Origin of the sequence: Sphingomonas sp. RIT328 (assembly GCF_000632225.1) — a bacterium.
Classification (GTDB): Bacteria; Pseudomonadota; Alphaproteobacteria; order Sphingomonadales; family Sphingomonadaceae; genus Sphingomonas; species Sphingomonas kyungheensis.
Genome location: NZ_JFYV01000053.1, coordinates 1 through 184691, shown reverse-complemented (window position 1 = coordinate 184691; position 184691 = coordinate 1). Strand labels below are relative to the sequence as shown.

General features: G+C 69.4%; 200 protein-coding genes, 3 tRNA genes and 1 riboswitch. Of the genes, 102 read left to right on the top strand and 101 right to left on the bottom strand.

Going from position 1 to position 184691, the window contains the following annotated elements; all coding sequences use genetic code 11:
- Both BW41_RS21910 and BW41_RS17720 read left to right on the top strand, forming a co-directional pair.
- Positions 1 to 348: hypothetical protein (locus BW41_RS21910; protein ID WP_235199819.1), on the top strand; the 348-nt coding region annotated here is incomplete at its 5' end.
- Positions 349 to 532: 184 nt separating this feature from the next.
- Positions 533 to 2005, top strand: coding sequence for a lipopolysaccharide biosynthesis protein (locus tag BW41_RS17720; protein WP_037536139.1), 1473 nt, complete (start codon positions 533 to 535; stop codon positions 2003 to 2005).
- On the opposite strand, the gene BW41_RS17715 is transcribed toward BW41_RS17720, so the two are convergent.
- The 5 genes from BW41_RS17715 to hisS all read right to left on the bottom strand — a co-directional run bounded on the left by BW41_RS17715 (position 2006) and on the right by hisS (position 7277).
- Positions 2006 to 2434 (bottom strand): CBS domain-containing protein, encoded by a 429-nt coding sequence (locus BW41_RS17715; protein ID WP_037536136.1) that lies wholly within the window; start codon positions 2432 to 2434, stop codon positions 2006 to 2008.
- A gap of 158 nt (positions 2435 to 2592) precedes the next feature.
- Entirely contained in the window at positions 2593 to 3498 is a 906-nt protein-coding gene (locus tag BW41_RS17710) for a DUF4167 domain-containing protein (protein ID WP_037536133.1), read from the bottom strand.
- Positions 3499 to 3812: 314 nt separating this feature from the next.
- Positions 3813 to 4643 (bottom strand): peptide chain release factor N(5)-glutamine methyltransferase, encoded by an 831-nt coding sequence (gene prmC / locus BW41_RS17705; RefSeq protein WP_037536132.1) that lies wholly within the window; start codon positions 4641 to 4643, stop codon positions 3813 to 3815.
- Positions 4644 to 4855: 212 nt separating this feature from the next.
- Positions 4856 to 5935 (bottom strand): peptide chain release factor 1, encoded by a 1080-nt coding sequence (gene prfA, locus BW41_RS17700; RefSeq protein ID WP_037536130.1) that lies wholly within the window; start codon positions 5933 to 5935, stop codon positions 4856 to 4858.
- Between the two features lie 97 nt (positions 5936 to 6032).
- Entirely contained in the window at positions 6033 to 7277 is a 1245-nt protein-coding gene (hisS, locus tag BW41_RS17695; protein ID WP_037536128.1) for a histidine--tRNA ligase, read from the bottom strand.
- Between the two features lie 49 nt (positions 7278 to 7326).
- Between hisS and BW41_RS17690 the strand changes: the two genes are divergently transcribed.
- From BW41_RS17690 to ppa, 3 genes are all read left to right on the top strand, one after another.
- Positions 7327 to 7989 (top strand): DUF1345 domain-containing protein, encoded by a 663-nt coding sequence (locus BW41_RS17690; protein WP_037536126.1) that lies wholly within the window; start codon positions 7327 to 7329, stop codon positions 7987 to 7989.
- Between the two features lie 141 nt (positions 7990 to 8130).
- Positions 8131 to 10044: a M61 family metallopeptidase gene (locus BW41_RS17685; protein WP_037536124.1), complete on the top strand. Its 1914-nt coding sequence runs from the start codon at positions 8131 to 8133 to the stop codon at positions 10042 to 10044.
- A 32-nt stretch (positions 10045 to 10076) separates the two neighbouring features.
- On the top strand, positions 10077 to 10655 hold the full coding sequence (gene ppa, locus BW41_RS17680) for an inorganic diphosphatase (RefSeq protein ID WP_037536123.1): 579 nt from the start codon (positions 10077 to 10079) through the stop codon (positions 10653 to 10655).
- A gap of 18 nt (positions 10656 to 10673) precedes the next feature.
- Here ppa and BW41_RS17675 read toward each other — a convergent pair whose 3' ends face one another.
- The 5 genes from BW41_RS17675 to ispG form a co-directional block, all read right to left on the bottom strand.
- Positions 10674 to 11150 carry a GNAT family N-acetyltransferase gene (locus tag BW41_RS17675; RefSeq protein WP_037536122.1) on the bottom strand — a complete coding sequence of 159 codons (477 nt, stop codon included), beginning with the start codon at positions 11148 to 11150 and terminating at the stop codon, positions 10674 to 10676.
- Positions 11147 to 12040, bottom strand: a complete 894-nt coding sequence (locus BW41_RS17670; protein ID WP_037536121.1) for a DMT family transporter — start codon at positions 12038 to 12040, stop codon at positions 11147 to 11149. The genes BW41_RS17675 and BW41_RS17670 overlap by 4 nt, the downstream gene beginning before the upstream one ends.
- Positions 12037 to 12417 carry a type II toxin-antitoxin system VapC family toxin gene (locus tag BW41_RS17665; protein ID WP_037536120.1) on the bottom strand — a complete coding sequence of 127 codons (381 nt, stop codon included), beginning with the start codon at positions 12415 to 12417 and terminating at the stop codon, positions 12037 to 12039. Before BW41_RS17665 ends, BW41_RS17670 begins: the two co-directional genes overlap by 4 nt.
- Entirely contained in the window at positions 12414 to 12686 is a 273-nt protein-coding gene (locus tag BW41_RS17660; RefSeq protein ID WP_037536119.1) for an AbrB/MazE/SpoVT family DNA-binding domain-containing protein, read from the bottom strand. Before BW41_RS17660 ends, BW41_RS17665 begins: the two co-directional genes overlap by 4 nt.
- A gap of 108 nt (positions 12687 to 12794) precedes the next feature.
- Positions 12795 to 13931 carry a flavodoxin-dependent (E)-4-hydroxy-3-methylbut-2-enyl-diphosphate synthase gene (gene ispG / locus BW41_RS17655; protein WP_037536117.1) on the bottom strand — a complete coding sequence of 379 codons (1137 nt, stop codon included), beginning with the start codon at positions 13929 to 13931 and terminating at the stop codon, positions 12795 to 12797.
- Positions 13932 to 13989: 58 nt separating this feature from the next.
- Between ispG and BW41_RS17650 the strand changes: the two genes are divergently transcribed.
- The 4 genes from BW41_RS17650 to BW41_RS17635 are packed head-to-tail and all read left to right on the top strand — an operon-like array spanning position 13990 to position 18038.
- Positions 13990 to 15153: an acyltransferase family protein gene (locus BW41_RS17650; RefSeq protein ID WP_235199818.1), complete on the top strand. Its 1164-nt coding sequence runs from the start codon at positions 13990 to 13992 to the stop codon at positions 15151 to 15153.
- Positions 15150 to 16079 (top strand): isoaspartyl peptidase/L-asparaginase family protein, encoded by a 930-nt coding sequence (locus BW41_RS17645; RefSeq protein ID WP_037536116.1) that lies wholly within the window; start codon positions 15150 to 15152, stop codon positions 16077 to 16079. Before BW41_RS17650 ends, BW41_RS17645 begins: the two co-directional genes overlap by 4 nt.
- A gap of 40 nt (positions 16080 to 16119) precedes the next feature.
- Complete coding sequence (locus tag BW41_RS17640) at positions 16120 to 17130, top strand: DUF6624 domain-containing protein (protein WP_037536115.1); 1011 nt, start codon at positions 16120 to 16122, stop codon at positions 17128 to 17130.
- Between the two features lie 47 nt (positions 17131 to 17177).
- Complete coding sequence (locus BW41_RS17635) at positions 17178 to 18038, top strand: S1/P1 nuclease (protein ID WP_037536114.1); 861 nt, start codon at positions 17178 to 17180, stop codon at positions 18036 to 18038.
- A gap of 117 nt (positions 18039 to 18155) precedes the next feature.
- Here the strand turns inward: BW41_RS17635 and BW41_RS17630 are convergent, their stop codons facing one another.
- The 7 genes from BW41_RS17630 to BW41_RS17600 all read right to left on the bottom strand — a co-directional run bounded on the left by BW41_RS17630 (position 18156) and on the right by BW41_RS17600 (position 23874).
- The gene (locus BW41_RS17630) at positions 18156 to 19037 is read right to left on the bottom strand and encodes an SPFH domain-containing protein (protein WP_037536200.1); all 882 of its coding nucleotides are present in this window, start codon (positions 19035 to 19037) and stop codon (positions 18156 to 18158) included.
- A 109-nt stretch (positions 19038 to 19146) separates the two neighbouring features.
- Positions 19147 to 19668, bottom strand: a complete 522-nt coding sequence (gene pal, locus BW41_RS17625) for a peptidoglycan-associated lipoprotein Pal (protein ID WP_037536112.1) — start codon at positions 19666 to 19668, stop codon at positions 19147 to 19149.
- 36 nt (positions 19669 to 19704) lie between these two features.
- Entirely contained in the window at positions 19705 to 21096 is a 1392-nt protein-coding gene (gene tolB / locus BW41_RS17620; protein ID WP_037536106.1) for a Tol-Pal system beta propeller repeat protein TolB, read from the bottom strand.
- 172 nt (positions 21097 to 21268) lie between these two features.
- The gene (locus BW41_RS17615; protein WP_037536105.1) at positions 21269 to 22279 is read right to left on the bottom strand and encodes a hypothetical protein; all 1011 of its coding nucleotides are present in this window, start codon (positions 22277 to 22279) and stop codon (positions 21269 to 21271) included.
- Positions 22279 to 22719, bottom strand: a complete 441-nt coding sequence (gene tolR, locus BW41_RS17610; protein ID WP_037536103.1) for a protein TolR — start codon at positions 22717 to 22719, stop codon at positions 22279 to 22281. Before tolR ends, BW41_RS17615 begins: the two co-directional genes overlap by 1 nt.
- Positions 22720 to 22726: 7 nt before the next feature.
- Positions 22727 to 23419 carry a protein TolQ gene (tolQ, locus tag BW41_RS17605; protein ID WP_037536101.1) on the bottom strand — a complete coding sequence of 231 codons (693 nt, stop codon included), beginning with the start codon at positions 23417 to 23419 and terminating at the stop codon, positions 22727 to 22729.
- Positions 23416 to 23874, bottom strand: coding sequence for a YbgC/FadM family acyl-CoA thioesterase (locus BW41_RS17600; RefSeq protein ID WP_037536099.1), 459 nt, complete (start codon positions 23872 to 23874; stop codon positions 23416 to 23418). The genes tolQ and BW41_RS17600 overlap by 4 nt, the downstream gene beginning before the upstream one ends.
- A 96-nt stretch (positions 23875 to 23970) precedes the next feature.
- Here BW41_RS17600 and BW41_RS17595 point away from each other — a divergent pair, with 96 nt between their 5' ends.
- Both BW41_RS17595 and BW41_RS17590 read left to right on the top strand, forming a co-directional pair.
- Entirely contained in the window at positions 23971 to 24390 is a 420-nt protein-coding gene (locus BW41_RS17595) for a hypothetical protein (RefSeq protein ID WP_037536097.1), read from the top strand.
- The gene (locus BW41_RS17590) at positions 24387 to 24590 is read left to right on the top strand and encodes a helix-turn-helix transcriptional regulator (RefSeq protein WP_037536096.1); all 204 of its coding nucleotides are present in this window, start codon (positions 24387 to 24389) and stop codon (positions 24588 to 24590) included. Before BW41_RS17595 ends, BW41_RS17590 begins: the two co-directional genes overlap by 4 nt.
- On the opposite strand, the gene BW41_RS17585 is transcribed toward BW41_RS17590, so the two are convergent.
- From BW41_RS17585 to BW41_RS17575, 3 genes are all read right to left on the bottom strand, one after another.
- Complete coding sequence (locus BW41_RS17585; RefSeq protein WP_037536095.1) at positions 24580 to 25338, bottom strand: hypothetical protein; 759 nt, start codon at positions 25336 to 25338, stop codon at positions 24580 to 24582. The genes BW41_RS17590 and BW41_RS17585 overlap by 11 nt on opposite strands.
- Before the next feature lie 91 nt (positions 25339 to 25429).
- Positions 25430 to 26416 carry an NAD(P)H-dependent flavin oxidoreductase gene (locus BW41_RS17580; RefSeq protein WP_037536093.1) on the bottom strand — a complete coding sequence of 329 codons (987 nt, stop codon included), beginning with the start codon at positions 26414 to 26416 and terminating at the stop codon, positions 25430 to 25432.
- Positions 26417 to 26445: 29 nt separating this feature from the next.
- Complete coding sequence (locus BW41_RS17575; protein WP_037536091.1) at positions 26446 to 27723, bottom strand: aspartate kinase; 1278 nt, start codon at positions 27721 to 27723, stop codon at positions 26446 to 26448.
- 53 nt (positions 27724 to 27776) lie between these two features.
- Here BW41_RS17575 and ubiG point away from each other — a divergent pair, with 53 nt between their 5' ends.
- From ubiG to BW41_RS17560, 3 genes are all read left to right on the top strand, one after another.
- Positions 27777 to 28502, top strand: coding sequence for a bifunctional 2-polyprenyl-6-hydroxyphenol methylase/3-demethylubiquinol 3-O-methyltransferase UbiG (gene ubiG, locus BW41_RS17570; protein ID WP_081793176.1), 726 nt, complete (start codon positions 27777 to 27779; stop codon positions 28500 to 28502).
- A gap of 79 nt (positions 28503 to 28581) precedes the next feature.
- Positions 28582 to 29994 (top strand): hypothetical protein, encoded by a 1413-nt coding sequence (locus tag BW41_RS17565; RefSeq protein ID WP_037536089.1) that lies wholly within the window; start codon positions 28582 to 28584, stop codon positions 29992 to 29994.
- Positions 29991 to 30710, top strand: a complete 720-nt coding sequence (locus tag BW41_RS17560; protein ID WP_037536088.1) for a polysaccharide deacetylase family protein — start codon at positions 29991 to 29993, stop codon at positions 30708 to 30710. Before BW41_RS17565 ends, BW41_RS17560 begins: the two co-directional genes overlap by 4 nt.
- Before the next feature lie 381 nt (positions 30711 to 31091).
- Here BW41_RS17560 and BW41_RS17555 read toward each other — a convergent pair whose 3' ends face one another.
- The 5 genes from BW41_RS17555 to BW41_RS17535 all read right to left on the bottom strand — a co-directional run bounded on the left by BW41_RS17555 (position 31092) and on the right by BW41_RS17535 (position 35551).
- Positions 31092 to 32276 (bottom strand): glycosyltransferase, encoded by a 1185-nt coding sequence (locus tag BW41_RS17555; RefSeq protein WP_037536086.1) that lies wholly within the window; start codon positions 32274 to 32276, stop codon positions 31092 to 31094.
- Positions 32276 to 32803: a DUF2141 domain-containing protein gene (locus tag BW41_RS17550; RefSeq protein ID WP_037536085.1), complete on the bottom strand. Its 528-nt coding sequence runs from the start codon at positions 32801 to 32803 to the stop codon at positions 32276 to 32278. Before BW41_RS17550 ends, BW41_RS17555 begins: the two co-directional genes overlap by 1 nt.
- Positions 32800 to 33741 (bottom strand): hypothetical protein, encoded by a 942-nt coding sequence (locus BW41_RS17545; protein ID WP_037536084.1) that lies wholly within the window; start codon positions 33739 to 33741, stop codon positions 32800 to 32802. The genes BW41_RS17550 and BW41_RS17545 overlap by 4 nt, the downstream gene beginning before the upstream one ends.
- 215 nt (positions 33742 to 33956) lie before the next feature.
- Entirely contained in the window at positions 33957 to 34610 is a 654-nt protein-coding gene (locus BW41_RS17540; RefSeq protein WP_037536083.1) for a COQ9 family protein, read from the bottom strand.
- Positions 34607 to 35551 (bottom strand): DMT family transporter, encoded by a 945-nt coding sequence (locus BW41_RS17535; protein ID WP_051583653.1) that lies wholly within the window; start codon positions 35549 to 35551, stop codon positions 34607 to 34609. The genes BW41_RS17540 and BW41_RS17535 overlap by 4 nt, the downstream gene beginning before the upstream one ends.
- A gap of 50 nt (positions 35552 to 35601) precedes the next feature.
- Between BW41_RS17535 and BW41_RS17530 the strand changes: the two genes are divergently transcribed.
- Positions 35602 to 36675 (top strand): alkene reductase, encoded by a 1074-nt coding sequence (locus tag BW41_RS17530; RefSeq protein WP_037536079.1) that lies wholly within the window; start codon positions 35602 to 35604, stop codon positions 36673 to 36675.
- 67 nt (positions 36676 to 36742) lie between these two features.
- Here BW41_RS17530 and ctaD read toward each other — a convergent pair whose 3' ends face one another.
- Together ctaD and coxB are read right to left on the bottom strand one after the other, a co-directional pair.
- Positions 36743 to 38404 carry a cytochrome c oxidase subunit I gene (gene ctaD, locus BW41_RS17525; protein WP_037536077.1) on the bottom strand — a complete coding sequence of 554 codons (1662 nt, stop codon included), beginning with the start codon at positions 38402 to 38404 and terminating at the stop codon, positions 36743 to 36745.
- Position 38405: 1 nt separating this feature from the next.
- Positions 38406 to 39548 (bottom strand): cytochrome c oxidase subunit II, encoded by a 1143-nt coding sequence (coxB, locus tag BW41_RS17520; protein ID WP_037536076.1) that lies wholly within the window; start codon positions 39546 to 39548, stop codon positions 38406 to 38408.
- Between the two features lie 200 nt (positions 39549 to 39748).
- Between coxB and pyrE the strand changes: the two genes are divergently transcribed.
- Both pyrE and BW41_RS17510 read left to right on the top strand, forming a co-directional pair.
- Complete coding sequence (gene pyrE, locus BW41_RS17515) at positions 39749 to 40330, top strand: orotate phosphoribosyltransferase (RefSeq protein WP_037536074.1); 582 nt, start codon at positions 39749 to 39751, stop codon at positions 40328 to 40330.
- A complete protein-coding gene (locus tag BW41_RS17510) occupies positions 40327 to 41058 on the top strand; it encodes a pyridoxine 5'-phosphate synthase (protein ID WP_037536072.1) in 732 nt (243 codons plus the stop codon). The genes pyrE and BW41_RS17510 overlap by 4 nt, the downstream gene beginning before the upstream one ends.
- 211 nt (positions 41059 to 41269) lie before the next feature.
- Here the strand turns inward: BW41_RS17510 and BW41_RS17505 are convergent, their stop codons facing one another.
- Positions 41270 to 41644, bottom strand: coding sequence for a c-type cytochrome (locus tag BW41_RS17505; RefSeq protein WP_037536068.1), 375 nt, complete (start codon positions 41642 to 41644; stop codon positions 41270 to 41272).
- Between the two features lie 164 nt (positions 41645 to 41808).
- Here BW41_RS17505 and acpS point away from each other — a divergent pair, with 164 nt between their 5' ends.
- From acpS to BW41_RS17490, 3 genes are read left to right on the top strand one after another with little or no spacing between them, the layout of a single operon-like run.
- Entirely contained in the window at positions 41809 to 42219 is a 411-nt protein-coding gene (gene acpS, locus BW41_RS17500; RefSeq protein ID WP_037536066.1) for a holo-ACP synthase, read from the top strand.
- Positions 42216 to 43172: a signal peptidase I gene (gene lepB / locus BW41_RS17495; RefSeq protein ID WP_051583652.1), complete on the top strand. Its 957-nt coding sequence runs from the start codon at positions 42216 to 42218 to the stop codon at positions 43170 to 43172. Before acpS ends, lepB begins: the two co-directional genes overlap by 4 nt.
- 1 nt (position 43173) lies before the next feature.
- Positions 43174 to 44244 carry an AI-2E family transporter gene (locus BW41_RS17490; RefSeq protein WP_037536064.1) on the top strand — a complete coding sequence of 357 codons (1071 nt, stop codon included), beginning with the start codon at positions 43174 to 43176 and terminating at the stop codon, positions 44242 to 44244.
- On the opposite strand, the gene BW41_RS17485 is transcribed toward BW41_RS17490, so the two are convergent.
- Entirely contained in the window at positions 44218 to 45267 is a 1050-nt protein-coding gene (locus BW41_RS17485) for a glycosyltransferase (RefSeq protein WP_037536062.1), read from the bottom strand. The genes BW41_RS17490 and BW41_RS17485 overlap by 27 nt on opposite strands.
- A 224-nt stretch (positions 45268 to 45491) precedes the next feature.
- On the opposite strand from BW41_RS17485, the gene BW41_RS17480 reads away from it, so the two are divergent.
- Genes BW41_RS17480 through BW41_RS17465 form a run of 4 tightly spaced genes read left to right on the top strand, consistent with a single transcriptional unit; the run spans position 45492 to position 49743 of the window.
- Positions 45492 to 45767 (top strand): FeoA family protein, encoded by a 276-nt coding sequence (locus tag BW41_RS17480; protein ID WP_037536060.1) that lies wholly within the window; start codon positions 45492 to 45494, stop codon positions 45765 to 45767.
- A 2-nt stretch (positions 45768 to 45769) separates the two neighbouring features.
- On the top strand, positions 45770 to 47623 hold the full coding sequence (feoB, locus tag BW41_RS17475; RefSeq protein WP_037536058.1) for a ferrous iron transporter B: 1854 nt from the start codon (positions 45770 to 45772) through the stop codon (positions 47621 to 47623).
- A gap of 18 nt (positions 47624 to 47641) precedes the next feature.
- Complete coding sequence (ssb, locus tag BW41_RS17470; RefSeq protein WP_037536055.1) at positions 47642 to 48196, top strand: single-stranded DNA-binding protein; 555 nt, start codon at positions 47642 to 47644, stop codon at positions 48194 to 48196.
- A gap of 14 nt (positions 48197 to 48210) precedes the next feature.
- Entirely contained in the window at positions 48211 to 49743 is a 1533-nt protein-coding gene (locus BW41_RS17465) for a PAS domain-containing protein (RefSeq protein ID WP_037536053.1), read from the top strand.
- Between the two features lies 1 nt (position 49744).
- Here the strand turns inward: BW41_RS17465 and BW41_RS17460 are convergent, their stop codons facing one another.
- The 3 genes from BW41_RS17460 to metX form a co-directional block, all read right to left on the bottom strand.
- Positions 49745 to 50143 (bottom strand): response regulator, encoded by a 399-nt coding sequence (locus BW41_RS17460; RefSeq protein ID WP_037536052.1) that lies wholly within the window; start codon positions 50141 to 50143, stop codon positions 49745 to 49747.
- An 87-nt stretch (positions 50144 to 50230) separates the two neighbouring features.
- Positions 50231 to 50821 carry a methionine biosynthesis protein MetW gene (gene metW / locus BW41_RS17455; RefSeq protein WP_037536051.1) on the bottom strand — a complete coding sequence of 197 codons (591 nt, stop codon included), beginning with the start codon at positions 50819 to 50821 and terminating at the stop codon, positions 50231 to 50233.
- Positions 50818 to 51933, bottom strand: coding sequence for a homoserine O-acetyltransferase MetX (gene metX / locus BW41_RS17450; RefSeq protein ID WP_037536050.1), 1116 nt, complete (start codon positions 51931 to 51933; stop codon positions 50818 to 50820). The genes metW and metX overlap by 4 nt, the downstream gene beginning before the upstream one ends.
- Before the next feature lie 141 nt (positions 51934 to 52074).
- On the opposite strand from metX, the gene hisC reads away from it, so the two are divergent.
- Together hisC and BW41_RS17440 are read left to right on the top strand one after the other, a co-directional pair.
- The gene (hisC, locus tag BW41_RS17445) at positions 52075 to 53169 is read left to right on the top strand and encodes a histidinol-phosphate transaminase (RefSeq protein ID WP_037536048.1); all 1095 of its coding nucleotides are present in this window, start codon (positions 52075 to 52077) and stop codon (positions 53167 to 53169) included.
- A complete protein-coding gene (locus BW41_RS17440) occupies positions 53169 to 54074 on the top strand; it encodes a prephenate/arogenate dehydrogenase family protein (protein WP_037536046.1) in 906 nt (301 codons plus the stop codon). The genes hisC and BW41_RS17440 overlap by 1 nt, the downstream gene beginning before the upstream one ends.
- 593 nt (positions 54075 to 54667) lie before the next feature.
- Here the strand turns inward: BW41_RS17440 and BW41_RS17435 are convergent.
- Positions 54668 to 56098, bottom strand: a complete 1431-nt coding sequence (locus BW41_RS17435; protein WP_235199817.1) for a DNA polymerase Y family protein — start codon at positions 56096 to 56098, stop codon at positions 54668 to 54670.
- A gap of 153 nt (positions 56099 to 56251) precedes the next feature.
- Between BW41_RS17435 and BW41_RS17430 the strand changes: the two genes are divergently transcribed.
- Positions 56252 to 56326 (top strand) — tRNA-Gly (locus tag BW41_RS17430).
- A gap of 46 nt (positions 56327 to 56372) precedes the next feature.
- On the opposite strand, the gene BW41_RS17425 is transcribed toward BW41_RS17430, so the two are convergent.
- From BW41_RS17425 to BW41_RS17415, 3 genes are all read right to left on the bottom strand, one after another.
- Entirely contained in the window at positions 56373 to 57176 is an 804-nt protein-coding gene (locus BW41_RS17425; RefSeq protein ID WP_037536044.1) for a transglutaminase-like domain-containing protein, read from the bottom strand.
- Between the two features lie 47 nt (positions 57177 to 57223).
- Positions 57224 to 57607: a hypothetical protein gene (locus BW41_RS17420; protein ID WP_152542400.1), complete on the bottom strand. Its 384-nt coding sequence runs from the start codon at positions 57605 to 57607 to the stop codon at positions 57224 to 57226.
- Positions 57608 to 57713: 106 nt separating this feature from the next.
- Entirely contained in the window at positions 57714 to 58622 is a 909-nt protein-coding gene (locus BW41_RS17415; protein ID WP_037536191.1) for a LysR family transcriptional regulator, read from the bottom strand.
- 89 nt (positions 58623 to 58711) lie between these two features.
- On the opposite strand from BW41_RS17415, the gene BW41_RS17410 reads away from it, so the two are divergent.
- Positions 58712 to 59746 (top strand): aldo/keto reductase, encoded by a 1035-nt coding sequence (locus BW41_RS17410; RefSeq protein ID WP_037536040.1) that lies wholly within the window; start codon positions 58712 to 58714, stop codon positions 59744 to 59746.
- Positions 59747 to 59759: 13 nt separating this feature from the next.
- Entirely contained in the window at positions 59760 to 60953 is a 1194-nt protein-coding gene (locus BW41_RS17405; RefSeq protein WP_037536039.1) for an MFS transporter, read from the top strand.
- Here the strand turns inward: BW41_RS17405 and BW41_RS17400 are convergent.
- Together BW41_RS17400 and BW41_RS17395 are read right to left on the bottom strand one after the other, a co-directional pair.
- Positions 60922 to 61782, bottom strand: a complete 861-nt coding sequence (locus tag BW41_RS17400; RefSeq protein WP_037536037.1) for a tyrosine-protein phosphatase — start codon at positions 61780 to 61782, stop codon at positions 60922 to 60924. The two genes, BW41_RS17405 and BW41_RS17400, sit on opposite strands and share 32 nt — an antisense overlap.
- Positions 61782 to 64229 carry a TonB-dependent receptor gene (locus tag BW41_RS17395; RefSeq protein WP_037536035.1) on the bottom strand — a complete coding sequence of 816 codons (2448 nt, stop codon included), beginning with the start codon at positions 64227 to 64229 and terminating at the stop codon, positions 61782 to 61784. The genes BW41_RS17400 and BW41_RS17395 overlap by 1 nt, the downstream gene beginning before the upstream one ends.
- A 304-nt stretch (positions 64230 to 64533) precedes the next feature.
- Here BW41_RS17395 and BW41_RS17390 point away from each other — a divergent pair, with 304 nt between their 5' ends.
- The 7 genes from BW41_RS17390 (at position 64534) to BW41_RS17365 (ending at position 70034) form a co-directional block, all read left to right on the top strand.
- Positions 64534 to 64902, top strand: a complete 369-nt coding sequence (locus BW41_RS17390) for a CsbD family protein (protein WP_037536034.1) — start codon at positions 64534 to 64536, stop codon at positions 64900 to 64902.
- Positions 64899 to 66428, top strand: coding sequence for a PAS domain S-box protein (locus BW41_RS17385; RefSeq protein ID WP_443027654.1), 1530 nt, complete (start codon positions 64899 to 64901; stop codon positions 66426 to 66428). The genes BW41_RS17390 and BW41_RS17385 overlap by 4 nt, the downstream gene beginning before the upstream one ends.
- Positions 66425 to 66580 (top strand): hypothetical protein, encoded by a 156-nt coding sequence (locus BW41_RS21305; protein ID WP_153810810.1) that lies wholly within the window; start codon positions 66425 to 66427, stop codon positions 66578 to 66580. The genes BW41_RS17385 and BW41_RS21305 overlap by 4 nt, the downstream gene beginning before the upstream one ends.
- Before the next feature lie 14 nt (positions 66581 to 66594).
- Positions 66595 to 67467, top strand: coding sequence for a hypothetical protein (locus tag BW41_RS17380; protein WP_037536032.1), 873 nt, complete (start codon positions 66595 to 66597; stop codon positions 67465 to 67467).
- A 238-nt stretch (positions 67468 to 67705) separates the two neighbouring features.
- Positions 67706 to 67936 (top strand): hypothetical protein, encoded by a 231-nt coding sequence (locus BW41_RS17375; RefSeq protein WP_037536030.1) that lies wholly within the window; start codon positions 67706 to 67708, stop codon positions 67934 to 67936.
- Positions 67933 to 68625, top strand: a complete 693-nt coding sequence (locus tag BW41_RS17370) for a hypothetical protein (RefSeq protein WP_037536026.1) — start codon at positions 67933 to 67935, stop codon at positions 68623 to 68625. Before BW41_RS17375 ends, BW41_RS17370 begins: the two co-directional genes overlap by 4 nt.
- 137 nt (positions 68626 to 68762) lie before the next feature.
- Positions 68763 to 70034: a dicarboxylate/amino acid:cation symporter gene (locus tag BW41_RS17365; RefSeq protein ID WP_037536024.1), complete on the top strand. Its 1272-nt coding sequence runs from the start codon at positions 68763 to 68765 to the stop codon at positions 70032 to 70034.
- A gap of 270 nt (positions 70035 to 70304) precedes the next feature.
- Here BW41_RS17365 and BW41_RS17360 read toward each other — a convergent pair whose 3' ends face one another.
- A complete protein-coding gene (locus BW41_RS17360) occupies positions 70305 to 70898 on the bottom strand; it encodes an NADPH-dependent FMN reductase (RefSeq protein WP_037536023.1) in 594 nt (197 codons plus the stop codon).
- 106 nt (positions 70899 to 71004) lie between these two features.
- Here BW41_RS17360 and BW41_RS17355 point away from each other — a divergent pair, with 106 nt between their 5' ends.
- The 5 genes from BW41_RS17355 to BW41_RS17335 are packed head-to-tail and all read left to right on the top strand — an operon-like array spanning position 71005 to position 76152.
- A complete protein-coding gene (locus tag BW41_RS17355) occupies positions 71005 to 73140 on the top strand; it encodes a transglycosylase domain-containing protein (protein ID WP_037536022.1) in 2136 nt (711 codons plus the stop codon).
- A 43-nt stretch (positions 73141 to 73183) separates the two neighbouring features.
- The gene (locus BW41_RS17350; protein WP_051583649.1) at positions 73184 to 73840 is read left to right on the top strand and encodes a cell wall hydrolase; all 657 of its coding nucleotides are present in this window, start codon (positions 73184 to 73186) and stop codon (positions 73838 to 73840) included.
- 58 nt (positions 73841 to 73898) lie between these two features.
- Positions 73899 to 74189 (top strand): hypothetical protein, encoded by a 291-nt coding sequence (locus BW41_RS17345; protein WP_037536021.1) that lies wholly within the window; start codon positions 73899 to 73901, stop codon positions 74187 to 74189.
- A gap of 50 nt (positions 74190 to 74239) precedes the next feature.
- On the top strand, positions 74240 to 75241 hold the full coding sequence (locus BW41_RS17340; RefSeq protein ID WP_037536017.1) for a threonine aldolase family protein: 1002 nt from the start codon (positions 74240 to 74242) through the stop codon (positions 75239 to 75241).
- Positions 75238 to 76152: a DMT family transporter gene (locus tag BW41_RS17335; protein WP_037536016.1), complete on the top strand. Its 915-nt coding sequence runs from the start codon at positions 75238 to 75240 to the stop codon at positions 76150 to 76152. The genes BW41_RS17340 and BW41_RS17335 overlap by 4 nt, the downstream gene beginning before the upstream one ends.
- On the opposite strand, the gene BW41_RS17330 is transcribed toward BW41_RS17335, so the two are convergent.
- Positions 76062 to 76880, bottom strand: coding sequence for an epimerase (locus tag BW41_RS17330; RefSeq protein ID WP_037536185.1), 819 nt, complete (start codon positions 76878 to 76880; stop codon positions 76062 to 76064). The two genes, BW41_RS17335 and BW41_RS17330, sit on opposite strands and share 91 nt — an antisense overlap.
- Before the next feature lie 102 nt (positions 76881 to 76982).
- On the opposite strand from BW41_RS17330, the gene pepN reads away from it, so the two are divergent.
- The 7 genes from pepN to BW41_RS17295 all read left to right on the top strand — a co-directional run bounded on the left by pepN (position 76983) and on the right by BW41_RS17295 (position 83184).
- Complete coding sequence (pepN, locus tag BW41_RS17325) at positions 76983 to 79586, top strand: aminopeptidase N (RefSeq protein ID WP_037536015.1); 2604 nt, start codon at positions 76983 to 76985, stop codon at positions 79584 to 79586.
- Positions 79587 to 79812: 226 nt separating this feature from the next.
- The gene (locus tag BW41_RS17320; RefSeq protein ID WP_081793182.1) at positions 79813 to 81243 is read left to right on the top strand and encodes a S41 family peptidase; all 1431 of its coding nucleotides are present in this window, start codon (positions 79813 to 79815) and stop codon (positions 81241 to 81243) included.
- A gap of 49 nt (positions 81244 to 81292) precedes the next feature.
- On the top strand, positions 81293 to 81610 hold the full coding sequence (locus BW41_RS17315) for an alkylphosphonate utilization protein (RefSeq protein WP_037536014.1): 318 nt from the start codon (positions 81293 to 81295) through the stop codon (positions 81608 to 81610).
- A 1-nt stretch (position 81611) separates the two neighbouring features.
- A complete protein-coding gene (gene ung, locus BW41_RS17310; protein WP_037536013.1) occupies positions 81612 to 82304 on the top strand; it encodes a uracil-DNA glycosylase in 693 nt (230 codons plus the stop codon).
- A gap of 31 nt (positions 82305 to 82335) precedes the next feature.
- Entirely contained in the window at positions 82336 to 82581 is a 246-nt protein-coding gene (locus BW41_RS17305) for a type II toxin-antitoxin system Phd/YefM family antitoxin (protein WP_037536012.1), read from the top strand.
- Positions 82578 to 82844 carry a Txe/YoeB family addiction module toxin gene (locus BW41_RS17300; RefSeq protein ID WP_037536011.1) on the top strand — a complete coding sequence of 89 codons (267 nt, stop codon included), beginning with the start codon at positions 82578 to 82580 and terminating at the stop codon, positions 82842 to 82844. The genes BW41_RS17305 and BW41_RS17300 overlap by 4 nt, the downstream gene beginning before the upstream one ends.
- A gap of 58 nt (positions 82845 to 82902) precedes the next feature.
- The gene (locus BW41_RS17295; RefSeq protein ID WP_037536009.1) at positions 82903 to 83184 is read left to right on the top strand and encodes a DUF427 domain-containing protein; all 282 of its coding nucleotides are present in this window, start codon (positions 82903 to 82905) and stop codon (positions 83182 to 83184) included.
- 4 nt (positions 83185 to 83188) lie between these two features.
- Here BW41_RS17295 and BW41_RS17290 read toward each other — a convergent pair whose 3' ends face one another.
- The 7 genes from BW41_RS17290 to BW41_RS17260 all read right to left on the bottom strand — a co-directional run bounded on the left by BW41_RS17290 (position 83189) and on the right by BW41_RS17260 (position 91090).
- Positions 83189 to 83542 (bottom strand): hypothetical protein, encoded by a 354-nt coding sequence (locus tag BW41_RS17290; protein WP_152542398.1) that lies wholly within the window; start codon positions 83540 to 83542, stop codon positions 83189 to 83191.
- A 90-nt stretch (positions 83543 to 83632) separates the two neighbouring features.
- Complete coding sequence (locus tag BW41_RS17285; RefSeq protein ID WP_152542396.1) at positions 83633 to 84385, bottom strand: hypothetical protein; 753 nt, start codon at positions 84383 to 84385, stop codon at positions 83633 to 83635.
- Positions 84386 to 84619: 234 nt separating this feature from the next.
- A complete protein-coding gene (thiC, locus tag BW41_RS17280; RefSeq protein WP_037536005.1) occupies positions 84620 to 86476 on the bottom strand; it encodes a phosphomethylpyrimidine synthase ThiC in 1857 nt (618 codons plus the stop codon).
- Positions 86477 to 86514: 38 nt separating this feature from the next.
- Positions 86515 to 86624: riboswitch (TPP riboswitch) on the bottom strand.
- A 29-nt stretch (positions 86625 to 86653) separates the two neighbouring features.
- Positions 86654 to 87658, bottom strand: coding sequence for a ferritin-like domain-containing protein (locus tag BW41_RS17275; RefSeq protein ID WP_037536002.1), 1005 nt, complete (start codon positions 87656 to 87658; stop codon positions 86654 to 86656).
- A 37-nt stretch (positions 87659 to 87695) separates the two neighbouring features.
- A complete protein-coding gene (locus tag BW41_RS17270; RefSeq protein ID WP_037536000.1) occupies positions 87696 to 88772 on the bottom strand; it encodes a ferritin-like domain-containing protein in 1077 nt (358 codons plus the stop codon).
- Positions 88773 to 88997: 225 nt separating this feature from the next.
- Positions 88998 to 90047 (bottom strand): ferritin-like domain-containing protein, encoded by a 1050-nt coding sequence (locus tag BW41_RS17265; protein ID WP_037535998.1) that lies wholly within the window; start codon positions 90045 to 90047, stop codon positions 88998 to 89000.
- Between the two features lie 14 nt (positions 90048 to 90061).
- A complete protein-coding gene (locus BW41_RS17260) occupies positions 90062 to 91090 on the bottom strand; it encodes a ferritin-like domain-containing protein (protein ID WP_037535997.1) in 1029 nt (342 codons plus the stop codon).
- A gap of 205 nt (positions 91091 to 91295) precedes the next feature.
- Between BW41_RS17260 and BW41_RS17255 the strand changes: the two genes are divergently transcribed.
- Together BW41_RS17255 and BW41_RS17250 are read left to right on the top strand one after the other, a co-directional pair.
- Positions 91296 to 91874 carry a sigma-70 family RNA polymerase sigma factor gene (locus tag BW41_RS17255; RefSeq protein WP_037535995.1) on the top strand — a complete coding sequence of 193 codons (579 nt, stop codon included), beginning with the start codon at positions 91296 to 91298 and terminating at the stop codon, positions 91872 to 91874.
- On the top strand, positions 91861 to 92568 hold the full coding sequence (locus tag BW41_RS17250; protein ID WP_037535993.1) for an anti-sigma factor: 708 nt from the start codon (positions 91861 to 91863) through the stop codon (positions 92566 to 92568). The genes BW41_RS17255 and BW41_RS17250 overlap by 14 nt, the downstream gene beginning before the upstream one ends.
- On the opposite strand, the gene BW41_RS17245 is transcribed toward BW41_RS17250, so the two are convergent.
- The 4 genes from BW41_RS17245 to BW41_RS17230 form a co-directional block, all read right to left on the bottom strand.
- Positions 92569 to 93414, bottom strand: a complete 846-nt coding sequence (locus tag BW41_RS17245) for a MipA/OmpV family protein (protein WP_200870463.1) — start codon at positions 93412 to 93414, stop codon at positions 92569 to 92571.
- An 87-nt stretch (positions 93415 to 93501) separates the two neighbouring features.
- Positions 93502 to 93885, bottom strand: coding sequence for a DUF2141 domain-containing protein (locus BW41_RS17240; RefSeq protein WP_443027653.1), 384 nt, complete (start codon positions 93883 to 93885; stop codon positions 93502 to 93504).
- The gene (locus BW41_RS17235) at positions 93857 to 94675 is read right to left on the bottom strand and encodes a sterol desaturase family protein (RefSeq protein ID WP_037535987.1); all 819 of its coding nucleotides are present in this window, start codon (positions 94673 to 94675) and stop codon (positions 93857 to 93859) included. Before BW41_RS17235 ends, BW41_RS17240 begins: the two co-directional genes overlap by 29 nt.
- 39 nt (positions 94676 to 94714) lie before the next feature.
- Positions 94715 to 95233, bottom strand: coding sequence for a GNAT family N-acetyltransferase (locus BW41_RS17230; protein ID WP_037535985.1), 519 nt, complete (start codon positions 95231 to 95233; stop codon positions 94715 to 94717).
- Between the two features lie 77 nt (positions 95234 to 95310).
- Here BW41_RS17230 and crtY point away from each other — a divergent pair, with 77 nt between their 5' ends.
- Complete coding sequence (crtY, locus tag BW41_RS17225) at positions 95311 to 96477, top strand: lycopene beta-cyclase CrtY (RefSeq protein WP_037535983.1); 1167 nt, start codon at positions 95311 to 95313, stop codon at positions 96475 to 96477.
- Positions 96478 to 96500: 23 nt separating this feature from the next.
- A complete protein-coding gene (locus BW41_RS17220; RefSeq protein WP_037536182.1) occupies positions 96501 to 97976 on the top strand; it encodes a phytoene desaturase in 1476 nt (491 codons plus the stop codon).
- A 253-nt stretch (positions 97977 to 98229) separates the two neighbouring features.
- Here the strand turns inward: BW41_RS17220 and BW41_RS17215 are convergent, their stop codons facing one another.
- Genes BW41_RS17215 through ftsE form a run of 5 tightly spaced genes read right to left on the bottom strand, consistent with a single transcriptional unit; the run spans position 98230 to position 102292 of the window.
- Positions 98230 to 99438 carry an LL-diaminopimelate aminotransferase gene (locus BW41_RS17215; RefSeq protein WP_037535982.1) on the bottom strand — a complete coding sequence of 403 codons (1209 nt, stop codon included), beginning with the start codon at positions 99436 to 99438 and terminating at the stop codon, positions 98230 to 98232.
- Between the two features lie 28 nt (positions 99439 to 99466).
- A complete protein-coding gene (locus BW41_RS17210) occupies positions 99467 to 100189 on the bottom strand; it encodes a lysophospholipid acyltransferase family protein (RefSeq protein ID WP_051583645.1) in 723 nt (240 codons plus the stop codon).
- Positions 100186 to 100722, bottom strand: a complete 537-nt coding sequence (locus BW41_RS17205; protein ID WP_037535980.1) for a YdcF family protein — start codon at positions 100720 to 100722, stop codon at positions 100186 to 100188. The genes BW41_RS17210 and BW41_RS17205 overlap by 4 nt, the downstream gene beginning before the upstream one ends.
- The gene (locus BW41_RS17200; protein ID WP_037535978.1) at positions 100719 to 101585 is read right to left on the bottom strand and encodes a cell division protein FtsX; all 867 of its coding nucleotides are present in this window, start codon (positions 101583 to 101585) and stop codon (positions 100719 to 100721) included. The genes BW41_RS17205 and BW41_RS17200 overlap by 4 nt, the downstream gene beginning before the upstream one ends.
- Complete coding sequence (gene ftsE, locus BW41_RS17195) at positions 101582 to 102292, bottom strand: cell division ATP-binding protein FtsE (protein ID WP_037535976.1); 711 nt, start codon at positions 102290 to 102292, stop codon at positions 101582 to 101584. The genes BW41_RS17200 and ftsE overlap by 4 nt, the downstream gene beginning before the upstream one ends.
- A 171-nt stretch (positions 102293 to 102463) precedes the next feature.
- Between ftsE and BW41_RS17190 the strand changes: the two genes are divergently transcribed.
- Positions 102464 to 103246 (top strand): MJ0042-type zinc finger domain-containing protein, encoded by a 783-nt coding sequence (locus BW41_RS17190; RefSeq protein WP_037535974.1) that lies wholly within the window; start codon positions 102464 to 102466, stop codon positions 103244 to 103246.
- Here BW41_RS17190 and BW41_RS17185 read toward each other — a convergent pair.
- Positions 103218 to 104582, bottom strand: coding sequence for an MATE family efflux transporter (locus BW41_RS17185; protein WP_037535972.1), 1365 nt, complete (start codon positions 104580 to 104582; stop codon positions 103218 to 103220). The two genes, BW41_RS17190 and BW41_RS17185, sit on opposite strands and share 29 nt — an antisense overlap.
- A 132-nt stretch (positions 104583 to 104714) precedes the next feature.
- On the opposite strand from BW41_RS17185, the gene BW41_RS17180 reads away from it, so the two are divergent.
- The 3 genes from BW41_RS17180 (at position 104715) to BW41_RS17175 (ending at position 106175) form a co-directional block, all read left to right on the top strand.
- A tRNA-Leu gene (locus tag BW41_RS17180) sits at positions 104715 to 104801 on the top strand.
- Between the two features lie 109 nt (positions 104802 to 104910).
- On the top strand, positions 104911 to 105909 hold the full coding sequence (locus tag BW41_RS21125) for a hypothetical protein (RefSeq protein ID WP_152542395.1): 999 nt from the start codon (positions 104911 to 104913) through the stop codon (positions 105907 to 105909).
- Positions 105906 to 106175 carry a hypothetical protein gene (locus tag BW41_RS17175; RefSeq protein WP_051583644.1) on the top strand — a complete coding sequence of 90 codons (270 nt, stop codon included), beginning with the start codon at positions 105906 to 105908 and terminating at the stop codon, positions 106173 to 106175. The genes BW41_RS21125 and BW41_RS17175 overlap by 4 nt, the downstream gene beginning before the upstream one ends.
- A 35-nt stretch (positions 106176 to 106210) precedes the next feature.
- Here BW41_RS17175 and BW41_RS17170 read toward each other — a convergent pair whose 3' ends face one another.
- Complete coding sequence (locus tag BW41_RS17170; protein WP_037535971.1) at positions 106211 to 106681, bottom strand: hypothetical protein; 471 nt, start codon at positions 106679 to 106681, stop codon at positions 106211 to 106213.
- A gap of 126 nt (positions 106682 to 106807) precedes the next feature.
- Here BW41_RS17170 and BW41_RS17165 point away from each other — a divergent pair, with 126 nt between their 5' ends.
- From BW41_RS17165 to BW41_RS17145, 5 genes are all read left to right on the top strand, one after another.
- Positions 106808 to 107944, top strand: a complete 1137-nt coding sequence (locus BW41_RS17165; protein WP_443027655.1) for a type III polyketide synthase — start codon at positions 106808 to 106810, stop codon at positions 107942 to 107944.
- On the top strand, positions 107941 to 108630 hold the full coding sequence (locus tag BW41_RS17160; RefSeq protein ID WP_037535967.1) for a methyltransferase domain-containing protein: 690 nt from the start codon (positions 107941 to 107943) through the stop codon (positions 108628 to 108630). Before BW41_RS17165 ends, BW41_RS17160 begins: the two co-directional genes overlap by 4 nt.
- Positions 108609 to 109685 carry an NAD(P)/FAD-dependent oxidoreductase gene (locus BW41_RS17155; protein ID WP_037535965.1) on the top strand — a complete coding sequence of 359 codons (1077 nt, stop codon included), beginning with the start codon at positions 108609 to 108611 and terminating at the stop codon, positions 109683 to 109685. The genes BW41_RS17160 and BW41_RS17155 overlap by 22 nt, the downstream gene beginning before the upstream one ends.
- 39 nt (positions 109686 to 109724) lie before the next feature.
- Positions 109725 to 110126, top strand: a complete 402-nt coding sequence (gene msrB, locus BW41_RS17150) for a peptide-methionine (R)-S-oxide reductase MsrB (protein ID WP_037535963.1) — start codon at positions 109725 to 109727, stop codon at positions 110124 to 110126.
- A 96-nt stretch (positions 110127 to 110222) separates the two neighbouring features.
- Positions 110223 to 112388: a transglycosylase domain-containing protein gene (locus BW41_RS17145; protein ID WP_037535961.1), complete on the top strand. Its 2166-nt coding sequence runs from the start codon at positions 110223 to 110225 to the stop codon at positions 112386 to 112388.
- Here BW41_RS17145 and BW41_RS17140 read toward each other — a convergent pair.
- The 3 genes from BW41_RS17140 to BW41_RS17130 are packed head-to-tail and all read right to left on the bottom strand — an operon-like array spanning position 112364 to position 114047.
- Positions 112364 to 113044, bottom strand: a complete 681-nt coding sequence (locus BW41_RS17140; protein ID WP_037535960.1) for a M48 family metallopeptidase — start codon at positions 113042 to 113044, stop codon at positions 112364 to 112366. The two genes, BW41_RS17145 and BW41_RS17140, sit on opposite strands and share 25 nt — an antisense overlap.
- Positions 113041 to 113469 carry a YcgN family cysteine cluster protein gene (locus BW41_RS17135; RefSeq protein WP_037535958.1) on the bottom strand — a complete coding sequence of 143 codons (429 nt, stop codon included), beginning with the start codon at positions 113467 to 113469 and terminating at the stop codon, positions 113041 to 113043. The genes BW41_RS17140 and BW41_RS17135 overlap by 4 nt, the downstream gene beginning before the upstream one ends.
- A complete protein-coding gene (locus BW41_RS17130) occupies positions 113466 to 114047 on the bottom strand; it encodes an SCO family protein (RefSeq protein WP_037535956.1) in 582 nt (193 codons plus the stop codon). Before BW41_RS17130 ends, BW41_RS17135 begins: the two co-directional genes overlap by 4 nt.
- A gap of 63 nt (positions 114048 to 114110) precedes the next feature.
- On the opposite strand from BW41_RS17130, the gene BW41_RS17125 reads away from it, so the two are divergent.
- Positions 114111 to 114707 carry an ankyrin repeat domain-containing protein gene (locus tag BW41_RS17125; RefSeq protein ID WP_037535954.1) on the top strand — a complete coding sequence of 199 codons (597 nt, stop codon included), beginning with the start codon at positions 114111 to 114113 and terminating at the stop codon, positions 114705 to 114707.
- Between the two features lie 121 nt (positions 114708 to 114828).
- On the opposite strand, the gene BW41_RS17120 is transcribed toward BW41_RS17125, so the two are convergent.
- Both BW41_RS17120 and BW41_RS17115 read right to left on the bottom strand, forming a co-directional pair.
- Positions 114829 to 115494, bottom strand: a complete 666-nt coding sequence (locus BW41_RS17120) for an HAD family hydrolase (protein WP_037536174.1) — start codon at positions 115492 to 115494, stop codon at positions 114829 to 114831.
- Complete coding sequence (locus BW41_RS17115) at positions 115494 to 116162, bottom strand: YggS family pyridoxal phosphate-dependent enzyme (RefSeq protein ID WP_037535952.1); 669 nt, start codon at positions 116160 to 116162, stop codon at positions 115494 to 115496. The genes BW41_RS17120 and BW41_RS17115 overlap by 1 nt, the downstream gene beginning before the upstream one ends.
- 68 nt (positions 116163 to 116230) lie before the next feature.
- Here BW41_RS17115 and BW41_RS17110 point away from each other — a divergent pair, with 68 nt between their 5' ends.
- Positions 116231 to 116725 carry a thiamine phosphate synthase gene (locus BW41_RS17110; protein ID WP_051583659.1) on the top strand — a complete coding sequence of 165 codons (495 nt, stop codon included), beginning with the start codon at positions 116231 to 116233 and terminating at the stop codon, positions 116723 to 116725.
- On the opposite strand, the gene BW41_RS17105 is transcribed toward BW41_RS17110, so the two are convergent.
- Positions 116698 to 117390 carry a hypothetical protein gene (locus BW41_RS17105; RefSeq protein WP_037536168.1) on the bottom strand — a complete coding sequence of 231 codons (693 nt, stop codon included), beginning with the start codon at positions 117388 to 117390 and terminating at the stop codon, positions 116698 to 116700. The two genes, BW41_RS17110 and BW41_RS17105, sit on opposite strands and share 28 nt — an antisense overlap.
- A 244-nt stretch (positions 117391 to 117634) precedes the next feature.
- Between BW41_RS17105 and BW41_RS17100 the strand changes: the two genes are divergently transcribed.
- The 4 genes from BW41_RS17100 to holA are packed head-to-tail and all read left to right on the top strand — an operon-like array spanning position 117635 to position 122206.
- Entirely contained in the window at positions 117635 to 118078 is a 444-nt protein-coding gene (locus tag BW41_RS17100) for a DUF3576 domain-containing protein (protein ID WP_037535950.1), read from the top strand.
- Between the two features lie 8 nt (positions 118079 to 118086).
- Complete coding sequence (gene leuS / locus BW41_RS17095) at positions 118087 to 120705, top strand: leucine--tRNA ligase (protein WP_037535948.1); 2619 nt, start codon at positions 118087 to 118089, stop codon at positions 120703 to 120705.
- Positions 120702 to 121190: an LPS assembly lipoprotein LptE gene (gene lptE, locus BW41_RS17090; RefSeq protein WP_037535946.1), complete on the top strand. Its 489-nt coding sequence runs from the start codon at positions 120702 to 120704 to the stop codon at positions 121188 to 121190. Before leuS ends, lptE begins: the two co-directional genes overlap by 4 nt.
- Positions 121187 to 122206, top strand: coding sequence for a DNA polymerase III subunit delta (gene holA / locus BW41_RS17085; RefSeq protein ID WP_037535944.1), 1020 nt, complete (start codon positions 121187 to 121189; stop codon positions 122204 to 122206). The genes lptE and holA overlap by 4 nt, the downstream gene beginning before the upstream one ends.
- On the opposite strand, the gene BW41_RS17080 is transcribed toward holA, so the two are convergent.
- The 7 genes from BW41_RS17080 to BW41_RS17050 form a co-directional block, all read right to left on the bottom strand.
- Positions 122203 to 122946 carry a dienelactone hydrolase family protein gene (locus BW41_RS17080; RefSeq protein WP_037535941.1) on the bottom strand — a complete coding sequence of 248 codons (744 nt, stop codon included), beginning with the start codon at positions 122944 to 122946 and terminating at the stop codon, positions 122203 to 122205. The genes holA and BW41_RS17080 overlap by 4 nt on opposite strands.
- Positions 122946 to 123851 carry a ParB/RepB/Spo0J family partition protein gene (locus BW41_RS17075; protein ID WP_037535939.1) on the bottom strand — a complete coding sequence of 302 codons (906 nt, stop codon included), beginning with the start codon at positions 123849 to 123851 and terminating at the stop codon, positions 122946 to 122948. The genes BW41_RS17080 and BW41_RS17075 overlap by 1 nt, the downstream gene beginning before the upstream one ends.
- Positions 123848 to 124636 (bottom strand): ParA family protein, encoded by a 789-nt coding sequence (locus BW41_RS17070; protein WP_037535937.1) that lies wholly within the window; start codon positions 124634 to 124636, stop codon positions 123848 to 123850. Before BW41_RS17070 ends, BW41_RS17075 begins: the two co-directional genes overlap by 4 nt.
- Positions 124633 to 125247: a 16S rRNA (guanine(527)-N(7))-methyltransferase RsmG gene (gene rsmG / locus BW41_RS17065; RefSeq protein ID WP_037535935.1), complete on the bottom strand. Its 615-nt coding sequence runs from the start codon at positions 125245 to 125247 to the stop codon at positions 124633 to 124635. The genes BW41_RS17070 and rsmG overlap by 4 nt, the downstream gene beginning before the upstream one ends.
- Positions 125244 to 127079, bottom strand: coding sequence for a tRNA uridine-5-carboxymethylaminomethyl(34) synthesis enzyme MnmG (mnmG, locus tag BW41_RS17060; protein WP_037535933.1), 1836 nt, complete (start codon positions 127077 to 127079; stop codon positions 125244 to 125246). The genes rsmG and mnmG overlap by 4 nt, the downstream gene beginning before the upstream one ends.
- 133 nt (positions 127080 to 127212) lie before the next feature.
- The gene (mnmE, locus tag BW41_RS17055; protein WP_081793173.1) at positions 127213 to 128484 is read right to left on the bottom strand and encodes a tRNA uridine-5-carboxymethylaminomethyl(34) synthesis GTPase MnmE; all 1272 of its coding nucleotides are present in this window, start codon (positions 128482 to 128484) and stop codon (positions 127213 to 127215) included.
- A complete protein-coding gene (locus BW41_RS17050) occupies positions 128484 to 128729 on the bottom strand; it encodes a DUF6489 family protein (protein ID WP_037535931.1) in 246 nt (81 codons plus the stop codon). Before BW41_RS17050 ends, mnmE begins: the two co-directional genes overlap by 1 nt.
- 71 nt (positions 128730 to 128800) lie before the next feature.
- Between BW41_RS17050 and BW41_RS17045 the strand changes: the two genes are divergently transcribed.
- Positions 128801 to 129523, top strand: a complete 723-nt coding sequence (locus BW41_RS17045; RefSeq protein ID WP_037535929.1) for a dienelactone hydrolase family protein — start codon at positions 128801 to 128803, stop codon at positions 129521 to 129523.
- A 34-nt stretch (positions 129524 to 129557) separates the two neighbouring features.
- Here BW41_RS17045 and BW41_RS17040 read toward each other — a convergent pair whose 3' ends face one another.
- From BW41_RS17040 to hemE, 6 genes are all read right to left on the bottom strand, one after another.
- Entirely contained in the window at positions 129558 to 130253 is a 696-nt protein-coding gene (locus BW41_RS17040) for a YjbE family putative metal transport protein (RefSeq protein WP_037536165.1), read from the bottom strand.
- 174 nt (positions 130254 to 130427) lie between these two features.
- The gene (gene rho / locus BW41_RS17035) at positions 130428 to 131684 is read right to left on the bottom strand and encodes a transcription termination factor Rho (RefSeq protein WP_037535927.1); all 1257 of its coding nucleotides are present in this window, start codon (positions 131682 to 131684) and stop codon (positions 130428 to 130430) included.
- A gap of 148 nt (positions 131685 to 131832) precedes the next feature.
- Positions 131833 to 132108, bottom strand: a complete 276-nt coding sequence (locus BW41_RS17030; RefSeq protein WP_200870459.1) for a type II toxin-antitoxin system RelE/ParE family toxin — start codon at positions 132106 to 132108, stop codon at positions 131833 to 131835.
- A gap of 8 nt (positions 132109 to 132116) precedes the next feature.
- Complete coding sequence (locus BW41_RS17025; RefSeq protein WP_037536163.1) at positions 132117 to 132374, bottom strand: type II toxin-antitoxin system ParD family antitoxin; 258 nt, start codon at positions 132372 to 132374, stop codon at positions 132117 to 132119.
- Positions 132375 to 132407: 33 nt separating this feature from the next.
- Positions 132408 to 132854, bottom strand: coding sequence for a CopD family protein (locus BW41_RS17020; RefSeq protein WP_037535924.1), 447 nt, complete (start codon positions 132852 to 132854; stop codon positions 132408 to 132410).
- A complete protein-coding gene (gene hemE, locus BW41_RS17015) occupies positions 132854 to 133879 on the bottom strand; it encodes a uroporphyrinogen decarboxylase (protein WP_051583643.1) in 1026 nt (341 codons plus the stop codon). The genes BW41_RS17020 and hemE overlap by 1 nt, the downstream gene beginning before the upstream one ends.
- A gap of 394 nt (positions 133880 to 134273) precedes the next feature.
- Between hemE and BW41_RS17010 the strand changes: the two genes are divergently transcribed.
- From BW41_RS17010 to BW41_RS16960, 11 genes are all read left to right on the top strand, one after another.
- The gene (locus BW41_RS17010; RefSeq protein WP_443026756.1) at positions 134274 to 135086 is read left to right on the top strand and encodes a pyruvate, water dikinase regulatory protein; all 813 of its coding nucleotides are present in this window, start codon (positions 134274 to 134276) and stop codon (positions 135084 to 135086) included.
- A gap of 107 nt (positions 135087 to 135193) precedes the next feature.
- Positions 135194 to 135781 carry a Maf family protein gene (locus BW41_RS17005; RefSeq protein ID WP_081793172.1) on the top strand — a complete coding sequence of 196 codons (588 nt, stop codon included), beginning with the start codon at positions 135194 to 135196 and terminating at the stop codon, positions 135779 to 135781.
- Positions 135778 to 136620: a shikimate dehydrogenase gene (gene aroE, locus BW41_RS17000; protein WP_051583641.1), complete on the top strand. Its 843-nt coding sequence runs from the start codon at positions 135778 to 135780 to the stop codon at positions 136618 to 136620. Before BW41_RS17005 ends, aroE begins: the two co-directional genes overlap by 4 nt.
- The gene (coaE, locus tag BW41_RS16995) at positions 136617 to 137210 is read left to right on the top strand and encodes a dephospho-CoA kinase (protein WP_037535922.1); all 594 of its coding nucleotides are present in this window, start codon (positions 136617 to 136619) and stop codon (positions 137208 to 137210) included. Before aroE ends, coaE begins: the two co-directional genes overlap by 4 nt.
- Positions 137211 to 137217: 7 nt before the next feature.
- Positions 137218 to 137910 carry a DNA polymerase III subunit epsilon gene (gene dnaQ, locus BW41_RS16990; RefSeq protein WP_037535921.1) on the top strand — a complete coding sequence of 231 codons (693 nt, stop codon included), beginning with the start codon at positions 137218 to 137220 and terminating at the stop codon, positions 137908 to 137910.
- A gap of 51 nt (positions 137911 to 137961) precedes the next feature.
- Positions 137962 to 138570, top strand: a complete 609-nt coding sequence (hpf, locus tag BW41_RS16985) for a ribosome hibernation-promoting factor, HPF/YfiA family (RefSeq protein ID WP_037535919.1) — start codon at positions 137962 to 137964, stop codon at positions 138568 to 138570.
- A 60-nt stretch (positions 138571 to 138630) separates the two neighbouring features.
- Positions 138631 to 139095: a PTS sugar transporter subunit IIA gene (locus BW41_RS16980; protein ID WP_037535918.1), complete on the top strand. Its 465-nt coding sequence runs from the start codon at positions 138631 to 138633 to the stop codon at positions 139093 to 139095.
- Positions 139085 to 139540: a PaaI family thioesterase gene (locus BW41_RS16975; protein ID WP_037535917.1), complete on the top strand. Its 456-nt coding sequence runs from the start codon at positions 139085 to 139087 to the stop codon at positions 139538 to 139540. The genes BW41_RS16980 and BW41_RS16975 overlap by 11 nt, the downstream gene beginning before the upstream one ends.
- Positions 139537 to 139863: a DUF1491 family protein gene (locus tag BW41_RS16970; RefSeq protein WP_037535915.1), complete on the top strand. Its 327-nt coding sequence runs from the start codon at positions 139537 to 139539 to the stop codon at positions 139861 to 139863. Before BW41_RS16975 ends, BW41_RS16970 begins: the two co-directional genes overlap by 4 nt.
- A gap of 153 nt (positions 139864 to 140016) precedes the next feature.
- On the top strand, positions 140017 to 140694 hold the full coding sequence (locus BW41_RS16965; protein WP_037535913.1) for a cell wall hydrolase: 678 nt from the start codon (positions 140017 to 140019) through the stop codon (positions 140692 to 140694).
- A gap of 51 nt (positions 140695 to 140745) precedes the next feature.
- Positions 140746 to 141237, top strand: coding sequence for an MmcB family DNA repair protein (locus tag BW41_RS16960; protein WP_037535911.1), 492 nt, complete (start codon positions 140746 to 140748; stop codon positions 141235 to 141237).
- A 146-nt stretch (positions 141238 to 141383) separates the two neighbouring features.
- Here BW41_RS16960 and ribA read toward each other — a convergent pair whose 3' ends face one another.
- From ribA to BW41_RS16940, 4 genes are all read right to left on the bottom strand, one after another.
- A complete protein-coding gene (ribA, locus tag BW41_RS16955) occupies positions 141384 to 142406 on the bottom strand; it encodes a GTP cyclohydrolase II (RefSeq protein ID WP_051583658.1) in 1023 nt (340 codons plus the stop codon).
- A 35-nt stretch (positions 142407 to 142441) separates the two neighbouring features.
- Positions 142442 to 143224, bottom strand: coding sequence for an exodeoxyribonuclease III (xth, locus tag BW41_RS16950; RefSeq protein ID WP_037535907.1), 783 nt, complete (start codon positions 143222 to 143224; stop codon positions 142442 to 142444).
- 246 nt (positions 143225 to 143470) lie between these two features.
- Positions 143471 to 144076, bottom strand: coding sequence for a LolA family protein (locus tag BW41_RS16945; protein ID WP_037535906.1), 606 nt, complete (start codon positions 144074 to 144076; stop codon positions 143471 to 143473).
- Positions 144077 to 144332: 256 nt separating this feature from the next.
- Positions 144333 to 146660, bottom strand: a complete 2328-nt coding sequence (locus BW41_RS16940; protein WP_037535904.1) for a DNA translocase FtsK — start codon at positions 146658 to 146660, stop codon at positions 144333 to 144335.
- Between the two features lie 117 nt (positions 146661 to 146777).
- Between BW41_RS16940 and BW41_RS16935 the strand changes: the two genes are divergently transcribed.
- Positions 146778 to 147992, top strand: a complete 1215-nt coding sequence (locus tag BW41_RS16935; protein WP_037535902.1) for a UbiH/UbiF/VisC/COQ6 family ubiquinone biosynthesis hydroxylase — start codon at positions 146778 to 146780, stop codon at positions 147990 to 147992.
- A gap of 8 nt (positions 147993 to 148000) precedes the next feature.
- The gene (locus tag BW41_RS16930; protein WP_235199816.1) at positions 148001 to 148510 is read left to right on the top strand and encodes an MAPEG family protein; all 510 of its coding nucleotides are present in this window, start codon (positions 148001 to 148003) and stop codon (positions 148508 to 148510) included.
- A 2-nt stretch (positions 148511 to 148512) separates the two neighbouring features.
- Here BW41_RS16930 and BW41_RS16925 read toward each other — a convergent pair whose 3' ends face one another.
- From BW41_RS16925 to BW41_RS16915, 3 genes are all read right to left on the bottom strand, one after another.
- Complete coding sequence (locus BW41_RS16925; RefSeq protein WP_037535898.1) at positions 148513 to 148977, bottom strand: membrane protein; 465 nt, start codon at positions 148975 to 148977, stop codon at positions 148513 to 148515.
- A gap of 67 nt (positions 148978 to 149044) precedes the next feature.
- A complete protein-coding gene (locus BW41_RS16920; RefSeq protein ID WP_037535897.1) occupies positions 149045 to 149470 on the bottom strand; it encodes an organic hydroperoxide resistance protein in 426 nt (141 codons plus the stop codon).
- A 94-nt stretch (positions 149471 to 149564) separates the two neighbouring features.
- Positions 149565 to 149792, bottom strand: a complete 228-nt coding sequence (locus BW41_RS16915) for a hypothetical protein (protein WP_037535895.1) — start codon at positions 149790 to 149792, stop codon at positions 149565 to 149567.
- A gap of 117 nt (positions 149793 to 149909) precedes the next feature.
- Between BW41_RS16915 and BW41_RS16910 the strand changes: the two genes are divergently transcribed.
- Positions 149910 to 150278, top strand: coding sequence for a hypothetical protein (locus BW41_RS16910; protein ID WP_037535893.1), 369 nt, complete (start codon positions 149910 to 149912; stop codon positions 150276 to 150278).
- A gap of 59 nt (positions 150279 to 150337) precedes the next feature.
- On the opposite strand, the gene rpsU is transcribed toward BW41_RS16910, so the two are convergent.
- On the bottom strand, positions 150338 to 150538 hold the full coding sequence (rpsU, locus tag BW41_RS16905) for a 30S ribosomal protein S21 (protein ID WP_037535892.1): 201 nt from the start codon (positions 150536 to 150538) through the stop codon (positions 150338 to 150340).
- A gap of 34 nt (positions 150539 to 150572) precedes the next feature.
- Positions 150573 to 151469, bottom strand: coding sequence for a hypothetical protein (locus BW41_RS16900; protein ID WP_037535890.1), 897 nt, complete (start codon positions 151467 to 151469; stop codon positions 150573 to 150575).
- Positions 151470 to 151795: 326 nt separating this feature from the next.
- On the opposite strand from BW41_RS16900, the gene BW41_RS16895 reads away from it, so the two are divergent.
- The 3 genes from BW41_RS16895 to BW41_RS16885 are packed head-to-tail and all read left to right on the top strand — an operon-like array spanning position 151796 to position 156099.
- Positions 151796 to 153019 carry an HlyD family secretion protein gene (locus tag BW41_RS16895; protein WP_037535888.1) on the top strand — a complete coding sequence of 408 codons (1224 nt, stop codon included), beginning with the start codon at positions 151796 to 151798 and terminating at the stop codon, positions 153017 to 153019.
- Positions 153020 to 153022: 3 nt separating this feature from the next.
- Positions 153023 to 154615 carry a DHA2 family efflux MFS transporter permease subunit gene (locus BW41_RS16890; protein ID WP_037535887.1) on the top strand — a complete coding sequence of 531 codons (1593 nt, stop codon included), beginning with the start codon at positions 153023 to 153025 and terminating at the stop codon, positions 154613 to 154615.
- A complete protein-coding gene (locus tag BW41_RS16885) occupies positions 154615 to 156099 on the top strand; it encodes an efflux transporter outer membrane subunit (protein WP_037535885.1) in 1485 nt (494 codons plus the stop codon). The genes BW41_RS16890 and BW41_RS16885 overlap by 1 nt, the downstream gene beginning before the upstream one ends.
- 223 nt (positions 156100 to 156322) lie before the next feature.
- Here the strand turns inward: BW41_RS16885 and BW41_RS16880 are convergent, their stop codons facing one another.
- Together BW41_RS16880 and BW41_RS16875 are read right to left on the bottom strand one after the other, a co-directional pair.
- Entirely contained in the window at positions 156323 to 157423 is a 1101-nt protein-coding gene (locus BW41_RS16880) for a glycoside hydrolase family 43 protein (protein ID WP_081793171.1), read from the bottom strand.
- A 109-nt stretch (positions 157424 to 157532) separates the two neighbouring features.
- Positions 157533 to 157607: transfer RNA gene (locus BW41_RS16875), tRNA-Thr, on the bottom strand.
- A gap of 83 nt (positions 157608 to 157690) precedes the next feature.
- Between BW41_RS16875 and BW41_RS21660 the strand changes: the two genes are divergently transcribed.
- Complete coding sequence (locus BW41_RS21660) at positions 157691 to 157831, top strand: hypothetical protein (protein ID WP_200870457.1); 141 nt, start codon at positions 157691 to 157693, stop codon at positions 157829 to 157831.
- Here the strand turns inward: BW41_RS21660 and BW41_RS16870 are convergent.
- From BW41_RS16870 to lgt, 7 genes are all read right to left on the bottom strand, one after another.
- Positions 157828 to 159636, bottom strand: coding sequence for an aminopeptidase P family protein (locus BW41_RS16870; protein ID WP_037535883.1), 1809 nt, complete (start codon positions 159634 to 159636; stop codon positions 157828 to 157830). The two genes, BW41_RS21660 and BW41_RS16870, sit on opposite strands and share 4 nt — an antisense overlap.
- Positions 159637 to 159668: 32 nt before the next feature.
- On the bottom strand, positions 159669 to 160184 hold the full coding sequence (locus tag BW41_RS16865; protein WP_037535881.1) for a phosphoribosyltransferase: 516 nt from the start codon (positions 160182 to 160184) through the stop codon (positions 159669 to 159671).
- Between the two features lie 102 nt (positions 160185 to 160286).
- On the bottom strand, positions 160287 to 161612 hold the full coding sequence (locus tag BW41_RS16860; RefSeq protein ID WP_051583656.1) for a cystathionine gamma-synthase family protein: 1326 nt from the start codon (positions 161610 to 161612) through the stop codon (positions 160287 to 160289).
- Positions 161613 to 161721: 109 nt separating this feature from the next.
- Entirely contained in the window at positions 161722 to 162504 is a 783-nt protein-coding gene (gene pgeF / locus BW41_RS16855; protein WP_037536153.1) for a peptidoglycan editing factor PgeF, read from the bottom strand.
- Between the two features lie 5 nt (positions 162505 to 162509).
- Positions 162510 to 163019: a GNAT family N-acetyltransferase gene (locus BW41_RS16850; RefSeq protein WP_081793170.1), complete on the bottom strand. Its 510-nt coding sequence runs from the start codon at positions 163017 to 163019 to the stop codon at positions 162510 to 162512.
- Complete coding sequence (locus tag BW41_RS16845; RefSeq protein WP_443027652.1) at positions 163016 to 164095, bottom strand: class I SAM-dependent methyltransferase; 1080 nt, start codon at positions 164093 to 164095, stop codon at positions 163016 to 163018. The genes BW41_RS16850 and BW41_RS16845 overlap by 4 nt, the downstream gene beginning before the upstream one ends.
- A 110-nt stretch (positions 164096 to 164205) precedes the next feature.
- Positions 164206 to 165114 carry a prolipoprotein diacylglyceryl transferase gene (gene lgt, locus BW41_RS16840; protein WP_037535878.1) on the bottom strand — a complete coding sequence of 303 codons (909 nt, stop codon included), beginning with the start codon at positions 165112 to 165114 and terminating at the stop codon, positions 164206 to 164208.
- 65 nt (positions 165115 to 165179) lie between these two features.
- On the opposite strand from lgt, the gene BW41_RS16835 reads away from it, so the two are divergent.
- The gene (locus tag BW41_RS16835) at positions 165180 to 166871 is read left to right on the top strand and encodes a class I adenylate-forming enzyme family protein (protein WP_037535876.1); all 1692 of its coding nucleotides are present in this window, start codon (positions 165180 to 165182) and stop codon (positions 166869 to 166871) included.
- Positions 166872 to 166884: 13 nt separating this feature from the next.
- Here BW41_RS16835 and BW41_RS16830 read toward each other — a convergent pair whose 3' ends face one another.
- Positions 166885 to 167955: a DUF3667 domain-containing protein gene (locus tag BW41_RS16830; protein ID WP_037535873.1), complete on the bottom strand. Its 1071-nt coding sequence runs from the start codon at positions 167953 to 167955 to the stop codon at positions 166885 to 166887.
- Positions 167956 to 168016: 61 nt separating this feature from the next.
- On the opposite strand from BW41_RS16830, the gene BW41_RS16825 reads away from it, so the two are divergent.
- The 12 genes from BW41_RS16825 to BW41_RS16770 all read left to right on the top strand — a co-directional run bounded on the left by BW41_RS16825 (position 168017) and on the right by BW41_RS16770 (position 177079).
- Entirely contained in the window at positions 168017 to 169279 is a 1263-nt protein-coding gene (locus BW41_RS16825) for a glutamate-5-semialdehyde dehydrogenase (protein WP_037535872.1), read from the top strand.
- 51 nt (positions 169280 to 169330) lie between these two features.
- Complete coding sequence (locus BW41_RS16820) at positions 169331 to 169585, top strand: hypothetical protein (RefSeq protein WP_037535870.1); 255 nt, start codon at positions 169331 to 169333, stop codon at positions 169583 to 169585.
- Positions 169582 to 169863, top strand: coding sequence for a type II toxin-antitoxin system RelE/ParE family toxin (locus BW41_RS16815; protein ID WP_037535868.1), 282 nt, complete (start codon positions 169582 to 169584; stop codon positions 169861 to 169863). Before BW41_RS16820 ends, BW41_RS16815 begins: the two co-directional genes overlap by 4 nt.
- On the top strand, positions 169860 to 170480 hold the full coding sequence (locus BW41_RS16810; RefSeq protein WP_051583640.1) for a nicotinate-nucleotide adenylyltransferase: 621 nt from the start codon (positions 169860 to 169862) through the stop codon (positions 170478 to 170480). Before BW41_RS16815 ends, BW41_RS16810 begins: the two co-directional genes overlap by 4 nt.
- Before the next feature lie 58 nt (positions 170481 to 170538).
- Positions 170539 to 170883: a ribosome silencing factor gene (gene rsfS / locus BW41_RS16805; protein WP_051583654.1), complete on the top strand. Its 345-nt coding sequence runs from the start codon at positions 170539 to 170541 to the stop codon at positions 170881 to 170883.
- Position 170884: 1 nt separating this feature from the next.
- Positions 170885 to 171307: a 23S rRNA (pseudouridine(1915)-N(3))-methyltransferase RlmH gene (locus BW41_RS16800; RefSeq protein WP_037535866.1), complete on the top strand. Its 423-nt coding sequence runs from the start codon at positions 170885 to 170887 to the stop codon at positions 171305 to 171307.
- Between the two features lie 39 nt (positions 171308 to 171346).
- Entirely contained in the window at positions 171347 to 172489 is a 1143-nt protein-coding gene (locus BW41_RS16795) for a murein hydrolase activator EnvC family protein (protein WP_037536145.1), read from the top strand.
- A 98-nt stretch (positions 172490 to 172587) separates the two neighbouring features.
- Positions 172588 to 173961, top strand: a complete 1374-nt coding sequence (locus tag BW41_RS16790; RefSeq protein ID WP_037535865.1) for a S41 family peptidase — start codon at positions 172588 to 172590, stop codon at positions 173959 to 173961.
- A gap of 7 nt (positions 173962 to 173968) precedes the next feature.
- Positions 173969 to 174451, top strand: coding sequence for a disulfide bond formation protein B (locus BW41_RS16785; protein WP_037535863.1), 483 nt, complete (start codon positions 173969 to 173971; stop codon positions 174449 to 174451).
- The gene (locus tag BW41_RS16780; RefSeq protein ID WP_051583639.1) at positions 174448 to 175011 is read left to right on the top strand and encodes a demethoxyubiquinone hydroxylase family protein; all 564 of its coding nucleotides are present in this window, start codon (positions 174448 to 174450) and stop codon (positions 175009 to 175011) included. The genes BW41_RS16785 and BW41_RS16780 overlap by 4 nt, the downstream gene beginning before the upstream one ends.
- Positions 175012 to 175022: 11 nt before the next feature.
- Positions 175023 to 175505, top strand: a complete 483-nt coding sequence (locus BW41_RS16775) for a hypothetical protein (protein ID WP_037535862.1) — start codon at positions 175023 to 175025, stop codon at positions 175503 to 175505.
- Positions 175506 to 175645: 140 nt separating this feature from the next.
- A complete protein-coding gene (locus BW41_RS16770) occupies positions 175646 to 177079 on the top strand; it encodes a hypothetical protein (protein WP_235199815.1) in 1434 nt (477 codons plus the stop codon).
- Here the strand turns inward: BW41_RS16770 and BW41_RS16765 are convergent.
- The gene (locus tag BW41_RS16765) at positions 177063 to 177695 is read right to left on the bottom strand and encodes a DedA family protein (protein WP_037535859.1); all 633 of its coding nucleotides are present in this window, start codon (positions 177693 to 177695) and stop codon (positions 177063 to 177065) included. The two genes, BW41_RS16770 and BW41_RS16765, sit on opposite strands and share 17 nt — an antisense overlap.
- A gap of 75 nt (positions 177696 to 177770) precedes the next feature.
- Between BW41_RS16765 and BW41_RS16760 the strand changes: the two genes are divergently transcribed.
- On the top strand, positions 177771 to 178565 hold the full coding sequence (locus BW41_RS16760; protein ID WP_037535857.1) for an aldo/keto reductase: 795 nt from the start codon (positions 177771 to 177773) through the stop codon (positions 178563 to 178565).
- A gap of 79 nt (positions 178566 to 178644) precedes the next feature.
- Here the strand turns inward: BW41_RS16760 and BW41_RS16755 are convergent, their stop codons facing one another.
- The 3 genes from BW41_RS16755 to BW41_RS16745 form a co-directional block, all read right to left on the bottom strand.
- The gene (locus tag BW41_RS16755; protein WP_037535855.1) at positions 178645 to 180045 is read right to left on the bottom strand and encodes a UdgX family uracil-DNA binding protein; all 1401 of its coding nucleotides are present in this window, start codon (positions 180043 to 180045) and stop codon (positions 178645 to 178647) included.
- Positions 180046 to 180053: 8 nt separating this feature from the next.
- A complete protein-coding gene (locus tag BW41_RS16750) occupies positions 180054 to 180539 on the bottom strand; it encodes a hemerythrin domain-containing protein (RefSeq protein WP_037535853.1) in 486 nt (161 codons plus the stop codon).
- Positions 180540 to 180602: 63 nt separating this feature from the next.
- Positions 180603 to 181850 carry a putative DNA modification/repair radical SAM protein gene (locus BW41_RS16745; RefSeq protein ID WP_037535851.1) on the bottom strand — a complete coding sequence of 416 codons (1248 nt, stop codon included), beginning with the start codon at positions 181848 to 181850 and terminating at the stop codon, positions 180603 to 180605.
- Between the two features lie 131 nt (positions 181851 to 181981).
- Between BW41_RS16745 and BW41_RS21300 the strand changes: the two genes are divergently transcribed.
- Positions 181982 to 182155 (top strand): hypothetical protein, encoded by a 174-nt coding sequence (locus BW41_RS21300; protein WP_153810809.1) that lies wholly within the window; start codon positions 181982 to 181984, stop codon positions 182153 to 182155.
- A gap of 20 nt (positions 182156 to 182175) precedes the next feature.
- Here the strand turns inward: BW41_RS21300 and BW41_RS16740 are convergent, their stop codons facing one another.
- Positions 182176 to 184503 (bottom strand): chromosome segregation protein SMC, encoded by a 2328-nt coding sequence (locus BW41_RS16740; RefSeq protein WP_152542391.1) that lies wholly within the window; start codon positions 184501 to 184503, stop codon positions 182176 to 182178.
- Here BW41_RS16740 and BW41_RS21905 point away from each other — a divergent pair.
- Positions 184502 to 184691, top strand: a 190-nt coding sequence (locus BW41_RS21905) for a hypothetical protein (protein WP_235199814.1), incomplete at its 3' end; no start/stop codon positions are given. The two genes, BW41_RS16740 and BW41_RS21905, sit on opposite strands and share 2 nt — an antisense overlap.

The following is a 184691-nucleotide window of genomic DNA, read 5'->3' as shown; positions in this document are numbered from 1 at the left end:
GTGTTAGGCATGCCGCCAGCGTTCGTTCTGAGCCATGATCAAACTCTCAAGTTTATGACACCATCCACCGCCAGCGGAATAACCAGCGGCAAACAGCACATCATCGAGGTGACCTGCTCTGCACATTATCTTCAGGACGCCCGATGCAGCTCGCGCCACACCAAACATCCCATTACGAATGGATACGTGAAGGACATACAGAACAGGCTAAGCTTTGAAACGATACCCGACGCCTCAATAACGCCAGACACCGACAAGCCGCCGCCCGCATGTCCCTTCATCAAATTACAATGTCAAAGAGCCGACAAAAACACCGGCGCTTCGTCAACCCTCTTTGTGGGAGGGTGACACCAGCACCAGATTTTCGGTGACCGAAGCAGCGAACCGTGTGGCCCGTCGCTGCGGTGACGCCCCTCTAGGCGGGGTGATCGGAGCCGTCAAACGCTTTTTGCATTTTTTCCGTCACAAATCGCGCGGCGACGGATTTCCGCGGGTTTACGCGATGTGAAGAAGCGCGCCACTAAGGGGAGCAATGTCCGTCAGCCGCCCCGATTCCACCGAATCCTTCGCCCAGTCCGTACGGCGTGCGGTGATCTGGCGCTCGGGCAGCCAGATCGGCGCGCAGCTGGTGCAATGGGCGGCGACCTTTCTCGTCATCCGCATCCTCGATCCGCGCGACTACGGCCTCTACGCGATGACCGGGGTGGTGCTGGTCTTCCTCAACATGCTCAACGGCTATGGCCTGGCGAGCGGGCTGATCCAGCGCGACGACGTCACGCCGCGGCAGGTGCGGCAGCTGTTCGGCATGCTCATCACGCTCAACCTGTCGCTCGCCGTCGCGCAGATCGCGCTCGCGCCGCTCGCGGCCGCCTATTACCGCCAGCCGGAAGTGGCGGCGCTGCTGCGCGTGCAGACGCTGATCTATCTGTGCACGCCCTTTTCCGCGCTGTCCTACGCCTTGCTCAGCCGCGGGATGGCGTTTCGCGAGCTGGCGACGGCGAATCTCGCCGCCTCGCTCGCCGGGGCGGTCACCGCGCTCGCCGGCGCGCGGGCGGGACTCGGCGTATGGACCTTGGTGTGGGCGCCGATCGCGCTCTATGCGGTGCGCGCGACGATGCTGACGATCGGCGCGCGGTCGCTGATCTGGCCGAGCTTCGACTTTCGCGGCGCCGGGCATCTCGCGCGCTACGGCGGGATGATGGCGGCGGGGCAGTTTTTCTGGTTCCTGCAGAGCCAGGCCGACGTGTTCATCGGCGGCCGGCATTTCGACGCACACCGGCTCGGCATCTATACCACCGCGCTCTTCCTCGCGCAGATCTTCGTGTCGAAATTCGTGCCGCCGCTCAACGAGGTGGCGTTCAGCGCCTATGCGCGCATCCAGCATGACGACGAGGCCGTCGCGCGCGGCTTCATCCGCGCGGTGCGGCTGATCATGGCGCTGGCGCTGCCCTTCTACCTCGGGCTCGCCGCGACCGCCGAGCCGCTGGTGCTGACGATGCTCGATTCGAAATGGGCGGAGGTGGTGCCGGTGGTGCGGCTGATCGCGCTGGCGATGCCGTTCATGACGGTGCAGGTGCTGTTCTCGCCGGCGTGCGATGCGCGCGGGCGACCCGGGATCGGCGCGCGCAACGGCGCGACCGGCGCGGTGCTGCTCGGTCTCGCTTTCCTGGTCGGCGTGCGCTGGGGGCCGATCGGCCTCGCCGCGAGCTGGCTCGTCGCCTATCCGCTCTATCTGATCGCGAGCAGCCGCCGTTCGCTGCCGGTGATCGGCATCCGTGGGCGCGACCTGTTCGGCGCGGTCGCTGCGCCGGCGCTCGCCGCGCTGGTGATGGCGGCGGGCGTGCTGCTGGTCGACTCGCTGCTGCCGCCGCTCGCGCCGCCGCTGCGGCTCGCCGCGCTGGTCGCCACCGGGGTCGCGCTCTACGGCGGCGGGCTGCTGCTGCTCGCCCGCCCGCTGATCCGCGAGCTGATCGCGCTGCTGCGCAAACAGCCGCTGCCCGGCTGATCAGCCGCGCTGGATATAGTCGCGCATCGCCGCGGCCTCCGCCTCGATCCGGTCGATGCGATGTTTGACGAGGTCGCCGATCGAGACGAAGCCGGCCAGCCGCGCGCCGTCGATCACCGGCAGATGGCGGATGCGCCGCCGCGTCATCAGCGACAGCGCGCCGATCACCGGCTCGGATGGCGCGACCTGCTGCACCGGCTTGGTCATCACCTGTGCGAGCGGCGCGTCGAGCGCGGCGACGCCCTGCCTGGCGAGCGAATAGACGACGTCGCGTTCGGAGACGATGCCGACCACCGTGCCGTCGTCGATCACCGGCACCGCGCCGATCCGCCGTTCGGCGAGCAGGCGGACCGCCTGCCCCAGTGTCGCATCGCTGGGCAGCGACACGACCTCGCTGCCCTTGTCACGCAGGATCGCCGCGATCGTCATCCATCCTCTCCTCGCTTCCCGACTCCGTCCGATGCGGAGTCGGTGACACGGCAGGAGATCATGTTTGCAGCAACTTGGCAAAGCCGCCGGCACGCCGTCACGAAAAAGGCCGGCTCCTGGCGGAACCGGCCCTTCGGCATGACGCGATCAACGGCGGATCACTCCGCGGCGGGTGCATCCACGGCGGGAGCGCGAACGCGGCGGCGACGCGGCTTGGGCGCCTCCTCCCCGTCGTTGGCCGCAGCGATGTTGAGCGACGGCGGCAGCCGGTCGGCATCGACGCCGTTGCTCTCCGCGACGGGCGCCGCCTCGGCGGGAGCGGCGGTCGCCTCCGCCTCGGGCTGCGCGTCGCGGCGCGGGCGGCCGCGGCGCGGGCGCGGCGCGAGCACCGGCGAATCGGCTTCCAGCACCGCTTCGGTGCGCTGCTGGAGATCCTCGCCCTCGGCGAGCGGATCGGCGCGGCGCTGGCCGGCGACCTCGACCGGCGTCTCGCTCTCGAAGCGTGGGCGGCGGGTGCGATCCTCGCGCTGCGGACGATCGTCGCGCGCGGCGCGTTCCTCGCGCTGCGGCTGGGCGCGCTCGTCGCGATTGCCACGGTCTTCCCACTGGCGCGGCTGGCGCTCGCCGCGGGCCTCGCGCTGGCCCTGGTCGTTCCGTCCCTGATCGCGCTGGTTCTGTTCGCGCTGGCCCTGCTCGCCGTCCTGATCGCCGGCGCGGATCGGTTCGCCCTCGTCGCCGTAATCGTCGTCGTCGTTGAGGTCGAAGGGCTGCTGCCGCTTGGGCTGATTGTCCTCGAACCGGCCGCGCTGATCGGCGATCACGCGGAAATAATGATCGGCGAACTGGAGGTAATATTCGGTGTTGACCCGATCGCCCTGCCGCTGCGCCTCGCCGGCGAGATTCTTATATTTCTCGAACAACTGGTTCGCGTTGCCGCGCGCGCGGCTGTCGATACGGTTGCCGTTGTCGGGCCGGCCCTGGCCGCCCTGGCGGGGGCCGTTATTGCCACCATTGTTACCGCCACGACCGCGACGGCGGCCGTTCTGCTGCCGATTGTTGATCAAGCTACTGTCCCATGATCAGAGTTAAATGGTCCCTGGACAACCAATCCGGTCGATCGCGGCCTGTCCGCATCGACCAGCCCGACCCGGCACATGCCGGTCGAACCAAGCGCCCTTCCGGGTCGCCGCGCGCCAAAGCAACGCTCGAGCCTGCCACGGCCACCGCGACGGTGGCGTCATGACGAAGGATGCGGGGTCAGCGCCTGACGGTGCGGCCAAAGCGAATGGCGAAAGCTGCTGCAACGTGCCCCGGCCCGACCAATAGCTGGCGCAAGGCCGCTCCGACAAGCGAAATATGCGGACGATGCGTGCCGATTTCAAGCTGCGGCGTCCTGCTCGACCAGCAGGCAGCGGTCGCGCCCGCCGAGATCGCGGTGCAATGTCGCCGTCAGCCCCGCCGCGGCGAACAGCGCGGCCACCGCCGCCGCCTGGCGATGACCGATCTCGACCGCGGCGCAGCCTCTCGCCGCGATCAGTCGCGGCAGCTGGCGGGCGAGGATCCGATAGTCGTCGAGCCCGTCGGCGCCGGCGAACAGCGCCGCCGCCGGTTCGTGTGCGCGCACCTCGTCGGGGAGCGGCTCGTCGCTGCCGATATAGGGCGGGTTGGCGAGGACGAGGTCGAACGCCGCATCGACCGCCGCCGCCCAGTCGCCGCGCACGAAGCCGGCGCGCGACGCGAGGCCGAGCCGCGCCGCATTGGCGCGCGCATAATCGAGCGCGACCGGCGAACGGTCGATCCCCAGCCCGCGCGCCTGCGGCCATTCGTCGAGCGCGGCGAGCAGCAGCGTTCCCGGCCCGGTCCCGAGATCGAGGATGGTGCGCGGCGTCGCGCCCCGCGCCAAAGCGGCAGTGAGCAGCGTCTCGCTGTCGGGGCGCGGCACCAGCACGCCGGGGCCGACCGCCAGCTCGATCGTCCAGAAGCCGCGCCGCCCGGTGATATAGGCGACCGGCTCGTGCGCCGCACGCCGTTCGACCAGCGCCGCGAAGCCGGGCGGCACGACGCGCGCCGGATCGAGCAGCAGCTGCGTCCGCTCGGTCCCCAAGGCATGCGCCATCAGCAGCTCGGCATCGAGCCGTGCGGTCGGCGAGGCGAAGCGCGCCGCGGCGGCGGCGAGCGTCGCGTGCATCGTGCGGGCGAGGTCGGTCATGCGGGTGTCACCTGCGGCCCCTTCCCTGACCTTGTCTGTGACTTGGCCACCTTAGTTCGTCATCCCGGCGCAGGCCGGGATCCATGGACACGGTAACGACGTGAGACGCGCACCATCGGCCGCCCGTAACCATGTATCCCGGCCTTCGCCGGGATGACGAATCGAGGGTCGTGTCGAACGTGGAATACCACACCGCGCGCGCCGAACGCCCCTCACCCGTCGAGCGACGCGAGCCGTTCCGCCTCGTCCTGCGCGATCAGCGCGCCGATCAGTTCGTCCATCTCGCCTTCGAGGATCTCGGGCAGGCGATGCAGCGTCAGGTTGATGCGGTGGTCGGTCACCCGCCCCTGCGGGAAATTATAGGTGCGGATCCGCTCCGACCGGTCGCCCGATCCCACCATCGCCCGCCGCGTGCCCGAGCGTTCGGTGGCGAGCCGCTCGCGCTCCGCCTCATAGAGCCGGGTCCGCAGCACCTTGAGCGCCTTGGCCTTGTTCTTGTGCTGCGACTTCTCGTCCTGCTGGATGACGACGAGCCCGGTCGGCAGGTGGGTGATGCGCACCGCGCTGTCGGTGGTGTTGACCGACTGGCCGCCCGGCCCCGACGAACGATAGACGTCGATGCGCAGATCCTTCGCCTCGTCGATCCGCACGTCGACATCCTCCGCCTCGGGCAGCACCGCGACCGTCGCGGCGGAGGTGTGGATGCGCCCGCCCGCCTCGGTCGCGGGCACGCGCTGGACGCGGTGGACGCCCGCCTCGAACTTCAGCTTGGCGAACACGCCGGTACCGGTGACCGAGGCGACCACCTCCTTGAACCCGCCCGCATCCGATGACGAGCCGCTGATCAGCTCGACGCGCCAGCCCTGCCGCTCGGCATAACGCTGGTACATGCGGAACAGGTCGCCGGCGAACAGCGCCGCCTCGTCACCGCCGGTGCCGGCGCGGATTTCGAGCATCGCCGCGCGCGCATCGGCGGCGTCGCGGGGCAGCAGCGCGAGCGCGAGCCGGCGGTCGGCAGCGTCGAGCGCGGTGCGATTGTCGCGCAGCTCCTCGGCGGCCATCAGCCGCAATTCCTCGTCGCCGGTATCCTCCGCCATATAGGCGAGGCTGTCGGCCTCCTGCCGCAGGCGCCGCACCTCGCCCGCCGCGATCGCGACGGGTTCGAGCTCGGCATATTCCTTCGACACCGCGACGAAGCGGTCGGAGGGCAGATCGCCCGTCGCCATCAGCGCCTGCAATTCGTCGCGCCGCGCCTCGATCTGCGCGATCCGCTCGGGGGAGATGGTGGTCATCGACCCATCCTCCGGGCGGTGGAGCGAGTGCGGAAGCCCCCCACCGTCAGCGCGCCGCGCTGCCACCTCCCCGTGCCGGGGAGGAAGTGCCCCGCGGTCATCGCAGCGCCTCGGCGAGATCGGCGAAGGCCACCTGTCGCTGCTCGCCGCTCGCCAGCGTCTTGAGCTGCGCGACGCCCGCCGCCAGCTCGTCGTCGCCGAGGATGATCGCGGTGCGGGCGCCGAGCGCGTCCGCCTTGGCGAGCCGCTGCTTCATCTTGCCCTTATAGGCCATGTCGACCGCGACGCCGGCCCGGCGCAGCTCGGCGACGAGGCCCGTCGCCCGCGCTTCCGCCGCCGCGCCCATCGGCACGACCACCGCGTCGATCGAGGCTGCCGCCGGCTCCGCGAGCAGCATCGCCAGCCGCTCGACGCCCGCCGCCCAGCCGACGCCCGCGGTCGGCGCGCCGCCGAGGCTCTCGACCAGCCCGTCATAGCGGCCGCCGGCCAGCACCGTCCCCTGCGCGCCGAGCCGGTCGGTGACGAACTCGAAGGCGGTGTGGCGGTAATAATCGAGCCCGCGCACCAGCCGCGGATTGCGCGTCCACGCCACCCCGGCCGCATCGAGCCCGGCGGTGACCGCGTCGAAGAAGGCACGCGCCTCGGCCGTCAGAAAGGCATCGATGTCGGGCGCGGCATCGGCGATCGGCCGGTCACGCGGGTCCTTGGAATCGAGGATGCGCATCGGGTTCTTGTCGAGCCGGACGAGGCTGTCCTCGGACAGCGCGCCGCGATGCGCCTCGAAATGCGCGACGAGGCCCGCCCGCCACGCCTCGCGCGTCTCGGCATCGCCCAAGGTGTTGAGCTGCAGCGTCACACCCTCGGCGATCCCGAGTTCGCGCAGCAGCTGGTCCGCCATCACCAGCAATTCGACGTCCGCCGCCGGCTCGGCCGCGCCGAGCACCTCGGCATCGATCTGGTGGAACTGGCGATAGCGCCCCTTCTGCGGGCGTTCGTAGCGGAACACCGCGCCGCTCGTCGTGATCTTGAGCGGCGCATATTGCTGCCAGCCCTCGGTCAGGAAGGCGCGCGCGATCCCCGCGGTGAATTCGGGCCGCAGCGTCAGCGAATCGCCGCCACGATCGGGGAAGGTGTACATCTCCTTCGACACGACATCGGTGGTCTCGCCGATCGAGCGCGCGAACACCTCGGTCGCCTCGAACACCGGCAGGTCGACGCGGCCGAAGCAATACAGGCGCCGCACGCGTTCGAAGGTGTCGAGCACCTGCGCGAAGCGGCGTTGTTCGTCGCCAAAGATGTCCTGGGTCCCGCGCACCCGGCGCGGCGTTTCGATACGGGCCATATGCGGGCGCTATCTAGGCGAGCCCGCTGCCAAGCGCTAGCACCCGCGCATGAGCCATCCGCAACGTTTTGGGGGAATCGGCAGCCGCATCGCGCCGCCGCGATTCGCGCTGTTCGCCGTGGTCTTCGCGATCGGCCTGGCGGTGCTGATCCCGCGGCTGGGCGCGGGGCGCGGCGCGATGGCGTCGTTCGATACCGCCGCGATCGTCTTCCTGCTGTCCGTCTCGACGCTGTTCGGCCATGGCGAGGCGGCCCGGATGCGGCAGACGGCGCGCGACAATGACGCCAACCGCGCGCTGCTGCTGGCGATCACCGCGGCGACGATGGTGGTGATCCTGGTCGCGGTGGCAGGCGAGCTGAAGGGCCGCAACGATGCCTTTGCGATCGCGCTCGTCATCACCACGCTCGTGCTCGCCTGGCTGTTCTCCAACATGGTCTATGCGCTGCATTACGCGCATCTCTTCTACCTCGCCGATGGCGAGGATGCGGCGGCGGACGCCGGCGGACTCGAATTCCCGTCGTGCAAGGAACCCAATTACTGGGACTTCCTCTATTTCAGCGCGACGCTGGGCATGACCTTCCAGACCTCCGACGTGTCGATCACCTCGCGCCGCATCCGCCGCGTCGTGCTCGGCCATTGCCTCGCCGCCTTCGTCTTCAATCTCGGCGTGCTGGCGTTCACGATCAACGTGCTGGGCGGCGGCGGCAATTAGGCCGCCGACCGGGGCGTGACGGGGGATCCCGCCGGCGCTTCGCCACCCGCCGGTCCTCGCCGCACCGTCATCGGCAAAGGACTGGACGGGTGACCTTTTGGGCGCTTACACTTTCGCCATTCCTTCAGCTGAAAGCGCTCCATGATCCGCACGTCCGCCGTCGTCTTCCTGCTCTCCGCCGCCGCGCCCGCCTTTGCCCAGGTGCCCGCCGGCAACAGCGCGCCGCAGCCGGCGCCGTTCGTCGATACGATCCCCGCCCCGCGCGACGTCCCCTATCCCGGCACGCTCAAGGTCGCGGTCGATGCCACGGATACCGATCGCGGCATCTTCCGGGTCAAGGAGACGATCCCCGTCGCGCAGGCCGGCGCGATGGCCCTGCTCTTCCCCAAGTGGCTGCCGGGCGCGCATTCGCCGCGCGGCGAGATCGAGAAGCTCGCCGGACTGGTGATCCGCGGCAACGGCCGCATCCTGCCGTGGACGCGCGATCCGGTCGACGTCTTCGCCTTCCACATCGACGTGCCTGCCGCGGTGAAGACGCTGGACGTCGAATTCCAGTTCCTGTCGGCGACCAAGCCCGATCAGGGCCGCATCGCGGTGACCCCCAACCTCATCAGCATGCAGCCCAATTCGGTCAGCCTCTATCCGGCGGGCTATTTCACCCGGCAGATCCCGGTGCAGATGACGGTGACCTATCCGACCGGCTGGACCGCGGCGAGCGCGCTGCCGTCCAAGGCGGCGGGATCGACTTACACCTACGACAAGACCAATTACGAGATCCTGGTCGATTCGCCGATGCTCGCCGGCCGCTACGGCAAGACCTGGCCGCTCAGCCCGCGCGTCAACCTCAACGTCTTCGCCGACTCGCCCGACCTGCTCGCCGCCAAGCCCGAGCAGATCGACGCGCACAAGCGGCTGGTCGATCAGGCGGTGAAGACCTTCGGCGCCCAGCATTACGACCATTATGACTTCCTGCTGTCGCTGTCCGACCAATTGGGCGGCATCGGCCTCGAACATCATCGCAGCTCGGAAAACGGCTCGCGGCCGACCTATTTCACCGAATGGGACAGCAACGTCGCCGCGCGCAACCTGCTGCCGCATGAATTCACCCACAGCTGGGACGGCAAGTTCCGCCGCGGCGCCGACCTGTGGACGCCCGATTACCGCACGCCGATGCGCGGATCCTTGCTGTGGGTCTATGAGGGGCAGACGCAATTCTGGGGCTATGTGCTGCAGGCACGCTCGGGCCTGGTCAGCAAGCAGGATACGCTCGATGCCTATGCGGGCATCGCCGGCAATTACGACCTCGCCCCGGCGCGGCGCTGGCGCGACCTCGTCGACACCACCAACGATCCGGTGATCTCCGCGCGCAAGCCGAAGGGCTGGACGAGCTGGCAACGGTCGGAGGATTATTACAACGAAGGCCTGCTGGTCTGGATGGAGGTCGACGCGATGCTCCGCCAGCAGTCGGGCGGCACCAAGTCGATCGACGATTTCGCCCGCGCCTTCTTCGGCGTGCGCGACGGCGACTGGGGCGAGCTGACCTATCGCTTCGAGGATGTCGCCGCGACGCTCAACGCGATCCAGCCCTATGACTGGGCCGGCTTCCTCACCAAGCGGCTGACCGAGACCGGCCAGCGGGCACCGGTCGACGGTTTCGCGATGAACGGCTATACGCTCGTCTATGGTCCCGAGCCGACCAAATACTTCACCAATGCGGAAAAAAGCGGGACGATCAACGTCACCTATTCGGTCGGCCTGTCGATCGCCAAGGACGGCGAGGTCGCGCAGGTGATCTGGGATTCGCCCGCATTCAAGGCGGGGCTCGACGTCGGTACGGTAATCGCCGCGGTCAATGGCAATGCGTATAGCGGCGACGCGATGAAGGCGGCGATCGTCACTGCGCAAACGTCCAAGGATCCGATCCGTTTATTGCTCAAGAATGGGCCACGTTATCGTGAAGTTGCCATCGACTATCATGGTGGCCCGCGGTATCCGCACCTGCAGAAGACCGGCACCGGCGAAACCGGTCTCGACAAGCTTCTGATGCCGCGGTGAACCGCGGCCGACACGACTGACAAGGGAACTCCATGCGTATCGATCTGATTCCGGTCGGCAAGAACCCGCCCGACGACCTCAACGTCATCATCGAGGTGCCGACCGGCGGTGAGCCGGTGAAGTATGAATTCGACAAGGCGAGCGGCGCGCTGTTCGTCGACCGTATTCTGCACACGCCGATGCGCTACCCGGCCAATTACGGTTTCGTGCCGCATACGCTGTCGCCGGACGGCGATCCGCTCGACGCGCTGGTGATCGCACGCTCGCCCTTCATCCCCGGCTGCGTCGTCCGCGCCCGGCCGATCGCGGTGCTCAACCTCGAGGACGAGGCCGGCGGCGACGAGAAGCTGGTCTGCGTCCCCGTCGATCAGGTCTTCCCATATTATTCGAACGTCGGCGGCCGCGCCGACGTGCCGGAGATCGTGTTCGAGCAGATCGAACACTTCTTCACGCACTATAAGGACCTCGAGAAGAAGAAGTGGGTGCGTGTCGGCACCTGGGGCGATCGCGACGAGGCCCGCCGCATCACGCTCGAGGCGATCGAACGCTATGACGCCGCCAAGGCGCAGGGCGAAGAGCCGCACAATCACGAAGTGCCGGGCCGCGAATAAGCCCGGGCAGGCGCCGGTTCAGCCGGCGCCTGCGGCAAGACGGGTCAGCGCCGCGCCGCTGACCCGCTGCACCGTCCATTCGTCCATGCCGATCGCGCCCATGCGGCGATAGAAAGCGATCGCGTCGCTGTTCCAGTCGAGCACCGACCATTCGAAGCGCGTACAGCCGCGCGCCACCGCCAGCCCCGCGACATGGCGGAGCAGCGCGCCGCCGACCCCGCGCCCGCGCGCCTCCGGCGTGACGTAGAGATCCTCCAGATAAACGCCACACCGACCGGTCCAGGTCGAGAAATTGTGGAAGAACAGCGCAAAGCCCTGCGCCACGCCGTCCGCCTCGGCGATCACCGCCTCCGCCGCCGGGCGCTCGCCGAACAGCGCCTCCGCCAGCAACTCCTCGGTCGCCACCACGGCATCGGGTTCGCGCTCGAACGCGGCCAGTTCGCGGACGAAGCGCAGGAGGGTGGCGACATCGTCGCGGGTGGCGGCGCGGATCATAAGGCAGCTTCCGTTTGCGGGGCGGGCGCCGGGCGGCGCACCGCGTAGAGACAGCCGGCGATGATGAACAGCGCACCGCCGACGGTATAGGGCGACACGCGCTCGCCGAAGACGAGCCAGCCGAACAGCGCCGACCAGATGAAGGCGGTATATTCGGTCGTCGCCAGGCTCTGCGCCTCGGCCCGCGCATAGGCCCAGGCGAGCGCCACCGCGGACACCGAGCCGAGTGCGGCGGCGAGCAGCACCGCCGGCAGCTGCCCCGGCTGCGGCAGGGTGCCGAACCACGGCGCGGCGAGCAGCATCCAGCCGCTCAGCACCAGGCTGGTGAACAACGCCACCTCGATCGGATCGGCCGCCTGCGCCTGCTGGCGGAGCAGCACGAGGCTGACCGCATAGATCAGCGAGGCGGCGAGGATCGCGATGCTGCCCGCCACCACCGCGTCGGAGGCATGCGCCTGCACCTGTCCCGCCGCGATGATCAGCACGCCGAGACTGGCGACGAGCGACCCGGCGATCGCCGTGCGCCGGATCCGCTCGCCCAGCGCCAGCCCGGCGAGGAACAGCGCGATCAGCGGCGCCAGAAAGGTCAGCGCGACGCCCTGCGCCATCGGCACGCGGGCGAGCCCCCAGAAGAACAGCAGCACCGATGCGCCCCCGGTGCTCCCCCGCAGGACGTGCAGCCGCAGCGCGCGCCGCCCCGGCCAGCGCGTCCGCCGCGCGACGAACACCGGCGCGAGCAATGCCACCCCGACCAAAGACCGCCACAGCACAGCGGCATAGGCCCCGCTCGCGATCGACAGCCCCTTCATCACCGTGTCCATCGCCGAATAGACGGCGATCCCCGTCGCGGCGACGGCGAAGGCGGCATGGGTGGCAGCGGCGGGCTTCATCGGATCAGGCGGATGTCGAGGTCGAGACCGAGCGTGAGCCATTTGTCGTCGGCGGTCAGGATCGACCAACCGGTTGCCATGCCGAGTGAGAGGCAGGCCCGATCGGCAAACGACGTATCGGTACCGGCGACGCGGGGGTGCAAGGCGGCGCAGAGGCGCGCCTGCGCGGTATCGAACGCGGTGATCTCGACGGCCAACTTCGTCAATTGCGTTTCGACGTCGCGACGATCGATGCCTTTGCGAGCCACTTTGTGGAACACCTCGTCCGCATTCACCGCGCTCAGCAATGCACCGCGACTTTTGCTGAGCACATGCCCGCCGCCCGGCTCCCCGAAGACCATCGCCAGCACCGCCGACGAGTCGAGAATGACGGTCACCCGCGCTCCTTCGCTTCGCGTTGCGCCTCCGCCCGCCGCTCGGCGATGAGCTCATCGACGACGCTACCGCCCGGCAATGCCTTGTCCCGCATCGCCCGAAACACCTGCTCGACCTCTCGCTGGACCTGGTCGTGCGTTTTCAGCACGATCGCTCCGTCGTCGTTACGATCGACCGTCAGCCAGTCACCCTGCCGGATGCCAAGCTCACGCCGGATGTCGGCCGGGATAACCACCGTGCCGCCATCGCTTACGCGTGCCTGCTGAGTCATGCCCATCCCTTTCGCCGATTTCGGCCTGGTTCAGAAGCGCACTCGCTCCACCACATGGTGACAAACATCGCCGGCGGCGCCACGCTGGTCACAGCCGATCATCGCCCCTTAGGCCGCAGCCACCGCCGGTACCGGCTGCGCCGCCGCTTCCGCCGCATCGATCTCGGCTGCCTTGGCCTCGACCAGCCGGACGATGTGGTCGATCATCCCCTCGTCCTGGACGTGATGATCGGTGACGCCGGACAGATAGACCATATGCTTGCCGTTGCCGCCGCCGGTGATGCCGATGTCGGTCTCGCGCGCCTCGCCGGGGCCGTTGACGACGCAGCCGAGCACCGACAGGCTCATCGGCGTGCGGATATGCTGCAGCCGTTCCTCCAGCGCCTGGACGGTGCGGATCACGTCGAAGCCCTGGCGCGCGCACGACGGGCAGGAGACGACGCGCACGCCGCGGTTGCGGATGCCGAGCGCCTTGAGGATCTCGAAACCGACGCGCACCTCGTCCTCGGGCTCGGCGGAGAGCGAGACGCGGATCGTGTCGCCGATCCCGTACCAGAGCAGGCTGCCGATGCCGATCGACGACTTGACCGTGCCGCCGACGAAGCCCCCCGCCTCGGTGATGCCGAGGTGCAGCGGGCAATCCACCGCCTCGGCGAGCTGCTGATAGGCGGCGACCGCGAGGAACAGGTCGGACGCCTTCACCGCGACCTTATATTCGTGGAAGTCGTGGTCCTGGAGCAGCTTGATATGATCGAGCGCCGATTCGACCAAAGCATCCGGGCACGGCTCGCCATATTTTTCGAGCAGGTCCTTCTCGAGGCTGCCGCCGTTGACGCCGATGCGGATCGAACAGCCGTTCGCCTTGGCGGCGCGCACCACCTCGGCGACGCGCTCCGACGAGCCGATGTTGCCCGGATTGATCCGCAGGCAGGCCGCGCCGGCATCCGCCGCTTCCAGCGCGCGCTTGTAGTGGAAATGGATGTCGGCGACGATCGGCACGCGTGATCCGCGGACGATCTGCTTGAGCGCCGCGGTCGATTCGACGTCGGGGCAGGAGACGCGGATGATGTCGACGCCCGCCTCCTCGCAGCGGCGGATCTGATCGATCGTCGCGCGGATGTCGGGGGTGGGCGTGTTGGTCATCGTCTGCACGGTGACCGGCGCGTCGCCGCCGACGGGAACGGTGCCGACCATGATCTGGCGGCTCGGACGGCGGATGATATCGCGCCACGGACGTAAGGACATGGGGGATATATACAGCGTTCGGGTTGCGGTTCAAAGACGCTGGTGTAGGCGTCCCCCGGTGACGACGCCGCGCGCCCCGATCCCTCGCCACTATGGCCTCGACTGGCTGCGCGTCGCCGCCTTCGCGATCCTGATCGTCTATCATGTCGGCATGGTCTTCGTGCCCTGGGGGTTCCACGCCAAGAGCGCGCATGGCGCCGCCTGGGCGGTGCTGCCGATGCTCGCGGTCAATGCGTGGCGGCTCAGCCTGTTGTTCGTCGTCTCCGGCTATGCCTCGCGCGCGCTGCTCGGCCGTGCCGCCGGTCCCGGCCGCTTCCTGCGCCAGCGCAGCCTGCGCCTGCTCGTCCCCCTCGCCTTCGGCATCGCCGTCATCGTCCCGCCGCAACCCTGGGTCGAGCTGGTGACGCAGCATGGCTATGCCGGCAGCTTCCTCACTTTCTGGACGCACGATTACTTCCGGTTCGCGCCGCTCGGCGGGATCGTGCTGCCCGCGGTCAACCATCTGTGGTTCGTCCTCTACCTGTGGCTCTACACCGTCGTCCTCGTACTGCTCGTCATGCTGGTGCGCTGGCGCGGCGCGCAGCGGGCGTTCGATACGGTCTTCGGCGGGCCGGGACTGCTGGTGCTGCCGATCGCTTGGCTGGTGTGCATCCACGGCTGGTGGTTCCCGATGGGCTATGAGACGCAGAACCCGTTCGACGATGCGATGGCGCATTGCCTCTATCTCCCCGCCTTCCTGTTCGGCTTCGCGCTGGCGGGGTCGGCGCCGGTGATCGCCGCCTGCGTGCGGTGGCGGTGGCCGGCGGCGGCGCTGGCGCTCGCCGGCTATGGCGTCATCCTCGCCATCGAGCTCGGCCAGAGCACGATCGCGCCGCGCTGGCTCTATCCCGTCTACGGCGCCGCGCATGCGGTGCAGCAATGGGGGGCGATCGTCGCGCTGCTCGGCTTTGCGGAGCGGCACTGGAACCGCGATTCGGGGCTGCGCCCGACGCTGACCGAAGCCGTCTTCCCCTTCTATCTCGTCCATCAGACGATCCTCGTCGTCGTCGCCTATTGGCTGATCCCGGCGGGCCTGCCGGGCGGCGTCGAATTCCTGTTGCTCGTCGCGGCGACGATCCTCGGCTGCTTCGCCTTCTACCGGATCGGCCGGCGGATCGCGTGGCTGCGCCCGCTGATCGGCCTGCGCCCGTTGCCCCACCCCAAGCCCGAGGTTGCCCCATGACCGCCACGCCAGACTGGTCGCTCGTCCTCCACGGCGGCGCCGGATCGATCGAGCGCCACCGGCTCACCGCCGCGCAGGACGAGGGCGTCCGCGCCGCGCTCGGCCTCGCGCTCGATGCCGGCGGCGCGATCCTCGCCGACGGCGGCAGCGCGCTCGACGCGGTCGAGGCGGCGGTGCGCGTGCTGGAGGAGGACCCGCATTTCAACGCCGGCCGCGGCGCCGCCTTCAGCCGCGACGGGACGATCGAGCTCGACGCGGCGATCATGGACGGGCGCAGCCGGGCCGCCGGCGCGGTCGCCGGCCTGACCGTGACGCGCTCGCCGGTCGGCCTCGCCCGCCGGGTGATGGAGGCGAGCCCGCATGTGCTGCTGAGCGGCGCGGGAGCCGAAGCCTTCGCCCGCGAACAGGGGATCGCCGCGGTCGACCCCGGCTGGTTCGCCACCGACGAACGCCGCCGCCAGCTCGACGAACTGCTCGCCCGCAACGCCGACGCCTTCGATGTCGACATGAAATACGGCACGGTCGGCGCGGTGGCACGCGATCGCGCCGGCAGTCTCGCCGCGGCGACCTCGACCGGCGGCGTCACCGGCAAGCGCTGGGGCCGGATCGGCGATTCGCCGCTGATCGGCGCGGGCACCTTTGCCGACGACCGTTCGGTCGCGGTGTCGTGCACCGGATCGGGCGAATATTTCATCCGCATCGGCGTCGGCCATGAGATCGGCGCGCGCGTCCGCCTGTCGGGCGAGTCGCCGCAGGCCGCCGCCGATGCGGTGATGGCGGAGGTGCGCGCGCTCGGCGGCACCGGCGGCGTCATCGTCACCGCCCCCGGCGGCGAGGTGGTGTGGAGCTTCACCACCCCCGGCATGTACCGCGCCCGCGCCACCGCCGCGGGGCTGCGCGAGGTGGCGGTCTACGGCGACGAGTGACGCCACGATCTGGACACGATCGATTGCCAGCCTGACGGCCATGATCCGCCGACTCGCGCTGCTCGCCGCCGCCTTCCTCGCCACCGCAGAGACGCTGCCGCCGGCGCCCGCGGTGCTGACACCGTATCTGAAAGACGGCACCTTCGATCCGGGCGACTATGGCTATCTGCGCGGTCGATTCGACGGCGCGACGGCGGCGCAGGTGGCGGACTGGGCTGCGGTACAGGCGTGGCTCAAGCACTGCCGCGCCGTCAGCCTGGCGGAGGTCCGGGCGCAATTGGTCGCCGCGGGGGTTACCGACCCTGCCGTGACGGCGGGTCGGTTCGGCGAGGCGCCGTGTGGCGCGATCGACATGGCCTATCCGCAGGCCGACCCGGGGAAAGACTGGGCGCTCTTTCAGACCAGACTTGCGAGCGCGCGACGGATCGCGTCGACGCTGATCTGGTCGGCTGCCCTGGCGCAGGGCGTCGGTGATAACGGCGATACGTTGCCGGCCCGATTGATCGCCCGGCCGATCACCGATCAGGTGCTGCGGCTGTCGCTCTCATGGAATGCGGGCGAGCAGAAGGGCGCGCCGCCGCTCGATCCGATGGAGGCAGGCATCGTCCGCGCGTTGACGTGGTCGGCGATCCGCGCACGCGACCATGCCAATACCGCCTGGATGAAGACGGTGGTAGCGGAGCACGGCTGGCCGACGATCGCCCAGGTCGGGGCGCAGGCCTCGAACAGCGCGTGGCTGCTGGTCCAGCATGCCGACGACGATCCGGTATTTCAGCTCCGCATGCTGCGGCTGATGGAGCCGCTCGCCCGGTCGGGGCAGGTTGCGGCCGGCGATTACGCGCTTCTGTACGATCGTGTGATGCTGCAGACGACCGGGAAGCAGCGTTACGGCACGCAATGGACCTGCGCAGATGGCATGTCGCAGCCGCAGGCGTTGGAGGATCGCGGCAAGGTCGAGGCCTATCGCACCGCGGCGGGGCTTGAGCCGCTCGCAACCTATGGCGCCCGCCTGGCGCGACTTTACGGCCCCTGCCCGCCGGCATCGCATTGAGATAAGGCGCTTCTAGCCGTCGCGATCCGCCGCTATGGGCTACGCCCATGAAAATGCTCCGCTTTGTCGCCGCCATACTGCCGGCGCTGGGTTTCGCCGCGCCGGCGTCCGCCTATTGGGAATTCGGGCACCAGACGGTGGCGCGGATCGCTTATGCCAATGTCACGCCGCGCACGCAGGCGGCGATCCGCACGCTGCTGGCCGAGACGCCGCTGCTCGACACGCCCGAATGTCCGGCGACGACGATCGAGGGGGCGAGCACCTGGGCCGATTGCGTCAAGCCGCTCAAGGGGCCGGACGGCAAGTCGCGCTTCGGCTATGCCTATAACTGGCACTTTCAGGACGTGAACATCTGCCAGCCGTTCACGCTCGAAGAGGCGTGCAAGGACGGCAATTGCGTCTCCGCGCAGATTACCCGCGACGTCGCGATCCTCAAGGATCGCCGCGCCCCCGCCAAGGCGCGCGCGCAGGCGCTCGTCTTCCTGATCCACTTCGTCGGCGATCTCCACCAGCCGCTCCACGCCGGCGAGAAGGGCGACAAGGGCGGCAACGACGTCGCCGCCGTCTATGGCGGCTATGGCCCGCGGCGCTTCAACCTGCATTCGATCTGGGACGGCACGCTCGCCGAGCGCGCGATCACCAGCGGTCCGTCGCTGGTGCGCCGCTACCCGGCGGCGGAGCGGCGCCGCATCGCCGCCGGGACCGTCACCGACTGGAGCCGCGAATCGTGGCAGGTCGCGCATGACGTCGTCTATGCGAGCGCGCTGCACGGCGACCCCTGCGCGCCCTCGCCTGCCAAGGTGTCGCTCGACGAGGCGACGATCGAGAAGATCGTCCCCGTCGCGCGGCTGGAGGTGGAGCGCGGCGGCCTGCGGCTGGCCAAGCTGCTCGATCAGGCGCTCGGCTGAGGCTGTCGCGCGGCGGCGCGGAGGGGGATGCGCGTGCGGCAGGCGCGGTCCGCCGCACGATTCGTCGCGGCTGACAAACCACAGCGCCTTGCGCGACGCTACTGGGCGAACCCGAATCTAGGCCATCGCCCCCGCGCTGATCACCGGCTGCGTATCCTGCTCGCTGCACAGCACCACCAGCAGGTTGGAGACCAGCGCCGCGCGCCGGTCGTCGTCGAAGGTGATGATGTTCTTGTCGGCGAGCTGCTTCACCGCCAGCTCGACCATCCCGACCGCGCCGTCGACCAGCGCGGTGCGCGCCGCGATCACCGCCTGCGCCTGCTGCCGGCGCAGCATCGCACCGGCGATCTCCTGGGCATAGGCAAGGTGGGTGAAGCCGCATTCGTCGACGGTGATCCCCGCCACTGCCAGCCGTGCGATCAGCTCGTCGCGCAGCGCGGCGCTGACCTGCGCATGGCCGGCGCGCAGCGTCACCTCGCTCGGATCGTGATCGTCATAGGGATAGCGCGAGCCGATCGTCCGCACCGCCGCCTCGATCTGCACCTGCGTGAAGTCGCGGAGATAATCGACGTCGAACAGCGCCTGCGCCGTATCCGTGACGCGCCACACCACCTGCGCGGCGATCTCGATCGGGTTGCCGCGCAGGTCGTTGACCTTGATTTTCTCGGACAGGACGCTGTTGGCGCGGAGCGAGATCTTGCGGGCGGTCGCCCAGGGCAGCGTCCAGCGCAGGCCGGTGACGCGATCGGTGCCGTGATAGCGGCCGAACACGATGATCGCCGCGGCATGATTGGGCTGCAACATGTAGAAGCCCTTGGCGACGAAGATCACCCCGGCGACCGCCGCGATGAGAACGACATCGCCGATCACCGACCCTGCCGCCACCTGTGGCATAGCGACGATGCCGATCACCGCCAGCGCCGCGACGAGCGCGAGCATCGTGTAACCACCGGTCGCACCGGCCCGGCGCTCCTTCGAGCGCGTCAATTCCTGTTCCATCGCCGCCCCCGCGCTGCCCATCCTTCCTTATAGCGGCGGCGCAGGGGGCGAGGGCATCACGCCGGCAGATCGGGCGGGTCCGTCGAACCCGCCCCCACCGGCATGCGCGTCAGTTGAGCACCACCGTCACCGAGCGGCGGTTCTGCGCCCAGCTCGCCTCGTCCGACCCCAGCGCCACCGGGCGCTCCTTGCCGTAGCTGATCGTCGTCAGCCGCGACGGGTCGATACCCCTGGCGACCAGATAGTTCTTCGCGGCATTGGCGCGGCGGTCACCCAGCGCGAGATTGTATTCGCGCGTGCCACGTTCGTCGGCATGGCCCTCGATCGTCGCCCGCACCTGCGGATAGCGCTGCAGCCACGTCGCCTGACTGTCGAGGATCGCGCGCGCCTCGCTGTCGATGTCGCTCTGGTCGAGGCCGAACAGAATCGTGTTCGAGCTGACCGAACGGCGGAAGTCGGCATCCGAACCCGGGACGATCGCGCCGTCGGCATTACCGCTGGTGGCGGGCGGCGGCGTCATGCCGGCATTCTGGTCGACCGGCGGCGGCGGCAGCTGCTTGGGCTTGTGCGCGCAGGCGCCGAGCGAGGCGAGCGCCGCAGCGGTCAGCAGGGTGTGGGTCAGTCTGGCCATCGTCGTATCTCCCGTGGATGATGAACGTATCGCGGATCAGGGGCGCAGCGGCCCCCAGGCAGGGTCCGACCCGTCGAGCGGCGTCGGGATCTTGCGTTCGACCTGTCCGGTCAGATCGACCATCCACAGATCGGCGCGCCCGCCGCTGCCCTGGCCGGTGCGATAGAAGGTGATGACGCGGCCGTTGGGCGACCAGCTCGGCCCCTCGTCCTGCCCGCCGGTGAGGATCTTCTCGCCCCCGCCGGACGGCGACATCGTGCCGATACGGAAGGCGCCGCCCAATTTGGTGAAGGCGATCAGGTCGCCGCGCGGGCTCCATACCGGCGTCGCATAGCGGCCGCCGCCGAAGCTGATCCGCTGCTGGCCCGATCCGTCGGCGTTCATCACATAGATCTGCTGCCCGCCCGACCGGTCGCTTTCGAAGACGATGCGCGATCCGTCGGGCGAATAGCTGCCGCCGGTGTCGATCCCCGGCGAGGTGGTGAGCCGCTGCGGCGTGCCGCCCTGCGCCGAGACGCGGTAGATGTCGGTATTGCCGCCCTGCGCCATCGAGAAGAGGATCCAGCGCCCGTCCGGCGAGAAGCGCGGCGCGAAGGTCAGCGCGGCATTCTGCACCACCCGCCGCGGCCGCCCCGAGCCGAGATCGTAGACGTAGATCGACGGCCGGTCGTTCTCGTAGCTCATATAGACGATCGACTGCTGGTTCGGCGCGAAGCGCGGCGTCAGCACGATCGACTGACCGTTGGTGAGGAAACGGTGGTTGGCGCCGTCCTGATCCATGATCGCCAGCCGCTTGATGCGCTTGCCCTTCGGCCCCGTCTCGCTGACGTAGACGACGCGGCTGTCGAAATAGGGGCCCTCGCCGGTCAGCCGCGCATAGACCATGTCGGCGCATTTGTGCCCGGCGCGCCGCCAGTCGGAGGGCGAGACGACGAAGCCCGAGCGGGTCAGCTCGATCTTCGACGACACGTCATACAGGTAGCAGCCGATCGTCAGATTGCCGTCGCCGGTGGCACGGACGAAGCCCTGCACCAGCGCCTGCGCCCCGGTGCCGCCCCAGTAATCGAACGCCGGGGCATTGACCTCCTGGAAGCCGACGGGCCGCAACTGCCCCGCGCCGAGCGGCGAGAACAGGCCGGAGTTCTTGAGATCGTTGGCGATGATCTCCGCCATCTGCCGGCCGAGCGCGTCGGTCGATCCGGCGGGGGTCGAGACGATCTGCGCGGTCGGCATCGCCGGGATCGCGATCGGCAGCGGCGCCGAGACGCCGCCGGTGACCGAGACCTCGAGCGGCGCCGCCTCCTGCCCCGCCGCGGTCGCCGGCTGCTGCGGCGCGGGGGCTGGCGCAGGCGCGGGTGCCGATGCGGTCTGGGCGAGCGCCGGCACGGCGGCGGTGACGGAAAGCGCGATGAGCAACGACCGGATCATGACCTCAAACCCTTTTCGCACCTGATTGTCCCGTGGAGACGCATGCCGTCCCCCTTAGCCCGTTCGCCCTGACCCTGTCGAAGGGCAGTGGGTCGCATGCGCCCGCCTCGGATCGCGCCGGCGGCTTCGACAGGCTCAGCCCGCCCGGTGGACGCGGACGCCTGCGCCCCCGTCATTGCAGCTTCCACTGGAAGTTGATGTTGTTCCAGCCGCCCGACGGCGTCGAATAATATTCCGCCGGCAGCTTGAGCGGCGCACAGCCCTTGAACGCGGCGATGCCGAGATCGACGACGCGCTGCTTGTAGCGCTCATTCTCATCGGTGACGCCCGACTGGCGGACCATGCGCGGCGTCGCGGCGAGCGTGCCGTCCTCGTTGAGCCGCAGGTTGAGCGTCGTCACGATCTCGTTCGCGCCCGGCCCCGGATTGACCTGGCGATCGGCGCACGGCTGGATCTGGCGCGCGATCGCCTGGACGATCGAGGCCATGGCGCGGCCGTCGATCTTGGCGGCGCGCGGCGCGGTCGATTTGCTCGGCGACGGATCGCTGCTCAGCCCGGCGAGGAAATCGTCGCCGAGTCGCGAACCGCGCGGCCTGGCGGCCTTGGACGATTCACTGCTGCCCGATCCCTTGGCGGCGGCGGGCTTGGCCGGCTTGGCGGCGCTGCTCGACGGCTTGGCGGCGGACTTGGCCGGCGCGGCGGGTGCCGCCTTGGCGGGCTTGGCCGGCGCAGGCTTGGCGGGCGCCTCGGCCGGCCGCGGCTTGGGCTTGGCCGGCACCGGTTTGGGGGCGGGCGCGGGCTTGGGCGCAGGCTTTGGCGGCGCCGGTTTGGCCGGAGCGGGTTTGGCGGGCGCCGGCTTGGGCGGCGTCGGCTTGGGCGGGGCCGGCTCGGGCTGCGGCGCGGGCGGTGCGGGTTCCGGCTCGGGCGCCGGTTCCTCGGCGGGAGCGGGCGGCGCGGCATCCTCGGGCGCGCCGGCGTCGGGCGCGACCGATTGCGCCGGCGGCGTCACCGCCTGCGGCGCGCTCGCCTCGAGCGCGACGTCGGGGACGAGGCTCACCTCCATCGGCGTCTGCTGGAGCTTTTCCGGATTGGGCGTGGCGAGGAAGCCGACCGACAGCAGGCCGAAGAGCACGACGTGCCCGACGACCGCTATCCCCAGCCCGATCCGCTCCGCCCGATCCATCAGCGCGCGCTTCCGCCTTCGACGGTGAGCAGCGAGACGCGGTTGAGCCCGGCGCGGTTGAGCTCGCCCATCACCCGCATCACCCGCCCGTAATCGAGCGCACGGTCGGCGCGCAGGAACACCTGCGGCGGCTGTCCGCCCGCCTGCACCGCGGCGATCTGTTCGAGCCGCTGCGGCAGCGCCGTCTCGACGATCTCCTCGTCGTCGAGGTACAGCTTGCCCGCCGCGTCGAGCGACAATTGTACCGGCTTCTGGTCCTGGTCGAGCGCCTTGGCGCGGCTGTCGGGCAGATTGACCGGCACGCCCGCGGTGAGCAGCGGCGCGGTGACCATGAAGATGATCAGCAGCACCAGCATCACGTCGACCAGCGGCGTGACGTTGATGTCCGCCACCGGCGCGCGTCGGCCGCGACCGCGGTTGGAGGGCAGGTTCATGCTCATCGCCGGCTTACCGCCCCGAATCGAGCTGACGCGACAGCGTCGTGTGGAAACCGTCGGCGAAGCGATTAAGCGCCGCCTCGATCCGGTTCACGCCATGGCTGAAGCGATTGTAGGCGATCACCGCGGGGATCGCCGCGAACAGGCCGATCGCGGTCGCGAACAGCGCCTCGGCAATCCCCGGCGCGACCACCGCAAGCGAGGAATTCTGCGCCTGGGCGATGCCGGTGAAGCTGCGCATGATCCCCCAGACGGTGCCGAACAGCCCGACGAACGGCGCGACCGAACCGATCGTCGCGAGGATGTTGAGCCGGTCGGAAATCGTGTCGATCTCCAGCGCCGCCGCCGCGCCCATCGCGGTGGCGAGCCGCTCGCGCGTGCCGCTCTTGTCGATCGCGCCGCCCGCGGTCGAACGGCGCCATTCCTTCACCCCGGCGACGAAGACCCGCGCCGAGGGCAGATCCTTGTCCGCCTCCGCCTTGTAGAAGGCGTCGATATCCTCGGCCTTCCAGAAGTCGCGCTCGAACCCCGTCATGCCCTTGCGGATGCGGCCGAGCCGCCGCCAGAAGGCGATGATCAGCGCCCAGGTCCAGATGCTGGCGAACAGCAGCCCCGCCATCACGACCTTCACCACCAGATCGGCCTGGAGGAAGAGCGCGACGGGCGACAGCGTCGCCGCATCCATGTTGAACACCGGATTCATGAGTTGGTCCCCTGCCAGATCAGGCGTTGGTAGATATCCGTCCAGGCGGCCGGCTGACGCGTCGGCCGCCCCGACGGCGCGACCAGCGCCACCGTGACCTCGGCCTCCGCCAGCACATGCGAACCGCGCCTGACTGTGTGATGAATGACGGTGCTGGCCGCGCGCACCCGCATCACCCGGCTGACGACGATCAGGGCATCGTCGAGTCGCGCCGGCGCGCGATAGCGGATGGCGAGATCGGCGACCGCATAGGCGCCGCCGCCCGATTCGTGCGTCGCGCGCTGGTCGATCCCGGCGAGCCGCAGCATGTCGGAGCGGGCACGCTCCATGTAGCGCAGATAATTGGCATGATAGACGACGCCCGACAGATCGGTGTCCTCGAAATAGACGCGCACGGCGAACCGGTGCTCGCGCCCCGCGAACCGTCCTGCCTGCGGCTGGTCCTCGTCCGTCATCGCGGCCGGCGTTAACCGAACCTTGCCGCCGGGGAAACCCTATTGACGGATGTAACGCATGGGTTACATATCACCTGTAGGTTACAGGAGGGCGTGATGGACACGATCGAATTGGCGGAACGCACCAGTCGCGCCTGGGCGCTGATGCTGTACCTGATGGGAGCGATGCTGTTGCTCTCCGAACTCTGCGGCATGATCCTGCTGCGCCGCGACTTCGTCGACGGGTTCTGGCTGGGCGTCGCGCTGGTCTGCGCGCTCACGCTGCTGCCGTGGCGGCGATGGCTGAAGCCGAACAGCGCGCTGAACAAGGTGCTGGAAGACGAAGTGGTGCGCGAACACCGGCGGATGAGCTGCACCGCTGGCTTCTGGGCCAGCCTTGTCGCCGCGCTCGTCACTGCCCCGTTTGCGCATGACGCGATGATCGGCGGCTATGACGTCGCTCGCATCGTCGCCACCGCGGGCCTGTTTGCCGCGATGATCAGCTTCGCCACACTCGAGCTGCGCGCCGCCCGGTGAGCGAGCTGCGCAACAGCCTGAAGGAGGAACGCGAGCGGCTGGGCCTGACCCAGGCGGCGCTCGCCGAGCGCGTCGGGGTCAGCCGCAAGACGATCAACACCGTCGAGAATGGCGTCTTCATCCCCTCGACGTTGCTCGCGCTCAAGCTCGCCGCGGCGTTACAGCGGCCGGTCGAATCGCTGTTCCGAATCAGTTCGTGACGGTCGCCGCGCTTTCGGCGAACACGCTCGGATCGAGCGTCAGCCGGGGGCGCGGCGGCGGCGCGGCGGCGGGCACCGCCTGGACCGCGAGCACGCGCGGCGCCGGCGCGACCGGGGCGAGCGCCATCCGCGTCTCGGCGGCGCGTTGCGCCCGCCAGGCGTCGTAGGCGGCGTAGAAATCGGTGAACGGCTTTTCGAGCACCGCCAGCCGGCCCGCGGCGAAGGCCGGCAGATCCGCCGGCGCGATCGTCGCACCATCGGCGAGCGTCGCCGCCGCGGCGTTGCAGAAGGCCTCGCGCGCCTGGCTCTGCGAGAAGAAATTGTAGAGCCGCGTCATCTCGTCGTCATAGCGATCCTGCCAGTCGCCGCCGCCCGCTTTGTATTCGGCCGTCAGCCGCGCCTGCGCCGTGCCGAGCCCGTCCTTCTGCCTCGCGAGCAAGGCGTTATAGCCGGCGATGATCGCCGCCTCGTCCGGCCCGCGGCAGGCGAGCGCCGCGACGTTGAGCGCGGCGCGCAGATGCCACACGGTTCCGTCGGCGGAGAGGTTGCGATTGGGCGTCGCATAACGGCCATCCGCCATCAGCGCCGGGATCTGCATGCCGACATAGGCGCCCCTGGGCATCGCCAGCGGCGCCGGCGTCGGTGTCGCCACGGGCTGCGGCGGCGCCACCGCGACCCGCTTGGGCCGCACCGCACAGCCCGCGAGCAAGGCCAGTCCGATCCCGGTAAGCGCTATGATCTGCCGCATCGCCTCGATTCCTTCCAGCCCCCCGGCCGGTCGGAATGTGCGCCCGCAATGGTTAACGGCTGGTAAGCATCCTTGCCGCGACGGGACGGAATTATGCCGCGCGCTTGTCCAGTGCGTGCGCCGCCTCCTCGATCAGCGCGGCGATGATCTCGGCAATCGGCTCTTCCTTGGTGACCATGCCGACCGACTGGCCGGCCATCACGCTGCCATGTTCGACGTCGCCGTCGATCACCGCGCGGCGCAAGGCACCCGCCCAATAATGTTCGATCTGCAACTGCGCCTCGGTCATCGCGACGCGACCCTCGTCGAGCGACAGCGCCACCTCGCGCTGCTTGGCGGTGAACAGCTCGCCGCCCGCGTTCTTGAGCGCACGCACCGGGATCACCGGCAGCCGCGGATCGAGCTGGACGCTCGCCACCGCGTCGCGCGCGCTGGCGCGGATGAACGCCTGCTTGAACTTCGGATGCGCGATCGATTCGGTCGCGCAGACGAAGCGCGTGCCGAGCTGCCCCCCCGCCGCGCCCATGTCGAGATAGCCCGCGATCGCCTCGCCGCGCCCGATCCCGCCGGCGACGAACACCGGCACCTGGTCGGCGATCTCGGGCAGCATCTCCTGCGCGAGCACGCTGGTCGAGACCGGGCCGATATGGCCGCCCGCCTCCATCCCCTCGATCACCAGCGCGTCGACGCCCGAGCGGATCAGCTTCTTGGCCAGCGCCAGCGTCGGCGCGAAGCAGATCACCTTGGCACCGCCCGCCTTGATCGCCTCGAGCGAGCCCTTGGGCGGCAAACCGCCGGCGAGCACGACATGGCCGACGCCGTGGCGCGCGCACACCGCGATCAGCTCGGTCAGCGCCGGGTGCATGGTGATGAGATTGACGCCGAACGGCTTGTCGGTCAGCGCCTTGGTCCCGGCGATCTCGGCGTCGAGCAGCTCGGGCGTCATCGCGCCGCAGGCGATCACGCCGAAGCCGCCGGCGTTGGACATCGCCGCGACGAGATGGCGCTCGCTCACCCACGACATCGCGCCGGCCATGATCGCCACCTCGCTGCCGAGGAAGGCGGCACCGCGCGCCATGCGGCGGGTCAGCCGCTCCTGTCCGACGCTCACGCCGCGGCGTCCGCGGCGTCGAGGCCGTAGGCGGTGTGCAGCATGCGGACGGCGAGTTCGGTCTCGTCCTCGTGGATCAGCACGCTGACCTTGATCTCGCTGGTCGAGATCGCCTGGATGTTGATGCCGCGCTTGCCGAGCGTGGTGAACATCGTGCTGGCGACGCCCGCATGGCTGCGCATGCCGACGCCGACCACCGAGACTTTGGCGACGCGCGTGTCGTGGACCAGCTCGGCGAAGCCGATCGACTCGCGCGCCTGGTTGAGCGCCTCAAGGCTGCGCGCGAGGTCGGCGGACGGCACGGTGAAGGTGACGTCGGTCGAGCCATGGTTGTGCGCGATATTCTGGATGATCATGTCGACGTTGATGTTCGCCGCGGCGAGCGGTTCGAAGATCGCCGACACCGCACCTGGCTGATCGGGAACGCTGGTCAGCGTGATCTTCGCCTCGTTCTTGTCATGCGCGATACCGGTGATGAGCTGTCGTTCCACGTCGCCATTCTCCTGCTGGCCTGCCTCCTCCTCGCCCACGATCATCGTGCCGGGCAGCGTATCCGCCATCGGTGCATCCGGCCCGGTAAAGGACGAGAGCACCTGGACGCGGACCTGTTCCTTCATCGCCAGGCCGACCGACCGGGTCTGCAGCACCTTGGCGCCGACGCTGGCGAGTTCCAGCATCTCTTCATAGGTCACCTTGTTGAGCTTGCGCGCGCGCGGCACGATGCGCGGATCGGTGGTGTAGACGCCGTCGACGTCGGTGTAGATGTCGCAGCGATCCGCCTTGATCGCCGCCGCTACCGCCACCGCCGACGTGTCCGATCCGCCGCGGCCGAGCGTGGTGACGCGGCCGTCCTCCGCCAGCCCCTGGAAGCCGGGGATCACCGCGACCTCGCCCGCCGCCATGCTCGCGGCGAGCGCGTCGACCGCGATCTCGCCGATCCGCGCCTTGGCATGCGCCGCGTCGGTCTGGATCGGCAATTGCCAGCCGAGCCACGAGCGCGCCGGCACGCCCGCCGCCTGCAGGGCGATCGCGAGCAGGCCGCTGGTGATCTGCTCGCCCGCGGCGACGACGACGTCATATTCGCGCGGATCGTAGAGCGACGAGGCCTCGCGGCAGAAGCCGACCAGCCGGTCGGTCTCGCCCGCCATCGCCGAGACGACCACCGCGACCTGATTGCCGGCATCGACCTCGCGTTTGACGCGCGCCGCCACGCTCCGGATGCGCTCGATCCCGGCCATCGACGTGCCGCCGAACTTCATCACGATCCGTGCCATGCCGCGTCGCCAAACTCCTTGGGGTAAAGGGGCCGCACTGATAGGTAGCGGTCATGATGATGGCAAGCAGCACGATCGATCCGCGCGAGGCGAAGCATTTCGGCGCGATGGCGAAGGACTGGTGGGACCCGAAGGGCTCGTCGGCGATGCTGCACAAGCTCAACCCCGTCCGGCTCGGCTATATTCGCGCGGCGATCGACCGGCATTGGGACGGCGACGACACCAGCTTCACCCCCCTCGCCGGCCGCCGCGCGCTCGATGTCGGCTGCGGCGCCGGGCTGCTCTGCGAACCGCTCGCCCGGCTCGGCGCGGCGGTGACGGGGATCGATGCGGCGGCGGAGAATATCGCCGTCGCCACAGCGCATGCCGCCGAGGCGGGGCTGACGATCGACTATCGCGCGGTCGGGGTCGAGACAATGACCGGGACGTTCGACCTCGTCACCAGCCTCGAGGTGATCGAACATGTCGCCGATCCGGCCGGCTTCGTCCGCGGCCTTGCCGAGACGCTCGCCGACGGCGGCCTGCTGGTGCTGTCGACCCCCAATCGCACGCCGCTGTCGCGCCTCGCGCTGATCACGCTGGCCGAGGGCACCGGCCGCATCCCGCGCGGCACGCACGATTGGGACAAGTTCCTCACCCCCGACGAGCTCACCGACCTGCTCCGCCGCGCCGGCCTGACCGTCACCGACGTGCGCGGCCTCGGCTTCTCGCCCGCGACCGGCTTCACGCTGAGCGATTCGACGCAGCTCGATTATTTCGTGACCGCGAAGCGGGGATAGGGCGGGGACCGGCGCGATCCGCGCCTGCCGCCATTTCCCGAATTGGCACGCCGCGCACCCGTCGCTACCGCGGGTCGCCATGTCCCCCCTCGCCAATCCGCGGCTGCGCCTGCCGATCCTCGTCCTCGTCGCGATCGCGGCGCGGGCGCTGACCTTCGGCAACCCGGTCGTCCATGTCGACGAGGAATTCTATTTCGTCACCGCGCAGCGGATGTGGCAGGGCGCGCTGCCCTTCGTCGATATCTGGGACCGCAAGCCGGTCGGGCTGTTCCTGCTCTACGCGCTTCCCGCGAGACTCGGCGTGCCGGCGGGGATCTGGGCCTATCAGCTGCTCGCGCTGGTCAGTGCGATCGTCACCGCCTGGGGCATCGCCAAATTGGCCGAGCGGCTCGGCTTCGCGGCCGGCGCGACCGCGGGCGGCATCGCCTATCTGCTGTGGCTCGACCTGCTCGGCGGTCAGGGCGGTCAGGCGCCGGTCTTCTACAATCTGCTGATGCTCGCGGCGGCGGCGCTGGTGCTGCGGCCGCGGCGCGCGACGCACGGCATCGTCGCGATGACTTTGGTCGGCATCGCATTGCAGATCAAATATTCGGTGGTGTTCGAAGGCATCACCTTCGGCCTCTGGCTGCTCGCCGATACGTGGCGTCGCCAGCGCCGGCCGCTGCGCCTGATCGCCTATGCCGCCGCGCTGGTCGTCGCGGCGCTGCTCCCCACCGTGCTCGCGGCCACATATTATGCCGCGGTCGGGCAATGGGATGCCTTCGCCTACGCCAATTTCCTGTCGATCCTGCACCGCAACCCCGATCCGCTCACCGATCTCGCGAGCAATCTCGGCCAGCTCGTGCTGATCGTCTCGCCGCCGGTCGCGCTCGCCATCGTCGCGCTGCTGCGCGGCGGCGCGTCGCGGCCGCGGACCTTCGTCGCGCTCTGGCTGGCGGGCGCGATCCTCGGCGTCGCGATCTTCCGGCCGTGGTTCGATCATTATGCGCTGCCGATCCTGCTCCCCGCCTGCGCCGCGGCGGCGGGGATGCTGGGGCGGCCCGAGTGGCAGCGCTGGCGTACCCCGGCGCTGCTGCTCACCGCCGCGTTCGCCGGGCAGATCGTGTTGATCGTCCAGCGTATCGGCCGCGGCGACGGGAAGCAGCTCGCCGCGGTCGCGCACGCCATCGGTCGCGGGCCGGGCTGCCTCTACGTCTATTCGGGCAGCGACATGCTCTACAGCGCGACCGGCCGCTGTCTGATGTCGCGCTACCTCGTCCCCTCGCACCTGATCCGCGCGCGCGAGGCGGGCGCGACCGGCGTCGATCAGGACACCGAGATCCGCCGCATCCTCGCCGCGCGGCCGGCGGTGGTGGTGATCCGTCCCTTCTACAGCGGCGAGCGCCCAGCCGCGCATGCGCTGGTCGCCGCCGCGGTGGCGCGCAATTATCGGCTGACCGCGTCGCTGCCGATGGGCAACGAGATCATCCGCGTCTATCATCGCGCGCGATGAAACGCCTGTTCGCCTCGATCCACGACGTCTCGCCCCGGTTCGAGGGGCAGGTCGACCAGCTGCTCGATCATCTCGCCCCGCATGTCGGGCGGCGGCTGGCGATGCTCGTCGTGCCCGATCACTGGTCGAGCGCGCCGATCACCCCCGCCTATGCGACGCGGCTGCGCGGCTGGGCGGACGAGGGCGTCGAGATGTTCGTCCATGGCTGGACGCATCGCGACGACAGCGCCCACAGCGGCACGGCCGCCGCGCTCAAGGCCAAGCATATGACCGCGGGCGAAGGCGAGTTCCTCGGCCTCAGCCATGCCGAGGCGCTGGCGCGGATGCGGCGCGGCAAGGCGCTGGTCGAGGATATCACCGGCCGCGCCGCGACCGGCTTCATCGCGCCGGCGTGGCTCTATTCGGAGGGCGCGCGCGCGGCGCTCGCCGATGCCGGCTTCGCGCTCGCCGAGGATCATGCGCGCGTCTGGCGACCCGGTGGCGCGGTGGTCGCGCGCGGGCCGGTGATCACCTGGGCGAGCCGCACGCGGATGCGCCAGTTGAGTTCGCTCGTTGCCGCCGGCGCGCTGCGCCACGCGCTCCAGCCGACGCGCAACGTGCGGATCGCGGTCCATCCCGGCGACACGACGGTGCCCGCGTTGCTCACCAGCATCACCGCCACCTTCGCCGCCTTCCGCCGCCATCGCCCCGCGGCTTATGCGGAGCTGCTCGGCTGATCTTTGCGGCGGTTGGCGCAGAGGCACAAAGGACGCGCAGAGAACCCGCCGCGCCAGCGGCTCCCATCATCGCGCGGCAAGAGCTAGTCTGCGAACGCGGTCGCTCGCGAACCCCCTCCGCGCCTCCGCGCCTCCGCGTGAACCAGAGTTGATTGCCGCTCGCCCTCGCGTTGCGACCGCATCCGTACAGCGCCACCGGCGGGTAAGCCGAGGTTTCACGCGGAGGCGCGGAGGCGCGGAGGCGCGGAGAAGATGCGATCGCTGGAACGGCGGCGTGCCTCTCGAACCTGTGATTGGCGGGCCGCGCTTGTCGCGAGCGAAGCCCTCTGCGTCCTCTGCGCCTCTGTGCGCGCCATTCACCGCCCGGCCAGAGGCCGGAATCTAGGCCCGCAACCGCCGCGCATCGCGCGCCGCGATCGCCGCGGCGTAATGCGCGACCAGATCGGCGGCATGTTCCTCGTCGTTGCGCACCCGCGTCGACGCCACCCGCGCGGCGCGGCGGACGAGCGCGCGGTCGCGCGCCAGCATCCGGCCGATCGCGTCGGCGCAGCTCTGCACGTCGCGCTGGGCATAGACTTCGGCGAACATCGGCTCGGCGATCTCGGCGGCGCCGCCGCCGTCCGGCACGATCAGCGGCGTGCCGCTCGCCAGCGCCTCGGCGGGGACGAGGCCGAACGTCTCGGTGCCGCAGCCGTGGATGTAGACATCGGCGCTCGCCATGATCGTCGCCAGCCGCCGCCGGTCATAGACGGGGCGGAACAGGCGGATATGCGGGCTCGCGCCGATATGCCGTTCGAGCGTCTTGGTATCCATGCCCTGGCCGAGGATCACCAGCCCGACCGGCGCCTGCGTCGCGACGCGATGCACCGCGTCGATCACCGTCGGCCAGCGCTTCTCGGGATGATGGCGGCCGACGCCGAGCAGCAGCGTCGCCTCGGGCGGCAGCCCGCATTGCCGCAGCAGTGCGGCGCGCAGCGTCTCGTCGCGCAGGTCGGGCGAGAAATGCGCCTGTTCGATGCCGAGCGGCATCGTCGCGTCGACGCGGATGCCGCGTGCGGCGAGCTGCCGGGTCAGCGCCGGCCCGTTGGTCACCACCGTGTCGTAGCGGGCGAGGCAATGGTTGAGATAGCGATCGTACCAGGCGAAGGCACGCTCGATCCGCGGCTCGGAGGCGAGCGGCTTGAACCAGCGTTTCGGATAGGCCTCGAGATTGTCGTTGTGCATGAAATAGGAGCGCAGCGCCCGCCCCTGCCATTGCGCGACGATCCACGAGGATTTCCACGGCGAGCAATTCTCGACCACGTCGGGATCGAGCGCGTCGAGCCGCTGGTGGATCGGCGCGGCGTCCCAGAACAGCCCGTAATTGGCGTCGAACGGCATGCCCGGCGCCTTGATGTAATGGATCGCGCCGCCGCCGGGCCGTTCCTCGATCCGATCCTCGCGCCCCGGCGCGAGCACGATCAGCTCATGCCCCATGCCCGCCAGCACCTCGATCTTGCGATCGATATAGGTGCGCACCCCGCCGCCGGTCGGCGAGTAGATCTCGTTGACGTCGACGATCCGCATCAATCGTCCTTGGTCGGGGAGAAGCCGCCGAGGCCGTGCAGATATTGCATCCGGATCGTCCGGGTGACCGTACCCTCGCCGACGTCGACCAGCGCGCGGTCGACCTTGGGGCGGGACATGCCGATCTTGCCGGTACCGGGGAAGCCGGCGCCGTCGGCGAAGAAGTTGAACTTGTTCTTGTTATCCCGATCGTGCGTGACCAGCAGCGCATAGCGGCCGGGGCGCGGCACGCGGATGCACACCTGGATGCTGCCGGACTGCGGAATCGTCGTCCACACCCGGCGGAAGGTCTTGCCCGCCGCGATCAGCACCGAATCGTCAGCGAGGAAGTCGGTCTCGTTCGCCGGATAGAGTTCGAGCTTGATCCGCCCCTTTCGATCCTTGAGCCCGGCGATCTGCGCGAGGATCGCCGGCCCGCCGCCGAGCGAACAGGCCGCGGCATCGCTGCCCAGGATCTGTGCCTGCGCCGGCATCGCCGCCGCCATCGCCGCCACGGCGAGCGCCGCCCGGATCATTCGCGTGATCATGCCGGCTTCCGCGTCGCAAGATGGTGGATGCCGAAGCCGACGATAAGCAGCGCATGCACCAGCAGCACCGCCGCCGCGGTGAAGGCGATCAGCTCGGACAGCGCCTTGTCCTGGCCGATCATCAGGATCGCGAAATTGGCGAACAGCAGGTCCTTGTTGGGCAACAGCGGCAGGCGCGAGAACAGCATCCGCCCCGCCGACAGGAACAGCCAGGTGCCGATCGCCACGCTCGGCATCGCCAGCGCCCAGGCGAGCGCAAGGAAGAACCCGCCGAGTATCAGCCGCAGGCAGTGGATGCCGAAGATCGCCCACAGCTCGCCGCGCGACAGCGAGAACACCTTGCGCGAGAAGATCAGGAACGGCAGCGACGTGCCGAAGATCACCACCAGCGAACCGTAGACGTAGCGCATCATCTCGGGCGGGATGAGGTTGCGCCCGACCGGCAGCGCCACCGCGATCATCGCCAGCGTCACCGCATTGCCGGCGATCGCCGACAGGATCGACACGTCCTTGACCGCGCCGAACGGCGCCGCGACGGCCTGCGCCCGGCTGCGCGCCCAGGCGTAGAAATAGGCCTCGCCCGAATAGCCCATGACGACGTCGTTCGCGATCCGCTTCTTGATCAAGGCGACCAGCCCGCCGAGCGGGATGCGCCACAGGCGGCGGAAGATCCAGTAATCGGCCAGCGGCGGCACGAAATACAGCGCAGCAAAAGCCACGTAGAACAACGGGTTGCGCGGCGTCACACGGTTCAGCCCGGCGAGCCCCGAGCCGAGCAGCTCGTGCGCCAGTCCGGCGAGCATCGCCAGAGTCACCAACCCGCCGATGATCGCAGGCCACCGGCTTTTGATGGTTTTCAAGGGTTGAAGTCCCGCGATGTCGGGGGAGGGCGGCACGATCTCGACGAGACTGCGGCCGGCGGTGTGATCGATCTGCACCCGTTGATCCGAACGATGACGATGGGATCATTTAGCGTTAGTGCGCCAATGTTGCACATGAATTTCGCTTCACTGTCCCGTCACTCTGGCCGGCGGCGGCCATGACCGGGCCGGAGCAGGTGACGGACCGGAGCGGATCCGCTTCGATGAGGCGCCGATGGCGATCGAACAGGGTCGTGCCGACCGCCGATGCACCGGTCGCCGGAGCGCCCGCGCTAGAGCGCCGGGTAGCGCAACCGCCCGACGAAGCGCGACAGGCTCGGCCGATGCTCATAGCGCTTGCCGAACGCCGCCTTGGCCTTTTCAAAGCGCATGATCCCGTCGATCCGGCGGGCGAGGAAGGCGCGCGTCTCGGCATAGCCCTCGCTCTCGTCGTCGAGGAAGACGGTGATCGTCGCGGCATAGACGCCGAGCAGGATCGTGCGCTTGGTGTAATGATTATAGTCGGTCGCGGTATCGCCGGCCAACCGCCACATCAGGTCGACGCTGCGCCAGCCGAGCCGCGCCGCCTGCGCCACGTTCTGCGGCAGCGCGAGGATCGCGCGCGCCCGGCGCAGCGATTCGCGATCGGGCGCGACGATCGCGAGCCGCGCCTCGACCAGAGCGGAGATGCGCGCGCGAATCTTCATCGCCGCGAGCGTTTCGGGCGGCAGCCGTTCCGCCATCCGCCGGTCGATCGCCGCGAACCAGGCATCGATCATCGCCACCGCGCCGTCGGCGAAGGCGAGCCGCGCGACGTCGCGATCGATCCCCGCCGCCTCCGCCGCCATGTCGCGCGCGGCGTCGCCCCAGCCGTCGAACGCGGCATTGGCGGCGATGCCCTCGGCGAGCGCGTCGCGGATCTCATCGAGCGTCAGGTCCTGCGTCATGCCTCTACCTCCTGCTGCGCCTCCTGCGCCGCCGCGCGCGCCGGTGCAACCTCCGCGCGCCGCACCAGCACCAGCGCGAGCGCCACCAACGCGACGCCCAGCCAATCCGGTCCCTGCAACCGCTCGCCATAGACGATCCAGCCGACCGCGCCGGCGACCACCGGCTGGATCAGCAAGGCGATGCCGATCACCAGCGGCGACAGCCGGCCGAGCGCATAGATCATGCACCCCTGACCGATCACCTGGCTGACCAGGGCCAGACCGAGCAGCGGCGTCCATTGCTGCGGCAGGATCGCCTCTCCCAACAGCCCGGCGAACAGCAGCAGCGGCAGCGCCGTCGCGGCGCTGGCCAGCGCCAGCGTCGGCAGCGGGCGCAACGCGCGGCGGACGCGCGCCATCATCACGATATAGACAGTGTAGAGGATGCCGGCGAGGATGCAGAGCAGGTCGCCCGCGAGATTGCGCGAATCGAGCTGGTACGATCGTCCCATCAGCAGCGCCGCGCCGAGGGCTGCGAGCAGCAGCGCGATCCCCTGCGTCCGCGTCGGCCAGATCCGCGCGACGAGGAATCCGTAGAGCGGATAGATCAGGATCGCCGAATTGCCGAACAGCGTCGCATTGGCCATCGTCGTGCGGACGATGCCGAGGTGCCAGCTGGCGAGATCGGCGGCGAAGGCGATGCCGCCGGCGACGATCAACACCCAGAGCAGCGGCCCGATCCGCCCCGGCCGCGCGCCGCCGCCTAGCGCGAGCGCGGCGAGGATCGGCACCGCGAGCGTGATCCGCCAGAAACCGGCCGCGACCGGGCCGACGTCGGCGAGCCGCACGAACCACGGGCCGAAGGCGAGCGCGACATTGGCGACGACCAGCGCGACGAAGGCGGTTCCCTGATCCTGCGTTGGCGGCACGACAGATTTTCTTGGCGACGGCGGCCGATGCATGCCGCGCTGTAGCGCCCTATCTTGAGCGCGTCAGGTCCTTTGGAGCATCTATGCCAAGTCTCTTCGATCCCATCCAACTCGGCGATATCCCCGCCGCCAATCGCATCCTGATGGCGCCGCTGACCCGCGGCCGCGCCACCGACGATCACGTGCCGACCGATCTGATGATCGACTATTACCGCCAGCGTGCCGGCGCCGGACTGATCATCAGCGAGGGCACCGGCGTCAGCCGCCAGGGGCTCGGCTGGCCCAATGCGCCGGGGCTGTGGACCGAACCGCAGGTCGAGGCGTGGAAGCCGGTGACCGACGCGGTCCATGCCGCGGGCGGGCGGATCGTCGCGCAGATCTGGCATATGGGCCGGCTGTCGCGGCCGGAGGTGATCGGCATGACGCCGCTGTCCTCGTCGGCGACGCGCGCGCCCTATCACAAGGAGGACAATCCCTATGTCGAGGCGCAGGCGGCAACGCTCGACGATATCGCCCGCGCGCAGGACGATTATGCCACCGCGGCGCGCAACGCGATCCGCGCCGGCTTCGACGGCGTGCAGATCCACGGCGCCAATGGCTATCTGATCGACCAGTTCCTGCGCGACAACACCAACCTGCGCGACGACGACTATGGCGGCAGCCCGGAAAACCGCATCCGCTTCATGCGCGAGACGGTGGCGCGCGTCGCCGATGCGATCGGCGCGGGGCGGACGGCGATCCGCCTGTCGCCCAATGGCGAGACGCAGGGCGCCGACGACAGCGATCCGGCGAGCGTCTTCGTGCCCGCCGCGGCGGCGCTCGACGCGCTCGGCATCGCCTTCCTTGAGCTGCGCGAACAGGCGCCCGACGGCACCTTCGGCCGGACCGACGTGCCCAAGCTCAGCCCGCAGATCCGCGAGGTGTTCAAGCGGCCGCTGATCCTCAACCAGGATTATTCCGCCGAGGCGGCGGCGGCGGATGTCGAATCGGGCCGCGCCGACGGCATCGCCTTCGGCCGCAAGTTCATCGCCAATCCCGATCTGGTCGAACGGCTGCGCCAGGGCGCGCCGCTCGCCGAGGACAATCCGGCGACCTGGTACACGAAGGGGCCGCAGGGCTATACCGACTATCCGGCGCTGGAGACGGCGGCGGCCTGAGCCCGACGATCCCGTCGGACGGCAGGGTCCAGCAAAAAGCCCCGGGGGAGACCCCGGGGCTTTTTCGTTAGTCGATCTTCGGCAGCGTTTCGAACTGGTGATAGGGCGGCGGCGAGGACAGCGTCCATTCCAGCGTCGTCGCGCCCTCGCCCCACGGATTGTCGGGCGCCTTGGGGCCCGCAATCAGCGAGTAGATGACGTTGACGAAGAAGATCACCATGCCCGCGGCCATGATCTCATATCCGTGGCTCGCCAGCGCGTTCCAATGTGCATAGGCGTCCGGATAGTCCGGATAGCGCCGCGGCATGCCCTGCAGGCCGAGGAAGTGCATCGGGAAGAACAGCAGGTTCACGCCGACGAAGAACACCCAGAAGTGCAGCTGGCCGAGCAGCTCGTTGTACATCTTCCCGAACATCTTCGGGAACCAGTAATAGAAGCCGGCGAACAGGCCGAACACCGCGCCGAGGCTGAGCACGTAGTGGAAGTGCGCGACGACGTAATAGGTGTCCTGCATGTAATCGTCGATGCCGCCGTTGGCGAGCACCACGCCGGTGACGCCGCCGACCGTGAACATGAAGATGAAGCCGATCGCCCAGACCATCGGCGTCTTGAACGACAGCGATCCGCCCCACATTGTCGCGATCCACGAAAAGATCTTGATGCCGGTCGGCACGGCGATGACCATCGTCGCGGCGGTGAAGTACATCTTCACGTTCACCGACAGGCCGGTGACGAACATATGGTGCGCCCAGACGACGAAGCCGACCACGCCGATCGCGACCATGGCATAGGCCATGCCGAGATAGCCGAAGACGGGCTTGCGGCTGAACGTCGCGATGATCTGGCTGACGATGCCGAAGCCCGGCAGGATCATGATGTACACTTCGGGGTGACCGAAGAACCAGAACAGATGCTGGTAGAGGATCGGATCGCCGCCGCCGGCCGGATCGAAGAAGGTCGTGCCGAAGTTGCGGTCGGTGAGCAGCATGGTGATCGCCGCGGCGAGCACCGGCAGCGCGAGCAGCAGCAGGAAGGCGGTGACCAGCACCGACCAGACGAACAGCGGCATCTTGTGCAGCGTCATGCCCGGCGCGCGCATGTTGAAGATGGTGGTGATGAAGTTGATCGCGCCGAGGATCGACGAGGCACCCGCGAGGTGGAGCGCGAGGATCGCCATGTCGACGCTCGGCCCCGGCTCGCCATAGGTCGACAGCGGCGCATAGACCGTCCAGCCGGTGCCGGCGCCGCCGAAGAAGGGCGAGGCGAGCAGCAGCGTGAATGCCGGGATGAGCAGCCAGAAGCTGACGTTGTTCATCCGCGGGAAGGCCATGTCGGGCGCGCCGATCATGATCGGCACGAACCAGTTGCCGAAGCCGCCGATCATCGCCGGCATGACCATGAAGAAGACCATGATCAGGCCGTGCGCGGTGATCAGCACGTTCCACAGGTGGAGCGCATGGTCGAGCCCGCCGTCGCCGCCGGGCAGCCAGTTCGCCCAGCCGACCAGATACTGGATGCCCGGCTGCGCGAGCTCGGCGCGCATCAGGCCCGAGATCGCGCCGCCGATGATCCCCGCGATGATCGCGAAGATCAGGTACAGCGTCCCGATGTCCTTGTGGTTGGTCGACATGAACCAGCGCGCGAAGAAGCCCGGTTTATGGTCCGCATCGCTATGGGCATGATCGTCGTGCGCGACGAAGGCATGGGGGTGGAGGGCGGTATCGGTCATCTTACTGTCCCGCGTTGCCGGTGGCCGGATTGCCGGTTGCACCCTGCGAAGAGGAAGGAGCGGCGGTCGTCACATTCTCGACCGGGCCGGTGGCGGCGTCGGCGGCATTGCCCTCCGCCTGCTTGGCGGCGGAGCCTTCGGCGCCCGGCTGCGGGATCACCTTGTCGGACGGCTTGCCCGGGGTCGGCATCGTGCCGCCCTTGGCGCGCACCCAGGCGGCGAATTGCGCCGGCGGCACCGCTTCCACCGCGATCGGCATGAAGGCGTGGCGCGCGCCGCACAATTCGGAACACTGGCCGAAGTAGAGGCCCGGCTTCTCGATCGTGAAGCTCGTCTCGTTGAGCCGGCCCGGCACCGCGTCGAGCTTGATCCAGAAAGCGGGCATCGCCCAGCTGTGGATCACGTCCTGCGAGGTGGTGATCAACCGGATCGGCACGCCGACCGGCAGCACGACGCGATTGTCGGCGGCGAGCAGGCGCGGGCCGTCGGCATCGGTGCGGAACCGCTCGCCCTTGGCGACCTGATCCTTTTCCTTGAGCATGTTGGCGGTGATCTCGAACCCGCCGTTATCGGGATATTGATAGGACCAATACCATTGGTTGCCGATCGCCTTCAGCGTCACCGCGCCCGCCGGGGCGGGCTTGAACTGCGCCTGGAGCAGTCCGATCGACGGCACCGCGATCAGCACCAGGATGAGCACCGGCGCCAGCGTCCAGATGATCTCGATCGCGGTATTGTGGCTGGTCTTCGACGGCACCGGATTGGCCGCCCGGCGGAAGCGGAAGACGACCCAGAGCAGCAGCAGCAGCACCAGCACGCAGATCGCGACGATCAGCGGCACCAGGATCGAATCGTGGAACCAGTGGGCGAACCGGCCATTGTTGGTCACCTGCGGCTGCAGGCCGTAGCGGCCGGCGACGGGATGGCCGATGCCGGCCTCCGCGGTCATCGCCGGCGCACCGTCCATCGCCAGCAACGGCGAGGTCGGCGCGGCCGGCGCGGTGGCACTGGCGGTGGTCGGCGCGATGTTGGATACGCCGGCCGGCGCGGCGGCGCCCTGCGGCGTGGGAGCGGCGGCGATCGGCGCGGCTGCGGCGAGCGCCAGCCCGGCAGCCAGTGCGATCCCATGTAAGCGTCTGCGCATGTGTGTCGTCACCCCGTCCAGATCCCCTCGCCGCCCGGCCAAAGGGCCGATGTCAGGCGTAAGGTACGCCCCTTTTGCCACGACCTATACGCGGGGGGTGGCCCGGCCTCAAGCGCCCATCTTTATCGTCCCCGCCCGCTTGGCGGCGGCGCGGCGACTTTCTATGAGCGGCGGCATCCGATCACATCCCGGGACCGCCGATGACCGACGACGACGTGCTGGCCGAATTCCGCGCCGCCGATGCGCTGCTCGAGGGGCATTTCATTCTCTCGTCGGGACGGCACAGCTCGCGCTACCTGCAATGCGCGCGCGTGCTGATGGACCCGCGCCGCGGCGCGCGGCTTGCCGAGGCGCTCGCGGCGCGCATTCCCGACTCGATCCGCACACGGATTGCGGCGGTGGTGTCGCCGGCGATGGGCGGGGTGATCGCCGGCCATGAGATGGCGCGCGCGCTCGGCGTCGAGGCGATGTTCGTCGAACGCCCGACCGGCACGTTCGAGCTGCGCCGCGGCTTTCGCCTCGCCGCAGGACAGGAGGTGCTGATGATGGAGGACGTCGTCACCACCGGCCTCTCCTCGCGCGAGGCGATCGGCGCGATCGAGGCGGCGGGCGGCACGGTGATCGCCGGCGCGGCGCTGGTCGACCGGTCGAACGGCAGCGTCGATCTCGGCGTGCCGTTCTTTCCGCTGATCCGGCTCGACGTCCCGACCTATGCCGCCGACGCGCTGCCGCCAGAGCTCGCCGCCGTCCCGGCGAGCAAGCCGGGGAGCCGCGCGGCGTGAGCGCGCCGCTGCGCCTCGGCGTCAACATCGATCACGTCGCGACGGTGCGCAACGCGCGCGGCGCGGGCTATCCCGATCCGGTGCGTGCCGGGCTGCTCGCCGCCGAGGCGGGGGCGGACGGCATCACCGCGCATCTGCGCGAGGATCGCCGCCACATCACCGACGACGATATCGCGCGGCTGTCGGCGGCGCTGACCATCCCGCTCAACTTCGAAATGGCGGCGACCGACGAGATGCTGCAGATCGCGCTGCGCCATCGCCCGCATGCCGCCTGCATCGTCCCGGAAAAGCGCGAGGAGCTGACCACCGAGGGCGGGCTCGACGCGGCAGGCCAGCACAACCGGCTCGCGCCGCTGGTCGGCGAACTCGGCGCGGCGCGGATCCGCGTCTCGCTGTTCATCGAACCCGATCCGCGCCAGATCGAGGCGGCGATCCGGCTCGGCGCGCCGGTGGTCGAACTCCACACCGGCCGCTACGCCGAACTCGATGGCGAGGCGCGCACCGCCGAGCTGCGCCGGCTGTCCGACGCCGCGGCACTGGCGGCGAAGAATGGCATCGAGGTCCATGCCGGCCACGGCCTCACCTTCGACAATGTCGGGCCGATCGCCGCCATCCCGCAGGTGCGCGAGCTCAACATCGGCCACTTCCTCGTCGGCGAGGCCCTGTTCGTCGGCCTCGACGCGGCGGTCCGGCGGATGCGCGAGGAGATGGACGCGGCGCGAGGGTGACGACGGACTGACGTTTAGCGCTGCTCGGTATTCCCCCCGTAACCGCACCGGGCAAAGTCCTCGCCCTTCCTCCGCGTGTTCGATCGTCTTGCGGAGATGCACCAGCAGAGGCGAGGCGTAGCGTGCGGGCACGAAGAGGGTTCACGCGGAGGCGCGGAGGCGCGGAGGCGCGGAGGAAGAAGCTGGGCCGGTTTGCCGGAAAGGCTGCGCGTCACCGGTGCTGGCGGAGGTAGCCCCTGATATAGGCGTCGACGGCGCGCAGGTCGTCGGCGGTCCAGCGATGCGGCGGGATGTGGACGTTGTTCTCACGCAGCACCCGCGGGATCAGGTCGCCATTCGGGCGCAGCACGACCGAGGCGACGATGACGCCGGGATAGGTGGCCAGCCGCCGCCGGAAGGGCGGCGCGGTCAGGTCGATGGTCGGCGGGTTGCTCTTGTGCGCGAGCGGGCCGGTGCCGCGCAGGTCGGCACCGTGGCAGATGGCGCACCGCTGTTCGTACAGCTGCCGCCCGACATCGCCCGTCCCGGCCAGCACCGGCGTCGGCATCAGCAGCGCGATAGAGGCCGACAGCCACCCCGCCCGCATCCTTGAGCCCCCCCCTGCCGCGATCCTTCACCCTTATAGCGGCAAGCGGCGGCGAATAACGCGGATGCGCTGCTTTCCCTGCCGACCCCCGCCGCGTAAGAGAGCAACATGATGCGCGCACCGTTCCGCCCGGCCCCATCGTCCCGCCGCTCGGGCGGCGCGGCATGATCGTCGGCCTCGGCTCCGACCTGTGCAACATCGAGCGGATCGCGGCATCGCTCGAGCGGTTCGGCGAGCGGTTCGAGGCGCGGGTGTTCACCGACGCCGAACGCGCGCGCGCAGCGCGGCGGCCGTTCACCAAGGCGGGCACGCTCGCCAAGCGTTTCGCCGCCAAGGAGGCGTTTTCCAAGGCGGTCGGCACCGGGTTCAAGGCGGGCGTGTTCATGAAGGACATCGGCGTCGTCAATGCCGCTTCGGGCGCGCCGACGCTGGCGCTGACCGGCGGCGCGAAGGAACGGCTTGACGCGATGATCCCCGAAGGCCACGTCGCACGCTTACATGTGACCCTGACCGACGATCATCCATGGGCGCAAGCCTTTGTGATCATCGAGGCAATTGCGAACCCCAAGCCATGAAGGAAGCGGTGTTGGACGGCAGCAAGTCCACCGAGGCGGCCCCGATCGCGCCGGCTACGCCCGCGCCGGCAGCGCCGACGACGAAGAAGACGGACTGGTGGGGGGAGATCAAGGGCATCTTCTGGCTGATCCTGATCGTCCTCGGCTTCCACAGCTTCATCGCCAAGCCCTTCTACATTCCCTCCGAATCGATGCTGCCCGGCCTGCGCATCGGCGACCGGCTGGTGGTGTCGAAATTCGCCTACGGCTGGTCGTTCGTCTCGCCGACGATCCCCAATCCGGTGGCGATCTTCAAGGGCGTGGTGCTGCGCCAGCCCGAGGAGAGCTGGAGCGTCGGCCTGCCCTTCATCCACGGCCGCCTGTTCGGCAGCCTGCCGACGCGCGGCGACGTGGTGATCGTGACGCCGCCGGGAACGCGCAACGACTATATCAAGCGCGTCATCGGCCTGCCGGGTGATACGCTCGCGGTGCGCGGCGGCGTCGTCATCCTCAACGGCAAGCCGATCGCACGCGGGCCGATGCATTACGTCGACCTGCCGGTGGACACCAACAGCCCGTGCAGCGACCGCGACTATTACGGCGCGCGCCGGCCGGCGCCGGGCGGCGGCTATGTCTGCCATCTGCCGATCGTCACCGAGACGCTGCCCAACGGTCGCCATTACGACACCGTCGACCTCGAACCCGACAGCCCGGGCGACAATTATCCGCAGGTGACGATCCCCGCCAACCACGTCTTCCTGATGGGCGACAATCGCGATCGCTCGGCGGACAGTCGCTTCCCGCTCGCGCAGCTCGGGCTCGGCGGGCCGGTGCCCTATGAGAATCTCGGCGGGCGCGCCGAATTCCTGACCTTCAGCCTCGATGGCGATGCGACGCTCAACCCGCTGACCTGGTGGGGATCGCTCCGCGCCGATCGCGCCGGCCTGTCGCTCCACCCGGCAAGCGGACAGTAAGATGAGCGGGACGCCGCGTGCGCCGAGCCCGGCCGAACTGCGTGACCCGTTCGTCCGCCGCGAACTGACCCGGGCCGCGGTGTGGCTCGGCCTCGCCGGCGCGATCGCGCTGGTGGTGCTGCTCGTCCAGCCGCTGCTGATCATCTTCGCCGGGCTGGTCTTCGCCGCGCTGCTCGACGGCGGGGTGCGGCTGCTCGGGCGGGTGCTGCCGATCGGACGCGGCTGGCGGCTGCTGATCGTCGTGCTGCTGACGGTCGTCTTCCTGCTCGGCACCTTCTATCTGACCGGCGTCCAGGTCGCCGAGCAGTTCGCGCAATTGCGATCGACGCTCGAATCGCAGGCGGGCAAGCTCGCCGGCTGGCTCGGCCGGCAGGGCCTGATGCCCGGTGCGTCCGACGTCAGCGGCATCGCGCGCCAGGCGCTGGGATCGGTCGGGCGGATCACCGCCTGGGTCGGGACGGCGTTCGGCGCGCTGACGACGATGTTCATGATCCTCGTCATCGGCCTGTTCGTCGCGATCGATCCCGGCACCTACCGGCGCGGGACGGAATGGCTGGTGCCGCGCCGCCACCGTGCGGAATTCGCGACGGTGACGGGGCGGATGGGGCAGACGTTGCGCCGGCTGCTCGCCGGGCGGCTGCTCGGCATGGTCGCGGAGGGCGTGCTGACCGGCATCGCGCTCCGCATCGGCGGCGTGCCGATGGCGATGATCCTCGGCATCCTCACCGGGCTGCTTGCCTTCATCCCCAATATCGGCGCGTTCATCAGCGGCGCATTGATGATCGCGGTCGGGTTCTCGGCGGGGACCGAGGTCGGCTATTGGGCGATCGGCACCTATGTCATCGTGCAGGGATTCGACGGCTATGTGCTGCTGCCGATCGTCGCCAAGAAGACGGTCGACCTGCCGCCGGCGCTGACGCTCGGCGCGCAGATCCTGGCGAGCGCATTGTTCGGCATCCTCGGGCTGGCACTCGCCGATCCGATGACCGCGATGATCAAGAGCGCGCTCGAACGCAGCAGCGAGCGCGAGGGCGAGCGCGACGGATCAGGCGAGCCGGTCGAACAGCGCTAGATAGCGTGCGGCCGAGTCGGCGCCCGGCTGCGGCACCGGCGCCGGGCGTGGCGCATCGAGCCAATGGTTGAGCGCGGCGGCAAAGCCCGCCGCATCGTCGCAGGCGACGACGCTGCCGAGCCGCGCGTCGCCGACGATCTCGCGCACCGACGGGCTCGACGCGGTCGCGACGACCGGCGTGCCGACCGACAGCGCCTCGCGCAGCACGCCGGGCACGCCCTCGTAATCGGACGGCAGCGCGAGCAGCGCCGCCTGCGCCATCGCCACCAGCGGATCGGCGACATGGCCGGGCAGGCGTACGCGATCGCCGAGCCCGGCGGCGGCGATCTGCCGTTCGAGCGCATCGCGCATATCGCCCTCGCCGAGGATCACCACCGTGACGTCGGCCGGCAGCGCCGGCACCGCGGCGATCAGCCGGTCCCAGCGCTTCTGTGCGACCAGCCGCCCGACGCCGAGCACGATCCGCCCCGCCGGCAGCGCGATCCCCGGCGCGCCGGGCGCGGGCGGGGCGGGCGGATTGGGGATGACGCTGGTGCGTCGCTCCATCCGCATCGCCCGCGCCGCGACCGCCGCGGTGGCCGGCGTCATCGCGACGAGATGATCGAGGAAGCGGCCATGCTGCGCGAGCCACAGCCGATGCCCGGCATCCATCACCCGGCCGTGATCGGCGCGATCGATCGCATTCGACAATTTGGCGACGATCGGCGGGCAATCCGCACCGAGCCGCCAGCGCAGCCACGCGGCGACCAGCGTATAATGGTTGCCGGCACAGAAGATCACGTCGGGCCGCAGCCGCCGGGTGATCGCGGCGAGGCGATATTGGGCGAGATAGTTGCGCTGGCCGAGCGACTCGACGTCGATCCCCGCCGGCACCTCCGCGGCGAGCGGTCCGCGCGCGTCGCCGACCACGAGCGTCACCCGCCGCCCCGCCGCCAGCCATGCGCCTGCGAGGCGGAGCTGCGCCCGCTCGACGCCACCGCCAGCCAGGTCCTGAGCAAAGGTAAGGATATGATCGGCCGGCATTTGCGGCAACCGCCCTGCCATAGACCCGCTGCGGGTGGAAGGCCGGCGATAGGGCGGCGGCGAATCGCGCCGCGATCGGAGCCGGCAGAAAAAGCCGCTGCCTTCGACTGCCCTTCCCGCTCACGCCTCTATAAAAGATTAATCGTCCACCGGACGCTTTCCACCGGTCGAATCCGGCCACCGCCACTTTACTCCCCCCTGGGTAAATGATAATCACTTGCATCATGGATATGTCGCGCACCGTCGTTCCTGCCCTCGACCTCGTCTCCCTGCCGCGCCGTCAGCGCGCGACGGTCGCGGCGATCGACTGGACCCGTCTCGCGCTGCCCGAAGCGCGACGGTTGCGCGAACTCGGCTTCGATGAGGGCGTGCCGGTCGAGGTGCTGCATCGCGCCTCGCTGGGCAGCGGGCCGATCGCCTGCCGGATCGGCCGGATGACCGTGGCGCTGCGTCGCGCGGTCGCCGGCGCGGTGCATGTGGCGCCAGCCACCGCCGACTAATCGTGCATGCAGCCCCGCTGGTCGCGCTGGTCGGCAATCCCAATGCCGGCAAGAGCGCGCTGTTCAACGCGCTGACCGGCGCGCGGCAGAAGGTCGGCAATTATCCCGGCGTCACCGTCGAACGCCATTCGGGCCGCTGGGTGCTCGATGACGGACGACCGGTCGAGCTGCTCGACCTGCCCGGCGCCTACAGCCTTGAACCGTCCAGCCCCGACGAGCGCGTCACCCGCGACGTCGTCACCGGCGCGAGCACGCTCGAACGGCGTCCGGACGCGCTGGTCGTGGTGGTCGATGCCGCCAATCTCGACAATCATCTGCGCTTCACGCTTCAGCTGATCGCACTCGGCCTGCCGGTGGTGGTGGCGCTCAACATGGTCGACCTCGCCGAGCGCGACGGGCTGACGCTGGATGCCGCCGTGCTCTCCCGTGAACTCGGCGTGCCGGTGGTGCCGACCGTCGCGGTCCGGCGGCGCGGGCTCGACGATCTGCGCGCGATGGTGGCGGATGCGATCGGCAGCGCCGCGCGTCCCGCGGCGGCGGGCGCGGGAACGCAGGACGATATCGTCGCGCTGCAACGCCGCGCGCGCCAGATCGCCGCCGCCGCCACCGTATCGGAAACCGCGGCGCGGCGCTGGGCGAACTGGCTCGACGCGGTCGCGCTGCACCCGATCGCCGGGCCGCTGCTGCTCGTCTCGATCCTGTTCGTCATGTTCCAGGCGGTGTTCACCTGGGCGGCGGTGCCGGCCGATGCGATCGACGCCGGCTTCGCCGCCTTGCAGGGCGCGATCAAGGCGGCGATGCCCGACAGCTTCCTGCGCTCGCTGCTCACCGACGGGTTGATCGCCGGGGTCGGCGCGGTGATCGTCTTCCTGCCGCAGATCCTGATCCTGTTCCTGTTCATCCTGATCCTCGAATCCTCCGGCTATATGGTGCGCGCGGCGTTCCTGATGGACCGGCTGATGGCGACGGTCGGCCTGTCGGGCCGCGCCTTCATCCCGCTGCTGTCGAGCTTCGCCTGCGCGGTGCCGGGGATCATGGCGACGCGAGTGATCGAGGACGAGAAGGACCGGCTGACGACGATCCTGATCGCGCCGCTGATGACGTGCAGCGCGCGCTGGCCGGTCTACACCCTCATCATCGGCGCGATGATCCCCAACACGCCGCTGCTGCCCTTCGTGCGGTTGCAGGGCGTGGTGATGTTCGGGCTGCTCGTCATCGGCATCGCCGGTGCCTATGTCGCGGCGCTGGTGCTGCGACGCACCGTCACCAAGGGCGCCTCGTCGGGCTTCATGATGGAGATGCCGAAATATCAGGTGCCGCTGCTGCGCGACGTGCTGCTCGGCCTGTGGCAGCGCGCGGTGATCTTCCTCAAGCGCGCCGGCACGATCATCGCCGCGACGACGGTGGTGCTGTGGCTGCTGCTCAGCTTCCCCAAGCCGCCCGAGGGCAGCGGGATCAGCCCGGTCGACTATTCGGTCGGCGGGCGGATCGGCCACGGCATCGAATATGTCGTCAAGCCGATCGGCTTCAACCGCGACATCGCGCTGGCGCTGCTGCCGGCGATGGCGGCGCGCGAGGTCGCGGTGTCGGCGATCGGCACCGTCTATGCGATCGACGACAAGGACGGCGGCACCGACCGTATCACCGACCAGATCCGCGGCCGCTGGACGCTGCCGACCGCGCTCGCCTTTCTGATGTGGTTCGTCTTCGCGCCGCAGTGCATCTCGACGATCGCGGTGACCCGGCGCGAGACCAACGGCTGGAAATGGCCGCTGTTCATGGTTGGCTATTTGTTCGCCGCCGCCTACATCATGGCCGGGATCACATATTGGCTGGCGGTGTTCGCCGGCCTGTAGGCATTTTCGGGGCAGTTCATGGCGGGTAGCGTCAACAAGGTCATTCTCGTCGGCAACCTGGGGCGCGACCCCGAATCGCGGTCGTTCCAGAACGGCGGCAAGGTGGTCAACCTGCGCATCGCGACGTCCGAATCCTGGAAGGACAAGAACAGCGGCGAGCGCAAGGAGAAGACCGAATGGCATTCGGTCGCGATCTTCAACGAAGGGCTGGCCAATGTCGCCGAGCGCTTCCTGCGCAAGGGCTCCAAGGTCTATATCGAAGGCGCGTTGCAGACGCGCAAATGGCAGGACCAGCAGGGCAACGACAAATATTCGACCGAGATCGTGCTGCAGGGCTTCAACAGCGTGCTGACGATGCTCGATGGTCCCGGCGGCGGCCAGGGCGGCGGCGCCGGCGGCGGCGGTAGCCGCGGCGGCGACGATTATGGTGGCGGTGACTTCGGCGGTGCGTCGGGCGGCGGCTATGGCGGCGGCAACCGGACCGGCGGCGCGTCGGGCGGCAGCCGCGGCGGCGGCAGCTTCGGCCAGACGGGAGGCTTCGCCGACGATCTCGACGACGACGTGCCGTTCTGAGCGATCCTGCATCCCTGCCCTGCGCCACGCCGGCAGCCGGCTGGTGCGTCGACGAGGCGACACGCCGCGCCGCGATCGAGGCCTATGATCTCGACTCGCTGCGCGACGGCGCGGCGCTGCGCCAGATCACCGACTTTGCTGCGGCATTGTGCGGCACGCCGGTCGCGCTGGTCAGCCTGGTCGAGGAGCACGAACAGGTCTTCCTCGCGCGCACCGGGCTGACGCTGACCGAGACGCCGCGCGAGATGTCCTTCTGTCAGCATGCGATGCTGCAACCGGATATCATGGTCGTGCCCGACGCGACGCAGGATCCGCGCTTCATCGACAATGCGCTCGTCACCGGCGATCTGCACCTGCGCTTCTATGCCGGGGCACCGCTCGTCTCGGACGACGGTGTGCCGCTCGGCTCGCTATGCGTGATCGACACGATTCCGCGTCGGGGACTCACGGCATTGCAGCGCCAGGGGCTGCGCGTGCTCGCCGACAATGTCATGGCGCGGCTGCGCGACAGCCGCGACGCGGCGGCCTGGCGGGCGACCGAGCGCGCGACACGCCGCCAGCTCACCGACAGCGAGGATCGCTTCCGCACGCTCGCCGATACGATGCCGCAGATGGTGTGGTCGACGCTGCCCGACGGCTATCACGATTATTACAATGCGCGCTGGTATGAATTCACCGGCACGCCGCCCGGCTCGACCGACGGCGAGGGCTGGAACGACGTCTTCCACCCCGACGATCAGGCGCGCGCCTGGGCGGTCTGGCGGCAGTCGCTCGCCAGCGGCGATCCCTATCAGATCGAATATCGGCTGCGCCATTTCGACGGCACCTATCGCTGGGTGCTCGGCCGTGCCCTCCCGATCCGCGACGCCGCCGGGCAGGTCACCCGCTGGTTCGGCACCTGCACCGACATCCACGAACAGAAACTGGCACTGCACGAACGCGAGCTGATCAGCCAGGAGCTGTCGCACCGGATCAAGAACATCTTCGCGGTGATCTCGGGACTCATCTCGTTCGCCGCGCGCAGCAAGCCGGGCTTCGCGCCGATCGCGGCCGACCTGCGCGAGCGGATCACCGCGCTCGGCCGCGCGCATGACTTCGTCCGCCCGCACAGCCCCCAGTCGCGGCCGAACGCGCAGCAGGACAGTCTGCACGGCCTACTCGGCGAATTGTTCGAACCCTATCGCCGCGACGACGCGCCGCCGATCCGCATCACCGGCGACGAGATCGCCATCGACGACCGCTCGGCGACACCGCTCGCGCTGCTGTTCCATGAGCTCGCCACCAATGCGACCAAATATGGCGCGCTCGCCACCGACGCCGGCACGGTCGAGGTCAGCATCCGGCGCGGCGCCGACACGGCCGAGCTGTGCTGGACCGAACGCGGTGGCCCGGAAGTGACCCCGCCCACCGGCGCCGACGGCTTCGGCAGTCAGCTCATCGAACTGTCCGCGGTGCGGCAGCTCGGCGGCAGCATCCGTCGCGACTGGCAGCCCGAAGGCCTGGTGATGACGGTGACGGTGCCGCTCGCCGCCTTCCGGCGGGACTGAGCTAGGCGCGATCCCGTTCGGTCACGACGATATCGTCGTTGGCGGGCTTCTGCCCATCGGCCGCATAGGCCGCCGCGGCAAGAATAGCTGCCTCGCTGAACGGCTTGCGGATGTAGCCGAGCGCGCAGTCGAGCCCCTTGTCGATCTGTGCCGGGTTGGCGGTGACGAACACCACCTTGACGCCATGTTCGCGGGCGATCTGCTCGGCGATCCCCGGTCCGGTCGCCCCGTCGCGCAGGTTGACGTCGACGAAGGCGAAGCCGCATTGCGGCGCCGCGGCGAGCGCGCTCGTGGTGTCGGCAGCGATACCCGCGACCGTATAGCCCGCGTCGAGCAGGATACGCTCGAGGTCGAGTGCCACGAAAATCTCGTCTTCGACAATCAGCACGGTCTTGGTCATCGTACGTCCCGGTATTGGCAAGGCCAAACCTCTGTTCCACCGGATTGTTCCCGCCTTAACCCTGTTACGGCCGAAATGAACCGACCTTTAGCGTCGCAGCAGGAATATCGCATGCTGGGCGAGCAGATTGGCCGCCGCCGAACTGCGCTGGCGATCGCCCGACAGAAACCATGCCCCCTCGACCGTGATCCGCCGGTCGCGCAGGAAGGCGCGGAAATCGTCGATCGTGACATGGTGGATGTTGGGGGTGTCATACCATTGTTCGGGCAATTGCCGCGTCACCGGCATCCGCCCGCCCCACAGCAACGACACGCGCACCCGCCATTGCGCGAAATTGGGAAAGCTGACGAAGGCGCGCCGGCCGATGCGCAGCAGATGGTCGAGCACCACGTCGGGCGCGCGCGCGGTCTGCAACGTCTGGCTGAGGATCGCATAGTCGAAGCTCTGGTCGGGATAGCCGGCGAGATCGACGTCGGCATCGCCCTGGATCACCGACAGGCCGCGCGCCACCGCCGCGGCGACGTTGCCGGGATCGATCTCCAGCCCGCGCGCGTCGCAGCCATGCGCGTCGCGTAACGCCGCCATCAGCGCGCCGTCGCCGCAGCCGATGTCGAGCACGCGACTGCCCGGCGCGACATGATCGGCGATCACCGCAAGGTCGGGGCGCAGCATGCTCATCGCCCGCCGCGCAGGAAGCCGTCGACCACGCGGTTCATCTCGGGCGCGTCGAGCAGGAAGGCGTCATGGCCATAGGGACTCGTCAGCTCGACGAAGCTGACCGGCGCGCCGGCGGCGTTGAGCGCCTGCACGATGTTGCGCGATTCGAGGGTCGGATACAGCCAGTCGGTATCGAAGCTGACCAGGCAGAAGCGCGTCGTGCCGCCGCGGAAGGCGTTGGCGAGCAGCCCGCCATGTTCCTCGGCAAGGTCGAAATAATCGAGCGCGCGGGTGATGTAGAGATAGGAATTGGCGTCGAACCGGTCGACGAAGCTCAGCCCCTGGTGGCGCAGATAGCTTTCGACCTGGAAGTCCGCGTCGAAGCCGAAGCTCTTCGCCTCCCGCGCCTGTAGCCGGCGGCCGAACTTCTCGGTGAGCCCGGCCTCCGACAGATAGGTGATATGCGCCGCCATCCGCGCCACCGCGAGGCCGGCGGCCGGCGGCTCGCCGCCATAATAGTCGCCGCCGTTCCACTTGGGGTCGGCCATGATCGCCTGTCGCCCGACCTCGTGGAAGGCGATGTTCTGCGCCGAATGGCGCGCGGTCGAGGCGATCACCACCGCCGCCGCGACGCGATCGGGAAAGGTCGCCGCCCAGCTCAGCGCCTGCATACCGCCCATCGATCCGCCGACCACCGCCTTCAGCCGCGCGACGCCGAGATGATCGAGCAGCATCGCCTGAGCGCGCACCATGTCGCGGATGGTGATGACCGGAAAGCGCATCCCCCACGGCCGCCCGGTCGCCGGATTGACGCTCGCCGGCCCGGACGATCCCATGCAGCTGCCGATCACGTTGGTGCAGATGACGAAGTCGCGCGCCGGATCGATCGGCTTGCCCGGCCCGATCAGCCGCGTCCACCAGCCCGGCTTGCCGGTGCGGGGATGCGCGGAGGCGACATGCTGGTCACCGGTCAGCGCATGGCAGACGAGGATCGCATTGCCACCGTCCGCCGCGAGCGTGCCATAGGTCTGATAGGCGATCTCGACCGGCGACAGCAGCACGCCGCCGTCGAGTCGCAGCGGCCCCGGCAGCGTCGCCAGCCGATTGCATCCGAAACGGTCATCCGCGGTCATCCCCCGGTCGCTACGGCGCTGCGCCCGACAATACAACCGCCGTCTCTGGGCACGGGTGCAGGCGGTTTGTGCGCGCAAGGCGCAGAGCCGGTGCAGGCCACAGGATTGGCTTGCCCGCCATTCCCGCTTACAGCCACGCGCATGACCGCACCTGCTCCCAAGCCGTGGATTCTCGGCATCGCGCCCTATGTTCCCGGCCGCGCCACCAGCGAGGACGGCCGCAAGGTCGTCAAACTCTCGTCCAACGAAAATCCGTTCGGCACGCCCGAGCCGGCGCGCGCCGCCTATCGCGCCGCCGCCGATCACCTCGAACGCTATCCGGACGCCGCCGCGGTCGACCTGCGCGCCGCGCTCGCCGCGCATTACGGCGTCGAGGCGGAGCGGCTGATCTACGGCACCGGATCGGACGAGGTGCTCCACCTCGCCGCCGGCACCTTCGCCGGGCCGGGCGACGAGATCATCCACGTCCGCTACGGCTTCGCGGTCTATGAGATCGCGACGCGCCGCGTCGGCGCGACGCCGGTGATCGTCGCCGACCGCGATTATGCCACCGATGTCGACGCGATCCTCGCCGCGGTCACCGAGCGGACCAAGGTCGTCTTCGTCGCCAATCCCAACAACCCGACCGGCACCTATGCGACGGCTGCGGAGATCGCGCGGCTGCACGCCGGCCTGCCTGCCTCGGTGCTGCTGGTGCTCGATCAGGCCTATACCGAATATCTCGATCCCGAGGATGACGACGGCGGCCTCGAACTCGCGCGCACCGCGTCCAACGTGCTGGTGACGCGCACCTTCTCCAAGATCTTCGGGCTCGCTTCCGAACGCGTCGGCTGGGGCTATGCCGCGCCCGAGATCATCGCGGCGATGCATCGCATCCGCGCGCCCTTCGCGTTCAGCATCGGCGCGCAGGCGGCGGCGATCGCCGCGCTCGGCGACCATGGATTCGTCGCGCGCAGCCGCGAGCACAACCGCACGTGGCGGCAGTGGTTCAGCGATCAGGTCGATGCCATCCCCGGCCTGCGCGCGGTGCCGAGCAAGGCCAATTTCGTGCTGGTGCTGTTCGAGGGCCTGCTCACCGCGGAGGATGGCTATAAGGCGCTGATGGCGGCGGGCTATGCGACGCGCTGGTTGCCCGGCCAGGGCCTGCCGCAGGCGCTGCGCATTACCATCGGCAGCGAGAGCGAGATGCGCGACGTGGTCGCGGTGCTGCGCGCCGAGGTCGAGCGCGCCGGCTGATGCTGCCCTTCGCGCGCGTCACGATCATCGGCCTCGGGCTGATCGGCTCGTCGGTCGCCCGCGCGGTGCGGCAGGCGATGCCGACGGTGCGGATCACCGGCTATGACGCCGATCCCGCGGTACGCGCCACCGCGGTGCGCATCGACCTGACCGACGATGTCGCCGACAGCGCCGGCGCGGCGGTGATCGATGCCGATCTGGTGATGCTCTGCGTCCCCGTCGGCGCGATGGGCGCGGTCGCCGCGGAGTTCGCCGACGACCTGCCCGCCGAGGCGATCGTCAGCGACGTCGGCGGATCCAAGGCGAGCGTGATCGCGGCGCTGCGCGCGGTGCTGCCACAGGCGACGATCGTCCCCGGTCATCCGGTCGCCGGCACCGAGCATAGCGGGCCGGAAGCGGGCTTCGCGACGCTGTTCCGCGGCCGCTGGTGCATCCTGACGCCCGAGGAGGGCACCGCCGAGGCACCGGTCGCGCGGCTGCGGGCGTTCTGGGAGGCGCTCGGCGCGCAAGTGGAGATCATGACGCCGCGCCACCACGACCTCGTCCTCGCGGTGACCAGCCACGTGCCGCACCTCATCGCCTATTCGATCGTCGGCACCGCCAGCGACCTCGAAGGCGTGACGCAGAGCGAGGTGATCAAATTCTCCGCCGGCGGCTTTCGCGACTTCACCCGCATCGCCGCCTCCGACCCGGTGATGTGGCGCGACGTCTTCCTCAACAACCGCGAGGCGGTGCTGGAGATCCTCCAGCGCCTGACCGAAGACGTGACGATGCTGCAACGCGCGATCCGCTGGGGCGACGGCGACCAGTTGTTCGACCTGTTCACCCGCACCCGCGCGATCCGCCGCTCGATCATCGAACAGGGACAGGACGACGCCAAACCGGATTTCGGCCGGACGCACTGACGGCGCCTGCGGGCGGATCGTTGGTGCGCACGGAGAGTGCAGAGGGTGCAGAGGGTGCAGCCCGTATTGCAGCGCGTGCTGTCTCAGGCGACGGCGCCGGATGGGTTCACGCGGAGGCGCGGAGGCGCGGAGAGGCACCGTCCGGGGCCGGCGTCGGACTGGCTCGCGATGGCCTTGGGCCCGGCGAGCCAAACCGCCTTCGCTCCGCGCGACCAACGACCAAGTGGCTCACGCGCGCCACGTCCACTTCGACGAGACCTCTGCGACACACTCTCTGGCATACCGGACATGTTCCGGCATCCACGGTTCCGCATGTGCGGAAGACGGTATTGTCGCGGCACGATGGACCCCGGAACAGGTCCGGGGTGACGACGCACTTTTGGGTGAGGCCGAGCGTGCCGCCGGCGTATCGCTGCTGATCAAGCCGACCGCTCGCTGCGGCGCAGTCGTTAGCAGACGCCCCACCATGAACGTGGCCACCCAAGACCCACCTGATTCGCCGAAGACGATCCGAACGTCTCGCCGCTCCCCTCCGCGCCCTCCGCGCCTCCGCGCGACATCTACCTGGGGAACGCGACGATCGCGCACGCCCCTCAGGCGAACACGCCATGCACGTACCACGCCCGCGCACCCTCGTCGGCGGCGTGGAAGATCCACAGGCGGCGGCCGCGGCGATCTTCGATGCGGTAATAATCGCGCAGTCCGGCGGCGTCGTGCCGCCACCATTCGCCCGCGATCCGCTCCGGCCCGGCGGCGCGTGCGACGTCATGCACGCGCCGTCGCCAGCGGAAGCGCAGCGGCGCGCCCTCAGGCGAATCGAGCACGCCCTCGATCCGCTGCGGCGGGTCGAACAGATGGATCGGCCGCGCGTCGCTCTCGGCGATCGCCCCCACCGGCGCGGCGGCGGGCAGCAGCAGCAGCTCGGCCTGCCCGTCGACCGACCGCCCGCCGCCACGCGCCTTGCGGCGGACCGGCGGTACCGGCGCCCCCGCGTCGCCGCCATCGAGCCGCAGCAGCGCCGCATCGAGCCGGTCGGCAAGCGTCACCTCCAGCCGCACGTGATCATAGCCCGGCTCGATTCCCGCCCCGCCAGTCCCGACCTGCTCGGCGAGACGACGCGCCACCGACGCGACATCGCGCGACGCCTCGCTCTCCGCGTGCAGCCGCCGCACCGGCCCGTCGGACCGGAACAGCCAGGCCTGCCAGCGTCGCCCGCCCTGCCCGCGCGCCGCCAGCATCGCCGCCGCCTCGTCCGCCAGAGCCGCGAGCGCCGCCGCCACCGCCTCCCCGGCGAGCGGCGCGTCGAAGCGCCGGTCGAGCGACGACACCGCCCGCCGCATGCAGGGCCGCGCCGGCGCATCGAGCGCGTGCAGCGCCGTGATGACCTCCGCACCGAAATGCGCCGCCAGCTCACGCGCCGGCCGCGCCATCACCTCGCCGATCGTGCGCAGCCCCGCCGCGGTGAGCGCCGCCGCCGTCTCCGCCTCGAGCCCCAGCGCCGCGACCGGCAGGCGGCGCACTGCGCGCGTCTCGTCGGGGGCCGGCGCACCGGCATGGCGGGCGAGGGCGCAGGCGATCGCAGGCGTATCGCCGAGCGCCACCCGCGCCGCGACGCCGCGCCGCGCCAGCCGCGCCTCGACCTCGGCGAGCAGCGCCCGCTCGTCCGCGCTGCGAATCACCACCACCACCGCGTCCGGCGGCATCGCCAGCGCATCGCCATAGCGGCTCGCCTCCTCGGCAAGCCGGTCGAGCCAGTCCATGTCGGCATGCGGATCAGCGGGAAACGTCTCGAGATCGGGCGCGAGCCGCAGCGCCTCGACCAAAGTCGCACCCACCGTCAGCCCGAGCCGCGCCGCCGCCGCATCGATCGCGCTGAGCTGCTGCGCCGCGCCCTTGCCCTCGACGCAGGCGACCGGCGCCGCCGCGCGCCCGGCAAACAGATGCGGCCGCGTCAGCCGCAGCCGATCGACCGCGAGCCACGGGAAAACGAGCGCGAGACAGCGCGAGGCGGATGAGTCGCTCACCCCCGTTCTTCTAATGTTCGCCCGTCGCATCCGCCAGATGCGAAATCATTCGCGCTTTTTTCGTCTTTGCTGTTGCAGCCCTCGCAGAGCGCTGCTAGTGGCGCGCCTCACCCAAACGGTGGCTCGCCAGAGCAGCCGTTTCAAGGCGCCAGAGCGGGCGTAGCTCAGGGGTAGAGCACAACCTTGCCAAGGTTGGGGTCGAGGGTTCGAATCCCTTCGCCCGCTCCAGTCTTCCCAGACATCACGAAACCGACAGGACGTCCCTCCGGACGCCCTAGACCGCCGCGAGCGAGGCGAGCAGCGTCGCTATCCGCGCGCGCAGCGCGGTGTCGCGGGTGATCTCCAGCATCGCGGCGAGGCTGCTGCGCGCGGTGGTGACGTCGCCGTCGGCGAGTTCGAGCCGGGCGCGCTCCCACCAGCCGTGGCCGTAATCGGGCGCGACCACCGTCATCCGCCGGTAGAGGATCAGCGCCCGCCGCGCCGCCCCCGCCGCCTCGGCACGCGTCGCCTGGTTGAGCAGCAGCCGCACCAGCACCGCGCGATTCGGCATCGCCGCGACATGGCTCACCGCCGGCGCGCGACCGCCCGCCACGCCCTGCACCATCGCGGCGAGTTCGGCGGCATCGACGAAGCGGCCGTCGCGGAACGGATCGATCATCACCGGCGCGGCCTCGCCGCCGATCAGCACCAGCACATGGCCGGGCACGTCGAGCACATGCGCGCTCCAGCCGAGCCGCCGCGCCGCGGCGACGTAGAGGATCGAAAGGCTGACCGGCAGCCCGCGCCGCCGTGCGATCACCTGGATCAGATCAGCGTTGGCGGGATCGTCATAGCTGTCCGAATCACCGCTGAAACCGAATTCGTCGGCGAACACCTGCGCTAGGACCTCGGCCTGGGTCTGCGCGTCGCGCGCGACGGGGGCGAGTTCGTCGAGCCGGTCGGCGACGGCATCGATCACCGCCCGCGCCGGATCGTCGTCACCTTCGGCGTGGTCGAGCAGCGCAAGCGCCAGCGCGGCGTGGTCGAGAACGATATCCTCGTCATCGAGCAGGCCCAGGCGCAACAGATCATCACTCATGTCGCCAACATGGGGGCGGCAACGGCGGTGGCAAGCCGCCCGGCGCCTCACTCGGTGAGCAATTGCACCGTGCGGATCGTCGTCGCGAGATAGATTTCGATCGCGGTCACTGCGGCGGGGGCGAGCACGATCGTATCGTCGAGCGTCGCATCGGCGGGCAGCACCAACCCGCTGTGCGTCAGATGCTGCAACCACCGCGCCACCGTCGGCCCCGAGCAGGCGAGATTCGCGGCGACCATGCCGCCGGTCAGCGGCTTGCCGGCGGCATCGGCGATGAACAGGGTGAGCAGCATCTCCCACGGCCATTCGCCGAACAATTCGGTCGGCAGCAGGCCGTAACGCGAGCGGCGGTTGACCAGGATCGCGAGCGCCGCCTCGGTCAGCCGGTCGCCGCGGCTCTCCGCGCGCTCGCCGTCGACGAAACGCGTCATGCCCGCGTTCCGCATCGGTCGCGGCCCGCGCGCAACCCCTCATCTGCCATCGTCACCTCCCTCGGCGATCGCGGCACATGCCGCCCCCTTTAGCCTTATAGCGGCATCAGCCGGCCAACCGCTCGGCGAGGAAGTCGACGAACACGCGCACCCGCGCCGGCAGGTGCGCGCCGCCGACGAACACCGCGTGGATCAGCTCGATGTCACCGGGATTATAGTCCTCGAGCAGCGCCACCAGCCGCCCGTCGGCGATCTCGCGCTCGACGCTGAACCGCCCGACCCGCGCCACGCCGACGCCCGCCGCGGCGAGCTGACCCAGCGTCTCGCCGTTGTTGGCGACGATCCCGCCCTCGACGCACAGGGTGAAGTCGCCACCGTCGCGGCGGAACGGCCAGGTCGGCTCGGCGCGGCGGAAGCTGAAGTTGAGGCAGTTGTGCGCGTGCAGGTCCTCCGGCACCGCCGGCATGCCGTGGCGCGCGAGATAGTCGGGCGCGGCGACGATGACGCGCCCGCTCTGGCCGATCTTGCGCGCGGTCAGCGCGCTGTCGGCGAGCGGGCCGAAGCGCACCGCGACGTCCGCCTGCCCCGCCGCGACGTCGACCAACGTGTCGGTCAACGCGATGTCGATCAGGATGTGTGGATAGGCGCGCGCGAAGTCGCCGAGCAGCGGCACGACGCACAGCCGCCCATGCGACAACGCCGCAGAGACGCGCAGCCGCCCGCGCGGGCTGCCCTGGTCGGCGATCTGCTGCTCGGCATCGTCGAGGTCGGCGAGGATGCGCCGCGCCGCGAGCAGATAGGCCTGCCCCTCCGCGGTCAGCGTCAGCGCGCGCGTCGAGCGGAGCAGCAGCCGCACGCCGAGCCGCGCCTCGATCCGGTCGACCGCACGCGCCACCGCCGAGGGCGTCAGCGCCAAGGTGCGAGCGGCGGCGGAGAAACTCCCCGCCTCGACCACGGTGACGAACAGCGCCAGCGCGCGCGCTCGGTCACTGCCACCCGCCAGCTTTGCATCTATCGCACAGATCCTTCGCCTGCCGCGGCGGTTCTCCACCGCCTTCTCCTGCGCCACCTAGCCGCTTCGGAACGGACAGCAAAAGGTGAATGATGGACTATCGGCAACTCGGATCGTCGGGGCTGCGCGTGCCGGCGCTGTCGTTCGGCACCGCGACCTTCGGCGGCAAGGGCGCCTTCTTCGGCGCCTGGGGGCAGAGTGACGCCGCCGAGGCGCGCCGCCTGCTCGACATCTGCCTCGACGCGGGCGTCACATTGTTCGACACCGCCGACGTCTACTCGGACGGCGCGTCGGAGGAGGTGCTCGGCGCGGCCATCAAGGGCCGGCGCGACGCGGTGCTGGTCTCGACCAAGACCGGCCTGCCGATGGGCGACGGTCCGCAGGACTGGGGCGCCTCGCGCGCGCGGCTGATCCGCGCGGTGGAGGACTCGTTGCGGCGGCTCGGCACCGATCACATCGATCTGCTCCAGCTCCACGCCTATGACGCGCACACCCCGGCCGAGGAGCTGATGGCGACGCTCGACCGGCTGATCGCCGCGGGCAAGGTCCGCTACGCCGGCGTCTCCAACTATCCCAGCTGGCAGCTGATGAAGGCCCAAGCGGTCGCGGATCGCCACGGCTGGCCGCGGCTGGTCGCGCATCAGGTCTATTACTCGCTGATCGGCCGCGCCTATGAGTGGGAGCTGATGCCGCTCGCCGCCGACCAGGGCGTCGGCGCTCTGGTGTGGAGCCCGCTCGGCTGGGGCCGGCTGACGGGCAGGATCGGTCGCGATCGCCCGATCCCCGCGGACAGCCGCCTGCATGACACCGCCGCCTTCGCGCCGCCGGTCGCGGACGAGCATCTCTACCGCGTCGTCGATGCGCTCGAGGCGGTCGCCGCCGAGACCGGGCGGACGGTGCCGCAGGTCGCGCTCAACTGGCTGTTACGACGGCCGACGGTCGCCTCGGTGATCATCGGCGCGCGCGACGAGGCGCAGCTGCGCGACAATCTCGGCGCGGTCGGCTGGACGCTCAGCCCCGGGCAGATCGCCGCACTCGACGCGGCGAGCGAGGAGCTCCCGCCCTATCCCCACACGCCCTATCGCCAGCAGGAGGGCTTCGCCCGCCTCGCGCCGCGGCTGGTCTGAGCGGAGGCCGGTCATGAAGCTCAATCCGGGCCTCCTCGCGTTGGCGATCGGCGCCTTCGGCATCGGCGTCACCGAGTTCGCGCCGATGGGCATGTTGCCCGTGATCGCCGCAGACCTGCACGTCTCGATCCCCTCGGCGGGCCTGCTGGTCAGCGCCTATGCGCTCGGCGTCCTGATCGGCGCGCCGCTGATGACGCTGACCACCGCGCGACTCGATCGCCGCACGCTGCTGATCGCGCTGATGGCGATCTTCACGCTCGGCAACGCGCTGTCCGCGCTCGCCGGCGGCTATGCGCTGCTGATGGCGGCGCGCGTCGTCACCGCGTTCAACCACGGCGCCTTCTTCGGCGTCGGCGCGGTGGTCGCGGCGGGGCTGGTGCCGCCCGAGCGACGCGCCGGCGCGGTCGCGGCGATGTTCACCGGGCTGACGGTGGCGACGATCGGCGGCGTGCCACTCGCCACCTGGGCGGGCGAGACGATCGGCTGGCGTCCCGCCTTCGCCGGCATCGCCGCGATCGGCGCGGTGGCGATGGCGGCGCTGCGCCTCGCGCTGCCGCCGCTGCCCGCGCCGGCGGGGGTGGACCTCGCCGCCGAGCTGCGCGTGCTCGGTCGCCCGCGCGTGCTGCTCGCGCTGGCGCTGACCACGCTCGGCTTCGGCGGGGTGTTCACCGTCTTCACCTATATCGTGCCGATCCTGCGCGATGTCGCCCACGCCTCGACGGCGATGGTCACCGTGTCGCTGATGCTGTTCGGCGTCGGCGCGACGATCGGCAACACGCTCGGCGGCCGGCTCGCCGACCGATCGGTGACGCGCGCGCTCGCCGCGATGCTCGGGCTGCTGACGCTGGTGCTGCTCGCCTTCGCCTGGCTGATGCACGCCCCGCTCACCGCCGCCGCCGCGATCCTGATCTGGGGCATCGCCAGCTTCGCGACCGTGCCGCCCTTGCAGATGCAGGTGATGGCGGCGGCGGGCGAGGCGCCCAACCTCGCCTCGGCGATGAACATCGGCGCGTTCAACCTCGGCAATGCGATCGGCGCGGCCTTGGGCGGCGGGGTGATCGCCGCCGGGCTCGGCCTGCCGGCGGTGGCACTGGCGGGCGCGGCGACGGCGGCGGCGGCGCTGGCGCTGCTGCTGGTGGCGGCGCGTCAGCCGCTCGGTCGGGCCGGCGCGCGCCTTACTCGAGGTACAACAGACGCAGCCGTGTGAGATCCGCGTCGCTCAGCCCCATCGCCTCATGCAACCACCCGGTTGCGCCACCCGGGTGGCGGTCGAGCACCGCCAGCGCCGCTTCGATATAGCGCCGGTCCGCCGCGGTCATCGCCGTCAGCACTCCCGGCGGCAGCTGCGACCAGCCGGCGCTCGCCGGAGCGGCGGCGAGCGTCGCGGCGTCGAGATAGCGGTTGGTGAGCAGATAATCCGCGATCACCGTTTCGCGCGGCACGTCCAGCGCGGTGAGCAGCAGCGCCGCGGCGACGCCGGTGCGATCCTTGCCCGCCGAACAATTGAAGGCGAGCGGCACATGGCCGGCGAGCAATTCGGCGAACATCCGCCGATACTGGCCGCGGAACTGGTCGAGCAGCCGCGGATAGCTGGCGGTCATCGCCGCGCGTGCCGCCTCCGCCGTCCAGCCCCGCATCGGCCCGGCGGGAAGCCAGTCAGACATGTCGAGCGCATAATCGTCGCTCAGCACCCGCGGCGCCGGCGCGGGCCATGCCACCGGCTCGGCGCCGCGTTCGCGGCTGTCGCGCAGATCGCAGACGGTGCGGATGCCGCGCCGGCGCAGCTCGGCGAAATCCGCCGCGGTCAGCCCGTGCATCGATCCCGACCGGTAGAGCAGCCCCCAGCGGACCTGCCGCCCGTCGGCGGTGCGATAGCCGCCGAGATCGCGAAAATTGCGCCCGCCCTGCAAGGGGATCAGGCGTTGCGACACCGGCCCGGCGGGCGGTGCCGGACGCACCTGCGCCGGCGCCGGCGCCACCGGCGCGGCGTGCACCATGGCGACGAGCGCCAGCGCGATCACGCCGCGCCGACTCATCAGAAGGTCACCTGCGCCTGCACGCCCAATGTGCGCGGCTCGTTATAGAAGCCGGACAGGCCGGTGGTCACCGCCAGCGATTTGTAGAAGACATGCTGTTCGTTCAGCAGGTTGCGCGCCCATAGCGACACCGCGAGCCGGGCGTCGCCCTGCCCCATCGCGATGTCCGCCAGCCCGAGCGTGCCGTTGACCAGGACGGCACTGTCGCCCTTGGGCTGATAGACGTTCGCCGCGGCACCCGGCCCGACATAGACCGGGTCCTTCGAGTCGCTGAAGAAGCCCGAATCGTAATTGCCGTCGAGATGCGCGCGCAGCGTCGCGCCGGGCACGGGCGTTTCGTAATCGACCGCCACGCTCGCCGAATCGCTCGGCGTATAAGGCTGGTAGATCGGCACCGCGAGCGCGCTGACGTCGCCCTTGGCGTTGGGATAGGGGTTCACCGCGGCGGGGATATGTACATAGGTATGCGCATAGCTGCCGTGCAGCGTCAGCCCGCGCGCCGGCAGCACGGTCAGCTCCGCCTCCAGCCCATGAATGCCGCCGGTGCCCGGCGCGTTGAGCGTCGCGATCGTCGTCCGCGTCGTCGCGCCGTTCTTGCCGTCGATATAGGGCCGCTGGAAGTCGACCTGGATGTCCTTGTACGTCCCAGCATAAGCGGCGAGGTTGAAGCGCGCGCGATGATCGAGGAATTCGGTTTTGGCGCCGATCTCGAACACCGACACCGTTTCCGGATTGAAGGCATCATATTCCTGGCTGCGCGAATTGGCGCCGCCCGACTTATAGCCGGTGCTCCACTTGCCGTAGATATGGACGTCGCGCGTCGCATCGACCGCGACATTGACCATCGGATCGATCCGCGACCAGTGCGCATCGAGCGGCAATTGCCGCGACACGCCGGCGCGGTCGACCGGCAGCTTGCCGTTGACGGTCAGCAAGGTTCCCAATTTGCTGTCCCGCGTCCAGCGCAGCCCGCCGGTGACATGGACGCGATCGTCGAGCGCCGTCGGCGACCACGTCGCCTGACCGAAGGCGCCGATGCTGCGCGTCGTCACATAGCTCGCCCGGTCGATCCGTTGCGCGGTATAGTCGAGCGGCAGCGCGGCATAATTGATCACGTCGGTGCGGAAATTGGGTGGCAGGATGACATAGCCCGTGCACCGCGCATTGCTGCACTGATCGGTGTAGAAGGCGCGGGCGTTATCCTCGACATGCTCCTGGTAATAAAGCGCGCCGGCGACGAACTTGATGTCCGGCAGGTCGCCGATCAGCTGCACTTCCTGGCTGAACTGGTTCTGGCGGAAATCGGCGAGGCTGTAGCGGGCGAAGACCCAGGGGATGGTATTGCCCCGCGCGTCCTTGGTCGTGAAGACCCCGTCCTTGGCGGACAGCGTCGTCGATGCCGAGCCATTGTCATATTGGGTCTGCGTCATCGTGCGATAGGCGCTGATCGACTTGACGGTCAGCGACGCCGCCGGCTCATAGGCGAGCGTCAGCTGGTTGCCGCGGACCTTGCCGACGCTCGGCTGCTGCGGCACGCCGACCGCGGCGTTGCGGGCGCGCCGGCCCTGCACCACGCCGAGCGGCGCCTGCGTGTAGCTGCCCGGCGCGAGCAATTGCAGGTAGAGCGGCGTCGACGCGTCGTAGGAGGTGTCGAAGGCGTAATCGGCGCTGAACCCCGTCGCCGGTTTCCACAGCAATTCGTAGCGCAGGCCGCGCTTGTCATAGGCGTTGAACCCCTCCGCGCCGTCGAGCGGATTGCGCACCAGCGGGCCGCGGTGCGCGACCACCGCGTCGATCTTGACGCTGAGGTCGTTAACGGCCGGCAGATCGAGATGCACCTCTCCCTTCGCTCCGCCATAATTGCTGACGCCGGCGATCGTGTTGAGATGGAAATGGCCGCTCGGCCGCTTGGTGACGATGTTGAGCGCACCGCCTTCGGTGTTGCGACCGAACAGCGTTCCCTGCGGTCCTTTCAGCACTTCGACATTGTCGATATCGAACAGGGCGGTGCCGAGGCCCTGCGCCCGGCCGAGATAGACGCCGTCGACATAGACGCCGACGCCCTGGTCGCGCGCCGGCTGGTTGCTGTCGCCGAGCACGCCGACGCCGCGGATGTTGACGATCAGTGCCGAATTGCGGGAGTAGAAGGGCGCGACCTTGAGCGACGGGATCGCCCCGTCCCCCAGGTCGACCAGCGACACGACATGGCGGTTGGCAAGGTCGTCGCCGCTCATCACGCTGATCGAGATCGGCGTCTTCTGCGCATTCTGCGGGCGCTTCTCGGCCGTGACGACGATGTCCCCGAGCTGGTCGGCGGTCTGCGCCGGTTCGGCACTGGCCGCGGCGGCGACCGCCTGCGGATCGGCGAGCGCCGGCGAGACGAGCAGCGTCGATGACAAAGCGCTCGCGGCGAGCAGCCGCAGCGCGGCCTTGGACGTGACGAACATCAGATTTTCCCCCGTTGATGGCGAACCATTGCCGGGCCCGATGCGGTCGGTTCGTTTCGGACGTATGACGTTTGCATCGCGGTTTTGCGACATGGCTCATCCGAGCCGCACAAACCGCGTCTGTACCCCCTCATGGTACAAGCCGCTCCATCCGACGGCCGAAAGCTACCAGGAACTTATCAGCTTAACCCAGGTTGTAGGACCATAACGGCCCTTTGGCCGCATCCCTGCAACCACGGCAATCCGCCCGGCTGCCTCCGTCGCCCGTCGCGCCGGACCGGTGGTCGTGCGACCGGAGTAACGTATGAACACCCATGAATGGCACGGTGGCGCCCGCTATGTCGGCGGCAAGGTTGAGAAAGCGGTCGGCGACGTGGCCGACAGGCGCGAGTGGCAGGCGGACGGCATCGTCGATCAGGTCGCCGGTGCCGCCGAGAACCTCTACGGCCGCGCCCAGGAGAAGGTCGGCGATGTGGCCGATGCGATCCCGCCGCTCGCCGACAAGGCACGCGGGGCGCTGACCGATGCCGGCCACCGCGCGGGCGAGGCGGCACAGCACGGCCGCGCCGTCGCGGCACGCAGCCTCGACGATCACCCGGCGGTCTGGGCGGCGCTTGCCGCCGCCGCGGCCGGCTATGCGCTCGGCTGGCTGGTCCACGGCCGCCACGGGTGAGCGACGCGCGCCCGGCGATGTCGACGCTGCCCAAAAGCCTGCGCGCGACCAGCGACCTACGTCACCTGCGCCAGATCATCGCCGGGCTCGACGAGGGCGTGATCCTGATCGACCCCGACCAGAGCCTGCTCTGGGCGAATGATGCGGCCTTGGCGATGCACGGCGTCGAACGGCTCGACCAACTGGGCGAGACGGTCGACGATTATCGTGCGCGGTTCCGCCTGCGCTATCGCAACAACCACCGCCTTGCCGCCGACGATTATCCGATCGAGCGCGTCGTCGCCGGCGAGGCCTTCTCCGAGGTCGTCGTCGAGGTGACGGTGGCGGGCGAGGAGGAGGCGCGCTGGGTCCATCAGGTGCGCAGCCTGGTGCTCAACGACGCCGACGAGGACGCGCCCACCTGTGTCGTGATGATCATACAGGACGTCACCGCGCGCTACGAGGCGGAGGAGCGGTTCGAACAGTCGTTCAACGCCAATCCGGCGCCCGCGGTGATCTGCCGCCTCGCCGACCTGCGCTTCGTCAAGGTCAACCAGGGGTTCCTCGAGATGCTCGGCGTCGAGCGCGAGGCGGTGCTCGGCCGCACCGTCTACGACATCGACGTGCTGCACGCGGCGCGCGACCGCGACCTCGCCAAGCAGCGGCTCGGCGAGGGGCGGACGATCCCGCAGATGGAGGCCGAGCTGCAGCTTCCCGGCGGCGGCACGCGTCTGGTGATCGTCGCCGGCCAGCCGATCGAGCTCGACGATCAGCCGTGCATGCTGTTCACCTTCGCCGACCTCGAGCCGCGGCGCCGCACCGAAGCGGCGCTGCGCCACAGCGAGGAACGCTTCACCCGCACCTTCCAGCTCGCCCCCGTCGCGATGGCGATCGGCGCGCGCGACGGCCATGTGCTGTGCGAGATCAACGCGAGCTTTGCGGCGCTCACCGGCTATGAGGCCGAGGCGATCGTCGGCCAATCTCTCGCCGACCTCGGCCTGTGGACGGACGAGACGGTGCGCGCCGGCGTCGAGGCGGCGCTCGCCGCCGGCGGCGACCTGCGCAACCACGAAGCGCGCATCACCACGCAGGACGGCCATCCGATCGACTGCGTCGTGTCGAGCGAGACGATCACCGTCGGCGAGGCGACCTGCCTGCTCTGGGCGTTCCAGGACATCACCCGTCGCAAGGCGACCGAACTCGAACTGGTCGAGGCGATCGAGGCGGTGATGAAGGATACGAGCTGGTTCAGTCGCTCGATCATGGACAAGCTCGCCCGGCTGCGCGCACCGCAGGCCAACAGCGACGGCCCCGGCCTCGACGCGCTCACCGCGCGCGAGCGCGAGGTGCTGGCGCTGATCTGCCGCGGGCTCGACGACAAGAGCATCGCTCGGACGCTCGACGTCTCGGGCAATACGGTGCGCAACCATGTCGCGCGGATCTACGCCAAGATCGGCGTCAACCGCCGCACCGCCGCCGCCGCCTGGGCACGCGCGCGCGGCTTCGACGACGGCGCGATCGCGCTGCAGCCGGGACGCGGCGGATGAGCAAGCCCCCCGTCAAGGCCACGACCCGCGCCGCCAAGGGCGCGGCGCGCGAGACGATCGGCAAGTTGCTCGGCGACGATGCGGCGGTGCGCAAGGGACGCGCCGAGCAGTGCGACCGGCCTGATCCGACCGATCCCAAAGATCCAGAATAACCACAGGAGTATATATGGCTTTACATGCGACGGCCGGGACGTTCCCGGCCGATCAGGCGGGGGTGCGCGGCAAGCGTCTGTCGTGGGGGGCGGTGTTCGCGGGGGTGGTCATCGCGATCGCGGTGCGGCTCGTGCTCGGCATCCTCGGCACCGGCATCGGTCTGGCGATGGTCGACCCGGTCGAGGGGACGACGCCCGGCGCCGCCGGCTTCGGCATCGGCGCGGGGATCTATTGGCTGATCACCACGGTGATCGCGCTCGGGGCCGGCGGCTATGCGGCGGCGCGCGTCAGCAGCGCGCACGACCGGTTCGATGCGCTCGTCCACGGCCTCACCGTCTGGGGCGTGACGCTGATCCTGACGCTGTATCTGCTCACTTCGGCGGTCGGCGGCATCATCGGCGGCGCCTTCCGCACCGTCGGCGCGGTCGCCGGCGCGGCGGGCAGCGGCATCAGCGCCGCCGCACCGCGCGCCGCGCAGATCGCCGGCGTCGACGCGGGCGACGTCCGTGACGAAGCCTCCGCCTATCTGTCGAACGCGCCGGCCGACCCGGCGCAGATGACGCCCGAGCAGGCGCAGAAGGAAATCGCCAAGCAATTGCCGGCGATGGCCCGCGGCGGCAGCGACGGCGCTCAGGCCGAAGCGCGCGTCGTCGACATCGTCGCCGCGCAGCGCAAGATCAGCCGCCCCGAGGCGCAGGCGCAGGTCAGCCGCGCCAAGGCCGATGTCGTCCGCACCAAGACGCAGGCGATCGCCACCGCCAAGCAGGCGACCGACGCCGCCGCCGGCGCCGCGTCGCGCACCTCCTTCCTCCTCGTGCTGGCGCTGGTGATCGGTGCCGGTGCCGCCGGTTTCGGCGCCACCGCGGCGGCCCGCCGCCGGCGCTGAACAGTCGCGGCGGGTCGGGCGTATCGCGATCCGCCGCCGGTAAGGCGTACCCAGTAAGCGCGTATTTCGCGCCGTCGTCGCCGGGCCCCCTCCGCCCGGCGCCGGCGGCGCGGCTTGCCTTCTGGCCGTGCCGCCCCCATCTATGTGTCTCGAACAGTCGCATATCGACGGACCGACCCGGCCTGACGCCGTGCCGCTCGCCCTTCCCTGCCTCTCCTTTCCGCTGACGAGGTACCCGATGTCGAGCGACGCCACATTCTTCCGCAAACAGGCCGTGCAGGAGCGCAGCAACGCCTCTGAGGCCGATCTCGCCAACGTCCGCGACCGGTGCGAGCGCGCCGCCCGCTCATGGGAGGCGATGGCCGCCCGCGCCGAGCGCACCGAGGCGATGCGCGACCAGCGCGCCGCCGCGACCCGCGCCGCCAGCGTGCTCGCCGAAACCGACGATCCGGTCGCCACCCAGGCGTGAGGCCGCTTCGTGCCGCGCCGCTGCAGGGGGCAGCGGCGGCGCACGCCACGCTGACCCGGGGCGCGACCTTCCTCGCCGCGCTCGCCGACCGGCCGATGCTGGCAGGACATTGGCCCGATGGCGCCGCGGCGCGACCGCGGGCGCGCTTCGTCGCCAATTGCCTGCGCGAACTCGACCGGTTCCTCCACACGCTGCTCGACGAGCTCGGCAGCTCGGCGGGGCAGAGAGTCGATCGCGAGCAGCGCAATACCGCCAACAAGCTGCGCGACTATGGCGGCCCTGCGCTGACCGCGGGTGCCGACCGCCTGCGGCTGCTCGCGCTCGGCCGGTCGAGCGCCTGTCTGATCCATTGCAACGGACTGGTCCGCCGCCCCGACATAGCGGGTGGCGACGGGATGACGGCCGGCTGGCGCGGCACCGCGGGCGAGACGTTGCGCCGCTATCCGCTCGGCGACCGCCTCGCCCCCGGTCCCGCCGAATTGCGCGACGTCTGCCGCTTCTACGAGCGGCTCGGCAACGGGCTGATGCGGGGCGCGCGCGACGATGCGATCCTGCTGCCGCGGCCGCTGCAGCCCTATCTGCCGCAGCGCGACCATGAGGCGGTCGTCAAGCCCGTCCGTCTTGCCGGCCCCGCGCGGATCTCCGCCGGCGTGCTGGAAGAGACGCTGCGGCCCGGCGACCGTATCTAGCTCAACCGACGGGGTCGCCTCCATCCGCGCTCCACCCGCAGGCGCCCCAACCTACCTTTACCCGCGACGATCAATTCTTTCGTCGCATGCGCCCTTCGCCACCCCTACATGCCCGCGATGAACAGGACGCTCGCGCAATGACCCGCCCCCCGTTCGGTGTGCAGGTTTTCATCGGCATGGCCATCGGCCTCGCGCTCGGCTTCGCCGCGCGCCGCTATGACGTGGCCGGTCTCGCCGAGGGGCTGAAGATCGTCGGCGACATCTTCGTCCAGTTGCTCAAAGCGCTGGTCGTGCCGCTCGTCTTCACCGCAATCGTCGCGTCGATCGCGGCGTTGCGCGATCTGCACAATGCCGCGCGGCTCGTCGCCGGCACCTTCCTGTGGTTCGGCCTATCGGCGCTGATCGCGGTCAGCATCGGCCTGACGCTCGGCACCCTGCTCCAGCCGGGCGCGCATGCCGGGGTCAGCGCCGCGGCGGCGGTGCGGCCGGATACCGCGGGATCTTGGCTCGATTTCCTGCGCGGCCTGGTTCCCGCCAATATCTTCGGCCTCGAAGCCTCGACCCGGCTCACCGACGGCGTGGCGAAGACCGGCCTGTCGTTCAACGTCCTCCAGCTGATCGTCGTCGCGATCGCGATCGGCGTCGCCGCGGTGCGCAGCGGTGAGGCGGGCGCGCCCTTCCTCGCGTTCAACGCCTCGGCGCTGGCGATCTTCCGCCGCATCCTGCGCTGGGTCGTCCGCCTCACCCCGATCGGCACCGGTGCGCTGCTCGGCAGTGCGATCGTCCGCTACGGCTGGCAGTCGCTGTCGGCGCTCGGCACCTTCGCGATCGCCATCTACCTCGGCCTCGCGCTGGTGCTCGGCGTCGTCTATCCGCTGCTGCTGCTCGCCAACGGGATCAGCCCGCGGCGGTTCTTCGCCACCGCCTGGCCGGCGATCCAGCTCGGCTTCGTCTCGCGCTCGTCGATCGCGACGCTGCCGGTGACCGAGCAGGTGGTCGAGCGGCTCGGCGTCGCGCGCAGCTATGCCGCCTTTGCGGTGCCGTTCGCCGCGACGACCAAGATGGACGGCTGCGCCGCGGTCTATCCGGCGGTGGCGGCGCTGTTCGTCGCGCAATATTACAACATCCCGCTGCACGGGGTCGATTATCTGCTGATCGTGCTGGTCTCGGTGCTCGGCTCGGCGGCGACCGCGGGGCTGACCGGCGCGCTGGTGATGCTGACGCTGACGCTGTCGACGCTCGGCCTGCCGCTCGAAGGCGCCGGGCTGCTGCTGGCGATCGACCCGATCCTCGACATGGGCCGTACCGCGGTCAATGTCGCGGGGCAGGCGCTGATCCCGACGATCGTCGCCAAGCGGCAGGGACTGCTCGGGGGGACGCTGGTCGAGGCGGAGCCGGCGTTCGCCTGAAGGGCGTCGGCCGGCGGGGACGTGGCGATCGGCGCGCGCGCCGGCTTGCGGCTGCCGAGACGCTAGGCTTCCGTAGGATCGAGACGGTGGCGAACGTCGACGCTCATCCTCACCGCACCAACCCGGCGCAGGCCGGGGTCCAGTTGGGTGGATCTTTGTCAAGACTAACGAACGTGTCCCAACTGGGCCCCGGCCTCCGCCGGGGTGGTCAGTAGGGTCTGGCATCGGCGTATCGGCTCGCCGCTGGCTCGATGCTTCGCCCGACCGATGTCACATGCCGACGACTTCGCCCGCCGCGAGCGGTGCGAAGCGCGCCACCTGCCGGCCGATCAGGCCGAGCTGCTCGACCACCGCGGGGTCGCTGGCGCCGCCCTCGGCGTCGAACTTGGTGACCTGTGTGTTGATCGCCGCGGCGAACGGCGTCGGCCAGCCGCGCAGCGCGTGGACGATCGAGCGCAGCGCCGCGATCGTCGATCCGGTCGCCTGCCAGCCATAAGCGGTGGCAATCAGCCCGACCGGCATGTCGGCGAGATACGGCCGCGCGTCCCGGGCGGTCTCCTCGAGCAGGTCGAGCGCGTTCTTGACCACGCCCGAGATGCTGCCGTGATAGCCCGGGCTGGCGATGATCACCGCCGATGCCTGCCGCACCGCATCAACGAACGCCTCCTCGTCGGCGGTGCGCTGCGTCGCGCGCGGGTCGTAGAGCGGCAGCCGCGCCATGTCGGCGCCCCCGAACATCCGCGTGCGGAAGCCTTCGCGCTCGGCGGCATCGAGCGCGATGCGCAACGCGCGCTCGGTCGACGAGACGCCGCCGATGGTACCGCCGATGCCGACGACGAGCGGAGAGGAGGCGGAATCGACCATGGCCGCTGCGATAGCGCGGCTCGACGGACGGCGCCAGCCAAGGTAGACCGCTCCGCCCGATCCGCCCCGCGCTTGCCACCGCCGCTTTAGGATAGTAATACACCTCATGGCCGACCGCTGGGACGAGCCGATGCGCCAAGACTCTACCCGCCGCAGCGCGATCGGCCAACGCTATCTGCTCGACGATGACCGCCCGCACGACGCGCGCTTCTCCGGGCGTTTCGACGATTTCGTCGCGCCGGGCGATCCGGCGGGCGAGCCGCCGCCGCCGCGCCGGCCGCGCAACCTCGGCCGCTGGATCGTCCGCGGCCTCGGCGTCGGCATCATCCTGCTCGTCATCGCGATCGGCTGGCTGGCGATCACCGCGCCGCTCAGCAAGTCGCTGCAACCGCCGACGCCGCCGTCGATCACGCTCACCGCCGACGACGGCACGCCGATTGCGCGGCGCGGCGCGATCATCGGCGCGCCGGTCGATGCGGCGAAGCTGCCCGCGCATGTCACCGACGCCTTCCTGGCGATCGAGGACCGCCGCTTCCGCTCGCATTGGGGGATCGACCCGCGCGGCATCCTGCGCGCCTTCGTCCACAACGTCGGCTCGGGCGGGGTGCGCGAGGGCGGCAGCACGATCACCCAGCAGCTCGCCAAGAACGCCTTCCTCGATTCGGACCGCACCGCCGCGCGCAAGATCCGCGAAGTGATGATCTCCTTCTGGCTCGAAGCGTGGCTGAGCAAGGACGAGATCCTGTCGCGCTACCTGTCGAACGTCTATTTCGGCGACAACGTCTATGGCCTGCGCGCCGCGTCGAAACATTACTTCGGGCGCGAGCCGGACAAGATGAACATCGGCCAGGCGGCGATGCTCGCCGGCCTCGTCAAGGCGCCGTCGCGGCTCGCGCCGACCGGCAATCTCGAGGGCGCGCGCAAGCGCGAGATGCTGGTGGTCAAGGCGATGGCCGACGCCGGCTTCATCACCAAGGCGGAAGCCGCGGGCGTCGAGCCGCAACGCGTCCTCGCCAGTCGTCCGGAGCAATTGCCGAGCGGTACCTATTTCGCCGACTGGGTGCTGCCCGACGCGCGCGACCAGGCCGGCGAGATCAAGACCGAGGCGACGGTCAAGACGACGCTCGACCGCCGCCTGCAGAACACCGCCGAGCGCGTCGTCCGCCAGGCCGGGCTGCGGCAGGCGCAGGTGGCGATCGTCGCGATGCGGCGGGACGGCCGCGTCGTCGCGATGGTCGGCGGCAAGAACTACGCGAAGAGCCCGTTCAATCGCGCCACGCAGGCGCGCCGCCAGCCGGGCTCGACCTTCAAGCTGTTCGTCTATCTCGCCGCGATGCGCGCCGGCATGACCCCCGACACGATGGCCGACGACAGCCGCGTCGAGATCGCCGGCTGGAAGCCCAAGAACGACGACAACCGCTATCTCGGCCAGATCCCGCTGCGCCGCGCCTTCGCCCGGTCGAGCAACGTCGTCGCGGCGCGGCTGACGCAGGAGGTCGGCGTGCGCAACGTCATCAAGGCGGCGCGCGACCTCGGCATCTCGACGCCGATCCCCAATGAGGCGACGATCGGGCTCGGCACCGCCGAGGTCTCGCTGCTCGAACTCACCGCCGCCTACGCCGCGGTCGCCAACGGCAGCTATCCGGTCCATCCGCGCGGGCTGGAGGACAGCGGCGCGAGCAAGAGCTGGCTGCAATCGCTGACCGGCGGCCCGCGCCGCATGCCCGACGGCATCCGCGACCATATGCTCGACCTGCTCGGCGCGTCGCTGCGCGGCACCGGCCGCGCCGCGGTGCTGACGCTGCCCGCCTATGGCAAGACGGGGACGTCGCAGCAGAGCCGCGACGCCTGGTTCATCGGCTTCGCCGGCGATCTGGTCGTCGGCGTCTGGGTCGGCAACGACGACAGCTCGCCCAATGCCGGGCTGCACGGTGGCGGCATCCCCGCGCAGATGTGGCGCCAGTTCATGGTCTCCGCGCTCAACATCGCGCCGGTGGTGACGCCGGTGGTGGTCGAGGAGAATGCGATGGACCCCGATGCGGTGGTCGGCCCCGAGGAGGGGATCGAGGCGCCGATCGGCGATCTGCCGATTCCGGAGGGGACGATCGACGGGCTCGGCATGCAGATGAAGCTCGGCCGCGACGGCAGCATCAGCATCGCGCCCAGCCGCGATCGCGGTCCGCCGCCGCCCGACGCCCCGCCGCCGCGCGATCGGCGCGGAGAGGATGACGGCGAGGAGTAGCGCCCTGCCATCGCCGCCGCGGCTGCGCTAGACGGATGCCACGATGGCGCAGCGACGCTCCCCTTCCCGCGCCCGGCGGCGCCGTCAGGACCTGACGAGCGAACGCTGGCTGCTGCTGCTCGGCGTCGTCGCGGTGGTGGCGGTCGTCGCCGGCTCGATCGGGCCGTGGCCGTTCGCCGCGCCGCCGGCGCCGCGCACCGCAAGGCCGCTCACCATGGCGGAGGCGCGGGCCTCCAACGCCGCGGTGCCGATCGACGCCAGCCGCCGGCTGCGCGCCCTGCCCTATCGCTTCCAGGGCGGCGCGGCGGCGCGCGAACAGGCCGCCGAATGCCTCGCCACCGCCGCGCTCTACGAGGCGGGCGACGACGCCCGCGGCCAGCAGGCGGTGATCCAGGTGATCCTCAATCGCGTCCGCGCGCCGGGTTTCCCCAAGACGATCTGCGGCGTCGTCTATCAGGGTTCGGATCGCGTCACCGGCTGTCAATTCTCCTTCACCTGCGACGGCTCGATCGCACGCCGGCCGATCCACCTCGGCTGGGGCGCGGCGCGGCGGGCGGCGCGGGCGGCGCTGCGCGGCCGGGTGTTCGCGCCGGTCGGCCGCGCGACGCACTACCATACCGACTGGATGGTGCCCTATTGGCGCGACACGTTGGTCAAGGTCGCGCGGGTCCGCTCGCATCTGTTCTACGTGCGGCATTAACCGAAGCCTTTTCGCCGCCGATCTGGCAACAGGCTCCGACACTTTCAGGAACAGCGACATGGCAAAACGATTCTGGGCGCAGATCATCGAGATGGACGAGGAGATCGCCGCCGCGAGCATCCCCGGCGTGACCGATCACGAAAGCGCCGCCGATGCGCTGGTCACCGATTTCGTCGGCGCGATGGGCGGCGAGATCACCAGCGGCGCGGTGCGCGTCTGGGTCGAGGGCGGCGCCGCCAAGATCTACGACTGGAGCGCCGAATTCGACATGCCCGAGGATGCCGATCTCGACGGCGACGAGGATATCGAGGTGGAGGGCGAGATCGTCCTCACCGAACGGATGGGGTGAGCAGTCGCGGCGGTTGACGGTGACGGCGCCGCGCCGCAAGACCCTGGGCGATGCGCTTCTTTTCCGACAATGCCGCCCCCGTCCACCCGCGGGTGATGGCGGCGATCGCCGCCGCCGACACGCTCGACACCGCCTATGACGGCGACGCCCGCTCGCGCGCGCTCGACGGGCGCCTGTCCGAGCTGTTCGGTACCGAGGTCGCCGCGCTGTGGGTGCCGACCGGCACCGCGGCGAACTGCCTCGCGCTCGCCGCGCTCTGCCCGCCGCACGGCGCGGTGGTCTGCCATCGCGACGCGCATATCCAGAATGACGAGGGCGGCGCGCCCGAATTCTACACGCACGGCGCCAAATTGTACCTTGCCGACGGCGAGGGCGCCAAGCTTACCCCGGCGGCCATCGCGGCGGTGGTCGACGGCATCGCCAACGACGTCCATCGCGTCCAGCCGCATGCAATCTCGATCACCAACGCCACCGAATATGGCCGCGTCTATTCGCCCGACGAGGTCGCCGCGATCGGCGCGCTCGCGCGCGACCGCGGCCTCGGCCTGCATATGGACGGCGCGCGCTTCGCCAATGCGGTGGCGACGCTCGGCTGCTCGCCCGCCGCGGTGACGTGGCAGGCGGGGGTCGACGCGCTGAGCTTCGGCTTCGTCAAGAACGGCGCGATGAGCGCCGAGCTGCTCGTCTTCTTTCGCCCCTCGCTTGCCGCCGCGACGCTGTACCGCCGCAAGCGCGCCGGGCTGCTGCTCTCCAAGGGCCGCTATCTTGCCGCGCAGGTGCTGGTGATGCTCGAGGACGATCTGTGGCTCGACAACGGCCGCGCCGCCAATGCGCGTGCCGCCGAGCTCGCCGCGGCGGCGGGGGCGCGGCTGGTCCATCCGGTCGAGGCGAACGAGGTGTTCCTCCACGCCACGCCCGAGGAAGCCGCCCGGCTGCGCGCCGCGGGCTTCGACTTCTATGACTGGGCAGCGGGCGAGATCCGGCTGGTCACCGCCTGGGACAGTCCGGCGGATCAGGTCGCGCGGCTCGCCGCGGCGATCGCCGCGCTGTGACGCAGGCCCCGCCGCGCTCGACGCGCGCGGCGATCCTGGTGCCGTTCGCCCTCGTCACGCTGATCTGGGGATCGACGTGGCTGGTGATCCGCGACCAGATCGCGGTGGTGCCGCCGGGCTGGTCGGTGACCTATCGTTTCCTCGCCGCGAGCGTCGCGATGGCGATGGTGGCATGGTGGCGCGGCGAGCGGGTGACGCTCGACGCCCGCGGCTGGGGCTTTGCCGCGGCGGTCGGCGTGCTGCAATTCTGCCTCAACTTCAACTTCGTCTATCGCGCCGAACAGTACATCACCTCCGGGCTCGTCGCGGTGGTGTTTGCGATCCTGCTGGTGCCGAATGCGCTATTCGCGCGGCTCTTCCTCGGCCAGCGGATGGGCGGCCAGCTGATCGCCGGCTCGGCGGTGGCGATGGCGGGGATCGCGCTGCTGTTCCTGCACGAAGCGCGCGAGGGGCCGACCGGCGCGGCGGCGACGCTCGCCGGCATCGGCTTCACCGCGGTCGCGATCGTCTCCGCCTCGCTCGCCAACGTCTTGCAGGCGACGCAGACCGCCAAACGCTATCCGATGATGGCGACGCTCGCGATGTCGATGCTGATTGGCGCGATCGTCGACGGTCTCGTCGCCTGGACGCTGACCGGGCCGCCGGTGATCGAGACGCGGCCCGGCTATTGGGCGGGAATCGCCTATCTGGCGGTGTTCGGCTCGGCGATCGCCTTCCCGCTCTATTATCGCATCCTGCGCGAGATCGGCCCGGCCAAGGCGGCCTATTCGAGCGTCATCGTCCCGGTGATCGCGATGCTGCTGTCGACGCTGTTCGAAGGCTATCGTTGGTCGCTGCTCGCCGCGGCGGGGGGCGTGCTCGCCGCGATCGGGCTGGTCATCGCATTGAGGGCGCGCAGGCCGAACCGATAATCGGGATAGGCCGGCTGCCAGCCGAGCACGCGCTTCGCCTTGCCGTTGGCGACGCGGCGGTTCTCTGCATAGAAGCCGCGCGCCATCGGTGACAGCGTGTCGAGCGCGACCAGCGGCGGCGGCGGCAGGCCGAGCAACCGCGCGGCGAAGGTCACGACGTCATCCTGCGCGCACGGCCGGTCGTCGGCGAGATTGTAGGCCCCGGCCGGCGCGTCGCGTGCGGCAAGCACGCCGCTGACGATATCGTCGACATGGACGCGGCTGAACACCTGATCGGCGGGGCCGATGCGATGCGCCTTGCCGCCGGCGACGCGATCGAGCGGCGAGCGCCCCGGACCGTAGATGCCGGGCAGCCGCAGCACGCGGGCGCCGCGCGCCAGCCACGCCGCATCGGCGGCGGCGCGCGCCGTTCGCCGCCCGCGCCCGGTCGGCGCCTGTTCGTCCACCCAAGCCCCCGCCGCATCGCCATAGACGCCGGTCGAGGACAGGTAACCGAGCCAGCGCCTGCCGAGCGCCTCGCCATATCGGCTCAGCACCGGATCGACCTCGTCCGCCGGGGGCACCGAGGAGAGGATATGCGTCGCCGCGCCGATCGCCGCCTGCACCGCCGCCGCATCGTCGAAGCGCAACGTGCCGTCGCGACCGTCGCGCGTCGTCCCGACGCTGGCGCCGGGCCATGCCGCGGCAATCCGCGTGGCGGTGTAACCGAGGCCGAAGATCAGCAGCATCGTGCCTCCATGTGGCTTGAACGGCGGCATTATGTCGCCGTTCCACGATCGCCGCCACCCGCAGGGACTGGCAGCGCCGCCGGGCGGTCCTATAAAGGCCGGATGCTCGACATCTCGCATGCCATCGCCCAGCCCGATCACGCCCCCGGCGCGATCAGCCGCCATGCCTATCGCCCGCCCGCCTGGCTGGTGCCGGAAACGCGGCTGGTGTTCGATCTGGATGCCGCCGCGACTCGCGTCACCGCGACGCTGCACGTCACGCGGCAGCATGGCGAGGAACCGCTGCGGCTCGACGGCGCGGGCCAGACGCCGCTGGCGGTGCGGATCGACGGCGTCGCGACCGACGCCTGGCGGATCGAGGGCGAACAGCTCGTCATCCCGCTCACCGGGACCGCACATACGGTCGAGACCGAGGTGGAGATCGCGCCCGAGCGCAACACGCAGCTGATGGGCCTCTATGCCAGCGGCGGTATCCTGTGCACGCAATGCGAGGCGGAGGGCTTCCGCCGCATCACCTATTTCCCCGATCGCCCCGACGTGCTCAGCCGCTACAGCGTGCGGCTGGTCGCCGATCGCGCGCGCTATCCGGTGCTGCTCGCCAACGGCGATCCGGTCGACGCGGGCGAGCTGGCGGACGGCCGCCATTGGGCGGAATGGAACGATCCCTTCCCCAAACCCTCCTATCTGTTCGCGATCGTCGCGGGTGACCTTGCGGTCAACCGCGGCAGCTTCACCACCATGTCGGGCCGCGAGGTGCAGCTCGGCATCTGGGTGCGGGCGGGCGACGTCGCCAAGACCGACCATGCGCTCCACGCGCTTACACTGTCGATGGCGTGGGACGAGCGCGTCTACGGCCGCGAATATGACCTCGACGTGTTCAACATCGTCGCGGTCGACGACTTCAACTTCGGCGCGATGGAGAACAAGGGGCTGAACATCTTCAACAGCCGCTACATCCTTGCCGACCCCGATACCGCGACCGATTACGATTACGACGCGATCGCCGCGGTCGTCGCGCACGAATATTTCCACAATTGGTCGGGCAACCGGATCACCTGCCGCGACTGGTTCCAGCTCAGTCTCAAGGAAGGCTTCACCGTCTATCGCGATCAGGGCTTCTCCGCCGATCAGGGCTCGGCGGCGGTCAAGCGGATCGAAGACGTCCGCGGCCTGCGCGCCGCCCAGTTCCCGGAGGATGCGGGGCCGCTCGCGCATCCGGTCCGCCCGGAAAGCTATATCGAGATCAGCAACTTCTACACGGCGACCATCTACAACAAGGGCGCCGAGCTGATCCGGATGATGGCGACGATCCTCGGCCCGCAGGCCTTCCGCGCCGCCACCGACCTCTATTTCACCCGCTTCGACGGCACCGCGGCGACCTGCGAGGATTTCGTCGCCTGTATGGAAGAGGCGAGCGGTCGCGATCTCGGCCAGTTCCGCCTCTGGTACAGCCAGGCGGGCACGCCGCGCGTCGCCGCCAGCCTGTCGCATCAGGCGGGCGAGGGCCGCGCGACGCTGCGCCTCGCCCAGCACATCCCCGCGACGCCGGGCCAGCCCGACAAACAGGCGATGGTGCTGCCGCTGCGCATCAAGCTGTTCGGCGCGGAAACCGGCCAGCCGCTCGGCGACGAACGGCTGGTGCTGCTCGACCAGCCGGCCAGCACGATCGTGTTCGACGGCATCACCGAACGCCCGGTATTGTCGGTCAACCGCGGCTTTTCCGCGCCGGTGATCATCGAAAGCGACCGTTCGGCCGCCGACCTCGCTTTCCTCAGCGCGAAGGACGACGATCCGTTCGCGCGCTACGAGGCGATGCAGCAGCTGATGCTCGACACGCTGGTCGCCGCCACCGTCGAGGGGCGGGCCGATCACGATGCGGTGATCACCGCGGTCGCCAATACGCTCGACGACCGCGCGCTCGACCCCGCCTTCGTCGCCGAGGCGGTGCTGCTGCCCTCGGAGAGCTTCATCGGCGACCAGCTCGCAATGGTCGATCCCGAGGCGATCTTCCGCGCGCGCGAAGGTCTGCGCCGGGCGCTCGGCCTGCGCCTCGCCGCTCGCTGGCGCGACGCCTATGACGGCGCGCCGGACGGCGCCTATGTCTACAGCCCCGCAGCCAAGGGCCACCGCCGGCTGCGCACCGTCGCGCTCGGCTATATCGCGGCGAGCGGTGCCGACGATGCCGCGACGATCGCCTTCCGCCAGTTCGAGCGCGCCGACAATATGACCGACCGGCAGGGTGCGCTCGGCACGCTCGCAAACGGCTATTCGGACGAGCGCGAGGCGGCGCTCGACATCTTCTACCATCGCTATGCCGGCAATGCGCTGGTCATCGACAAATGGTTCCAGACGCAGGCGCTGTCGTCGCGCGACGATACCGGGCGGCTGGTCGCCGAACTGGCGCGGCATCCCGACTTCACGCTCGCCAACCCCAATCGCGCGCGGTCGCTGGTCGGCGCGTTCGGCGCCAACCAGCGCGCCTTCAACGCCGCCGACGGCAGCGGCTATCGCTTCCTCGCCGACCAGCTGATCGCGCTCGACCGGCTCAACCCGCAGACGGCGGCGAAGCTGTTGCCGCCGCTGGCGCGCTGGCGCCGCTTCGACGCCGGCCGCGCCGCGCTGATGCGTGCCGAGCTCGAACGGATCGTCGCCGCGCCCGGCCTGTCCAAGGATGTGTTCGAACAGGCGACGAAGAGCCTCGGCTGAGGCGCGCGCCGGGGCGGCACGTCCCTACGTCCCGATAGAAATTCGAGCCCGCACCAACAGGCGGCCGCCGAGTCGTCGCAAAATGAAGTCAAAGTAATAAGTCGCTGAGTTCCATCCGTTATTGGTCGCAATCGCGATTGCCGCCGCCGAAAACCAAGCTTAGGCTTGCGAAGACATAAGGGGGATTCGACCGGTGGTGATACGGCGGACGGTGACGGGCGTGGCGATGGCGGCGATGCTGGCGAGCTGCGGCGGCGGGGGTGGCGGCGGCTCGACCGGGTCGATCGGCAGCGTCACGCCGACCCCGACGGCGACCGCCACGCCGACGCCGACCGCCTCGACCGGCTGTTCGCTGCGCGACCGGCAGGACTGGGTCGCGGCGCAATTGCGCGAATGGTATCTGTTCTACGACACGCTGCCCGCGAGCCTCGACCCGACGCCCTATACGACCGTCGACAGCTATCTCGACGCGCTCACCGCGACGGCGCGGTCGCAGAGCAAGGATCGCTATTTCACCTATCTCACCTCGATCAAGGAAGAGGACGCTTATTATAATTCCGGCTCGACCGCCGGCTTCGGCTGGCGGTTCGGGCTGACCAGCGATCTCCACCTCTACGTCACCGAAGCCTTCGAAGGCTCGCCGGGCCTCGCCGCCGGGGTCGACCGCGGCGCCGAGATCCTCGCGATCGGCACCAGCGCGAGCAACCTGCAGACCGTCTCGGCGCTCTACCAGGTCGACAACAACGGCACCGCGCTCAACACCGCGCTGGGTTCGGACACCGCGGGGACGACGCGCTACTTCCAGGTGCGCGACGCGAGCGGGACGCGCACCGTCTCGGTCACCAAGGCCGATTTCACGCTGAGCCCGGTGTCGAGCCGCTACGGCGCGCAGATCATCACCGATGCCGGCCAGCGCTACGGCTACGTCAATCTGCGCACCTTCATCTCGACTGCCGATGCGCAGCTGCGCGCCGCGTTCGACCAGTTCCGCACCGCCGGCGTCACCAACATCATCGTCGATCTGCGCTACAATGGCGGCGGCCTGCTCTCGACCGCGCAGCTGCTCACCAACCTGCTCGGCGCCAATCGCGCGACCACCGACGTGCAGAGCTACACCACGTTCCGCCCGGAGAAATCGGCGGAGAACCAGACCGCCTATTTCGCCCCGCAACCCCAATCGGTGGCGGCGACCAAAATCGCCTTTATCGGCAGCCACAATACCGCCTCGGCGAGCGAATATGTCATCAACGCCTATATTCCCTATCTGCACGCCAACGCCGGGCTGATCGGCACCAACACCTATGGCAAGCCGGTCGGCCAGATCGCGCTCGACCGCTCGGCCTGCGACGACCGGCTGCGCGTCATCGCCTTCGCCTTGCAGAATTCGGCGCGGCAGGGCGCGTATTATACCGGGCTCGCCAACACGGTGGAGGCGAGCTGCAGCGCCGGCGACGACATCGGTTACGCGATGGGCGACCCGCGCGAGGCGTCGACGCGCGCCGCGCTCGACTTCCTCGAGGGCAAGAGCTGTACGCGGATCGGCAGCTCGGCGAGCGCCGACGCACGCGCGCTGTCGGTGGCGACCGCGCGCGAGGCGCTGCAACCGGTCGGTCCGCGCATCTCCACCGCGCAGCGCGAGGTGCCGGGGCTGTTCTAACCCGGTCATCAGCCGGTATGGGCGTCGCCTCAACCTTGGGGGCTATGCGATGCAGGACGACGATGACAGCTTCGTCTATGACGAGGCGACGGGCGAATGGATCAGCGCGGCGGATGCCGCCGCGGCGACGGCCGGGAGCAGCGCGGGGGAGATGGTCGAGGTGCGCGACTCGGTCGGCAACCTGCTCGCCGATGGCGATCAGGTGACGCTGATCAAGGACCTCACCGTCAAGGGGGCCGGACAGACGCTCAAGCGCGGCACGCTCATCAAGAGCATCCGGCTGACCGGCGACGCGCAGGAGATCGACTGCAAGTTCGACGGGATCAAGGGCCTGGTGCTGCGCGCCGAATTCGTCCGCAAGCGCTGAGGTGACGCCGGCGATCGATCCGAGCTGGCAGGCGGCGCTCGCAGGGGCGCTCGCCACCCCGGCGATGGCGGCGCTCGACGCCTTCCTCGCGGCGCAGGCGGCATCGGGCGAGATCATCTTCCCGCCCGCCGACGAGCGGTTTCGCGCCCTCGCGCTGACCCCGCTCGACCGGGTGCGTGTCGTCATCCTCGGTCAGGACCCCTATCATGGGCCGGGCCAGGCGCACGGCCTCGCCTTCTCGGTGCGGCCCGGGGTCAAGCCGCCGCCGAGCCTCGTCAACATCTACAAGGAGTTGCAGGCCGATTGCGGCATCGCTCCGGCGCGACACGGCTTCCTCGACCATTGGGCGCGGCAGGGCGTGCTGCTGCTCAACACGGTGATGAGCGTCGCCAGCGGCCGCGCCGCGTCGCACCGCAATCGCGGCTGGGAGGCGTTCACCGACGCGGTGATCCGCGCGGTCGCGGCGCAGCCCGGCCCGATCGTCTTCCTGCTGTGGGGCGCGCATGCGCAGGCGAAGGCGGCGTTCGTGCCCGACGATGGCACGCATCTGGTGCTCACCGCGCCGCATCCTTCGCCGCTGTCCGCCTACAAGGGCTGGTTCGGCAGCCGCCCGTTCAGCCGGACGAATGCCTTTCTGGTCGCGCATGGTGCTGCGCCGATCGACTGGGCGCTGCCGGAGATGGTCGAATCTTGACATTGGACAGGTTGTTGTCCAATGAGACGCTATGCATACCGTCAGCTATTCCGATGCGCGCGAGAACCTCAAGGCGATGATCGACAAGGTCGTCGCCGATCGGGCGCCGTTGGCGATCACCCGGCAGCGGGGTGAAGGCGCAGTGCTGGTTTCGGCAAGTGAATGGGCCTCGATCGAGGAGACACTGTACCTGCTGCGCTCGCCCAAGAATGCGGAGCGCTTGCTGGAGGCGGTGCGGGGCTTCGAGAGCGGCGAAGACGGTGTGCCGTTTTCGTGAACGTCAGTTTCTGGCCGACGGCGTGGGATGACTATCGCCATTGGCAGGAGCAGGATGCGAAGGCAGTCGATAAGATCAACGCGCTGATCGAAGAATGTCGTCGCCATCCGTTTTCCGGTATCGGCCGGCCCGAGCCGCTTGGCGGTAATCTGACCGGCTGGTGGTCACGCCGGATCAACCACGAACATCGGCTCGTCTATCGCGTCGCGGGTCACGGCGAGGAGCAGGTGCTGCAAGTCGCGCAATGCCGCTATCATTACTGATGCTCCGTCGCATCCTTTGTCGGCCCCGTGCGATTGGCAGCACGAAGGAGAGCCGGACATGACCGAAGCCTATTGGAACGGCACGCGCATCGCGGCGAGCGACGATATCGTCACCGTCGAGGGCAATGCTTATTTCCCGCGCGATGCGGTCGACCCGGCGGTGCTGGCCGATAGCGCGACGACCAGCGTCTGCCCGTGGAAGGGCACGGCGCATTACCATAGCCTACGCGTCGGCGACGCCGAGAATCGCGACGCCGCCTGGTATTATCCTGAGCCCAAGGACGCGGCGCGCGAGATCAAGGACCGGATCGCCTTCTGGAAAGGCGTCGAAATCCGGTGACCGGTCACCAGATCGGCACCGTCACCCGTTCCTCGTCGGGATGGACGACATAGGTGATGCTGGCCGGCACGATGCTCGCGCCGCGATAGGTGGGGACGACCGTCAGGGTGCGCCGCCTGCCGCCGCCTACGGCCAGCAGCATCAGCCGTGCCGTCACCGCGGCGATCCGCCGTGCCGCCTCGGGCGGGACGAACAGTTCGTTGACGCGATCTGCCGAACCGCCGAGGTCCCGCGGAACGAGCCACGTCTGCACCAGCGCCCCGCGCATCGCCAACACCCGCGCCTTCGCCCGCGACGACACCGTGGCAAGATCGACCGCTGGTTCCGCCGCCTGAGCCATGACGATCGCTACTGCCATGCCTAACCCCCGGTTGCTGGTCCATCCGATCTGTGACGCCGCACCGCGGCGGTATTGCTGGCTTTCGGTGTCGCACCGGGCGGGCAGCGGTTATCTTGCGATCCGCCACATACCGTCGCGAAAGCGGTAGACGTTGGGCGAGACACACCGTGACTGCTGCTCGCAATCTTCGACGACCGCCGCCTTGAATCCGTCGAAGTCGACGCCATCCGGCTTGGTCGCGACGAAGACGTAATCGTCGGCAACGACGGTAACGAACAGATCAGGCCCGATCGCCGCCGATAGACGCGCCCAGCCGGGAAGGTCGATCAACAGCGCCGCGGCCAACGGCCAGTGCTCGAAAACGATCGGCGCGTTTCGGAGAGCGGCGACCGTCGGTAGCTTCGGAAGCGTCGCCCGAGTCTGACGCAACGCCAACGTCCAGCCGTCGGCGGGATTCAGTCCCAAGTCCCGGAGCCCGGCAGGCGACATCAGCACCGTTGTCTTTGCTGTATCCGCCGCCACGATCACAAACAGATCCTCACCGACCGGATGCATCACCGGCAAGCGCTCTCCGGCCATCGTCGACTTGACGTAATCGACATAGTCTTTGCCGCGGATCACGACCCGCAACTGGCTACGGTTGAATTGCGGTTTGGGAGGAAGAGCCAGCGTGTTCTCGACGAATTCTGTTTTCGTCGACGCACAGTCCGCCGGAGTCGAGTGCGAACAGACGTGCCGCAGATGGTCGAGCATCACCGTCATCGGCTCCCGCCCGGGCATCGTGACGCGCAACGTCAAGGCATCCCGCGGGTCGATCGTGACGGAGACACCCGGCTTTGCGTCGCGGAACCGCTGCGCCATGTCGCGGGCGAACCTGTCCTCCGCCGGCGCTGCCGAGCAGCACGCCAGCGAAAGGCACAGCAAGGACAGTGGCCCAATCCCTCGCACGTCCGTCATCCCGATCGATGCGGGAAGATTAAACCGTCACCTGCATCGATCAAGTCCGATCAACTATGTCCCTGATGCACAATAGATCTGTCTGCGGGACGCAAACAGGCAGCAATCGTCTTGGCTCAGTCCGAACAATAAAAGTCTTTATCCCACCGGTACATAGACCTCGCCACCCTGCGCGCGGAACTGCTCACTCATCGCCGCCATGCCGGCCTCCGCCTCCGCGGCGGCGACGAAGCTTGCCACCGGCGCGTTCTGCTTCGCCGCGAAGTCCCTCACCTCCTGCGTGATCTTCATCGAGCAGAATTTCGGCCCGCACATCGAACAGAAATGCGCGGTCTTCGCGCCCTCGGCCGGCAGCGTCTGGTCGTGGAACGATTCGGCGGTGTCGGGATCGAGCGACAGGTTGAACTGGTCGCGCCAGCGGAAGTCGAAGCGTGCGCGGCTCAAGGCGTCGTCGCGCAGCTGTGCGGCGGGATGCCCCTTGGCGAGATCGGCGGCATGGGCGGCGAGCTTGTAGGTGACGACGCCGGTCTTGACGTCGTCGCGATCGGGCAGGCCGAGATGTTCCTTGGGCGTGACGTAACAGAGCATCGCACAGCCGAACCAGCCGATCATCGCCGCGCCGATGCCGCTGGTGATATGGTCGTAGCCCGGTGCGATATCGGTGGTCAGCGGCCCGAGCGTGTAGAAGGGCGCCTCGCCGCACGCCTCCAGCTGCTTGTCCATGTTCTGCTTGATCTTGTGCATCGGCACATGGCCCGGCCCCTCGATCATCACCTGCACGTCCTGCGCCCAGGCGCGGTGGGTCAGCTCGCCGAGCGTATGGAGTTCGGCGAATTGCGCCTCGTCATTGGCATCGGCGATCGCCCCGGGGCGCAGGCCGTCGCCGAGCGAATAGGCGATGTCATAGACCTTCATGATCTCGGTGATTTCGTCGAACCGCTCGTAGAGGAACGATTCCTTGTGATGCGCGAGGCACCATTTCGCCATGATGCTGCCGCCGCGGCTGACGATGCCGGTGACGCGCTTGGCGGTCATCGGCACATAGGCGAGGCGCACGCCGGCATGGATGGTGAAATAGTCGACGCCCTGCTCGGCCTGTTCGATCAGCGTGTCGCGGAATACCTCCCAGGTCAGGTCCTCGGCGATGCCGCCGACCTTCTCGAGCGCCTGATAGATGGGCACGGTACCGATCGGCACGGGGCTGTTGCGGATGATCCATTCGCGCGTGTCGTGGATGTTGCGGCCGGTGGACAGGTCCATCACCGTGTCGGCGCCCCAGCGCGTCGCCCAGACCAGTTTGTCGACCTCCGCCGCGACGTCGCTCGCCACTGCCGAATTGCCGATGTTGGCGTTGATCTTGACCAGGAAGTTGCGGCCGATCGCCATCGGCTCGCTTTCCGGGTGATTGATGTTGGACGGGATGATCGCGCGGCCGCGCGCGACCTCGTCGCGGACGAACTCGGGCGTGACGAAATCGGGGATCGCCGCGCCGAAGCTCTCGCCGTCGCGGACGTACTGCGCCAGCCGCTCGCGGCCGAGATTCTCGCGCGTCGCGACATATTCCATCTCGGGCGTGACGATGCCGCGCCGGGCATAATGCATCTGGCTGACATTGTGGCCCGCCTTGGCGCGCAGCGGACGGGTCAGGCCGGCGCGCGGGAATTGGGCGACGCCGCCCGACCGGTCGGGGCCGAGCTGGCCATTGTCCTCCGGGCGGATCGCGCGACCGTCATAGGCCTCGACGTCGCCACGCCCGGCGATCCATGCCGCCCGGCGCGGCGGCAGGCCGGCCATGATGTCGATCGTCGCGGTCGGATCGGTATAGGGACCGGAGGTGTCGTAGACGCGCAGCGGCGGCTCGCCCGAGGCGGGGTCGAGCGCGATCTCGCGCATCGCGACGGCGAGCGGACCGACGTGGATCTTGCGCGATCCCCGGATCGCGCCGGTGGTGACGCCGATCGTATTGGTGGCGGCGGGGGCGGGTCGGTCGGCCATCTGTCTCTCTCCATGCGCGGAAAGAGAATGCGGATTTCCCGATGAAACCGCTCCCTCCCTCCGCCGGTATCAACCGGATCAGGTTCAGCGGGTCGAGGGCTGCGGCCCTCCTCTCAAGCGCTGCGTCAGCGCTCCCCCGGGGAATATGTCGTCGTTATACGCGCTTGGCGGGCGCGATCAACCGCTCGCCGCCGAGGTGCGGATATTGCCGTTGAGCCCCGCCGGGAAGAAGCCGCCCGAACCCACCGCGGTCTTGTTGAGATAGACGATGTTGAGCACCTGCCCGGTCGAGCGGCTGTAGGCGACGCCGTTGCTGTCGGTCGGCACGACATTGGCGGTGGTGGTGTCGCCGATCCCCTGATCGTCGTCGCTGCTGCCGTCGAGGCTGTCGCGCGCGTCGGAGATCTTCTGCGTGTTGGCGAGGATCGTCGAGGCGCCGGCCAGCGTCTCGGCCGGGTCGACGCCCTTGCGGTAGAGCACCGAGCGGATCAGTCCGGCGTGATAGCCCTCCGTGGCGAGGATACCCGCCGCGGCTTCGAGGAACACCTTGTTGACGATCAGCGGCGAGGCGCCCTTGTAGGCGGAGACGCCGACATCCTCGAACAGATAGGCGCCGAGCAGGAAGCTGATGTCGTCGGCATAGGGATTGAAGACGTCGCTGCTGCCGATCACCCCGGCGGCGCGCGCCGCGGCGGTGAACGCGCCGTTCGCATCACCCGAGATGTTGATTGCCGGCATCGCCACCGCCGAGCTGCTCAGGATCGAGCGCAGGAAGGTGACGTGCGCGACCTCGTCATTGGCGATCTCGCGCGCATATTGCGCCACGATCGGGTCCTGGAACGGCACCAGCGCGCCGCCGGTGACGCTGCCGAGCGTGCCGACGCCGCTGACGATGCCGCTGGTCAGCCCCTGGCCGAACGCCGCCCAGCTGTAGAAGCTCGCCTCGAGATATTCGAGGTTGAGCGCGAAGTTGAGCACGTCGGCATCGGCGGCGAGCGTCGGCGTCGTCGCGGTCGGCGTCGGTGTCGGCGTATCGCTGCCGCTATCGCCGCCGCAGGCCGCGAGCAGCGAGAGCGCGCCCGCCGAGGCGGCGGCGCCGCCGGCGTAACGCAGGAAGTTGCGCCGTTCGGCGCGGCGATCGGCGATCGCGTCGAGGATCGTGTCGGTGGGAAGGTCGGTCATCGGGGCTACCCCTGCAAGCGTTCGGATTCGGGCGGGATCAGGAGGCGACCGCCGCCTTGATGGTGCCGTTGAGGCCGGCGGGGAAGAAACCGCCCGCGCTCGCCGCCGCGGCGTTGAGATAGACGATGTTGAGCACCTGATTGGGGGTGCGGGTGTAGACGATGCTGTTGGCGTCGGTGGGGACGATGTTCGACACCGCATAGGTGGGCGTCGGCGTCGCGGTCGCGGTCGGCGTGGGAGTCGGCGTCGCGGTCGCCGTCGCGGTGGGGGTCGGCGTCGGCGTCGCCTGGCCCGGCGCGACGGTGGTGCCGGGGGTGATCCCCTGGTCGATGTCGGTCCCGCCGTCGAGGCTGTCGCGCGCGTCGGAGATCGCGCTGGCGCTGGCGATCAGCGCCGATCCGCTCGCCGATCCGCGCCGGAACAGCTCGCCGCGGATCGTCGCGGCATGATAGGCCTCGACCGCGAGAATACCCGCCGCCGCTTCGACATAGGTGGTGGTGAGGAGCGGCGCCGCGCCCTTGTAGGCGGTGACGCCGACGTCCTCGAACAGATAGGCGGCGAGCAGGAAGGCATCCTCGCTCGCATAGGGATTGAAGCTGTCGCCGCTGTTGATCAGCTTGGCGGCGAGCGCGGCGGCGGAGAAGGCGCTGGTCGGGCTCACCGACAGATCGAGCGCCGGTTGCGCGACGGCGGCGCTGCCGAGCGCGGTGCGCAGATAGGTGACGTGCGCGAGCTCGTCCGCGGCGATCTCGCGGGCGTAGCGGGCGAGCACCGAATCGGTGAAGGTCACCGCGCGCGCGCCGCTGAAATTGGCGGCGCCCTGCGTGCCGGCACCGGTCAGCAGGTTGGCGGCGATGCCGGCGCCGCCGGTCGCATAGGCATAGAATTGCGCCTCGAGATATTCGAGGTTGAGCGCGAAATTGAGGATGTCGGCATCGGCATAGGTGGTGGTCTGCGCCTCGGCCGATCCCGCCATGGTCAGCGCCGAAACGCCGGCGGTGACCGCCATCGCACCCATCGCGGTGCGGAAGAAGTCGCGGCGTTCGGTGCGGCGCTGGACGCGGGCGTCGAACGCGGCGGCGATCGCGCTGTCGGTATCGGTCTGGGCGGTCATTACTCGGGATCTCCCCACGCGCGGGCGGCGCAGCCGTCGCCCCTGGATGGCTTGCCGTTCCGCATCCCGCCGGAGGCGTCAAGCCCATCGCGGCGGAAAACGCCCATGATGCGACGGAAGCGGCACCCGCGGGAAACGAAAATCCTCCCCCGGTCGCAAGACCGAGGGAGGACCCGTGCGCCGGCCGGCCGGGAAGGGGCAGTCGACCGGCCGCGGACCGACCCGTCAGCCGAGGCCGACGGTGTAGTTGGGATCGGGATTGTTGGTGCCCGCCGGGAAGAAGCCGCCGCGGGTGCGGTTGCTGCCACTGACGTTCAGATAGGCGATATTGTGCACCTGCTGGACGCTGCGGCTGTAGGCGATGGCGTTGGCATCGGTCGGGACGATGTTCGAGATCGCATTCGCCTGGCCGATATTGGTGCCGGCGATCCCCTGATCGTCGTCGCCGTTGGTGCCGGTGCTGGTGCCGTCGAGCAGATCGCGCGCGTCCGAGATCTTGGTGGTCGCGGTGATGATATCGGCGTTGGTGATGCCGCGCGTGTAGAGGATCGAGCGGACCAGCCCGGCGTGATAGGCCTCCGCCGCCAGGATCCCTGCCGCCGCGTCGAGATAGGTCGCCGAGATCACCGGCGACGCCCCCTTGTAGGCGGTGACGCCGATATCCTCGAAGATATAGGCGCCGAGCAGGAAGTTGGTCGGGCTGGCATAGGGATCGAACAGCCCGGTCGACCCGACCACCCCGGCGGCGCGCGCCGCCGCGGTGAACGCGCCGGTCGACGTGCCCGACAGGTCGATCGCCGGCTGCGCCACCGCGGCGACACCGAGCGCCGTGCGCAGGAAGGTGACGTGCGCGATCTCGTCCTGGGCGATCTCACGCGCATATTGGCCGATCAGCGGATCGCCGCTGAAATCGACCGCGCGCGGATAACCGGCGCCCGAGCCGGTCACCACCGCGCCGGGCGTCCCCGTGCCGGTCAGCAGCGAGGCCGACAGGCCGACGCCGAATGCGGCGTAACTGTAGAATTGCGCTTCGAGATATTCGAGGTTGAGCGCGAAGTTGAGCACCGCCGCATCGGTGCTGACCGAGGTCGCGGTCGGCGTCGGCGTGGGCGTCGGGGCCGGCGAGGGATTGTTGTCGTCGTTGCAGCCGGCGAGCAGCGCGAGGCCACCCGCTGCGGCGACGCTGGTGGCGGCGGTCTTCATGAAGGCGCGACGCGCGGCGCGACGGGCGACGGCGGCCTCGACGATGGCGAGGACGGAAGTTTCGTGTGTCATAGATCCACCCCTGCTCAGTTCGCGGCGCTGCTGCGCAGCCCGCTGTTTCCGTTGTTGATGCCGTTCGGGAAGAAGCCGCCCGCCGTCACCGATTTCGGATTCAGATAGACGATGTTGAGCACCTGCGCCGGGGTCCGGCTGAACGCGAGACCGTTGCTGTCGAGCGGCACGATGTTCGACACGGTGCCGGCGCTGCTGCTGCTCGTGGTCAGCCCCTGGTCGAGGTCGCTCGAACCGTCGACCGAATCGCGCAGGTTGGAGATGGCGTTCGCCGCGGTGATGTCGCTCTGCGCGGTGCTGATCGCCGGTGTCGCGATACCGCGGGCGTAAAGCGCGCCGCGGACGATCGCGGCATGATAGGCCTCGACCGCGAGGATGCCGGCGGCCGCCTCCAGATAGGTCTTGTTGTTGATCAAGGCGCCGGCCGCACCCTTGTAGGCGGTGACGCCGACGTCCTCGAAGACATAGGCCGCGATGAGGAAGCTGTCGTCATTGGCATAGGGGTCGAACCCCGCCAGCGACGGGCTGGTGCTCGAGGCCGCCGCCGCGAAGGCGCCGCCGCTCGATCCGGAAATGTCGATCTGCGGCATCGCCGCGATCAGCGAATCGCTGGTGCCGGTGCCGCGGATCGCGGCGCGCAGGAAGGTGACGTGGGCAACCTCGTCGGCGGCGATCTCGCGCGCATAGGCGGCGATGCCGGCGTCGCTGAACTGCACCTGGCGCGCCATGCCGGTGCCGCTGCCGGTCACCACCGAACCCTGCGTGCCGACGCCGCCGGTCAGCAGGTTGTTGGGCAGGCCGACGCCATAAGCGGCATAGCTGTAGAATTGCGCTTCGAGATATTCGAGGTTGAGCGCGAAGTTGAGCACGTCGACCTCGGACACGGCGGTTTGCGCCGCGGCCTCGCCGGTGAACGACATCGCCGCCGCGCCGGCTGCGGTCACCGCGGCCAGGCCCATCGCGTTCTTGAAGAATTCGCGGCGCTCCTCGCGCCGCCGGGCGCGCGCATCAAACGCCTCGATGATCTGCTGTGTCTCGGCCATCGGTAGCAACCTCCCTCACCGTGTCACGGTCCGCCGGTTACGCTCCCACCGGAGCGGGCGGCCGTCGGTCAGATACGTCGGTGCCATCCCGAAAGATGCGGCGACTCCCGCAACAATGTGTCTTTGTGGCAAAAAACATTCGCTTCGGTATCATTTGGGTCGGCGGACCATTGCCGGGCAGGCGACGGACGGTTAGCCTTCGCGCGTGTCATCCCCCGATCCCTCCTCCGCCAACGCCGCACGCGCCGCGCTGGTCGAGGCGCTGATCCGCACCGGTGATGCCGATCGCGACGCCTTCCGTACGGTCTATCAACTCACCTCTGCGAAGCTTTTCGGCATCTGCCTGCGTATCTGCGAAGACAGGCAAGGTGCGGAGGACGTGCTGCACGACGTATATCTCACCATCTGGCATCGCGCCGCCACCTATCGACCGGAACGGGCGAGCCCGATCGCCTGGCTGGCGACGATCGCGCGCAACCGCTCGATCGACTGGCGCCGTCGCCAGACGCGGGCGCGCGCCGCCCCGGTCGAGGCCGCCGACGCGCTCGCCGATCCGGCGCGCGCGCAGGACGAGACGCTGATCGCCGACGAATTGCACGGCCGCCTGCATGGCTGCCTCGAGGCGATCGAGCCGCGCCAGCGCAGCGCGATCCGCAGCGCCTTCTTCGGCGGGCTGACCTATGCCGAGCTGGCGCTGGCGCAGGCGGTGCCGCTCGGCACGATGAAAAGCTGGGTGCGGCGTGGCTTGCTCGCGTTACGGGGGTGCCTCGATGCCGCCGCCTGACGAACCCGATATCGCCGCGGCGGAGCTCGCGCTCGGCCTGCTCGACGGCGAGGAGCGTACCGCCGCGTTGCGCCGGCTGGCGCGCGATCCGGACTTTGCCGCGGACGTGGAGCGCTGGCGCGACTGGTTCGGCGCGCTGTTCGCCGACTGGCCCGAGGTGGCGGCGCCGCAATCGCTGGCGTCGCGGATCGAGGCGTCGCTGGACGGCAAGGCGGCGACGCCCGCCAACGACAATATGGCATGGCGCCGTCTCGCGCTGGTGGCGAGCTTTGCTGCGCTGCTGCTGCTCGGCGTCACCATGTTCGAGCTGCTGCGCCCGCTACCTGCCCCGGTGCAGATCGCGGTGCGCATGCCGGCGCCGGCCCCCGCCCCCTTGCTCGCCGCGATCGCGCCGACCGGCGGCGGGGCGCCGCTCGCTGCCGCCTACGATCCCGCCCGGGCGACGGTGCGGATCACCGGCGCGCTCCCCGTCCCCGCCGGACGCTCCGCCGAGCTGTGGGCGATCCGCGGCAAGGAGGCGCCGCGCTCGCTCGGCCTGGTGGCGGGCGGGCCGACGCGGCTCGTCGTCCCCGCGGCGGCGCGGCAGGCGATCGCCGCCGATACGGTGCTGGCGATCTCGATCGAACCGGTCGGCGGCTCACCGACCGGGCTGCCGACCGGACCGGTGGTCGCGACCGGCACGCTCACCGGCTGATCAGAAGGTATAGGCGAGCCCGACCGCCCCGAGCCACTGGTTGCGCGAACCTGCGACGCTGACCAGCGGACTGTCGGCGAAGCCGTTGAGCATCCGCACATAGGTGCCGCCGGCGACGATCTTGAAGCCGTGCAGCAGGTCGCCGGTCAGCGCATAGGTATAGAGGCCGCCGAGCGAATAATTCTTCCAGCCCGACCGCGCATTGTAGGTCGGCAGTCCGCTCGCCAGCGTCTGCGTCGGCGATACCGAGAAATAGGTGGTCGCATAGCCGCGGCCGGCATGTTCGGCCGAAGCGAACAGCGCCACCGCCATCTTGGTGCTGAGCGGGGTCAGATAACTGACGCTCGGCTGCCAGATGCCGCTGTCGTGCGCGCCGGCGACGTCGTGGCGATAGCTGACCGTCGCCGCGAGTTGATCGTAATCGCTGGTGATCACGCCGGTCTTGCCGATGCCGACATAACCGCCCAGTTCGATCGCGGTATCGACCTTGCCGAGCGCGCGGACGCGGGGATCGTCGATGCTCTTGAGGCTGCTGCGGTTGAAGTTGACCACGCCGATCGGGCCGGCCTGCACGTCCCAGACCGGACCCGGCTTGTCGCGGATCAGGTCGACGCTGAACCGGTTGCCGGCGATGATGAAGCCATAGCCCTTGATCGAGCCGACCGCGCCCGGCGCCGCGGTGAAGCGATAATCGTTCGAGCCTTCGTAGTCGCTGAGATAGACGCCGCCGGCGCCGACGGTGACGGTGTCGCGGTTGAAGTCGAAATCGGTCGGCCCCGGTGCGGCGGCCTCCTGCGCCTGGGCCGGGGCGGCGGTGATGGCGGCAGCGGCGAGCGCGAGCGGCATGAGAAACTTGAGCGACACGGCTACGGCTCCAAACCTGTTACGACGGCGTAACGCGGTGAACCGCTTTTGCTATCCCTGCCCGACCGATCAGAGCATGTAATGCATCTTGATCTGTTGCTGATTTGCATCACCGGTGATCGCGAAACGCGCGGCGGCGAAGCGCGGCGCGCCGAAACGGATCGGCGGGTTGCGCGAGAAGCCGAAGCCTTCGCGCGGGATGCCGGCGAAAGTGTCGAGCTTGCGATTGCCGTTCTCGTCGTGGATCACCGCGACGGCATATTGGCCGTGCGGCAGGCCTTCGAACCGCATCGCATGCGCATCGGCGGGTACCGAGCGGGTGATCGCATCGGCATCGTCGACGCAGGCCGGGAAATTCTCCGGGTCGGCGGTCAGGCAGACGCGCAGCATGCCCTTGGCCGAGCGCATCTGGCTGACCGAGACGTCAAGCCGGGCGATCGGCGCCGCGCCCAAGACCAGCGCGGCCGCCGGCACCAGCGCGGCGATCGCCGCCGCCCGCGACCTGCGCCCTGGCCCGCGCATGGCTGCGCGCGAAATCGCCGACGCCGCGATCGGTGCCGCACAGGCGATCCCAGAACCGGAAATAGAGCCCATAATTACACCCATAGAGTTCATGATGCCGCTGATGATGGCTGGCGGTGATCAACCAGCCCCCCAATGGCCCCCGCCACATGAACCGCGGGAAAACCTCCCAGCCCATATGATTGGTTACGCCCATAACCGTCATGATCATCAGCACGAAGCCCAGAGCCGAGACGTGGATCGGAATTGCCAGCACCAGTGCCGGAATTGCCACAGCACCGGTCAGCGCCTCGATCGGGTGAAAGGCCATCGCCGCCCAGGCGGTCGGCGGGCGGCTGGCGTGGTGGACGGCATGCGCCGCCTTGAACACCTTGGGCCGGTGCATCCAGCGATGCGTCCAGTAGAACCAGGTGTCGTGCAGCACGAGATAGACGAGGATCGAGACGGGCCAATACCATAAGGGATAAGCGTGGACATCGCGATAGACGCGCGTCCAGCCATGCGCCTGCCAGCCCCAGGCGAGCACGCCTGCCGGAATGCCGTAGATCGCCGCGGAGGCGAGGCTCCACGCCACCTCGCGGCGCATCTGCGCATCGAGCCCGCGATACAGGCCGGGATGCCGCAGCCGCGTCGCCGCCGCGAACGCGCCCGAAACGATCAGATAGCGCACGCCGACGATCAACGTCATCGCCAGCGCGGAGAGGGTGACGGCGAGCAGCATGGCGACGGATGTAGCGGATTTCCGTGCGCGGGGGCAGCGTTAATCGCGGACGCCGCGCTCCAGCACCTGCACCGTGCGGCCATGATAGGACGCCTCACGCACCGCTTCATAGCCCAGCTTGGCGGCGAGGCGCAGCGACGGCGCATTGGCGGGATCGATGATGCAGGTCGTCCGCGGTGCACCATGCGCCGCCGCCCAGTCGAGCGCCGCGGTCATCGCCTCCTGCGCATAGCCGCGGCCATGCTGCGCGGGTGCGAGCGTCCATCCCGCCTCCGGCCAGGCGAGCGGCGGCTCGATCGCGCGCCGCGATTCGAGCAGCCCCGCCTCGCCGACGAACGCGCCGTCATGCGTGCGCACCACCCAGCTGCCATAGCCGAACGCCTGCCACTGGCCGATGCTGCGCAACAGCCGCAGCCACACGTCCTCGGGCGGACGCGCGACGCCGCCGATCCGCATGTAGACGGCCGGATCGGCCCACATCGCCGCCAGCTCGGCCCAATCCTGCGGCCGGTGGACGTGCAGGGTCAGTCGGTCGGTGGTGAGCTGCGGCGGGGTCATCGTCGCTGGGGATAGCGCGGCGCGGGCGAGTCGAAAATGGCAGTTCTCGCGCGCGACGCTTTGCGGTAGGCGCAGCCATGGGCTCCACCATCCCTTGCGATGTTGCGATCGTCGGCGGCGGCCTCGCCGGCGGGCTGATCGCCCTCGCACTGCACAGCCGCCGCCCCGACCTCGACGTGCGGATCATCGAGGCGGCGCCGCATCTCGGCGGCGATCACGTCTGGTCGTTCTTCGGCAGCGACGTCGATGCGGCGGACCGCTGGCTGGTCGCGCCATTGGTCGTCCACGACTGGACCGGCTATGACGTCGCCTTCCCCGATCTCGCGCGGCCGATCGCGGCGACCTATCATTCGGTGACGAGCGAGCGATTGCACGCGGTGCTGCGCGCGCAGCTGCCCGAGCGGGCGTTCCTGCTCGGGCGCAAGGTGCTCGCCGTCTCGGCGACCGCGGTGGTGCTCGCCGACGGCGACCGCATCGCCGCCAAGGGCGTGATCGACTGCCGCGGCCCCGGCGATCTGTCGGTGCTCGACCTCGGCTGGCAGAAGTTCCTCGGGCAGGAGCTGTTGCTCCACCATCCGCACGGCAAGCCGATCCCGACGGTGATGGACGCGACGGTCGCGCAGATCGACGGTTATCGCTTCGTCTATTGCCTGCCGTTCGCCGACGACCGGATGTTCGTCGAGGACACCTATTACAGCGATACGCCGCAGATCGACCGCGCCGCGCTCGGGACCCGCATCGCCGCTTATGCCGCCGGCCGGGGCTGGCTGGTCGACAGCGTGATGCGGACCGAGGCCGGGGTGCTGCCGATCACGCTCGGCGGTGATTTCGAAACCTATTGGCGGTCGAGCGGCGCGCATGTCGCCAAGGCGGGGATGCGCGCCGGGCTGTTCCAGCCGACCACCGGCTATTCGCTGCCCGATGCGGTGCGGCTGGCGGTGGCGCTCGCCGGGCAGAGCGACCTGTCGGGCAAGGCGCTGGCGCGCTTCACGCATGATTACGCCCGTGCTGCCTGGAAGCGCGGCGCCTTCTACCGCATGCTCAGCGCAATGATGTTCCGCGCGGGCGATCCGGCGGAACGTTGGCGCATCATCGAGCGCTTCTACCGTCTCGACCCGACGCTCATCACCCGTTTCTATGCGGGGCGATCGAGCCTCAAGGACAAGATGCGGATACTGACGGGCAAACCGCCGGTGCCGGTGCGCAGCGCGATCCGCGTCCTGCGCACGACGGCATGGCGGTGAGCGGCAGCAAGGGGATGGACAGGATGAAGTCGGCGATCGTCATCGGCGCAGGATTCGGCGGGCTGGCGCTCGCGATCCGGCTGCAATCGGCCGGGATCGCGACGACGATCGTCGAGTCGCGCGACAAGCCGGGCGGCCGCGCTTATTATTGGGAGCGCGACGGCTTCACCTTCGACGCCGGGCCGACCGTGATCACCGACCCCGCCTGTTTGCAGGAATTATGGGCGCTGAGCGGACGCGACATGGCCGAGGACGTGACGCTCGAGCCGGTGACGCCCTTCTACCGGCTCAACTGGGTCGACGGCACCAATTTCGACTATACCAACGACGAGGCGCTGCTCCAGCGCGAGATCGGCAAGCTCAACCCCGCCGATATCGCCGGCTATCACAAGTTCCTCGAATATGCCGAGGGCGTCTATCGCGAAGGCTATGAGAAGCTCGGCCACGTCGCCTTCCTCGACTTTGCGACGATGATCAAGGCGGCGCCGGCGCTCGCCAAATATCAGGCGTGGCGGTCGGTCTATTCGATCGTGTCGAAATATGTGCAGAACGAGAAGCTGCGCGAGGCGCTGAGCTTCCACACGTTGCTGGTCGGCGGCAATCCGATGACGACCAGCGCGATCTATGCGCTGATCCACAAGCTGGAGCGCGACGGCGGCGTCTGGTTCGCGCGCGGCGGCACCAACCGGCTGGTCGCCGGGCTGGTCGCGCATTTCGAGCGGCTCGGCGGCACGCTGCGGCTCGGCGATCCGGTCGCCTCGATCGAGACGCTCGGCGACCGCGCCACCGGCGTGCGCTGCGCGAGCGGCTGGGAAGCGCAGGCGGATGCGATCGCCGCCAACAGCGACATCATGCACACCTATCGCGACCTGCTGAACAGTTCGCGCAGCGCGCAGCGCACCAAGGCGCGGCTGGAGCGCAAGAGCTATTCGCCGTCGCTGTTCGTAGTCCATTTCGGCATCAAGGGCACGTGGCCGGGCATTCCGCACCACATGATCCTGTTCGGCCCGCGCTATAAGGAACTGCTCGCCGACATCTACGATCACGGCGTGCTCGCGCAGGATTCCTCGCTCTACCTGCACCACCCGACCGTCACCGATCCGAGCCTCGCGCCGGAGGGGCATTCGACCTTCTATGCGCTGGCGCCGGTGCCGCACATGGGCAAATTCCCGGTCGACTGGGACGAGGTCGGCCCGATCCTCGAAAAGCGTATTCTCGACGAGGTCGGGCGGCGGCTGATCCCCGATATCCACGAGCGGATCGTCACCAAGTTCAGCTATGCGCCGCACGATTTCGCGACCGATCTGAAGGCGCATCTCGGCAGCGCGTTCAGCCTCGAACCGGTGCTGACGCAGAGCGCCTATTTCCGCGTCCACAATCGCGACGATCATATCCCCAATCTGTATTTCGTCGGCGCGGGGACGCATCCGGGCGCGGGCATCCCCGGCGTGGTGGGCAGCGCGAAGGCGACGGCAGCGCTGATGCTCGGCGCGCGCTAGGGGCGCTGCCCCCGCGCGCCGTTCGGGCTATGCGGATAAGGCCCGCTTCTCCCCGGACCGCATGCTGCCGGGGAAAATTGCCCTTCGGCAAGCTCAGGGCGAACGGTGGGGGAGCGGCGTGGCGCGCACCGCCCCCTGACCCCGTTCGGGCCGAGCCTGTCGCAACCCACCTCTCCCCGGGCGGGAGGCTGGTGGAAGCCTGACATCGACCCACCCGCGCGAACCGTTCAGCCGGCCGGCGGCGCGCCGGCTGTCACCCCGCCGTGCGGCTCGGCGTGTTGACGCCCATCGATTGCAGGTAGCGCTTCACGTTGCGCGCCGCCTGCCGCAGCCGCTGCTCGTTCTCGACCAGCGCGATGCGGACGAAGCCTTCGCCATTCTCGCCATAGCCGACGCCCGGCGCCACCGCGACCTGGGCATGGGTCAGCAACTGCTTCGAGAATTCGAGGCTGCCGAGATGCGCCACCGCCGGCGGCAACGGCGCCCAGGCGAACATCGACGCGCGCGGCGCTGGAATCTCCCACCCTGCCCGCGCAAAGCTCTCGACCAGCACGTCGCGGCGCTTGTGGTAGAGCTGGCGGTTCTTCTCCACGATGTCCTGCGGCCCGTTGAGCGCGGCGCAGGCCGCCGCCTGGATCGGGGTGAAGGCACCGTAATCCAGATAGGATTTCACCCGCGTCATCGCCGCGATCAGCTGCTTGTTCCCGACCGCGAAACCGATCCGCCAGCCGGCCATGCTGTAGGTCTTGCTGAGCGAGGTGAATTCGACCGCGACGTCCTTGGCGCCCTTGACCTGGAGGATCGAGGGCGTCGGATTGCCGTCATAATAGAGTTCGGAATACGCGAGGTCGGAGATGATCCAGACCTGATTCTCCTTCGCCCAGGCGACCAGCCGTTCGTAGAAGGCGAGGTCGACCGCCTCGGCGGTGGGGTTGGACGGATAATTGACCACCAGCACCGACGGCCGCGGCACGGTGAACGCCATCGCGCGCTCGAGGCTTTCGAAATAGGCTTCGTCCGGCGTCGTCGGCACCGCGCGGATCGTCGCCCCGGCGATGATGAAGCCGAAGGTGTGGATCGGGTAGGACGGATTCGGCGCGAGCACGACGTCGCCCGGCGCGGTGATCGCGGTGGCGAGGCTGGCGAGCCCCTCCTTCGATCCCATCGTCACCACCACCTCGGTCTCGGGATCGAGATCGACGCCGAAGCGGCGGCCGTAGTAATTCGCCTGCGCGCGGCGCAGGCCGGGGATGCCCTTCGACTGCGAATAGCCGTGCGCATCGGGCTTGCGCGTCACCTCGATCAATTTGTCGAGCACGTGCGCGGGCGGCGGCAGGTCGGGATTGCCCATGCCGAGATCGATGATGTCCTCGCCCGCCGCACGTGCCGCGGCCCGCATGCCGTTGACTTCGGCGATGACATAGGGCGGCAGACGCTTGATGCGGTAGAATTCGTCGGACATGGGTCACCTTATCGTTGACCCGGCCATCCTACGCCGCGGACGACGCTTTCACCACCTCTTCCGATGCGGCCGGTTCGAGCGCGTTGATCGCGGCGTGGACGCGTGCCTCGATCGCCTCGCGCCTCAGGCCGGACGGGATCACCTCGCCGATGCGGATGGTGACGACGCCGGGGCGTTTCGGCCCGTGCTTCGGCCAGACCGTGCCGGTATCGAGCGCGACCGGGATCACCGGCAGGCCGAGCGCGCGATACAGGCCGGCGAAGCCCGATTGCAGCGGCGGCTGCTCGCCCGGTGCGACGCGCGTGCCCTCGGGATAGATCAGGATCGAGCGGCCCTCGTCCTTCAACGCCTTGGCGGCGCGCATCATCGATCGCAGTGCGCTGGCCGACGCTTCGCGGTCGGCGATGATCCCGCCGTAGCGCATCGCCGCATAGCCCCAGAAGGGGATGCGGCTGAGTTCGCGCTTGATCACCATCGCCGGGCCGCCGAGCAGCAATTGCAGCTCCAGCGTTTCGAACATCGCCTGGTGCTTGGCGGCGAAAAAATAGGTGCCGGGCGGCACCTTCCCCTCCACCCGCACCCGGATGCCCATGATCGTCCGGTAGAGCAGCCGGTGCATCTGCGCCCAGATATGCGCGTGCCGCATCACCGCGCGCCGCCCGAACAGCGCCGATACTGGCACGCTCAGCACGATCGGCACCGACAGCGCATAGAACAGCATTGTGAACAGCAAGGTGCGCAACCGGTTCATCCCCCTACCCCCAGCCACAGCGCGACACGCCGCAGGATCAGCTTGTTGTATTCGTTGACCAGCGTCGCGAGCCGCGGCGTGCTGCGTACCCCGTCGCCGAGCACCAGTACCTGCGGCCCCATTGCCGCCGCCAGCTCCATCCGCGCGCGCGGCACGTGCCAGTCGGAGGTGACGAGGCGGACGGTGCGATAGCCGTGCGTCTTGACCCAGGCGGCGGTCTCCTCGGCGTTGGAGCGCGTATCGACCGCGTCGGCGCCGAGATCGATGCAGCAGCTGAACAGCGCCACCGGCGCCTTATATTCGCGCGCGAGGTCGATCGGCCGCACCCCCGGCGCGACGCCGGTGACGAGCATCCGCCGCGCCTGCCGCGCCTGGAGCAGCGCGATGCCGCGATCGATCCGTCCCGCGCCGCCGGTCGGCACGACGATCGCGTCGGTGGTGTTGGGCGCGAGCGGTCCGGGCAGCATCAGCATGAACGCCGCGAAGCCGAGGCACCAGGCGAGCGCCGCCAGACCGAACAGCCGGACGATCACAGCGACCGCCTGAGCGAGGCGACGACGGTGACGCGCGCCGCCGCCATCGCCAGCGCGACGAAGCCGACCGGCACGATCCCCAGCGCCGCCCAGTCCCCCGCCCCCAAGGCGATGCCGCCGAGCAGTTCCGACCCCAGCGCCGCGAGCCGCGTGCCGAGGAACAGCAGCACCGCCAGCGCCGCCGCGCCGCCGGCGACGCCGCCCATCGCCGCGTCGAGCGCGATCCGCCGCTGGAACAGCCGCGCGACCTGCACGTCGGTCGAGCCGAGCATATGCATCACCTCGATCGTCGCGCGATGCGTCTCGAGTCCGGCGCGCGCGGCGAGCACCACCACCGCGCCGGTCGCGGCGAGCATCAGCACGACGAGCGCGAAGGCGAGCCAGGTCAGCGTATCGAGGAAGCCGACGACCGGCGCCATCCAGCGTTGATGCTGGTCGATCCGGCTCGCCGCGCTGATCCGCCGCGCCGCGGCGACGATCGCGGTGGCGTCGGTGCCGGCGAGGTCGACGTCGATCATCGCCGGCACGGGCAGCTCGGCGTCCGCCCCGACATCGCCGAGCCACGGCGCGAGCAGCCGGGTCAGTTCGCCCCGATCGACCAGGGTTGCGCGACGCACCTGCGGCAATCGGCGCAGCGCCGCGAGCGTGCGTGCGGCGAGGGCGTCGCGCGTCGCCGGGCTGCCCTCGACGATCTGCACGGTCAGCCGCCCGGCGAGCTGGCGTTCGAGCGCGTCGGCCGACTGGCGCGTGCCGAGCCCGAGCGCGGCGGCGAGCAAGGTCAGGAACAGCATGATCGCCATCACCCAGGTCATCGCGCGCAGGCCCCCCGCCTCGTCGAGGACGCGTCGGTCGGCGCCGCTCATGCCTCGCCTCGCGGCGGCGGCGGGTAGCGCAGATGGCCGGTCGGATCGAGCAGCCGTCCCTTGTCGAGCCGCATCATATGCGCCCCCGGCACGCGGCTGAGCAGCTGGAAATCGTGCGTCGCGACCACCACCGTCGTGCCGAGCGTGTTGAGCGAGCCGAACAGGTGGATCAGCCGGTCGGCCATCTCGGGATCGACGTTGCCGGTCGGCTCGTCGGCGACGAGCACCTCGGGCCGGCCGATCACCGCGCGGGCGATGGCGACGCGCTGCTGCTCGCCGCCCGACAGCGTTGCCGGCCGCGCCTCGGCCCGGTCGCCCAGCCCGACCCAGCCGAGCATCTCGCGCACCGGCTGTTCGATATCGCCTTCAGGCACGCCGGCGACGCGCAGCGGCAGGGCGATATTGTCCCAGGCGGACAGGTGCGGCACCAGCCGGAAGTCCTGGAAGACGACGCCGATGCGCCGGCGGAAGCCCGGCAGCCGGCGGCGCGGCATCGTCACCGCATCCTCGCCGAACAGGCGGATGATGCCGCGGCTCGGCCGCTGCGCGAGATAGAGCAGCCGCAGCAGCGAGGTCTTACCCGCGCCGCTCGCCCCGGTGAGGAAATAGAAGGCGCCGGCGCCGAGCGTGAAGCTGATATCCGACAGGGTTTCCTGCCCGGTGCCATACCGCAGCCCAACATTTTCGAACTGCACGATATTTGCCATGCGCCTGGCCGCAACCGCTCCGTGTGACGAATTTCCGGGCGGCGCGACGCCGCGGCGGCAGCCTTCGCATGGCCGGCGCGTGGCTTCAAGCTTGCCACGCAGGCGGCCGACGTGCTTAGCAGTGCAGGCAATCCGGTCACCGGTCCGGCCCCCGTCCGTAAAGCGTTGCGCATGATCCTCGAATGTCCCGAATGCAGCACCCGATATCTGGTGCCCGACAGCGCGATCGGTACCGAGGGGCGAACCGTGCGCTGCGCCAATTGCCGGCACAGCTGGTTCCAGGATCCGCCGCCGCCCGAACCCGCGCCGCCACCGCCGCCGCCCGCGTCGGCACCTGCGCCTGAGCGGTTCGCCGAGGCCGCCTCTTATGCCGCCGCCGCTTATGCCGCGCCGGTCGCCGAGACCGAGCGGCCCGCCTTCCTCGAGCCGGCGGCGATTCCGCAGCCGCGCACGGCGATTCCCGAATCGGTGCTCCCGGCGCCCGACTATGACGCCTTCGCCGCGCGCCAGCCGTTCCGTGCCCGGCGCAACACGTCGAAGCGCTGGACGGTAATCGCGATCGTCGCCGGGCTGCTGATGATCGCCGGCGTCGCCGCGATCGTCTTCCTCGGTGCGCCTGGCCTGCTCGCGCAGATCGGGCTGCCGATCGGCACGCAGGAATCGCCGCTGCGGCTCAAGGACAATCCGATCGAGCGGCGCGGGCTGGAGAATGGCTCGGAACTGTTCGCGGTGAGCGGCCAGATCAGCAATCCCTCGACCGAGCGGCAGCGCGTGCCCGACATCCGCGCCGAACTGCGCGATGCGCAGGGCCGCATCGTCTACAGCTGGACGATCACGCCGCAGCAGCGCACGCTCAACCCCGGCGGCACGATCGACTTCAACTCCGCCAAGCTCGACGTTCCCGCCAATTCGAAGCGGCTCGAACTCAGCTTCGCCGGCGAAGCCGCCAACTGACCAGCGCGAACCGGCCGCCGTGCAGCAGCGCGGCGGCGACCATGCCGATCCCCGACGCCCAGACCAGCGCCATCGCGCCGCCGCCCTGCTGCACCAGCCACCAGCCGGCGCCGCCGGTGACGAGGAAATAGGCGATGATGCTGTTGATCCCCGCGGCGATCTGGTCGCCGAGGCTGCGCAGCGCATAGACCAGCACGATCTGGATGCCGTCGAACACGATGAACGGCGCCCAGCGCGGCAGCATCGCCGCGGCGAGCCGGTGCACCTCGATTGTCGCCGGGAACAGCGCGACCAGCGCCGGCGTCGCCACCGCGAGCAGCAGCGCGCCGATACCGAGCGCCGCCACCGCGAGCACCAGCGCGATCAGCGTCCGCCGGATCGCCGCCGCGGGCTGCCCCTCGCCCACCGCATTGCCCGCGCGCACGCCGGCCGCCGAGCCGAGCCCGAGCGCCACCGCGAAGGTGAGGTTGTGCATCGCGAAGACGATCTGGAAGGCATGCGCCGCCGCGTCGCCCAATTGCGTCGACAAAGCGATCAGGATCGAGAAACCGGCAAGTTCGAGCCCCGAGGCGATCGCCGGCACGATCCCGAACGTCGCCAGCCGCCACGCACCGCGCGGCACCGCCCGCCACGCCGCCGCATCGATCCGGCCTATGCCGCGCGCGGCGGCGCGCGGCAGCGTCAGCACGCTCGCCACCATCCCCGCCGCGCCGAGCAGCGAGGCGATCGCCGTCGCCAGCGCCGCGCCGACCGCCCCTAGCGCCGGCAGGCCGAGATGCCCCGCCGACAGCGCCCAGGCGAGCAGGCCGTTGACCGGCAGCACCGCGAGATTGACGACGGTAACGCGCTGCGGCCGGCTCACGCCTTCGAGGAAGAAGGCGGCGGCGACGGTCATCAGCTGGAACGGATAGGCGATTGCGAACGCCCGGACGACGCGGGCGCTCTCGTCGATCCGGTCGGCCGCGACGCCGACCAGCGCGAGCAGCGGCTCGGCAGCGACGAGGAACAGCCCGCCGATCGCCAGGCCGAGCAGCAGCCCGAGCGCCAGCCCCTCGCGAAGCACCGCGCCGGTTCGCGGCAGGTCGCCGGCGCCGTCCGCGCGCGCCGCCATCACCAATACGCCCGACAGCCAGGCGAGTCCGGTCACGATCCCGACGAAGCCGAGCGCCCGGCTCGCCCCCAGCGCCGCCACCTGCTCGGTCGAGACGAGGCCGACGACCATCACGTCGGTGACCTGCAACAACGTCCAGTTGAGGCTGGTCAGCACCACCGGCCAGGCGAGCGCGAGCAGCCGTCGCGTCTCGGCAGGCGTGGTCAGGGGGAGCGAAGCCGTCATGCGACGGGCGCTACCCGCTCCGCATGACAGCGAAAAGCGCAGTCCCATGAAAAAGGGGCGTTGCGGACCGGCAAACCCTTTGCTAGGGGCCTGCGCCTGCCAGATGCCGGCTCAGCCCGGTGTTCTTCACGTGCGGCCGTGGCGGAATTGGTAGACGCGCAACGTTGAGGTCGTTGTGGGCGAAAGCCCGTGGAAGTTCGAGTCTTCTCGGCCGCACCACTCTTCACGCAGAGAGAAACGCCCGCGCCCCATGGGGTTGCGGGTTTTTTCTTGTCTTATTGGAAAATGTTGCTGATCTGTTCTCGTCGCAACGGGGCGGAGCGACGATATGCGGGTGTCGATCGAGGCGAAACGGCGGGCCTATGCGGCCTGGCTGAGGACCGGACGGTGGCCGGTGATGCGGGGGACCGACGGGACGGAATGGAAGTTCAATCCGTATCATGACCCGAAGGATGGCCGGTTTACGACGGCCGGTGGTGGAGGCGGAGCTGGCGGCTCTCGTCAGTCGGTAAGAGTGACGAGCACGTTGCAACCACGTCAGCTATCTTCAAAATCAAAAACTGACATTCTCGCCGGACCCCGGTTAATCGCGAAGGCGATCGATACTGCTGCTAAAACTGAGCTCGACTTTGCCGATGGAGTCAGCGACGGCGCTTACGACGCTGTAAAAGGCACAGTCACCGCCACGATTGCGTTCGCCAAAAATCCTATCTCGGCAACCCGAAATAACAACCTCGCCTTGGCTGGGCTAATCGATAGCGCGATAGCTGCCGAGGACACACCCGCTCGTATCCAAATAGCTCGCGCGGCGGATCGTATTCGCCATACAAATGCACATGAAGTTGGATATGTTGCTGGCAACATTGCAGCGGGTGCCGCCATCAGTCGAGCCACAGGTTTGGCCATTGGCAAGATATCGGCGATAAGAAAAGCGCGATTACCACAGCGGCTACGACCAGAGTTTCCTCCGCCCGAGTACAAGTGGGTGAAGGAGCGTTTACGACCAGGAGCGCCGCAACGCTATAATGACGGCGCACCGAATGCTCGCCCCGGATATGCCCCGGCCCTTACCAGGAAACTGCCGAACGGCGGTAAGAGGCTCGTTAAGTTCGATGGCATTCAAGCCGACTGGCCAGTCGATAGAAAGCATGGCATATATTTTTCGAAAAAGTCGGTCGACCAAGCCATTCGGCAATCGCACGCCCTGGCGGAGCACAAAATTACCGGGCTTTGGGAAGTGCCAGACGATTATCAAAAATCCCAAGCCCTTAAGCTGCTTAATAAAGCAAACGTTAAAAATATCAAAGTAAGGGTTGCGAAACCATGACGATGCTTCCAATCGCTCGCCTTATCGCTAACTTTTTACTCAACATAGAGCTGACCGACGAGGGGACCATGCATCCTGACGACGCATGTCAGATTCTTGAGCAGGCCGCTCACGATCTTTCATTAATTGACAAAGCGTGGCTCGATCAACTGACCCAAGCCTTTGCCGAGATAGCGACAGAATATCCTGACGACCAAGCGGAATTCGTGAGAAATATTCCCGCTAACTTCTATCATTCCGACCCGGACGGCGGCGGCGGCGAGTAGGGTCGGAGGCCGGCTTTCACCGTCTCCGCGCCACCCTACCCCGCCCCCATCCGCCGCAAATAGGCGGTCACCGCCGTATAGCCACTGTCGCTCAAGGAAATTTCCATACGGCGGCGGTCGACCGGGTCGATCACTCGATCGATCAGCTTGAGCTTGTGGAGATGGTCGATCCATCGTTGCGAGGTGGTCACCGGCGCGCTGGCGCTGCCGACCAGGGTCTTGACGTTCATCGTCCGCCGCTCCTCGTGCGCGACGAACAGTGCGAGCAGCATGTCCCAGGCGGGTTCGTGGAACAGCTCGGCGGGAAAATGATCGAAGCGCGCCAGCCGCTGGGCGAGCAATTGCTTGGCGAGCTCGCGCGCGTCGAGCGGCGTCGCGGGCTGCGCCTCGCCGGTGCCGGCCGGGGCGGCGTGGAGCCGGTCGGCGCGGGCGCCGAACTCCACCGCGATCGCGGAGAGCTGCGTCGTCAGGTCTTTGACCAGTCCCGCGATGGACTCAGTGGGCACGTCGCTTTCCCCGTGCGTCGTTGATAGGCAGGAAGTACCATCTGTTTCTGAAATAATGCAATCAGCTTAATGACATGGATGGTCACGCCGCGCATCGGGCCGAGCCGTGCGCGCAGCGACGGCGCCTTGGGTGGGAACACCGCATCCAAGTCGCGTCCCCGCGCGTTTAACGATGTACGAAATTGTGCGCGTAACCAAAGGATGCCGGTGGTCGCCTACCTCAATGCAATCGGCACCGCCGTGCCGCCCCACGACGTGCATCAGCATTTCATCGATTGGGCGAACACCCGCGTCACGCCGGAGGCGCGCGGCCTGTTCCGGCGGATGACCGCGCGCGCCGGGATCAGCCATCGCTGGTCGGTGCTCGGCGGGACGGACGGCGGCAGCGCGATCGATCCGGGCGGCTTCTACGGCGCGGCGCTGCCCGGCACCGCGGCGCGGATGCGGCTCTATGCCGCGGAGGCGCCGGCGCTGGCGCTGGCGGCGATCGCCGCACTCGGCGACCCGGTGCCCGAGGGGATCACGCATCTCGTCGTCGCGAGCTGCACCGGCTTCGTCGCGCCGGGAATCGATCAGATCATCGCCCGCCGGCTCGGCCTCGCCTCGTCGGTCGAGCGGCTGCTGATCGGCTTCATGGGCTGCTACGCCGCGGTCGTCGCGTTGCGCAGCGCGGGGCATATCGTCCGCTCGCAGCCGGCGGCGCGCGTCCTCGTCGTCACCGTCGAACTCTCGTCACTGCATTTGCAGGACGACAGCGAGGTCGCGCCGCTGCTCGCGATGCTCCAGTTCGGCGACGGCGCCGCGGCGGCGCTGGTCAGCGCCACCCCCGCGGGGATCGCGCTCGGCGAGCCCTTCGCCGCGACGCTCACCGAGAGCGAAGAGCTGATCCGCTGGACGATCACCGACACGGGCTTTGCCATGCACCTCGACGGCGCGGTGCCGGGTCGGATCGGCGACGCGCTCACCGACCCGGCGTTCGTCGCGGCGGTGACCGGCGGCCAGGCGCCGGACTCGCTGTTCTGGGCGGTGCATGCCGGCGGCCGCTCGATCCTCGATGCGGTGCAGAGCGGACTGGCCCTGCCGAAGGAGGCCCTCGATCCGTCGCGCCGGGTGCTTGCCGATTATGGCAATATGTCGTCGGCGACGCTGATGTTCGTCCTCGCCCGGCTGCTCGCCGCGCCGCCGGACCAGCCCGAGGGCGTGGCGCTCGCCTTCGGTCCCGGCCTCGCCGCCGAGGGCCTCGCGTTGCGGATGGTGCGATGAGCCTCGCGGCCCGCGCCGAGGCCGAGGAGCTGATGGACGCGGACGACCTGCCCGCCGACGTCTATGCCGCGGTCGTCGCCGACCTCGCCCGCGTCAACACGGTGACGCTCGCGGCGCGGCCGACGCTCGCCTTCCTCGACCGGGTCGCGGCGGGGGCGACGCACCTGCGGGTGCTCGACGTCGGCTATGGCGATGGCGACATGCTGCGGCGGATCGTCGCCTGGGCGGCACGGCGCGGCATCAGCGTCGACGGCGTCGGCATCGATCTCAACCCACGCAGCGAAGCCGCGGCGCGGGCGCATAGCCCGGCCGGGCTCGGCATCGACTGGCGGACCGGCGACTATGCCGATTGCGCCGGCGAAGGCTGGGACGTGATCCTCTCCAGCCTCGTCGCGCATCATATGACGCACGATCAGCTGATCGCCTTCCTGCGCTTCATGGAGGCGGAGGCGGCGCGCGGCTGGCTGGTCAACGATCTCCACCGCCACGGCTTCGCGCATGCCGGCTTTCCGCTGCTCGCCGCGCTCGCGCGCTGGCATCCGATCGTCCGCCACGACGGCAGGCTGTCGATCGCGCGCGCCTATCGCCCCGCCGAATGGCCGCCGCTGCTCGCCGCGGCGGGGGTCAGCCACGCGCGGGTGTTCCGTGCCTTTCCGTTCCGGCTATGCGTCGAACGCCGGCGCTGATCGTCGGCGGCGGGCCGGCGGGATCGGCCGCGGCGATCCGACTCGCCCGCGGCGGCACCGCGGCGGTGCTCGTCGAACGTCAGGACGATGCGGATGCCTTGTGCGGCGGCTTCCTCAGCTGGCGCTCGCTCGACCGGCTCGCTGCGCTGGGCGTCGACGCCGACCGGCTCAATCGGGCGCGGCTGACCGAGGTGACGCTGTTCGCCGGCGATCTGATCCGCGAGGCGCGTCTGCCGCGGCCCGCGCTCGGCGTCTCGCGCCGCCGGCTCGATCGCGTCCTGCGCGACGCCGCCGACCGCGCCGGGGCGGTGATCGAGACAAGCCATGTCCGCGCGATCGACGGCACGACGGCGCAGATCGGCGAGATGGCGATCACCGCCGACGCGCTGTTCCTCGCCACCGGCAAGCATGACGTCCGCGGCCTTGCTCGCCCGGCCACGGCGCGCGGCAGCGACCCGACGCTCGGACTGCGCCTGCGCCTGCCCGCCTCCCCGGCGCTGTCCCGTACGCTCGCCGGACGGATCGAGCTGCATCTATTCGATCGCGGCTATGCGGGGATCGCGCTCCAGGAAGACGGCAGCGCCAATGTCTGCATGGCGGTGCACCGGTCACGCCTGCACGCGGCGGGAAGCCCGGCGGAGCTGCTCGCGCTGCTCGCCCAACAATCGCCGCGGCTCGGCGACCGGCTCGCCGGGCGGGACCCGGCGGGGCCGATCGATGCGATCGCCAATGTCCCCTATGGCTGGCGGCAGCGGCACGGCAGCGCGGGGCTGTTCCGCCTCGGCGATCAGGCCGGCGTCATCCCCAGCCTCGCCGGCGAGGGCATGGGCATCGCCCTGGCGAGCGGCGTCTCCGCGGCCGATGCCTATCTGCGCGGCGGACCGGCGGCGGCCGCGGCGTGGCAGCGCGATTTCGCGCGCAGCCTGGCGCGGCCGATGGCGGTGGCGGGGATGGTCCGCCGGCTTGCCGAATCACCGTGCGCCGCGGGCGTGCTGCGCTGGTTGCCGCCGGCCCTGATTCAGGTGGTGGCGCATGCCACCAGAATGGCCCCATGACAGTTGACGCGACGGTCCCTCATCACGAGATTAACATACATGGATCATCTGAACCTTTCCGAAGCCGAATGGCGCAAGCGCCTCACCCCCGCGCAATATCATGTGCTGCGGGAGGCGGGCACCGAACGCGCCTATGCCGGCGCGCTGACCGACAACAAGGCGGACGGCCTGTACCATTGCGCCGCCTGCCATCAGGAGCTGTTCGACAGCGCCGACAAATATGACAGCGGCTCGGGCTGGCCGAGCTTCACCCAGCCGATCGCGCCCGATCGCGTCTCCGACCATAGCGACACCAGCCATGGCATGACGCGCACCGAGACGCGCTGCGCGCGCTGCGACAGCCACCTCGGCCACGTCTTTCCGGATGGACCGCCGCCGACCGGCCTCCGCTATTGCATGAACTCGATCGCGCTCGAGTTCCGCGCGCGCAAGGCCGCCTGACGGTGATCGCTGCGACGGGAGACAGGCTCCCGTCGCCGAAGATCGCCGCGGGGCGCTTGTCCACATCGCGCTAAGCCGGTAATCGCCACCGTCTCCATGGCCCGTGCGCGCACCCCCCGCTCCGCTCCCGCCCGCCGCGCCCCGTGGCGCCGGCGGATCGTCCTCTCCGTCCAGATCCTGATCGGGCTCGCCGTCCTCGCCTTCGGCGCGCTGGTCATCGCGGTCTATGTCGCGAAATCGCAGCTGCCGAGCTTCGAGGAGCTCAAATCCTCGCCCAACGGCCAGATGATCCGCGTCCACGCCGCCGACGGCACCGTGATCGTGTCGATGGGGCCGAGCTATGGCGAATGGCTGCCCTATGACAGCATCCCGCGGGTGATGCGCGAGGCGACCGTCGCGGTCGAGGATCGCCGCTTCTACAGCCATCCCGGCGTCGATCCGATCGGCATGGTGCGGTCGCTGCGCGTCAACCTCGAACGCGGCCGCCGCGTGCAGGGTGCCTCGACGATTACCCAGCAGCTCGCGCGCAACGTCTTCCTCAACAACCAGAAGAAGTTCGGCCGCAAGTTCCGCGAGGCGATCCTGGCGCTGGCGCTCGAGCGCAAGTTCAGCAAGGAGCAGGTGCTCGAGCTGTACCTCAACAAGGTCTATTACGGCGGCGGCGCCTATGGCATCGACGCCGCCTCGCGCAAATTCTTCGGCCATGGCGCCAATACGCTCAACCTCGCCGAGGCGGCGGTGATCGCCGGGCTGGTCAAGGCTCCCTCCAATTATTCGCCGACCGCGGATGCGCAGGCGGCGGTCGGGCGCGCCGGGGTCGTGCTCGACGCGATGGTCCGCGCCGACGCGATCACCCCCGAACAGGCGCGCGAGGCCAATCCGGAAGCGCTGCGCCTCGCCCCCGAACCCAAGCAGAACAGCGCGCGCTATTTCACCGACTGGGCGCTGCCGCAGCTCGATACGCTGATCGACGAGACGCAGGCGCCGCTCGACGTGTGGACGACGCTCGATCTCGGCATGCAGCGCGCGGCGGATGCGGCGATCCGCGCCAATGCCCCCGATGGCGCGCAGGGGGCGCTGGTCAGCCTTGATCGCGACGGCGCGGTCAAGGCGATGGTCGGCGGCAAGGATTACGTCTCGTCGATCTACAATCGCGCGACGCAGGCGCAGCGCCAGCCGGGCTCGGCGTTCAAGCTGTTCGTCTATCTCGCCGCGCTCGAAGCCGGGCACAAGCCCGAGGATCAGGTGGTCGACGAGCCGGTGACGATCGACGGCTGGAGCCCGCGCAACGATTCGCGCCGCAACAGCGGCCCGGTGACGCTGCGCACCGCCTTCGCCTTCTCGCTCAACACGATCGCCGCCAAGCTCGGGCAGGAGGTCGGCTTCACCACCGTCGCCGACATGGCGCGGCGGTTCGGCATCACGACGCCGATCAACACCCATCCGTCGATGGTGCTCGGCACTTCGGACGTGCGGCTGATCGACATGACCCGCGCCTTCGCCAGCGTCGCCGCCAAGGGCGTCGCGGTGACGCCGTATGGCATCACCCGCGTCACCGCCAACGGCCAGACGATCTATACGCACGAGGTCGATCGCAGCCATGTCCTCGTCGCGCCCTATGTCGCTGCCGAGATGACCGACCTGTTACAGACCGCGGTCAACACCGGCACCGGCCGCGCCGCGCAGATCGGCCGCCCGGTCGCGGGCAAGACGGGCACCACCACCTCGTCGAAGGACGGCTGGTTCCTCGGCTTCTCAAGCGGACTGACCACCGGCGTGTGGATGGGGCGCGACGATGCGCGTCCGATCGCCGGGCTGCACGGCGGCACCGCGCCGGCGCGTGCCTTCGCCGCCTTCATGAAGCCCGCCACCGCCAATCGCCCGATCGAACAGTTCGAGACGCAGGTGACCTTGCCCGAATGGCAGCTCGAGCCCGACGAGGAGAGCTATTACGGCCAGCCCGACAATGGCGGCGCGATGGTCGACGAGGATGGCAATCCGGTGCCGGTGGCGCCGCGCGACGACCAGCAGCAGCAGGACGAACAGGGCATCCGGCCGCAGGACAGCGCGCCGCAGCAGCTCGACGATCTGATCGACCGCGTCACCGGCCGCGACGCACCGCCGGCCAGAGACGACCGCCGCGACGACCGGCGCGACGACCGGCGGGACCCCAATGCACCGCGACCGCCGTCAGCGCGGGACGGCACCGCCGGCCGTCAGCCGCTGCAACGCCCCTATCAGGACGATCGCCCGACCCAGTGAAGCGCGGCGCCGTGCTCGCGTAGCCAGGCGCGCGCCGGCGTCGGGTCCTCGCCGTACAGTTGCGCGACGAGCGCATGAAACGCGGGCGCGTGGTTCATATGGACGCGATGCGCGACCTCATGCGCCACCGTCGCGCGGCGGACGAAACCGGGGGCGAGGATCAGCCGCCAGCTGTAGCGGATCGCGCCGTCGTGCGCGCAACTCCCCCACCGCCCGCGCGGATCGCCGGTCGCGACGCGGGCGACGGTGACCCCTGCCCTGGCGGCATAATATGCGGTCTCCTCGGTCAGCAGTTCGAGCGCCTGGCGCTTGAGCCAGGTTTCGACCCGTCGCGGCAGCGTTTCGATCGGGCCGGACAGCGACAGCGTCTCGCCGACCGCCTCGACCCGGCGGCGGCTGCCCGGCTGCCAGTCGATCGTCAGCACCGTGTCGGCGACGGTCAGCACCAGCCCCGGTGCGAAGGGCCGCGGCTGCGGCAGGCGCGCGCGCTGCTCCGCGATCCACTCGGCCTTGCCCTGCGCCCACGCCACCGCCGATTTGAGCGCGGCACGTTTCGGGACGATCAGCCGCGCCCGCCCGCTCGCCGGATCGAGCGTCAGCCGGATGCGCCGCGCGGTCGGGTGCCGCACGATCTCGAACTCGGCCGCGGCGCTCACAAGTCGCGTTCGACGATATGGTTTTCCATATCGCCGACATCGTCCTCGCTCACCGTCCAGCCGCGCACCGAGATGCCGGCGCGATGCACCGTCTCGCGATCGCCGCTGATCAGATAATGCCAGTCGCGGAGCGGCTCGCCCGCAGCGCGCAGGCGATAGGCGCAGGTCGACGGCAGCCAGTCGATCTCGCGCACCGAACGCGCGGTCAGCCGCACGCATTCGGGGACATAGGCGTGGCGATGCTTATAGTCCGAGCAGAAGCCGCTGCGCCGGTCGAGCAGGCGGCAGGCGACGTTGGTCGGGACGATCTCGCCCGTCTCCTCGTCCTCGAGCTTGTGGATGCAGCATTTGCCGCAGCCGTCGCACAAGGCCTCCCATTGGCCGCGATCGAGTTGCTCGATCGGCAGCTCCCAGAATTTGGTCATTTCGCCCAGCGCTTGATCTCGGCGGCCACGGCGCGCGGCCCCTGCTCGGTCGGCAGCAGCGCAAGCGGCTTGCCGTCCGGATCCATCAGATAGGTGGTGCGGCTGTGATTCACCAGATAGCCGCCGCCCGGCTGCGTCGCACCCTTGCCGGCATAGACGCCGAACGCCTTGCTGACCGCGGCGATCTGCGCCGGCGTGCCGGTCAGCCCGATCATCCGCGGGTGGAAGGCGGCGGTGAAGGCCTTGAGCACCTTGGGCGTATCGCGCGCCGGATCGACGGTGACGAAGATCGGCACGATGCGCTTGGCGAGATCGGGATCGCTGCGGTCGAGATCGCTCAGCGCGGCGCCGATCGTCGCCGCGTCGGTCGGGCAGACGTCGGGACAGAAGGTATAGCCGAAGTACATGATCCGGTAGCGGCCGGCGAACGCACGGTCGCTGACGGTGCGGCCGTCCTGATCGGTCAGCGTGAACGGCCCGCCGATCTTCGCTCCCGCAAGCGGCGGCGTCTCGGGTGGCGCCGGCTGGCAGGCGACCAGGGCGACGGCGGCGAGCGGGGCGAGACGCAGAATGTTCATGACCGCGCCAGCTCTGATCTGTTACGCCACGCCCCGCAAGCCTTCGTCGTCAGGGACCCCGTCATGAACCGTTCGCGCTTTCTTTTCGCGCTCGCCGTCGCCCTCGCCCCGCTTCCCGCCGCCGCGCAGCAGCAGTCGGAAAGCTACAAGTTCCTTTCCGCGATCGAGAAGGAAGACGGCAAGGAGGTCACGACGATGATCGAGACGCCGGGCAGCACGATCATCAACACCAAGGCGGTGACCACCGGCAAGGGCGCACTGCACATCCTCGTCGATCATTCGGGCAGCCTCTACATGCAGTATCTGCTGCAGCATAAGGCCGATCCCAACATCCGCGATGCGCGCGGCAACACGCCGCTGATCCTCGCGGCGCAGGCGGGGCGCGAGGATCTCGTCGACCTGCTGCTGACCTACAATGCCAATATCAACCTCGCCAACGGCGCGGGGCAGACGCCGCTGATCGTCGCGGTCAATTCGCGCAACGAGCCGATCGCGCGCAAGCTGCTCGCCAAGGGTGCCGATCCCGACCAGACCGACAATCTCGCCGGCCTCTCCGCACGTGCCTATGCGCTGCGCGATTCGCGCAACCCGGCGATGGTCGCGCTGTTCAAGGATGCGCCGAAGAAGACGCGCGCGCAGGTGGCGGGGCCGAAGTTCTGATGTCGGTCCGCCCGCGGCGCAGACGAAACGTATGACCGCGTCGGCGGCCTCGCTCCCCCACCTGGTGGGGTGACGGGGCCGCGCTTTGATGCGTGCCCCCTCTGCGCCTCGGCGTGAATCCTCAGGCCGCGAGCAATCGCGCGACCGTGGCAAAATCCCCCGCCACCGCGTCGACACCCAGCGCCCGCAGCCGCGCATCGTGGCCGATGCCGCAATGCGTGCCGGCGCTCAGACCGATCACATAGCCGCCCGAGGCGACCGCCCCGGTCGCGCCGACCGGCGAATCCTCGATGATCGCGCAATCGGCGATGGCGACGCCGAGCGCCTCGGCGCCGAACCAATAGAGGTCGGGCGCGGGCTTGCCGTTGCGGACATGTTCGCGGCCGCTGTAGATATGATCGCCGAACGCATCGCTGAGGCCGATATGGTCGAGGTGACGCCGGATCCACGCGGTCGGGCTCGACGACACCACCGCACGCGGCAGGTCCGCGGGCAGCGAGCGGACGAACGCCACCGCGCCGGCGACCGCATCGATCCCCTCCGCCATCGCGCGCGCATCCTCCGCCTGCCGCGCCGCGATGAAGCTCTCCGGCAGCGGCCCGCCGATCCAGCCTTCGATCGCCGCGCGGAAATCGGCGCCGGCCAGCCCCATGAACTGCGCCATCGACTGTTCGGGCGTGGTCGGATGCCCCGCCGCGGTCAGCCATTCGGCGATCTGGCGGTTGCCGGCATATTCGCTCTCGATCAGCACCCCGTCGAAGTCGAACAGCAAGGCCTTGCAGCGCATCATGCCGCCCCCCGCGTACCGAACAGCGCGCTGCCGACGCGGACATGCGTCGCGCCGAGCGTCACCGCCGTCTCGTAATCCGCCGACATGCCCATGCTGAGCCCAGCCAGCCCGACCTCGCGCGCCAGCTTGGCGAGCAGGGCGAAATAGGGCGCCGGCTCGACATCGGCGGGGGGCAAGCACATCAGCCCGGCCACCGGCAGCCCCGCGTCACGCGCACGGGCAAGCAGCCCCGGCAGCGCGTCGATCGCGCAGCCGCCCTTCTGCGCCTCGTCACCGATATTGACCTGCAGGAAGCAATGGGGACGCCGCCCGCTCTTGGCGATCGCCTTGCCGAGCGCATCGACGAGCGACTCCCGATCGACGGCGTGGATCGCATCGAACAGCGCCACCGCCTCCTCGGCCTTGTTCGACTGGAGCTGGCCGATCAGGTGGAGCGCGACATCGGGATAGGCCTCCCGCAGTGCCGGCCATTTCGCCGCCGCCTCCTGCACGCGATTCTCGCCGAAGACGCGCTGGCCGGCGGCGAGCAGCGGTCGGATCGTCTCGGCGTCATGCGTCTTGGACACGGCGATCAGCGTCACGGCGTCGGCGCGGCGGCCGGCGATCCGTGCGGCGTGCGCGATCCCGGCGGCGACCTGATCGAGCGGACTGGTGGAAGGCGTCATGCCCGCCCTATAGCGGGGCGGTGGGCAATCTGAACCGCAATATCGATCCGCGCCGCCATGCCTGGTTGATGACCGATCCGCGAATCGACGCGGCGCTGTTCGCGATGCTGCGCGCGCTGCCACCGGGCGCCGGGGTGGTCTTCCGGCATCAGGCGCGGTCACGACGCGAGCGCCATGCGCTGTTTCTGCGCGTCCGCCGGCTCGCCCACGCCCGCCATTTGCGGCTCAGCGCCGCCGGACCGATGCCGGGCGCGGCGGCGCACAACGGCCGGCACGCGCTGACCCACGCGGTGCATGACCGGCGACAGGCGATCGCCGCGATGCGCGCCGGCGCGACCTGGCTGTTCGTCTCGCCGCTCTATCCGACCCGCTCGCATCCCGGCGCGCCTGCATTGGGGATCAGGCGCGGCTTGGCGATGACGCAGGGGCTGGCAGGACAGCGCGTGGCGCTCGGCGGGATGACCGCGGCGCGGTGGCTGCGGTTACGCGGCTACGGCTTCGATGGCTGGGCCGCGATCGACGGCCTCACCCCGGATCAGAAGCGGAAGGCCGTCCCGACATAGACCGACTGGCTGTCGCGATGCTCGTCGTCGAGCCGCGCCAGCCGCTCGCGATCCGAACGATAGCGCATGCCGGCGGTGACATCGAGGTTGCGGGTCAGCGCATAGGAGCTGCTCACGTCGACCGAATAGCTCGGCAGTTCCTGCGTCAGCTTGGGCGTGTTGTCGAGCGGCCGGTCGGCGACGGCGATCAGGCGGCTGCTCGCGCGGCCGGCGCGATAGCTGACCGCGACGTCGGTCGATTCGCGGCTGCCCGGGATCGGCCCGAGATCGATGCGGTTGACCGCACCGGAGACGGCGAAGCGCTTCCAGCCGACCGAGACGCCGAGATTATAGGCGATCGGAGCGATCCCCACCGTCGGTGCCGCCAGCGCGGCGGCCGGGCGGGTATCGATCAGCGCGGTCCGGCTCGACCGCGCGCGCACCGCGACCGTGACGGCGCGCTTGTCCTGCTGCGCCTCGGCCGGGGTGAAACGGAAGTCGGCTTCGTCAAGACCGCCGCGTGCGATCGCCGCGGCGAGTCGCGGATCGGCGGCGGCGGGCGTGAACGCACCCGACAGGCGCGAGGGCATCGCGCGCTTGACCGTCGCCACGCGCTCGCTGGCGCCAAAGGCAGGCGCGACCATGAGAGCGGTAACGCTGAGCGCCACCGTCGTCACTCCGGTCATCGCACGCCGCATGGCACGCTGGGCAAACACGAGCAGTCCCCTCAATTCCCGCTTGGCAACGCGCCTACCACGATTCCGGCGCACACCAATATGGAACCTTGCCGCCGTCAGGCGACATTTCGCCGGACTGTTGCAATAGTCACACATATTGGCCGCCCCCCGCGGTCACGACGCGTCGCTTGCGGCGCCTCTCCTGCATCTATAGAGCGAAAAGCGCCCTTTTTATCGCAGGACCGTTACGCCCATGATCCGCCCGTTGCGCACCGCCCTCATGGTCGCCGTCATCGCGCTGCCGCTCGCCGCTTGCGGCGGTCGCGGCAACAAGGCCGTCGCCCGCACCGACCTTGCCGCCTCGAAGGTGACGACGATCGGCGTCAATGCCTATCTGTGGCGCGCCAGCCTCGACACCCTGTCGTTCATGCCGCTGGTGCAGACCGATTCCAACGGCGGCGTCATCGTCACCGACTGGTACGTCAACCCGCAGGTGCCGACCGAGCGGATGAAGGTGACGGTGTCGATCCTCGATCAGGATCTGCGCGCCGATGCCGTCCGCGTCGCCGCGCTGCGCGAGGTCAACCGCAACGGCCAGTGGGTCTCCGCCCCGGTCGCTGCCGCGACGACGCAGAAGCTCGAAGACGTCATCCTCACCCGGGCCCGCGATCTGCGCCGCGCATCGATCGCGGGGTAAACCAGACCATGGCCACGCGTTTCAACGCGCTGCAAGCGGACTCGACCTGGCAGAAGGTCTGGGACGACCGCCAGACCTTTGCCGCCCGCGACGACAGCGGCAAGCCGCACAGCTACGTGCTCGAGATGTTCCCCTATCCGTCGGGGCGCATCCATATGGGCCACGTCCGCAATTATACGATGGGCGACGTGCTGGCACGGTTCCGGCGGATGCGCGGCTATGAGGTGCTGCATCCGATGGGCTGGGACGCCTTCGGCATGCCCGCCGAGAATGCGGCGATGGAAAAGGGCGTCCATCCCGGCACCTGGACGCTCGCCAATATCGAGACGATGAAGGCGCAGCTGAAGCGCCTCGGCTTCGCGCTCGACTGGAGCCGCGAACTCGCCACCTGCAAGCCCGATTATTACGGGCATGAGCAGGCGCTGTTCCTCGACATGTTCGCCGCCGGGCTGGTCTATCGCAAGGAATCGGCGGTCAACTGGGACCCGGTCGACATGACCGTGCTCGCCAACGAGCAGGTGATCGACGGACGCGGCTGGCGCTCCGGCGCGCTGGTCGAGAAGCGCAAGCTCAGCCAGTGGTTCCTCAAGATCACCGACTTCGCCGACGAGCTGATCGAAGGCCTCGGCAAGCTCGACCACTGGCCCGACAAGGTCAAGCTGATGCAGGAAAACTGGATCGGCAAGAGCCAGGGGCTGACCTTCTCCTTCGAAATCCTCCCCGGCACGGGGAGGGGGACCGGCGAAGCCGGTGGAGGGGGGCTTCCCCAAAGTGCTTCGCCTGTTGAAGCCCCCCTCCACCACCAGCCTGCGGCTGGCGGTCCCCCTCCCCGTTCCGGGGAGGAGCGGGTCGCGGTCTTCTCGACCCGTCCCGACACGATCTTCGGGGCGAGCTTCGTCGCGGTGGCGGCCGATCACCCGATCGCGCAGGCGATCGCCGACCGGCCCGAGGTCGCGGCCTTCATCGAACGCTGCAAACAGGGCGGCACCACCGCCGCCGAACTGGAAACGCAGGAAAAGCTCGGTTTCGACACCGGGCTTACCGCCGCCCACCCGTTTGACGCAACCCGGCGGTTGCCGATCTACATCGCCAATTTCGTGCTGATGGACTATGGCACCGGCGCGGTGATGGGCGTGCCCGCGCACGATCAGCGCGATCTCGATTTCGCGCGCAAATATGATCTGCCGGTACAGCGCGTCGTCGCCGACGGTGATTTGCGCGATCCCGTCTTCGTTGGCGACGAGGCCTATACGGGGCCCGGCGCGCTGGTGAACTCGGACTTCCTCGACGGTCTCGATGTCGAGGCCGCCAAGCGCAAGGTGATCGCGCGCGCCGAGGCCGGCGGTTGGGGCAAGGGCTCCACCGTCTACCGCCTGCGCGACTGGGGGGTGAGCCGCCAGCGTTACTGGGGCACGCCGATCCCGATCATCCATTGCGATGCGTGCGGCGTGCAGCCGGTCCCCAAGGCGCAACTGCCGGTCGTGCTGCCGGAGGACGTCTCCTTCGCCATCCCCGGCAATCCGCTCGATCGTCATCCGACCTGGAAGCACGTCGCCTGCCCGGCGTGCGGCGAGCCGGCGCGGCGCGAGACCGACACGCTCGATACCTTCGCCGACTCATCCTGGTATTTCATCCGCTTCGCCAGCCAGCCCAAGGACAAGCCGTTCGATCGCGCGGTCGCCGAGCGCTGGCTGCCGGTCGGCCAGTATATCGGCGGGGTCGAGCATGCGATCCTCCACCTGCTCTACGCCCGCTTCTGGACGCGCGCGCTCAAGCATATCGGCATGCTCGATATCGCCGAGCCGTTCACCGGCCTGTTCACGCAGGGCATGGTGACGCACGAGACGTACAAGTCCGCCGACAATCGCTGGCTGTCGCCCGACGACGTCCGCGACGGCATCGAGATCGCCACCGGCCAGCCGATCACCGTCGGCCGCGTCGAGAAGATGTCGAAGTCGAAGAAGAACACGGTCGACCCTGAGCCGATCGTCGATCGCTACGGCGCCGACGCGACGCGCTGGTTCATGCTCTCCGACTCACCACCCGAACGCGATCTGCCGTGGAGCGAATCGGGTATCGAGGGCGCGTGGCGCTTCGTGCAGCGCCTGTGGCGGCTGTTCGACGGCGACGATACGGTCGCCCCCGGCGAGGGCGGCGATCCGACGCTCGACCGCAAGCTGCACCAGACGATCCTCGGCATCGAACAGGATATCGAGGCGCTCGCCTTCAACAAGGCCGTGGCCAAGCTGTACGAGCTGTGTACCGCGATCGAACGCGCCGCACCCAGCCCGTCGCGCGGCAACGCCATCTACACGCTGATGCTGCTGATCGCGCCGATGGTGCCGCACGTCGCCGAGGAAGCCTGGGCCGCCAAGGGCTTCGACGGACTGATCGCCGACGCCGCCTGGCCCGAGGTCGATCCGAAACTGCTCGTCGAGGATGAGGTGACGATCGCGGTGCAGGTCAATGGCAAGCTGCGCGACACGCTCACTCTGCCCAAGGACATGGCGCGCGAGCAGATCGAGGCGGCGGCGCTGTCCGCCGACAAGATCGCGCGGCTGCTCGACGGCAAGCCCCCCAAGAAGGTGATCGTCGTGCCCGGCCGTCTCGTGAACATCGTCGCATGAAGCGCCTGCTCGCCCTCGCGCCGCTCGCGTTGCTTGCCGGCTGCGGCCTCCATCCGCTCTACGCGGGCGGCGGCGCCGGGCCGGTCGCCGGCACGCTCGCACATGTCGAGGTGACGCCGATCGACGGCAAGTCGGGCTGGCTGATGAGCAATGCGCTGCGCGACCGGCTCGCGGCGAGCGGCACGCCGCAATATCGGCTCGACGTGCGGCTCGACGACAAGATCGCCGGCTTCGGCGTGCGTCGCGACGACAGCGTGACGCGCGAGCGGCGGACGCTGCGCGCACGCTTCCAGCTGGTAAATCTCGCCGACGGCAGCGTGCTGCTCGACGATACCGCCGGGTCGGATGCCGGCATCGACGTCGTCCAGTCGGAATATGCGACGATCGCGGCGGAGAATACCGCGCTCGAGCGTCTGTCCGGCATCGTCGCCGACCAGATCGTCGCCCGCCTCGCCGTCTACGCGCGCAGCCGCCCGAGCCGATGAAGGCGAACGCGCGCGACATCCGCACCGCGCTCGAACGCCCCTCGCCCGACATCCGCCTTTATCTGCTGCACGGACCGGACGGGTCGGCGGCCGCGGACCTCGCCGGCCTGCTCGCCAGGGCGATGGGGCCGGAGGCGGAGCGGATCGACCTTGACGGCGCGACGCTGCGCTCCGACCCGGCACGGCTCGCCGACGAGGCGGCGTCGCTCTCCTTGTTCGGCGGCGCCCGCCATATCCGCGTCGCCCCGGCGGGTGAGGAATGCCTCGACGCCTTCACGACGCTGCTCGCCGCGGATCATGCCGGCAACCCGGTGGTTGCACTTGCCCCGACGGTCAAGTCGACCGCCAAGATCGTCAAGCTGGCGATCGAATCCCGCCGCGCGCTCGCCTATGCCGCCTATGAGCCGAGCGCGGCGGACTTGGAACGGCTTGCCGCGACGATGGCGCGTGACGCCGGGCTGCGGCCGGCGCCCGGAGTCGCCGCGCGGCTCGCGGCGAGTTGCGGCGGCGATCGCCTCGTGCTCGGCCGCGAGATCGACAAGCTCGCGCTGTTCCTCGACGCCGCGCCCGACCGTCCGCACGATGCCGACGAGGCGGCGCTCGATGCGATCGGCGCCGATCTCGGCGAGGCGGAGATGACGCAGGTGGTCGATGCCGTGATCAGCGGCCAGACCGCGTTGCTCGGCGCCGAACTCGGCCGGTTGCACGAGGCGGGAACGTCGCCGATCCCGTGGCTGCGCCTGCTCGCCCGCCGGCTGATGACGCTCGCCGAGATGAAGGCGGAGATCGATGCCGGCGCCGGTCAGGACAGCGTCTTCAAACGCCATCGCATCTTCTTCCGCGAGGAGGCTGCGACCGCGCAGGCGCTGCGCCGCTGGACGCCGGCGATGCTCGCCACCGCGCTGCTCCGCGTCCGCCATGCCGAGCGTGCGATCATGGCGAGCGGCAATGCCGGTGGCGTGCTTGCCGACCATGCGCTTACCGAATTGACCCGCGGGGTCGAACGCCGCGGTTAGCCGCGCAAGACGCGATCGAACAGCGCCAGCGCCCATCCGGTCGCTGCGACGAACAGCGCCGGATCGTAGCGCGGCCCCTCGTCGCGCAGGAAGGCGTGCTGGGCATTCACCTCATGCCATTCGTAGCGCGCGTCGACCGCCTCCAGCCGGGCGCGGATCGCCTCGCGTCCGGCGAAGGGCACATGCGGGTCCTGCCGCCCGAAGACGAACATCGTCTCCGCCTGCAGCTCGGCCATGCGCACGAGGCTGTCGTCGCTGCGCCCGGCCCCCAAGGTGCCGCTGTGGATATCGGTGGGATAAAAGAGCGCCGCGGCCGACACGCGCGGATCGAGCGCGGCGCGATAGGCGAGATGCCCGCCGAGGCACACACCGATCGTTCCGACGCGGCCGCTGCACGCCGGATGCACGAGCAAGGCACCGATCACCCGCGTCGCATCGGCATCGAAGCCGGCCACCGGCTTGGTGAATTTGAGATCGTTACCCCGCGCCGTCCCCTCGGCATCGTAGCGCAGCACCGTCCCCGGCGCCTCATAGTCATGATAGACTTCCGGCACCGCGACGACATAGCCGTGACCTGCGAAGAACGCCGCCAGCCGCCGGATCGGATCGGTGACCTGGTAGATTTCCGAATAAAGGACGAGGCCAGGAAACCGCCCCTCCCCCGCCGGCCGGAACCAATGCGTTCGCATCACCCCGCCGGTTGTCGGCAGATCGTCATATTCGTCGCTGCGCAGGATCATCAGATCGAATCGCCGGTGAGTCGCTGACAGACCATGTCGAGCTGATCGAGCGTCGAATAGGTCAGCGTGATCGTGCCGCCCTTCTCGCTATGCGCGACGCGGACGTGCAGCCCGAGCAGATCGGACAATTGCCGTTCGAGCGCGGTGATATCCGCATCGGGCGGCGAGGTCGGGGCGCGTTCGCGGGACGCACCACCGGGCCGTTCGGGTTTGGCCCCCTTCGCCAGTTTCTCGGTCTCGCGCACCGACAGGCCGCGCGCGACGACCTGTTCGGCAAGCATCTCGACGTCGCGCGAGCCGAGCAGCGCCCGCGCATGTCCCATCGACAGCGACCCATCGGTGACGCGATCCTGAACCGCCGCCGGAAGTTCCAGCAATCTCAATAGGTTAGCGACGTGGCTGCGCGATTTGTGGACGATCTTGGCGAGCGCCTCCTGGGTATGGCCATATTCGCCGGCGAGTCGCTGATAAGCCTGTGCCTCCTCGATCGCATTGAGGTCCTGCCGCTGGATATTCTCGACCAGCGCGATCTCGAGCGTCTGCGCATCGTCGAACTCGCGCACGACGACCGGCACTTCGTGCAGCCGCGCCCGTTGCGCCGCGCGCCAGCGCCGTTCGCCCGCGACGATCTGATAGTCATGGCCGTGTGGCCGCACGACGATTGGCTGGATCAATCCGCGTGCCGCGATCGATGCGGCGAGTTCGTCGAGCAGCGCATCGTCGAAATGCCGGCGCGGCTGATCCGGATGCGGCGCGAGCGCGCTGACCGGCAGCATCCGCACGCCGGTCGGCACCTTGTTCTCGCCGCCGGGATTGACCGGCGCTTCGGTGGCGATCTCGCCGAGCAGGGCGCTGAGGCCCCGGCCCAGGCCGGCCGGCCGGCTGCGCTTCGCGGCGTCGCTCATGCCGCGGCTGCCGTCGGCGGCATCTGCGGCAACCGCGCGATCAGCTCGCGCGCCAGATCGATATAGGCCTGCGACCCCGAGCACCGATAATCGTAGATCAGCGCCGGCAGGCCGTGGCTCGGCGCTTCGGACAAGCGGACGTTCCGCGGGATCACGGTATCGAACACCACCTTGCCGAGCACCGCACGGACATCCGCCGCGACCTGATCGGTCAGCCGATTGCGGCGATCGTACATCGTCAGCGCGACGCCGAGGATCGCCAGCCCCGGATTGAACCGTTCGCGGATCCGCTCGACCGTGGTGAGCAATTGCGACAGGCCTTCGAGCGCGAAGAATTCGCATTGCAGCGGCACGAGCAATTTGTCCGCCGCAACCATCGCGTTGATCGTCAGCAGCCCGAGCGAGGGCGGGCAGTCGATCAGCACGATATCCCAACGGTCCTTGGCATGGGCGAGCGCGCGATCGAGCCGGTGGGTACGATGATCGAACTCCACCAGTTCGATCTCCGCGCCCGACAGATCCTGCGTCGCCGGGACGAGATCGAGCCGCGGCACCTTCGTCGTGATGATCGTGTCGGCGATCTCCGCCTCGCCGATCAGCACGTGATAACTGGACCGGCCACGCTGGCCCTGGGAAATGCCCAGGCCGGTCGAGGCATTGCCCTGCGGATCGAGATCGATCAGCAGCACCGTCTTGCCGGTTGCCGACAGCGCCGTGGCAAGGTTGATCGCACTGGTGGTCTTGCCGACACCACCCTTTTGATTGGCCACCGCAATACAGGTCATCGCGCGCGTCCTTGCTTGTGGTCCACGAGGAGGATCGTGGATTGAGGATCGGTCAAACTGTGTTCCACGTGGAACACTCGGGTTCGGTCACGCCGGAGCCGGGCCAATTCTTCGGCCTCGATCCGTCCACGTGGGAGGATCCAGCGTGTCTCCGGTGTGGCGCAATGCTCCGCCGCTTGCAAAAGCTTTTCGACCGATGCCACCGCCCGTGCCGAGATCGTTGCGAACGTACCGGTGACAGACTCGACCTTGGCCGCCACGACGCGGGTGTTGGTTAGGCCTAGACGGGAGGCAGCCTCCTCCAGAAACGCGGCGCGCTTGCGTCGCGGCTCGACCATGGTCGTAGGCTGATCACCGCAGATGGCAACGATCATGCCGGGGAAGCCGCCACCGGTGCCGATGTCGAGCCAGCCTCCAGATTGTTCCACATGGAACATAAGCTGCGCCGAATCCAATCCGTGGCGGATCCAGATCGAAGCGACGCTGGCCGGCGAGATCAAATTCTGCTGCTCCGTCTCGAAACATACCATGTCGAGAAAGGCGCCGACCCGCGCCGTCCGCGCCTCGCCGAACCGCTCGACGAACCAGGCACGTGCCTCCGCTTCGGTCATGCCGCCCGCCGTTGCGCATAGAGATAGATGGCGGTCATCGCGGCGGGCGTCACGCCCTGAACGCGCGCCGCCGCACCGAGCGAGGTCGGACGTGCCTTGCCGAGCCGGTCGATCATCTCGTTCGACAGTCCGGGGATCGCACCATAATCGAGGGCCGGCGACAGCGGCACCGCCTCGTCGCTGCGCATCCGTGCCACCTCTTCCGCCTGCCGTTCGATATAGGGAGCATAGCGGGCATCCTCGACGACCTCGTCGACGATCGCTGCCGGCGCCATCCCCCGCACCTCGGGCGCCAGCCGGTCGAGCGACAGGTCACCGATCCGCAGCCATTCATACAGGCTTCGCCGGCTGCCATCCTGTGCCACCTGCACGCCGAGCATCGCGACCTGCGCCGCGCTCACCATCGTCTCGAGCGCCGCGCGGATCGTCGCCCGCGCCTCGGCCTGCCGCTGCTGATGCGCCAACCGGTCCGCGCCGACACAGCCGAGCGCAGCGGCAATCGGCGCCAGCCGGGTCTCGGCATTGTCCGCCCGCAGCGACAGCCGGTATTCCGCGCGCGCGGTCAGCATCCGATAGGGTTCGGTCACACCTTGCAGTACGAGATCGTCGATCATCACGCCGGTATAACTGGAGGCGCGGTCGAGCACGCAGGGGGCGAGATCGCAAGCGACAGCAGCCGCGTTCAGACCCGCGACGAGCCCCTGCCCTGCCGCTTCCTCATATCCGGTGGTGCCGTTGATCTGCCCGGCGCAATAGACGCCGGGGATCGCCGCAAGCGCCAGCGTGGCGTCGAGCGCGCGCGGATCGAGATAGTCATATTCGACCGCATAGCCGGCGACGGTGATCGTCGCCCGCTCCAGACCGGCGATGCTGCGGATCATCGCGGTCTGCACATCCGCCGGCAGCGAGGTCGACAGGCCGTTGGGATAGACGGTCGCGTCGTCGAGACCTTCGGGCTCGAGGAAGACCTGATGGCCGTCGCGATCGCCGAAGCGATGCACCTTGTCCTCGATCGACGGACAATAGCGCGGTCCCTGCCCCTCGATCGCACCCCCGAACAGCGGCGAACGATCGAGCCCGGCGCGGATCGCATCATGCGTTGCACCGTTGGTCCGCGTCACCGCACAGGCGATCTGCGGCAACAGCCGGTGCTCGGTCATCGGCGACATCGTCCAGGGATCGACATCGGATCGCTGCTCCTCGAGCCGCGCCCAGTCGATCGTGCGGCCGTCGAGCCGGGGCGGCGTTCCGGTCTTGAGGCGTGCAAGCGGCAAGGAGAGTGCGCGCAACTGCTCTGCCAGCCGCCGCGCCGGGCGTTCGCCGATCCTGCCGCCCTCATGTCGCTCGTCACCGCGGAACATGCGACCGCCGAGGAAAGTCCCCGTCGCGAGGATCACCGTCCGGCCCGCGATACGACTGCCGTCACCCAGTAGGACGCCAGCGACGCGATCACCGGTGAGGTCGAGCGCCTCGACATCTCCTTCCGCCACCGTCAGCGCCGGAAGGGCTGCGAGCATCGTCTGGATCGCTGCGGCATAGCGACGCCGATCCGCTTGGACCCGCGGCCCCTGCACGGCCGCCCCCTTGCTGCGGTTGAGCATACGATAGTGGATCGCGGCGGCATCGGCAGCGCGACCGATCAGGCCATCGAAGGCATCGACTTCACGGACGATATGCCCCTTTCCGAGGCCGCCGATCGCCGGGTTGCACGACATCGCGCCGATATGGCGGCGGTCGTGACTGAGCAGCAAGGTCTTGGCACCGCGGCGGGCAGCGGCAGCGGCGGCTTCGGTGCCGGCGTGGCCCCCGCCGACGACGATCACGTCATACATGCCCTCCGTCTAAGCCAGAGCCATGCGCAGGTCAAAATTGTTCCACGTGGAACACTTTGATCAAGTAACTGCCCTAGGGTTTCACGTGGAACAGTCTGTGCGCAACTGCGGGATAAACGTTCCACGTGGAACATCATTTGCCGATGCAGAACCGCCCGAACAGCGCATCCAACATCACCTCAGTGGCATTCTGACCGAGGATCGATCCTAACGTTCGAACGGCATAACGAAGCTGTTCCGATACGATCAGCGGATCGTTGCTCATCCCGTCGAGAGCCGCCAGAGCCTCACCACACGCCGCCCGTTCGCTCTCCCGGAACGCCAGCGCATCCCCACGCGGCATCAGCATTTCCGCGCGTGACGCGATCATCGTCCATAGCGCCTCGACGCTCGCCGGATCGTTCTGCGCAACCGCGATCCCTGCCCCCGCCACCGGCACCCGGCCGGTGGCATCGCTACGCGCCTGCACCCAGATCGCATCCTCGCGCGGAGGTTCGTCGTCCCCCAACCACAGCAGCAGGTCGGCGCGCGCAATCGCATCGCCAGCTCGCGTTACTCCGATCCGCTCGATCGGATCGGCACTATCGGTCAGGCCGGCGGTATCGGTGAGGACATAGACCAGTCCCTGCCGCACCACGGTCGCCTCGATGCGGTCGCGCGTCGTGCCGGCGATATCCGACACGATCGCGACATCGCGCTGGCAGAGCAGATTGATCAGCGTCGACTTGCCGCTGTTCGGTGGGCCGCCCAGCACCACCTGAACGCCGTCGCGCAACCGCTCGACCGCCGGCGCGGCGAGCACATGATGCAGCTCCGCGGCGAGTGCGGCCATACCCTCATGTACCGCGGCAAGACCGTCGTCATCGCCGACGTCATCCTCATCGGCGAAGTCGAGCTGCGCCTCGGTCAGCGCGGCGAGCATCGCCAGCCGGTCGAGCCAGCCGCGCACCTGCTGGCTGACCCGGCCCTCCGCCGCAGCGAGCGCGGCGACGCGCTGCCGTTCGGTTTCTGCGGACAACAGATCGGCAAGGCCCGCCGCCTCGGCAACATCGATCCGGCCATTGGTGAGCGCGCGACGCGTGAACTCCCCGGCTTCGGCGGCGCGCATTTCCGGCTGTGCAGCGAGTGCACGCAGTATCGCTGTGATCACCGCCCGCCCGCCGTGGCAATGGAGTTCGGCGAGATCTTCGCCGGTCGCCGTTTTGGGTCCCGGAAAGGCGAGGACCAGAGCCCGGTCGAGCAAGGCGCCCTCGTCGTCACGCAACGCCCGCACCTGCGCCGTGCGTGGCGGGGGCAGACTGCCGGCCAGCCGCGCCACCGCCGCGAAGGCCTGCGGTCCGCTCACCCGGATCACGCCGATCCCCGCCGGCGCCGCACCGCTCGACAGCGCGAAGATCGTCTGCATCAGCTGCCCGACTTGCCCCCGGCGCCGGTCGCCTGATCGAACACCTGCCGCCATAAAGCGACGCTGGCATCGCCCATCGGCGACCAGCTGCGCATCAGATTCTCGAGCAGCTCGGGCCGTACCTGGCCGTTCATCGCTTCGAGCAGCGAGGCGACGTAGCGATCGTGCAGCGGTGTCAGATCGGGCAGGCCCATCGCCCGCCGGGCTTCCTCCGGGGTCAGATCCACGTTCACGGTCAGCTTCATACGCGTCACCCCTTGAGCAGCTCTCTGCCGCGCTGCATAGCTCAGCCCGCCCCCACGCGCGAGAGGACGCCATGACCAAGACCATCCAGATCGAGACACTCGACCACCGCGGCCAGTTCGACGTCTATGTCGCCGAGCCCGCCGGGACGCCGCGCGCCGCGATCGTCGTCATCCAGGAGATTTTCGGCGTTAACGCCGGCATCCGTGCCAAGGCCGACGCCTTCGCGGCGGAAGGCTATCTCGCGCTCGCCCCCGACCTGTTCTGGCAGATCGCTCCCGGCGTCGAACTCGACCCCGATGTGCCCGCCGAATTGCAGCGCGGGCTCGACCTGATGGGCCAGTTCGATCAGGACGCCGGCATCCGCGACATCGAGGCGACGATCCGCACGGCGCGCAGCCTGCTCAACGATGCCCAGTCCGACAGCGGTCTTGCCGCGCGCGTCGGCGCGGTCGGCTATTGCCTCGGCGGCCGCCTCGCCTTCATGACCGCGGCGCGCACCGACGTCGATGCGAGCGTCGGCTATTATGGCGTGGGTATCGACGGACTGCTCGGCGAGGCGCATGCGATCGCGCACCCGGTGCTGCTGCACGTGCCGCAGGAGGATCATTTCGTCGACAAGGATGCACAGGCGCGGATGCACGCCGGGCTCGACGATCATCCCAAGGTGACGCTGTACGATTACCCCGGCGAGGATCACGGCTTCGCCGCGCAATTCGGCCAGCGTCGTTCGGACGAGGCGGCGCAGCTCGCTGACCAGCGGACCGCCGCCTTCTTCGCCGAGCATCTCGGCTGATACGACAAGGGGGGCGTCGCGCCCCCCTTCCCGCTTACGCGAACAGCGTCATCACGCCGACCCGTGGATCGACCACGCCTTCGTAGATCATCTTGCCGGCAACGTAGAGGATGACGAGCAGGCCGACATAGGCGATCCAGCGATAGCGCTCGATATATTTGGCGATCAGGTTCGCGGCGATGCCCATCATCGCCACCGACAGCAGCAGACCGATGATGAGGATGCCGGGATGCTCGCGCGCCGCGCCGGCGACGGCAAGGACGTTGTCGAGGCTCATCGACACGTCGGCGACCGCGACCGCCCAGGCCGCCGCCGCAAAGCTGCGCGCCGGCTTGACCCCCGCCGCCTCGCCGTCTGCCGCGGCCTCGCCGCCGCCCTGACGCAGCTCGCGCCACATCTTCCACGCGACCCACAGCAGCAGGATACCGCCCGCGAAGATCAGCCCGATCACGCCGAGCAGCCAGCTCACCGCCAGCGCGAAGATGATCCGCAGCACCAAAGCCGCGAGGATGCCGATCAGGATGACCTTCTTGCGCTGATCGATCGGCAGGCCCGCGGCGAGCGCGCCGACGACGATGGCATTGTCGCCCGCGAGCACGACGTCGATCATCAGCACCTGCACGAAGGCGGCAAGCGCGGCCGGCGTGCCGATGTTGGCGAAGTCGTTGACGATATGCTGCCAGATTTCCGCCGGTGACCCCGGCCCGCTGGCGGCGGCGGCGCTCAGCATGGTGATGATGGACACGATACACACTCCCGGTTGATCGACCGGTCCATAACGCAGCAACGCGCGAAAGCCATCGAGCTTCCGCGCGTCGTCGATCCTGCCCTGACGGCTGCCATTCGTCCCCGCGTCGGCCGGCGGTCGGGGTGATCCTCCCCGCCCTCCGGCCAGCCGTGGCGCTTACTGGTTCATCGAGTCGAAGAAATCCTCATTGGTCTTCGAGTTCTTCATCTTGTCGAGCAGGAACTCCATCGCGTCGATCGTCCCCATCTGCATGAGGATGCGGCGCAGGACCCATTGCTTGGACAGCTTGTCCTTGTCGACCAGCAGCTCTTCCTTGCGGGTGCCCGACTTGCCGACGTCGAGCGCCGGGAAGACGCGCTTGTCGGCAACCTTGCGATCGAGCACGATTTCCGAATTGCCGGTGCCCTTGAACTCTTCGAAGATCACCTCGTCCATGCGGCTGCCGGTATCGATCAGCGCGGTGGCGATGATCGACAGCGAGCCGCCCTCCTCGATGTTGCGCGCCGCACCGAAGAAGCGCTTGGGACGCTGCAACGCATTGGCGTCGACGCCGCCGGTCAGCACCTTGCCCGACGACGGCACGACCGTGTTATAGGCGCGGCCGAGGCGGGTGATGCTGTCGAGCAGGATCACCACGTCCTTCTTGTGCTCGACGAGGCGCTTGGCCTTCTCGATCACCATTTCGGCGACCTGGACGTGGCGCTGTGCCGGCTCGTCGAAGGTCGAGGAGACGACCTCGCCCTTCACCGAACGCTGCATGTCGGTGACTTCCTCGGGCCGCTCGTCGATCAGCAGCACGATCAGGAACACCTCGGGGTGATTGTCCGAGATGGCGCGCGCGATGTTCTGCAGCATCACCGTCTTGCCGACGCGCGGCGGCGCGACGATCAGCGTGCGCTGGCCCTTGCCCTGCGGCGAGACGATGTCGATGACGCGGGCCGACTTGTCCTTCTGCGTCGGATCGGCGGGATCGAGCGTCAGCTTCGATTCCGGATAGAGCGGCGTGAGGTTGTCGAAGTTGACGCGATGGCGGACCGCATCGGGATCGTCGAAATTGACGCTGGTCAGCTTGGTCAGCGCAAAATAGCGCTCGCCGTCCTTGGGGGCGCGGATCTCGCCCTCGACCGTGTCGCCGGTGCGCAGGCCGTGCTTGCGCACCTGATTGGGCGAGACGTAGATGTCGTCCGGCCCGGCGAGGTAATTGGCTTCGGGCGACCGCAGGAAGCCGAAGCCGTCCTGCAACACCTCGATCGTGCCGAGGCCCATGATCTGGTCGCCATTCTCGGCCTGGACCTTGAGGATCGCGAACAACAGGTCCTGCTTGCGCAGCGTCGATGCGCCCTCGACCCCCAGCTCTTCGGCCATGCTGACCAGCTCGGCCGGGGTCTTTTTCTTCAAATCTCTAAGATGCATGGAATAATCCGAATGCGTAACGGGGAGCGGCTCAGATCGGCGAAGGACACGCAGCGACGGACAGCCAGGAGGAGAACGCGGAGTCGCCGGACGGCGGCTCTACGCGTGTTCAGGACGTAAGAGGACGAACCGGCTTCGTCAAGCGCGGTTACAGCAGGTCGCCATAATCGCGGGCGCTGTGGACAATGTGGAGGATAACGACGGCGTCGTCGGTGACCGTATAAAGGATCACATAACCGCTGTGACCACAACGACGTACCTGCTGATGCTGCCGCCCTTCGACGAGCGGATAACCGAACGGCAGATCACCTCTCGCCAGACATTTCGCATGGAGCCGCCTGACGAAGCGAACCGCCCGAGCGCGATCGTCGCGCGCGATATAGTCGCCGATCGCACGCAGATCGCGCGCAGCCCTGGCGGACAAACGAACCCTCATTTGCCCGTCGGTGACATCGCCTTGTAACGTGCTTCCAGTTCGGCGAAGACATCCTCTGCGGGACGGGTCCGCCCCGCTGCCATGTCAGCCAGCCCCTCGTCGATCGCAGCCTGGAGTGCTGTCCGTCGGGCCTCCCGCTCCTGAACGAGCCGCACGCCCTCGCGCAGCACGTCGTTCGAGGAGCCAAACCGCCCGTTCGCCACGAGTTCGGCGACGACCGCTTCCAGAGGCTGGCCAAGATCCGCGCTGATCACTCCCGTCTCCATCGTTGACGCGCGCGCATCCTATCAAAACGGCTTCACGAACGCCAAGACGACGATCACCGCACCGGCCAGCGCCGGCACCTCGTTGATCAGCCGCAGCCGCCGGCCGTCGAGGCGCATCTCGCCCCGCGCCAGCCGCTTGGCATAGCCGACCGCCCAGCCGTGATAGCCGCTGAGCAGCAGCACGAACGCCAGCTTGGCGTGGAGCCAGCCCTCGGCCCAATGCTGCCCCACCGTCGCCAGCGTCAGCCCGAGCAGCCAGACGAGGATCATCGCCGGCGTCAGGATGATCGACCGCAGCTTGCCCTCGCGCTCGACCCAGCGCGCGGCATCGTCGTCGCGCCCGGCGACCAGCGCCTCCTGATGATAGACGAGATACCGCGGCAGCATGAACAAGCCCGCCATCCAGAAGATGACGAAGATCACATGCGCCGCAACGATCCACAGATAGGCACCCGCCAGCACGTTCATCACGATCCCCTCACCCGCGCGACCAGTTGCTCGACATGCGCGATCGGCGTGAACTGGCCGATGCCATGGCCGAGGTTGAACACGTGCGGCCGGTCGCGGAAGGCGGCGAGCACGCGGTCGATCCCGTCATCCAGCGCCGGGCCGCCGGCGAGCAGCGCCAGCGGATCGAGATTGCCCTGCACCGGCATGCCGGCGGGCAGGGATCGATCCGCCCAGACCGGATCGACCGTCTCGTCCAAGCCGATCGCATCGACCCCCGTCTCGCGCGCATAAGCGGGCAGCTTGCCGCCGGCGCCCTTGGGGAAGCCGATGATGCACGCCTCGGGACAGCGCGCCCGCAGCCCGGCGACGATCGCCGCATTGGGTGCGATCACCCAGCGTTCGAACTGCGCCGGCGACAGCGATCCCGCCCAGCTGTCGAACAGCTGCACCGCCTCGACCCCCGCCGCGATCTGCCGGGCGAGATAGTCGATCGTCATCGTCACGATCGCATCGATGATCGCGCCGAAGGCCATCGGGTCACCATAGGCGAGGCCGCGGGTGTCGGCATGATCCTTCGATCCCTGCCCTGCGACCATATAGGTCGCCACCGTCCACGGCGACCCGGCGAAGCCCAGGAAGGTGGTCTGAGGCGGCAAGGCGGCCGCCACCCGCTCGCAGGTCGCATAGACCGGCTCGAGCCGCTCAGGCACCGCCTGGAGCGCGTTCAGCGCGTGATCGACCAACGGTGGCGCCAGCCGCGGTCCCTCGCCCGGCCCGAAGCTCAGCGCCTGTCCCAGCGCCCAGGGCACCATCAGGATATCGGAGAACAGGATCGCGCCGTCGAAGCCGAAGCGCCGGATCGGCTGCAGCGTTACCTCCGCCGCCGCGACCGGATCGGTGGCGAGCGCGAGAAAGCCACCCTTCTCCGCCCGCAGCGCGCGATACTCGGGCAGGTATCGCCCCGCCTGGCGCATCAGCCAGATCGGCGGCACCGCCGGCTTGGCACCGCGCAACGTGGCGAGCAGGGGCTTCACGGCGGACATGTTCACAGGATCGGACAGGGCCTTCTTCCTACTTAAGAAGATTCTAGAAAAGGATGATGCAGTGGTTGGCGCGTGGAACGCGGGATAAAGCATTTCATGCCCTAATCACCCACAGGTTGACCGGCAAGGATCGGCGGAAGCGCGTCGATTCGGGACCCGCCGCCAACACCATCCACAGGCTGTGGATAAAACTGTTCCCTGTGTGTGGCGATGTGGATGGAATCCGGTTTGTCCACGGCGTCGGCGTCGCTTGGCGGGGGCGCCGACTTGCCCTATCGCTTATGCCCATGTTGTCCACAGACTTGCGCGAGAGGGTCGATCAGCGGTCCGATCGCGATGCGCGCCCCGCTCCGACCGGCAACCCTGCGATTGCCGATTTTTCCGGCCGCCGTTGATGCGGCTCCATCTTCATCTGCTGTCGGACTCGACCGGCGAGACGCTCGAGAACATCGCCAAGGCGGCGCTCGCGCAATATGACGACGTCGAGACGGTGCGGCATTTCTGGCCGATGGTGCGGACCGAAGCGCATCTCGAACGCATCCTCCAGGAGATCGCGCAGAACCCCGGGCTGGTGATCTTCACGCTGGTCAACGTCGCGACGCGGCGCATCCTCGAGCAGCGTTGCCTCGCGCTCGGCCTGCCCGCGGTGGCGCCGCTCGATCCGGTCAACGATGCGCTGTCGGGGCTGCTCGGCCAGCAGGCCAAGGCGCGGCCGGGTCGCCAGCACGTGCTCGACGCCGCTTACTTCGCCCGCGTCGATGCGATCCAATGGACGATCGCGCATGACGACGGCATCGCCTCGGAGGATTGGGAGGAGGCGGATATCGTCCTTGCCGGCGTGTCGCGTTCGTCGAAGACGCCGACCTCCATCTATCTCGCCAACCGCGGCTGGAAAACGGCCAATATCCCGATCGTCGTCGAAAGCCCGCCGCCGCGCATCCTCTTCACGCTCAGCCGGCCGCTCGTCGTCGGGCTGACGACCAGCGCCGACCGGTTGATCCAGATCCGTCGCAACCGCCTGCTGTCGCTCAACCAGATGCCCGATACGCCCTATGTCGAGGAGGAAGCGGTGACGCGCGAGATCGCCTTCGCCCGCCGCATGTTCGCCGACAACGGCTGGCCGGTCATCGACGTCACCCGCCGCTCGATCGAGGAAACCGCCGCCGCGATCATCGCGCTGGCGAACGAGCGCAAGGTGGCGCGGTGAGGATGGTCCGTCGCTGGTCGAATACCTCTTCGCCGTCACGCCGTCTGGTGTCATTCCCGCCTGCGCTGGGATGACAGGGAGCCGATCGAAACCCAAAGGACGTCCGCATGATCCTCCTCGCCTCCCAGAGCGCCTCGCGCCGCGCGATGCTCACCGCCGCGGGCGTGCCGTTCGACGCGACCGCCGCCGGCGTCGATGAAGACGCCGCCAAGGCCTCGCTCGCCGACGCGCGGCCGCGCGACCTCGCCGATGCGCTCGCCGAGATGAAGGCGGTCAAGGTCAGCCTGCGTGCGCCCGGCCGGCTGGTGCTCGGCAGCGACAGCGTCGTCGCGCTCGCCGACGGCAGCCTGCTCGACAAGCCGGAGAGCCGCGACCAGGCCGCCGAGCATCTCGCCCGCATGTCCGGCGCGCGCCACGACCTGTGGAGCGCGGCGGTGATCGCCGAGAACGGCCGCCCGGTCTGGCGTCATGTCGAGGCGGCGCGGATGCACGTCCGCCCGCTGTCGCCCGCCTTCATCGATCAGTATCTCGATCAGGAATGGCCGGCGATCGCCGGCTGCGTCGGCTGCTACCGGATCGAGGGCCTGGGTGCGCAGCTGTTCCACAAGATCGAGGGCAGCCAGTTCACCGTGCTCGGCCTGCCGCTGCTCAACGTCCTCGACTATCTGAGAGTCCGCAAGGTGATCCCGTCATGACCAGCCCCTTTGCCGCGCCCGGCGACGGTCGCCCCTATGCGGAGGTGATCGGCGACCCCATCGCCCAGTCCAAGTCGCCGATCATCCACGGCTTCTGGCTGGAGCAGCTCGGGCTCGACGCGGCGTATCGCAAGACCCTGGTCGCGCCCGCCGATCTGCCCGCCTTCTTCGCGGCGCGGCGCGACGATCCCGACTGGCGCGGCTGCAACGTCACCATGCCGCACAAGCTCGCCGCGCTCGACCATGTCGAGGATCGCGGCGACGTGCGCGGCGGCATCGGCGCGATCAACACGGTGTTCCGCGCGGAGGATGGCGCCGCGGTCGGCACCAATACCGATGCCGGCGGTTTCTACGCGCCGCTCGCCGGGATCGACTTCGCCGGTCGCGCGGTGACGGTGATCGGCGCGGGCGGCGCGGCGCGCGCGATCCTGTTCGCGCTGGCACGGATGGAGGTCGGCGCGGTGACGCTGCTCAACCGCAACGTGCTCAAGGCCGGCTTGCTGCTTTCCGCCTTCAAGCTCAAGGGGCAGGCGCTGCCGCTCACCGCACCGCTGCCCGACGATACCGCATTGCTCGTCAACGCCAGCACGCTCGGCATGACGGGGCAGCCGCCGCTCACGCTCGACCTGTCGCCGCTCGACGAGGAGGCGATCGTCTACGACATCGTCTATTCGCCGCTCGAAACGCCGCTGCTCGCCGCGGCGCGCGCCCGCGGGCTCGAGACGGTCGACGGGCTCGAGATGCTGATCGGTCAGGCGGCGCTCGCCTTCGAACTGTTCTTCGGCGAGGCGCCGCCGCGGACCCGCGACGATGCGCTACGGGCGTTGCTGCTCGGATGATCGTGCTCGGCCTGACCGGCTCGATCGGCATGGGCAAGTCGACCGTCGCGGCGATGTTCGCCGCCGAGGGCGTGCCCGTCTTCGATGCCGATGCCGCGGTGCATCGCCTGCAGGGTCCGGGCGGGCGGCTCGTCGCCGCGATCGAGGCGGCGTTTCCTGGCACCACCGGCGCGGGCGGAGTCGATCGCCCTGCCCTCGCCGCCGCGGTGCTCGGCGACGATGCGGCGATGAAGCGGCTGGAGGGAATCGTCCATCCCGCCGTCGCGGTCGAGCGCGCCGCCTTCCTCGCCGCGCATGCCGACGCCCCGCTCGTCGTCTTCGACGTGCCGCTGTTGTTCGAGACCGGCGGCGATGCGCAGGTCGACGCCACCGTCGTCGTCTCCGCCGCGGCCGAGGTGCAGCGCGCCCGCACGCTTGCCCGCCCCGGCATGACCGAGGCAAAGTTCGACGCGATCCTCGCCCGCCAGCTGCCCGATGCGGCAAAGCGCGCGCGCGCGACGCATGTCGTCGCCACCGACGTGTCGCTCGACCACACGCGCGCCGCGGTTCGCCGCGTCATCGCTTGCATGGCGGCGCGCGCAGGCGGATAACGTCCCGATGCGCGAGATCGTCTTCGACACCGAAACCACCGGATTGAGCTTTGCCGGCGGTGACCGGCTCGTCGAGATCGGGTGCGTCGAGATGATCAACCGGGTCGAGACCGGCCGCACCTTCCACGCGTATTATCACCCCGAGCGCAACATGCCCGCCGAGGCGCAGGCGGTGCACGGCATCTCGGAGGCGTTTCTCAGCGACAAGCCGAAATTCGCCGAGGCGGTCGACGATCTCATCGCCTTCCTCGACGATGCGCCGCTCGTCGCGCACAATGCCGGCTTCGACTTTTCCTTCCTCAACGGCGAGTTGCAGCGCTGCGGCCGGCCGATCGTCCACGTCAAGCGGATGGTCGACACGTTGCAGATCGCGCGCAGCCGCCATCCCGGCGCCAAACATACGCTCGACGCCCTGTGTTCGCGCTTCGGCATCGACCGCTCGCACCGCGTCCTCCACGGCGCGCTGCTCGACGCGCAGTTGCTCGCGCAGGTCTATGTCGAACTGCTCGGCGGTCGCCAGATCGGGCTCGGCCTGGTCAGCGACGTGCCCATCGCTACCACGACCCAGGTCGCGGTACGCCGCCCCGTCACCGTCCGGCCGCCGCGGCAGTTCCGCGCCTCCGAGGCGGAACTTGCCGCCCATGCGGCTTTTGTTGCGAAGCTGCAGGACCCGCTGTGGGGGGTCGCGGCGTTGGAATGACGCCAACCGGGTGAAGGCCAACAGGCCAGCCCCATAACCATGGAGACTATAATGGATATCCGGATTTCAGGTCATCAGGTCGCAACCGGCGACGCGCTCAAGGATCATGTGAGCGACCGACTTCAGGGTATCGCCAGCAAGCATTTCGAACGTGCCATCTCGGCCGAGGTGACGTTCGGCAAGGGGCCGCATGACGTCGGCTTCCGATGCGATATCGTCGTGCATGTCATGAAGGGCCTGGTGCTCAAGGGCAGCCATCAGGCGCAGGAGGCGCATCCCGCCTTCGACGCCGCCGCCGCCAAGATCGAGACGCAGCTGCGCCGCTACATGCGCCGGCTCAAGGATCGCCACGCCAGCGAGGCGGTCGCCGCGCAGGAGGACCTCGGCTATGACAATGCCGGCTACACGCTCTTCCAGGAGCCGGCGCAGAGCGACGAGGACGTCGGCGACGCGCCGCTGATCATCGCCGAGACGCGCGTCGACATTCCCGACGCCAGCGTGTCGGATGCGGTGATGATGCTCGATCTGCGCAACACCGCCGCGCTGATGTTCCGCAACGCCGGCACCGGATCGTACAACATGGTCTATCGGCGCGGCGACGGCACGATCGGTTGGGTTGAGCCGCAGCGCGAGGTCGCGCAGCAGCCCGCCGCCGGTTGATCTTCCCCTGCCCCGCCGGTTTGGCTACAGCCCCCGGCGGGGCCACCAATCGAGTCATGCATGCACGATTTCAGCGATCTGCTGCGCCCTGAGGCGGTCTACGAAGGTATCGCCGCCGCGCACAAGAAGGCGCTGTTCGCGCAGCTCGCCCTTGCCGCCGAGACGCTCGGGTTCGACGGCAAGCTCACCGCCGAACGACTCGCCGCGCGCGAGAAGATCGGCTCGACCGGCTTCGGCGGCGGCGTCGCCATTCCGCATGCGCGCCTGCCCGGCCTCGGTGCGGTATCGGGTATCTTCATGCGACTGGCGCAGCCGATCGAATTCGACGCGGTCGATACGCTGCCGGTCGACCTCGTCTTTACCCTGCTCTCGCCGGTCGATGCGGGTGCCGAGCATCTCAAGGCGCTCGCCCGCGTCTCGCGCCGGCTGCGCGACCGCACTTTTCTCGCCAAGCTGCGCGGTGCGGGATCGCCGGATGCGCTCTACGCGCTGTTCACCGCCGACGCGGCGCGCGATGCCGCCTGACGCCGGCGCGCTCGCGCATTTCCGCGCGCTGGAGTCGCTCTACGCCGCCGCGCCGATCAACCGAATGTTCGAATCGCGGCTCGAGGTGGTCGAGGCGGGTGTCGCGCGCATCCACTTCCGGCTGACCGAGGATCATTATCACGCCGCCGGCGCAGTGCACGGCACCAGCTATTTCAAGATGCTCGACGACGCCGCTTTCTATGCCGCGAACAGCCTCGTCACCGATCGCTTCCTGCTCACCACCGCGTTCAACCTGCTGCTCACCCGCCCGCTCAAGGCGGGACCGGTGGTGGCCGAGGGGCGGTGGATCAGCGGCAAGCGGCGCGTCTACGTCGCCGATGCCCGGCTGATCGATGCCGAGGGGGAGGAGGTCGCGCGCGGCACCGGCACCTTCATGCGCTCGCAGATCGCGCTGTCCGGCCTGCCCGGCTATCGCAGCGCGTGACCGCGCGGCTGCCGACGCAGCTCGTCGTCGGCGCGCTGCTCCGCCGCGTCAACGACGCCGGCGGCATCGCCATGGTGCGGGCGCGCGGCGAGGCGCAGGGCGGGGCGATCCTGCTGCTGATCGAACAGCGCGACGGCCCGACGCGCGTGCTCGAACGCCGGATCGACTTTGATGGGGAAGCGACTCTGGCCGATTCGGCCGTGACCGGGGATGTCGAAGGCTATTGGCGGCGGCGGCGTCAATCCGATCCGGATTTGTGGGTAATCGAACTGGACATCCCGGAAGCCGAACGGTTCGCCGCTGAAACGATCGCGTCGAATTGACTATGACAGCCCCGTGACGAAAGCCGCGCGCACAGTGAATGCGCGTTGTGCCGCGCCCGGGTGCGATCCGGGGTGGTGACGCAGTCGGGGGGACGCCCGGACGATCGGCCTGGCCGATCGGGTCCGTGATCTCACCGCACATCGAAGACGTAGATGACGATTATGCAGCGCGCCGCGGCCATCGCGGCGATGACTTTCTCTCTGGCGGGCCTGATAAGCCACAGCTCGCCCGTCAAGGCATCGGATATCGATCGCACCGCGATCCCTGCGCCTGCCTCGACCATCCGCATCATCAATGCGGTCAGCCCCGTCTCGGTTCCCGTCCCGGTCGCCGCCGATCCCGCTCCTACCGTCAGCGCCGCTCCGCAGGCTGCGATGGTTCAGCCGAGCCCGACCGAAGAGCAGGACGAGGACGATCATTACAACAGCCTCGCCGAAGCCGTCGCCGCGCAGGACGCCGACGATATCGATTCGTCGCAGCGCTGCCTCGCCGGTGCGATCTATTTCGAGTCGAAGGGCGAGCCGCTCGCCGGCCAGCTTGCCGTCGCCAACGTGATCATCAACCGCTCCAAGTCGGGCCGCTTCCCGACCGACATCTGCTCGGTCGTCAAGCAGCGTGGCCAGTTCAGCTTCGTGCGCGGCGGTGAGATCCCGTCGATCGACCAGGGCCGTGCCAGCTACCGCACCGCGCTCGCCGTCGCCAAGATCGCGCTGGCCGCAGCTTGGGAGAGCCCGGCACCCAAGGCGTTGTTCTTCAATACGCCGAACCGCCGCCCGGCCGGCAACGTCATCAAGATCGCAAGCATCGGCAACCACGTCTTCTATCGCTGAGACGCGACGGACGGGCTTGCTCCGTTCGCATAATGTTCCTAAGCGGGGGTCATGTTGGACATGGCCCCCGCTTCGTGTTTGGACGGCGGCGATGCCGCACTTTGCGCTGCGGATGTCGCCCGCGGCGTGACGCGGATGTTGCTGCGCCACGATCTCACCACCATCGCCGAAGTGCCGCTCGACGGCGGTCGCCGGGCCGACCTGATGGCGATCGACGCGCGCGGCCAGCTCGTCGTCGTCGAGATCAAGGTATCGCGCGCCGATCTGCTCGGCGACGGCAAATGGCCGGACTATCTCGCGCATTGCGATCGATATTACTGGGCGGTGCCGGCGGGATTCGACACGGGTCCGCTCGACGGCGCCGCCTTCCTCCCCGAACGGACCGGGGTGATCGTCGCCGACCGCTACGATGCCGCGATCATCCGCGAGGCGCATACCGTGCCGCTGCCCGCGCACGTCCGCAAACGTTGCACGCTCGCCTTCGCGCGCCGCGCGGCGCTGCGGCTGACCGGGATGATCGATCCGGAGGCGTTCACCGCCTAGGTTCGAGTCGCGCCGGCAATTCGGGTCTTTCGGGTTCGCGTAGAGGCGCGGAGGGCGCAGAGAGGTTGCCCTTTGCGCGGCTGGTGCTCCCTGTCCCTATGGGGACAGAGACGTGCAATCATCCCGCGCCAGCCTCGGCGATCCCGCTACAGCTGATGGCCGGTGCGATCGCGCTTGGTGGCGAGATAGCGCGCATTGTGCGGGTTCGGCGGCAGGGCGTGCGGCACGCGCTCGATCACATCGATCCCCGCAGCTTCCAGTCCCTCGACCTTGGCGGGATTGTTGGTCATCAGCCGCACCTGCGTCTGGCCGAGCAGTTCCAGCATCCGCGCGGCGACGCCGAAATCGCGGGCATCGACCGCAAAGCCCAATCGCGTATTGGCATCGACCGTGTCGAATCCCTGATCCTGCAAGGCATAGGCGCGCAGCTTGTTGACCAAGCCGATGCCGCGTCCTTCCTGCCGCAGATACAACAGGATGCCCCAGCCGTTCGCTGCGATCGCCGTTATCGCGGCATGCAATTGCGGGCCGCAGTCGCATTTGAGGCTACCGAGCACGTCGCCGGTGAGGCATTCGCTGTGCAGCCGGACCAGCGGCGGCGCGCCGTTGGGCTGGCCGATCAGCAGCGCGACATGTTCGTCGCTTGAATCGGGCGCGCGGAAGGCGACGATCTCCGCCTGTTCGGCACCGTCGACCGGCAAGCGCGCGCGCGTCGCCAGCCGGAGCGCGCGTGCGTCCTGATGCGCATCGATCGCCTGCGGGGTGACCGTCACTTCGGCGCCAATGCCGTCGAGGAAGAAGGCGGGAAGCAGCCCGGCGATCCGCGCCAGCCGGATCGCCGCGAGACCCGCCGCGGTCGCATCGACCGGGGCGGTGCGGAACGGCCCCTTCATCGGCGTCGCCAGATCGAGCTGCGGATCGGCCAGCGCAAGCGCGGTCGAGAAATCGAGCCACGGCGCCGCGGCGACCACCACCGGACTGTCCGGATCGGCGGCGGCGAGCTGGTTGGTCAGCTTGAGCGTCGCGGCTCGGCCGTGGGAGATCAGCACCTTGCCTGGTTCATTCTGGGTGAACGCCTGCCATCCCGCCGGATCGGCCGTCTCGATCGCGAGCAGCGACAGCGGCGTCTCGCCCGGCGCCTGCATGGCGATCGGCCAGCCGCGGCGCATCGCATCGATCGCGCGGGCGACGGCGCGCGCGTCGGTCACCAGTCGAACTCGGTCATGATCGGCACATGGTCCGACGGCTTGAGCCAGCTGCGGCAATCCTCGTGTACGCTATGCGCCACCGCCTGCGCCGCGACATCGCGGGTCGCCCACATATGATCGAGCCGCCGGCCGCGATCGTTCTTGGTCCAGTCGGGCGAGCGATAGCTCCACCAGGTGTGGAGCCGCGCCGGGGCAGGGTGGAAGTGCCGGCCGAGATCGACCCAGTCGTTCGACGCCTGCAGCCGGTCGAGCGCCTCGACCTCGATCGGCGTATGGCTCACCGTCTTGAGCAGCGCCTTGTGGCTCCACACGTCGCTCGGCAGCGGCGCGATGTTGAAGTCGCCGGTGAGGATCGTCGGGACCGCCAGATCCGCCGACCAGCGCGTCATCCGCTCGAGAAAGTCGAGCTTCTGCCCGAACTTGGCGTTGACCGCCCGATCCGGCACGTCGCCGCCGGCGGGGACGTAGACATTCTCCAGCCGCACGCCGTTGGGCAGCCGCACGCCGATATGCCGCGCCTCGCGATTGGCCTGCCAGTCGAACCGATCATCGGCGACGATCGGCACGCGGCTGAGGATCGCAACGCCGTGATGCATCCGCTGGCCGTGGATGACGGTGTGGACATAGCCGAGCGCGTGGAACGCCTCGTGCGGGAAGTCCTCGTCGACCACCTTGGTTTCCTGGAGGCACAGGATATCCGGCGCGACCTCGCGCAGGAACTGCTCGACGATGGCGATCCGGAAGCGGACGGAATTGATATTCCACGATACGATCTTCACGCCGCCGCATCTAGGCAATGGGGCAGGGGCGGGCAAGGTGGACACCGGCCGCCGCGCGCCCAAACAGAAAGGCCCCCGCTCCGGGGGCATGGAGCGAGGGCCGACCTGGCGTTCGTCACGCAGGCGGGAAGGGGGTTGTCCATCCGGGCAACAGGGGGAAAAATCCCGGACGCCCCACATCCGCAATGGGGTATTTACGCCCGCCAACCTGTCGCGATGATGAATGGCGAGGGCATTTCGCGTTCATTATCGCGTAGTTGACCGCCGTGGGTCGACCCATTTGAACGTTCCGTCGCTAACCGGCACGCCGAAGCGCTGATTGGTCAGGCGAATCGTCGTGCGGTTGTTCTGGCTGTCGAGCTGCACCCAGCCTTGCAGCGCGAGTCCTGCCGGCGCCGCGGCGTCGCGGGCGAAGATCATCGTGATCCGGCCGATCTCGGGATGTTTGGGATCGCTCGCCTCGACCGAGACGACCCGGTCGTTGCCGGTCTGCACCAGCCGGGCGTAGCGGCTGATGTCGCGACTCGGATCGAGCAGCACCGACAGCGGCGAATTCTTGATCGGCCAGCGCTGCACCTGCCGCACCGAATAATCGATGAAGGTGAGCGCGCCGCCCTCCGCGACGATCAGGATCGGCACGCCCTTCTCATATTGGAAGCGCAGCTTGCCCGGGCTCTTGAGCGTGAAGGTGCCGGTCAGCACCTTGCCGGTGCGATCGGTCTGGGTGAAGCCGGCGGTCATCGTCGTCAGCGCCTGGAGATGGCGTTGCACCGCGGCAAGATCGCCGGTCTGCGCCTGAACGGCAACGGGAGCGCTGAGCGCGGCGGCAAGGGCGAAAGCGGATCGGATCATGCGGGTCCTGATGGGCAAGGGGCGTTGAATGGCCGCTTAACTGCGCAACCGGGATGGTGGGTCCCGACGCGCCCGGTCAGCGATGCGGAGCGGCGGCCGGTGCGCGTCGGAGGAGGGTGCGTACAATCAAGCGCCCGCTCGCGGAGATCCGTGCTTCGACAGGCTCGGCACGAACGATGGAGGAGGCCTTTCATCCTACCGTTGGCCCTGACCCTGTCGAAGGGCGGGTAGCACACGGCCCCCCCCGCCGCCGACGTCAGATCGCATGCCCCTCGGTATCGCGCAGCACCTCGCGGCGGCCGACGTGATCGGGGCGGCTGACGATGCCGTCCTTCTCCATCTTCTCGATCAGCCGCGCCGCGGAATTGTAGCCGATGCGCAACTGGCGCTGGAGCCAGCTGGTCGACGCCTTCTGCGATTCGCACACCAGCTGGATCGCGCTGCGATATTGCTGGTCCTCGGCGGAATCCTCCCCCTCCGGCGCGCCTTCCAGCGCGAAGCTCTCCTCGGGCTCCTCGGTGACCGAGGTGATATAGTCGGGCTGGCCCTGCGCGCGCCAGTGATCGGCGATATGGTGGACCTCGTCGTCGCTGACGAAGGGGCCGTGGACGCGGACGATGCCCTTGCCGCCGGGCATGTAGAGCATGTCGCCCTTGCCGAGCAGCTGTTCGGCGCCCTGTTCGCCGAGGATGGTGCGCGAATCGATCTTGCTGGTGACGTGGAAGCTGATCCGCGTCGGCAGATTGGCCTTGATGACGCCGGTGATGACGTCGACCGACGGGCGCTGCGTCGCCATGATCAGGTGGATGCCCGCGGCGCGCGCCTTCTGCGCCAGCCGCTGGATCAGGAATTCGACCTCCTTGCCCGCGGTCATCATCAGGTCGGCGAGCTCGTCGACGATGACGACGATCTGCGGCAGCGGTTCGTAGTCGAGCTGCTCCTCCTCATAGACCGGCTGGCCGGTCTCGGGATGATAGCCGGTCTGGACGCGGCGGCCGAGCCGCTGGCCCTTCGCCTTGGCGGCGCGCACCTTGTCGTTGAAGCCGGCGAGGCTGCGCACGCCGACCGAGGACATCTGGCGATAGCGGTCCTCCATCGTCTCAACCGCCCATTTCAGCGCGCGCACCGCCTTGGCGGGATCGGTGACGACCGGCGACAGCAGATGCGGAATATCGTCGTACATGCTCAGTTCGAGCATCTTGGGATCGATCATGATCATCCGGCACTGGTCGGGTGTCAGCCGGTAGAGCAGCGACAGGATCATGCAGTTCAGCCCGACCGACTTGCCCGAGCCGGTGGTGCCGGCGACGAGCAGGTGCGGCATCGGCGCGAGATCGGCGATCACCGGGTCGCCGGCGATGTTCTTGCCGAGGATGATCGGCAGCTGCGCCGCCTGATCCTCGAACGTCTGGCTGCCGACCAGCTCGTGCAGCGACACCGATTCGCGCTTCTGGTTGGGCAGTTCGATGCCGATGACGTTGCGCCCCGGGATCACCGCGACGCGCGCCGACACCGCCGACATGTTGCGCGCGATATCGTCGGCGAGCGCGATGACGCGGCTCGCCTTGATGCCGGGGGCGGGCTCCAGCTCGTACATCGTCACGACCGGGCCGGGACGCACCTCGTTGATGACGCCGTGCACCTTGAAATCGTCGAGGACGTTCTCGAGCAGGCGCGCATTGCGTTCGAGCGCCGCCTTGTCGATCGTGCCCTTGGGCGCGGGCGGCGCCGGGGTGAGCAGGTCGAGCGAGGGCAGGGTGTAGCTGTGACCGAGGTCGAGGCTCTGCTGGCGCGGCTTGGGCTTCGCCGCCGACGGTGCCGAGCTGCGGTCGGCGATGACGGGGGCCGGGCGCGGATCGGGCTCGGCGAGCGCGCGTGGTTCGACCTTGCGGGCGAGCTGCAACGGCTCGTCGGCAAGGTCATCGTCATAATCGTCGTCGTCCTCGACGTCATAGGCGTCGGTGACCGAATCGTCCGCGGTCCGCACGCGACGCAGCCGGAAGCGCCGTTCGCCGAGGTCGATCTCGAGGCTCTTCGCCCAGATGATGATGCCGCCGACTCCCGCCGCGAGGCCGACGCCGCGCGCCAGCCAGCGCGCCACGCCGGGCTGGCCGAGGAAGCCGAGCGCCCATTGCACGGCGTGCGCGACGGCGAGGCCGATGATGCCGCCCCAGCCGGCGGGGAGCGCGAGCACCGACGAATCGGAGACGAAGGCGAGCGCCGCCGCCATCAGCGCGACGCCGATCGCCGCATTGCGCAGCATCGCCGCCCAGCGCCCCGGCGGCTGATCGCGCCACAGGCGCAACGCGACGATCGGCGCGACCGGCAGCAGCAGCGCCACCGCCGGCCCGAACAGGGTGAGCGCGCAATCGGCGAACCACGCCCCCGGCGGCCCCGCCCAGTTGAGGATCGGTCCGCCCGATGCGGTGTTGAGCGCCGCGTCGCTGGCATGGTAGCTGGCCAGCGCCAGCACCATCAGCACGGTGAGGAGGAACAGCGCGATCGCGGCGATCAACGCACCGCCCCGCACCGCCCCTGCCTTCACCGTCTCACGCAACAGCCCTGGCTGCGCACGGCTCGCCATTCCCAGTTCCTTCAATGTGCGAAATGCGCCGGAATCATCGGGCCGCCGGTGCGTTACGTCAAGGCAGTTGGCGACAGGCCGATTGGCACCCGCGCGGTGCAGGCGTAGGGAGGCGATATGGATACAGATGTCATCATCCTGGGCGGCGGCCTGGTCGGCGCGACGCTCGCACTCGCGCTCGACACGCATGGCCTGACCAGCACCGTCATCGATCCCGCCGACCCGGCGGTGGTGCTCGCACCCGGCTTCGACGGCCGCGCCTCGGCGATCGCCAGCGCGAGCGGGCGGATGCTCGACGCGATCGGTATCGGGGCGACGCTCGCCGGGCAGGGCTGCGCGATCCGCCATATCCGGGTCAGCGACGGGCTCGCGCCGGGCAAGCTCGATTTCCGCCCCGCCGACGACGATGGCGCGCTCGGCACGATGTACGAGAACAAGGCGCTGCGGTCGGCGCTGTTCGCCGCGGCGAGCGGCGCGGCCGGCATCGACCTGCGCATGCAGACGCGCGCGGTCGACGTCGTCCGCGGTCCCGCCGGCGTCGCCGCGACGCTCGATTCGGGGGAGACGGTGCGCGCGGCGCTGCTGATCGCCGCGGAGGGCCGCAATTCGCCGACGCGCGAGGCGGCGGGCATCCCGGTCGCGCGCTGGCAGTATGACCATGCCGCGATCGTCGGCGCCTTCCACCATCAATATCCGCACGAGGACGTCGCCTACGAGATCTTCTATTCCGCCGGCCCCTTCGCCCTGCTGCCGCTGCCCGACGATGCGATCGGCCATCGCTCGGCGATCGTCTGGTCGGTGAAGGGCGAGGACGGGCCGGCGATGATGAAGCTCGGCGACCGCGCCTTCCTCGCCGAGGCGAGCAAGCGGATGGGCGGCTTCCTCGGCGAGCTGCACGACGCCAGCCCGCGCGCGAGCTATCCGCTCGGCTTCCACCATGCGGCGCGGATCACCGCGGACCGGCTGGTGCTGGTCGGCGACGCCGCGCACGGCATCCATCCCATCGCGGGGCAGGGGCTCAACCTCGGCCTGCGCGACGTCGCGACGCTGGCCGAGGTGCTGGTCGAGGGCAAGCGGCTCGGCCTCGACCTCGGCGATCCCGCGCTGCTCGAACGCTATCAGCGCTGGCGCGGGCTCGACACCTTCATGGTCGCCGCGGCGACCGATACGCTGACCCGGCTGTTCGGCATCCCCGGCAAGACCGCGAGCGCGGTGCGGCGCTTCGGGATCAGCGCGGTCGATCGCCTGCCGCCGCTCAAGGACCGGTTCATGGCCGAGGCGCGCGGCGAAAGCGGCACCTTGCCCAAGCTGTTGCAGGGGCTGCTGGTATGAGCGAGCCGGTGTCTGCGCCGAAGCGGTCGCCGCAGACCGGTGTCGCGCGCGGCATCGGCATCGGCCTGGGGCTGACGATCGCCGCGGCGATCCTCGGCAGCTATCGCAGCAGCGCCGCGGTGCTCGAGGCGCGGCTGACCACCCTGGGCATCGCGCTGCTGGTGCTGGGCCTGTGGATGGCGGCGGCGATCGGCGACGTGGCACGCCGCCGTTTCGCCTCGACGGCGGCGATCGGTGGCCGCGACGGTGTCGACGACCGGGTCGATGCGGCCAATGCGATCCTGCGCAACACCGCCGAACAGGCGCTGCTCGCCAGCATCGCTTATGCCGCGCTGACCCTGATCAGCGATCACGCGCGCGTGCCGGTGGCGCTGTTCGCCGCCTGTTTCACCGCCGGACGGCTGCTGTTCTGGAGCGGCTATCGCGACGGTGCCGAAGCGCGCGCGCTCGGCTTCGCACTGACCTTCTACCCCAGCATCGCCGCGCTGCTGATGGCGGCGCTGGCGACGCTGCGCTGAGGTCAGAGCTCGTCGGCGACGAGCCGCGGATTGGCGATGACCAGACCGGCGCCGAACACCAGCGCGTCCTCGACGAAGCCGCTCGCGGTCTGGCCGAAGCGGTCCATCGCGGCGCAACGCAACCGCCAGCCGATATAGGAGGAGGCGAGCGCGCTGGCGACGGCGATGCCGCCGCCGAGCAGCCGCTTGCCGCGCGGCGCCAGCGCGGCGCCGGCATAGGCGGCGGTGACGCTGCGCACCGCCAGCCCGACCGGGACGATACGGTCGGGCGCCGTCTTCATCTTGTCGCCCGCCATTTCCGCGGCGGCAAACGCGGCCGTCCCCGCGGCGACCAGCGGATGGCGCATCAGCGACTGGAGCGGCAGCGCGGCGGGCACCTCGTGCCGGCGCGTTGCGGTGGCGATCACCGCCAGCGGGGTGATGCCGCGCTGGCCGGCGACTAGGCCGATGAGGAACGAACGGATCATGGCAACACCTTCGGAAGAGTAGGCTGCTACAATCCGCGTGCCGCCATCCGTATCCGCGAGCCCGTCATCAGGCGAGCGTCAGCCCGACATCGACGTTGCCGCGCGTCGCGTTCGAATAGGGGCAGATCCGATGCGCCGCCTCGACCAGACGGTTCGCGTCCGGCTCAGCGATGCCGGGCAGCGCCACCGCGAGATCGGCGGTGATGCCGAAGCCGCCTTCGGCGCGCGGACCGATGCCGACCGTCGCGGTCACCGCAACATCGTCCGGCACGGCCAGCTTGAGCTCGCGCCCGGCGACCTTGAGCGCGCCGATGAAGCAGGCGGCGTAACCGGCGGCGAACAGCTGCTCGGGGTTGCTGCCCTCACCACCGGCACCGCCCAGCTCGCGCGGCGTCGACAGGCCGATGTCGATGCGACCATCGTCGGACCGGGCATGGCCGTCGCGGCCGCCCGTGGCGGTGGCGGTGGTGCTGTATTTGACGTCGACCGACATGGCGAACTCCTGTTTGTTATCGCGATAATGATTTAGGATCGTCGCGGCGGTCCGTCGATATCATTATCACGATAACTATCCTCGGAGCGGTCGATCAGTCAGTGCCTTGCCGCCGGGCGCCGGTGATCATCCGCTGCGCGATCGCGCGCACGCCCGCATCGTCCTTGCTCGCATCGTCGGCCGGGTCGCCGAGATGGTCGAGGCTCTGTTCCAGGAAGTCGAGCAGGCCGGGATGCCGGTCTTCGACATATTCGATCAGCTTGAACAGCAGATGTTCGCTGGCGATCTCGCGCTGGCGGGTCTGAATGGCGGTGTCGGTCATGAAGCCTCCTCGTGGAACAGCCGCAACGCATCACCGCCCGGTTGGTGACGGCGGGCGATCACGGAACATTCGTCGCCGCGCGCCGCTCTTCCCCGGCTGACACCGGGAGATAGCGAGATGGAAGACAGTCGCCTGTGGACGTTCGAAGAGAGCCTGTGGACCGAGGGTCCCGACAATTACCGCGAGAAGGTCGATGCCGAGGTGGTGATGGTGTTGCCGCGGCCGCCGTTCGTGCTGCGCGGCGACGCCGCGATCGACGCGGTCGCCGCGACGCCGGTCTGGGAGACGGCCGAGCTCAGCGAGCGGCAGGTGTCACGCCCGCAGGAAGGGCTGATCGTGATCGGCTATAAGGTCCACGCGCAGCGCGGGGACGAAGGCTATGAGGCGCATTGCACCTCGACGATCCGGCGGATCGAGCATGAGGTATGGCGCGTCGTCCAGCATCAGCAGACGCCGGCGCTCGCCAAGCCGTTGACGGACGGCTGAGTCCCTGTCGCCGCCACCGCCCGGCGCGCGCCGGGGGTGGTGGCGTCAGACGCGGTCGATCAGCGATCGCGCTCGGCGCGCTTGCGATCGGCCTTGCGCGCGCGGCTGACCGCGGCGGCATGCTCGCGGGCACGCTTTTCCGACGGCTTCTCATAGTGCCGGCGGAGCTTCATTTCACGGTACACGCCTTCCCGCTGCAGCTTCTTCTTGAGCGCGCGGAGGGCTTGGTCGACGTTATTGTCACGAACGATGATCTGCATGAAGGTCTTTGCTTTCGGTTGGCCACCAATGCGCCTAATTGAAGTTCTTGCGCGCCAGCGTCAATCGCGGATCGTGACAGAATCGACACTGTGGACCGGAAAAAGCGGCCTGTCCGTCGCTTTTCCCCTTCAATTGCCAGTCGAGCCAGGCGGTGACCACCTCCGCACCGACCCCGCCATGCGGTTGCATATAGGTGCCGCCATGACCGACCGGGATGTTGACCAGGGCGGCCGGCACCCGGGTGATTCGCGCGAAATCGTCGGTGCCGTTCGCCGCGGCGATATCGGTCGGGCCGCCGAGCACGTAGAGCACCGGCCCGTGCAGACCGGCGAGCATCGCCTTGTCGGAGGCGACTCCGTTGATCGGATTCGCGCCTGCGGGAAAGAAGCCGCTGTTCATGATGACGGCGGTCGTCACGCGCGGGTCCTGCGCGGTCGCCAGCGCCTGCAACCCGCCGCAGCTCCACCCCGATGCGGCGATCCGGTCGGTGGCGATCCGGCCGGCGAGCGGACTGCCGGCGCGATGATTCTCCGTCTGCGCCCAGTCGATCGCGTCGCGGAGCAACCCGGTCTTGGTCGCGACGGTCAGCGCGCCCGGCGTGGCCGGCGCGGCGGCGGGCTTGGCCGGGCCGGGGATCGTCCCTGACGCGATGACGAGATAGCCGTGCGATGCGATCTCGAGCAGGTGGTTGCGCGAACTCGTCGCATCGGCGCTGCACCCGCCATTGCCCCAGACGTAGATCGGCAGCCGTTCGCGCCCGAGTCGCGTCAGATCGGCGGGACGATAGACGACATGATCGGGCAGGCCCGGCAGCGCCTCGTAGATCGCCGGATAGCGGCCGCTGCCATGCTCCGCCTCGGGCGCGGCGGCCGCAGTGCCGGCGAAGGTGGCTGATGCGAAGGCGAGGGCGGCGGCGAGCGACAGGCGCATGGAGGCTCCGGCTGGACGATCGGGACGGGCAGGCTGCCGGATCAGGCGCGCCGCGGCTAGTCCGATCGCTTCAAAAACCCGCCTAACCTGAATTACTTTGCGCAGGCGGAACGATCCGGCCCGCGGCGGCTTTAGCGAATCCGGAACGTATCGTTTTGTTTCCGGGGGGCCTTATGGTGCGTTCGACCGACATGATGCCCGCGTGACGCCGGGGGCATCCCTCATCATCGCCGGCAGCCCCGCCAGTCGTCAGGCCATGCGGACGGATGCCGATGCGCATCGCACGGCCCCGACCCTCCCGACCGGGCCGCACAGCAGGAGCCGCCATGAGCGAGCGTGACGACCAGAAGAAGACCACGCACGATCAGGCGGACGACGATGCCGATGACGCGGCGACCTCCGCCGACAAGGGCGACGACCAGCAGGACGACGATTCGGACGACGACGATGCGGACTCCGACGACGACGATTCGGAAGACGACGACGACGATGCGAAGGAGAAGAAGCCGTCGCTGTTCAAGAAGCCGCTGTTCTGGATCATCCTGATCGCGGTGGTCGTCGTGCTGGTGATCGGCGGTACGCTCTATTACCTGCACGCGCGGCAATATGAATCGACCGACGATGCCTTCGTCGACGCGCATATCGTCAGGATCGCCCCGCAGGTCGCCGGCACGTTGGTCAGCGTCGCCAATATCGACAATCGCCACGTCGAGCCGGGCCGGCTGCTCGCGGTGATCGAACCGTCGGGACCGGAGGCTCAGGTCGCGGAGGCGCGCGCCAATGTCGTCCAGGCGCAGGCGGGCGTGCAGCAGGCGCTGGCGCAGGTATCCGCCGCGCTCGCCGCGCGCGATCAGGCGGCGGCGCAGGCGCGCGTCCCGCTCGCCAGTGCGATCAAGGCGGCGCAGGACCTCGACCGTTATCAGGCGCTGCTCAAGCTCGATCCGACCGCGGTCGCCGGTCAGCAGCTCGATCAGGCGCGCGCCACCGCGCGATCGACCGCCGCCGATGCCGCCGCCGCCCGCCGCCAGGTCGACGCCGCCGACGCGCAGGTCACCGTCGCCGCCCGTCAGGTCAAGGCGGCCGAGGCGGTCGTCACCGCCCGCCGCGCCGCGGTGGAACAGGCCAATGTCACGATCAACGACCTGCGCCTCACCGCGCCGGTCGCCGGGCAGGTGGTCAACCGGCAGGTCAACGTCGGCTCCTATGTCGGGCCGGGGACGCAGCTGATGGCGATCGTCCCCGACAGGATGTGGGTCACCGCGAATTTCAAGGAAACGCAGCTCCAGCTGATGCGCATCGGCCAGCCGGTCGACATCCACGTCGATGCCTATCCGACCGTCAAGTTCACCGGCCATGTCGATTCGATCCAGCGCGGCGCGGGGCAGGCGTTCGCGCTGCTGCCGCCGCAGAATGCGACGGGCAATTACGTCAAGGTGGTGCAGCGCGTGCCGGTGCGGATCGAATTCGACCGGCATGACGGCAGCCCCGATCCGCGCCGCTATCCGATCGGCCCCGGCATGTCGGTGGTGCCGACCGTCAAGGTCCGCTGAGCGATGGCGAGCGCTGCGGCGGGCTGGTCGCCGAGTCGATCCGCCGCGGGCAAGTACAGCCCGTGGCTGATCGTCGCGATCATCTCGATCCCGACCTTCATGGAGGTGCTCGACACGTCGATCGCCAATGTCGCGCTCGACCATATCGCCGGCGGCCTGTCGGTCTCCAACGATCAGGCGACCTGGGTGCTGACCAGCTATCTCGTCGCCAATGCGATCGTCATCCCGATCTCGGGCTGGCTGTCCGACGCGATCGGCCGCAAACGCTATTTCCTGCTGTCGATCGCGCTGTTCACCGCCTCTTCGCTGCTGTGCGGCCTGTCGCCCAATCTGACGACGCTGGTGCTGGCGCGCGTGTTGCAGGGGATCGGCGGCGGCGGCCTCGCCCCGGTCGAGCAATCGATCCTCGCCGATACCTTCCCGCCGGCGCAGCGCGGCATGGCCTTTGCCGCCTTCGCGATCGTCGTGGTCGTCGGGCCGGTCCTGGGGCCGACGCTCGGCGGCTATATCGTCGAATATGCCTCGTGGCATTGGGTGTTCCTGATCAACGTGCCGATCGGTATCGCCGCCTGGCTCGCGGTGCGGGCGCTCGTCGACGAGCCGGCACAGGTGAAGAAGGACCGCGACAAGAAGTTCAGGAACGGCCTGCGCATCGATTATATCGGCGTGCTGCTCGTCGCGCTCGGTCTCGGCTTCCTCGAACTCACCTTCGATCGCGGCGAGCGCGAGGACTGGTTCTCGAGTCCGCTGATCCTGACCAGCGCGATCATCTCCGCGACCGCGCTGATCGCGCTGGTGCTGTGGGAACTCAACCGCGACGATCCGGTGATCGACCTGCGGCTGCTCAAGAACCGCAATTTCGCGCTGACCATCGGCGTGATGGCGATCACCGGCATGATCCTGTTCGGCACGACGCAGCTCATCCCGCAGATGCTGCAACAGGTGCTCGGCTACAGCTCGCTCGACGCCGGCCTCGCGCTCACCGCCGGTGGCCTCGCGACCTTGGTCGCGGTGCCCTTCGCCGGGCGGCTGAGCGGCAAGGTCGACGTGCGCTTCCTGCTGTTCCCGGCGCTGCTCGTCCAGGCGGCGGCGCTGTACAACATGGCCAATCTCAATGCCGAGATCACCTTCTTCGACGCGGCGACCGCGCGCCTCTATCAGGCCATGGCCTTGCCGTTCCTGTTCGTGCCGATCAACGCCATCGCCTATGTCGGGCTGAAGCAGAGCCAGACCGCGCAGGCCTCCAGCCTGCTCAACGTCGCGCGCAACCTCGGCGGCACGCTCGGCATCTCGCTGTCGCAGACGTTGCTGTCGAACGGCCTGCAGAAACACCAGACCGAGCTGGTGCAGACGCTCAACCCGCTCGACGCCAATTACAACGACTGGATGCGCAAGGCCGCCGGCCAGTTCGCCGGGCAGGGCGATCCGTCGACCACGCCGCTTGCCGTGCTGTACAGTCAGGTGCAGCGGCAGGCGACGATGCTCGCCTTCCTCGACGTGTTCCGCACGCTGATGATCGTCGTGCTCGTCGTCGCGCCGCTGGTGCTGTTCATGCGCGCCAGCAAGACCGGCGGCAATCAAGGGGGAGCGCATTGATGCGGCGGTTTCTGGCACTTACCGCAGCGGCGCTGCTCGCCGCCTGCACCGTCGGGCCGGACTATCATCCCGCCGATGTCGTCGCGGTGCCGCCGCGCTTCGCCGGGCCGCAGCCGGCGGGCGCGGGGATCGACCCGGCGACCTGGTGGACGACGTTCGGCGATCCGCAGCTCACCGCGCTGATCCAGCGCGCGCTGCGCGACAATCCCGACATCGGCCTCGCCGCGGCGCGGGTGCGCGAGGCGCGGTTGCAGGAGATCGTCGCACGCTCGGCCTATAGTCCGCAGGTCAACGCCAGCGCCAACGCGACGCATGTCGAATTCAGCAAGAACGCCGGCTTTTCCTCGCTCGCGCGGCTGTTCGGCGGCGGCAGCGGTGGCGGGAGCAGCAGCAGTGGCGGAGGCAGCGGATCGAGCAGCGGCATCGCGCTCCCCGGCAGCGGCATCACCACCTACGCCGCCGGCTTCGACGCGTCGTGGGAGCTCGACGTGTTCGGCGGGGTGCGCCGCGGCGTCGAGGCGGCGACCGCGCGGACCGAGGCGGCGGAATGGAACCGCCGCGACGCCGCGGTGATGATCGCCTCCGAAGTCGCACAAGCCTATCTCGCGCTGCGCACCGACCAGGCGCAGGTCGCGGTGATCGAGGCCGAACTCGCCCGCCAGCGCGGCGCGCTGACCGTCGCTGGTCATGTCGCCGCGGTCGGATTGGTGCCGCCGGTCGACGTCACCCGCCAGCGCGGATCGATCACCGGCACCGAGGCGCGGCTGGCGCCGATCCGCGCCGATATCGACGTTCGTCGCCACGCGCTGGCGATCCTGCTCGCACAGCCGCCCGCCGCGCTCGATGCCGAATTCGTCGGCCCCGGCGTCACGCTGCCGCCTGCTCCGGCGATCCCGCCGGGCCTGCCCTCCGATCTGCTCCGCCGCCGTCCCGACGTGCGTGCCGCCGAGCGCAACCTCGCCGCCGCCAATGCCGAGATCGGCGTCGCCACCGCCGATCTCTATCCGCATTTCAGCCTGACCGGCATGGCGCAGCTGATCTCGACCGCCTTGTCGAACCTGATCAGCCGCGACAGCCTGCAACTGACCGGTACTGGCGGGGTCCAATTGCCGCTGCTCGACGGCGGGCGGCGGCGCGCGACCGTCAAGCTGCGCGAGGCGCAGCGCGACGAGGCGCTGCTGCAATATCGCGCCATCGTCCTGCAGGCGTTGCGCGATGTCGAGGATCCGCTGTCGCAGATCGCCGCCGAGCGCCTTCGCCATGCCGCACTCGCCCGCGCCGTCGCCGATGCGGAGGCGAGCGCGCATGCGATCGCCGCGCAATATCAGACCGGCTTCGTCGCGCAGGACGCGCTGCTCAACGCGCAGGCGCAGGTGCTGTCGGCGCGCGAGCAGCTGACGCTGAGCGATGCGCAGCTCCGCCAGCAGACGGTGGCGCTGTTCAAGGCGCTCGGCGGCGGGTGGAGCGACACGCCGGCATCGTGACGCGCCGGGGGATGAGGCGCGCCGCGCTTCGCCACCGTCGCGAACGGCGGGCGTCGTGATTCACCGATATTCATAGATGTATCAGGACGACGGGTCGTTATCGTGATCGCGAGGGCAGGGCCCGGGATCGTCGAGAGCGCCGCCGTGCCCGTCCGCGCCGACCGCAACATCGACCATGTCGCGAACGACGGGAAGATGACGGTGTCGCGCTGTTCGTGAGCGGCTAGCGGGGCAGCGGGCGCGGGCCGACGCCGCCGGCGGTCATCACCACCGGCGCGATGCTGCCGTCGCGGCGGAAATGGAGGCGGTCGATCGCGATCTCGCGGTGATTGCCGTCCCGTTCGCCGAGTGGGCGGCGGTGATAGACGATGTACCAATCGTCGCTGCCCGGAATCCGCACCAGCGAATGATGCCCGGCGCCGCGCGCGATCCGCGCATCCTGCTGCAGGATGACGCCGCGCGGCGTGAACGGTCCGAGCGGCCCGGGCGCGGTGGCATAGGCGACGCGATAATCCGGCCCGGTCCAGTCGTTCTCGGACCACATCAGATAATAGACGCCGTCGCGCTTCGCCATGAACGGCCCTTCGACGTAATCGGGCGAGGGGGTGATCGATTTGAACCGGCTGCCGTCGGCGAACGGCCGAATTGCGGTGCAATCATCCGACAGGCGCGCGACGTTGCAATGCTTCCAGCCGCCATAATAAAGGTAGAGGCTGCCGTCGTCGTCGCGGAACATCATCTGGTCGATCGGTTGCGCGCCCTGTTCGATCGTGCCGATCAGCGGCCGCCCGATCGCATCGCGGAACGGGCCCTCCGGCCGCGTCGCGACCGCGACGCCGATCCCGCCGACCTGCGCATCGCTCTTGAGGTCGTTGGCGCCGAAGAAGAGATAATAGCGTCCGCGATGGTTGATCGCCGATGGGGCCCACATCGCATAGGCCGCCCAACCGACCTGCGCGACATCGAGCACGCGCGGATGCCGCGTCCAGTGGACGAGGTCGGGTGAGGAGAAGGCGTCGAGGAATGTCTGGCGCAGGAACGGCGCCCAGATGTGCGGCGCGCGGCGCTGCTCGCGCTGCCAGGCGCTCAGCCGGCTGGGTGGCGCAGGCGTGTGACGGTCGGCGGAATAGGTCGGGTAGATCCAGTAGCGATTGGCGAAGATACGGATCTCGGGATCGGCATACCAGCCGTCGATCAGTGGCCGGGCCTGCGCCTCGGCCCGCCCCTGTGCCGCGTTCGGGAGGACGAGCGCGGCGCCCGCGCCGGCGATCAGGGCGCGGCGGTTCAGCTGGCGTATGCCGCTGGCTTCAATGGCGTTTTCCATCTTGGCGGTTTGCAGATGGAAAGACGCGACCGCAACGCCTCAGCGCGAAGTCCCGCCGCCAAACCCGCTTCTAGCGGCGGCTACACGCCGTGATCTGTCACGGAAAAAATGGTGCTGCCGGTGAGGATTGAACTCACGACCTCAGCCTTACCAAGGATGCGCTCTACCACTGAGCTACGGCAGCACTCGACCCGTTCGGGCGAGGTGCGCCTAGAGACGTTCCGGAACACATTGTCAAGCGCTTGTCGTCGCGGCTAGGCAGAAGCGATGGCGGATCACGACGAACGGGCGCAGCGGCTCGCCGCGCAATTGCGTGCCAACCTCCACCGGCGCAAGGCGCAGGCGCGCGCCGCCGCCGCGGACGATCCGCCGCGCGAGCCGCCCGCGGCGCCTGCCAGACCCGATTAACCCGCGGCGATCGGCGCGCATTTCGCGGCGAGCCAGTCGCGCGTCGCGGGGTCGAGCGCGGGGCCGATCCGTGCCAGCACGTCGCGATGATAGGCGTCGAGCCAGTCGCGCTCGGCCGGGGTGAGCAGCGTCGCGTCGATCAGCCCGCGCTCGATCGGTGCGAAGGTCAGCGTCTCGAAGCCGAGCATCGCGCGATCGGGATCGCCGCCCGCCACCGCCACCGGCACGGTGAGCAGCAGATTCTCGATGCGGATGCCGTAGGCGCCCGGCTTGTAATAACCCGGCTCGTTCGACAGCATCATGCCGGCGCGCAGCGGCTCGAGCGATGCGCCGCCGGGATAATTGGGTGCGGCGATCCGCTGCGGCCCCTCGTGCACCGACAGGAAGCTGCCGACGCCGTGGCCGGTGCCATGGCCGAAATCGAGCCCCGCCTCCCACAGCGGCCGCCGTGCGAAGCCGTCGATCTGCGCGCCGCAGGTGCCGTCCGGGAAGATCGCGGTGGCGATGGCGATATGGCCCTTGAGCACGCGAGTGAAGCGGTCGCGCATCTCGTCGGTCGGCGCGCCGACCGGGATGACGCGGGTCACGTCGGTGGTGCCGTCGCGATACTGGCCGCCCGAATCGATCAGGAACAGCTCGCCCGCGCGGATCGGCGCGTTCGATTCGGGCGTGACGTGGTAATGCGGGCTCGCGCCATGCGCGCCGGTCGCCGAGATGGTGTCGAACGAGGAGTCGAGCAGGCAGCCGGTCTCCTCGCGGAAGGCGAGCAATTTGGCGGCGGCGGAGAGTTCGGTCTCGCCACCCGCGGCACAGGCGTCCTCAGCCCAGCGCAGGAAGCGGGTCAGCGCCGCGCCGTCGCGGATCGAGGCGGCGCGATGGCCGGCGATCTCGACCGGGTTCTTGCGCGCCTTGGCGAGGACGACCGGGTCGCGCAGCGCCAGCACGGTCGCGCCGCCCTGGTCGAGCGCGGCGAAGATCGCCGCCACCGCCCGGTCCGGGTCGGCGGCGACGCGGCGACCCTGGAAGCCGCCGAGCGCTGCGGCGAAGGCGGCGCGGTCGTGGACGCGCACCGCATTGCCGAGGTGCTGGCGCACCGCATCGTCGAGCTTGTCCGGGGCGACGAACAGGTCGGTGGTGCCGTCGCGCGCGACGATCGCATAGGAGAGCGCGACCGGCGTATGCGCGACGTCGCCGCCGCGGACGTTGAGCGCCCAGGCGATCGAATCGAGCGCGGTCAGCACCACCGCATCGGCGCGCTGGCTCGCCAGCCAGTCGGCGATGCCGGCGCGCTTGGCGGCGGAGGATTCACCCGCATAGGCATCGGCATGGACGGTGACCGGCGCAGGCGAGGGGGCGGGGCGGTCGTGCCAGACGCGGTCGATCGGATTGGCGTCGACCGCGACCAGCGTCGCACCGCGATCGGCGAGCGCCGCCGCCGTCTCGGTGACGAAGCCGCGCGTGTGCAGCCAGGGATCGTAGCCGATACGCTGGCCCTCGCGCACCGCCCCGGCGAGCCAGCCGGCGATGCTCGTCTCGGGCACGCCGACATACTCCCATTGCGCGCCGTCGACCTGCTCGCGGACCTGCAGCGTATAGCGGCCGTCGGTGAAGATCGCCGCGCGATCGGCGAGCACCACCGCGCTGCCCGCCGAGCCGCCGAAGCCGGTCAGCCAGCCGAGCCGCTGCGCATAGCCGCCGACATATTCGCTCATATGCTCGTCGGTCAGCGGCACGATGAAGCCGTCGAGGCGCTGGCGGGCGAGTTCGTCGCGCAGCGCGGCGAGGCGGGCGGAGGTGTCGGTCATCGGATATTCCGTCGCTGGGGGATCGTCGCGGGTCAGGCGGTGCGTTCGGGCACCGCGGCGGCATCGGCGGCGATCGCCTGCGCCGGGGCCACCGCCTCCCATGGGAAGACGAACCAGTCCTTGGTCTGCTCCCGGTCGATCGTGCGCGCGGCATAATCGACCCGCTCGGCGGAGCGGACATTGTCGATCAGCGTCGCGAAGCGCACCCGTTCCGGCACCGCTCCCGCCGCAGCAAGTGTGGCGCGGATCTGCGCGATCGTGCCGCCGGTATCGTTGATGTCGTCGACGAACAGCAGCCGCGCGCCGTCGCGCGTCCGTTCGGCAAGGCGGGCGAGCGGGGCGGCGGCGAACGCCTCGACCTGGCTCGAATAATCGACCGACAGCGTCGGCAGCCCGAGCGCGTGGCTGAGATAGACCGCGGGGACGAGTCCGCCGCGGCCGATGCCGATCAGATGATCGGGCGCCCAGCCGCCGTCGCGGATCGCCGTGGCGAGAATGTGCACCGCGGCGACGAACGCGTCGTTCGGGATCGACGTATAGACCGGCATCAGCGCCCCGCCTCGGGCGAGGGCCGGCCGCACGGATGATAAGCGAACGGGATCATCCGCCTATCATCGTGCGATCGGCCCCGCGGGGCAAGGCGCGCCGACTCAGATCGCGGCGAGCGCCTGATCGAAATCGGCGATCAGATCGTCGGCATCCTCGACGCCGATCGAGATGCGGACCAGATTGTCGGTGATCCCCAGCGCCGCCTTGCGCGCCTCGGGCACCGACAGATGCGTCATCGCCGCCGGATGGCTGGCCAGCGTCTCCGTCCCGCCGAGCGACACGGCGAGCTTGGCGATGCGCAGCGCGTCGAGGAAGCGGAACGCCTCCGCCTCGCCGCCCTTGACGAGCAGCGAGAAGGTCGAGCCCGCGCCGGTGCAATGGCGGCGATAGATGTCCGCCTGCCGCTCCATCCCCGGCGTGTCGGGCAGGAAGCCGAGATAGCCGACGCGCTCGACCTTGGGGTGATCCCGCAGGAAGGCGCAGACCTTGACCGCATTCTCGCCGGCGCGGCTCATCCGCAATTCCAGCGTCTCGAGGCTGCGCAGCAGCATCCACGCGGTATGCGGGTCGCAGATCGTGCCGATCGTGTTGCGCATCGCGCGGATCGTGTTGATGTGCGCCTTGCTGCCGAGCACCCCGCCGGCGACGAGGTCGCTGTGGCCGCCGGCATATTTGGTCAGGCTGTAGACGACGATGTCGGCGCCGTGGCGCAGCGGCTGCTGCCAGAGCGGGCCGAGGAAGGTGTTGTCGATCGCGATCGGCGGCTTCTCGTCGGCATCGGCGAAGATCGCGTCGCGGCTTGCCGCCACCGCCTCGATATCGACCAGCGCGTTGGTCGGATTGGCGGGGCTTTCGAGATAGATCAGCGCGACGTTGCCGGTCCTCGCCTCGGTCAGCACCGCGTCGATCTCCTCACGGCTCGCGCCGGCGGGGAAGTCGAGCCACTTGACCCCGAACTTGCCGAGGATGCGGCCGATCAGCGTCTCGGTCGCCGCGTAGAGCGGACCCGAATGGACGATCGTGTCGCCCGGCTTGGTCATCGCCAGGAACAGCGTCGCGATCGCCGACATGCCGCTGGAGAAGGCGAGCGCATCCTCCGCCTCTTCCCAGATGCCGAGCCGGTCCTCGAGGATCTCCTGATTGGGGCCGTTGAAGCGCGAATAGACGAGGCCGTCGGCGCCGCCCGGCCGCTTGCCGGTGACGCCCTCGAAATGGCGCTTGCCCGCCGCCGCATTGGGGAAGACGAAGGTCGAGGTGAGGAAGATCGGCGGCTTGAGCGCGCCTTCCGACAGCGCCGGGTCGAAGCCGTGGCCCATCATCATCGTCGCGGGCTTGAGCTTGCGATCGCCGATCTTTTCGACGCCGATATCGCTGGCGGCCGGGCTCTGGGTGCCGCCGGCGCCGGTCAGTTCTGCTTCGTCGGGCATGGTCTTCTCCTTGATGGCGAAGAGCATAGCCGCGGATCGTAACGGATGACACCAGTTTACGGTTGATGATGGCGAGGGGCTGGCGGTGCCGTCCCTGCTCCTGGCAGCCTTACCCCACCCCGATGACGCTGAGCTGACGCCCGTAATCCGCCTCGCCGCGATGCGTCGCGCGGCGGAAGCTGTAGAAGCGGTCGGCGTCGGCATAGGTGTCGAGCCCCATTGCCTCGATCCGCGACACCCCCGCCGTGGCGAGCCGGTGCGCGACATAGGCTTCGAGGTCGAACTGGTAACGGCCAGCGCGCCCGTCGGTGAAGAAGCGCTCGTTGGCAGCATCGGCCGCGGTGAAGGTGGCGAGGAAGCCCGCGTCAACCTCGTAGGAGGCGCGGGCGATGCACGGGCCGATCGCGGCGACGATCTGCTCGCGCCGCGCGCCGAGCCGCTCCATCGCGGCGAGCGTCGCATCGGTGACGCCGCCGATCGCGCCCTTCCAGCCGGCATGCGCGGCGGCGACGACGCCGGCGGTGCGATCGGCGAACAGCACCGGCGCGCAATCGGCGGTGAGGATGCCGAGCAGCAGCCCCGGTCGATCGGTGACCAGCGCATCGGCGCGCGGCCGCGCCTCGTCGGCATAGGGCGCGTCGACGATCACCGCCTCGGCGGAATGGATCTGGTAGAGCCCGACCAGCGCCGCACCCGGCAGCACCGCGGCGCCGGCGCGGCGGCGGTTCTCGGCGATCGCGGCGGGATCATCGGCCGAGCCGAGGCCGCAGTTGAGCCCGGCGACGAGGCCGGCCGACACGCCGCCGCGCCGGCCGAGGAATCCGTGCGGCACGTCGCCGAGACGCGCGGCACGGATCACCTCGATATCCGGCCCGTCGGTCCCGTCGGTCATCTCGCTCACAACGCCAGCCGCATCAGATCGTCCTCGTCGCGATGATGGCCGACCATGAAGTCGTACCGCCCGATCCGTTCGAAGCCATAGCGTTCGTAGAAGCGACGCGCGCGCGCATTGTCGACATAGACCGACAGGAACAGCTCGCCCGCGCCGCGTGCCCGCGCGGTGACGATCACCCAGTCCATCATCCGCGCGGCAAGGCCGCTGCCCTGCGCCGCCGCGCGCAGGTACAATTGGCGCAGCTCGATCATCGCGCCGGCCGGCTCGACCGGAAGCGACTGCGGCCCCAGCTTGGCGAAGCCGAGCGCCGCGCCGTCGCGTTCGGCGAGCAGGAAGGCGAAGGCGGGATCGGCCAGCTCGCTGCGCCAGCGTTCGATCGTCAGCCCGTCGAGGAAGCTGGCGAGATCGGCGGGGGCGTAGAGCGGACCGAAGGTCGCGGTGAAGCAATCCGCCATCAGCGTCGCGATCGTCTCCGCATCGGCGACATCGGGGGTGCGCAGCATCACCGTCATGCGCCGAACGCCGCCGGGGTCGGCCAGTCGCGGTGCGTCACCGCCAGCGCCTTGAACAGGGTTCCCATCTCGCCCATCAGCCGCGCCCGGTCGGCGACGATCGCCTGTCCCCGTTCCGGCGCATGGCGGGCAAGCGCGGTGGCGCGGCCGTCGATGCCGAGCTGACCAAGCAGGTCGCGCTGCGTCACCGGCCCCCAGGCGACCGCACCCGCCGCCTGCGCCGCCGCGGCGAGCGTGGTGAAATCGACGTGCGCCGACAGATCGACCTCGCCGGGCGTCTCGAACGGATTGGCGAAGCCGTGGCCGCGCACCGCCTGCAACGTCTCGCCGAGCAGCGGGCCTTCTTGGCCATAGTCGATCGCGAGCAGCGCGCCGCCCTGCGCGGTGAGGCGGGTCGCAAGCGCCTGCATCACCGTGACGCTCGCCGGCGAGATCTCCAGCATCGATCCGGCCGGCGCGTCGCGCAGCGGCTCGGGCAGCACGGCGATCGGCACCGGCTTGCCCGCGATCGGCAGGAACAGCGTGTCCTGGCAGGCGACGAGCCGTTCGTGCCAGCCCTCGCCGCGGCGGACGAGCTGGCGGATCGGCAGCGCGTCGAAGAATTCGTTGGCGACGACGATCAGCGCGCGGTCGTCGGGCACGGTGTCGACGCCGTCATGCCAGTGCGCGGCGGGGACGCGCTCGGCCTGCGCGGCGCGGAGCAGCGGGCTCGTCTCGACGAAATGCACGTCGGGGGTCAGCCCCGCCTTGGCCATCGCGCGCAATGCGTCGGCAGCGAGCGTGCCGCGGCCCGGCCCAAGCTCGACCCAGGCGACCTCGGGGCGTCCGGCGCGATCCCACAGATCGGCGCACCACAGGCCGATCAGCTCGCCGAACATCTGGCTGATCTCGGGCGCGGTGATGAAATCGCCGCTCGTGCCGAACGGATCGCGGGTGGCGTAATAATGCGCATTCGCCGCCGCCATGAACTGCGACACCGGGATCGGCCCGCCCAGCGTGATGGCGCGCGCGAGACGATCGGGGAGGGAGGCTTCGGTCACGCGCCGGGGGATGCCGCCATGGGTCGCAGCGCGCAAGGGGCGTATGCTGCGCCCCGAGCCCTTGGCCGATCATTCGACCTCATTTCATCATCCCGGCGCAGGCCGCGATGATGAAAGGGACGGCGGGATGACGAGCGAAACCCTTCCTAGGCCACGCTCTCCGTCCCCGCGATCGGCTCCACCCGCGTGCGTCGGCCGGGCGCGGTCAGCACCAGGTAGAGGCCGCCGGCGATCATCGGCAGGCACAGCCACTGGCCCATATGGATGCCGGTCGCCTCGACCCACGATCCGCGGAACTGCGCGTCGGGTTCGCGAAAGAATTCGACGATGAAGCGCGCGATGCCATAGCCGAGCACGAACAGCCCGACGAGCTTGCCCGGCTGATAGCGCGCCTTGGTCCGCCAGAAGGCGAACCACAGGATCGCGAACAGCACGATTCCCTCCAGCCCCGCCTCGTAGAGCTGGCTGGGGTGGCGCGCCGGCTCGGGCACGTCGAACGGCACGGTGCGCTCGAACACGATCGCCCAGGGCACGTCGGCGGGCTTGCCCCACAATTCGCCGTTCACGAAATTGGCGAGCCGACCGAAGAACAGCCCGAACGGCACGACGCAGGCGATGTAATCGTGCACCCGCAGCCAGTCGAGCTTGTGCTTGCGCGCGAACAGGATGATCCCGATCGACGTGCCGATCACGCCGCCGTGGAAGCTCATGCCGCCGTCCCACAGCCGCAGGATGCGGATCGGGTGGAGGATCATCTCGGGCGCGTAGAACAGTACATAGCCGATCCGCCCGCCGAGGATGATGCCGAGCGTCGCATAGAAGACGAGATCGTCGGCATGCCGCCGCGCCATCGGCGCACCCGGCTGGGCGAGCAGCTTCAGCAGATACCACCAGCCGACCAGGATGCCGGCGATATAGGCGAGGCTGTACCAGCGCAGCGTGAAGAAGCCGATCGAGAAGACGTCCGGGTGCAGCCCCAGATCGGCGAAACGGATATGGCCGCCCGCGGCCGGCAGGGCAGCGGGAACGGCGGCGGCGAGCGACGGCAGGATCAAGGCTTTCCCCCAGGGTTTGCCGACTGCATAGTGGCGCAAAGGCACAAGACCAAGCGGAGAGAGATATGAGGACGCTGCTCGACGAGCGTATGGACGCGACCATCGCCGCGCTGACCGGGCCGGGGGCGATGCTGCCGCTGACCACCGTCGAGCGGGGCGGCCGCAGCTATCCGATGATCGCCGCCGCGCCGCCCGCTCTGCCGGCCTATTATGCGCATTATTGTCAGGACCATGCCGACAAGACCTTCCTCGTGTCCGGGCCCGAGCGGCTGACCTTCGCCGAGGTCTATGCGCTCGCCGCGGCGGCGGCACGGGCGCTGGTCGCAGGCCATCGCATCGCACGTGGCGACCGTGTCGGCATCGCGATGCGCAACTCGCCGAGCTGGATCGCGCTCTACATGGCGATCACCATGGCGGGCGGCGTCGCGACCTTGCTCAACGGTTGGTGGCAGGCGGAGGAGCTGGTCGCGGCGATCGACGAGGTCGGCTGCGCGCTCGTCTTCGCCGATGCGCCGCGCGCCCGCCGGCTCGATGGCGCGGAGGTGCCGGTGGTGGTGCTCGACGACACGCTGCCGCTCGCCGAGGCGCTCGCGCCGCTGCTCGATCGCGCCGCCGATGTCGCCTTGCCGGCGCTGGCGGGCGAGGATCATGCGACCATCCTGTTCACCTCGGGCTCGACCGACCGGTCGAAGGGCGCGCTGTGCGATCATCGCGCGGTGGTGCAGGGCGTGTTCAACTATCTTGCCCAGGCGCTGACGATGCTGTCGATCGCCGCGCAGGACGGCAATGCGCCGACCGAACAGCCCTCGACGCTGCTGACGCTGCCGCTGTTCCACGTCACCGCCGAGGTGCCGGTGCTGCTGCAGAGCTTCGCGATGGGCCGCAAGCTGGTGCTGATGCCGAAGTGGGACGCGGGCGAGGCGATGCGGCTGATCGCGGCGGAGCGGATCAGCTATTTCGTCGGCGTGCCGCTGATGAGCTTCGAGATGCTCACCCATCCCGATCGCCACCGCTACGATCTGTCGACCGTCACCGACTTCGCCGCGGGCGGCGCGCCGCGCCCGGTCGAACATGTCCGCCGCATCGCCGAGGAGATGGGGGCGGGGGGCGGCGGCGCGCCGCTGATCGGCTATGGCCTGACCGAGACCAATGCGGTCGGCACGGGCAATTGGCGCGGCAATTATCTCGCCAAGCCGAACAGCGCTGGCCGCGCCTCGCCGCCGCTGGTCGATCTCGCCATCCTCGACGATGCGGGCGCGCCGGTGCCGCAGGGCGCACGCGGCGAGGTGGCGATCCGCTCGATCTGCAACTTCCTCGGCTATTGGAACCAGCCCGAGGCGACCGCCGCCTGCATGACCGCGGACGGCTATTTCCGCACCGGCGACATCGGCTATCTCGATGCCGAGGGCTATCTGTTCATCGTCGACCGCAAGAAGGACATCATCATCCGCGGCGGCGAGAATATCTCCTGCCAGGAGGTCGAGGCGGCGCTCTACGCGCATCCCGGCGTCGCCGAGGCGGCGGTGTTCGGCCTGCCCGATGCGCGCTTCGACGAGGTGCCGGGTGCGGTCGTCCACCCGCGCGACGGCGAGACGCTCGACGCGGGCGCGCTGCAGGCCTTCCTCGCCGAGCATATCGCCGCGTTCAAGGTGCCGGTGCGCATCTGGATCGCCGATGCGCCCCTGCCGCGGCTGGGCACGGAGAAGATCGACAAGGTCGCCCTGCGCGCCACCTATCGGGCGCTGGCGGCGGCCTAGCCGCGCACGCGGCTCAGTCGGTCAGGCCGTGGATCAGGAGCAGCGCGACGAACGACAGCAGCGCCGCCCAGGCGAAGACCAGCAGCGCCGCGGTCCGCCAGGCGGCGGAGACGCGGCGCAGCGAATAGGCGCCGCGCAGCTGGCGGAACATGTGCAGCGGCGGCAGCGCGAACACCGCGAGCACGATCCACCCGCTCGCCACCCCGGCGACGCCGAGCAGCATCAGCGCGATCACCATCAGCATCATGAAGGCGAGGCTGTAGGTGACGAAGATGGCATGGTCGTACAGTCCGAACCGCCGCCGCCACAGGAACAGCAACGCGACGAACGGCGTCGAGATCGGGATCAGCAGCCAGCTATATTTGTAGGCGCTCGATTGCAGCTTGTAGAGCGCGAGGCCGGGGTTCTTGTCCGCCTTGGCGAGGCCGTGGTCGAGCTTGGCCCAGCCGGTGCGGACCTCGTCGAGGCCGAACCGCCCCTCGCCGTCCGCCGGCGCCTGCGCACGGCGCAGCGCCGTGACCGTCGTGCGCAGCGCGGTGATCTGCGAATCGATCTCCGCCGTCGGCCGGCCCGCGGCGACCAGGCGATCGCGTTCGGCCTGCGCCTTGGTCAGACCGCGCTCCGCCTTGTCGGCACTGCGGGCGATGCCGATCGTCGTCCCGTCCGCGCGATCCGCGGTGACCAGCCCGGCGATGTCGCCGCCGAGCGCGCTGATCGTCGCGAACATCAGGAAGACGGTGAACAGGAAAAGCGCGAGCGGCGAGACGAAGCGCGCGCGCTCGCCCGCGACGTAGCGGCGGGTCAGCTCGCCCGGCCGCCACACCAGCATCGGCAGCGTCCGCCAGATCTTGCCTTCGAAATGGAAGACGCCGTGCGCGATCTCATGCCCGATCGCGCCGACGGTGCGATGGACGTGGCCGCTCTGCCCGCAGGCATGGCAATGCGCGCCGATCAGCCGCGTGCCGCAATTGAGGCAGAGGCCGCCGCCGTGCGACGCCTGCGCCTCGCCGGCATGCGGCTCGACCGCGCGCGCGGTGAGCGCACCGGTGATCAGATCCGTGGCTGCTGCGATATCCCCCGACATGGCTTCGACCTAGCAAGAGTGCGATCGTGGCGCGAGAGGGCAGTTGATGGTAACGAACGCCATGGCTGACGCAGACAATCCGACCGAATTGATCGCCGACATGGGCCGCCGCGCGCGAATCGCCGCCGCGGCGCTCGCCCGCCTGCCGACCCTGCGCAAGGCCGCCGGGCTCCAAGCCGCTGCCGCCGCGCTGCGCGAGGCGGCGCCGGCGATCCTCGCCGCCAATGCCCGCGACATGGCGGCGGGCGCGGCGCGTGGCCTGTCGGGCGCGTTGCTCGACCGGCTGCGGCTCGATGCGGCGCGCGTCGCGGCGACGGCGGATGGCGTGGCGGCGGTGGCGGCGCTCGCCGATCCGGTCGGCATGACGATCGATCGCAGCGGGCGCCCCAACGGATTGCAGCTCAGTCGCGTCCGCGTGCCGATCGGCGTGATCGGCATCATCTACGAATCGCGCCCCAACGTTACCGCCGATGCCGCGGCTTTGTGCGTGATGGCGGGCAATGCCGCGATCCTGCGCGGCGGGTCCGAAGCGGCGCACAGCAATCGCGCGATCGCGGCGGCGCTCGCCGCCGGCTTCGCCGCCGCCGGCCTGCCGGGCGATGCGGTGCAACTGGTGCCGACCACCGATCGCGCCGCGGTCGGCGCGATGCTTGCCGCCGAGGGGGCGATCGACCTCGTCGTGCCCCGCGGCGGCAAGAGCCTCGTCGCGCGCGTCCAGGCCGAGGCGCGCGTGCCGGTGCTCGCGCATCTCGACGGCATCAACCACGTCTATGTCGACGCCTCCGCCGATCCGGCGATGGCGCGGGCGATCGTCGTCAACGCCAAGATGCGCCGCACCGGCATCTGCGGCGCGATGGAGACGCTGCTGATCGACCGCGCCTTCGCCGCGCCGGTCGATCTGGTCGAGGCGTTGCAGGAGGCGGGGTGCGAGGTGCGCGGCGATCCGCTCGAGGCCTCGATCGGCGAGATCGTCATACCGGCGGACGCGGCGGACTGGGACACCGAATATCTCGACGCGATCGCCTCGGTTGCCTTGGTCGACGGCGTCGAGGGCGCGATGGCGCATATCGCCCGCCACGGCTCGCACCATACCGACGCGATCGTCGCCGAGGATGCCGCGGTCGCCGAACGCTTCCTTGCCGAGGTCGACAGCGCGATCGTGCTGTGGAACGCCTCGACGCAATTCGCCGACGGCGGGGAATTCGGCCTGGGCGCTGAGATCGGCATCGCCACCGGCCGCCTCCACGCCCGCGGGCCGGTCGCGCTCGAAGGGCTGACGACCTACAAATGGGTCGGGCGGGGGAGCGGGCAGGTGCGGTCCTGACGACATGTGGTGTCGGTTGAAGCCGAGTATCGGCGGGCGTAGGATAGGGATATGACTGCCGCCGGCTCCATTACCGCTCCGCTCGACACAGCAACGCTGGCGCTGGTGGAGGATCTCGCTCGCGCCCGCGGCATCAGCGGTCCGCAATTCGCCGCCGATGCGATCCGCCGGGCTACCCAGGATGCCGTCGATTGGCGCGCCTTCGTGCAGGAAGGGATCGATTGCGTCGAACGCGGCGAGGTCCATACGCAGGAAGAAGTGGAAGCCTGGTTCGAGGCTCGTGTGGCGGCTCGCCAGCGACAGTGAGGCGCGCGATCTGGGCGCGCCGGGCGCTGGATGATCTCGCCGGCATCGACGACTTTTACGCGCAGGACGATCCCGCCCATGCCGATCATGTCGGCCGCGCTGCGGTGCGGGCCGCCCGTTTCCTTGCCGAGCATCCATACGCCGGGCCCCGGATGGAAGACGACAAGCGCAAGTGGCGTGTCCCCGGAACCTATTATCTCTTGCTCTACCGCGTCGCGCCGGCAGGTGTGGAGATTCTCCGCGTCCATCACGGGCGCGAAAACTGGATGATCTCTTGACCCCCACCGGCATCCTCGGCGGCTCGTTCAATCCGGCGCATCGCGGGCATCGGGCGATCACGTTGGCGGCGATTCGCGCGCTCGACCTCGACGAATGCTGGTGGCTGGTGTCGCCGGGCAACCCGTTGAAGGACGGGGTGAGCGACATGGCGCCGCTGGCGATCCGCCTCGCCTCGGCGCAGGCGCAGGCGCGCCGCGCGCCGATCCGCGCCACCGATATCGAGGCGCGGATGCACACCCGCTATACCCGCGATACGCTGCGCAAGTTGCAGCGGCGCTATCCCAGGCGCGAGTTCATCTGGCTGATGGGCGCGGATAACCTGGCGCAATTCCATCGCTGGCGCGGCTGGCGCGAGATCGCGCGTACGATGCCGATTGCGGTGATCGCGCGTCCGGGGTATGAACATCAGGCCCGGGCGAGCGTCGCCATGGGTTGGCTGCGGCGCTTCCAACGGCCCGCAAGCCACGCGAAGCTTTGGACGACGTGGAGATTGCCGGCACTCGTGCTGTTGCGCTTCCGCCCCGACCCGACTTCCGCCACCGCGGCCCGAGCGGCCGATCCCGACTGGCACCGGCGCCATCCGGCCCAGCAACCCAGGAGTCCCCTTGGCGACTAACCCCCATGCCGTGCGTCCCGCCGATCCCGCCGAAGTCGAGGCGCTGCATCGGCTGATCATGGCGTCGCTCGAAGACGACCAGGCCGAGGAAGTGATCACCATCCCGCTCGCCGGCAAATCGACGATCGCCGATCACATGATCATCGCCAGCGGCCGCTCGACGCGCCAGGTCGCCTCGATGGCGAACAAGCTCGCCGAGAAGATCAAGGCCGAGTGCAAGCGCACCGTGCGGATCGAAGGCCTGCAGACCGCCGACTGGGTGCTGATCGACGCCAATGACGTGATCGTCCACCTGTTCCGGCCGGAGGTGCGCACCTTCTACAATCTGGAGCGGATGTGGCAGTTCGGCGATACCGTCTCGTCGTCGCTCAAGCCGCTGCCCGCCGCCGCGCCAGAGGCCTGACATTCTGCTGCATATCGTCGCGCGCGGCCGGATCGGCCGCTCGCCCGAGGCCGATCTGGTGGCGCGATATGTCAAGCGGATCGGCTGGCCGATGCGGATCACCGAGCTGCCCGATACCGGCGGCAAGCTGCCCGCGCTGGAGGCGCAGACGATCCGCGTCCTGCTCGACGAGAAGGGCGAGGTGCTCGGCTCGCTCGATTTCGCGCGCCGGCTGGAACGCTGGCGCGACACCGGCACGCGCGAGGTGCGCTTCCTGATCGGCGCGGCGGACGGTTTCGGCGACGCCGAGCGCGCCGAGGCCGATCTGCTGCTGTCCTTCGGTCGCGCGACCTGGCCGCATCTGCTCGCCCGCGCGATGCTCGCCGAGCAATTGTTCCGGGCGACGTCGATCCTCGCCGGGCATCCCTATCACCGGGAGGGGTGAGTGGGGGTGACCGGCCCCTCACGTCGCCGCCGCCGCGCGATGCTCGTGGCGGCGCTCGCCGCGTTGAGCCTGCCCGCCGCGGGGCAGAGCCTCGCCGATCAGCGGCAGCGACTCGCCGCCGCCAAGCGCGATGCGGCGCAGGCCGTCCGGCACGCGGCCGATCTCGCACGGGACGCCGCCGCCGAACGCGATGCGGCCGACAAGGCGCGCGCCGAGGAAGCGGCGCTCGCCGCGCGGGTCACTGCGGCCGAGGCCGAACTGGTCGCCGCGCGCGCGCGGCAGGCGATCGTCGCGCGACTGCTCGCCGATCAGCAGGCGCGGCTCGCGGCGCAGCAGGCGCCGGTCGCGCGGCTGCTCGCCGCCCTGTCGTCGCTCGCGCGCCGGCCGACCCTGGTCGCCGTCGCGCAGCCGGGTTCGATCGCCGATCTCGTCCACGTCCGCGCCGTGCTCGGCGGGGTGCTGCCGGTGGTGCGGGCGCGGACGCAGGGCGTGCAGCAGGCGATCGGCGCGACCCGGGCATTGCAGGGCGATGCGGCGCTGGCCGCGGCGGCGCTGCGCCAGGGGCGCGCGCGGCTGGAGGCGGATCGCACCGCGCTCGACCGGCTCGCCGCGGCGCACCGCCAGCGCAGCGAGACGCTCGGCCGCAGCGCCTTGAGCGAGTCGGATCGCGCGCTGGCGCTCGGCGAACGGGCGCGCGACCTCGTCGACTCGCTCGGCGCGGGCGATGCGGCGCGTGTCACCGCCGCCGATCTCGCCGCGCTGCCCGGGCCGGTGCCGCGTCCGCTCGCGCCGGGCAGCGTCGCGCCGGTACGGATGCACGGCGTCTATCGGCTGCCGGTCCACGGCCGGCTGGTCACCGGGCTCGACGAAGTGTCCGACGCCGGCGTCCGCGCGCGCGGCCTGACCTTCGCGGTCGCCGACGATGCCGCGGTGATCGCACCGGCCGCCGGCGTCGTCCGCTATGCGCGGCGCTTCCGCGGCTATGGCGATATCGTCATCATCGATCACGGCGACGGCTGGACCAGCCTCGTCACCGGACTCGGCCCGCTCGCGGTGCGGGCGGGTCAGCGGCTCGCCGCCGGCGCCCCGCTCGGCCGCGCCGCCCCCGGCGAACCCGCGCGCATCACCGTCGAGCTGCGCCGCCGCGGCCGGCCGATGGACATCGCCGCGCTGCTCGGCTGAGCCGGCGAAGGTCAGCGTTCGTTCAGCCGCGCTCTGCTTTGCTCCCGCTGGAGATTGCGGCTAAACGGACGCGGTCTCTTCCGCCTTCAGGATGTTCGATGGCTCGTCCGCTACCGCTACTTACCGCGACCGCCCTGCTTGGCTCGCTGTGCCTCATTCCGCTCGCGACACAGGCGATGGCCGCGGTCGATACCGATACCTATCGCGAATTCGACCAGTTCCTCGACGTCTTCAACCGCATCAAGTCGGACTATGTCGACAAGGTCGACGACCAGAAGCTGATCAAGGGCGCGATCCAGGGCATGCTCGCCAGCCTCGATCCGCATTCGAGCTATGTCGACGCGCTCGATTACGACAATCTGCGCATCCAGACCGAGGGCAATTACGGCGGCCTCGGCCTCACCGTCCAGATGGAGGACGGCGCGGTCAAGGTGGTGGCGCCGCAGGAGGACACGCCCGCCTATCGCGCCGGCGTCAAGTCGGGCGACTATATCACCCATATCGACGGCAAGCTGATCTACGGCGAGACGCTGGACGAGGCGGTCGCGCTGATGCGTGGCAAGCCGGGCAGCAAGGTCAGCCTTACTCTGGTGCGTCCCGGTCAGGACAAGCCGGTCGAGGTGACGATGAACCGCGAGGTCATCACCCAGAAGCCGGTGAAATGGGAGGTGCGCGGCGACGTCGGCTACGTCAACATCAACACCTTCTCGGAAAGCACCGGCGCCGATACGCGCGCGGCGATCATGGCGATCGACAAGAGCCTCGGCCATCGGCCGCTCGGCTATGTCGTCGATCTGCGCGACAATGGCGGTGGGTTGCTGACCCAGGCGATCGCGGTGAGCGACGCCTTCCTTGACCATGGCGAGATCGTCTCGCAGCGCGGCCGCGAGAAGACCGACATCGAGCGGTACTTCGCCAAGCCCGGTGACGACGCGCATGGCCTGCCGGTGGTGGTGCTGACCAACCCCGGCACCGCCTCCGCCTCGGAGATCGTCGCCGGCGCGTTGCAGGATCATCACCGCGCGCTGGTGATGGGCGAGCGCAGCTTCGGCAAGGGATCGGTGCAGACGCTGCTCCAGCTCGGCCCGCAGACCGCGCTGCGCCTCACCACCGCGCGCTACTACACCCCGTCCGGACGGAGTGTGCAGGAGGGCGGGATCGAGCCGGACATCAAGGTGCCGCAGCTCAGCGATCCCGACTTCAAGTCGCGCCCGGTGTTCCGCGAGGCGGACCTGCGCCGCCACCTGATCAACGAGGTCAAGGCCGACAACAAGATCCTCGAGGAGGATACCAAGGAGGATCCGCGCTTCGCGATGACCGCCGATCAGCTCAAGAAGCAGGGGATCGACGATTTCCAGCTCTATTATGCGCTGAAGACGGTGGCGCGGCTCGGCGGCCCGGCGCAGGTCGCCGCGGCGACCCGGCCCAAGCTGCCGGTGCCCGCGGCGACGCCCGCCGCCAAGGTGAAGTGATCGGGCGATGACCGGCACCGCGCGTCTCGCCCGCTGGATCGCCCTGCTGCTGCCCGCGGCGCTGCTCGCCGGCGCCTGGGGATCGCAGCTCATCGGCCATCTCTACCCGTGCGAGATGTGCCATTGGCAGCGCTGGCCGCATTATGCGGCGCTGGTCGTCGCGCTGCTCACCTTCCTGCTGCCGGCACCGCGGCTGGCGCGGACGCTGGTGGTGATCGCGGCGCTGCTGATCGCGGCGTCGGGCGCGATTGGCGTGGCGCATGCCGGTGTCGAATATCATTGGTGGAACGGCTTCACCGCCTGCACCCAGACGGTCGACCTGCGCGGGCTCGGACCCGATGCGCGGCTGGCGGCGTTGATGAAGGCGCCGGTGGTCCGCTGCGACGTCGCGCAATGGACGTTCGCGGGCATTTCGCTCGCCGGGTTCAATGCGATCCTGTCGCTCGGCGGCGCGGCGGTGATCCTGTGGCTGATGAGGAAAGCGCGATGACTGCCGACACTGCGACCCTGCCGCCGCCCCGCTGGCGCCCCGGCGACCGGCGCGAGCCGACCGAGGCGATGATCCGCGTCGATCAGGCAGGCGAGTTCGGCGCGATCCGCATCTATGCGGGGCAACTCGCCCTGCTCGGCGACCGCCATCCCGCCAGCCGCGCGATCCATCATATGGCGAGCCAGGAGGAGCGGCACCGTGCCTTCTTCGACGACCTGATCGTCAAGCGCGGCGTGCGGCCGACGCTGTTCCAGCCGTTCTGGGACAAGGCGGGCTTCGCGCTTGGCGCGATCACCGCGGCGATCGGTCCCAATGCCGCCATGGCCTGCACCGCTGCGGTCGAGACCGAGATCGACAAACATTACCAGCAGCAGATCGACGACCTCGGGTCGAGCGAACCCGAATTGTCCGCCGCGATCCTCGAATTCCAGGCCGAGGAGCTCGAGCACCGCGATCATGCGCTCGCCAACGGTGCCGAAAACGCCGTCGCCTATCCGGTGCTGAGCGGATTGATCCGGCTCGGCTGCAAGGTGGCGATCGCCGCGGCGAAGCGGATTTGAGAGGAGCATCCATGCGTATCATCGTCGCCATCGCGGTGCTGACGAGCGCCATGCCGGCGCTGGCGCAACAGGCCAGGCCCGGTGCGGCGCAGGTGACCCAGACCCCCGCCGGCCCCGGCACCGCCAAGCCGGTGGTGATCGCGACGCCGGGCGAGGTCGCCAAGCGCGCCCCGGTCAACGGCGTACTGGTGCTCTACGGCAACGAACGCTGCCCGACCAACAATGACGGCGCGGAGATCGTGGTCTGCGAACGGCGCAGCGCGCGTGAGCAATATCGCGTGCCCAAGGAACTGCGCGAATTCCAGGTGACGCCGCAGAACGAAAGCTGGGCGGCGCGCGCGCAGGGGACGCTCGACGCGGGCGTCGGCGCCAACAGCACCGGCAGCTGCTCGACCGTCGGCGCCGGCGGCCAGACCGGCTGCTTCCTGCAAAGCGCCCGCGCCGCGCGCAAGGAGAATCAGGCGCGCAAGGCGGAAGAGGCACGGCTGCCCTGACGCGGCACGTCGTCGCGTGATCGACCACCCGCCCTCGACCATTACCGCCGGGGCCGTTTATGGTTACGGGCATGCCACGGCACCCGACGCCGCCATCTGAACGGCGAGCGACGGATCGGCGGGCGTGTTGAGGGGCGACGATGACGATTACGACTGAACCGGCGCGACGCGCGATGCGCCCCGTCCGCATCCTGCTGTTCGCGCTCGTCTGGTTCAGCTGCGCCTGGTTCGGCTCGTGGGAGCTCAACCCGAATAACGCGACGCGGTTGTTCGCGGCGATCAGCCTGGTCGAGGACGGCGACGCGACGATCGATGAATTCGCCGCGCTCACCATCGACAAGGCGAGCTTCGCCGGTCACGCCTATCTCGACAAGGCGCCGGGGATGACGCTGGCCGCGCTGCCCGCGGTGTGGATCGCCGATGCCGTCACCGGCACCCGCGCCGCCGATTTCGGTGCCGTCCCCGGCGGACCGGAATTCGAAACCTATCTGCGCTTGCGCACCCGCATCGCGGTCGCGATCGGGCCGGCGGTGCTGACCGCGCTCGCCGCGGTGCTGCTGTTCGACCTCGGCATGGGGCTGACCGGCAGCGCCGCCGCCGGGCTGTTCGCGGCGCTCGGCTATGCGCTCGGCACACCGATATGGGGCTGGTCGACCACGCTGCTCGGCCATGCCGTCGTCGCCGATTGCTATGGGGTGGCCTTCTGGGCGATCTGGCGCGGCAGCGGCGGGCGAAGCGGCACGCGGCGGTATGCCGCGATCGCCGGGGCGGCGCTCGGCTGGGCGGTGGTGGTCGAGCATCAGGCGGTGCTCGCCGCGGTGCCGATCGGGCTGTGGGCGCTGTGGCAGCTGCGCGACCGTGCCGATTTGCTGCGGCTCGCCGGCATCGCCGTGGCGGCGGGGATCGTCGCGCTGTTGCCGCTCGCCGCGTATAATATCATCGCTTTCGGCACGCCGTTCCGCGTCGGCTATTCGGGCGTGGTCGGCTGGGAAGGGATGCATCAGGGATTGTTCGGGCTAGGCTGGCCGCGGCTGACGGTGATGCGCGCGGTGCTGTTCAGCTTCCAGCTCGGGCTCGTCTGGGTCGCGCCGGTGCTGCTGCTCGCGCCGCTCGGCCTCGTCGCCTGGCTGCGGCGGCCGGAGCGGCGCGCGCTGGCGATCACCGCGATCGCGACGGCGCTGATCGTGCTGCTGGTCAATGCCGCCTATGTGTACTGGGACGGCGGCAACACCACCGGCCCGCGCTTCCTGATCCCGGCGGTGGCGCCGCTCGCGCTCGGGCTGGCGGCGGAATGGTGGCGGGCGGGGGGACGCGGCGAGCGGCTGGCGATGACGCTGCTGCTGACGCTGTCGATCGCGGTCAATGCAATGATCGCCGCGGCCGAAATCTATACGCCGCCGCTCGTCACCTTCCCGGTCGGGCAGTGGGTCGCCGTCGCCTTTGCGCGCGGGCTGCTGCGGACGGTGCCGAGCGAATGGTTCGGCTGGAGTCCATGGGCCGGGTTCGCGCTGTGGGCGGTGTTGGCGGTGCCGGCGCTGGCGTGGCTGGCGCGCCGCGTCAGCCGTGCCGCTTGAGCCCGCGCACCCGGTGCCAGATGTAGAAGGCGACCAGCGCGATCACGACGATACCGATCAGCAGGTCGGCGCGATGGAACGCCGCCTTGACGCGCGGATCGCTGTTCCACTTGTCGCCCAACGTCATCCCGACCCAGGCGAGGCCGAAGCACCACGGCCATGAGCCGAGGAAGGTGTAGACGTGGAACGGCAGCAGCCGCATCCGGGCGACGCCGGCGGGGAAGGCGATGAAGCTGCGGATCACCGGCAGCAGCCGGCCGACCAGCACCGCCATGCTGCCCCAGCGCGCGAAGAAGCGGTCGGCGGCGTCGAGCTCGCCCGGCCCGATCAGCACATAGCGGCCCCATCGCTCCGCCATCGGTCGCCCGCCGCGCTTGCCGACCTCATAGCCGACGATCGAGCCGATGTTGCAGCCGATCGCGCCCGCGGTGGCGGCGAGGATCAGGTCGAACCGTCCGGTCGAAACCAGATAGCCCGCGAACGGCATGATGATCTCCGACGGCAGCGGGATGCACGCGCTTTCGATCGCCATCAGCACGGCGATGCCGACATAGCCGCCGCTCGAGATCACCCAGATGGTGAAGGTGGCGAGAACGCCCAGGATCTTTTCGAACATGGGTCCGGGGCTTGGCGGATCAGGGCGGCCAAGGGAAGGGGGAACCGGCGGGGCGACTCGCGCGCTCGTCCCGCCATGACCGATTTGACCCTGAACGACGGCCGCAGCATCCCGCAACTCGGGCTCGGCACCTGGAAGCTTCCCGATCCGCAGGCGCCGCTCGCGGTCCGCAAGGCGCTCGACCTCGGCTACCGGCTGATCGACACGGCGGCGATTTATGGCAACGAACGCGGCGTCGGCGAGGGCGTGCAGGGCAGCGACGCCTTCGTCACCACCAAATTGTGGAACGACCGGCAGGGCGATCCCGGAGCGGCGCTCGACGAAAGCCTCGCGCTGCTCGGGCTCGACGCGGTCGACCTCTATCTGATCCACTGGCCCTCGCCGGCGCAGGACCTTTATATCGATGCGTGGAAGGCGCTGATCGCGTTGCGCGATGCGGGCAAGACGCGCTCGATCGGCGTGTCCAACTTCCTGCCCGAGCATCTCGACGCGATCATCGCCGCGACCGGCGTCACCCCTGTGCTCAACCAGATCGAGCTGCACCCGCGCCACCAGCGCCGCGATCTCGTCGCCTATCATCAGGCGCATGATATCGTGACGCAGGCGTGGAGCCCGCTCGGCCAGGGCGGCGCGCTGCTGCGCGAGGCGGAGATCGTCCGCATCGCCGAAGCGCATGCGCGATCGGCGGCGCAGGTGGTGCTCGCCTGGCACCTCGCGCACGGCTTTTCGGTCATCCCCAAGGCGGCGGATAACGACCATATGAGCGACAATTACGCCGCGCTCGACCTGACGCTGAGCGCCGACGAGATGGCGGCGATCGACGCGCTCGAAGCCGGCGAGCGATTGGGACCCGACCCGCTCGACATGTGATCCGATCCGCCCCGGTACGGGGAGGTGGCAGCGCGCGGCGCCGACGCGTGGCGGCCTGCCTCCCGCACCGCAGGGGGGCTTATCCGCCCACCGCCGCCTTCGCCAGTTTGAGATCCTCGACGAACCGCGCGAACTCCGCCTCCTTCTGCGCCGGATCAGGCAGGCGGAGCAGATAGCTCGGGTGGACCGTGATCCACGCCTCGCCGCCGTCGGGCAGACGCAGCGCACGGCCGCGCTCCTTTCCGATCGTCACCGTGCGGCCGAGCAGCGAGCGCGCCGCCGTCGCGCCGAGCGCCACCGTCACCTGCGGGCGGACGAGCATCTGCTCCTGTTCGATCCACCAGCGGCAGGCCTCGATCTCGCCGGTGTCGGGCTTGGCGTGGATGCGCCGCTTGCCGCGCGCCTCGAACTTGAAATGCTTGACCGCGTTGGTGACATAGACCTGCCCGCGGTCGATCGCCGCGGCGGCGATGGCGCGGTTGAACACCTGTCCCGCCGGGCCGACGAACGGGGTGCCGGCAAGGTCCTCCTGGTCGCCCGGCTGTTCGCCGACGAACATCATCGCCGCATCGACCGGCCCTTCGCCGAACACTGTCTGCGTCGCGTGTTTGTAGAGGTGGCAGCGCGTGCACGCCGCCGCCTCGTCGCGCAGCGCCGCCCAGGCCGCCGCGACATTGTCGCCGATCGTCGGCGCCTCGCGCGATTGGCTGATCATCCCGCTCTCCCGTGCCTGCGCCCCGGCGATCAGCTGGCCGACCAGCGCCGTTTCGGGCATGTTCTTCCAATATTTGCGCGGCATCTCCTTGAGCATCGCGCCGACCTTGACGCGCGCCGGGTTGAAGATGCTGGCGTAATAGGTCTTCCACACCTCTTCGGTCGGATCGCCGTCGGGCGCGTCGCCTTTCGCCGCACCGGGACCTTCGGAGAGCATCGCGCCGTCCCAGTGCAGCGAGAGCTCGGGCGTCAGGATCGACCAGCGCATGCTGGCGAAGCGGTTGACGAAGAAGGCGGCGTTGGCGCGGACGATATGATGCTCGGGCTCGAACCAGGCGACGTAGCGGCTGGCGCCGTCATGGTCGGCGACTTCGCGGAAGCGCAGGAAGGCGCGCATCTTGTGGATATCGCGACGGACGTTCTTGGCGAGCACCTCCAGCCGGCGGACCAGCGGGTCGGCATGATCCTCGATCAGCTTGGGCTCGCGGCGCAGCCGGTGCAGCGCGGTATAGAGCAGGGCGAACCGCTCGGGCTCCGCCGCCATGACGACGCTGCGCGCGAGGTCGAGGAAGGCGCGCGGTACCGACAGCGCGCCTGGCACCGGCGGCGGCACCGTCGTGTCCGCGGTGGTGGCGAACAGGTCGGCGGGCGCGGCACCGACCTGCCAGACGACGTCGTCGGGCGGGACGTCCGCCGCGGCGAAGCCCCGCGCCGCGTCGCGCCACGCATCGAAATCGTCGGGCGCGGACAGCGTCGCGAGGCGCATGCGGCGCGTCAGTCCCGCTCGTCGCCGCCCGGCGGGTTGGACTTGGCGATCTCCAGTTCCTCGGGCTTGCGCTCTTCGTAGATCGTCGCGAGCTCCTCCTCGGTCGAATCGTCGAGTTCCTCGGCGGCGGCGGGGAACATCTCTTCCTCTTCCTCGGTGATGTGATGCTCATAGCGGCGGCGCATGTGGAAGAACTTCTCGCTCCACGCATCCGAGCCGAACTCCTCGTCGGCCATCTCGCCGAGCAGGTCGTCGACCTCCTTGTGCTCGCTCACCGAATGGCGCGCATCGTCGCGCAATTCGGGATCGCGCAGCATCGTCGCGTAGAGCGATTCCTCCTCGGCGGCGGCGTGGCTCTGCACCTCGAGGCGGAACGCCTCGAACAGCCGCTGACGCTCCTCGCCCGCGCCCTGCATCTCGGCGAGCTGCTTCAGCATGTCGCGTTGCTTGTCGTGATCGCGTTTGAGGTCCGCGTAAATCTGCGCCAGCGCCATCGTCCGTCTCCTTCGCGGCGACCAACCGGCGAGGCGACGGAGCGTTTCACCTGTGAATCATTCTCAGGCGGCGAACAGTTCGAGCTGCTGCCGCTTCGGCGCGACGAGCGGCTTGAGATCGGCGCGATCGGTGAGCAGCACCGGCCGCCAATCCTCGGCGACGATGAACGGGCGGACCTTGGCGACGCTCACCGTCAGCCGTGCGACATCGTCGAGTCGCAGCCGGCGCCAGCGGCGGCTGGCGACGATCCGGTTGACCGCCTTGACGCCCAGACCGGGGACGCGGAGCAGCAGCTCGCGGGGCGCGCGATTGACGTCGACCGGGAAGCTGTCGCGGAACTTGAGCGCCCAGGCGAGCTTGGGATCGATATCGAGCGGCAGCATGCCGGTCGCATCGTCGGCGGCGGCGACCACCTCGTGCGGGCTGTAATCGTAGAAGCGCATCAGCCAGTCCGACTGATAGAGGCGATGTTCCCGCATCAGCGGCGGCCGCTGCAGCGGCAGCACCGTGCTTGCATCGGGGATCGGGCTGAACGCGCTGTAATAGACGCGGCGCAGGCCGAAACGGTCGTAAAGCGTCGAGGCGCGGGTGACGATCTCGCCATCGGTGGCGGCGTCGGCGCCGACGATCATCTGCGTCGACTGGCCGGCAGGGGCGAAGCGCGGCGCGGATTTGTACTTCCTGCGCGCGTCGCCGTTGTCGGCGATCGACGCCTTGACCTCGCCCATCGCGCCCTCGATCCGCGCGCCGTCCTTCTCGGGCGCGAGCCGCTTGAGGCCGCTCACCGTCGGCAGCTCGATGTTGATCGACACGCGATCGGCGTAAAGGCCGGCCTGATGGACCAGCTCGGGATCGGCGTCGGGGATCGTCTTGAGGTGGATGTAGCCGCGGAAGTGATGATCCTCGCGCAGGCTGCGCGCCACCTCGACCATCTGCTCCATCGTATAGTCGGAGGATTTGATGATCCCCGAGGACAGGAACAGCCCCTCGATATAATTGCGCTTGTAGAAGGCGATGGTCAGCTTGACGACCTCGTCGGCGGTGAAGCGGGCGCGGCGGACGTTGCTGCTCTTGCGGTTGATGCAATAATGGCAGTCGAAGATGCAGCTGTTGGTCAGCAGGATCTTGAGCAGGCTGATGCAGCGGCCATCCGGCGCATAAGCGTGGCAGATGCCCATGCCCTCGGTCGAGCCCAGCCCCTTGCCGTCGCGGCTGTCGCGCTTGGCGGTGCCGGACGACGCGCAGGACGCGTCATATTTCGCTGCGTCGGCGAGGATCGCCAGCTTTTCCCGCGTGTCGAGCTGCGCCATTCGTTCGATATACGTTCCGCATCGGGTGGCGACAAGGTCGGCGGCGGACACATGATATTGATCGAGGGCAATATCACCGCAATGCGCGCGGTGCAGAACGCGTCTGGCAGGGGCTGGAGGAGGACGAGACCATGATCCACAGCGACACGCCCTATCTGTCCGACCGGTCGTTCACCGAAGCGGTGCGCGCTATCCAGGCGGACCATCCCGCCGCCGCCGCGGTGCATCAGGAGATGTGTTTGCTCTACACCAGCCGTGTGATCGCGGGCCTGCTGCGCCGACCGCGGCTGCGCGGCCGGGCCTGACGCGCCGGCGGCGCGGCCCGTCACTCCGCGGTGAGCAGCTCGGTCGCGCCGCCGAGATCGACCGAGACCAGCCGGCTGACGCCGCGCTCGACCATCGTCACGCCGAACAGCCGGTGCATGCGGCTCATCGTCACCGCATTGTGCGTGACGACCAGATAGCGGGTATCCGTATCCCGCGACATCCGTTCGAGCAGGTCGCAGAAACGTTCGATATTGGCGTCGTCGAGCGGCGCGTCGACCTCGTCGAGCACGCAGATCGGCGCGGGGTTGGTGAGGAACAGCGCAAAGATCAGCGCCACTGCGGTCAGCGCCTGCTCGCCGCCGGACAATAGGGTCAGCGACTGGAGACGCTTGCCCGGCGGCTGGGCGAGGATCTCCAGCCCGGCCTCGAGCGGATCGTCCGAGTCGACGAGTTGCAGGTGCGCCGCGCCGCCGTCGAACAGGGTGGCGAACAGCCGGCGGAAATGGCCGTCGACCGCGGCGAAGGCGGCGAGCAGCCGCTGGCGGCCTTCGCGGTTGAGCGTGCCGATCGAGCCGCGCAGCCGGTTGACTGCCTCGCCGATCTCGTCGCGCTCGGCGGCATTGGCGGCGTGGCTCGCCTCGATGTCGGCGAGTTCGCGCTCGGCGACGAGGTTGACCGGGCCGATCCGCTCGCGATCGGCGACGAGCCGGTCGTGCGCCGCGCTTTCCTGATCGGGCGTCCGGACCTCGGCGACGGCGAAGGCGAGCCGCTCGGGCAGCACCGGCGCGGGGCAGCCGAACCGCTCGCCCGACAGGCGACCGAGCTCGAGGCGGCGCTGCTCGTGATGCTCGCGCCGCGCGGTGCTGCCGGCGCGCGATTCGCGGGCGCGGCTCAGCGTCTCGATCGCCGCGCGCTGCGCCGCCTCCGCCGCGCGGGAGCGCTGGTCGGCATCGCGTTCGGCCGCCGCCTGCGTCTCAGCGTCGCGGCGGGCGGCGTCATGTCCGGCCGCTTGCGTCAGGATCGCTGCGTCGAGCGCGGCCGGGCGACCCTCCGCCTCCGCGACCTCCACGGCGAGGGCGGTATCGCGCGCGTCCATCGCGGTGATCCGTTTCGCCGCCTCGCCGGCGCGGGCGCGCCAGCTGCGCACGTCGGCCTGCGCCGCGGCGAGCCGCTCGCGCTGCGCCTGGACGCTGCGATCGAGCGTCGTGCGCCGGTCGCGCGCGGCCGCGACGGCGGCGCGGTGCCGGTCGGCGATCTGCGCCAGCGCCGCGACCGCGGCGGCACCGTCGCGGCCATCGGGCAGCGCATCGCGCGCCGCCTGCGCCGCGGCATGGTCGGCGCGGGCCTCGTCGCGTTCGCCGCCGATCCGGGCGGCGCGCGCGTCGAGGTCGGCGCGCTGGCCGGCGAGCCGTTCGAGCGCGGTCGCGGCACGATCTTCCGTGCGCGCGGCGTCGCGCCCCGCGGTTTCCGCCTGCGCCAGCGCCGACCGTGCCTGCTGCGCCGTGCGCCGGGCCGCGGCGATCCGCTCCTCGACCGCCCGGCGCGCCGTCTCGGCCGCGTCGAGCGCCGCGGCGGCGGCAGGACGCGCGGCGGCCAGCGCCTGCAGGCGGTTGAGCCGTTCGAGCCGCTCCGCCGCCGCGGCGCCGCTGTTGCGCGCGACATAGCCGTCCCACCGCCGCAGCCGCCCGTCCGGCGTCACCAGCCGCTGCCCGACGGCGAGCGGCTGGCCCTCCTCGCTGCCGACGAACACCTGCGCCAGCCGCCGCGCCAATGCTGCGGGCGCGGCGACATGCGCGCCGAGCGGCTCGGTCGCGGCGGGCGGCGGCGGATCATCGCCAGCGACTGCCGCACCGGTCCAGGCGGAGAGGTCGCGATCGAGATCGTCGCCCAGCGCCGCGGCGAGCGCGCGTTCATAGCCGGCGGCCGGCGCGACATGATCGAGCAGCCGGTCACGGCCGCTGCGCTGCGTCGCCTTGGCCAGCGCCGCCGCCTCGCTGTCGAGCGCGGCGAGCTCGGCGCGGGCGGCGGCACGCGCGCTCTCCGCGGCGTCGCGATCGGCGGCGGCGGTGCGCTCGGCATCCTCGGCAGCGGCGAGCGTCGCGCGGGCCGCTTCCGCAGCGGCGATCGCCTCGCGACGGTGCACCGCGGCCGCGTCGCGCGCCGCCGTGAGCGGTTCCGCCTCCCCCAGCGCGGCGAGCGCCTGCGCGACCTGTGCCGCCTCGCGCTCCGCCCGATCGGCGCGCGCGCGGGCCGCGGCGAGCGCCGCGTCGGCGACGCGCGCCTCCGCCGCCTCGCTCGCCTGCCGCGCCATGCCCTGCGCGAGCGCGACCTCGGCATCGCGCGCGTCGCGCTCCGCCGCCGCCAGCGCCGCATCGCAATCGGGCATGGCCGCCGCCGCCGCGGCGATCGCGGTATCGAGCGTCGCGACCTCGTCCGCCAGCCGGGTGAGCGCGGCGGCGGCATCGGCGGCGAGCGTGCCTTCGCGGGCACGATCCTCGGCGATGCGCCGGCGGGCCTCGGCGAGCTCGCTGACGCGCCGGGCCGCGGCGGCGCGTCAGCGAGCTCGCCGAGGCC

What these genes read in the sequence shown, in the direction of transcription:
- BW41_RS17200 (WP_037535978.1), bottom strand. Translation starts at nt 101,585, where the DNA reads ATGAGCGGCGCCGACCGACGCGTCCTCGACGAGGCGGGGGGCCTGCGC.
- BW41_RS17390 (WP_037536034.1), top strand. Translation starts at nt 64,534, where the DNA reads ATGAACACCCATGAATGGCACGGTGGCGCCCGCTATGTCGGCGGCAAG.
- BW41_RS16870 (WP_037535883.1), bottom strand. Translation starts at nt 159,636, where the DNA reads ATGACCGACACCTCCGCCCGCCTCGCCGCGCTGCGCGACGAACTCGCC.
- BW41_RS17645 (WP_037536116.1), top strand. Translation starts at nt 15,150, where the DNA reads ATGACCGCCACGCCAGACTGGTCGCTCGTCCTCCACGGCGGCGCCGGA.
- hemE (WP_051583643.1), bottom strand. Translation starts at nt 133,879, where the DNA reads ATGTCCGCCGTGAAGCCCCTGCTCGCCACGTTGCGCGGTGCCAAGCCG.
- BW41_RS17630 (WP_037536200.1), bottom strand. Translation starts at nt 19,037, where the DNA reads ATGGAACAGGAATTGACGCGCTCGAAGGAGCGCCGGGCCGGTGCGACC.
- pepN (WP_037536015.1), top strand. Translation starts at nt 76,983, where the DNA reads ATGCTCGACATCTCGCATGCCATCGCCCAGCCCGATCACGCCCCCGGC.
- BW41_RS16890 (WP_037535887.1), top strand. Translation starts at nt 153,023, where the DNA reads ATGGCGAGCGCTGCGGCGGGCTGGTCGCCGAGTCGATCCGCCGCGGGC.
- BW41_RS17505 (WP_037536068.1), bottom strand. Translation starts at nt 41,644, where the DNA reads ATGCGGGCGGGGTGGCTGTCGGCCTCTATCGCGCTGCTGATGCCGACG.
- BW41_RS17485 (WP_037536062.1), bottom strand. Translation starts at nt 45,267, where the DNA reads ATGCCGGCCGATCATATCCTTACCTTTGCTCAGGACCTGGCTGGCGGT.
- pal (WP_037536112.1), bottom strand. Translation starts at nt 19,668, where the DNA reads ATGGCCAGACTGACCCACACCCTGCTGACCGCTGCGGCGCTCGCCTCG.
- BW41_RS16865 (WP_037535881.1), bottom strand. Translation starts at nt 160,184, where the DNA reads ATGCCGGTCTATACGTCGATCCCGAACGACGCGTTCGTCGCCGCGGTG.
- BW41_RS17235 (WP_037535987.1), bottom strand. Translation starts at nt 94,675, where the DNA reads ATGCTGCTCGCCGTCACCCTCTCCGCGCTGGCGATGACGTTGATCGTC.
- tolR (WP_037536103.1), bottom strand. Translation starts at nt 22,719, where the DNA reads ATGAGCATGAACCTGCCCTCCAACCGCGGTCGCGGCCGACGCGCGCCG.
- BW41_RS17675 (WP_037536122.1), bottom strand. Translation starts at nt 11,150, where the DNA reads ATGATCCGCGCCGCCACCCGCGACGATGTCGCCACCCTCCTGCGCTTC.
- BW41_RS17350 (WP_051583649.1), top strand. Translation starts at nt 73,184, where the DNA reads ATGGCGCAGCGACGCTCCCCTTCCCGCGCCCGGCGGCGCCGTCAGGAC.
- pyrE (WP_037536074.1), top strand. Translation starts at nt 39,749, where the DNA reads ATGACCGACGACGACGTGCTGGCCGAATTCCGCGCCGCCGATGCGCTG.
- BW41_RS17535 (WP_051583653.1), bottom strand. Translation starts at nt 35,551, where the DNA reads ATGCATCGGCCGCCGTCGCCAAGAAAATCTGTCGTGCCGCCAACGCAG.
- mnmG (WP_037535933.1), bottom strand. Translation starts at nt 127,079, where the DNA reads ATGTATGACGTGATCGTCGTCGGCGGGGGCCACGCCGGCACCGAAGCC.
- BW41_RS17360 (WP_037536023.1), bottom strand. Translation starts at nt 70,898, where the DNA reads ATGGTCGATTCCGCCTCCTCTCCGCTCGTCGTCGGCATCGGCGGTACC.
- BW41_RS17375 (WP_037536030.1), top strand. Translation starts at nt 67,706, where the DNA reads ATGTCGAGCGACGCCACATTCTTCCGCAAACAGGCCGTGCAGGAGCGC.
- BW41_RS17045 (WP_037535929.1), top strand. Translation starts at nt 128,801, where the DNA reads ATGACCAAGACCATCCAGATCGAGACACTCGACCACCGCGGCCAGTTC.
- BW41_RS17685 (WP_037536124.1), top strand. Translation starts at nt 8,131, where the DNA reads ATGATCCGCACGTCCGCCGTCGTCTTCCTGCTCTCCGCCGCCGCGCCC.
- BW41_RS16960 (WP_037535911.1), top strand. Translation starts at nt 140,746, where the DNA reads ATGTTGGACATGGCCCCCGCTTCGTGTTTGGACGGCGGCGATGCCGCA.
- BW41_RS17400 (WP_037536037.1), bottom strand. Translation starts at nt 61,782, where the DNA reads ATGAGTCGGCGCGGCGTGATCGCGCTGGCGCTCGTCGCCATGGTGCAC.
- BW41_RS17355 (WP_037536022.1), top strand. Translation starts at nt 71,005, where the DNA reads ATGGCCGACCGCTGGGACGAGCCGATGCGCCAAGACTCTACCCGCCGC.
- BW41_RS17410 (WP_037536040.1), top strand. Translation starts at nt 58,712, where the DNA reads ATGGACTATCGGCAACTCGGATCGTCGGGGCTGCGCGTGCCGGCGCTG.
- BW41_RS16975 (WP_037535917.1), top strand. Translation starts at nt 139,085, where the DNA reads ATGCCGCCTGACGCCGGCGCGCTCGCGCATTTCCGCGCGCTGGAGTCG.
- BW41_RS17050 (WP_037535931.1), bottom strand. Translation starts at nt 128,729, where the DNA reads ATGAAGCTGACCGTGAACGTGGATCTGACCCCGGAGGAAGCCCGGCGG.
- BW41_RS17285 (WP_152542396.1), bottom strand. Translation starts at nt 84,385, where the DNA reads ATGGCGCAGCGGTTCCGCGACGCAAAGCCGGGTGTCTCCGTCACGATC.
- BW41_RS17320 (WP_081793182.1), top strand. Translation starts at nt 79,813, where the DNA reads ATGGCGGCGATGCTGGCGAGCTGCGGCGGCGGGGGTGGCGGCGGCTCG.
- BW41_RS16880 (WP_081793171.1), bottom strand. Translation starts at nt 157,423, where the DNA reads ATGGAAAACGCCATTGAAGCCAGCGGCATACGCCAGCTGAACCGCCGC.
- BW41_RS17125 (WP_037535954.1), top strand. Translation starts at nt 114,111, where the DNA reads ATGAACCGTTCGCGCTTTCTTTTCGCGCTCGCCGTCGCCCTCGCCCCG.
- BW41_RS17270 (WP_037536000.1), bottom strand. Translation starts at nt 88,772, where the DNA reads ATGACCGCCCAGACCGATACCGACAGCGCGATCGCCGCCGCGTTCGAC.
- BW41_RS17340 (WP_037536017.1), top strand. Translation starts at nt 74,240, where the DNA reads ATGCGCTTCTTTTCCGACAATGCCGCCCCCGTCCACCCGCGGGTGATG.
- BW41_RS17155 (WP_037535965.1), top strand. Translation starts at nt 108,609, where the DNA reads ATGCGTCGAACGCCGGCGCTGATCGTCGGCGGCGGGCCGGCGGGATCG.
- BW41_RS17635 (WP_037536114.1), top strand. Translation starts at nt 17,178, where the DNA reads ATGAAAATGCTCCGCTTTGTCGCCGCCATACTGCCGGCGCTGGGTTTC.
- BW41_RS16820 (WP_037535870.1), top strand. Translation starts at nt 169,331, where the DNA reads ATGACTGCCGCCGGCTCCATTACCGCTCCGCTCGACACAGCAACGCTG.
- BW41_RS16740 (WP_152542391.1), bottom strand. Translation starts at nt 184,503, where the DNA reads ATGCCCGATTGCGATGCGGCGCTGGCGGCGGCGGAGCGCGACGCGCGC.
- BW41_RS17175 (WP_051583644.1), top strand. Translation starts at nt 105,906, where the DNA reads ATGACGATGCTTCCAATCGCTCGCCTTATCGCTAACTTTTTACTCAAC.
- BW41_RS17215 (WP_037535982.1), bottom strand. Translation starts at nt 99,438, where the DNA reads ATGTCCGACGAATTCTACCGCATCAAGCGTCTGCCGCCCTATGTCATC.
- thiC (WP_037536005.1), bottom strand. Translation starts at nt 86,476, where the DNA reads ATGGCCGACCGACCCGCCCCCGCCGCCACCAATACGATCGGCGTCACC.
- BW41_RS16860 (WP_051583656.1), bottom strand. Translation starts at nt 161,612, where the DNA reads ATGCCCGACGAAGCAGAACTGACCGGCGCCGGCGGCACCCAGAGCCCG.
- BW41_RS16920 (WP_037535897.1), bottom strand. Translation starts at nt 149,470, where the DNA reads ATGTCGGTCGACGTCAAATACAGCACCACCGCCACCGCCACGGGCGGC.
- BW41_RS16900 (WP_037535890.1), bottom strand. Translation starts at nt 151,469, where the DNA reads ATGCGCCTGTCGCTCGCCGCCGCCCTCGCCTTCGCATCAGCCACCTTC.
- ssb (WP_037536055.1), top strand. Translation starts at nt 47,642, where the DNA reads ATGGCGGGTAGCGTCAACAAGGTCATTCTCGTCGGCAACCTGGGGCGC.
- mnmE (WP_081793173.1), bottom strand. Translation starts at nt 128,484, where the DNA reads ATGCAGACGATCTTCGCGCTGTCGAGCGGTGCGGCGCCGGCGGGGATC.
- BW41_RS17555 (WP_037536086.1), bottom strand. Translation starts at nt 32,276, where the DNA reads ATGCGGATCGTCGACGTCAACGAGATCTACTCGCCGACCGGCGGCGGG.
- ubiG (WP_081793176.1), top strand. Translation starts at nt 27,777, where the DNA reads ATGATGATGGCAAGCAGCACGATCGATCCGCGCGAGGCGAAGCATTTC.
- BW41_RS17160 (WP_037535967.1), top strand. Translation starts at nt 107,941, where the DNA reads ATGAGCCTCGCGGCCCGCGCCGAGGCCGAGGAGCTGATGGACGCGGAC.
- BW41_RS17560 (WP_037536088.1), top strand. Translation starts at nt 29,991, where the DNA reads ATGAAACGCCTGTTCGCCTCGATCCACGACGTCTCGCCCCGGTTCGAG.
- BW41_RS16780 (WP_051583639.1), top strand. Translation starts at nt 174,448, where the DNA reads ATGACTGCCGACACTGCGACCCTGCCGCCGCCCCGCTGGCGCCCCGGC.
- BW41_RS17250 (WP_037535993.1), top strand. Translation starts at nt 91,861, where the DNA reads ATGCCGCCGCCTGACGAACCCGATATCGCCGCGGCGGAGCTCGCGCTC.
- prfA (WP_037536130.1), bottom strand. Translation starts at nt 5,935, where the DNA reads ATGACCACCATCTCCCCCGAGCGGATCGCGCAGATCGAGGCGCGGCGC.
- BW41_RS17115 (WP_037535952.1), bottom strand. Translation starts at nt 116,162, where the DNA reads ATGACGCCTTCCACCAGTCCGCTCGATCAGGTCGCCGCCGGGATCGCG.
- hisC (WP_037536048.1), top strand. Translation starts at nt 52,075, where the DNA reads ATGACCGCACCTGCTCCCAAGCCGTGGATTCTCGGCATCGCGCCCTAT.
- ispG (WP_037536117.1), bottom strand. Translation starts at nt 13,931, where the DNA reads ATGTCCTTACGTCCGTGGCGCGATATCATCCGCCGTCCGAGCCGCCAG.
- BW41_RS16825 (WP_037535872.1), top strand. Translation starts at nt 168,017, where the DNA reads ATGGCTGACGCAGACAATCCGACCGAATTGATCGCCGACATGGGCCGC.
- metW (WP_037536051.1), bottom strand. Translation starts at nt 50,821, where the DNA reads ATGAGCATGCTGCGCCCCGACCTTGCGGTGATCGCCGATCATGTCGCG.
- BW41_RS16775 (WP_037535862.1), top strand. Translation starts at nt 175,023, where the DNA reads ATGCGTATCATCGTCGCCATCGCGGTGCTGACGAGCGCCATGCCGGCG.
- hpf (WP_037535919.1), top strand. Translation starts at nt 137,962, where the DNA reads ATGGATATCCGGATTTCAGGTCATCAGGTCGCAACCGGCGACGCGCTC.
- BW41_RS16795 (WP_037536145.1), top strand. Translation starts at nt 171,347, where the DNA reads ATGCTCGTGGCGGCGCTCGCCGCGTTGAGCCTGCCCGCCGCGGGGCAG.
- prmC (WP_037536132.1), bottom strand. Translation starts at nt 4,643, where the DNA reads ATGACCGACCTCGCCCGCACGATGCACGCGACGCTCGCCGCCGCCGCG.
- BW41_RS17345 (WP_037536021.1), top strand. Translation starts at nt 73,899, where the DNA reads ATGGCAAAACGATTCTGGGCGCAGATCATCGAGATGGACGAGGAGATC.
- crtY (WP_037535983.1), top strand. Translation starts at nt 95,311, where the DNA reads ATGGGCTCCACCATCCCTTGCGATGTTGCGATCGTCGGCGGCGGCCTC.
- dnaQ (WP_037535921.1), top strand. Translation starts at nt 137,218, where the DNA reads ATGCGCGAGATCGTCTTCGACACCGAAACCACCGGATTGAGCTTTGCC.
- BW41_RS17425 (WP_037536044.1), bottom strand. Translation starts at nt 57,176, where the DNA reads ATGAGTGATGATCTGTTGCGCCTGGGCCTGCTCGATGACGAGGATATC.
- metX (WP_037536050.1), bottom strand. Translation starts at nt 51,933, where the DNA reads ATGACCGCGGATGACCGTTTCGGATGCAATCGGCTGGCGACGCTGCCG.
- rsfS (WP_051583654.1), top strand. Translation starts at nt 170,539, where the DNA reads ATGGCGTCGCTCGAAGACGACCAGGCCGAGGAAGTGATCACCATCCCG.
- hisS (WP_037536128.1), bottom strand. Translation starts at nt 7,277, where the DNA reads ATGGCCCGTATCGAAACGCCGCGCCGGGTGCGCGGGACCCAGGACATC.
- BW41_RS17230 (WP_037535985.1), bottom strand. Translation starts at nt 95,233, where the DNA reads ATGACCCCGCCGCAGCTCACCACCGACCGACTGACCCTGCACGTCCAC.
- rho (WP_037535927.1), bottom strand. Translation starts at nt 131,684, where the DNA reads ATGCATCTTAGAGATTTGAAGAAAAAGACCCCGGCCGAGCTGGTCAGC.
- coaE (WP_037535922.1), top strand. Translation starts at nt 136,617, where the DNA reads ATGATCGTGCTCGGCCTGACCGGCTCGATCGGCATGGGCAAGTCGACC.
- BW41_RS16750 (WP_037535853.1), bottom strand. Translation starts at nt 180,539, where the DNA reads ATGGCGCTGGCGCAGATTTACGCGGACCTCAAACGCGATCACGACAAG.
- BW41_RS21125 (WP_152542395.1), top strand. Translation starts at nt 104,911, where the DNA reads ATGCGGGTGTCGATCGAGGCGAAACGGCGGGCCTATGCGGCCTGGCTG.
- BW41_RS17405 (WP_037536039.1), top strand. Translation starts at nt 59,760, where the DNA reads ATGAAGCTCAATCCGGGCCTCCTCGCGTTGGCGATCGGCGCCTTCGGC.
- BW41_RS17075 (WP_037535939.1), bottom strand. Translation starts at nt 123,851, where the DNA reads ATGAGCGACGCCGCGAAGCGCAGCCGGCCGGCCGGCCTGGGCCGGGGC.
- rpsU (WP_037535892.1), bottom strand. Translation starts at nt 150,538, where the DNA reads ATGCAGATCATCGTTCGTGACAATAACGTCGACCAAGCCCTCCGCGCG.
- BW41_RS21300 (WP_153810809.1), top strand. Translation starts at nt 181,982, where the DNA reads ATGATCCACAGCGACACGCCCTATCTGTCCGACCGGTCGTTCACCGAA.
- BW41_RS17135 (WP_037535958.1), bottom strand. Translation starts at nt 113,469, where the DNA reads ATGACCAAATTCTGGGAGCTGCCGATCGAGCAACTCGATCGCGGCCAA.
- BW41_RS16755 (WP_037535855.1), bottom strand. Translation starts at nt 180,045, where the DNA reads ATGCGCCTCGCGACGCTGTCCGCGCCCGACGATTTCGATGCGTGGCGC.
- lepB (WP_051583652.1), top strand. Translation starts at nt 42,216, where the DNA reads ATGAAGGAAGCGGTGTTGGACGGCAGCAAGTCCACCGAGGCGGCCCCG.
- msrB (WP_037535963.1), top strand. Translation starts at nt 109,725, where the DNA reads ATGGATCATCTGAACCTTTCCGAAGCCGAATGGCGCAAGCGCCTCACC.
- BW41_RS17580 (WP_037536093.1), bottom strand. Translation starts at nt 26,416, where the DNA reads ATGGCGCGCGGTGCCGCCTTCCTCGGCAGCGAGGTGGCGATCATGGCC.
- BW41_RS16835 (WP_037535876.1), top strand. Translation starts at nt 165,180, where the DNA reads ATGAGGACGCTGCTCGACGAGCGTATGGACGCGACCATCGCCGCGCTG.
- BW41_RS21660 (WP_200870457.1), top strand. Translation starts at nt 157,691, where the DNA reads ATGGCGGATCACGACGAACGGGCGCAGCGGCTCGCCGCGCAATTGCGT.
- BW41_RS17380 (WP_037536032.1), top strand. Translation starts at nt 66,595, where the DNA reads ATGGCTTTACATGCGACGGCCGGGACGTTCCCGGCCGATCAGGCGGGG.
- BW41_RS17040 (WP_037536165.1), bottom strand. Translation starts at nt 130,253, where the DNA reads ATGCTGAGCGCCGCCGCCGCCAGCGGGCCGGGGTCACCGGCGGAAATC.
- pgeF (WP_037536153.1), bottom strand. Translation starts at nt 162,504, where the DNA reads ATGACCGACGGGACCGACGGGCCGGATATCGAGGTGATCCGTGCCGCG.
- BW41_RS16940 (WP_037535904.1), bottom strand. Translation starts at nt 146,660, where the DNA reads ATGGCGAGCCGTGCGCAGCCAGGGCTGTTGCGTGAGACGGTGAAGGCA.
- BW41_RS17640 (WP_037536115.1), top strand. Translation starts at nt 16,120, where the DNA reads ATGATCCGCCGACTCGCGCTGCTCGCCGCCGCCTTCCTCGCCACCGCA.
- BW41_RS17600 (WP_037536099.1), bottom strand. Translation starts at nt 23,874, where the DNA reads ATGACGGACGAGGACCAGCCGCAGGCAGGACGGTTCGCGGGGCGCGAG.
- BW41_RS17690 (WP_037536126.1), top strand. Translation starts at nt 7,327, where the DNA reads ATGAGCCATCCGCAACGTTTTGGGGGAATCGGCAGCCGCATCGCGCCG.
- BW41_RS17130 (WP_037535956.1), bottom strand. Translation starts at nt 114,047, where the DNA reads ATGAACATTCTGCGTCTCGCCCCGCTCGCCGCCGTCGCCCTGGTCGCC.
- BW41_RS16945 (WP_037535906.1), bottom strand. Translation starts at nt 144,076, where the DNA reads ATGATCCGATCCGCTTTCGCCCTTGCCGCCGCGCTCAGCGCTCCCGTT.
- BW41_RS17330 (WP_037536185.1), bottom strand. Translation starts at nt 76,880, where the DNA reads ATGCTGCTGATCTTCGGCCTCGGTTACACCGCCACGCGGATTGCCGCG.
- BW41_RS16895 (WP_037535888.1), top strand. Translation starts at nt 151,796, where the DNA reads ATGAGCGAGCGTGACGACCAGAAGAAGACCACGCACGATCAGGCGGAC.
- BW41_RS16745 (WP_037535851.1), bottom strand. Translation starts at nt 181,850, where the DNA reads ATGGCGCAGCTCGACACGCGGGAAAAGCTGGCGATCCTCGCCGACGCA.
- BW41_RS17260 (WP_037535997.1), bottom strand. Translation starts at nt 91,090, where the DNA reads ATGGCCGAGACACAGCAGATCATCGAGGCGTTTGATGCGCGCGCCCGG.
- BW41_RS17295 (WP_037536009.1), top strand. Translation starts at nt 82,903, where the DNA reads ATGACCGAAGCCTATTGGAACGGCACGCGCATCGCGGCGAGCGACGAT.
- BW41_RS17070 (WP_037535937.1), bottom strand. Translation starts at nt 124,636, where the DNA reads ATGACCTGTATTGCGGTGGCCAATCAAAAGGGTGGTGTCGGCAAGACC.
- BW41_RS17105 (WP_037536168.1), bottom strand. Translation starts at nt 117,390, where the DNA reads ATGACCGGAGTGACGACGGTGGCGCTCAGCGTTACCGCTCTCATGGTC.
- BW41_RS17440 (WP_037536046.1), top strand. Translation starts at nt 53,169, where the DNA reads ATGCTGCCCTTCGCGCGCGTCACGATCATCGGCCTCGGGCTGATCGGC.
- BW41_RS16760 (WP_037535857.1), top strand. Translation starts at nt 177,771, where the DNA reads ATGACCGATTTGACCCTGAACGACGGCCGCAGCATCCCGCAACTCGGG.
- BW41_RS16885 (WP_037535885.1), top strand. Translation starts at nt 154,615, where the DNA reads ATGCGGCGGTTTCTGGCACTTACCGCAGCGGCGCTGCTCGCCGCCTGC.
- BW41_RS17305 (WP_037536012.1), top strand. Translation starts at nt 82,336, where the DNA reads ATGCATACCGTCAGCTATTCCGATGCGCGCGAGAACCTCAAGGCGATG.
- BW41_RS16925 (WP_037535898.1), bottom strand. Translation starts at nt 148,977, where the DNA reads ATGATCCGTTCGTTCCTCATCGGCCTAGTCGCCGGCCAGCGCGGCATC.
- BW41_RS17365 (WP_037536024.1), top strand. Translation starts at nt 68,763, where the DNA reads ATGACCCGCCCCCCGTTCGGTGTGCAGGTTTTCATCGGCATGGCCATC.
- BW41_RS17420 (WP_152542400.1), bottom strand. Translation starts at nt 57,607, where the DNA reads ATGACGCGTTTCGTCGACGGCGAGCGCGCGGAGAGCCGCGGCGACCGG.
- BW41_RS17540 (WP_037536083.1), bottom strand. Translation starts at nt 34,610, where the DNA reads ATGACGCAGGACCTGACGCTCGATGAGATCCGCGACGCGCTCGCCGAG.
- BW41_RS17595 (WP_037536097.1), top strand. Translation starts at nt 23,971, where the DNA reads ATGGACACGATCGAATTGGCGGAACGCACCAGTCGCGCCTGGGCGCTG.
- BW41_RS17480 (WP_037536060.1), top strand. Translation starts at nt 45,492, where the DNA reads ATGGATATGTCGCGCACCGTCGTTCCTGCCCTCGACCTCGTCTCCCTG.
- aroE (WP_051583641.1), top strand. Translation starts at nt 135,778, where the DNA reads ATGACCAGCCCCTTTGCCGCGCCCGGCGACGGTCGCCCCTATGCGGAG.
- coxB (WP_037536076.1), bottom strand. Translation starts at nt 39,548, where the DNA reads ATGCGCAGACGCTTACATGGGATCGCACTGGCTGCCGGGCTGGCGCTC.
- BW41_RS17575 (WP_037536091.1), bottom strand. Translation starts at nt 27,723, where the DNA reads ATGGCACGGATCGTGATGAAGTTCGGCGGCACGTCGATGGCCGGGATC.
- BW41_RS17460 (WP_037536052.1), bottom strand. Translation starts at nt 50,143, where the DNA reads ATGACCAAGACCGTGCTGATTGTCGAAGACGAGATTTTCGTGGCACTC.
- rsmG (WP_037535935.1), bottom strand. Translation starts at nt 125,247, where the DNA reads ATGACCGAAGCGGAGGCACGTGCCTGGTTCGTCGAGCGGTTCGGCGAG.
- BW41_RS16830 (WP_037535873.1), bottom strand. Translation starts at nt 167,955, where the DNA reads ATGTCGGGGGATATCGCAGCAGCCACGGATCTGATCACCGGTGCGCTC.
- tolQ (WP_037536101.1), bottom strand. Translation starts at nt 23,419, where the DNA reads ATGAATCCGGTGTTCAACATGGATGCGGCGACGCTGTCGCCCGTCGCG.
- BW41_RS17220 (WP_037536182.1), top strand. Translation starts at nt 96,501, where the DNA reads ATGAAGTCGGCGATCGTCATCGGCGCAGGATTCGGCGGGCTGGCGCTC.
- tolB (WP_037536106.1), bottom strand. Translation starts at nt 21,096, where the DNA reads ATGATCCGGTCGTTGCTCATCGCGCTTTCCGTCACCGCCGCCGTGCCG.
- BW41_RS17145 (WP_037535961.1), top strand. Translation starts at nt 110,223, where the DNA reads ATGGCCCGTGCGCGCACCCCCCGCTCCGCTCCCGCCCGCCGCGCCCCG.
- BW41_RS17720 (WP_037536139.1), top strand. Translation starts at nt 533, where the DNA reads ATGTCCGTCAGCCGCCCCGATTCCACCGAATCCTTCGCCCAGTCCGTA.
- BW41_RS17265 (WP_037535998.1), bottom strand. Translation starts at nt 90,047, where the DNA reads ATGACACACGAAACTTCCGTCCTCGCCATCGTCGAGGCCGCCGTCGCC.
- holA (WP_037535944.1), top strand. Translation starts at nt 121,187, where the DNA reads ATGAAGGCGAACGCGCGCGACATCCGCACCGCGCTCGAACGCCCCTCG.
- BW41_RS17670 (WP_037536121.1), bottom strand. Translation starts at nt 12,040, where the DNA reads ATGAAGCCCGCCGCTGCCACCCATGCCGCCTTCGCCGTCGCCGCGACG.
- BW41_RS17185 (WP_037535972.1), bottom strand. Translation starts at nt 104,582, where the DNA reads ATGACGGCTTCGCTCCCCCTGACCACGCCTGCCGAGACGCGACGGCTG.
- BW41_RS16980 (WP_037535918.1), top strand. Translation starts at nt 138,631, where the DNA reads ATGCACGATTTCAGCGATCTGCTGCGCCCTGAGGCGGTCTACGAAGGT.
- BW41_RS17120 (WP_037536174.1), bottom strand. Translation starts at nt 115,494, where the DNA reads ATGCGCTGCAAGGCCTTGCTGTTCGACTTCGACGGGGTGCTGATCGAG.
- BW41_RS16850 (WP_081793170.1), bottom strand. Translation starts at nt 163,019, where the DNA reads ATGACGGTGATGCTGCGCACCCCCGATGTCGCCGATGCGGAGACGATC.
- BW41_RS17660 (WP_037536119.1), bottom strand. Translation starts at nt 12,686, where the DNA reads ATGACTCAGCAGGCACGCGTAAGCGATGGCGGCACGGTGGTTATCCCG.
- ftsE (WP_037535976.1), bottom strand. Translation starts at nt 102,292, where the DNA reads ATGGCAAATATCGTGCAGTTCGAAAATGTTGGGCTGCGGTATGGCACC.
- BW41_RS16965 (WP_037535913.1), top strand. Translation starts at nt 140,017, where the DNA reads ATGACGATTATGCAGCGCGCCGCGGCCATCGCGGCGATGACTTTCTCT.
- BW41_RS17080 (WP_037535941.1), bottom strand. Translation starts at nt 122,946, where the DNA reads ATGATCCTGCGCAGCGACGAATATGACGATCTGCCGACAACCGGCGGG.
- BW41_RS16935 (WP_037535902.1), top strand. Translation starts at nt 146,778, where the DNA reads ATGGATACAGATGTCATCATCCTGGGCGGCGGCCTGGTCGGCGCGACG.
- BW41_RS17290 (WP_152542398.1), bottom strand. Translation starts at nt 83,542, where the DNA reads ATGGCAGTAGCGATCGTCATGGCTCAGGCGGCGGAACCAGCGGTCGAT.
- BW41_RS17315 (WP_037536014.1), top strand. Translation starts at nt 81,293, where the DNA reads ATGCAGGACGACGATGACAGCTTCGTCTATGACGAGGCGACGGGCGAA.
- BW41_RS17615 (WP_037536105.1), bottom strand. Translation starts at nt 22,279, where the DNA reads ATGGATCGGGCGGAGCGGATCGGGCTGGGGATAGCGGTCGTCGGGCAC.
- BW41_RS17530 (WP_037536079.1), top strand. Translation starts at nt 35,602, where the DNA reads ATGCCAAGTCTCTTCGATCCCATCCAACTCGGCGATATCCCCGCCGCC.
- BW41_RS17715 (WP_037536136.1), bottom strand. Translation starts at nt 2,434, where the DNA reads ATGACGATCGCGGCGATCCTGCGTGACAAGGGCAGCGAGGTCGTGTCG.
- ctaD (WP_037536077.1), bottom strand. Translation starts at nt 38,404, where the DNA reads ATGACCGATACCGCCCTCCACCCCCATGCCTTCGTCGCGCACGACGAT.
- BW41_RS17245 (WP_200870463.1), bottom strand. Translation starts at nt 93,414, where the DNA reads ATGCCGCTCGCGCTCGCCGCTGCCGCCATCACCGCCGCCCCGGCCCAG.
- BW41_RS17010 (WP_443026756.1), top strand. Translation starts at nt 134,274, where the DNA reads ATGCGGCTCCATCTTCATCTGCTGTCGGACTCGACCGGCGAGACGCTC.
- BW41_RS17395 (WP_037536035.1), bottom strand. Translation starts at nt 64,229, where the DNA reads ATGTTCGTCACGTCCAAGGCCGCGCTGCGGCTGCTCGCCGCGAGCGCT.
- BW41_RS17585 (WP_037536095.1), bottom strand. Translation starts at nt 25,338, where the DNA reads ATGCGGCAGATCATAGCGCTTACCGGGATCGGACTGGCCTTGCTCGCG.
- BW41_RS16910 (WP_037535893.1), top strand. Translation starts at nt 149,910, where the DNA reads ATGGAAGACAGTCGCCTGTGGACGTTCGAAGAGAGCCTGTGGACCGAG.
- ppa (WP_037536123.1), top strand. Translation starts at nt 10,077, where the DNA reads ATGCGTATCGATCTGATTCCGGTCGGCAAGAACCCGCCCGACGACCTC.
- acpS (WP_037536066.1), top strand. Translation starts at nt 41,809, where the DNA reads ATGATCGTCGGCCTCGGCTCCGACCTGTGCAACATCGAGCGGATCGCG.
- leuS (WP_037535948.1), top strand. Translation starts at nt 118,087, where the DNA reads ATGGCCACGCGTTTCAACGCGCTGCAAGCGGACTCGACCTGGCAGAAG.
- BW41_RS17550 (WP_037536085.1), bottom strand. Translation starts at nt 32,803, where the DNA reads ATGATCACGCGAATGATCCGGGCGGCGCTCGCCGTGGCGGCGATGGCG.
- BW41_RS16765 (WP_037535859.1), bottom strand. Translation starts at nt 177,695, where the DNA reads ATGTTCGAAAAGATCCTGGGCGTTCTCGCCACCTTCACCATCTGGGTG.
- BW41_RS17190 (WP_037535974.1), top strand. Translation starts at nt 102,464, where the DNA reads ATGATCCTCGAATGTCCCGAATGCAGCACCCGATATCTGGTGCCCGAC.
- BW41_RS21305 (WP_153810810.1), top strand. Translation starts at nt 66,425, where the DNA reads ATGAGCAAGCCCCCCGTCAAGGCCACGACCCGCGCCGCCAAGGGCGCG.
- BW41_RS17110 (WP_051583659.1), top strand. Translation starts at nt 116,231, where the DNA reads ATGACCGATCCGCGAATCGACGCGGCGCTGTTCGCGATGCTGCGCGCG.
- BW41_RS16770 (WP_235199815.1), top strand. Translation starts at nt 175,646, where the DNA reads ATGACGATTACGACTGAACCGGCGCGACGCGCGATGCGCCCCGTCCGC.
- BW41_RS17210 (WP_051583645.1), bottom strand. Translation starts at nt 100,189, where the DNA reads ATGAACCGGTTGCGCACCTTGCTGTTCACAATGCTGTTCTATGCGCTG.
- BW41_RS17005 (WP_081793172.1), top strand. Translation starts at nt 135,194, where the DNA reads ATGATCCTCCTCGCCTCCCAGAGCGCCTCGCGCCGCGCGATGCTCACC.
- BW41_RS17565 (WP_037536089.1), top strand. Translation starts at nt 28,582, where the DNA reads ATGTCCCCCCTCGCCAATCCGCGGCTGCGCCTGCCGATCCTCGTCCTC.
- ribA (WP_051583658.1), bottom strand. Translation starts at nt 142,406, where the DNA reads ATGCGCCGCGGCTGGCCGATCGCCATGCAGGCGCCGGGCGAGACGCCG.
- BW41_RS17275 (WP_037536002.1), bottom strand. Translation starts at nt 87,658, where the DNA reads ATGACCGACCTTCCCACCGACACGATCCTCGACGCGATCGCCGATCGC.
- BW41_RS16785 (WP_037535863.1), top strand. Translation starts at nt 173,969, where the DNA reads ATGACCGGCACCGCGCGTCTCGCCCGCTGGATCGCCCTGCTGCTGCCC.
- BW41_RS16790 (WP_037535865.1), top strand. Translation starts at nt 172,588, where the DNA reads ATGGCTCGTCCGCTACCGCTACTTACCGCGACCGCCCTGCTTGGCTCG.
- BW41_RS16915 (WP_037535895.1), bottom strand. Translation starts at nt 149,792, where the DNA reads ATGACCGACACCGCCATTCAGACCCGCCAGCGCGAGATCGCCAGCGAA.
- lptE (WP_037535946.1), top strand. Translation starts at nt 120,702, where the DNA reads ATGAAGCGCCTGCTCGCCCTCGCGCCGCTCGCGTTGCTTGCCGGCTGC.
- BW41_RS17020 (WP_037535924.1), bottom strand. Translation starts at nt 132,854, where the DNA reads ATGAACGTGCTGGCGGGTGCCTATCTGTGGATCGTTGCGGCGCATGTG.
- BW41_RS17100 (WP_037535950.1), top strand. Translation starts at nt 117,635, where the DNA reads ATGATCCGCCCGTTGCGCACCGCCCTCATGGTCGCCGTCATCGCGCTG.
- BW41_RS17490 (WP_037536064.1), top strand. Translation starts at nt 43,174, where the DNA reads ATGAGCGGGACGCCGCGTGCGCCGAGCCCGGCCGAACTGCGTGACCCG.